Raw genomic sequence first — 230,686 nt, 5'->3', positions numbered from 1 at the left:
GAGCCTGAGCTCGACCGTTGGCGCCCGTCGGCGCCGACCCTCGGCGGGCTCCGCCCGGTGCCGGCATCCGGGTCTGACGCTCCAGCCCGCGTGAGCACGGGGGTGCCGTCCGCGCGCGTCGCGCCGCTGAGGCCGGCTGTCGCCGCGGGCGCCGAGCAGACCCACACATGACCGGTGTGTCCGGGAAAACCCCAGCCCGCCCGGCCCCCACACCTGCTCGCCCGTCCTGTAGGCTGCGAACTGCTTCCAGGGGGTGTAGCTCAGCCTGGTAGAGCGCCTCCCTCGCACGGAGGAGGCCAGGGGTTCGAGTCCCCTCACCTCCACCCCTGATGCCCACAGCCGCAGCCTTGATCATATTTTTTGATCAAGACTTTTGATCGTTTGTCCGTCGTTTGTCCGTGGGACTTGCCGGCAGCTCACGGCATCAGACGCCACGGAGCGGCAGTGTTCCGCGTCATGCCCCGGCTGGGACCGGGCTCCCCGGGGGTGTGCGGGCCTCCAGGCCGGCTCCGGGGCCCTGCGGTCGGCGTCCGCCGGACTCTCCGGCCGTAGCGCGACAGGCGGGGTCTGCTCGGCGAGGCTTCTGCGGCGCTGCCCCCGATCGTTGATGCGGCCTGGCGTGACGACGCGCCGGCAGAGGTCGGTGGTGATAGCTCGCAACCGGCCCGGCCGCGGGACACTCGTGGCTGCGCGCACTGTCCTTGTTGTTCTGGTCTGGAAAGTGGCCGGGACGACCTTTGCCGGTTTCGTCGATGCGGTACATGACGGGCTGGCCGCGGGCTGCCGTACGACTGACATTCGCCGGCATCTGCAGCGGCTGCGCTGTTCGCTTCCAGGAGCGCAGAGACGGGGCGCTGTCGCCGTCCGGCATGCCGACCGAATTGCGACGTATCCCCTCAGGGCGTTGGTGGGTGGGGCGCACGTAGGACCAGGAGGCACGCCAACGTGCCACGGTGGGTCACTGGCCGATGAAACGGCGTCCGTCAGCTACCTCATGTGAGCCGTCCGGGGAAAGGTCGACCTCGCGGCGGCTCGGGTGATCGGCGCTGTGACGTTTGTGGTGTCCACAGGTCCGAACCTGTCCACAGGCTGTCGCGCCTTGTGGGCTGACGGCTTTGGCTGGTGGTGCACTCGGCTGGTTGATCTGGCCGCTGTAGGGAGGCGCTGAATGGGCTGGCATGGGCGGGCGGAAAAGCTTGTGGTGTGGGACGGGCCGGTGTTGGACGCGGCGTTGATGTTGTTGGAGCACGCGGCGTCCGGCCTGTTGCACTGGCCGGTGTTCGACGCCTATGGGTCGTCGTCGGCGTTGGCGGATGTGCATCTGGCGGTGTTGTGCCTGGAGGACTGTGGGCTGGAGGTCCCGCCGTCGTATCCGATCGGCGGCGAACGGGTGGCGGCCGGCGATGTTCGGGGTGTGTTGGCGACTGCGGCGGTCCGGCTGGTGGCGGGTCTGGTGGTGGCGGTGGAGCCGGGGTTGGTGGCGCGCGCGGCATTGTTCACGCGTGAGGCGCTGGCGGCGTTGGGTGATGGCTGACGGGCCTGGGGAGGGCCGGTTGACCTATGGCTGGCTGCTGGGGGAGGCCGAGCGGGCGGCGGCGTTCGCGGCTGGGGCGGCGCCGGAGCGGAGGTCGCTGGTCCAGTTGGAGGGGGATGCGGCCGGGCTGGTGGCGCTGGTCGAGGTGGCGCACCGTCACGCCGCCTTCTTGGCCAGGGGGATGGAATCCCAGCATCCCGCACAGGTGCTGGCCGGGCTGGTCGATGGCGTCCGCCGGAGGTTGCGCGGTCTTGGCCGCCCGGTTACCGGGCTGGCCGGGGTGAGTCTGTGGGATGGCGCGGTCGAACGTCTCGCGGTTGCGCATGATCTGTTGGCGGCGCAGCGCGGACCGGACGGTGAGCCTCGTGGGCCAGACGCCTGGCTGCTGGCGGACCCCGGCGCCCTCGCTGCGGCGGCGGGTCGTCTGGCCGCGGTCACGGGGCTCGCGGCCGCCGGTGCGCGGGACCTGATGCTGCGCTCCACCCAGTTGGCGGGCGGCTGGTACGCGGTGGACGATCTCGGGATAGTCCAGCCGGCCGTGTTGCGGCTGCTGCGTCTGGTCGCGGGGTTGGCCGGCGCGGCCGACGAGGTGGCCGCCCAGCGCGGCGAACCGGCGCGGCCCGGGGTGCTGGACGAGGTCGGTCCACTCTTCAGCGACGTGGCCGCTTCGTCGTTCGAGCGGCGGCTTGACCGGCTCCGTGAGGCTGCGCACGCTCTGAGCCAGCCTGGCTACGAGCCTGGTCATGGTCTTCTGGTCGCGTTCGGGGACCTGGCGATGGTCGTGTGCCAACAGGCGGGGTGGATCGCGTGGCGGACGCTCGCCCGGCTGCCGGCGTCCCAGCGTGACCTGCTGATGGTGGCGCGGGCGCAGGCTGTCGCGGCCCGGGTGTCCTGGCGGTCGGTGCTGACCGAGTTGCGGGACGTCCAGTCGCTGGGACGCGACGGCGCCCCAGTGATCAGGCTGGCGCTGGACGTGCGCCGCCAGTTCATCGGGCTGGTCGGGGCTGACGATCGGCCAGAAGCCCCGCTGCCGGCGGGTGCGATGACCGAGGTCCGCCGTGTGCTGCTGGTCGTGCCGGAGTTGGCCGCCTGCGGAGCGGCGACCGCGGCCAGGCTGTTGGACCGTGGCCTGCTGACCAGCCGCACCGAAAAAGGAAGTTACGGACCGCTGACGTCACACCACGCCGCGGCCCTCCTGGCGAGGTATGCGGCCGCGGCGACCGCGTCGCGAGAACTGCTTGCCCGCTATCGGCTCCTGCCTGGCCTCCAGCCGCAGCCCCACAAGGCGGCTTACCTCGCCGCCACCCCGACGCCGCTGGCGACGCGGGCCACGCCGGTCCGTCCGCATCCCGGTGACCTGGCCGCGGCCCGCCTGGCCCAACCGCGCTGGGTGGAGATCCGCGACCGCGATCATGGCCTGCTGCGTTGCCGCTCCCTGGAGATGACCGCTGCCCTGCGCCGTACCGGCGAGGACCTTCGGTCGCTGCTGGAGGCCTCCGGCGGTGTGCGCCTGACAGGCAGGGAACCGCTTGTCACCCTCGCGGCGCTGGCTACGAACTACCTGCCCTACGACGCCTATGCCGCGCTTGGGCAGGGCTCCGCGCCCGTCGATACCGGCAGCCCCCCGGACGTCGAGCCCGACTTCGGGCTGTGATCAGCCGACCCGCTGCCGGGCAGGGCCAGAATGGGGAACGGTCAGGAGCGAGTGAGGCCGCCCAAATTCCACGGCGCAGCGCGCCATGGGTCGGGAAGATCGACGGTGGCGTCGCGTCGGTCCCGGTCCCGGGGACTGGCCCAGTTGCGGCGTGCCAAGAAGCGCCTGGAAATAGGACGTTCAGCGCTCCCCCCGATGACGCGGTGGTCACCGTGACGACCCACCAGCATTTATGATCATGATGGTGGCGAGGGTTGTCGGTGCGCAGCTGGTAGGGGTGACGGTGAGGGTCAGAGTGAGGGTGTCTGGGGTGGGGTTTGGGAGTTGCTCGAGGTCGACGGTGGTGAGGGCGGTCGGGGTTGTGACTGGTTCGGAGGGGACGGTGGTGTCGGACTGTTCGAGTGGGGTGTCGTCCGTTTCGGCGGGGGCGCGGACGTCGGTGTGGATGGTGGTCTGGTCGGGTGTGCTGGTGGAGGGAGCTGCGTAGGTGCCGCTGACGGTCAGGGTGGTGTGGCCGCCGGTGTGGTCGATGGTGGCGGTGAGGCTGGCCGGGTCGAGGATGATCGTGTTGCAGGTGGTGTAGGGGGTGAGGCTGATGATCGGGATCGGTGTCATCGTGAGGCTGGCGGTCGAGCTTGGGGTGGGGGTCTGGGTTATGGGGTCGTTGATGACGCTGGCGGTGATGGTGACGGTGGGAGCGGTCTCGGGTGTGGCTGAGGCGGGCGCGGTGGCGGTGGATGCCGGCACGTTGGTGGTGAGGGCGATGAGGGGGATGGTGATCAGGGGCGCGGGGCTGGCCCGGGTGACGGGTGCTGAGGGTGTAGTCGGTGTCGGGTCGGGTGTGCTGGTGGCTGACGGTGCGGGCGGTGTCGCCGCCCGGTAGGCGCTGGTCGCGATCTGTTCGCTCGGGCTTGGTGTGCCGAGAGCGATGGGAGTGGCGGCGACGGTGGCGTCGGTGTCGGGCCCGGTGGACGGTGTCGGGTAGCTGGCAGGCGTGGCCGGCTGGTTGGCCTGGGGCGCGGTGAGGCTGCTGGTGGCATCGTCGCCGGGTTGGTGCAGGTCGTCGCCGAGCAGTAGCAGGAGGCCGATCAGCGGCAGCGCGAGTAATTGGACGGGGCCGAGGTTTCGCTGGCTGGTGGGTCGGGTCCGGCGGTGGGCGCCCGCGCGTGGGCCAGTCGGTTTTGTCTCCGCCGTGGCGGTGGGCGTGGTGTGGCGGCGTTCGGGCTTGGTCGCTGGCGGGACGGTGGGCAGCGGCCGGGTGGCCGAGGTGCCCCCCGGGCGGGCGGTGGTGGCGGTGGTGCGTCGAGGGTGGGGGCGTCGGTGCCGGCTCACCGGGTGGCTCCTTCCCGGGTCGGGGCGCTACCGGGTTGCGGGTGCCGGCGGCGTCGTCGAGCGGTCAGGGTAGCGCCGAAACCTGGACGATTCGGACCACGATGCGAGGGAGCCCGGCGAGTCGTAGGCCTGGGTTTGGTCGCGGACGCGCTGATGGAGCCAGGCGCGGCGTGATCCGGCGTGTGAGGTGGCGCGGTCACGGTGCCGTGGGTGACACGGTGGGGCTGGCGGTCGGGTGCGGGCTCGCGCTGGGAGTAGGACTGGCTGTCGGGATGGGGCTGGTGGTCGGGGTCGGGGTCGGATTGCTGGTGGTGGCTGGGCTCGTCGTGGTGGGGGTGGTGGCCGGTCGGGTGATGTTGGTGATGGTGAGTGTGGTGACGGTTTGGGTGGGGCAGCCGGGTGGGGTGGTGGTGAGGGTCAGGGTGATCGTGGCGGTGTGGCCGGGGTCGGTGAGCTGGCCGAGGGGGAGCTGGGTCAGCAGGACGGGTTGGTCGCCGGGCTTGAGGGGCAGGGGCCGATCGGTGTCGGCGAGGGCCTCACCTGCGGGGTCGCGGGCGAGGGTGTGGAGGGTGATCGTTCCGTCGGGGTCTGCTCCGGTGGGGGTGGTGTAGCGGCCGGTGAGGTTGAGGGTGGTCGTGGTGAGGGTGGCGGTGAGGCTGCCGGTCCTGATCGTGAAGGGGTTGCAGGCGGCTGGGGCTGGGGAGGCGGATGAGGTCGCGGGGGCGGTCCCGATCGGGGTGAGGGCGATTACGGGGTAGGGGCCAGCCTCGCTGGTCTGTGCATCGCCCTCAGTCGGACCGGTGGTGGCGGTTGGTGGGGTGATCGGCGTCGGCGTGGTGGTGGTGTAACCGGTGGTCCAGGCGAGGACGGCGCGGACGTAGGCGTCGGAGGGGTTGTAGGCGCGGATCGCGGCGGTGAGTTGGGTCGGGTTGGTGAGGTCGCGGTGGTGGGCGCACAGGTAGCCGCCCGCGGCGAGGGCGGCGTCGTGGATGTTGTTGGGGTCCCGGTGGCCGTCGGTGTTGCCGTCGCGTCCCGCGCCGGTCCAGGTGGAGGGCAGGAACTGCAGCGGCCCGACGGCGCGGTCGTAGGTCGTGTCGCCGTCGAGGGCGCCGTGGTCGGTGTCGAGGATCCGTGCGAAGCCGCTGGCGCCGGTGAGGCGGGGGCCCAGGATGGTGGGGGAGACCGTGCCGTTGAGGCTGATCTGGCGGCCGGTGGCGTTGCCGGACTCGACCTTGCCGATCCCGGCGAGCAGCTGCCAGCGCAGGTGACAGCCCGGTAGCTCGCCGGCGAGGGCGGTGGCGGCCTGCTGGTAGGCGGCGAGGACCGGCGCGGGGATCCGGCGGTCGGAGCTGGTGAGGGTGACCAGGCCGGCTGGTGCGCCGGGCGCGGCGGCGGCGGTCGCAAGTGCGCCGGTCGGTACCTGTGCGTCGCCGGCGTCGCCGGGGCTTGGGGTGGTGTAGCCGGCGGGCAGGCTGTCCGGGTCGAGCGACGGCATTGGGTAGCTCGTGCCCGTGGCCGGTGGGACGGGCTGGCTGCCGGCGGAGGTGTCATCGCTGTGCTGCGGTGACTGGCAGACGATCAGCAACGCGAGCACGGCGGGTAGTCCGACGGTCGGCAGGCCGATGGTCCGCAGCCGGTGGACGGCTTCCGTGTGTGCCTGGATCCTGCGATGGCGTCCCTGTGGCCGTCGGACCTGCCGAACGACCTGCTCAGTGGGCGCGGGCGTGTTCGCCAGAGGGTCCGCGGCCGGTTGTGCCTGGGGCGAGACGGCGGCGTCGCCGGGAGATGGGGCAGGCGGAGCCGCCTGTGCCCTCGAAGCCGTCGGCGATGCCCGCTCGGACGCCGATGATTCGGGCACGGATGTTTTCCGTCTCACGTTCGGCCCGTTCCTTCTCCGCGACCCTCAGGGAGGGTGTGGCCCCGACGCGCGTGCAGCCGTCAGCCGGATTTACACGCACAACGGATAGCGGGCTCGCCTTGGCGGCAGAGCCCGGCGACTAGCCGGTCTGAAGAACTGCTGTGGTGACGTCTGCTCGAAGCCTTCTCCGAGGTTGAAGTTTGTTTTTAGGACATGGCTGCGCCGACACCGTGCGAGGGCTTGTGAAAATCGTGAGCAGGGGCGCGCGTCGAGTGCGCGAAGATCGTCTCGGGGCATGTGGAGAACGTTGCGCCTGAGTTTTTCGGCTCGGCCGGAGGGTGGTTCTGGGGTGGGGGACGCCATCGTGCCAGTCCGTCGATGCCTCCGCAAAGGAAACTCACAGAAAATCTTGAAACAGCCAGAGAGTAGCAGGTCACAGGGCTGTCTGGGTACGCCACTGGCGGTGTTCCGGGTACCGCGCACGCATCTCGGTAACGCGTGCGCCTGTGGATAGTCACTCGACGTTATCGCGAACCGTGGTCCTCGGCGTGGTGTTCGTTCCGCATGCAGCCTGTCCTGGCCTGCTGCATCGATCCGCTGGCTGAGCGCCGTTCCTGGGCGTTGGATGCGACGCTTGACGTGGGGTCGTTGGGCCGCCATAGTCTGCTCCGCAGTAGAACTTCACCACTGTGGGCCCGTGACCGGTATCTGGTCTGGGCCCGTGGTTTCGCCGGGCGCAATGAAGCGTCAGGAGCCGGTTCCCTCACCCTTGGGAATCGCCCTGTGTCCGGTTTTCGTCGCATGGCCGCCGCTGCCTTTCGCGGGCGCGGCTTGCCCTGCGGGCTTCTTTCTTTTTCCTTGGCGCCCTGGGCTGTTTTTCTGTGCCTGGCGGTGCTGGTCCGGTGTGTTCTCTTACGTGTTCGGAGCTGCGTGATGCCCGGCTGGCGCTCGCCTGTGCGACGTTCTGTGACCTTCGGCCAGAAGATGTGGCGCCGCCGTGCGCGCGCGCAGCGCGTCGCGCTCCTGCTCGTGCCGGTGCTCGTCCTGACCGGACTGTCGCTGGTCGTCTACGACCGCGTGACCTCGCCGAAGCTGGTGCCGCTCTCGGAGCAGAATCCGTTCAAGGACGTGAAGCTGCCGGAGTCGACGAACGGGACGGCGGCGGGCCGGGACAGTCTGGTCCCGGCGTCGGCGACGTCGCGGGACGGCGCTCCGAAGGTCGCCGATGTGGTGGCGAAAGCGGGCGCGGTCGCCGACGCGGTGCCGGACACCCCGCAGCCGGTGCCGCATCGGGTGGTGTACCCGGCGGCGGCGGACGCGCCGGCCGGGGAGGTGGTCCTGCCGGAGGTGCCGGCGGACGCGGACCAGCCGTCAGCCGATGAGCTCGCGCCGGCGCTGACCGACACCGATGTGGCCGCGCAGGCGGGCCGGACCGAGGTCACCTCCGCTCGTTCGTCGAACGCGACGGTGTTCCACAACCCTGATGGCACGTATACGACGGAGCTGACCGCGCAGCCGACCCGGCTGCGCGATGCCTCAGGTCAGTGGGTCGATGTGGACACCCAGCTGGTCGACGCGGCCGACGGCCGGCATGAGACGGCGTCCGCGCCGGCGCCGGTGGACATCGCGGCAAGGGCGGATGACCCGCAGCTCGCGCAGGTCGAGGTCGGCCAGGGCCAGTCGGTTGCCTTCGCGTTGGACGGCGCGACCACGGCGACGGGGAAGGCCGACGACAACGCGGTTACGTTCACCGGGGCGCGGGCTGGCGCGGATGTGGAACTGTCCGCGGCGGCCACCGGCCTGAAGGAGTCCCTGATCCTGCGGTCGGCCGGGGCGCCGACGAGCTGGGCGTTCCCGCTGACCCTGGAAGGGCTGACCGCGAGCCTGGACAAGACCGGCCAGGTGGTCCTCGCCGACCAGAGTGGCAAGGCGGTCGCGCTGATCCCCCGTGGCTGGATGCAAGACGCCGCCGGGGCGGTGTCCGAAGGGGTCACCTACAGCCTCACCGACGACGCGGGCACCCCGGTGCTGCACGTCGACCTGGATGCCGGTTGGCTTTCGGCGTCGGGGCGGGTGTTCCCGGTGCGGGTGGACCCGACGGTGACGCAGATCGCGGCGACGACGGATGACACGTATGTGTCGGCGGCGACGCCGAGCACGTCGCACGCGACCGACGGCGCGCTGCGGGCGGGCCTGGCGGTGTCCGGGGATGAGAACCGGGCCTACGTGCATTTCCCGAACAACAGTGCTCTGGCGAACGCGAACATCCTTTCGGCGCAGGTGTCGCTGTACAACACGGCGTCGCATGACGCGTGTACGGCGCATCCGGTGTCGCTGTACGGGGTGACCGGGGCGTGGAACGGCACGACGATGGTCTGGCCGGGTGCGTCGATCGGTGGTGAGGTCGCGCAGTCGACGTTCTCTCACCAGACCGGCACCTCGGGCTGTGACGCCGGTTGGGAGGCGTTCAGTGACTCGCGGCTGACGGCGCTGGTGCAGGGGTGGAACGACGGGTCGACGGCGAACAACGGCCTGTCGATCCGGGCGTCGTCGATCGACGTCGCGCAGTACAAGGAGTTCGCCTCGCAGGACTGTGCCTGTGGGGCGGCGGGGTCGGGTACCGATTACCGGCCGAAGCTGTCGATCACCTGGTCGCCGTACGGCGCGTCGTACACGTGGCCGACGGGATCACCGGTCTGGGACCAGGCGTTGACCGCGACCCAGCCCGGGAAGCTCAAGGTTCGGGTGACGAACCTGGGCCAGTCGACGTGGCCGGCGAACGGGAACTACAAGCTGTCCTACCACGTGTACGACGCAACCGGGACCACACAGATCGTCGCGCAGGGCTACCAGACGAACCTGCCGGTCGCGGTCGCCCGAGGCCAGACCGTCGATGTCCAGGCGACCGTTAGCCCGCCGCCGGCGGGTAGCTACATCGTCAAGTTCGACATGCAGGACACCGGCACGGGCGGGGCGTTCTTCTCCACCCACGGCATCGCGATGCTGCCGGTCGCGCTGGTCGCCCCACCCGCGGGTGGGGTGGCGGTGACGGGGTCGACGCCGTTGGACGCCGAGCGGGTCGGGACGCTGCGCCCGGTGCTGTCGCTGAGCGGCAACCAGTCCGGCTTGAGCTACGAGTTCGAGATCTGCTCCGGCACGGATGCGAACAGCGGGTTCTGCGCGTCGTCGGGCGGCGTGATCTCGAGTTCGTCGTGGCAGGTGCCGGTGAACGCGCTGGCCTGGGGATACCCGTACTACTGGCGGGGCCGGGTCGCCTTGGGCGGGACCTACAGCGCATGGACGGCGCCGATGACGATCTACGCCCAGGTCCCGGCGCCGACGACCACCGCGCATCTCGGTGGTGACCCCTACGTGCCGTCGGTCGGTTCGGTGTCGCCGCTGATCAGGAGCTATGCCTCGTCGACGACCGATGTCTCGGTGGCGGGGGCGGGGCCGAACCTGGATCTGACCCGGACCTACAACAGTGCCAACTCCTCGGTGGGGATGTTTGGGACGGGCTGGTCGTCACAGTGGGACCAGAACGTCCGGGTCGACGACTCCGGTGAGGGAAACCTGGTCGTCCGGTATCCCGACGGGCGCGACAGCAGATTCGGCCGGAACTGGTCGGGCACGTTCCAGCCACAGGATGGCTACTACTCGCTGATGCAGGCGCCGAGCCCGGCCGTGGCGTCGTTCACCGCGCCGAACTCGACGAGCTCGCTGGGTCAGGCGGATACCGGCGAGACCTGGCAGGTGCTGTCGGGTACCTGGGGGATCAACGGCAACGCCGCCTACGCGGTCTCGGGGACCAACTCGTTCGCGGTGATGCCGTCGCCGTCGGACGGGACGGTGCGGTTCACCGCGCCGGTGGCGCAGGACTCGATGGGCATCGCCTTCCGCGTCCAAGATGCCTCGAACCTGTGGGTCCTGCAGGTCATGCCGTCGACGAACTCCCTCGTTCTGACCAAGCGGGTGTCCTCGGCGTGGACGAACGTCGCGACGTTCGCCGGGGCCTGCTGCGCGGCGTCGGACAGCTATGCGGTGCGGATGTCCGGCTCGACACTGACGGTCTACCGCAACGACCAGGCAGTCGGCTCGGTGACCGACAGCACCCTATCGACCGCGACGAAGGCCGGGCTGTACGCCTACCAGACAGGAGCCGGCCGGCTCGGCTCGATCACGATCCTGGACGACCAGCACCGTGACAGCTTCACCCGGGCCAACTCCTCGACGTCGCTGGGGACCACCGACACCGGGGAGCAGTGGCAGACGCAGACACTTCCGGGGCTGGGCAACGGCACCTGGGGCATCTCCAGCAACGCGGCGTATCTCGCCGCCGCGTCCGGGAACCGCAATGCCGCGACCGTGTCCGCCGCCGCCGACGGCACGTTCTCGTTCAAGATGCCGGTGGCCCAGACCGGCCTGGGACTGGCGTTCCGGTATGCGGGTGGGAATGACTACTGGCGGGTCGTGGCCCAGCCGTCGGCGGGAACCTGGCAGCTGATCAAGCGAGTCGGGGGTACCGAGACGATCGTCGCGACGTCGAGCGCGGGGACGTGCTGCACGGCGTCGGACACCATGACGGTGATCACGAACGGGCCGAACATCTACCTGCAGCGCAACGGCCTTCAGATCCTGTCGGCGAACGATCTCGCGCTGTTCTACGGCAGTCGGGCCGGCCCGTTCGCTGAGGCGACCGGCTCCGGGCGTCTCGACGACGTCACCCTCACCGCGGCGACGACGCTGACCGAGAAGTCCGGGACCGCGTACACGTTCCGCTCCGACGGCAAGCTGGCGAAGGTCACCGACGTCGCCGGCCGCCAGCTTGAGCTGACCTACGACAGCAACGTCCACCTGAGCACGGTCGCGAACCTGACCACGCTGCGGTCGCTGTCCCTGACCTGGACCGGCGCCCATGTCACCAGCGTGGCCACCCAGAGCGTCGCGGCCTACTCCGGCCCGCTGACCTGGGCGTACGCCTATACAGGCGACCAGCTGACCTCCGCCACTGCCCCGCACACAACCCACCCGACGACGTACGACTACGCCTACAACGGAAAACTCGGCAAGGTCACGTTGCCCGCGGGGAACGTCGACGCGATCATCGGCTACAACACCGACGGCACGGTGGCCTGGCGCGAGGACGGGCTGAGCAACCGCACGACCTATGCCGTCACCGCGACCAGCCCGAACACGGTCGTCCGGGTGACCGACCCGCGGGCTAACGCCGTCGACTACGAGTATCACGACGGCCAGCTGATCTCCCAGCGCGACAGCATCGGCAACCGCCAGTTCGTCTACAACGACCGCGGCTTCCTCTACCAGGTCATCGACGAGAACGGCAACATCGTCCAGACCCAGACCGACACCCGCGGGAACGTACTGTCCCGCTCCCAAGCCCGCGCGTACTACGCCGGCGTCCTGCTCGTGAACACCGAGTACTACAGCTACTACCTCGGCGCGCCAGGCGACCCGCGCAACGACCTCATCACCATCGACCGCGACGGCCGATCGGCATCCGCGTCCGACAACACCTACGCGACTTTCTACAGCTACAACAGCTTCGGTCAGCTCGTCGCGCGGACCGACCCGGCCACCCCCGGCTACCCGTCGGGCCGGACCGAGACGTGGGCGTTCTCCGCCGGCACCGAGGCCGCGGTGGCCGGCGCCGGGACGATCCCGCGCGGCCTGCAGATCTCCCACACCGACGAACGCGGCAAGACCGACACCGCTGGCTATGACGCCAAGGGTGACCTTTGCCGCGACCAGAACACCGCCGGGCTGGTGCATGACTACACCTACGACGAGCTAGGCCGCCGGCTCACCTCGAAGGAGACCTCCAACACCTTCCCCGCCGGCCTCACCACGACCTACGCCTACACGAAGCTGGGGCAGATCGCCCAGGTCACCGAACCCGGAGTGACGAACCTGGTCACCTCAGTGGTGCACACCAGAGTCACGACGAACACCTACGACGACAACGGCAACAAGACCCAAGTCACGGTCTCCGACGCCACCGGCGGCGACACCGCCCGCACCACCACCTACGCCTATGACGACGACGACCGGGAGACCTACCACACCGCCGGCGCGGGCAGCTTCCCCTGGTCCACCTATGCGACGACGTACGACCCGAACGGCAACGTCGCGACGAAGACCGACCCGAACGGCACGATCACCTCCTACACGTACACCGCCCACAACCAGCTCGCGACGACGACACTGCAGGACTTCGTCGACGACCCGATCGCCGGCACCACCCCCCGCGACGTGGTTCTCGAGTCCCGCGCGTACGACCCGGCCGGTCGGCTCGCCACGGTCACCGACGCCGAGGGCCGTACCGTCCAGCACCTGTACTGGCTGGACGACCTGCCGTTCCGCGAGGTCCTCCAGGGCTTCCGGCCCCCGGCCCCGGCCTACGGCGTTCTGAACGCCTCCGCCGCCTACGACATCGTCCTGGCCGAGCACGCCTACGACGCCGCCGGTAACGAGATCACCACCACCACCGGCGGTGGGCTGCGCACGACCTCCACCGAGTACGACGCCGCTGGTCGCACCACCGCCACCGTCCTCGACCCACAGGGTGTGGCGCGCCGCACCGACGTCACCTACGACGCGGGTGACAACGTCACCGCCACCCAGGCTTCCGCGGCGGGCACGTCGGCGACCGAACGGACCGAGTACACCTTCGACGACGCCTCGCGGCCGACGTCGACCACCGTGTTCGGTGACGGGGTGGCGCGCTACACCAACGCGGTCAGCTACGACCAGCGCGGCCAGGTCACCAGCACCGTCGATCCGCGCGGCTACGTCTCGGGCGGGGCACCGAACTCCGCCTACGTGACAGACCTGGTCAACGACGCGGCCGGCAACCCGGCGCAACGGATTCTCCCGCCGGTCCAGGTCGAGGAGAACGGCGGAACAGCTACCACCGACCGCCCGTCGGAAGAGGTCGGCCACAACACCTTCGGCGAGGTGACACAGGTCCGCGACGCCCGCAACCAGGTGACGACCACGACGTACGACCACCTGGGCCGGGTCACGCAGAAGACCTACCCGTCGTACACCCCACCTGCCGGCGGCTCGGCGATCAACCCGACCGAATCGTGGCTCTACGACGACGCCGGCAAGCCGATCAGTCACACCGATACCCGTGGCCAGACCACGACCACCGTCTACGACAAGCTGAACCGGACCGTCGCGATCACCGACCCGACGCTGGCCGGCCATTCGACCGGCGGGGTACGGCGGATGGTGTACGACGACGCTGGCAACCTCACCAGCGAGGTCAACCAGGATGGCGCCTGGACGTTCCACGCCTATGACGACCTCAACCGTGTCTGGGCCACGACTCGCACCGAGCAGTGGCTGACCCAGGTCTTCAACACCTACACGTCCTACGACGACGCCGGCGACGTGACCGGGACGCTGCTGCCCGACAACTACGCGGCGGGCGCGTGGAGCAGGTCGGACTACAACGGCGCCGGCGACGTCACCGCGACGCATGACGAGCTCGGTAAGACCACGACCTACACCTACGACCTCGCCGGCCGGCGCGTCTCGACGACCGACCCGCTCGGCCGCAAGACCACGACGACCTACGATCGCGCCGGCCGGCCGGTCACCGTCGGCGAGTACTCGCCCAGCAACACCCTTCTGCGTAGTACGTCGACGGGCTATGACGATGCGGGCAACGTCGTCTCCCAGACGGACGCGAACAGCCACACGACCACCGCCACCTTCGACGCGCTGAGCCAGCGGCGCACTGTCACCGTTCCCGTGTCGTCGAGCAGCAGCAACTCGACCTCGATCGGCTATGACCTGGGGGGCAACGTCACCCGGGTCACCGACGGCCGCGGCAACCCGACGGTCACGACGTACAACTCTCTGGGCCTGGTCGAGAAGGTCATCGAGCCGTCCACGACGGCGTATCCGAACCTGGCCGACCGGACGTGGACAACGAGCTACGACGCCGCCGCCGACCCGGTCACCGTCCTGGCACCCGGCGGGGTCACCCGCACCTCCACCTACGACGTGCTCGGCCGGCTGACCGCCGAGACCGGCTCCGGAGCGGGTGTCGCGTCGGCCTCACGAACCCTGTCCTACGACCTCGTCGGCCAGCTCACCGGCGCCGACGCCCCGAGCGGCACCCAGACGTTCACCTACAACGACCGCGGCCTGGTCACCGGCGCCTCCGGCCCGGACGGCGCCAGCAGCTTCACCTACGACTCGACCGGCCGCATGTCGGGGCGCACCGACCCGGCCGGGACCAGCACCTTCACCTACAGCGCCCGCAGCGAGCTGGCGACGGTGACCGGCACGGTGACCGGTGGGACCCGGACTCTCGGCTACGACGACGCCGGCCAGATCACCTCCGTCGCCTACACCGGGGCGACCCGCACCTTCGGCTACGACAATCTGGGCCGCACCACCTCAGACACCCTCACCGGCCCCGGCTCCGCTGTTCTGCGTGGCCAGAGCTACACCTACGACAACAACGACAACCGGCTGTCGACCACGATCAGCGGCACCGGCGTCGCCGGCGCCGGCACCCAGAGCTACGCCTACGACTGGGCCAACCAGCTGACCTCGTGGACCAACCAGTCGTCGGTCACCACCGCCTACGGCTGGGACGCCGCCGGCAACCGGACCTCGAAGAACGGCGTCACCTCCACCTACGACGCCCGCAACCGACTCACCTCCGACGGCACCGCGACCTACACCTACACCGCGCGAGGCACCCTCAACACCAAAACCCAGGGCTCGACGGTCACGACGACCGTGTTCGACGCCTTCGGCCGGCTGCTCGCCGACAACGAAGGCGGCACCCTGCAGAACTACACCTACGACGGCCTCGACCGCCTCGCCACCCGCAACAGCGGCACCTTCACCTACGCCGGCCTGGAAAAGGAACCCGCCACCGACTACTCGTCGTCGTTCTCCCGCGACCCCGACGGTGACCTGGTCGCGGTCGGCTCCACGACCGGGAACTGGGCGACTGTCACCGATACCCATGGTGACCTGGTTGCCGCGTTCACCACCGCCGGCGCCTTGGCGGACTCGCGTTCCTACGACCCGTTCGGCGATCCCGTCACCACCGGCAGCACAGCGGTCCATGTCGGCTTCCAGGGCAGCTGGACCGACCCGAGCACCAAGCGCGTCGACGCCCAAGCACGCTGGTACACCCCCGGCACCGGCACGTTCGCCAGCCGCGACACGGCAAATCTGCCCATCACCGGCACCGCCGCGTCGAACCGGTACACCTACGCGGGCGCCAACCCACTGGCCTACAACGACCCCACCGGCTTCATGCTCGACGGGACTCCTGGCACCGGGACAGCTTCGACCGCGGGACTCAGCCCGGAGGCTCAGCGGCAGATCGCGGCGATGGGCGCGGACAAGTTCTGGGCCGGTGTCGCCGCCGCCCTCGCGTTCCAGAAGGCCGCGGCGACACCGAAGCCGGCCCCGCCGCCGCCGCCGGCCCTGAGCCCGGAAGCTCAGCGACAGATCGCCTCCATGGGTGCGGACAAGTTCTGGGCCGGCGTCAGCGCAGCCCTGGCGTTCCAAAAGGCCGGCGTGAAGGCACCCGCGCCCGTTACCAAGGTCAGCCGGCCCACTCCGGCTCCCGCACCGTCCTCAAGCCTGAGCCCGGAGGCGCAGCGGCAGATCGCCGTCATGGGCGCGGACAAGTTCTGGGCCGGCGTCACTGCCGCGGTCGCGTTCCAGAAAGCCGGAGTGCAGCAGCAGACCGTGAGAAAGGCCAGTGTTGGCGGCCCCTCCGGGAACACGAAGCCAGCGGCACCAAGCAGTCCCACGAACTACAACCTCGCGTCGGCCATCGGCATGCCGGTCTGCACCAGCCTTGCGATGTGCCTGGGCGCCGCAGGCAAGGATCAAGGCTGCCTCACCATCGCGCTCTGCGCGGGATCCAAGACAACCTACCCGTCGGCTGTCGACTGCCGCTGGAAAGACATCAATTGCCTGCTCAACAGCGGCCCGGGACAGGCTGCCCTGATGTCCATCGGAGGCGGTGAAAGTGGTGACGTCGCAGCACTCAGGAACCTCCTGGCGCTTGGAGGGGACTTTAAGAGTGCTTCCCTCGTCGACGCGGCGGTTGCCGATGCGCTGAAGGCCTGCGGAAAGAGCTTCACCAGCGGTACGCTAGTCCTTCTGGCTGATGGCACCTCGAGACCCATCGGTCAGATCAAGGTCGGTGACCGGGTCCGAGCCACCGACCCCATCACCGGAAAAACCGCTCCCCAGGCCGTCACCAAGGTCTGGGTCAACTACGACACCGACCTGCTCGACCTCACGATCCAGACTGCCCATGGCAGAGGGGTCATCCACACCACCGAACATCACCCCTTCTTCGACGAAACCACCCGTGTCTGGAGAGAGGCCGCAGACCTCCAAGTCGGAGACCACCTCCGCACTGACAGCGCGACCGTCGCCACCGTCGTCGCGACCGTCATCCTCCCCGCCGCCCACAACATGTGGGACCTCACCGTTGACCACACGCACACCTTCTACGTCCTCGCCGCGAACACGAGTATCCTCGTCCACAACAGCGGACCCAACTGCCCCATTGATCCTATTGCTGTCAAAATTGCCGATCACGCGAACGATCGGGCCCTTGCTGGTGATGGAACGCATTATGTGAGTGGTGTTGATAGTAGGGTGCTTGGCTTCTATGTTGATGGTGTGATTAATGGCAACGTGCCGAACCTGGAGACTCGGTTCCTCCGGAATGGGCGTGTCGGGTACTGGGATCCGAGCAAGGGGGCAGTAGTAATTGAAGACGGTGAAGGGGGAACGGTATTCACGCCGAGGGACGGGTATGAGTATTTCAGGGACGAACTCAATTAATGAGAATGCGGGTCAAGTGCCACCGCAGCGCCATATCCTTCTGAGTCCCCGACAGTTCGAGGTGATCTTTCAGGTCACGATCCAGCTGCGAAACTATCAGGTAGAGCGGCTGAACCGCGAAGGCATGACACCTCGAATGCTCGAATTTCTCAGCGATCTCGTGCGGTCAATACGAAGCATCGCTGATCAGTCTTCGATGGTTCGGATCCAGGTAGTGGAAGGCCAGACGGACGGCCTTCCTGTGACCCCTGTTCTAGAATTGGGTCCCGGCAGATCTGGGGCTCAATTGGAGGCTGTGGGGCAGTTGCCGGAATCTATTGCTGAGATCTGGCAGTCTCTGCTAAAATTTGTGATCTCATCGCTTGGGGACCGAGAGCTATTCTTGAGGACGGGTTACTACTCCGACGAAATTGACGCTGCCATTAAGGTGTTAGTCGTGTCGGATAGCCTGAACTAATGTCTCGAAGAGTCTACGTATATGCAGACTCTTGCTCGGTTCTCGCCTGGGCCGCGCGCCGTGCCGGTTGATCTTACCGGTGGGCTGGCCCGTCGAGGAGGTCTGATCTCCCAGTGCCGCTGATTCACAAACCTTTGGGGGCTGTGTCAGGCAGCGGAGGGTTTGGGTTGTGATCTGGTGGCGCCATTCAGATAGGCAGCGACGGGGACCTATGTCGCCTGGCGTCTCCGGATTCCTCTGGCCCCACCCTTCCGACGAGACGTGGCCCCGTACTTCTTGATCTTGAAGCGACTTCCGACGGCTTCTGGCTCAATGCCGTTTGATTAGCAGTCTGGCCGTCGCGCCATTTTTACACGCCAATACCTAGAATACTGGACTTTCTTTTATGTCGGAGCCTCTGGACGTTCCGATAAAGGATACTGTCGGCTGACGCCCCCGTATGTGGCGGGGGTGCCTCACGCATTTTCCGGAAACTCGGGATGGCCTGTCATATTAGCGTCGTGCACAGGTCCATCGGGACTCTTTGGTCGTCCACGAGACGTCATTTACCGATGATCGAAAATTTCAACTGTGGGTTCTGTTGCGTCGCCTAGTCGCTTACCGGCTAAGAACACAAAGGAGTCTTAGCCTTGTCTGCGCGGGTGTTCGCATGGGGAAATCATGGGGGGAAAGTGCACCACGATCATGGTGATCTCATGTCTCCGCTGTCGGCGTACGGCGGCCCTTGCGAGGTCCTGCAGGCTGCCGAGATCGCGGTGCTTGGCGAGCACCGGGCGCACTCGGGTAGCCTTTGAAGATCGAGTCTCGGCGTATTTTGCGATCAGCCGACTGGTCGGACTTTGTCGTCCCACGGGTCGAGACGGTGTCACTGTCGGTTGAGTCCACCACGGTGGCGTTCAGCAAGCGCTGGTCGGCGTGAGACCGTCCATCTGGCCGGCGCGCCACCGGGAGACGAACTCTCGGAAATCGTTATCCAGGGAGTCGAGCAAGCGTCGGGCTTCTATACGCCCTGAGCCTGGCCAGCGCACCTCCAGCCGACACCGGGAATTTCCGTTATGGACCCGCAGTACGGGGACACGACGAACCGTCACCAACCACCCAGCGACCTCGACGCCACGCTGCCACGCCGGACCACCGCCGGTGCTACCCGGCAGCCCGTCACGGGAAGTAACAGCAAGCCGCCGCGCGAGCCCGAGCGCCCAGTCCGCATCCGCTACTGGCAGTAGGAAGTGGCCCGCGAGACCGGACTCACGTCACCAGCACCGTCCACACGTCCACGCGCAGGCCGTGCGGACGCTTCGGGAGTGGGCAGATAGCACCGGCTGTCGTGAGGTCATCACCGTCGTGGGCCGCATGGGTGCGCGGCTTAGGCAGCAGGGTTCGGACCTCGGATGAGCGCGCGGGCCTCGTCTGGATGCTTGGGCGCTCAGGCTGCCTGTTTCCGCCTGTGGCTGGCTGGGACGACCACGCGGTAGGTCACATGATCGATACCGGGTCGACCGCCAACATGGAACTACGAAGAGTAAGCGTGGATCCCGTATGTCAGCATCCCGAACCGTTTGATCTTGGTTGCTGGCCCTGAAATCTCTGTCCGTCCGGTCGCTACCCGCACCGTGGCCGGGGGCGATGCCCAGTCCTGACTTGAAGCCGGCCGTAGGCTCGGGATTCGTGGCCTATGTGCGGACCGTGAAGACAGCGTCCGGGGCGACTGCGGTGCAGATCGTGTACTCGAACCGTCGCGGCTCCCAGACGATGGACCATGTCGGTTCGGCGCACGACGAGGCGGAGGTGGAAGCGCTGAAAGCGGGCCGCGCGCCAGCGGCTCGCGGCCGGGCAGAACGAGCTTGACCTCGGCCTGGACACCGTGGGGACGGCGGCCCGCGCCGCTTCCGATCGTGGCGTCGCGGATGGGGCATCTGTGGGATGCGCTCTGCCGTGCCTACGACACGCTCGGCTTCGACGCTGCGGCTGGCGGGGACGAGGTGTTCCGTCAGCTCGTGCTGGCGCGGATCGTCGAGCCGACGTCCAAGCTCGACGCGCTGCGGGTGCTCGCCGAGGTCGGCGTCGAGCCGGTGGCGCATCGGGCAAAAGGCCGTCCGGCCCCAGCCCAGCAACCCAGACGGGCGCCAACCAGGCGGAGCCCCAGGCTGGCTTGCTGACGTCCCGCAACGGCACCGTCGTCGCCGCTGGAGGCGAGCAGCCCGCCGGGGCCGTTGCGGGTCCCAATCGCTTCTGGTCCCTCCCGATCTGGGCCGGAGCGACGAAGCCGTTTTGATCGGCCCGCCCACCGGTGCCGCTCGATGGTGGCAGGATGTCACGCAGAGCAACTGGATCGGGTGGCGGGATGAAGACCATCCTTCCGTACGAACCGAATGATCATGCAACTATCTGCACGTTTAGGTAGCAGTCGCTCGTCTCGGCGGGTAGGCGCAACTCATTTGCCCAGGTCAGAGGCTATTCACTCTCAGTGGTGGGCCTCGGGGGACTCGAACCTGGTGGGCCTGATTGACCACAATGCGAACCGCTACCCGATTCTGCCGGGCCCGGTGATCAGTGTCGCCGGTGCGTGCGCGGGATCGCGACCTGCGCAGACACGCCGCCAGCCGGCTGGCCGCTGATTCGCACCCTGTGAGGCGGTCCAGCATGGCCGCGAGACGCGGGGCGGCAGTGCGATTCCGCGGCGGGTAGCAGCGATCACGCCCTACCACCCATCAGACGATCACCGCGACGAACTCCCGGGGCTCGGCTCGACCGGCGAGACTACCGCCTGCGCGGACGCGCCACGGGCTGGCTGACGGCCGATGCGCGGATCCGGGTCGCTGCAAGACGAGAGGGTGATACCGCCAGATTCCTACCGGGTCGAGGTGATTCGATCCCGTTTCGGTAGATGGAATAATTGCGGAGTGGTCGACGGAGGCCGGGGCGACGGTTGGGACTTCTACGTGTCCTGTGCGCCAGAGGACCAAGATTGGGGCGCGTGGGCGGCGTGGGAGCTGGAGACAGCCGGTTACACGGTGCTGCTGCCGGCGTGGGATGCGACTCCGGGCACGAATTTGCCTCTTCTGATCAACCGGGCAGTCCAAGACGCGCGGCGCACCATCGCGTTTGTGACGGCCGCATATGAGCTGTGGACGCTCGGTGGGGTCGACTGGGCGGCGGCGTTCTTCGCCGACCCAGCCGGCGAAGAACGCCGGTTGCTGACGGTCCGTGTCGACGGTCATCGTCCGGCTGGTGTGCTCGGCCAGGTCGTCGCGGTAGACCTGGCCGATGTCGCCGGGCCGGCGGCCCGTGTGCGTCTGCTGTCGGCGGCTGGTCTGGCCCTGTCGGGGGGCCGCGCCAAGCCGCCTGTCGCGCCGCCCTACCCGGTTCGAGGGTCCACGTCTGCGGAGGAGTTCCCGGGCCGGCCTTGGCAACTGCCGCCTCCGTCGTCCGCGCCGATCGTGCCACGGCCCCAGTTGGAGGCCGCGCTACTCGCGGCGCTGCTGGAACCGGCGACGCCGCTGATCGGCGTTGAGGGGCCGCCCGGCTTCGGGAAGACCGCCCTGACTGCCGTGGTCTGTGACCGTGACGAGGTTCGGGCCGGGTTCCCGGGCGGGCTGCTGTGGGTCGCTGTAGGCCAGGACCGCCATGGTCCTTCCCTGACCGCGCTGCTCGACGACCTTGCTGTCACGCTGACCGGCGCTCCCACCGGTCTGACCGACCCTGTCCAGGCGGCGAGCCGGGTCGCCAAACTGCTGGCCGGGGGGCCGCCTGTGCTGCTCGTCGTCGACGACGCCTGGTCCGCCTCCCAGCTTGCCCCGTTCCGCGCTGTCGGGCGAGCCTGCCGGCTGCTCGTCACCACCCGGGTGGTCCGCGCCCTGCCTACCGGCACCCGGGTGGTGTCGGTCGAAGAGATGACCGATGACGAGGCCCGGGAGCTGCTCTGCGGGCAGGTCGGCGACCTGCCCGGCCCTCTGGCCCGCCGGCTGCTGGACGCATTGGGCCGCTGGCCGCTCCCCCTGAGCCTCGCCAACGGTACGCTTCGCGCCGATCTCAACGCTGGCGCCACACCCGCCCAGGCCGCCGAAGCGCTCGCCGACCAGCTGGCCGCCGAGGGGCCCGCCGTCCTCGACATCCGGGACGAGACGAGCCGCGACAGCAGCCTCCACGCCACCCTCGAGGTCAGCCTGAACGGCCTGACCGCGGCGGAACGGCTCCGATTCGGCGAACTCGCGATGTTCCCCGAAGACACGGCCATCCCCCTCGACGTCATCGCTCTGCTCTGGGCTGAGACCGGCGGGCTCAGCCCCGGTCGGTCCAAGAAGCTGGTGGACGAGCTCGACCACCGCCGGCTGGCACGTCGCCAGTGGACCTACGCCGGCCCGATGGTCGACCTGCACGACGTCGTGCGCACGCTTCTCCGCCACGACCTCGGCCCGACCGGCCTCCAGGAGGGTCACGCCGCGTTCGTCGCCGCAGCCCGTCGCCTGACCGCCGACACCGACGATCGGACCGACTGGTCGCACCTGCCCGACAACCTCGCCGGCGACTATCTGGCCGGCCGGCTCATCGACCACCTCGTCGGCGCGGGGCTGACCGAGGACGCAGCCGCGGTCGCCACCGACCTGCGGTGGGTCGCCGCGTCGCTTGTCCGCACCGGTTCCACGCTCACGGCCGAGATCGACCTCGCCATCGTCGCCACCGGCCAGGCCCGGGCCCTCGCCCGCTCCCTGGCTGGGATGACCCACCTGCTTTACCCGCCGCTACCCGCCAACGGGCTCGCCCCGACGCTGGCAGCCCACATCGCCTCGGTTCCCGAACTCGCGGCGAGCGCCGCCGCCTATACTCGGATGCTCACCGGCACGTTCTTCGAGGTCGTCTGGTCGACACTCACGACGGACACCGCGCTGCTGCGTGTCCTCGCCGGCCACACCGGCGCCGTGAACACGGTCGCGTTCTCCCCGGATGGCGCCCTGCTCGCGACCGGTGGCGACGACCGGACCGTGCGTCTTTGGGACGTGGACTTAGGCACCGAAGTCGCCGTGGTGAGCGGCTACCGCGACGGCGTCGGAAGCGTCGCGTTCTCGCCCGACGGGCGGCTGCTCGCGACTGGCAGCATCGACGTGCTCCTGTGGGATCTGAACGCCGACACCGAACCCGTTGTCCTCACCGGCCGCCACTTCGGGCGGATTACCTCCCTCGCGTTCTCCCCCGACGGCCAGCTTTTGGCCGCCGGAGGCGGCCACTTGGCAACACTCTGGAACGTCGCGACCGCCATCGCCCGAGTGAGCATCCATCCCTATCCCGACGACGTACGCACCGTGGCTTTCTCCCCGAACGGCGAGCAGCTCGCGACCGCAGGTCGGGACGGTTCCCTAAGACTATGGAGCAGTGACACCGGCGCCGAGCACGTTGCCCTCTACGGCATCTCCCGCGGAGGCGTACAGGTCATTGCATTTTCCCCAGACGGTCAAATCCTCGCCGTCGGTGGGAAGGACGAGACCATCTACCTCTGGGACACCACCTCAGACGCTGAAACTCCAGTGACGTTCCCCGTGTCTACCGAATGGCTAGATGCGGTGAACGCCCTCGCGTTCTCGCCCGACGGCCGGCTGCTCGCCACCGCCGGCGATGACCGCGCGCTGCGGATCTGGGACGCCACCAGCCGCGTCCAGCGAGCGACGCTCACCGGCCACACCGCGCCGGTCAACGCGGTCGCTTTCGCTCCGGACGGCCAGGCCGTCGCCACCGGCAGCGGCGACCACACCACCCGTCTGTGGAACCCGCACGCAGAGAACGCCCCCGGCCGCAGATTGTGGACGCTGGGCCTCGGTCACGCTTCCCACGGCTGGCTACTCGCGGCCTGCACAGATGAGCAGACAGGATGGATCTACAGGGCCGCCACAGGCGCCCAGGACGCCGTCCACGTCGGCGGCCTCGACTTCGGAAGCACAGCGGCTTTCTCCCCGGACGGCCGGCTGCTCGCGACCGTCGTCGGGAGATCCATCCGCCTCTCTGACACGTCGAGCGGCACCGTCCACACCAGGTTCGACCCAGCCCCACGCTCCCCGGACGGCGCAGCCAACTACCTCAAGCGCCTCGCGTTCTCCCCGGACGGCCGCCTGATCGTGAGTACCGAGACCGGTCCTGCCGTCCGGATCTGGAACACCGCGACCGGCGACCAGCACGTCACCTTCACCGGCTGGAACAGCGAGGTCGGTCTCCCCACGTTCTCGGCCGACGGCAGCCTCCTGGCTGCCAGCACCGGGCGAACCGCCGTGCTGTGGAACATCGCCACCGACTCCGAGCACGCCCGTCTCGACGGCCACCACACCTGGGTCCGAACGATCGCCGCCTCACCAGACAGCCGGCTAATCGCCACCGGCGACGACGTCGGCGAAATTCGACTGTGGAACCTCGCCGACGGGACCGAACACACCACCATCACCGGCCACCTCGGCAAGGTCACCGCCCTCGGGTTCACACCAGATGGCCAGTTCCTCGCCGCCGGCAGCCACGATGGAACCGTCCTGCTCTGGGACTTGCACGCCTCGACCGTGGCGACCTCCGTGCGGCTTACCGCACCGATCACCAACCTCGGGTGGCACCAGGACGAACTCTGCTGCGCCACCGACCAAGCCCTCGGCACCACACTCCTACGACTGCACTCTTGACCCGCCCCGCGCGGGCCGCCCAGGTGACGGATGCTCATACGGATGGGCTGCCGGCTCCAAAGCGCGCATCAGGGACCACGACCTCGCCTCAGCCCGGTCGGCGGGAAGTCAATGCCGAGATGCACGACGCGCACGTGGGTCCCGGCCTGCGCCAGGGCGGAGACCTGCGCGGCGAGCTCGGCCTCGATGGCCTGGCGGTCGAGTGCCGCCAGCGTCGACCACCGTAAGTCAGTTACGTCTGCCCAGCCGTCCAGGTCGGGCCAGGCGACTAGGTACAAGCCGTCCTTGGTGTCAGCGAGCCCAGATCCGGACCGCTTCGCCCGGTGCGTTGAGCGTGACCTCGTCGCCCTGCGTGCACGGCTGCCCGATGATCGGATTGAAGGCCGCGGCCAGGTACTCCTCGTCAGTGGGCATCGTCGACGCGGTTGCAGCCGGAACGCCGGCGGGGTCGCTCGGCGACGTGGTACCGCCTGCGGTAGCCGATGCCGCGGGGCCCGAGGGCGATGGCCCACCGGTCGAAGGCGGCGACGACTCAGTCACCGGAGGGCCGGGCGTGGCTGTGCTTGCGCCGGGCGGCTCACAGGCCGCCGCACTGAGCATGGCAATCACGACGACGGCAAGTAACGCTTTGCGGCGCATCATCCCCCTGTATGCGCGGGTGCAGCGCGCACCATATGCTCTGCTCCCGCTACATGGCAGTGGGACCGGTGCTTGTCCGGTCGCTGTCTTGCTGGAGAGCGGCGAGGCAATTACTCATCGGAGACTCTCGGGATGACGACCTCGCTTCAAACCCGTCGCATGGCAGGCTGGTCGGCGCCCCGGACGCGCCCGAGAACCGACCAGAGTCCAGCGCACGGAAAGACCGCCGCCGCGAGGGTCGCCGCCTGCACGCCACGCTGTTGCTCAAGGTCGCAGAGTTCCGCATCGGCCCGATGACCGACGCACTGATCGATATCGACTCCGAGATCGAGCGGACCACCGCAACGCCGACACCGCCTCACCTCTGTCGGTGGTAGTCAATACCGAGATGCACCACGCGCACTCGCGTCCCGTCCTGCGCCAGTGCGGATACCTGCGCGGCGAGTTCGGCCTCGACCGCATCGCGGTTGAGCGACGCCAGCGCCGACCGCCGGGAATCGGCTAGGTCTGTCCAGCCCTCCAGATCGGGCCAGGCGACTACGTACATGCCGTCGTCGGAGGCGGTGTCGCACATGTACCGCTCGACGAGCTGATCGCGTATGGCAGTGCGCAGCTCGCTGTTCCAGGCCCCTTTGACCTCGATGGGCAGCGATATGCGGCCTGTGTTGGCCCCGCCCCCAGGAGCGGCGTCAACGAGGAGATCCGTGCGCTCGCCGATGCCGCTGGGCCGGCTGCGCCGGATTTGCACCTCGCGATTGACGATCGCGCCGCTCTCGGTCAGGACGCGGTTGAGCTCGTTGGCGAGGTAGTCCGAGATCTCGTCCTCGGACTTCGGCCGGCCCGAGTGGGTGTCCCACAGGTAGTGCGACTCGGGCGTCGCACCGGTCAGCCGTGTCTGGATGTCGTCCATCGCGGCGGCGACCGCCGCGGCGAGGGCGGCGGCGTCGTTCACCAGGACTGTGCGGCGGTCGTCGGCCAGTTGGAGAAGCTGGGGCAGCGGCGTGGGTGTCCACTGGTTGCGCCGCAGCGCCGCTTCTGCGATCGACAGCGTCCTCGTGAGCCACCCTTCGGTTGGCAGCGCCGCGACGATCACGCGGATAGCCTCGGCGGCTTCCGGCGACCCTTCGTCTCGCAATTGGCCCAAGAGTCGATCGCGCCACTGCCCGATCTGCTCGCGAGGCCCGACCAGGTGGGCGTCGTCGAACTGCGGGTCGGACTCCGGTGGGAACCTCGCGCGCAGCCACAGGTAGATATCGGCCAGGACCGAGGGCGACACGTGATCGATCCGGTTGAAGCCACGAACCGTCAACGCGTGCCCGAGCACCTGCTCCGCGAGCGTTGGGGCAGCGTCGAGCGCGGCCTTCACCGCCGGCCAACTCTGTTCGAGGTCGTGGTCGATGAGCTGCCCCGCCGCCAGCCGATACCGGTCGGGGTCGGACGGATTCTCCAACCATTCCAGCAGCAACGGTCGCAGCAGGCTGAAGTCGTGCGTGGCGAGCGTGGTGACGAGTTCTTCGCGCGGTTCTGCCTCCGCGGACCGAGCCAGTGACAGATAGGTGGACGCGACATTGCCGTCCCACAGGTAGCTGGCTTCGTTGGAGGCGGACGGCCGCCTGCTTTTCGACACGGCGGCGTCCACCCAGGTCAGCAGCGCGGCGCGGGCCGCGTCATGCGCCGCAGGTCCGGCGAGCTCGAACATCCGCAGCTTGTCTTCCCAAGTCGGGCCGTTCACGGCCGCCGTGGACACGCTGGCGAGGACCGGGGCCCATTCGATCCACGCAGCCGGGGGCAGCTGGGCAAGGCGTTCGGGCGCGATCCGGAGCAGCATCAGCATCGCCCGGTACCCGGCCTCCGCCGGAAAGTAGGTGGTCTCGGGGTTATGGAGCCACTGCTCAGGCTCGCACAGGTGGGAGCGCAGATACCGATCGGCGGCTTCGACGAGGCGTTCACGCAACTCCTCGCTCAGAGTCGGCCACCGCGGCATGCCGACGACGTCCAGGTCGAACTCGACCCCAGGCCACTTGGAACCCGGCGCGACGGCCAGCAGCCGTGTGCTGTGCCAGAAGCCGACCGCCTCGCCCTCGTCGAACCGTGTCAGCAGCTCTTCGATCTGCTCGTTGACGTTGTCGGCATCGCCGCTCGCAGGCTTCGGCTCGTGAGGCTTCCTCCAGGATCGACGCATGTTGTCGGCCTCGGGCGAGTCGAGCGCGACCGGGTTCACCCAGGCATGGACGAGATCGACATGCAGGGGGTGTCCGACTGGCATGTCGAGCACCAGGTTTCGGTGTTCGGGGGCGCTGGCGTCGAACGTCCAGCCGAACAGCGAGCGCAGCGCTTCCCGCGTCTCGCTGTCGGCTTCCACGTACATCTCGGCGAGCCACGCGAGGTCCTCGGCACGTACGACGGCGAGCGAGTGCGAGCTGGGACCAGCAAGTCTATAGAGCACCCTGTTCGTCTGGTCGGTAGCGAGCACCGCGGTCGCGACGGCCCGTCGCAGCACAGGGTCTGCCAGCGGGTCGCCGCGTTCGTCAGGGCGAAGATCCTCGAACAGCAGGCCCTCGTATTGATCAACGCGGGCGAGGACGACGCGGGTGAACGCGTCGACGACAGCGGCGTCGGACGGACGCATTGCGGCCAGGGTCAGTACGCGGTTCGCAAGGGCACCCACATCGTGGTCGTCGCTTGGCGTGGTGAGGTCGCTGAGGAGCCACGTGAGGCCGGCGTCGATGTCAGTCGCGGTGATATTGGCGCGAAACCGATCGAGAAACACGGCGTAGGCGCCGTGATAGTTGCGCTGCTGGCGGGGAGTCAGCACGGAGAACACCTCCGCGTTGGATATGGCATGTGGCCAGGAGGCGAGCAGCGAGACGCCTTTCAGCTCGTCTTTCGGGTCGTCGCCCCGCGCGGCGGCGTCAGACGCGAGCGGGCGCAGCGCCGCGGTCCGGTGGGGGTCCGGAAGCCGCGCCAGTGCCCGGCCGGCGGCGACGCGGTCGTACGTTTCAACGGCGGTGTCTGTGGCGATCGCAGCTAGCTCACCGCTCAGCTCGACTGCGGCGCACTCGTCGGCGAGGTCAAGGGCCAAGCGGCGGCAGTCCGCGTCGGGGTCGCGCAGGTGCGGGCGAATCTGTTCGGCGACGTCGCCGTGTCGCAGCGCGTGGTATGAGCGCTCCCACGGCGCTGCGGTAAGCATGCTGGCGACCGAGAACAACCCGTCGATTACCGCGGCGCGCAGTGCGTCGCCCGGAAGTTCGACCTCACCCTGGAACGCCGCCGGGTCCGCCGCGGTAAGGAATGTGAATCGCTCCGGTGCGATCGCCACCGCCCAGGCCGCAGCAAGACGGGTCTGCGGCCAGCAGCGGCCGTCCGGGCCGAGGAAAAGCGGCCCGGCCTGGGTCGCCGATAGATCGTTGGCGACTACCCAATCCGCGGCGAGGAAGTCAGCGAACGTCGCATGTGCCCAGCCGAGGCGTTGTCCACCGCTGCTAGCAAACAGCCCCGTCCGCGCGGCTTCCCACAACGCGGACACGGAGACGTCAACCTTGCCCGCGTCGGTCGGTTCGACCGACCCGGCAAGACGCTCAACAGCGATGTCCTCGCCCGGCGCCTCAACCTCCGGACCGGTCCACATAGCAGACGCACCGCCGAACACCGTCGCCGCGGCGACACGTCGAGCGATCGCGACGCGCTGATCGAGCGATATCACACCCCCGAGCCGTGCGTCGCGGCGGACGGGGTTCTGCTCCTCACAGAGAGCGCGGATTCCCGCTTCGTACAACGCGGCGCCCCGCCCAGGCAGCGCCCCCGACTGGCCGAAAGCGCGGGCGAGAAATCGCAAAGTCAGGGGCCGGGCGGCGAGCGGCCCGGCGCCGGCCTGCGCGACCTCGTGGAGGAACGGCGACGGATCGCACCAGGCTGCCGCGATCGCCGCTACATCTGCCCGGCGAAGCGGCAGGATCTCGACCACCGTAACCGCGCCGAACAGCTGCTCCAACCGGCCCTCCAGTCCCGGTGGCCAGTCCGAAGTTCGGCAGGCGATGCGCAGGAACAGCCGCTCGTACGGGAGCCGACGGACACAGTCGGCGACGATCGCACCTACATTGGGGACTCGGGCTTGAGCCTCGTCAAGGGAGTCGAGCACGAGACACAGCTCGTCGGACCCGGCCGACCACGCGGCGATCGACGAGTTGTCGAACACCTCGCGCACCAGTCGGTCCTCCGAGCCATATGCCCCGAGGTCAAAGGACAGGAGCGACACTCCAGCGGTAACCAGTTGCGCTGTTTCCGCGACCGCGGTCGACTTTCCCGTGCCAGGTTCTCCCAGCAACGCCACGCACCGCTGCTCGCGCACGTCATCGGTGCGCAGCGCCTCCGGGTTCGCCACGCGCGTACCGAGCCAGGTCTCGTCAGGATCGCGCAGGAAGCCTTGATCGTCGAGCGTGTACGCGCCGCCGCGAAGGCACCAGAATCGCGGCACGCTGGCAGTCGACACGGAACTTTCTGTAGACAAGCAGCTCAACTCCGCCAATCGCCGATCCCGTCAGCGTACGGCGGGAACTCAGCCGACTCGGCGAACGCTGGCCGCCGACGCCCGTTCCAGCCGCTCCGACCAGACAAGAGGGAAGATCAATACCACTCGCCGGTCAGCGGGACGCGAACGTTCCAGGGGCGAACCGCGATCAACGTTCTACCTGCGCTTTGGGGCCTGCGACCCACACCGACCCAGCCATACAGGTGTAGTTGAACCGCTACAGAAGGGACATAAATCCAGCTTGCGGGTTCGCCAATGATCAGGGGTGAACCTGAGTGACCACAATGCGAACCGCTACCCCATCATGCATGGTCCAACGATTAGCATCCCCGATGCTACCGACAGGGCCGCTACCTGCGGAAACATGCCGTCGGCGGGCTGACACCGGACTGCGTGTCCGCCGGGGTCGCCCGTCCCGCGCGGGTTGCGGACGCCGCTGCGCCCGGCGCAGATCTCCGAGATCGCGCCCAAACGGCTGCTGGGCTACCGCTTGGGCATCGAGCGGTCGGTCGACTCGCTCGGCGCGGCGGTGGGCGCCCTACTCGCGTTCGGACTGCTGTCGGTGGTCGGTGTCCGCCCCACTTTCCTGATCATGGCGCTGCCGGGGCTCGCCGCCGTGGCGCTCGCCCTGCGCCGCCCGGCCTCCGCGGGTAACGGCGAGGCGTCGCGGTCCGCCCGCTCGCCGAGAGGGTCCAGGAGCTGCGCACCGGACCACTGCGCCGCCTGCTGGTCGGGGTGTCGGTGTACGAGCTGTCGAACATCGGGTCGGTCCTGGGCGACCTGGGATGTAACGCAGGATGGAAAGCTCGGCCCGTCCAACGGTCTTGCACAGCCAGCTCGACTCGACGCGCTTCGACTGTGGAAAAAGGGTGTCATCGACGACTAGTTCATCCGTAGCTTCGACGTGGCATGGAAGGACGGCTGGGCCGAGGCACGGGCATGGCTCCACATCAAAGAGGATCTTTACCTGTATCGCCGCGCGAAGGTCCGCACGTTCCGATTTGACTGCGGCCTCGGCCCAACAGAACTCGCCGAGGACGTGGCCGTCGCCGACATTGGCATCGATCTGCGCCGATACCTCCTAGGCGAGGCGGTGCTGAAACGTCGGCGGCAGCTGGCGGACATGCTCGACAAAGTTAGGGCGCGAGCGGCAGATCGAGTATTCCTTCACGCTCGATGAGGTCGATTTCGGCGTCGGCTGATGTGCGATACACACCGGTGAACGCCGTGCTCGCGACGATGCTCAACACGTCTATGCTGCGGAGGCGCAAGAGTCGGGATAATAAGCAGTCACAGCTGGGTGGCTTAGTTTCTTTGCGAGGTGGTCAAGGGACGGGCCGAGCCCGTGGGCCGGCCCACTCGGTGGCGAAGTCGGGTGGCAACGGCTGTGCGGGGGTAGCCGGGTCGATGAGCGCGGCCATGACCTCCTGGTGGTCGCCGCAGGCAAGGCTCGTGGCGTGGCAGGCCGGGCATCGTCCGTGGACTTGGCAGCCCGTGCCGACGATCACGCTGTAGACGTGGGTGAACGCCCCGTCGGGGACGTCAGCCTTGACGCAGTACCAGCGGCCGGTCCGTTCGTGGTCGGGAAGCGCGGCAGCGACAGCTGGTCGCATGGGCCGGTAGAGCTGGCCGTCGACGTGGCGGACGGCGAAAAGTCGTTCTACCGCGTCGTAGGTGTCTGGCTCGGGCCGATGCTGGCGATACCAGGCTGCGGCTTCATCGACCGGGCCAGGTCCCCACAGCAGGTCAATAGGGTGGGCAGTCGTCTCGTAGCGGGAGTCGAAACTGTGCAGGTCCGCGAACGATCCCTGCCGTTGAGGCGCGAACGGCGACCGCAAGATCAGGCAGCGACGGTCGCGGTCGCTCGGGTGAAGCTCGCCGGCCAGCAGGTCGGCGCGGTACACCTGCCTGCCGGCGCCATTCCAGGCCAGAACGGTCACATCGCGTTGCACGGGAGCGGGGTAAAGCCGCCCTCCGGGGGTGGGGACACCCCACAGCTGGTTGATGATCTCGGCGAGGTCGGCGACCATCCCGGCAGCGCTCACCGGCGTGTCCCGGTGATGGCCGTTTGGGTGAGCGGCGAGGTTGCGGAGTTCGGTGAGGGCGTTCTCGATCGTCCGGTTGCGCTGTCCGCGCAGGAGCCCGAGTTGCCAGGCCCACTCGCGCAGGCCGTGCAGCATCCCGTTGAACGGAATGCTGACCGCGTCGGTGACGGCCAGCTGCCAGCTGGACTTCCTCCCGTCCGGCATGGTGCGGCGGTCGCGCCTCTTTCGGTCGGCCGCCGCCTTCACGTCGTCGAAGGTGGCGACAACGACGTCCTCGCGGAGGTCGGCGGGGTCGTCGACGAAGGTGATGGTGCCGGCATGGTGCTCCAGGAAACGATCCCGCAGCGCCTGCTCGAACGAGACGAGTGCGTGGTCGCGGACAAGTGTGAAGACCGTGTAGTTGAACAGGCCGAGCGGGAAGACCTCACGAAGATCGTCAAAGCTTCGCCGCGTGCCCTCGGCGACCCGCGGTGCGAGTTCGGATCCGGCGACAAGGCCCTGAAGGTACGCCGCGGCGTCCTCCGGGCGCAGGCCGCCGCTCGTGCTGAATCCCAGCGGCGTGAAACGCAACGTGACGTCGTCGGCCTTCCGCAGGTCATCAAGCGTCCTGACTAACATCGCGCCACCTCCGCCGGAGAAGCCAACCGGCCAGGCTACATCCCTGCGACTCCTAGAACACGCTCCGTCGCGATGCCGCCGCAGCCAGTCGTTCAGACGACAAGGGCTTCTGCTAGGCCGCCGCAGCGTTGGAGGCACCCGTCAGGCAGTCCACCGCCTGCGCCGCCGAGCTGTCGGCCGGCCACATGAGAACGCGGCACTCGCCGCAAGGTCACGCAGCAAGAGATCGACCCCTCGCCCGAGCAAGGTCATGGCGCCAGTCCGCGACGAGCCGACATAGAGGGTCATCTGTCCTCCGGCCAGGGGCGGCGGCCTGGTATGCATATTTCGTCGGAAGTGACGGCGAACAAACGGATCTGGTGATAGCCAGCTGCTATGGATGACCGTCAGTGGCTTCTCCGGCTTGTATCGCTCGTTGTCTGGGCGGCCGAACCCGGCGCGAACAGGTGCGGCCTCCGCTTTGCCAATGCCGAGGACGAGGCAGTGGGACGCGCCTGCTGCGGCGTGGGCACCCAGTCTCGGGAGAGGTGAGGTCACGCCCGAACCTGAAGGCGGCGATGTCCAGGTGGCGATGTGGCGACTGACATCGCCGGGAACGATCCGATAACCGACGATATCGACACTCGCGAGTTCCGCGGCGTCGCCTACCATGCTATCGACGGTCTCCCGGACGACGTGCTCGCCATGCTGGTTCGCATGATCCGTACTTGGCTGCACTTCAACTTCGACGGTTCTTGGCGTCGAACTCCTCGTCGGCGACATGCCACAGCTCGACGAGGATCGCGCCGATCTCTGGATGAGCACCTTCAGTGCCTCGCGGTCGGTCATCGCCTGTAGCCGGCCGGTGTCTCGTCGAGACCGACGGTCCGGTCGAAGACGCGGCCCGGGCCGAGGGTGCCGTCTCACGTCCGGCAGGAGCTCGTCGATGTAAGCGCGGGCCGGCGCCACCCCGCCCGTCAGGGTCACGTTGCGGAAGAACACCCGAAGTCGATAGGCACCTCGGCATACTGCGGCGCGCCGACCCGGCTGACGGTGCCACCCGCCCGGACCACGTCGAGAGTGGTCTCGATCGCCCGGCGCAGGCAGACGCATTCCAGGACCGAGGGACAGCAGCGAGGGCAGCGGCGGCGAGCCCTCCTCGACGGGCGGTTTGATCAGTGTGCCGTCGGCCTGGGGGACTCGGACGGTCTCGCCCTGGCCGCCGTCGAGCTCGTCGCCCCGCAGGCCGCTGTTGGTCAGGAGCGTCAGCGCCAACCTGGGTGTCAGCTGGTCACGCGGACTACTGGTGGTGGGGCCCAGTGGTGGCCGGTCGCGGCCGTGGTCGGGAGGTAGACGCGCAGGTAGAGCCTGAACGCGGCGTTCGCCGGGGCGGGCAGCCAGTTCGCGACCGGTTCGCCGGGCTGGGTGGCGGACACGACGAGGTCGAGTGAACCGTCGGCGCCACGGGTGAGACCTTCGGTGCGGTCGCCGATCGCGTATACCTTCGCCGGATTGTCGACGAGGAAGTTGTCCTCGCCGTACAGCGTGACGGACCAGAACCCGCCCGGACCCGCCGGCGGAAGCCCACCGGCGGGGAAGTGAAGCCGGTAGGTCGCGGCGCCGGACAGCGGCTGGCCCGTCGAGTCGGCTCGGGCGCTGTAGTAGGTCGCCTCCTCGGGGACGTTCGCGGCCAGCAACGTGGCCGCGACGGCCGCGCGGGTCAGGTAGTCCGTGCCGTACGTGCCGAATCCGTAGGACGCCGTCCAGGTGCCGGCCGGCTCGCCGAGTCGGTCGGCGGCGCGGGTCACGGTCGCCTCGGCCTCCCGCGCCGCCTTGGCCAGCACCGCCACCGTGGCGGGGTTCTTCCCCTTGCTGGGGGTCGAGCCGGGCGTCACGCCCAGGGTGGCGAGCTCGGCGAGGACCGGTCGGTCCGCGGCCGGCGGCGGGTCGCTGGCCAACAGCGCGGCGAGTTCGTCGAAGAAACCGGCGCCGCCGTCGGTCGGGTCCTGTGGGTCGAGCGGATGGCCGCAGTCGGGCGCCGGCAGCGGCGGCGGTGTGGCGGCCTGGCCGGCGCCGGTCGGGTTCGTGGTCGCGCCGGTCGACGTGGCCGGCGCGAGCTGGAAGCCGCGTTGCGCGACCTTCGCCGCCGCGAGGTCGCCGGGCCCGCGCGCCAGCGTGCGTCCCACCAGCCAGATATCCCAGCTCGGCGCGTGGATGACCGTGACGTCGCCGTCGGCCAGGTCGGTGAGTGCGCCGGTCCAGCCAGGCGGCACCACGGCCCAGCGCCCGGGCCGGCCTCCCGTCGCCCGTGTCCCGATGGTGGTGAACGTGTTGCTGTAGACGTCGAGGAACTGGTAGCTGAAGTACCGGCCACTGATCTGCGGCACGGTCAGCACGTACGGCCCCGACCGCAGGTCGAGCCACGCGGTCGAGTACAGGGTGTCGACGTTGGGCGCGACGACGCGCCGGGAGGCCGGCGAGGCCAGCTCGGGCTGGTGCACGAGGGTGTTCACGCCGACCAGGCAGACCAGTGAGGCGCGTGTGCGGGCCACCGTCACGCCGGCGTACCCGTAGACGGCCCCGTCGAGAGCGGCCCGGTCGGCCGACGGAGGCGGGGTTCGCCCACTCGGGGTGGCGTCCGCGGCCGGGTCGCCGGAGCATCCCGACGCGGTGGCACCGAGGACACCAGCCCCGGCCAGTAGCCCGAGCACGCCGAAACGGCGGCGGTCCAGCGACCTCGGGGGCGGATTCATCGACACTCCTGGGCGCACGGAGATGGGCGAAAGGCGGCCGGACCGGTCGGCCCTACCGCCTGGTCCGAGAGGCAACGATGGCATGCCAGCCGCGCGTTCCTTGACGCCGCTGGGCGAACGCCGCCCTCCGGTACCGGCGGGACTACGGAAGGTCGCGAGGCACGCTCGTCCGACGAGGACCGGTCACCCGGCGGTTCGCGCGACAGCTCGGGACGCTCCAGCCAACCCGAAGCGGGCGGACGGGACGGACGTGTCCAGACAGGCCCTGATCTCATCATCTTGCCGGGCGCGGACGGCCGGGAGCCTGTTCGCGATACCGCCCATCAGCCCGGGCTGGCCGCGAACTGCCGGGTGTCATTCCTGGGCGGTCTGCGCACCAGGCGGTGGCGGTTGGTGCGAAGATGTGCGGCGGTGTGACGGCCTCGTCCGTCTGCGTGGATTCGGCCGTGCGCGGGGGTGCGGTGAACGGCGAAGGGCTGACCGAGCGGGAGATCTCCGCGTTCGCGGCGGTCTTTCATGACCGTGACGCCGCCACGGATCTTCTGGCTGCCGTGCGCTTTCCGCTCGCGGACCTGCCGTCGAGTGCACCGACGCCCCGGCTGTTCTGGTCGGCGATCTCTCGGGAGCTTCGCGCCGGTGCGCTGGTCGACGGCAGGCGGAAGCTTCTCACGGCGGCCCGGGAACGTTACCCGAACAACTCGGCGTTTGACGGCATCGCCACGGCCGCTGCCGTGGGCGGCGCGACACCGTCTGGGCCTGTGGTCTGGAACCTTCCTGGGCGTCTGCCACGCTTCGTCGGGCGCGACGGGCTCCTCGCCGACCTTCACGCGAAACTGACCGCCGATGCCAGGGTGGCGTTGGTCGCGCTGGATGGGATGGGCGGAGTGGGTAAGTCGGCGGCCGCGTTGGAATACGCCCACCGTCATGCTGCAGAGTTCGATGTCGCCTGGTGGGTTCCCGCCGAGCGGGCCGAGCTCGTTGGCCAGCACCTGGCAGGCCTGGCCAAGGCCTTGGGCCTGCCTCCTGGCTCAGACCCGGCGTCGATCTGGATCGCGCTGCGAAGAGTTGCCTCTTGGCTGGTCATCTTCGACAACGTCGAAGATGTCGGCGCTGTGGCACCGTTCCAGCCCGGTGAAGGCGGCAGGGTGCTGGTGACCTCACGGCTGCGTTCCGTCCGCGGGCTGGGCCGCGCGCTGCCGGTCCCGCTGTTAGACCGGGACGCCTCCGTGGCCCTGCTCCAGGAGCGGGTCTCTGGCCTGGACCGGGCTGTGGCCGGCCAGCTCGCCGCCGCCGTCGGTGACCTGCCGTTCGCGGTCGAACAGGCTGCCGGCTATCTCGACGAGACCGACACACCCGGCCGTCGACTTCTGCTACGTCATGTCTGGGACCGCAGCGCGCGTCCCCGCTGGCAAAGTTCTCTGGCTCGTCGTGCGCGCACCGACCGCGGCCGACACTAAGCCGACCGCCGCGAACCCGGCGGAGGGCAAGCTCTACGTCGTCGAGAAAGTCCGGACTGCCGCGGGCGTCTGGACGTCATCCCGTCACCAACTCGGCGACCCACAGGACGAACGGCCGTACTGGTTCGACCTCTACCTCGCCGACGAGACCAGGCCCATTGATGGCCCTGACCACGCCGTCGAATTCAGCTTCCTAGACGGCACCCAACTCCTCAGCGAAATCGCCGTCCACCGGCTGTCAGCCCCACCGACCGCCCACGACGGCAGCTGTCGCTGAGTTTAGGGAGGCCGAGAGGTGACTGTCGGTGACAGATTGTTTGTGGGAGTCTGTTGCTGTGGGAGCGGGGGCGGACGCGCCGGTCGGCGGGCGCGTTGGTGACGGTGCGGATTTCTTCGTGTCGTACGCCGAGGTCGACCGGCCGTGGGCGGAGTGGATCTCCTGGCACCTGGAGGATGCCGGCTACCGGGTGGTGCTACAGGCATGGGACTTCAGCGCCGGTGCACATCTAATCCGTGAGTTGGATTGGGCAGTCTCGACGACGGCCCGCACGGTCGCGGTCGTGTCGGCGTCCTATCTGGATTCGGCGTATGGCGAGGCGCAGTGGCAGGCGGCGTGGGCCGCCGACCCGTCCGGCAACGCCCGCAAGCTGGTGGCGGTACGGGTCGAGGACTGCTCCCTGCCAGGGTTTCTCGGACTGCTGGTCGGGGCTGATCTGTTCGGTCTGGAACAGGAGGAAGCTGGGGTGCGCCTGCTGGCAGCTGTGGCGGGTGGTCGGGGCAAACCTCACCGTCCCGTGGCATTCCCAGGCGGGGCCAGCCCCGCCCGACCTTGGTTTCCAGGGTCATCCGGCAGCCTGTTGGCGGGGTGGCGGCGGGTCGCGGATGCCGACCCCTACTGGCTGGGAGTGCACCGGCCGATCCAGGTGTCAGGCGTGGCGGACGGGGACCTGCCGGCCTATGTAGCCCGCGATGTCGACGAGGCAGTTGACGGGGTTCACGCCAAGATCACTGCAGCCGCTGAACGGGGCGGGTTTGTCCTGCTGATCGGGGACTCGTCGGTGGGGAAGACTCGGACGGTCTATGAGGCGGTGCGCGCCGTCGTGTCGGACTGGTGGCTGGTTCACCCGGCCGACGCTGCGGCGGTCGGCGCGCTGGTCGGGCTTCGGCCGCGCCAGCTGGTGGTCTGGCTGGATGAGATCCAGAACTATCTCGATGGCGACCATGGCCTGACCGCCGGCGTGCTGCGTGGGCTGCTGGACGGGCCGGGGCCAGTGGTGGTGGTCGCCACGATCTGGCCCGACCGTTTCGCCCGCTACACTGCGCTGCCGGACCGCGACAGCGACGAGGACCGCCACCGGGAGCAACGTAGCCTGCTGTGGTTGGCCGACTCGGTCCAGATCGACTCCACGTTCAGTCACGCCGAATATGACCGAGCCGAACGGTCCGCCCAGACCGACCCGAAGCTGCGAGCCGCGCTTGCCACGGCCGATTACGGGCTGACCCAGACGCTGGCCGCCGCCCCGCAGTTGGTCGCTCGCTGGGAACAGGCCATCGCCAGCGGCGGCCCGGCCCGTGGGCCGTACCGGTCGGCGCTGCTGACCGCCGCGCTCGACGCCGCCCGCCTTGGCGCCCGCGCACCCCTGCCCGCAGCCCTATTGCGCGCGGCGGCACCCGGCTACTGCAACGCCCGACAGCAGGCCCGGGCCCCCGGCGACTGGTTCGAGGACGCCCTCGCCTACGCCACTGACAACAACACCATGCACGGCGCCGCCGCCGCTCTAGACCCCGCCGGACTCGGCGGCATGGGCAATATTACCGGCTACATCACCGCTGACTACCTCCTCCAATACGCGACGCGTGCTCGCCACGGAAACCGCCCACCCGCCAGCCTTTGGACCGCGCTACGCGACCATCTCACCGACCCGAACGACATTGACCGCATCGCCACTGCCACATATGACCGGCGCATCTACACCATCGCCGTCCCCCTCCTTCGAACACGCGCCGACAATGGCGACGAGTTCGCCGCCTACCGGCTTGCCGAGCTGCTAGTGTCCTGAGTCGTTAATTCGTTGGCAGTAGGCGGCGAGGGTCTCGAGGATCTCGTCCGCGGTCTTGGCCCAGACGAACGGCTTCGGGTCCTTGTTCCAGGCGTTGATCCACTTTCGGATGTCGGCTTCGAGTTCGACGACGGAACGGTGAGCAGAGCGACGCAGTTTGCGGTTCGTCAACTCGGCGAACCAGCGCTCCACGAGATTCATCCATGACGACGAGGTCGGGGTGAAGTGGAGATGAAACCGGGGATGCCGCAGCAGCCACTTCTGCACCTCCGGAGTCTTGTGGGTGGCGTAGTTGTCGAGAATCAGATGCAGGTCGTAGCCGGTGGGAACCGAGGCGTCGATCAGCTTCAGGAAACGGAGAAATTCCTGATGGCGGTGGCGCCGGTAATGCTGAGCGATCACCGACCCGGACGTCGGGTCCAAGGCGGCGAACAGGCTGGTCGTGCCGTTGCGGACGTAGGTATGAGTCATCCGCTGCGGGGTACCGGGCATCATCGGAAGAACAGGCGCGGTGCGATCCAAAGCCTGAATTTGGCTTTTTTCGTCGACACAGAGAACAATCGCCTTCTCCGGCGGATCGAGATACACCCCGACCACATCACGGACCTTCTCCACGAACAGCGGATCGGTCGAGAGCTTCCACGTCTCGACCAAATGCGGCTTCAAACCGAACGCCCGCCACATCCGCGACACCGTCGACTGCGACAACCCCGTCGCCTTCGCCATCGACCTCGTCGACCAATGCGTGTCACCATTCGGCGGCGTCGTCTCCAACGTCTTCGTGACCACCTCATAAACCTGGTCGTCCGACACCGTCCGCGGCCGGCCCGGCCGCGGCTCGTCAACCAAACCCTCCAACCGATCCTTCAAAAACCGGCCCCGCCACTTCGCCACCGTGCCGATCGATACCCCGACCGTCCCCGCCACCTGCCCGTTCGTGGCCTCCGATGCGCACGCCAGCACGATCCGTGACCGCGTCGCCAACGCCTGCGACGTCTTCGGACGCCGCACCCAGCCCTCCAACACCCGCCGCTCCTCGACGGAAAGCTCAATCTGCACAGCGCGCGTCCCAGGCATACCTCAAGTATACGATCTACACGAGGACCAAAGACTCAGGACACTAGCCGGGGCCGGGGACGTTGACGGCCTGCGTGCTCTGGCCGACACCGGCGAGCGAGCCGCCGCCTACCGGCTGGTGACGCTGCTGGCCGAGTCCGGGGACGTCGAGGGTGCGATCGAGGCTCTGCGCCCCGGCGCCGACATCGGCGACGAGAACGCGGCCTACCGGCTCGCAGAGTTGTTGGCCGAGACGGGGGACGTCGAGGGTGCGGTCGGGACCCTGCGTGCCCGCGCGGATAGCGGTGATGAGAATTCTGCCTATCGTTTGGCGCTGCTGTTAGCCGAGACCGGGGACATCGCGGGTCTGCGTGCTCGCGCCGAGTTGGGCGACCGGCATGCCGCCCACCGGCTGGCCCTGCTGCTGGCCGAGACGGGGGACGTCGAGGGTGCGGTCGGGACCCTGCGTGCCCGCGCGGACAGCGGTGATGAGAATGCCGCCTATCGTTTGGCCCTGCTGTTAGCCGAGACCGGGGACATCGCGGGTCTGCGTGCTCGCGCCGAAGCAGGCGACCGAAATAGCGTCCACCGGCTTGCGGACCTGTTGGCTCAGACCGGGAACGTTGAGGGTGAAGTCGGGACCCTGCGTGCCCGCGCGGACAGCGGTGATGAGAATGCCGCCTATCGTTTGGCCCTGCTGTTAGCCGAGACCGGGGACGCCGCGGGTCTGCGTGCTCGTGCCGAAGCAGGCGACCGGCATTCCGCTCACCGGCTGGCTCTGCTACTGACCCAGACCGGGAACGACAAGGGTCTGCGAGCTCGTGCCAACAACGGCGACGAGAACGCGGTCTACCGGTTGGCCAGGCTGCTGGCCGAGACGGGGGACGTCGCGGCGGCGGTCGGGACCCTGCGCGCCCGCGCCGACACTGGCGACGACAACGCGGCCTACCGCTTAGCCAGGCTGCTGGCCGAGACCGGAGACGTCGAGGGCCTGCGTGCCCGTGCCGACAGCGGCGACGAGAACGCGGTCTACCGGTTGGCCAGGCTGCTGGCCGAGACCGGAGACGTCGAGGGCCTGCGTGCCCGTGCCGACGTCGGCGACCGGCATGCCGCCTACCGGCTGGCCAGGCTGCTGGCCCAGACCGGGAACATCGAGGGTGCGATCAAGACTCCGCACGCCCGCGCCAACATTCGTGATGAGAATGCCGCCCACCGGATGACCGAGCAATTGGCCAAGACAGGGGACATTGAGGGCCTGCGTGGCCGGGCCATCGCCGGCGACGGGCAGGCCGCCTACCGGCTGGCTTGGCTGCTCGCCAAGGGCGGTGATGATCGATTGCTGCGTTTTGGTTTCAGTATCGACGGGTCAGTGGCGGACAGCCGGGACTGGTGAATCCAGTTTCGCGCAGTCCGGGGTGCGTGGGTCCGGCAAGCTCCCGTGAGGGACAAATGGTCGCAGCGCGGGGATCCGTTACCGGCATAGGGAATTTCTTCACGAGACGGGTGCGGCACGGCTGCGGAAAAGGGCCTCCCTTGCGGCTCGGGCGAGCGTGGCCTGAGTGACGGCGCTAAGCCCGAGGCGGTTCCAGTGGAAGATCACGTATTGTGTGATGACGGCACGTAGTCCTCGGGTGAGTGTGCCGTTTTCGCGGTGAGCTCGGAGTTTCCTGCCCGCTTCCTCGAATGCGCTGATCCAGCTGTGGTCGATGAGTCCTACGCGGGCGTGGCCGAGGAGGAGGTGGCGGACGTTGCTGGTGAACGATACCCAATTCTGAAGATCGAGAGGCCCGCGCGTCGCTAGAGGGCGCAGGCCGGCGATCCGCGCCCATACGTCACCCTGTTCGTTGAGATCAAGGCCTGCGGTTCGCATGAGCGCGGTACACAGCAGGAGTGAACGTTCGCGGCGGTCGGTGGGGTTGTCGATGAGGTAGGGAAGAAGGTAGTGGCTGTCGTGGTGGAACAGGGCGTGCGCTGAGTGCATGCTTGCGGTGCCGCCAAAGGCGTGCGTTTCTGGTTCGTAGATGTCGGGGGTCCAGCTGACCCCGTCGACGAGCAGGGGACGGACGGGATCGCCGTTCGGTCCGCGGTGGCCGCCGGCCGCGTCCTGGGTGAGCAGGTAGCGGATACGCCAAGGCCCTTTGCGGATGAAGAACCAGGCGGTGATGAGGCCGTCGGCCTCGGCTGCGGGAAGCACGTGGGCGAGGTGGTCGACGGCGTGGCGTTCACGTTGACGGCGATCGTGGCCCGGGTAGGTGATGTTTACCTGTCTCCAGGCTGTTTCATTCATGGTCGGGCCCGTTTCGGTTAGCAGAGCAGGAGGCAGGCGTCCCAGTTGGTGGTTGTGGTTCCGGCTGTGGCCAGGTCGGCGCCGGCCTGGCCGTCGAGGAGTCCGGCCTGTTCGGTGGCCGTTCGGTTGGTGCGTTGATGGAGGTCGGCCAGGGGTTCGATCGCGATGGGGGTGAGTGCCTCGGCGTTGATCCGGCGGGCGACGGTGAGGAGTCCTCCGGTGCCGTGACACAGGCTGCGGTCGATGAGGCGGCCGAGTTGAGCCGGGTCGGTGATACATGCGGCGAAGGCGGCCTCAGCTTTGTGCAGGCGGTTCAGGTCGGCGAGGGCCCGGCCGGCGAGTTGCTGCGCGCGGGCAATACCAGGAGTGGAGTAACACCAGGAGGGCCGCAGCGGGCCGCGCTGATGGGGTTCGCCCCGGTCGAGGTCATCGAGCGTGAGGTGCTGAGGCCACCACGTGCCTGCGCCTGCTTGCCGTTCCCAGGTGTCCAGCCACTGGCAGATCCGTGTGATGGCTTCGGCCTGTCCGGAGATCTCGAGGCCGTCGATTGAAGTGAGGGCCAGGAGCGCGAGCGGTCCGGTGATCCCGTGGGCGAGCCCGTGGTTGCTGTGGCCGCCGGGTGGTCCGGCCTGGGCGCGGTCGGGGCCGTGCGGGCACCACCAGCCGGGGAGGCCGTCGATCGGCTCGGTGAGCCGCACCAGGTAGGTCAGCACGTCGCGCAGCAGATCGAGATCGCCGATGCGGCGTAGTGCGACGCCGAGTCCGGTCAGGCCGCGGATCAGGTCGTATTCGGCGTAGCGGGGCCGCTCGCAGGCGTCCATGCGGCGGTGCGCCTCCTGTAGCCGGCGGCGCGTGACTGTGGCGGTGCCCGCGGCGGCGGTCGCCCTCGCTCGGGCGAGGCCCGGATGGTCACGCGCGGCCAGGACGAACGCGAGGGCGGGCACGCCGTAGTAGAGGCTCGCGCTATCGGCGACGCTGACGCTGTCGGCGACGGCCTGGTGCAGTGTCGCGAAGGCCGCCGGCCAGTCCCCGGTTTCCAGGTGGAGGAGCGCGATGCCGGCAGCTCCATCGGTGAGCGACTGCCCCGCCGTCACGAGGTTGTTCTCGTCATCAGGTCGGTACGGGCCACGGCACGGGCGAGGCGTAGGCAGTGCCGTTCGGAGGCGGTGTCGACTCCGATCATGCGGGCGTGGTGAAGGTGCAGCAGATCGGCCAGCATTTGATCGGTATTCAGGCCGTCCCTATGGGCGAGGGCCCGGTAGGCGGCCAAGGCCGCGGCCAGGTCGCTGTCCCGAAACGGCAGGCGGGCGCCCGCGAGCTGGGCGGACTGTAAGCGGGGTCCACTGTGGTGAGGTGCGTGGTCGACGAGCCAGCGGGCGCCGTCGCTGGTGAACCCATCGGCGATGGCGATCATCCCTGCCGCGGTCGCGGCCTGCCGGTCGCCGGATAACCGCTGGAGCACGGCGCGAGAGTCGGCGGCGAACACCGCCTCGGCTGCGGCGAGGGTCTCGCCGGTGCCGTGGCGGGTCTCGGGTCGGTAGGTCGCCAGTGTGTAGTCGGCCAGCAGACCGTCGTCCTGCAACTGCGCTGCCCACAGCGCGAGGTTGGATGTGGCTTGGGCGAATCGGGTGGTGTCCTGGAGCGGTATCCGCAGCCGCAGATGGGCCTCGGGTCGTGGGTAGCGCAGAAACCACCAGCCAGGGGGTAGGTCGGGGAACTCTGCGAGCCGGGCGAGGATCTGATCAGATCGTCCGGCGAGCCGGGCGTCCAGCCAGCGCGAGCGGCCGGGCCGGTAGGCGAGGGTGCTGGCGGGGCGGGCCGGGCGCGCGGCCGCGCGAGGCGCCGGCTGCGCGTGAGTGAGCGTGAGCATGATCTCGGCGGGTCGACCGTGGATCCACTCCGATGAGCCACTGGCCTCGATCAGGACGGCGCTGGCCCGGTGGTCGAGGTGCTGGCGCAGCAGCGCGAGGTGGGCGTTCTCGTCGAGGTCGAGCTGCAGCAGCCTGTCGTGCTCGCCCATCAGCACCTCGCGTGGCAGCCGCTGGCGTTCGCGGTGGCGCTGCCAGGCGGTCTTCCATTCCGGCCAGGGTGCGGTGCGGGCGGGTAACGAGCTCGCCAGGATGCTCCAGCGGGCCGGATGCAGGATGGAGCGGCCTCGCCGGACCCGTGGCAGGAACGGCAGGTGACGGGCCTGGCCCCAGTCGAACCGGGCGCAGGGCGCTGTCCACGCGGTCCAGATCTCGGTGAGGAACCGGAGGATCGGTTGCTGGCCCGCCGGCAGGCGCACGCTGTTGAACAACAGCGGCTCCACCGACCGGCCGGTTGTGGACGACACCAGCCACAGTCGCTGGCCGTCTCCGGTGATCGCCAAGTCCGTCAGCGTCCAGGGCGAGCCGGGGTGGAAGTCGCCGGCGGGCAGGACTGGCAGAAGCTCCGGGGCACGGGCGACGGTGGTGAGCCGGGGGTCCAGTGGAGGGCCGGACAGTTGCACGGTCTGCGCGCCCGGCAGGGCGGTCGGCAGGGCGGCGTAGACGGCGCGGAAACGGTCCAGCTCGCCGGGGGTGAGCAGGTGCAGGAACCGGCCGGCGGCCACGCCCGCGTGGCGGGCCCCGCTCACCACTGTCAGGGTGAACGAACCGCGGTCAAGGTCACGTAGGGTGCTGGCGGCGAGGGTGAACCGCAGCTCAGTGTGTGGGATTGGCGGCCGGTCGTCCTCGCCCCGCAGGGACTCGATCAGATCGTCATCGAGGACCACCTCGGCGCACCCATCCAGGGCCGACCGCTGCGCGAGCGTGGCCAGAAGCCCGTCGCGGGGGGCGAGCACTGCCGGGTCGAGGCGGGGCGAGCCACGGTATCCGGCGGGAAAGCCGAGGATGGCCAGGACGTCGCGCACTGGTACCGCCGCGCCGGGACCCCATCGTTCGAGGAATGCGCGGTGGTAGTCGGCCCAGCCCGGCAGGTGGGGCGCGACGGCGACGAGCGCGCGGGCGGCTTCCTCGGCCTCGCGGACCACGGCGGGAGGCAGCGTCACCGCGCAGTCGACGCGCAGATCGACTGCGGTCCCGGTACCCAGGTCGGGAGAGGCTTTGAAACGGGCCAGGTGCGCGACCGGGTCGGTCACAACCATCGGCGGTCTGATCGCGGTAAGGAGTACCCCGGCGCTCACCAGCGCAGTGAGCAACCGCTCCGCCTTCGCGGTGTCGCTGGCCAGCTTTTCGGCCATCGTCGCGATGAACTCGCCAGAAGTAATTGGGACGGTGGCCACCTCGACCGCCACGCGCACCGGGTCGGTGAGGCCGATCTCGATGTCCCACATCGTGTCGCCCTTAGCGCGGGCGCAGGGCAGCACCCACACTCGGCCGCGGCGAAATCCCAGCGCGTTCGTCACCACCGTGACGGTCGGCAGCGTCGCCACCCCCCGCTCAGCTGCGGCTGTGAACTCTGCGATCCGGTGGCCGTCCGGGCGGATCACCACGTGGTGGTTCTCCGCCCAGCGGACCGCCGCGTGCGGACCGAACATGACGGGCGCGACGCCGGCGAACCTGCCGAACGGCGTGGCCCGAGTCGTCCACCGAAGCAGGTAGCGGACCGTCGACTCCGTCACCCGTCGCAGCCTGCGGGCCTGGATTGGCTCGTCGGCCAGGGCGCGGCCGATCTGGGCGGCCAGGTCCGGCGTGGCCTGCGCGACGGCCGCCGCGAACTGCGGCAGTTCCCACACCCGACGCAGCCAGTCCAGCCACTGGCCGGGCTGGTTGTCGGTCAGGTCGGGCCAGGCGTGCAGCGCCAGATCCTGGGGGTAGGCCGCGGCCCTGATCAGCGCGGCGTCGGTGGCCTGGTACATCGGTGGCTCCGTGTCGCGGGGGTCGGTCGGCGGGGCCCGGTCGAGGTCGACCGGGCCCCGCCGGGCTAGCGGGGGTTCAGCTGGCGTCGGCGTTGGTCGTGCAGGCGTTGGTGCCTGTCTCACCCGAGCCGCATTCGTCGTCGGTGGTGAGGGCGTGACCGCTCGCGACCGGACCGGCGTCGACGAGAGTCAGGTCCAGCTCGTACTCGGGGTTGTCCATCAGGGGGTTCCCTTCTCCTGGGGAGTGAAGGCCAGGACGAGGCGGCTGTGCCGCTTGTCCAGGACCGCCCCCGCCGGCAGGTCGCCGTCGGGGGTCTGCGCGGGAAGCACGTGCAGCACCGGCGGCGGGCCGCCGGCGTCCACCCACGCGCGCATGTGCTCGACCATCCGCCCGGCCGCCAGGGCGGCCTCGGGACCGTGGGCGTAGGCGCCGAGATCGAACAGCCGGTCGGTCCAGCGCAGGGTCGACCGGTAGACCAACGTGCCGTTCCGCAGGGTGGCCGGGGTGCCGAACTGCCAGGAGGGGGTGACCCCGCCGGCCTTGATCGCTGCCTCCTGCGCGGTGAGGGCGACGACGTCTCCCGGCTCGCTGCGGAGGCGGGTCGCGAGCCACAGGTTGAGGTCGGCCAGCTTGGTCCGGGGAGGCAGGCTCACCCCGGCCCACGCCTCCTCGCGGGGCAGTGTGAGGAGGCCGGCGATCGTGGTCGGGTCGATCTGCTGGCCCTCGTCCAGCCGCAGATGGACGCCCTCGGCGATGTCGATGTAGCGCATCTCGTGGGCTCCGTCGCCCTGCATCGAGACGAACCCACACATGCGGTTGCTCGCACTGACCAGACGATCCCCGTCGCGCTGTAGCTCCCACGACCGGGTCATCCCGAACGTCCGTAGCGGCACGACGAGCACGCCGTCCTCGGTGAGCTGATTCCGCCACGCTGGCGGGATGTCCCACGCCCCGACCGTGACGATGACCAGGTCGTAGCGGCGGCCCGGCACGACCGGATGTTCGGCGTCCGCGCACACCACCGTGACGTCGTGGTAGCCTGCGGCCGCCAGGCAGGCGCCGGCCCTGCCGGTGACCTCGGGGTCGATGTCGACGGTCGTGACGGAGCCCGTCGGGCCGACAAGTTCCCGCAGCAGTGCCGCGTTGTAGCCTCCGCTGCCGATCTCCAGGACGTGTCGGCCCTCCAGATCGCGGAGGCTGTTCACCGCTTGGGCGAGCATCTCCGCGATCAGAAACGGCGCCGACACCGAGCTGACGACTTCCTCGCCGCGCCGCTTCTTGAGGACCGCGGCGTCCGCGTACGCCTCCTGCACGGGGAGGCTCGGTGTGAACAGCTCGCGGGGAACCGTCCGCATCGCCGCCTCGACCGCGGCTGGAAGCACAAGCCCCTTCGCGTCCTGATCGGCGACCAGCTTGTCGACCAGCGCGTGACGGAGGCTCTCGCCGTCCAGGGTGCCGAGGGTCATTCAGATTCCTCTCCCGATGCGTGCGGGGCAAGATCATGCGTGGCCGGAGTGTGCGATGCGCCCGGCGGACCGCCGTATCAGGGGAGGTCCCGTCGGCGTGACCAGAAAACCTGACGGCACTCGGCGGCGGTACCACCCACGGTGCGTCCATTGGCAACCATGCGATGACGCAAGGTAACGGCTGCACTAGATTTATCCCTGTCCGACAAGGTCGGCAAGGCCGAATCCTTTGGAGATGTGATGACGAGCAGCCGTCGTCCCCCGAACCGCGATTTGGCTTGGGAGCGGCTCCAACGCGGCTGGTCGCACGACGAGGTCGCCCGCCGCGTCAGCATCGAGATGGACCGCGCCGGCGAGACCTACACGGGCCTGACCGCCAACACGGTCCGGCGGTGGGAGACCGGCGAGCGGCACCCCGAGCCTCGGTACCGCAAACACCTGGTGACCGTGTTCGGGAAGCCGGCGAGCGAGCTGGGCCTGCTCACGCCGGACGAGTTGAAGATGCGTCCCGAGCCCAGGACGGGAAAGCAGGGTGACATGGCTGCTGACGCAGGTAGTGGTCCGGACTGGGACCGGGCGGCCGTCCTTCGAGCGCTACTCGGAACGAGCGCGCTGCCGCTACTAAGCCCGTTGCTGTCCGTGACGTCGATCGAGGGCGAGGAGCCCGCCGGATCTGCCGCGGTAGACCCAGAGGCCTACGCGAAGATCGCGAATGGCCAGCGGGAGCTCTACTGGAGCAGCCCTGCACGTCTGCTCTTCGAGGCGTCCTTCGCGCACACGCACCTGGGCGTCACGCTCGTGCGCGGTGCTCGCGGCACCCGCCGCACCGCGCTAGCCACCGGCCTGGTCCAGTCAGCACTGCTGGCCGGACGCCTCGCGTTCTTTGACCTCAGCCAGCCCGCCGTCGCCGCCCGCTGCTACGAGGTCGCGCTCACGGCGAGCAAAGAGGCCGGCGACCATGCCCTCGCCGCCACGGTTCTCGGTCATATGGCCTTCATCCCTGGCTTCAGCCAGGATCCCGACAGCGCGCGGAACCTGATCGCCGCCGCGCTGCAACACTGCTGGCACGGCGTCCAGCCCATCGTCCGATCATGGCTACACGCCGTGTCGTCCGAGATCGAAGCCCGAGGCGGCGCCGCGGCATCCAGCCGACACAAGATCGACCTTGCGGAAGCGTCGCTGCCCGACCAGCCGGGCGACCTCCCGTGGTTCGACTTCTACGACGCCGGACGCCTCGACTGCTTCGCCGGCTACGCCGCCCTCGCGACCGGCGATCATCCGGAAGCCGCCCGCAGGCTGGCCTCAGCCGCCGACCGACTCGGCGCCGACGGCAGCAAGCAGCGAAGCGTCGTCCTCGCGGATCTCGCCGCCGCACATGGCCGGGACGGTGACCGCGTCGCTGACTTCCTTGGCCAGGCGATCACAGCGTTGACCAGCGACTGGTATGCGACCGGCCTGGAACGACTCCGCGCCACCCGGCCGCTTCTCGGGGACAGCCAGCATGGTCGACACCTCGACGAGCAGATCAAGGCATTGCCGCGGGCATCGTGACCCTTGCCCGAGGGGGTTAGCGCGCCTCGTTGTGTTTGCGCACCAGCTCGGGCAGGTCGGCCAAGGAGTCGAGGTGGAACAGACAGCGGCTGGCGACGGCGGTGTCCTCGACGATGTACCCCCACGGGCCTCGGCGGACGAGGGCAGTCGCCAGCCCGACCGCCTGCGCCGGACGGATGTCATTGTCGAGCCGGTCGCCGACGTAGAGCACTTCCTCCGGCGCGCATCGCGCCTCGGCGACGACGCGGTCGAAGAACGCCGTCGAGGGCTTCTCTACGCCCCAGCCGTCCGAGGTGCCGATCAGATCCACCGGAAGATCCAATGCCCGCAGAATGGTCTCCGCTCGGGCTGTCTGGTTGCCCGCCAGGCCGACCAGCAGACCCCCGGAGCGCAGCGCTTCGAGGCACGGCCGGGCATCGGCGTAGAGGTTCTCTTCGCTGAACGACTCAGGCTGTCCTGCGGCCGTCCTCCGCTCGCGCTCGGCACGGAGATCGAACCCTGGCCGGAAAACCTGGAACACCTCGCGGTAGTCCAGCCCCCGAGCGATCACGGCGCCGAACACCGCCGAGAACGTGTGCCGCGGCACCCCCAGCCAGTCCGCCCACGTCCCATACTCCCGAGACTCATCCACGATCGTCTCACCGACGTCGAAGAACACTGACCTGATCGGCATGCGGACTCCTCCCGGGAGGCCGAGCACGCCTCAGCCACCAGGGTGAAACTATCGGACGGCACTTCCCTCTGCCTCATACGGTTCCTATTGGCTGGGCTGTGGACGGTAGCGCCGGCAACGGCGACCAGGTTTGCTGGTCAAGCCAGCGAGGATCACGCGCTGAACCCGCCGTAGCGCGGAACCACGATTCTATTCGCGCCGCCCTCCGCCCTCCGTTCTGGAGCATTTTTATGGTCCTCACCGAACCACGCAGGCCTGTTGCCGGCCGATCATTGGCACTTGTGATGGAGCGAGACGCGATGTCGATTGCGCGGCCAGTCGTTCGCTGGCTCCTGGCGACACCGACTGCGCCGTCTATCGCCCGTGGCCAGGTGGATGCGGTTGTGTCGGAGTGGGGTGTGCCGATTCTCGTCGATGACGCGAAGATCGTCGTCAGTGAGTTGGTCACGAACGCGGTGAACGCCTCAACCGGTACCGGCGCCGGCTTGGAGGACCCGTTTCTCAGCTGGGTCGCTGTTCGGTTCAGTGATACGGGACGGCGATTCGTGATCGAGGTCTTTGATGCTGCCCCAGGTGTTCCGGTCGTGCAGGCAGATGACCCGATGGCCGAGACCGGGAAGGGTCTGCGCCTGGTCGAAACGCTCGCCACGTGGGGCAGTTACCGAGTGGCGACTGGATCCGGGAAGATCGTCTGGGCCGGCTTTGACCATGGCGGCTCTCGCGGGGGAAGCGATCCCGTGTCGGGGTGGCTGCCGAGAAGGAGTCCGGCTATGCCCGATGCCCCACCGACGGTGGCCGATGATCTGGCGCTGCTGGGTCGCGTTCGTCAGGGCCTGCGCACGCTCACGTTTCCGTGCGCTCCTGGTCTGGCCGTGAGCCCTGCCGGTGTTTCGTCGGGTGCGCCCGCCTGAGCTCGCGCGGGAAGCGGTGGCGACGACAAGGGATAAGGGAAGTAGAAGAAATGCTCCTGAATGATTCCGATCGGCCGCGCTCACCCGTCGATCTGCGAATCGACGTGCCGCACTCGGCGCGCATGTACGACTACTATCTCGACGGCAAGGACAACTTCACCGCCGACCGGGAAGCCGCCAATCTGGTATTGGCCGAGTTCCCCCAGGCCCGGACCGCCGCACGGCAGAACAGGGCTTTCCTGCGCCGCGCGACCCGGTACCTCGCCGCCAGCGCGGGAGTCCGCCAGTTCCTCGATATTGGAACGGGTATCCCTACGTCACCTAACCTGCATGAGATCGCTCAGGCGAACACTCCGGAGGCGCGGATCGTCTACGTCGACAATGATCCGATCGTTTTGTCCCACGCCCGGGCGCTATTGACGAGCAGCCCGCAGGGCGTGACCGCGTACTTGGACGCTAACCTCCTCGAACCCGCGAGGATCCTTGACTCGGAGGATGTCCGGGACACCCTGGACCTGACCCGCCCAGTCGGCCTGTCGCTGATCGCGGTCCTGCATTTCCTGCCCGATGACGCCGACCCCTACGGAATCGTCGCGACGCTGCTGGACGCGTTGCCGTCCGGCAGCTACCTGACGCTCACGCATGCCACCGCGGACTTCGCCCGCGCGCAGGCCGACCAGGCCGCCGCGATCTACCGAGCCCGCGGCATCCCCGCCCAGGCGCGCAGCCTCGACGAGGTCGACTGCTTCTTCGACGGCCTGGAACTGATCGACCCGGGCGTCGTCGTGGCGCACCACTGGCGCCCCGACGCCGCACCGCCCACCGGCCACGTCGAGGTCACGCTCACGGATGACGAGGTGTCCTGCTACGCGGCGGTCGGGCGCAAACCGTGAGACGCCATGCGCCTGACCGGTGGCCCGCCCGCCTTCCGGCCGTGCGTGGTCGTGTTCCTAGGTGTCCTGAAGGGGGCCTGTGATCGTGGGACCTGTGCCCGTTGTGTCAGTCGGGCCGCTGGTGGACGCGGTCCGCGTGGCGCTCGCTGGTGGAGACCTCTGCGAGGTCGCGGCGGCCCACGGCCTGGCGACCGCGCAGCTTACCGCCGCGATCTCCGCCTACCACGAGGCCGGCACAGCAGCGCTGACCCGGCCGGGGGACCGCTGGTACGCCAGCCGGCTGATGTTCCCGACCCAGACCCAGCCGGAGAAGGTCATGGCTGACGTGGTCGCGCCGGCGCTGGACTCGCTGTGTTCCTGGGAGACGCCGGTCGACTGGTGGTTCCTACGCCGCGAAAGCGACTGGCGGGTCCACGTCCGTCACCCGGATCCGGCCGTCCTCGGCGAGTTCCTCCACGACCTTGGCAAGGGACGGCCGGTCGCGGCGACGCAGCCGGCGCTGCACGAACCCGATGTTCGCCCGTTCGGCGGGATGACCGGCACCCTGATCGCCTATGAATTCTTCGTCGCGGACAGCCGAGGCATTCTGGAGTACGCGCGGCGCACCGACCCGCTGCTGGGACGCCGAGACCTGTCGATCGCCATCGTGGACATCCTCCTGGCCGCCGCCGGCCTGACCTGGATTGAACGTGGCGACGTCTACACCCAGCTCGCCGTCACCTCGCCCCCGTACGAGGCGGCCGAGCCGATCGGCGCCCGACAGCTGGGCGTCCATCTGCACACGTTTCTCAGCGACCCGGCTACGCGCACGGCGATCGGCGGCGCTTGGGTCGGCGCCTGCGCGACCGCCGGCCAGCGCCTCGCCGACGCCGCCGCGGGCGGCCTGCTCACCAGCCCGATCACCGACGTCCTCGCCGCCCTCATACGCCCGCACTGGGCACGCCTCGGCCTGCCCGCCCCTGCCCGCGCGGTCCTCGTCCGCGCCGCTACCGAGGCCTACAACCGGTAAGACCGCCGCTGCGCCGGCGGTAGCTCCCGCTGGGGTCAAGCAGTGTGCGGAGGTCGCGGAATTGCCTCTGGCCAACGAGATCGTATTTCCGGAATGTTCGCATCTGGTTGGTATAAAGCTCGTTTGACTGGCAGAGTGCTGTTATTCGAAGTACGCCGTATTAGTTGATCATGGACGGCTGCTTTGGGGTGTCTGGCTGACCGAGCCTCCTGGCTGGGGCCGCTGTGGTGGGCACCGGAGCCGCTGATGTCCCGTCTCGATCAGTGGACCTGGGTGTGGGCACTTCCGGGTGCCGGCGCAGTGGTTCGAGGACACCCAGGTGGTGGCTGGTCCCCAGGGGTGTGGCCGTTCTGGCAGGCTATGCCGACATGAGCGCGGGCGCTGGGGCGCTGGCCGCGGCGGGCGGCCGGGCCGGCCAGGTGGACTTCTTTGTCTCCCATGCCGGCCCGGATACGGCGTGGGCGGAGTGGATCGCAACGACGGTGGAGGCCGCCGGGTACAGCGTCGAGCTGGATGTCTGGGACTGGACCGCAGGTACGAGCTTCGTCGCGGCAATGGAGCGGGCGTTGAGCCGGGCGGACCGGTTGTTGGCGCTGGCGAGCCCGGACTACTTTTCCCGGACGTGGACGGCGGTCGAGTGGGAGGCAGCGTTCGTCCGTCAGTCGGAAGACGCCGGGTTCCTGGTGCCAGTGCTGATCCGACCTTGTGGGCCGGAGGAGTATCCACGACTGTTGGCGCCGCTGATCTATATCGACCTGGTGGGCTTGGATGAGGCGGCGGCGCGCAGGACCCTGCTGGATCGTCTGGCAGGGGCCCGCCGCCCGCCGATGGGCACGAGGACGACGTTCCCGGGGGCCTACGCCGGTTCTGCGTTGGCGGGCGGTCGGCATCCACCGGTGGTCTTCCCTGGACGGCTGCCACCGGTCTGGGGCCCGGTGCCGGCGCGAAACCTGCTCTTCACGGGCCGCGATCGACTTCTTGACCGGCTCCATGAGCAGCTGTCAGGCGGGTTGGGGCGGGTCGCGGTCTCTGCGTTGCAGGGGCTGGGAGGGATGGGTAAGACCCAGCTGGCCGTGGAGTACGCCTGGCGGTACGCCGACCTCTACCCGCTGGTCTGGTGGGTCGACGCGGAAACCCCGATAGCTCTGAACGCCGGCCTTGCAGCCCTTGCTAACACGCTAGGGGTGGGAACGGGGGACGTGCCCGAGCGGGCAGCTGCGGCGCTGGCGGAGTTGGGTCGCCGCGAGGGTTGGCTAATGATCTACGACAACGTCACCGACCCGGCCTCCATCGCCGCGGTGATGCCGCCATCATCGGGCCGGCTTATTCTGACGTGCCGCGACCCCGCTCTACGCCGCGTCGGCGCGGAACTGGTCGAGGTCGGCGAATTCACCCGAGATGAGACCGCCGCGCTGATCCGCCGTCACGTCCCTGACATCGACGAAACGGCGGCGGACCGGCTCGGGGAAATGTTGGGCAATCTGCCGCTGGCCGTGGATCAGGCCGGGGCGTTCCTAGCGGCGACGGCCATGGCCTTAGACGGCTACCTGGCGCTACTCGCCGTTCACCCGCAGGTTTTGCTGGACGAGGACACCCCCCACCATCCGGGGTTGGTTACCACGGTGATGGCCGCTCACGACCAGCTCGCCGCCGGCTATCCAGCCGCTGCGGCACTGCTCGATCAGCTTGCCTTCCTCGCCCCGGAACCCATTCCGCTGGCCGCGATCCCGGTCGGGACCGCGAGCCCTGTGCCCGGAGCGCTGCTGGTGGCAGATCCGCTGACCACACACATTATGTTGGCAGCGATCGGTCGGTACGCGCTGGCCCGCCGTAGCGGCGCCACGGTCCAGCTCCACCGCCTCGTGCAAAGCCTGCTGCGCGCTCGCCTCACCCCGGCGTCGGTCCGCGCCTCCCTCGAAGCCGCCCTCACTCTCCTGGGTACCGTGACCCCGCAAGATGCCGAAGATCCCGCCAACTGGCCCGCCTATGGTGAGCTCGTCCCCCACATCACCGCCGCCGCGGCCCACCTTGCCCACGCCGACGATGTCCTCGAACCCGACCGGTTCCGTCTCCTGTTGGATCGGGCGTGCTGGTATCTGTACAGCGCCGGTCAGCTCACCAGCGCACGTGTCCTGACCGAATCGACATACGTCCGCTGGAAAAGCGGCCTCGGAGCTGATCATCCTGATACTCTGAACGCGGCTTCCAGCCTCGCGTCCGTCCTCGCCGCTCTTGGAAAGCACGAGGAGGCCCGGGTCCTGGACGAGGAGACTTTGGGACGGCGGCGCCGCATCCTCGGCCACGACCATCCTCACAGTCTGATATCGGCGAACAATCTTGCTCTGCGTCTTTCCGATCTTGGCGAGTACCAAGCTGCACGTGTGCTGGACGAGGACACCTTTGGGCGCCTACGCCGAATCCGCGGCGCTGATCATCCTGAGACGCTGACCTCGGCGAACAACCTGGCCCGTCGCCTGGCTGATGTTGGTGAATATCAAGCTGCAAGTGCGCTGGCCGAAGACACCCTCTTCCGCCGACGCCGTGTACTCGGTGAGGACCATCCCAGTACGCTGCATTCAGCGAATGATCTGGCTCTTTGGCTAGCCGAACTTGGGGAGCAGCGTGCCGCACATTCGCTGGCCGAGGACGTCCTGGTCCGACGGCGCCACGTCCTTGGTGTTGATCATCCCGATACTTTGAGATCGGCGAACAACCTCGCGCTTCGTCTGGCGGATCTCGGCGACCACGAGGCCGCGAGAGCGCTTGCAGAGGACACCCTCGCGCGGATGCGAAAGGTCCTCGGCGAAGACCACCCCAATGCTCTGGTCGTGGCATCCAACCTCGCCCTCGAACTGGCGGCTCTTGGGATGTCCCATGCAGCGCAGGTGCTGGCCGAGGGTACTCTCTCCCAGATGCGTCGGGTTCTCGGGAAGGAACACCCCTTCACCTTGAAATCGGAGCGTGATCTTGCTGCTGCCCGCATTGACCTCACCGCTCACGAATAAGACTGCGCGCGTGCTGGTGGCGAACCGAGCGGCCCGCCGCTTGCACCTCGGTACAATCGGAGATGTGGGTTCAGATACGATCCGTGCGATCTGCGAGGCGCCTCACGTCAATCGAGAACACTGAAGCAACGATCTTGACGCTCTCAGCGTCCGCCGGATGTTGCATCTTGCTCGAATAAATCCTCTTTAACTGGCACAGTGCTGTTATCCGAACCCTGCGGTATTCGACGATCTTGATGCCGCGTGGCGCGGGCATCGGGTCTCGCCGCTTCGAGCCCGCCAACCCGGAGCGGCCATTTCGGGGATCATGTCCGTAGGGGAGCCCACCAATCGGCCCCACGGCCGTATCGGCGGACGCCGGGCAGGGTAGGAGACGCCCCCGGCGCGGCCATCACCGGCCCTGGCCTGGGCCTCCCACGTGGCGCCTGAAACGTGTCTCGCTCCAGGCACGCACGATCCGGGCAAAACGTATCGACCGACACATCAGGTCCATACGATCCCATACAGATCCCCTGCCTCCGGGCGGGGACCACACAGTCGCCTCTTCATGGCGGAGGATTTGTGGTCGGAATACCATCGGCCCGCCGACCACGCCGCCGCCGACGGATCATCGCTGTCGCGATCGCCGCCGCCGTCACCGCGGCCTGCACCACCTCGACCACCGACCGGCGACCTCGTGTCGCAGCGAGTTCTGGCGCGGTATACGCGCCGTTGGTGCTGCGCGAACGCTTTCGCTATCGCTGGTGGCGCGTCGAGCCGAGCAGGCCTGATTCGTAGGCGTGGATGACGAGGTGGACTCGGGCGGTGGCGTCGAGTTTCATCAGCAGCCGGCTGACGTACGTCTTGACGGTGGCGACGCCGATGTGCAGCCGGGCGGCGATGTCGCTGTTGGACAGGCCGTGGGCGACTAGGAGGAGCACGTCGTGTTCCCGCTCGGTCAGTTCCGGTTCAGGCGTTGGCGGGGTGGATGGGCCCGGCGAGGTGGCGGCGAAGACCTCGATCAGGCGGCGGGTGATCGAGGGCGACAGGAGGGCGTCACCGGCCGCGGCGAGCCGCACGGCGCAGAGCAGCTCCTCGGGTGGGGTGTCCTTGAGGAGAAACCCGACGGCTCCGGCGCGCAGTGCCCCGAAGACGTATTCGTCGAGGCCGAATGTGGTCAGCATGACGACCCTGGTCCCGGCGCATGTCGGGTCGGCGGAGATGCGGCGGGTCGCCTCGATGCCGTCGACGACGGGCATGCGCACGTCCATGAGGACCACATCGGGCTGCGTGGCACGGATGATCCGTACCGCTTCCTCCCCCTGGCCGGCTTCGCCGACCACCCGAAGGTCGTCGACGCCGGAGAGCAAAGCGACGAACCCGGCTCGGACCAGGTCCTGGTCGTCCACGACCACGACCCGCAGCACGCTGGTCATGTGGCCGGCACCTCGCCTATGTCGCGCAGCACGGCGCGGACCCGGAAGCCGCCGTCCTCGCCCGGTTCGGCGTGGAGGCTGCCGTTGAAGATCGCGACCCGTTCGCGCATGCCCGTCAGGGCGTGCTCGTTGCTGGCAAGGTACCCGTCGTCGTCGGTCGGCCCGGCGCCGCGCGGCGGGTCGTTGTCGACGGTGACGGTGACGGTCCCTGTAGCCGCGCGCACGGTCACCCTGGTCGCGGCGCCCGCCGCATGCTTGCGGATGTTGGTCAGTGCTTCCTGGACCAGCCGGTAGACGGTCATCTGCACGCTGGGTGGCGCGGACCCCGTGGCGGCGTCGACCGCCAGCTCGACCGGGCCGCAGACCGCCCGGTGGGCCGAGATGAGCAGGTCCAGCTCGGCCACGGCCGGGCTGGGTCCGAGGCTGTCCTCCGGGTCGGTGTCGGCCCGCAGCGCGCCCAGCATGCGGCGGAGATCGTCGAGGGCGGCGCGGCTGGCCTCCTCGATCACGGTCAGCGCCGGGGCGATCGGGCTGGACTGTCCGGCCAGCTGGTGGCGGGCCACGCCGGACTGTACCGCGATCACTGACAGTGTGTGCGAGACGATGTCGTGCATCTCCCGGGCGATGCGCAGGCGTTCAGCGAAGACTGCCCGCTCGGCCGCCACCACCCTGGTGCGTTCTGCCTCCAGCGCGCGGGCCAACGCCTGTTCCCGTTCGTGCCGCCAGCGCCGCACGATCAACCCGACCCCCCAGGGGACCGCGGCACCGGCCCCCCACAGTTCGCCGGCGTAGTCGAAGTTCGGTGCGTGCAGCATCGCCAACGTCGCGTCGGCGGTGACCAGCAGAGCCAGACTGGCGGTGGCGACCGGTAGCCGGCGCCACGCCGCCACCGTGTACAGCGCGACGAAGGAGCAGAATCCCGGAACCTCGGCATTCCACCCGCGCAGCGCAACCAAGAAGGCGATGCCCGCCGCCCCGAGGAAGACCGCGACGGGCCAGCGGCGGCGTACCGCCAGCGGCAGGCCGGCCGCCAGCACGAGCACCACCAGCAAGGCGTTCGGCCGCGGGTACGGGTGCGCCACCGCTGGGTCGCGCACATAGGCATCGGCGATCCCGAAGGCGGCCAGCGTCACCGCTACCACCGCGTCGACCAGCGACTCGGGCACCAAGCCCCGGCGGGTGAACTCCGATGCCTGAGGGTGGGGAACGACGGGGTCGGGTTGGTCGTCGGGCTCCCCTCCCGGCTCGGCCGCCGGGCTGCCGTGGGCACTCTCGCGCAGCACCGCCCGGACCTGGAAGCCGCCGCCTTGGCGCGGGCCGGCGGCGATGCTCCCACCGAACAGCGACACCCGCTCGCGCATCCCCAGCAGGCCGTACCCATGGCGGTCAGGCTGATCCGGGTCCGGCTTTTTCACGGGCCCGAGGGTGTTGCCCCGTCCCGGGCCGTCATTGTCGATCTGGACCACGAACGTTCCCGCCTCGGCGCGGACGCTGACCCATGCCGCCGCTCCGGGAGCGTGCTTGCGCGCGTTCGTCAACGCCTCCTGCACGAGCCGGTACACCGTCAGCCGTAGGCTCGGCGGCGCCGACCCGGCCGCCGGGTCGACGCTCAGCTCGACCGGGCCGTACGCAGCCCGGTGGGCCGCCGCCAGCGGCTCCAGTTCGGCCACCCCGGGCGGGGGCGCCGGGTCGGTGGCGGCCCCGGTCGAGCCGGTGGCCGTGTCGTCGCGGAGCACCCCCAGCATGCGGCGCAGGTCGTTGAGGGCGGCACGGCTGGCCTGCTCGATGGCGGCCAGCGCCGATCCCGCCGGGTCGGCCTGGTGGCCGAACCGGTGGCGGGCCACCCCGGACTGCACCGCGATCAGCGACAGCGTGTGCGAGACGACGTCGTGCAACTCGCGGGCCAGCCGCAGCCGTTCGGCGAAGACAGCCCGTTCGGCCGCCAGGGTCCGGGCCCGTTGTGCCACCAGCGCCCGCGCCACCGCGTTGTCGCGAGCGCCGCGCCACCGGCGCATCACCCGTCCCATCACCCACGCGGTGGTAGCCGCGACCACGATGAGCCACCCGAAGGGGTGGTCGAAGTACGGCACCCCTAGCAAGGCCGCGAGGCCAAGGCCCGCGTAAGCGAAGGCCAAGCCGGCCACCGCGACCGCCCGTCGACACCAGGCAGCGACCGTATACAAGGCCACGAAAAGACAGAACGGCGTCTGACCAGGATCCCAGCGGCCCACCGCGATCGCCACCACCGCCGCAGTCACGAGGGCGGCGACGGTGAACGGCCAGCGCCGACGCACCGCGAGCGGCAGGCTCGCGACCAGCCCCAGCCCGACCGACCACCCACTCGGCGCCCGGAACTCGTACGCCACCGCGGGGTTCCTGCTCGCCACGCTGGCCACCACAACAGCGGCGAGCACCGCCGTCAGCAGCGCGTCGACCGGCCACTGCCGGTCCCGCCATCCCGGCGCGGCCCACCCCACACCCCGGCGCACGCCCGAAGGATAGACCGGGCCGCCATACGGCGAGTCCTTCTCCCGGCGGAAGGCGTGTTTCCACCGCATGGGGGACCCGCGCTTGTCGATTCCCCCATGCGGAGGAATCGAGAATCCGCCCGACGGGCGCTGTGCGGGCCGTCGTCACGGACCACCCTTGCCAGTAGAAACCGTCTCTCACGATCGGAGCTGATTCCCATGTCCGTCGAGACCACCGCCAGCCCAGCGGTGAGCCAGCCAGTCACCAGCACCCGAGGCGTCGTCACCGCGGCCGGAACTGCCGGCGCGCTCGCCAGCGCCGGCTTCGTCGCCAGCGTGTTCTCGCTGCACGGCATGTCGCAGGCCGAGGTGGCACGAGCACCAGTCACGGTCACCACAAGCCTGGTCGCGGGCTTGGCCTACATCGCGCTCGCCCTCAGCCTGCCCCTGCTAGCGGGCTCCATCAGGCTTCCCCGCTGGGTACTGCTCACCACGGCCGTGGGCGCCGCCTTCATCGCCATCCAGGCCTGGGCGGACGGCAGCGTGATCGCTCATGTGGCCAACAGCGTGTCCGACGACGAGTTCGACCGGCTCGGCAAGACCACCTTCCTGCTGCAGTTGAACTCCATTCCCATGACCGCTGCGTGTCTGGTGGGCTTCGTCGCGGCGGGGATCGTTGGCTGGCGACGGCGCGCCATGCCCCGCGGCGCCTGCGTCCTGTTCATCCTGGCCGGTCTCGTATCCCTCATCGGAACGTTCCCGCCGGTAGGCCTGCTCGCCGGCCTCGCCCTGGCCTGGACCGCGCGCAGCGCCCCAGTGCGGCCCGAGTAAGACCGGCGCCACCCCAGAGTCCCCGGCCAGGCAGCGACGACCTGTCCGGCAATCGCCCCAGCCTGCCCTGCAGCCACCGTCGCCGGCGCCTCGCTCGCACTGCTAAAGCCGTCCCTGGTGGTGCCCAAGTCGGTTGGGCGGCGCGTTGAGCTTGACCGCTGACCAGTTCTCACAATCCTCGATCGCTCGGTTGCTCCTTGTTGGTTGCGTGGCCGTGTGGTCGGGTCGCCGTCGAAGACACGCTGTGGTGTACGACGATTCTCGTCTCCGACTATGCCTTCGAGTCCACCAGTCGGCCGGACCACGTGTCAGAGGCCCCGTACTGGCGACGATTTCGGCCGGACCGGCGTGAACGACCGGCAGGCGCTCATCATGCAGGACTACCTCGACGTGGAATTCTTCCACCTCACCCTCGGTCTGGTCCTCGCCGTCACGGCGACCGGAGCCGTGTTCCCGCGCGCCGTCCGGCGGCGGGAGAGGCTGCCATTGCATTCGATTCAAAAGGGAAGGACGACATGACTCGTCTAGGAAAACTGGCAGCCGGTCTCGTGCTGGTCGCGGTAGTAACCGCCTGCAACGCGAACAGCGAACCCACCCCGTCGGGCGGGTCGTCGTCGACTGGACAACCGGCCGCCGCGTTCCAGGGCACCATCCTGTTCACCAGGGCCGGTGGACCGTTCGGCGAATCGACCGTCTTCACCGCCCACGCCGACGGGACGAGCGAGCAGCAGATCAACCAGCTACCGGACGGTTGCTGCCCACGATTCTCACCCGACGGCACCCGGATACTGGCGTCGGCGACCACCGCGGACGGTCGCATCACCACGGCGATCTACCAGGGCGCCGGAGCGTCACACCCGCTTGAGCTACCCGACGGGACTATCAACCTCGGGCCGGGCGCGTGGTCCCGCGACGCCCGCGAACTGGCCTTCGAAGGCTGGGACGACCAGGACCCGGGACGCAACGGAATCTACACCGCACCCCCCGTCGACCAACCGGCAGTCCGGCGCCTCACGGTCGCGCCCGCCGGATACCACGACATCCCGATGGACTACTCACCCGACGGCACACAGCTACTCTTCCTGCGCGCGACGACCGCCGACGGCTCCCCCCACGGGACGCTCTACCTCACCGACGCCGCCGCCAACGCCTCCGCGCCCCGCCAGGTCACCCCTGCCGGCGTCGAAGCCGGCCCGGCACGCTGGTCACCCGACGGGCAGACAATCGCCTTCGGCGCCGCATCGGTGACAGCCGCAGGCGCACTCATGGCCGTCCGCTCGGACGGCACCGACCTGCGACCCGTGTTCACCCCGCCGAAGGGCCGCACGGCGATCACGCCCACCTGGTCACCCGACGGGTCGCTCCTGCTGTTCTGCCTCGCCACGATCACCGGCGACCCCCACCCAGCCGACGAACTGGCCGTCGTACACGCGGACGGCACCGGCCTGACCCCAGTCGTCACCACACCCGACTTCAAGGCCCAGCCCGAATGGATCAAAGCCAGCTGACCGGCCACGCCCCACTCGCACGGCCCACCGAAGGCCGTTCCCGAGCCCACTGACCGTCCCCATCTCACAGCCGAAGGAGGGATCGCCCCGTCCAGCCTCCCACCAGGCGATCATCTGACGGTCTGCCCGCCGCCCGCCGGCCCCACCCGGAAGCGGCGGAAACCGGCGTCGGACCAAACGGCGAGCCCACTTCTCCCACGGCATGAAGCACCAGTTCATCTCACCTGAACAGAGACCAACCGGAGGACTTGGGCGGGGTGGCCGGGACAGGGGGCCGGCCACCCGCCTTTGGGATTCCGGAACTCGGCCACCTGCGTCGAGCCTCGATCCACCGTGGGACTGTCCATTGTTCTTACAGGCAGGGCGGATCGCTGCGCTGATCATCACGTGTACTGGAAAATTGATCTCGGGTGTCCCGGTCAGCCGTTGGGCCTGTGACGCGGGTCAGCTCGTTCTACAGGATGGCGATGGGGGCCGATCAGGGGATCACGGGTTGCGCCAGGGCGGTTCGCTGCCTAGAGCGCGTGTGTCAGATTCCGCCTCTTCCTCTGGCCTCTCCGGGGTACCCGCCGGGTGAGGTGTCAGGGAGACGGAGAGGGCTGTGGCCAGCGAGAACGTGAAGGACGAGGTCACTCATCTGCGGTCCGCTGGGGTGGATCTGGGCAAGCGGTTCCTGGTCGCCTGCGCCCGGACGCCCAGCCCGCCGCAGGCCGGCAACTGAGTTCGAATAGATCTCATTTGACTGGCAGAGTGTTGTTATTCAAAGTGTGCAGTATTCAGTGATCATGGATGGCCGCCCTGGGCGCGACGTGGACCGAGCCTCCTGGTCGGCGCAGCCGTGATGAGCACTCGATCAGTTGTTGCCTTGTCTCGACGGGCGAAACCGGGTGATGTTCCGGCTTCCGGCTTCTGGCTACCGGTGCAGTGGTGCAGGCGGCGCAGTTCGCTGCCGCTGCCGGCGAGTTGGACCGGTTGCTCCACGATCGGCTCGTGTTCACCGGCGTCGATGGCCTCCTCTACTGGAAAGAGGACGATCTCGACATCCAGCGCGGCGGCGAGCAGCGGCTCACCCAGGTCAGCGGGGCCGCTAAGTCTTTCGGGGGCCGCCTGGCGCGACGGCGGCCACGGACACAGGATCCGCGACCCGGGTGATCGGTTGCGGCAGAGCAAGCTGAATGATTCGGGCTGTGGACTACGACTTGAGCCGGTTGGGCGAACGGGAGTTCGAGCACCTGTCGCAGGCATTGGTGCTGGCTGCGTTGGGTCCTGGTGTCGAGGTGTTCGGCGACGGTCCGGATGGCGGACGCGAAGCTACGTTCGAGGGCGGTGTGAATCTTCCGCATCGGGACGGCCGAGGTAGGTGGAACGGCTTCGGAGTCGTACAGGCCAAGTACCTGCGTCGCCCGGGGGACACGGCAAGCGGCGAGCGCTGGTTCGCAGCCCAGGTGAAGGCCGAACTTGAGAAGTGGTTGGAGCCCGACTCTGTAAGGGTCAAGAAGGGCCGAGTACCGGACTACCTACTGATGACCACGAACGTCGTGCTCTCGCCGGTGGCGGGAGGCGGCGGCGTCGACACGGTTGATCGACTCATCGAGAGTTACGCCAAGCGTCTGGGTCTGCGGGACTGGGCGGTATGGCACTACGACAAGCTGTGCCGCCTGCTCGATGTCCACGACGGCGTCCGCCGGACCAATGCCGGCCAGATCGTCCTCGGCGACGTATTGTCCCAAATTCACGATCTTCTACCTGTCGACCCTCGTCGTCGTGAGAGTGCTGCCAGCGCGGCGAAAGCCCTGCTGGAAGGCCAGAGCGACCGCGATGCGGCCTGCCCGTACAAGGGGTTGGCCGCGTTCACCGAGGCCGACGCGTCGGTGTTCTTCGGTCGGGAGCAGCTCGCTGCCCGAGTCGTCGGACGGCTGTCGCGTTCTCACGCGGAGGGCCGGCCCTTGGTGGTCATGGGGGCATCTGGCGCGGGAAAGTCGTCGCTTCTCGCGGCTGGCATGCTGCCCGCGCTGCGCCAGGGGCAGCTCGACGTGGCTGGATCAGAAGCCTGGCCTCGGGCTCTGTTCACGCCTACCGGGGATCCCCTGGGCGCACTCGCCGCAGCGGTCGCCGCAGCGACCAGGCGTTCGGCTGACGGGTTGGCAGGCCAGTTGCGGGCCGACCCTGATCGGCTGGCGGCTTGGCTTGGCGAGGACGCCAGAACTGGCGACCTGGAATCGCCGCCGGCCGGCGCCGACCGCTGCCTGCTGGTGGTCGACCAGTTCGAGGAGGTGTTCACGCAGTGCACGGATAGCGCTGCTCGGCAGGCGTTCATCGACGCGATCTGTGCCGCGGCGGCCTGTGACGACGGGTCTGCACCTGCCGCGGCCGTGGTGATCGGTATCAGGGCCGACTTCGTCGCGCACCTCGCGGCATTCCCGCAGCTACGGGCGGCGATGGAAGCTCACCCGGTGCTTGTCGGCCCAATGAGTTCGGACGAGCTGCGATCCGCTGTCGAACAGCCCGCGGCAGCGGCCGGCCTGACGCTTGAGCTAGGGCTGGTCGACCGACTAATCGACGACCTCGGTCCCCGAGCGGGGAGAAGCGCGGGCGCCGAGGCCAGCTACGAGGTTGGCCAGCTGCCTTTGCTGTCGCACGCGCTGCTGGTGACCTGCCAGCGAAGCGCTGGAACGCATCTCACCCTTGCCGCCTACCAGGCCACCGGCGGGATACGCCGGGCCGTCGCGAGCACTGCCGACGACATCGTCGCCCGACTCGACAAAGATCACTACGACACGGCCCGCAACCTGCTCCTCGACCTGGTCCAGATCGGCGAAGGCACCGACGACACCCGACGCCGCATGCCTCTCGCGCGCTTGCTCGCCAGCGCCCCAGACCCACAGCGCACGCAACGGGTACTCACCGAGTTAGCCGCACCCGATGCCCGCCTTGTCACGATCCATGAAGATCGAGTCGAGATCACGCACGAGGCACTTCTACGCGCCTGGCCCACGCTTCGCGAGTGGATCGACAGCGACCGCGCCGGACAGCTCCTGCGGCAACGCCTCGATGACGACGCACACGCCTGGACCGAAGGCAATCGCAACCCTGTCCACCTCTACCAAGGAAACCGGCTCACCCTCGCCGCGGCCCACGGCGTACCGCAAAGTCTGTCTGTGCTGGTCAGGCGGGGTGTTTGAGGCCGAGGACGTTCAGGAGTAGGGCTGTGTCGTGCTTGAGCCGCCGAATGGTGGGCTTGATCGCCTTGTGGCCGGCGAGCCGGATCAGGCTGATCGCTGTGTTACGGAGCGTGGCCATGACTCGGGGGAGGTCACCGGTCCTCACCTGAGAGGCGTCCTCACGGTAGGTGACGTCACGGACATAGTGGACCTTGCTCTCGATGGCCCAGTGGCCCTTCACGTAGCCCGCGAGTTCCTCGGCGGTGACCTCGTCGAGTTCCAGGCTGGTGATGACGAACACCGACACCGCGGTGGTCACGGTCTGCGTGACCCGCCTGGCGCCCTTGCCCTTGTGGACGGTGTGGGTGGCGTAGCGCTCGATGAGCGCGACGGTGCGGGCGCCCGGGTGGCGGGCGCGGATCTCGGCGGTCGCCGGAGCGCGGCGGATCGTGCGCAGTTCCTCGCGTCCGTGGCCGTGGGTCTCGGCCGCGTGCTCGACGGGCAGGTTGTTCCAGTCCGCGGCGGCCTCGCAGTCGGCATTGAGTGCCGGGGTGTTGAGTTTGACGGTGAACACGAAGTGCGCGCCGAGCGCGCGGATCGCCCTGCCGTGCGCGCGTACGGTGTGGCCGGCATCGACAGTGATCACGGCGCCGGCCAGGGGCTGGTAGGCGTCCAGGGCCTTCAGTAGCGGGACCAGGGCGGGGACCTCGTTGGTCTTCTCGCCGATCTCGTGCTGGGCGACGACGACGCCCTCGTCGTGGGTCGCCACCGAGAGCAGGTACGTGCGCGTCCCGTCGCGCGCGGCGCCGCGCAGCGCCTTGCCGTCCGCGGCGAACGCACGCCGCGCGGCGCGCTGCTCACGCCGCCGCCCCGCCCGGCCCGCGTGCGCCGGTTGCCCGTTCCCGTCCGGGCCGGCAGGGTCGTCGGGGTCGGGGCGTTCGCCGTGGACGCGGCGCACGCGGCCGGACAGGTGGGCCCCGACGGTCTCGTCCAGGGATGCCGCGCTCAGCTTCGCGAGCACGCGCAGCACCGTGTCCTGCGACGGGGCCTCGAACAGGCCGGTCGTCGGCGAGGTCCGGGCGCCGCACGCGGCGAGCAGCACCTGGTCGGCGTGCTCGACCGCGACCGCCACGTCGAGGACCTCGGTCTCCCCACGCAGCACCGCCCCCACGCACAACGTCAGGATCACCGGGAGCGCGTGGCGCACCCCGCGCGGGTGACGCGGGTCGACCACCGACGCGAACGCCTCGAGCAGCGACCCGCCCGCCAGTGCCCGCACCGCCACCGCCCGCGCGACCAGCGCATTCACTGTCACCTGCGCGCGAGCCAGGGTCTCCTCGCGTTCGGCCGCGGCCAGCGCCCTCGCCACCTCGGACCGAGCCGCCGTCACCACAGCCTTCCTCGCCGCGGTCGCCGCCCTACGGGCGGGACGTCGAGGGGCCGCCGTCGACCGGGAGCTCCGCGAGACGGGCATGCGAGACTGGACGGGCAACGGGGCCTCCGGCGGACATCGGACCTAGGAAGCCCCTGTCCTAACCGCGCCCCGTTGCCCTTCTCCCCGCCGGCACGCCGAACGTGACAACCCGGCATCTCCCGGACAGACCCGACCTCACCGGTGTCACTGTCAGTCATTAGCTCAGGGGGCCGCGAGCCGCCCGCGCCTGGCGCCGTCAGCGACGGACAGTCACCAAACCAAGATCATAAGATCAAGGCGGCGGCAGGATCCTCCCGCCATGGCGCAGTGCCGAAAACTGGCCTTGACCTGCGACAACTGACTTTGCGGTACGCCGTGGCCGCGGCCTGGGCCAGCGACACCCGCAGCGATGCCCAGCTCAGTCCACGGGCCCACGACTTCCTCGCCGCCAGTCAACGACAAGGCCGTCGCGCACGTCTGCGCACCGTGGCCGTACTGGCCGTACTCGGGCTGCTCGTCACCGGTGGTGGCCTCACCGCCCTGGTGCAGTGGCAACGAGCGGTCGATCGCGAAAAGGCGACGGAACAGGCTCGGCGCTCGGCGATCGCCGAAGGACTGCTCGCCCGCGCCGACGGCGTCCGGCAAACCGACCCACGCACGGCGCTCCGCTTGGCCGTCGCCGCCGACACCATCGCCACCAGCCCCGGCGCCCGGGCGAACCTGCTTGACACTCTCGTCGGCAGCAGCCCGCTCGCCGCGACGATCACCAGACACAAGTCCACCGTCAACACGGTCGCCTTCACTGGCAGTGGCACGACACTGGCTACCGGCAGCGCCGACGGCACCGTTTCCCTGTGGGACGTGTCCCACCCGGATTCGCCCCGACCATTCGGCCATCCGCTCGCCGGTCTGACCGGCGGCGTTCTCGCCGTTGCGTTCACTCCAGACGGAGACGTCCTCGCGACCGCCACTACTGGCAGCAGCGGAAGTGCCCATACCAGCGGCACCGGCGTCGAAGCCACGGACGCCGAGATCATCTTGTGGGACACCTCCGATCCGGCCGCGCCGCGGCGCCTCGGTCAGCCGCTACGCGGCCACACCGGCAACATCCGGGCTGTCGCGTTCACCGCCGACGGCAAGACGCTCGTCAGCGGCAGCACCGACGGCACAGTGATCCTCTGGGATGCCTCCGACCCGATCGCACCAAGGCCGTTCGGCACCCCGATCCACGACACGTTCAATGTGCTGTCCATGGCGGTCACCAGCGACGGCAACACCCTGGCTGTCGGCGGAGACTCCGGTGTGCACCTATGGGACATCCGGGATCCCACCGCGCCACGGCGCCTAGAGGGCAGCACAGAAGGAGACGGGCCATTCGGCGAGGCCAACGGGGAAGTACTCGACCAGCCTATGGAACAGATTCGAGGCGTCAACGCGGTCGCGTTCACGCCTGGCGGCACCACCCTGGTCAGCGGTAGCTCCGACGGCACGTTTGCCCTTTGGGACGTCCACGACCCCGCGACGGCTCGCCGCATAGGCCAACCGGTCGTCACGCATACGACCAACCTGCTCGCCCTCGCGTTCAACCGCGACGGATCGGCCCTCGCGATCGGCAGTAACGACAGCACCGTCACCGTCTGGGACGTAACCGACCCAGTCGACCCGAAACGTACAGAGACCTTCACAGGCCACACCGATGGCGTGGACGCCGTGGCATTCGCCCCGAACGGCGCCACTCTCGCCACGGGTAGTTTTGACGCCACCGCGGCCCTGTGGCACATCAAAGACCTCGCCGCGCCTCGACGCCTTCCCGCTGCACTGCTCACGCCAGTCGACCCGGAGCCAGACTACATTCAAGGGTTCGACCCGTTCCGGAACCAAGATGTTGCCGTTACCGCCGATGGCACCACACTCGTCCGCGCCGCTGGTCTCGACGAGACCTCGACGGCCGCTACCGACCCCAAAGAACACGATGGGCCAGTAGAAATCTGGGACATCACCCACGCGGGATCTCCGCGACGCGTCGCAACGCTGCCTGGCGTGCCCGGTGGATCTTTCGTACGGAGCACCCGGTTCGCTCCCGGCGGCAAACTTCTTGTCGTGTCCGCCACCAAGATATCCGTGACCCGCGACGCGTACGATGGCCTCGCTGAAAGCTACTCGGCAGCGGACCAGAACGAACCGGTAGAGCTCTGGGATATCGCGGACCCGACCTCTCCCCGCTTCCTGGCCAAGCTCCCAATCGTCGCAGACTATTCCACTGCCCCATCTTTCACTGCCGACGCAAAGATGCTGGCCATAGGGACCGCCCAGGGAACGCTGGAGCTGTGGAACCTCGCTGATCCCAGCGAGCCCCGCCGCCTCCGAACTCCCAAGACCGACCTTGACAGCTACGGCGCAGAAATGATCTGGAGCCCAGACGGCACCAAGCTTATCATGACAGGATACGTCCACGGAAAACTGACCTTGGAGATATGGGATACGTCCCGTCCGGAATCTCCTCGGCTCCTGGCATCCGTCCCCACCGAGTCCATTGAGCTACCAACTTTCGCTCCTGATGGGAAGACACTCGCGAGCGCCACCTACGACGGTGCGACTGGTTCCACCGTGACCCTGTGGGATCTATCGGACCCAACCTCCCCACGTCGGCTCGGCGGAACGCTTTCCGGCCACCTCGGCTCAGCCAGATCACTGGCATTCAGCCATGACTCGACCACGCTCGCCGTCGGCGGAGAGACGATCTCCCTCTGGGATGTAGCCGACTTGGCGTCCCCGCGCCGCATCGACCTCCCAACACTTGCAGTCGAGTCCTGCTGCCTTAGTCAAATCGCCTTCAACGCCGACGACACCGAGCTGACAGTGGCAAATATTAACGGTTCGGCCCTTCCGCAACCCATCCGATGGGACCTCAGCTACCTTGCCGGCCTACGAAAGGCCCTCGTGCCCACTGCGTGCGCACGAGCGGGCGGCGGCCTCACCTCCACCGAGTGGGTCCAGTACATTCCTGATCTCACGTACCAGCGCACTTGCTAACCAGAACGTCAAACCTTTAGCAACCGCCGGAAGTTACATCTGGCGTGAATAAATCTCAGTTGACTGGTGGAGTGCTGCTATTTGAACCCTGCTGTATTCACGAACGCCGGCTCGGCGGCGGTCCGATGTCCCGCGCTGACTGCGCGCCGCGGTGTGATGGCTGGGCCTCGCGATCGCTGACAGCAGGGTTGGAGCCCGGCCGGCATCGCTCTTGGGTGCCAGGCCCCTTGGCTCGAAGCCGCGGGAGGTCGCCTACGTGACGTGATGGTCGCGGAACGGCGGGCGACCTCGGCCCGTAGGGAAGTCCCGCCGGTTACCCGGACCCGAGCACGTGGAGTGCCTGACTCGGCAGTCAGACGTTGCAACCGTCCAAGGCCACGGCCAAGCCGGGTGGCCGGTATCATAGGAACTGAGCAATTTTTTGGATTTCGGGGAGAGCGATGTCTAGCGGCGACGTAGCCATTGAGAAGAGCCATGAGCGAGTTCGCGAAGAAGCGCGAAACTTCTTTGAAGGCGAGCTTGCTGGTCACGGACTATCGCTCGACGCAATAGAGAAGCAGAATCTCACTCAATTGCAGGACTCTCTCTCAGTGCTAGATGCCGCGATCTCTAATCCGCAGCAGTTCGGGCTCTTCCGACTCAAGTCCAACAGTGCGCTAGTGTTCGCTTCCGTTGAATCTAGCTTTGAAGTCGGCGTGTTGCCGCTACTGCTGGAGCGAAAGCAACTCGTTCTAAGTCGGATTCGTCTTCTGGGTGGTTCCCAGAAGATCGAATCGATTCGTGACCTGATCGGACAGATTGACGATCTTGCCATTCGTGAGAATCTGGCCAGAGAGGTTGAAGAGCTTGAGATTCAAGCTCGCGATTTGGGCCAGCAATCCGAGCAGGTGCGGCGGGCTCAAGAAGCGGAGCGGGCCAGAGTTGATCGCGAGTTGGCTATGACTAAACTCGAAGTCATGGAAAGGCGATGGGTCGTACTTCAGCAGTTTCTTGGCAGAGAGTCGATCGCGACGGTTATCGGAAGTTTTTTGCTCGTCGCACTCACCATAGCGCTAGTGGTGGCAATGTTTAGCAAGACCGCAGTTCCCGAAATTGTGAGCAGCAGTTTTCTAATCATTCTTGGATATTTTTTCGGGCAAAGCGTAAATCGACACGCCGAGCGTAACCCTTGAGTCGAGAAAATGTCTTCCTAGCGAAATTCTATTTGACTGGTGGAGTGCGGTTATTCAAACCGCGCCGTATTCGGTGATCATAAACGGTCGCCTTGGGCGCTTCGCGCGCCGACCAGCCGGCTGGCCACCGCCCCCTTGGTGAGCATCCGATCCGATCCGATCCGATCCGATCAAATCCCTCCCATCCGAGGGTCGACATGGGTTGGGTTCCTCCTTGCAGCGCCCACAGCCTTGGCTGCGACGTCGACACCTGGAGCTGCAGCGCCCGCTCGCCAACCGGTGAGCCGCAGATCTGACCCGAATCGGCCGTACTCTCGACGCCCTGGGTGCCGAGGTGCTCGAGCGCCATGAGATCATGCGACCGTGGATCTCGCTGAGGCGAAAAGGGTTCTACGTTCCGAGATCATGTTCGAGGGGTGCAGCGACTCCACCTTGGTCAAGGAGATCAAGAGCCAGATCAGCAAGGCGGGCATCACGCCGCCCAAGGGGATCGTTCCGGCCGCTGGCCTGGTATCGGGGATCCGACTCCAGCCGGCCGAGGCACTGCACAGGCTCGCCCTTGCCACCCAGCCCCCGTACCCGGACGAGCTCATCGAGCTCTACCAGCGGTGGGCACCCCTTCGCTATCTCGGCTTCTTCGCCCACGACAAGGCGGGCCGGCTCGTGGTCAGCGACGCCGGCCGGGAGATCAGGGGCAACCAGCGCCGGGTCACGTCCGAGGAACTCGGCATCGGCTTCGCCGTGCGCATCGCCGAGGACTGGATTCGGGACCGCGGCCTCCGCCCCGGACTGATCGAGGTTGTCGATGTCGACCTACTCCGCAAGCAAGGCTTCCTCAAGCTACATGGGAGGAAGCTCACCGTCGAGGACGACGGCAAGCACCCCGATTACCTGCTGATCGCGCACGTTCCGGGGTCGCGCTGGCCGTTTCGCCTCTTCTTCCTGGAGTGCAAGGGAACCGCGAGGGCCGACTACGCCGTCAGGCAACTGGCCGGCGCCGTGATCCAGCTCGACGGAATCCAGATCGGCGGCGCCCCGCTTCCTGGCCTCGCCGTGAGTACGGTGACTTCCAGAGACACCGTGGCCTACCGGGCCGTGGAGCTTGAGTGCGACGGCGTCGAGGCCGCGCCAGATGACCGCAGAGTGGCCAGGGGCAACATGCGGACCTTGGATGATGAGGCGACGTTCGCCGCATTGAGGATCGCGTGGACCGCCCTCGCCGACTTCGGCGGCAACCTACGCGCAGCCGCAGAGTGGGCGCAGGACGAGCGGCACAGCGTGCCCGCGGGCGGGCAGGGCCCGCCGCGCAGGCGCTTTGGAACCCCCTACGGCTCGGGCTATGCGTGGGGAGTCGAGAGGCGGACCCGAGTCAACGGGCGGACACTGACCATCCGTCGCGGCATCGATGGCGCGGTCGACGAGGAGCTCGCGAGAGTCAACCCGACCGGGCTCCTCGATGCCCAGTCGAACTTCGCGCAAAGCCTCGCCGAGACTGAGGAACCGCCGCGAGCGGCAGTCGAGCCTGGAGGGCGAGTCCGGATTACCTCTGCCGGACCCAACGGCTCGATCCTCTCGATCATCATCGGACCCGAATCGTAGCCGGTGGCTAGGTGGGCACGGTTATGTGCTGCAGCTGTGGGACATCACCGACGCCAACGCGCCAACCCGCATCGCCAGCGTCGATGACGACAAGAGCGTGAATGCACTGGCGTTCAGCCCCGACAAGCACACCCTTGCCACCACCATCGGTGGCCGGCTGCGGCTGTGGGACATTAAGCAGATATCCGCGTTAAGCGGCCACGTCCAGCAATGGTCATGCTATGCAACGGGCGGGGGACTGTCGCCAGAGGAATGGTTGGCGGAAGTGCCGGGTATCGCATACAGGCGGTCGTGCCCCTGACGTGCCACGGCCAGATGCGATAGTGGACTGATCTCCCACCCTTCTTGATCTCAACGGGACGCACTACACCAGTTTCCAATCCCGGGAACACTAACTGGTTGGAATGAAGCCTATTTGACTGGCAGAGTGCTGTTATTCAAACCGTGCGGTATGGTCCGCCTGCTAGTGACCTTCCAGGGGTAGTAGTGGGTGCCCTCTGCCAGCCCGACGTTCGCCGGGTCCGATGGACGCCGTTTGAATCCTCGCGCGGCGATCGGGCTTCGCGGCATACGGAGGCCGACGGGCGAATACCTTGATCAGCTGGCGGAGCCGCGTCGCGACGCTATGCGGGATCAGGTGGTAGGGGGTTGGCCCCCTCGCCGTGCCCGTCGGCCGAGCGGGGCGAGGGTGGCGCGGTGTCTGGCTGGTCCTCGCCCGGCGCTTCCCGAGTCCGCGCGAGGCGTTCCTGCTCGGCTGCGGCAAGCGCCAGCAGGGTGGCGACGTCCTTCGCCGAGTGGCCATTAATCTCGATCTTCAGGCGATAGTCGTCGGTGAACTCAATTCGGAATCGCTTGTGCTTGTGACGGGCCCCGACTGCCTCGATGGCGGCCCGGACTGCCCTCCAGACGCCTGGCGCCGCCAGTAGACCGAGTGCGACCCCGTCGGGATTTGCCTCGTCGAGCGGGACGATGTGGCCGCCCGCCTCCCGGGCGGCCAGCGCTCCGTCGTAAGGATGATGGCTGAGGCCTCGAAGTCTGATGGTGTTGGGGCTCACGGAGCGCAGTTCGAGACGGAGTCGCACTTCGCCGCGCCTGATCCACACCGGGCAAAGGGTAGCGGTCCTGCGGGGAGATGTCCGCCAAAGCATCATACTCAAGTGGCCGTCTGCCCGACGTAGGCGCTGCGGCCGAGGTTGTTCAACGACAGCGCCCCGAGCCGTTCGACCCGGCCGTGGACCTCTTGAGCACGGTCGAATCTCCCGCACCCCATTCGCCCAGCACCGCGATCGCGAACGGCGGCTCGGTGGTGGACGCGGCGATCAGCGCGGCCGGGGCATCCACCTCGTCGGTGACGTCGAGCAGGTCGATGGCGCTCGGCGGGGCGACAGTAGCGTGGCGGGGGCCTCCGCACCCAGTCGACCGGCAGCTGGCGGGCCGCCGCTTTCCGAGGAGCTTCTCGCCGATTGCCAGCGGGTGCTTGGCTTCGATCACCCGAGAACTCTGGCCACCCGGGCCAACCTGGCACGGGTGCGGGGAGAGCCCGGAGACCCGGGCGGCGCGGTGCCCGCTTTTGAGCAGCTATTGGCCGACTTTCAACGGGTGCTAGGTGCCGATCACCCGGAAGCGCTGATTATCCGAAACGATCTGGCCAGGTCGCGGGACCCCGCGGAGGTGTCCGGTGACGAAGGTCCGCGAGCATCATAGATCAGAGGCTTTTCCGACGACGCGACCTTCCTCGACTTTACGGGAGGCAAACTCCGAGCCGATCGGTCGAAGAAATGGTGGAGCTGTCAACCGCCTGCCGCAAGTGACCTTGACGAGGCGGTCGCCGCCGAGACCCGTGACCTGTGTCCAGCCCGGGATGCACCGACGCGGGTTGAACGGTCTGCCCTGTCTTACCTAGCAGTCACGACGGCTCTTGTGTTCAATGGGACAGCGCGGTTCGGCTTGATAATTGCGTCGAGCGTACTCGCCATCTCGTGGATCTGAGTAAACACCGGCCTAGCGCTGGGCGCTCAGCGCAGCCGCCAAAGTCGCACTGTCTTCTCGCTGCCGACGGCCAACGTGCGCCCGTCTGGGGAGAACGCCACCGAGTCTACGGCGGTTAGAGGTTGGCCAAAGGGTGTCGGGCGAGTTGGTTCAGTGAGGTCCCACAGCCGCATCGTCTTGTCTTCGCTGCCGACGGCCAACGTGCGCCCGTCCGGGGAGAACGCCACCGAGAGCACGGCGTCGGCGCTGGCCAGGGGTTGGCCGAGGGGTGCCGGGCGGGCGCGGTTAGTCAGGTCCCATAGCCGAACCGTCTTGTCGGCGCTGCCGACGGCCAATGTGTGCCCCTTAGTGCCTGTTTTAGATCTTGATGGTGTGTACTGGGTGTTGGCCGCGTGGTTGGGGTTCGGCGTGGTGACGTGATCGACTGGGGTGGGTTGGTCACGGTCGTTCCATGAGTCGATCTCCGCGGTATCCCTCCGATATGTCCGATGCGGAGTGGGCGTATGTGGCGCCGCTGTTGCCGGCGCCGTCGAAGGACGGGCGGCGCGAGAAGCATGATCGCCGGGATGTTGTGGATGGGATTCTGTATGTGACGCACAATGGGGTGGTCTGGCGGGCGTTGCCGGTGGACTTCCCGCCGTGGGCGACGGTCTATGGGTATTTCGCTCGGTGGAAGCGGAAAGGCGTCACGGTCCAGGTCCACGATGGTTTACGGGACGAGGTTCGCAGGGTGGAGGGCCGGGCGGCGTCGCCGACCGCTGGGGTGATCGACTCGCAGTCGGTGAAGGGCGCGCCGACGGTGGCGGCGGGGTCGCGGGGGTTCGACGCGGGGAAGAAGGTCAACGGTCGTAAGCGGTTCATCGTGGTCGACACGCTGGGTCTGCTGCTCGCGGTGCTCGTCGTGCCGGCGAGTCGCCAGGACCGGGACGGCGCCCGCCAGTTGCTCGTGGACCATTACTTCGCCACGCCGTCGTGTCGGTTCCTGTGGGCGGACGGCGGTTTCGCTGGGAGGTTCGTCGAGTGGGCCGCGAAGATCGTGAAGACCACGGTTCAGGTCGTCCGGAAGAAAGACGGTCAGAAAGGCTTCCAGCCCCTGCCTCGGCGCTGGGTCGTGGAACGAACCTTGGCCTGGATCACGGGTCATCGCCGCCTTGCCCGTGACTACGAACGCGATCCGGCGAGCTCCGAGGCCTTCATCCGCTGGGCCATGATCCGAACCATGGCCCGCCGGCTCGCCCGCGGCGGGCACGTCACGCGATGGACCACGCGACCGACAGTCGACAAGATCTAAAACAGGCTCTGAGCCCGGAGGCGCAGCGGCAGATCGCCGTCATGGGCGCGGACAAGTTCTGGGCCGGCGTCAGCGCCGCGGTCGCGTTCCAGAAAGCCGGAGTGAAGCTGCCGGCCGCCAGTAACGTCAAGAGTAATGTCAAGAGTAATGTGCAGAATGTCTCGCTGACGCCGGGCACTAAAATTCCGGGGGTGCCCGGTGATTGGCTCAAGAAATCGGTTTGTGGTCCCGATCCGGGCCCCGTCGCCGCAGCGAAGGACCCCTGCGACCCCAATAACGATTGGTCGCAATACACGAACGCAGACGAAGATCTACTGAAAGGCGTCTGGTCGTTCTTGAGCGGGCCGAACGAAGATACCTATGGAAAAGAGCTTGGTAAGGCCTTGCAGGGCTGCGGAGAAAGCTTCACCGAGGACACGGAGGTCCTTCTCGCTGACGGCACCTCACAACCGATCGGAAAGATCAAGGTCGGCGACAAGGTACGAGCAACCGACCCTGCCACCGGACAGACCAGCGCCCGCACGGTCACCAATGTATGGATCAACCACGACACCGACCTGCTCGACCTCATCGTCGAGACCGACGGCGTCCGCTCAGCGATCCACACCACCGAACACCACCGCTTCTTCGACGACACCACCCGCGCCTGGACCGAGGCGATCGACCTTAAACCTGGCGACCACCTCCACACCGAGAACGGCACCGTCGCCACCGTCGCCACCGCAGTTGTCCTGCCTGCCAGCGGCTACATGTGGGACCTCACAGTCCAGGAAACCCACACCTTCTACATCCGCGTAGGAGACACAAGCAGTCTGGTCCATAACATAAACTGCCCTATCGGGACGGTGCAGGGGCCTAACGGCGAAACCCTGCCCCTTCCATTCGGGGCGAAAGGAAAACTGACCAGAAAAGGAACAGGCTGGGCTTTCGCCGTTCCTGCGGGCACTCAGGGGCTGAACCCCCGCGTCGTCGAAGTTCGGTTGATGGACCCGACGAGTCGGTACCCGCATGGATACGTCGTTTATATGAACGCGGCGGAGCAGACTATCAACCCTTTGACCGGTCAAACGCCGAAAGGTAAGGCGGACCCGTGGGCCCATTTGCCGATTGGACCGCCAAGCTAGATTCCGGCGTCGCCGAAAATCTGGTCGAAGGAGAAAGATGTTGACCCGGACATCGTTCTCGGTAACACGGGATCAACCGCGTCGCCTACCTTCTGGACGTCATCGTCGAGACAGGTGGCACCCGAGAGAGAATTATATTGGAAACATCACATTGAGAACGAGCCTGGCGCGAATGCCAGGGTCGAGGCCCACAGTGTCAAACCCGCCGACAACCTACATGCTGTCGGCACACTGTCTAGCCTCCGCAAATGCTTTCCGGTCGGAGCTACCGTGGACCGTACTGTTGGCGACACCTACACCTTCTACCTCTGTCGTGGTGGCACGAGTCCCGTGGTCCATAAATTAAATTGCCGTATCGAGGCGGTGCGGAGGGCCGAATGGCGATACCTTGCCCGTCCAGCGGAGTCGGGGGCAGCACCGGAAAGGGATGGGTGTACAATGTCTCGACTAATAGTTATCAGTCAAGTTAGATATGGTGTAGGTATGAATAAGATAGATCATTCGTATAGTCGTACAGAAAATCGGGCACTCGTTCGGGTCGACCGCTTCGAATGCTCGTTGATTCCATGATCGAGATTTCGAGCTTGGCTGAGAAGGGCGAATACGTGTCATCTGGGGGTTCGCTCGACGCGGATCCACTGAGGGTGGTTGATGCGCTACAGGAGGTCCAACTGCTGGATTGCAAAGTGTCTCCACTGACCGCGACAGCAGCCCTGCTTTTTGAGTTGCGAACTGCTCTCCAGATCGATATTGGGAACTCGGCAGTCCTCGTAGTGCGGGGGCTCCGTAAATTCAGCTGGAGTTGGCTGGCTGGCTATAGACCGCTCGTCGCAGCGACGATTGTGTCAAGCGCCCCGAAGTTTGATCTCGACTCATTTACTATGGAGTTTGGACTCTTTCCGGATGCCGATCTGATCGTCACAGGGAATTCGGCGGAATTTTATCTGCTCGAAGTCGACGGAATTGGCGAAGCGATCCCTAACTACGTGGATGCCGATTTGGCGAGTATCCGTGGTGCGTTGCCAACTTGGTCATCGAGATGCACTGTTCTTCAAGCGTCGAGCTCCCGCTGAAGTGTTGCAGTCAAGATCCTCTCCGTCGCGGTGAGCTTCTGGATGCGCCTCGGTCGGCATAAATCGTCAGCCTGTCGACCTCGGTCCACTGTTGTTCGCAGACCCAATAATCGCCGTGCGGAAATGGGCTGACGGCACCAACGCCCCTGAGCTCATTCTGCTGTTGCCCGCATGGGTGCGTAGGCTGACAAGTGGAAGGCGGATTGGGCGGACTCGATCTTGTGGTACGTCTAGTAGGATGTGTGGCGTGGCGGATCGACGTCGCCCGTCTGCTAGGAATGCAAAGGAGTCGTCGGTTTGTTTGCGCGGGTGCTCGCACGGGGAAACCCTCGGGGAAAGCTGAGCGTCACGATCATAATGACCTCATGTCTCGCGCTGGTGGCGTGCGGCGGTCGGGATCTGGGTCACATCGATGCCGCGTCTACGCCTGTGCGCGGGCCCAGTTCTTCGACTACCGGTCTGCCAGCAGGCTCGGCGGACCTGAAGGTGCTCCGCTCGCAGGACTACGTACTCACGTCAGGCCCTGAGACGAAGGGTCTGAAGGAACAACCGACTCCGGGGGCTCCCGGCCTCGCGGATCCACAAGCGGGTAAAGACCTAGCCGACTGTCTCGGAATCCCCGGTCTTTCGGTAACGGCCGCCTACAATGGACCGGCCTTTACTGACGGTGCCGAAGATCCTACGACCGCGAATTCCACGAGCGCGATCCTGTCGATGGAGGACGCGACCGCTGCGCGCAAGGCTCTCCAGGAGCCAAGGTATCCGGGCTGTCTGGCCAGCTTGACTGCCAAAGATTTCGATGCACAGCTCAAGGGTCAGTTGAAGCGTGCTGGTTACACGGATCCCAGTCTTGCTGAAAAGCTGTCTGCTGACGTGAGCTCGGCCGGTTTCGCCTCGCCGCTGCCAGGTTTCGCCGCCGCCATGGAGTTCGTCGTGACCATCTCGGGCCCGGCGAGTAGCCAGAAATATTACGCCACGACGTTGTTTGCGATCGATCGGCGGGTCGAAATTGAGCTCACGCTGGGGCGGTTCGGAAACCCACCCGACACGGCCCAGCTGGAGCTGCTGGCGACACAGCTGGTGCGGAAGCTAGCCCAACAGCCGCGATGATCGTAGAGGGTCGTGAGATTCATGATCGGTGGCGGGCTGGTCAGGTGGCGGCGGGTTCGCCGGTGGGCCGGCGGCGCAGGCTCGCCTGTTGGAGTGGCGGCGGGGCGTAGGCCTGGTCGAGCATGCCGATGTTCGGTGCCGGGCGGGACGATCTCGTCGATCCGGTCGAGAACGTCGTCGGTGAGTGCGACGTCGAGGCCGGTGAACAGGCCGTCGAGGTGGTTCATGGTGCGCGGCCCGAGGAGCGCGCTGGTGACGCCAGGGTGAGTGATCGCGAGCGCCATGGCGAGGTGGGTCAGCGGCAGGCCCACCTCGGCGGCGAGCGAGAGGTACCGCTCGACGGTGTCGAGGCGGCGCTCGTCGTGGACGTGCGTGACGAAGGCGGCGCGGCGCAGTTCGTTGTGCTGGCCCTTGCGGACGCACCCGGTGAGCAGCCCTGCCCGAGCGGGCCCCACACCAGGGTCCCCATCCCGTAGCGCTGTGGCGACGGGCAGCACCTCGCGTTCGATGCCGCGATTGAGTAGCGAGTACGAGTGGCTGCTCGGTGCGGAACCGCGCCAGACCGTGCCGCTCGACGACCCAGTGGGCCTCGACGATGTCGGAGGGCAGCGCGGACGTCCCGATCGCGGACCTTGCCGCTGCGGATCAGGTCGGAGAGCGCGGACAGCGTCTCCTTGATGTCCGTGCTGGGGTCCGGTCGGTGGATCAGGTAGAGGTCGAGGTGGTCGGTCTGCAGGCGGCGCAGCGAGTTTTCGACCGCGGTCACGATCGCTCGGCGCCGACGGCCCCCGGGTGGCCTGACCAGGGCCGATGCCGATTGCATTTGCCGCCCGTGCGCGACATCCGGCCCACGGTCTCGCCGGCCATCGACTGGTACATGAGGCTCCCCGCCAAGATCTACGCACAACGCGAGCGCTGCCGCCTGCACGCTCGCGGTCCTGCCGACGCGAACGGTCGCGGTGCACGTGCGGGCGCAGGTTCCGTCCGGGCTGCCTGCTGGGCGGCCCGTCTATCCAGCGCCGGTGCACCGGCGCTGACGACAGTGGTTATGGGCCGCGCATCGAGCTGATGGTTGGTGCGCTCTCGCGTGCGGGTCAAGTGGCGCGGTCGAGATCCTGTTCGAGGGCGGCGACGGTCTCGTAGAAGGTCGTAACAGGCCATGGGGGGCTCTCAGCAGCGTGGATCCAGGTGAGATGCACGTGGGCCCACCCGCCCTCGGCCAGCTCGACGATGATGTCATCCGCGGCGGACGACTGCGCGATGATCGCGGCCCGCTGGCCGTGCAGGGGATGGCCAATGGCGACTTCGGCGCGGAGCTCTCGTGCAAGCGCCTCGCGTTGTTGGCGTTCGGAGAGTCCGCCTCCGCGCAGGTCCGACCACGAATCGCCGAACACAGGTTTCTCGCGCACGGAACTATCCTTAGGTAACCCTGGTCCGCGGGGACGGCTATTGGTGTCCGAGCCGGCCTGCGCGAGGACGTATCGCGGCCCTCGGCTCCCATAATCCTGCGAACTCCGCGGCGCGCGACGGTCTTTGATCTTTCCTGGCTGGTGGCGCGGAGCGCCACCTGCACGTGTGCCGTGGGGTCGCGGTGGGCCGATTCGGGTGTGCCTTTTCCTGGTCTGTTCGGTGTTGTGGCCGGGCGGCGGGCTGCCCGCGGCCGGGCTCGGGGCGGGGGGGTCGGTAGGACGCTCGATGGGGGAGTTGTTTCCAAGCAAAGTAACTACAAGCGACTGGTTTCATGATCAACCGTGTGGATGATCTAGTGCGCTGAAGATCATGATGCTGGCTGGTTGCGGCGTTCTGGTTCGGTGGGGCGGGGTCGGGGGATCAGGCCGTGTTGGTGGGCTGCGGCGCCGAGTTGGAAGGGTGTGGAGACGTTCAGTTCGTTGCGGAGGTTGGCGATGGTGCGGCTGACGGTGCGGACGTGGACGTGGAGGCGCGCGGCGATCGCGTCTTCGGTGAGGCCCTCGTTGAGGAGCGCGAGTACTTCGGCGTGGCGGTTCGCGGGGTTGGTGCGCGGCGGTGGTGGTGTCGCGTCGCGGTGGATCTGTTCGATCAGGTTGGTGACGAGCTGGCGTAGGGCTGGGGTTCGGAAGGCGAGCGCGCCTTGGGCCAGGTCGGTGGCGTCGATGGGGAGGAGGGCTGTCTGCCGGTCGACGACGAGCATCCGCATGGGGACGTCGGGGCTTTGGCGGATCCAGTCGGCGGTGCGTAGCTGTTCGCCGGCGGTGCGTGCGCAGGCGGCGGCGAGGAAGTCGGGCGTCCAGACCGACGTGATCGCGACGCCGCGCCCGGCGGCTCGGAGCAGGGCGTGTATCAGGTGTTCGCTGTGGTCCTGGGGCAGTGTCGGGCCACAGAGCAGGAAATGGACGTGGGATCGCGCGGTGTCGAGGAGTCGGGCGACGCGGGCGTGGGCCTCGTGCGGGTGCAGAAGTTCGACGTCGTCGCTGGGCAGGCTTCCCGTGAGCTCGGTGCCCGCGAGGATTGCCGCGCGGAGGTGTTCGGCGTGGCGTGCGAGTGCTGCGGTCCAGTGGGCGGCGATCGCGGCGTCCTGGCGTGCCTGCTGGGCGCGCGGGACACGCCTGGGATGGGGTGGCGCCCAGATCCCGTCGATCTCGCGGAGGAGGCCTCGTTCCTGTAGCCAGGCGATCTCGATGTGGGTCTGGCGCAGGGATCGGCCGGCGAGGTCGGCGACGGTGGCCAGGTCGGCGCATGGTCGCTGCACCGCGGCGGCGAAGACGCTGGCCGCGACGTCGTCCAGTCCGAAGGCGGCGGCGAGTGCGAGGCTCGGTGTGGGTTCAGGCGCGAGGGATGTCGTGGTGCGGTCGTGGTAGCTGTCGCTGATATCCGTCGGATGGCGTGGCACGTTCTTTTCCCATCTCCCACGAACGAACCGCGTCATGCGCCCGTCGAGACAAAGAAAGATCGCGAATTGGCTCGGCTGCGGCCAGGGCACGGGTAGATAACGACGTGGCTGTCGTCTGCGTGTTGCGGATAGGTGCGAGACGTCAGTCGAATTCGGGTTGTCGCGAAGCTATCTGAACCCGGACAACCCGGGAAGGGAGATGCGGTGGCGAGCCTGCGCCATGTTTGTGCGGTGTGGCGTGGTACCGCCAAGATTCACTCATTCTGGCTACCGCGAGAACCCTCCAACGAGCCCGCCCGCCGCCCTGTCGCCCTACAGGGGAAGTTGGGGGTCGAGGGCTGGATCGGGGTGCAGGGCGTGGTCGTAGGCGGCGGCGCCGGCAGGGTCGGTGGGGCGGGGGCCGAGTGCGTGGTGGGCGGGGTCGGGGTCGTCGGGAGTGGCGGGGGTGTTGTAGGGCAGGCCGAGGACGTGGTGGCGGTAGTGCTCGATGCGGTGGGTGGCGTCGTCCCAGGCCGTGGCAGCGGGCTGCGCGGTGGGGCGAGGGCCGAGGAGGCCGGTGAGGTAGCCAGCGGGCTCGTGGGTGGCGCGTACGACTGCGTGGCTGGTCTGGCGGTCCAGGGCGGAGTCGAGTCGCTTCAGCCGTGTCTGGATCTCGCGCGGATCGCGCGGGCCGGCGAGGTGGTCGGGTGCGGCCGGGGGCTGGTGGAGCTGCTGGTCGAGGGCGTGGCGTTCGGCGGCCAGGTCAACCGTGGGCCGGGTGGCAAGGTGGTGGGTCTCGGCGGCGTGCAGGAGGCGGAAGGCGCGCTGCCACTCGTGGTGGACGGTGGCTGGGGGCGGGAGCTCGTAGTGGGCCGGGTCGAGGTGGGCTTGGTGGCAGAGGTCGGTGACGCGGTGGGCGAGGACGGCGGCGCCGGTGCGGATGTCGGTGACCGGTTCTGCGGCCAGGGTGCCGGCGAGCCGGTCGGCGGGGTGGCCGTGGTCGAGCAGGGCGTGCAGTCCGGCGACCGCGCGGGCGCGGGGCACGGTTTCGTCGGGGTGGTGGAAATGGGCGCGGGCCGGGTCGGGTAGTCGCTCGGCCCAGTCCGCGGCGAGGCGCATGGCCTGGTAGTGGTCGCGGAGCCATGGATCGCGGTGCCGCCCGTCCGGTGCGGTGATTGGTGGCGGACCGAGGGTGTCGGTGGGCGCGGCGGGCTGGTGGCGGGCGTGGTGAATCGCCAGGGCGGCGACAGCGTCGTCCCAGGTCGCCCGGGCCGCGCCGGAGGTTGGCAGGGGGCCAATGCGGGCGAGGAGCTGCGCGGGTGGGTCGGCGAGCGCCGCGGCGCGGATGGCGGCTTCGGCGGCCAGCTCGGCGCGCCGCAGGAGGACCTGGCGTGGCAGAGCGGCCCCTGCCGGCTCGGTGGGTGGCTCTGACGTGGCGTTGGCCGCGCGGCCTGGCTCCACCAGGGTCTGGCTCGGCTCGGCTGGTGTCGGCCCGCTATTGACCCGCAGCGCGGCCTGGCTTGGCTCGGCTTGGCTCGGCTCGTGCGGCGGCCTGGACCCGTTGCTGGGCGTCCCGGTCGAGGCGTCCTCGGTTGCCGGCGCCGGCCGGCCGCGTCGCCGTCCGAACAGGTGGCCGCGGGACGGCTCGCGGCGCGGCGCGGCCGGCTCGCCGCCGCTCGGTCCGGTGGGGGCTTGGCTTGCCGGCGCGGAGTCTGCCGGCTGCGGTGGTTGGTGGGCGAGCCTCGCGGCGGTCAGTTCGCTGAGGGTGTGGCGACCGCGGAGCTGGTGGGCTGCCTCTGCGTGCGGGTCGTGGTCGGTGGCGAGCCGTTCGGCGCGGCTGCGGGCGAGCCGTTCGGCGAACCGGTCGAGAGGGTCGCCGTCAGCGGGGCCGGCTTCGACGGCGGGGAGCCAGGATTCGTCGTCGTCACGGTCGCGTAGTTGGTCGCGGCGTAGCAGGTAGGCGTGTAGGTCGGTGCGGGCGCGCGAGAGCATGACGTAGAGGCCGGCGCGGGTGGTGTCGTCAGGGACGACGGCGCGGGTGGTGTCCATCGTGGCGCCTTGGGCCTTGGCCGCGGTGATGGCGTAGGCGTGAGCGAGGCCGCCGTCGCGTCCGTCCTCGAACCGGTGGGTGAGGTAGGCCCAGGGGACCCGGACCGTGCCTTTGGACGGGAACGACACCTCGATGGCCTGTGCGGCGGTGGTGTCGTGCAGGTGGACGGCGGTGACGATGCCAACGGTGCCGGTGCGGATGTAGGCGGAGTCGGGCCGGCCGGCGGGGATCAGGGTGTGGCCGGCCTGGGTGAGCGTGATGACCTCGTCCCCGACACGGAACTGCCGGCCGGCCACGGTGAGGGTGGGTCCGGTCAGGGTGCCGTCGTCGGTGAGCAGGGCGCGGGCGGCGGTGTTGAGGGTGTCCACGTCGCGCTGATATTGCGCCATCATCTGGACCATCGCCGGCCGCGCCGGCGTGAGCCCTGCCGGCTCGGCGTCTTCCTGGCTGGGAGGGCCGTCTGGATCCGCGGTCCTCGGGGCGGGTGTGGCCCGCGGCTGGCGATGACTTGGCTCGACTCGTCGCCCGGGGGAGTGGGTGGCTTGGCTCGGCTTGGCTTCAAGCGCCTGGCGGCGTTCGGTGTACCAGCCCTCGACGGCGCGGTCGAGCAGGACGGTGGCGCTCTCAGCGAGGTGGACGTGCCCGAGGCGGGCGAGCTCGTCGAGGGCGGCGCGGGTCGCGGCCGGTGTGTCGGCGCGTAGCGCGCCGAGTGCGGCGCGGATCGGCGCCAGCTGCGGGCCGGCCTGGCGGTGCACTGTTGCCAGCGCCGGGATGGCCGGGGTGTGGGTGGCGAGGTGGGTGAACCAGCCGCCGGCGGACACGGAGCCGAGCTGGGCGGGGTCGCCGAGCAGGATGAGGACGGTGCCGGTGCGGGTGGCGTAGCGCAGGAGCTGTTCGGCGTCGCGGGTGGGGACCTGGGTGGCTTCGTCGACGATGAGGACCGAGCCGGGTGGCCAGACGGTGCTCGGGTCGTCGGTGTGCTCGAGCAGGGTCAGCCAGCTCGCGACGACGCGGGCGGGAATTTCGATGCGGTCGGCGAGTTCCTCGGCTTGGCGGCCGCCGTGGGCGGTCGCGAGCACGGTCCGCCCGCCGTTGTGCAGGATCGCGGTCAGGACCCGCATGGCCTCGGTTTTGCCGGTGCCGGCCGGGCCGACCGCGGGGCGGACCAGGTCACCGCAGTCGAGCAGCCGGCGGACCAGTTCGGCCTGTTCGTCCGTCAGCCGCGGCCCGGCCTCGCGTGCAGCAGGGTGGGCGGTGGCGGCGGCGAGCTGGGCGTTCAGGAGACCCGGGTCCAGCAGGAGGCGCGGGATCGCTCCGGCAGCGACCTGGCCTTGGCGGCACAGTGCCAGCAGGGTGTCCTCGACGGTGAGGAGTCCTTCGACGGTGTAGAGCGCTTCGGGTTCGTGGCGTCGGCGCGTGCGGCTGGTGTCGTGCAGCAGCACCACACGGGCGTCCGCGAGGTAGCGGTCGGCGAGGCGTTCGATCGCGTCGGCGCCGAGGCGGTCACCGGCCCAGGCGGCGACCTGCTCGACGACCTGGCGGCGGGTGAACGTCGTCGCCCGCGCCGTCAGCCCATCCGCGCCCGACAGCTGGTCAAACAGCGCACCAACCGCCCGCACATCCCTGTCCACGGACGGCGGGGACGTCGCGGTGCCTGAACGGGCGGGCCGGGCCGGGGCCAGGTGGCGCACAGCGTCGATGGTCCAGCCGGTCGCGGTGAGCCGGTCGCGTTGCAGCGCGTCGACCTCGGCGTCCGCCAGCACCCGCTTCGGCGCCCGCGACCCGCGCTGCGCCGCATCCTTGGTCGCCGCCGACGGCTCGAGTCCGGCGGCGACGAGCTGGGTGAACTCCGCCATAACCTCGCCATGGCGGGTCGAGAACGCCGTCAACAGGTCGGACGGGAAACCGGCGATCTCCGCGACGCCGTTGCGCACCGGGAGCCAGTCGACAGCCCGGCGGGCGGACAGCTCGTGGCGCAACACGGCCGCGCCGACGTAGCCGGCGGTCCTGACCTCGGTGAGCAGCGCCTCGCCGTCGATCGTGCGCCACTCCCCGCCGCCCGCCGGCGCGCTCGGATCGTCGTCGGGTTCGGTGGGGACGAACACCGCGTTGATGATGATGTTGTGGATGTGCAGGTGTGCCTCGTCGCTGCGGGACACGTCGTGCAGATAAGAGGCGACTGCCAGGCCGAGGGCGTGGCGGCTCTGCCCGCGGACCCGGCCGAACACACCGTGGCGTTCCAGGTAGCCGATCGTCGCGTCGACCGCGGCCTCCATCGCGGCGGCGACGTCCGCGCGCAGGGCGTCGTCACCGAAGGCCCACAGCAGGCTGACCGACTTCGGCGCCGAGCACACCAGGTCATAGCCCAGCACCGTCGCAGGCGGGACCCGCTGGGCACACCACCGTTCCAACTCGGCGCGGCGTACCAGCCACTGGCCTCCCCGCCCCCGGACTCCCGCCAACTGGCCGGCTGGCAGCCCTCCGGCCGCGGCCTTCGCGTCGTCGGCGGTGGCTCGGGCCGCATCCCGGTCAGCCGGGCGTCTGAGGCCGGCTGGGGTGGCTGTGCGGCCGGCCGGCGTCGTGGCCGCGGTCAGGGTGCGGGCGTTGCGGCTGACCAGGCGGCGTAGATAGGTCGGTCCGACTCCGGCGATCCGTGCCGCTGCTGCGAGCGTCAGCAGCTCGTCTGCCTCGCCGGGACCGGCGCCAGGGCGCCGTGGCACTCGGCCGGCGGAGCCGGCGGCGGACAGCAGCGGACGGCCGCTGACCGCGTGCCGACCGCGTAGCAGCCGTTCCAGCGCGAGCGCGGACACCTGCCCGTCCAGCCCGACCAGCTCGGCGCCGGCCCCCCGCGCCCGGCCCTGTGCACGGGCGCGGCTGTAGTACACCGCCAGCGGGCTGGACGCTTCGGGCTGGCCGCCCTGTACGTAGGCGACGACGTCCCGCGCTGCCTTCGCGACCTGCCCGGGGTGCGACGCCCGCAACACCCGCACCGTCGCGATCACCAGACGGCCATCCTGGCGGGTCCCGTCCCGACCTGGGGCCGAACGGAGCCCAGGACCGTCGCCGTACCGATCAGGGTGTCGCTACGGGGTAGTGACGTTCCGCGTCGCGCCATGCGTGCTCCTGGTGCCGGACCCGCGCCCCGGGAAGGCGCCCAACAGCCCAACGCTGACCGTGCACGTCACCGCCATCGTCACCGCGACCATCACTGGCCCCGCCCGCGGGCGGATTCGCGCACCGCGACTGTCACCACCGGTGTCACCACGAGGGTCACGCCGCCCGTCACGGGCACCGTTCGACCCCGGTGACAGCGCGGCTTCGGCCGCGCATGCAGCCGCCTTCCTCGTGTCTCGGGAACCGGCCGCCCAGCCGGATTGCGTGGTGTTCGGGTCTGGCGTGGCGGATGACCCGCCGCCCGGTTGGGCCGGGCCAGGCCGCGCGACGACGGCTTGACCGATGCGTGGTCGCGCTCGCGCCGGTCGCAGGATGTGGTCATCGCCGCCCGTTGAGCGCCGCTGGCCGTGACGACGCCCGACGTCGAGACCTCACCCGGACGATCATCTGTTTGATTGGGCGGTGGCCTGAGTCCTGCCTGAGGTCGGCCGGCCAGCCCGTGATCGAGTGTCCGATTGCGGGGTCGGACCGGTACCGACTGGGGCCGGGGCAGGGACGATCGCCGCCCGCGTCCGACCGGGTCCGGGGTCGCCTTGGTCAGTGCGGGGCGGCGGGGAGGTTCGGTGTGTCGCGCCGCGGTGGGCTGGTGTGGAGGCGGTGGGCGAGGCCGGTGTGGCGGCGGCCGGCGGTCGCGGTGTGCACGGCACGGCCGATGGCCTTGCGCGAGCCGACGAGGACGACGAGTTTCTTGGCGCGGGTGACGGCCGTGTAGAGCAGGTTGCGTTGCAGCATCATCCAGGCGCTCATCGTCACCGGGATGACGACGGCGGGGTATTCGCTGCCCTGGGAGCGGTGGATGGTCAGTGCGTAGGCATGGGTGAGCTCGTCGAGCTCGGCGAAATCGTAGGGGATGGTCTCGCCCTCGTCGGTCCGCACGGTCAGGGTCTGCTCGACGAGGTCGAGGGCGGTGACGACGCCGAGGGTGCCGTTGAAGACACCGGCCGTGCCCTTGTCGTAGTTGTTGCGGATCTGGCTGACCTTGTCGCCGACGCGGAACACCCGGCCGCCGAATCGCCGCTCCGGGACGCCGGGGCCAGCAGGGGTGAGCGCGTCCTGGAGCAGGCCGTTGAGGGTGCCGGCGCCGGCGTGGCCGCGGTGCATCGGGGTGAGGACCTGGACGTCGGTGCGGGGGTCCAGGCCGAACCGGCGGGGGATCCGGTTCGCGACGACGTCGACGGTGAGGTTCGCGGCGTCCTCGGCCTCGTCGCAGGCGAACAGGAAGAAGTCGGGCAGGCCGGTGACCTGGGGGAAGGTGCCTGCGTTGATGCGGTGGGCGTTGGTGACGACCCCGGACTGGGCGGCCTGGCGGAACACCTGGGTCAGCCGGACGTGCGGGACCGGGGTGTCGTCGGCGAGCAGGTCACGCAGCACCTGGCCGGCGCCGACGGAGGGCAGCTGGTCGACGTCGCCGACGAGCAGCAGGTGGGCGCCGGGGGCGACCGCGCGGGCGAGCTTGTTCGCCAACAGCAGGTCAAGCATCGAGGCCTCGTCGACGACGACGAGGTCGGCGTCCAGCGGGCGGTCGCGGTCGTAGGCGGCGTCGCCGCCGGGGCGCAGCTCCAGCAGGCGGTGCACGGTTGCTGCGGGGTGGCCGGTCAGCTCGGTCAGTCTCTTGGCGGCGCGGCCGGTCGGCGCGGCGAGCAGCACCTTCGCGCGTTTCGCCGTCGCCATCTCCACGATCGAGCGGACCGTGAAGCTCTTCCCGCAGCCCGGCCCGCCGGTCAGCACCGCGACCTTGCGGGTCAGCGCGAGGCGGACCGCCTCGTCCTGCGCCGGCGCGAGATCGGCGCCCGTCCGCCCGCGCAGCCAGCGCCGGGCCGCGTCCCAGTCCACGGTCGCGAACGCGCCGAGCCGATCAGTGTCGGCGTCCAGGAGACGCTGCAGCTGGTTGGCCAGCGACACCTCGGCCCGGTGGAACGGCACGAGATAGTAGGCGGGCACCGGCTGCGCCGGGTCCTCACCGGGCAGCTCCTCGCGGACGACCCCGTCCTCGGCGACGAGCGCGCCGAGGGCGTCGATCACCCCGGCCAGCTCGACTTCCAGGATCTTCGCCGCGTCGGTGAGCAGCCGCTGCTCGGGCAGATAGCAGTGGCCGTCACTGGTCGACTCCGACAGGCAGTACTGTAGACCGGCCTTGATCCGCTCGGGGGCGTCGTGCGGGATACCGACGGCCTGGGCGATGGTGTCCGCGGTCCGGAAACCGATGCCCCACACGTCGTTCGCGAGCCGGTAGGGCTCGCGGCGGACCACGTCGACCGAGCCGTCCTGGTACTTCTTGTAGATCTTCACGGCGAGCGAGGTCGAGACCCCGACGCTTTGCAGGAAGACCATCACTTCCTTGATGGCTCGTTGTTCGTCCCAGGCGGCGGTGATCGCCTTGACGCGTTTCGGGCCGAGCTTGGGGACCTCGATCAGCCGGGCGGGCTCGGTGTCGATGACATCGAGGGCCTCGGCGCCGAAGTGCTCGACGATGTTCTCCGCGAGCCGCGGCCCCACCCCTTTGATCAGCCCGGAGCCGAGGTAGCGGCGGATGCCCTGGACGGTGGCGGGCAGGACGGTCGTGTAGTCCTCCACCTGGAACTGCCGGCCGTGCTGGGGATGGCTGCCCCAGCGGCCCCGCATCCGCAGGAACTCCCCTGGCTGGGCACCCAGCAGCGACCCGACGACCGTGACGAGTTCCCCACCACGGCCGGGATCGACCCGTGCGACGGTGTAGCCGGTCTCCTCGTTGGCGAAGGTGACCCGCTCCAACGTCGCGTCCAGCAACGTCCACCGCGGCCCGTCCACCGAACCGGCCCTGGCACCCTCACCCGGGCGCGCAGCCCGATCGGGTCTGCGCGCCGCGGCGCGCCCGTCCGGCGCCAAGCTGGCGTTCGATCCACCGCTCACTGGCCTGTGGTCACCGCGCAGACCCCTCCCCGCCCTTCCGCGGAGATCAGCCTACGGCGCGCGACCAACTGTCCAAGGACGGGCAACAGCCTCGACCCGGTTCGGGCATCCACCGCGCTCTGCGAGCGTGGCCCGGTTTGGGCCGGCCTGCTGGCCCGCGTGACCTCCCAGCCTGATTCAAGATCTTGAAGCAGGCTGGCCCGCCGTGAGGCGACGGCGCTGCCTTCCTTGCGTCACGCCGCCACAGCGCCTGGCGGGTCGAGTTGGCGGAGCTGGCCGATGTAGCGGCGGGCGGTGCTGATGTGGAGGTCGACGGCGGGGCCGAGGTCGCGGGCGAGCGCGTAGTCAGTGCGCGGGTCGTCTTGGGCGACGGTGGCGAGGAGTGCCGCGAGCGCTTCGCGTTTCGTTCCTGGCTTGGGCACCGTGACCAGGGCGCGGCGCGGGTGCGTCCGCGCGCCGCTTGCCCGGGTCGCCGGCCCGGCTGGGACCCCTCGCCCCTGCGCCACTTCGCTTGGTGCGGCGTCGCTCCGTCGCGCCGGGACCTGATCGATCTGACTGGTCTGGCCGGCAGGGACCGTGCGGCGGCGCCGGCCCGGGCCGCCGTCGCGGCCGTTGCGGGGTGCACGGCTGGCAGCACGGATCTGCCCCATGAGCAGCTCGTACGCGCCAATCAGAGCGGCGCTCGGCCAGGCGGCAATCACCCGGGCGGCCAGGGTGGGTTCGGCGTGCATGACGTTGGCGGCGACGGAGGCGGCGGAGCTGAGCGCTAGCAGGGCGTAGGGCAGCAGGGTGCGGCGGCGTCCGGCGCGGCTGTCGGCGAGCAGGGTCATGGAGGCGGCGACGATGAGGCCGTCGACGGAGATCGGGATGATGGCGGCGGCGGTGTGGTCCTCGCCGTGGTCGAGGGCGACGCCGCGCATGTGGCGGTAGGACACGGCGGCGGCGATGGCCGCGACGGTCAGGACGGCGGCGATGGTGGCGAGGCGGATCCAGAACTCGGCGTCTCGCCACGTGGTCCGCGCTTCGGCCGGTGGACCCAGCGTGGGCGTGGTCGGTGCCTGCGTGCCGCGACTTGCGGCTCCCGGCTTGGCGGTGGGCGGCTGGCCGCCCTCGGTGGTTGGTGTGTGCCTGGCCCGGGTCGCGTCGGTCGGCGAGGTGAAGGACTGCGCGTGGGCGGTGTGGCCGGAGTTTTGGGGATGGGCGCGGTGTGGTGTTCGAATTCTGGCGGCGGTGGTGGGTGCGGGGGTCATGGCGGCCTGCCCGATGTTGGCGTGGCGGGGGAGCGGTGGCTGTAGGGGAAGAGTCGACGCCCGTTATGTGAGGCACATCACTTTGAGTACGGATTGTAGTGATTCGATCGGGGTCGGCTGGGCAAGCGGTTGATGGGCGTGTCGGGCGCGCGGTGCCCCACGGACATCGGTCGACCCCTCGGTGACCTGCCGTGTCGGTCGCCGGCGAGCACGGGTATCGAGGTGACGGGCGGACGGGACGGTCCGGCGCGGTAGCGCGCGGCCCGTGGCGTCAGCGGATCTGGGGGTGCGCGCGGAGTGGAGGGTCCCGGGCCGCGGGCGCGTCGGGGACGGGCTCGGCCTCGTGGTGGCGTTTGCGCTCGGGTCGGCGGGGTTTAGCGGCGTGGCCGTGATGACGGACGGTCGCGGCCGTTGTCGAGGGTTCTTCGCATGGTCGGATGCTAAGGCTTTTCAATCGTGAAATCCTGTGGTACCACCTTTCTCTAATGATGGTCCGGACTAGCCGGGCGCTACACTCCGACGATCTTTCCGATTGCTTTGCCGTCCCCTGGCGGCGGTGTTGCCTGCGGTCGCACCAGCTCGCCTCGTCCCAGAAACATGCTCTGAGCTGCACATCTTGCTGCGCTCGCAGCCGGATGGCGTCTTTTCGGGCGCCCTGGTTGCGGGTACTCCGACCTGCCCGATAGGAGAATCATGCGTCCGAGTTCTCGGCACCATCGCCGCTCGTGTTGTTTCGTGCCGCGCCGTGCCGCCCGGTTTAGGACATTCGGCGACCCGGTTGGGCCATCGAATGTCCGGATCCAGGCATTGCATTTGAAGAGAGCGCCGGCTGATGTCCGGATCCGGGCATCAGCGGTGGGCGGTGCGCTGCCAGGTGCGCCGGGACCGGCGGGCCGTGGTGGCCGGGGCCGGCGGGGGGCTCCTGTTGGTGGCGCGGTCTCGCTGGCGGTAGCGGCGGGACGTGGGGGGTGTCGGCGGTGACGTACGCCGCGCCGCGGCGCTGGGATCTGCCGGCCGAGGACGGCGACCTGTACGGCGACGCCCCGGTGCCGGGTGCCGGCCGGGGCGTCCCGCGGTGGGGTGGGGTGCTCGCGGGCCTGTTGCTTGCCGCGCTGGGTGCCGGGTTGGCGTTGTGGCTCGGCTCCGGGCGGGTCCAGATGATCGACGCGGTGGCGCTGTCGCGACCGGTGCAGCGTGGCCAGGTCGTCGGGGTGGGGGATCTGGCGGTGGTGCGGGTCGCCGCCGATGGGGGACAGGTCCGGTTGGCGTCGCCGGCGGCGGCCCGTCACGCGGTGGTGGGCCGTCAGGCTCTGGTCGACCTGCCGGCGGGGACGTTGCTGAGCCCGGAGTTGGTCGGCTCGGTGTCCGGCCCGGCGGGGACGTTGACGCTCGGCGTCGCCGTCGACGCCGCGGGCCTGCCGTCCGCGGGACTCCGGCCGGGGGATGTGGTCGACGTGGTCGGTGTGGACGCGGTGTCGAAGGAGCCGCTGACGCTGGCGTCGATGGTGACCGTCACCGAGGTCCACGCCCCCGGCGGCGGGGCAGGCGGTGGGAACACGGTCGTCTATCTGGCGGTCGATGCCGAGCTTGCACCTCAGGTCGCGGCCGCCGCCGCGCAGGGCCCCGGGGTCCGGCTGCTCGGCGTCACCGGCTCCACCGATCCCGGGGTTCCGGCTGTTGTCCCGACCAGCGCCGCGACCGCTGTCCTGGCGCCGCCGAGCGCCGGATCGTCGGTCTACGCCGGCGCGTCCAGCACCAGCAGACCGACCACCTCACCTGGCGCGGGCGTGAACGTGCCGGGCTCCGGTTCGCCGACCGGCGGGCTGGGCGGACAGGCCGCAGGTGGCACCTGATGGCGTCGCGTGGTCTGCGCCCGGCGGACATCGTCCCGGCGGTGCACCCGGTGGTGGCGATCCGCGCGCCGGACCTGCGGTCAGGCGGGCCGGTCGCGGTGGATGAGGAGCTGGTCGCCGCGCTGGTGGCCGAGGTTGGCGAGATGGTCGAGGCACGCCTCGCGCAGGCCCGCCGTTCCGGGGTGACAGTCGACCCCGCGGACCGGGCGTCGCTGGTCGAGGACGCGGTCGCCGTCGTGTTGGCGGCTGCCCGCGCGGACGCAGCCGAGGCCGGTGTCGCCCCGCTGGATCTGGTCGGTCAGGAGATGGTTCGGGCGCGTGCCCGTGAGGCGGGTGCGGATCTCGGCGTGTTGGGTCCGGTGCTGACGGCGGCGCACCGGTTTTCCGACGTGGAGGTCAACGGGGCGGTGAACATGGTCTGCACCGAACGGCTGTCCGGCCGGCGTGTGGAGGGCCCGTCGCCGTTCGCGACCGATGTCGCGGTGTGGGAGTGGGCGGCGTCGCGGGCGGCGTTGGCGGGGCGGCGGTTCGACGAGGCGAATCCGTCGGTGCGTTTCCGGTTGCCGAACGGGGTGCGGGTGCATGCGCTGGGTCGGGTGACGTCGGTGACGCATCTGGATTGCCGGCTGTTCACCCCGGCGCTCGACTCGCTGGCCGGGTTGGCTGCGGCGGGGATGTGCGGGCCGGATGTGGCCGCGCTGCTGGCTGCAACCGCAGCGCTGCGGGTGCCGTTCGGTCTGGTCCTCTCGGGTGGGACCGGTGCGGGGAAGACGACGTTGCTGCGGGCGTGGGCGAACGCGGCGCCGGCGGAGCGGGCGTTGGACCGGGTGGTGACGGTCGAGGACGAGGCGGAGCTGTTTCTGGACCGGGCCCGGTTTCGCAATTTGGTGGAGTTCGAGACCCGGGAGTCGAACGTCGATGGCCGGGGCGAGTACTCGATGGAGCGCTATCTGACCGCGGACCTGCGCCGCCAGACCCCCAGCCGGGTGCTGCTCGGGGAACTGAAACCCGATGGTGGGGTGCTGCCGCTGCTGCTGGGCGCGGGGCAGGGCATTGGTCAGGGCATCGCGACGACGATCCACGCCCTGTCCGCTGCGGACGTTGTGGCCCGTCTGCAGACGTATGCGGCGTTCGGTTCGCGGACGGTCGCGGAGCCGGTGGTGCTGGCAACGATCGCCCGCGCCCTCGACCTCGTCGTACATGTCGCCCACGTCGGTGGACGCCGGGTCGTGACTGAGGTGCGGGAGATCGGCGACTACCAGGCGGGGATGGTCACCTCGGCGCAGCTGTGGGCGTGGCACCCGGGCGCTGGACGGGCGGTGCGGACCGAGATCGAGATGTCACCGGCGCTGCGGGAGAAGCTGGCGTCGGTCACCGACCCGCGGCCGTTCGCGGCGGCCCGGACGCAGGTGGGCGGATGAGCGGCGGACTGCGCCTGGTCGTGCTCGCCTGCGCGGGTGGGACCGGCGGCGTCGGAGTGTGGCTGACGGCCTGGGGCGTCCTCGGGCACGGCGGCCAGCCGGGTGGGCGCCGGCGCGCGACGCCCACCCGGCCGGCGGCCGCCGTGCTGGGCGGCGTGCGATGGCGACTGCCCGAGGGCGCCAGCGGGGCGCTGGTCGCGGCGGCTGGCGGGCTGGCGGTCGGGGTGCTGGTCGGCCTGCCGGTGCTGGCGGTCGCGGCGGGTGGGTTGGTGTGGCTGGTCGGTCAGACGCGGGCGGTACGGGCGGTGCCGCAGGTCAACGAGCTGGGTGACGCGGTCGCGAGCTGGTGTGAGACGGTCCGCCAGGAACTCGACGCCGGCCAGCCGCTGCTCGCGGCGGTCGCCGCGTCCTGCCTGCTCCCGCCACCCCCGCTCGCCGCCCCACTGGCCGGCCTGGCGCGCCGGCTGGAGGACCACCAGCCGCTGCCGGCGGCGCTGGCCGCCTTCCACACCGAGGTCGCGCACCCGGCGGTCGGCCAGGTCGTCGCCGCCCTGTCGCTGGCCTACCGCCACGGCGCGGGCGGTGTCGGGCGGCTGATGGCCGGCCAGGTCGAGACGACGCGGCACCGGGTCGCGGTGCTGCGCGACCTTCACGCCGGGCGGGCGCGTTACCGGCGCGCGATGAGCCTGCTGCTGGGCTTGTTCGCCGTCACGACGGTGGTGCTGCTGGCCGTCTGGCCGGCGGTCCTCGGCCCCTACCGGTCGCCCGGCGGTCAGCTGGTCCTCGCTGGCCTGCTGCTCGCCGTCGGCGCCGCGATCCATGCCCTGCTGGTCCGCTCCCGGCCGCCCACGGTTCCTGACTTCTTCCGGGAGACCCCATGACCCGCGACCTCCAGAGCGTGCTCGGCGTGGGTGCGGTGGCGTGGTGAGTGGCGTCCCCGCGTCCGGGCTGCTGACCGGTCTCGCGGGCGGCTGCGCCGGGCTGGGCCTGTTCGTCGCCGCGCGGGCCGCGCTCTCGGGACTCCCGAGGCCGGCCCGGGCGGCGCTGTGGGCGCGGGCGGGTGGGGCGTGGCTGAACGGCCAGGTCACCTCGGCGGCCGGGCCGACGCGGGCGCGCCGGCTGCTGCTCGCCGAGGACCTGGCGATCGCCGGCCGCGACGACGCCGTCCACACCGCCGCCCGCCTTGGCGCCGCCCTCGCCCTAGCCATCGTCGCCGCGACGGGGACCGCTGCCGCTCTGCCCGGCCCGGCGGCGCTCGTCACCGTGCCGCTGGGCGCGCTCGTGGGGGTCGCGCTGGTCGACCGGCCGGTCCGCCAGCTCGCCACCCGCCGCCGCCAGGAGGCCCGCCTCGCGGTCGCCGTCTACCTGGAACTCACCCGCGTCCTGCTCGCCAGCGGCCTGCCGCTGCACGCCGTGCTGCGCCTGGCCGCGGACGCCGGCCACGGCTGGGCCTTCGAACAGATCCGGCACGCCCTCACCAGCGCCGCCGCCCGCCAGCAGCCCCCCGACACCGGCCTCGACGCCCTCGCGGCCCGGATACCGCTCGCCGAATGGCGGGAGCTACGGCTGACCGTCACCTCCGCGCTGCGCGGCGCGTCCCCCGTCGAGGCGATGGACTCCAAAGCCATCCACCTGCGCGCCGCCGAAGCCGCCGCCGCCCGCGCGGACGCCGCGAGAGCCGACGCCGAGCTGGAACTGCCCGCGGCCGCTGTCGCGCTGGTGTTCGTCGCGTTCCTGACCTACCCGCTACTCGCAGCCCTGTCCTCCACCGGTCTCACCCCCTGAACGTCCTCGCGACAAGGAGCACCGCGATGCGCCGACTGGCCCTTTACCTCACCCTCACCGGCCTGTGGCTGACCGCCCTACCCGCCCGGGCCGCCGCGCAGGCTACGGCTGCCGCGCGGCGCCTCACCCGCGATGACCGGGGCGAAAGCCCACTGACCATGGCGGTCATCGCGCTCGGCACGATCGCGATGGCCATCGCCGTCGTCGCGATCCTCCGCGCGAAGGCCGAAGGTGCCGCGAACAGCATTTGCACCTCAACCGACGGGACCACCTGCCGATGAGTCCCCACCCCGGCGGCCCCCGCCCCGGCCGGCGCCGGCCGGGCGGGCGCCGGGACCGGGGAGCGGGCGCGGTCGAGCTGGCCGTGGTCATGGGCGCGGTCCTCGCCCTGTTCGCACTGATCCTGCTGGTCGGGATGCGCTGGCTGGCCGCCCAGGGCGCCGACGCCGCCGCCCAGCGAGCCCTCGAGACCGCCCAGGCAGACGGCGGGACCGATGCCGCCGCCAGCCATGTCGCCACCGGCATCGCCCGCTCCAGCGGCGCCATCACCACCGTGCACACCACCGTGACCCGGACCGCCGCGACGGTCACCGTCGACGTCACCGTCACCGCCCTGCTCGGCGGCGCGGTCACCCGGACCGCGACCGGCCCGACGATCCGCTTCCTGCCCGACGCCGGGACCAGCGCCCGATGAGCCATGCCGCCCCGCGCACACCGCCCGGCCAGGATCGGGGGTCATACGCCCTCGAGTTCGCCTTCGCGCTGCCCGTGCTGCTGCTCGCGCTGCTCGTCGTCGCCGGCGCCACCCTCGACGCGACCGCCTCCGCCCAGGTCGGCCGGGCCGCCCGACAGGCCGCCCGCGCCGCCTCCCTCGCGACCACCCCCAGCGACGTGACGGCCATCGCCGACGCGACTGCCCGGGGCAACCTGCGCGCCGGCCTGTGCCACACCACCGGCGTCGACACCGCGATCTCGACGACCGGTGAGCTCACCGTCGTCACCGTCGTCGTGCGCTGCCAGTTCGACGTCCTCGTCGCCAGCCGGACTGCCCAGGCCAGCGGCGACGCGGTCCTCGACCACTACCGCTCCGACCCCACCCTCACCACACCATGACTCCCCGGCACCGTCGGCCCGCATACGTGCCACGGCGGCCCATGAGCCCGGCGAGTGACGACCGCCCGTCCCCGGCGGCCGGCGATCAGGGGACGGTCAGCGCGACGCTGGCGGTCCTGTTCGCCGGCGCGCTGCTACTCGCCGGCCTGATCTTCGACGCCGGCCGGACCCTGGACGCCGCCGGCCACGCCTCCGACCTCGCCGCCGGCGCGGCCCGCGCCGGCGCCCAGGCCCTCGACGAAACCAGCCTGCGCACCGGCACTCCCACCCTCGACCCCACCCGAGCGAGTACTGACGCCCGCGCCTACCTCGCCCGCCACCCCGAAGCCCAGCCCACCGCGATCGACATCAACGGGCTGACCGTCACGGTCACCGTCACCGAAACCGTCGACTACCGCCTCCTCGCCCTCACCGGCCACACCCAGGCCACCGTCACCCAGACCCGCACCGCCACCGCCACCACCGGCCCCTGACCCCCACCCCAGGAAGGCAGGCCCATGCCCCCGCGGGCCACCAGACACCCAGCCACCCCACCCCGACGCGGCCCGGCGCCCGCCGCGGTCCGACCAGATCGCCGCACACGGCGAAGGCGAGCCGGCGAGGTCATCACCAGCCTGGCCGCGCTGGTCGCCCTGATCGCGTTTCTCGGCGGGGTGCCACTGCTGTTGTGGACGTGGCGCGGCTACCCGCTACCAACGACCTTCCAACCCGGCCGCTGGTGGCAGCTGCTCCTCGCCGGCTACATCCACCCCGACGTACTACCCAACGCCATCGCCACCGCCAGCTGGCTGCTCTGGGCTTGGCTCGCGCTCTGCCTCGCCTGGGAAGCCATCACCCAGATCGCCACCGCCAGCCGCCGGCCAGGCCCACGCACCACCGCCAGCCCGGGTCGCGGAGCGTCGACGGTAGGACGGCCGGCGATCACCGCGGGCCGTGGGCAGGGAGCAGGAGGGCACGGTGGCGCGCCGGCACCCCGGGCCGTTCGGCACGGCGCCGCCCGCTGGATCGCCACCGCCAGCGTCGCGATCACCCTGCTGTCCAGCCGCGCCGCGCTCGCCGCCACCCCCACCGGGCCGCCCGCCACCGGCCAGGCCATCGCCACTACCGCGGTTACCACCACCGGACCGCAGGATCTCGGCGATCTCAGCCTCGAGGACTGGTTCACCCTCGCCCCCACCGCGACGGCGACCGCGAGCGCGACGGGCGGAGCAGGCGCGGCGACGCCAACAGTCACGCTGCACCCTGCGACCGGGCGCTGCACCGTCGCACCGGGGCAGACACTCTGGTCAATCGCCGCCGACGCCTACCCAGACGCCACCCTCGCCCAGCTCCCCGCCGCCGTCGACGCCGTCTTCGCCGCGAACCTCGGAACCCCCGACCCGGCCGGTCGCCGCCTCGTCCACCCCAGCCTGATCAACCCCGGCATGGTCCTGACCCTGCCCACCATCGACCTCACCGCAACCGCACCGGCGGTCCCAGACCAGCCCGCGGGCGTCGCGAGCCGCCCAGATCCGGGGAACAGGACCACAACCGGACCCTCGGTGCTGTCACCGGTCACGAGCCCACCCGCGACGCCGGCCACGGTCTCACCGACGCCGCAGCTGACCCGTCCCCCCAGCCCGACGCCGGGTGTCTCGGCGTCGCCGGCCCAGTCGACCCCGGTCGCGCCACACACCCCCGAGCCGCCGACGAACACACCCAAGCCGACCGGCCAGCGCCCACCCGCGGGCCACACAGCCGACGGGCGGTACCGGTTCGCCCGAGCGCTGGCCGCCGGGCTCAGCGGAGGACTGCTCGCCGCCGCCGTGGTCGCCGCCGTCGCCTACCGGCGGCGACGCCGCGACGCCACCGTCACCCCGGACACCGCCCCGCCACCGCCGACCCCGGACGCCGCGGCCCTCCACACGGCCCTGCTCGCGACCACCTCGCAGCAGGACACCCAGCGGATCGACCATGCGCTGCGCGCGCTCGCGGATCTGCACACGGTCCCCGGCGGTGAGGGCGGGCCGCTGCCGCAGGTCGTGCTCGCCCGCTCGACGGGCACCCTCGACGTCTACCTGCGCGACCCGATCCCAGATCCTCCGCCACCCTGGGAAGCCGACGCCCACGGCCAGGTCTGGACACTGCCCACCGACGCGACGCTCCCCGACGTCGACACCGGGCTGCCCCCGCCGTGCCCGGCGTTCGTCCAGCTCGGCCACGAAACCGACGGCGCCGCCGTCTACGCCGACCTTGAAGCGCTCGGCACCCTCACCCTCGACACCGCTACCCACGGCCCGGCCGCGCTGCAGGACCTCGCTCGCGCCCTGCTCGCCACCCTTGCCCTGAGCCCGCTTGCCGTCGCCCCGACCATCCGAACCTACGGCCTACACCCCGACGGCCTCGCCGCCGAGGACCGCGTCCACCCCGCCGACAGCCTTGATGACCTGCTGACCGCGACGGCCGCCGAGATCGGCCAGCTGCGTGCCGACCTCGAAGCAGTCGCCCCCGAGGCGGACACCACCTTCGAAGCCCGCGCGACCACCCCCACCGACAACTGGGAACCCACGATCGCACTGATCGTCACCCCATCCGCCGACGACACCGAAAGCGACCAGCTCACCGACCTCGCGCTCCTCGCCACCCCCGGCGGCGGCCTCGCCGTCATCGGGCCCGCCACCTCCGACCACCAACCCCACTGGCGCCTCACCCTCCTCGACGGTCCCGCCAACCCGCCGTCGCCCACCGACGACCCTGCATCCGGCGCCCGCGACCCCGACCCGGACGACTTCGACGACGACGACCCGACCGGTGACAGAGGCGGGCTCGCCGCCGTCGCCGACCTACGGGAAACGGCGAACACGCCACGATGGCGCCTCGACCCGCTCGGCCTGGTGCTGACGCCCATCACGCTCGCCGCCGCCGAACTGAGGGCACTGTCCGACCTGCTCAGCGACGTCGCTCGCCCTCCCATCGCGGTCCCGGCGCTGCCCTCGACCCCATCGCCCAAGGAGACGGCACCCACCGGCCAAGCTCCGATGCGGCAGGACGAATCGCCGCAGCCCTGGATGCCCCTGCTGCCACCGGCACCAGGGGCAGTCATGCCCATGCCAGACGTCGCCCACCAGGAGGTGCTCGCGTCGGTCCCGGCCGAGCGGGCTGCCGACCAGACGCCGCCCTACCGCGAGCCCGACTGGCAGATCATGGCCCGGCTCTACGGGCCGCCAGCAGTCACCAGCCGCACCGGCAGACAACCCACTGGCGAACCCGGCCACCCCCGGATCCTCGAAGTACTCGCCTGGCTCACGACCCACCGCAACCACACCCGCGACGCCCTCGAGAACGCCCTCTGGGACACCCGGCCGGAACACCGCACCCTGAACAACAAACTCAGCCTGGTCCGCCGCCTCCTCGTCCAGCTCGCCGGCGAACACGCCCGCGCCTGGCTCCCGAACAGCCGCTCCGTCCTACGCCTCGACCTCGCCGTCACCACCGACCTCGCCCTGCTCGAACATCGCCTCGACTACGCACACGCCCACCGTTCCGACCCCGACAGCGCCATCCCCGTGCTCGACGCGGCTCTCGACCTGGTCATCGGCACCCCTGCGACCTACGGCTGGCTCGAAGCCGAGCTCGGCTCCGCTCTGACCGCTACCGCCGTCCGCGCCGCCCTCCTGCTCGCCGAACTCCACCTCGACCGCGACGAGTCCGGGAAGGCCCTTGCCGCGACCCGGCGTGGACTGGCGGTTCACCCCGCCCACCCCGGCCTGTTTGCGACCCGGCTGCGCGCCCACGCCGCGGCCGGCGACCTGGCCGCCGTCACCGCCGAATACCACTCCTACCTGCGCGCTGAACAGGCCGACCCCGACTCGACCGGCGACACCGACACCGACCTCGCTCACCTTCACCGGCAGCTCACCACCCGAACAGCCACCACAAGCGTCCGCTGGCTCGATCACAGTCGACGTGGCGTGCCACGTTGACCGAGGGCCGTGCACCGGACGTGACCCTTGGTCATCTCGGCACGGTGGATGGGTCCAGTTTCCGAACAGCCGACGTCGAGGCGATGCAGCAGCGCTGGCAGCGCTGGAGGCGTTGCCTGCCCAGAGATGGAATGCCTGTGGTACGACCATTTCGAGAATGCGCCAGCCCGAGCCGCCCGGACCGTTCATCTCGCCAGCCCATCGTTCGGCCGCCACCGGCGATCCCGAGCGGTAACGATCTGCCCGGGTGCCTTTGATCCGCTCGGCGGGTGAGACCGCGTTGACCTCGCGCTTTGCCCTATCGCCGCGCCGTAGCGGCCCTCGCAAATGCCGGGACGCACCGTATCCGGCCATGGCTGATTGGAGGTTCGATGCGTCGTCGCATCCCAGCCCAACGCCGCTCCTCGAATTCGGGACTGCGTGAGGTCGCGCGACCCGAGACGGGCTCGGGCCGAGCCGGATCGGAAAGGCGCCGGAACGGGACCTCGCGTCGCCCGCGAAGGGTGCCGCGTGGGCCGATCCGGATAGTTTTGACGGCCGCCACCCTCGGACTTTGCCTGGTTGCCTCGGCGTGCTCAGGCACCAGCAGCGCCGGTACCCCAATCCGAGCCGTGACAAGCAGCGGAGCCGCCTCGACGCCATCAGCGTCGCCAGCCGACCCCGCCGCCGAGGTCCGTGCGGCGGTCACCCTGGCCGAGAAACGCTACTTCGACGCCTACCGCGCCGCTGGCGCCGACCCATCTGACTCTGCGCTCGTCACGGCGTTGCGCTCTCTCTACACCGACCAGTCGGTCGTCGGCGACAACGTTCGCGGACGGATGGCCTTCTTCGCGCAGCACGGCTACGTCGTGCGCCCCGACCCGGCGTCGTATTACGTGATCGAGAGCATCACTGTCAACGCGCTCCCGCCCACCGGCCGGGCGGTTTCCGTCGACTGCGGCTGGGACACCGATCCAGTGATCGACGGCGTCCATCGCGCGCCAGACGGACGGGAGATCACCGTGAACAACACCCCCGGCGGGGGCCGTACACGAACTACCTGGCTAGAACAGGCCGATGGTTCCTGGAAGATCGGCGATGCGCTCGTACTCGACAGCTGGGAGGGAGTAAATCGGTGTCCTGCACGGCCCGGCGGGTCGTGACCGCGGCCGCTGCCAGCGTGATCGTCGCCGCGGTTCTGGCTGGTCACACGGTTCCCGCGCGGGCTGGTGATCCGGTCTCGCTTCGTTGGACGGACCGAGGCGGAAGCACGGCGGACGGCCATGTCGAGACCGACCAAGACCGCCAGCAACTGCTGTCGTCCGTCACGATCAACGATGGCGCCGCGCCGACCAGCGGCCCGCGAGGTTCGGCCGCTTCGGCACCGGTGTGTTTGTGGAAGCCCTGGGCGCAGGTCGCGGCGTCGATCGACGACCAACCGGGCGGCGGGATGAACGGCGGCCTCGACCAGACTGCCGCTGGTGGAACCAAAGCGGTCCTGTATGCGCGGGTGTGCGGCGACGGGACGGTCGCCGACTGGCAGTGGTTCGCGGTCCCGGACCGGGCAGCCTCACTCGCCGCGGCACGCGACGAGGTGCGCCGCCGACTGCCGCTACCCCGACCGGTGCTGTCGCCGGACCCGACTGTCGGCCTGGTCGTCAAGGTCGCGACCTGGTTCGCGGTACCCGCTTCGCAGTGGGTGCGGGTACAGGCGACCGCGACGGCGCTCGCGGCCACCGTCACGGTGACCGCGACCCCGGACACACTGGTGTACGACCCAGGCGACGGTTCCGCACCGGTCAGCTGCGCTGGCCCTGGTCCGGCCTTCGATCCGACCGTGCCGGCGCCGGTCGCCCCGCCGGCCTGCTCGTATACCTACCGGGACGCCTCGACCGCTGCGCCGGACAGGCACGCCTGGCCAGCGTCCCTGTCGGTCCGCTGGCAGGTCGGCTGGACCGCCAGCAACGGCCAGACCGGTGCGCTCGACCCGCTCGTGACCACAACGCCGATCACGGTCGTCGTCCACGAGTACCAGGCACTTGAGCAAGGCGGCTGACCGGAAATGCGGCCGGTGCTCGTACGCCTGCGTCATGCGTCGCAGGTAGGTCTGTTCTCCCGGCTTCAGGGGCCGCCGATCCGCGACCGGCCGGTCATGGCGGCGTCGGTGTCGGCGAAGGTCCATTCGTCGTCGGCGATGACGTGGTCGACCAGCGCGGTGTGGGAGCCGATCTGCCAGAGGGCGGTGAACGGAGGCAGCTGGCCGAGGAGGGCCGCCTGGCGGTGGGTCAGACCCATCTCGGCGAGGAGTCGCGCGACGTGTTCGGGGTTCTGGTGGAGGTAGACGCGCACGGATGTGGTGTTCAGCAGCCCCTCGGCCGTAGTAGCGCCGCCGGGGCTGGCGGCGGCACGGGTGCGTAGGTCGGCGATGGCGTGGGTGATCAGCATGTTGACCTGGCCGAACTGGCGACCGAGGCGCCATTGGTTGTGCAGGTGGCGGGCGATGGCGGGATCATCGAGGGCGATCCAGGCCTCGTCGACGATCGTGACTTTGTGGGCGGCGGGCTGGCCGTACATGACGGCCGAGAGCCAGCCGGTCGCGGCGGTGAGGACGAGTTTCAAGGTTCGGGGCTGGGTGAGCAGCGCGGACAGGTCGAGGATCAGGCCGGGGGCTGTATGCCAGGCGAGGCCAGGGGTGGTCGGGCCGTCGCAGATGCCGCGCAGGTCGTGTTCGAGCAGGGTGACCGTGGCGTCGAGGAGGGGGCGGCGGCGCTCAAGGAGCTCGTCGAGGGTGGTGTCGAGGTCGGCGGCGAACGCCTCGTCGGGCTGGGCGAGCAGGTGGCGGACGTCGTGCAGCGTTGGTGCGTTCGGGCCCGAGGCAGTCGCGCCGGGTCGGGCGGTGAGTCGGCGGGCGGTCTCGACGAGGAGGCGTTGCTGGCTGGGATCGAGGGCCGGACGGTCTAGGGCGACGGCGAGGAGGGTTTCCAGGACGGCGGCCCGCTGGGCGGCGACCGCGTCGACGTTGCTGTCCGCCCCGGCCATAGTCGCGGTTGTCGGTGTGCGGTGTTGGGAGTCGGGCTGGGGGCCTTTCGCTGGTGTGGGCGCGGCTGGTTGTCGAGCGACGGTGGACTGGGCGCGGGTGGTCTCCGTGGGAGGGGTGCGCGCGCCGTTGGGTTCTTGTTCGCGGTGGCCGGTGTCGAGGGGGTTGACGCGCAGGGTGCCGCCGGGGGTGAGGCGTAGGACGGCGTAGCCGAGGTGGTGGCCGAGGGTGGTCCATTCTCCTTTGGGGTCGATGACCGCGGTCCAGCGTGCCCGGCCACCGGTGACGGTGGTCAGGGCGGTGGTGCGGTGCAGGTAGGCCTTGGCCAGAGCGCTCTTGCCGTGGGCGCCGGCCCCGGAGATGAGCATGTTGGGGCCTTGGATGAGGCCGGCTTCGTAGGCGTCGATGAGGTCGAAGTGGAACGGGCCGCCGGCGAGGCGGTCGGCGCCGAGCAGCGGCCCGGCGTGGCCGGCGCTGGTCGCGATCGCCAGTGGGCTCAGGGTGCACAGGTGGGCGGTGGTGGCGACCTGCCAGGGCAGGGTCACCGGCACGACTGGCCTGTTGTGGGTGCGTCGGAGCCGGCGGGTGGGGTGGCGTCGGGTCATCGTTCGGCTCCGGGGTGGGCGGGGCGGATGGTCAGGCCGAGGGGGAGGACGGCGGGTAGGGCGTGGTGGTGGCGGCCGTGCAGGGGTCGCAGGTCGGTGATGCCGGCGCGCGCGGCGAGGTCGGCGAGTTCGCCGGTGGCGGCGTCGAGGGTGTGGTGGTCGGGGGCGGTGAGGTCGAGCAGGGCGAGGTAGGCGAGTTCGGGGTGGCCGGCGGTGATCTCGGCGTCGCGTTGGCGGATGTCGTCGTGGGCGCGGGCGAGGTGGTCGGGGACGCGGACGGCGTGGCGGTCGCGGATCTGTAGCGCGAGGTCGACGGCGGCGGTGTCGTGGTTGAGCCGTCGGCGCGAGGCCCGCGTCGACAGGGGAGCGAACGCGACCGTCAACGTCCTCGCGCCAGGGGTTTCGTGCAGTAGCGGATCAAGCCAGCCGGGGGCCAGCGGCCCGGTGGGCCAGGTGGCGACGGAGAAGACGCGGTGCCAGGTCTCGCCCGTCTGGACCGCGTCCCAGCGCACGCGTCGCCTGTCGTGACCGGCGGCCGGGGCGGTGGTCAGGGCGCCGGGGAGGCCGGCGCGGGCGGCAAGGCCGACCGGTTCCCGCGGGTTCTGGGGTCGGCGGAACGGAGCTGGGTCGGTCTGGCGGGTGAGGTCGGCGGTGAGCTGGGCGGCGGTCAGCGCGCCGTGGATGGTCAGTCCGGCGTCGGCGGCGCGGGCGGCGAGTGACGCCGCGGCCTCGAAGCCGACCTGCTCGGGGCGGCCGCTGTGTCCGGCGCGACGCTGACCGCGGCGTGGATCGATGGTGATCCAGAGGCGGAGGTCGTGCTGCTGCAGCTGGGTGGCGGCGAGCAGCCGGGTATAGGACGCGACCGCCGCAGCGCCTCCGGCTGAGGGTGCGGCATCGGTCGGGGTCCGCGTGGGCCTGGCCGCCGGCGGAAGGCGGCCGGCGGGTTGTGCCGCCGGGTGGTTGCCGGTCGTGTCGGCCCGCGCCCTGGTCGGTGCCGATCTGGCCCTGGGCTCGGCGCCCCGCGGGTGCGTCACGGGTCTGGTGGGCTGCAGCCTGTTGGGGTGGGTCTCCTGGGTGTGCAGGGTCCAGCCGAACGCGACGACGCCCGGGGTGCGGGCGGTCTGGGCCAGCACCCGGGACCAGGCCGCCAGCGCCCGGTGTTGGTCGCCGGCGTCCAGGAGCGTGAACGGGCCGCCCCGAACCTCGAGGACGACCGTGACCGCGCCCCCAGCCCGGTGGCGGATCACCACCGGCGGACCGTCGCCGCTCGTGGGTAGCAGTCCGCGCGGCCCGTCGAGCAGTTCGACGTCACGCAGGTCCACACCCGCCAGCCGACCGTCCTGCGGCCAGCCGGTGCCGCCCGCCGCCGGCGACGTTGCCAACGACGGGCGGTGTCTTTGGCGGCACGCCCGTCCGTGCGGGCTGGCCGGCGGCCGGTCCGAACGGGTGGGCCTGCGCGGCCGGCAGTGGGTGAGGGCGTAGCGGGCCAACAGCGGCAGCAGCTGGTGCAGTGGCTCGCCGTCGATGCGGACGACCGCGAGCAGCACCGACCCGACCATGCCGGTAGCACCGAGGAGCAGCCCGGCCTGCCCGCGAACGGTCAAGGCCGCGACTGCCAGCAGTGTCACCCCGGAACCAGCCAGGGCCAGTTGGGCGACGGTCAGCCCGTAGAACCCAGTCCCGGCCCGCTGCGGCGGCAGCCGGTAGATCGGCCCGTCACTCATCTGTTGCGCCTCCGGCTGGCGGCGCCGCCTGGGTCGCCGGGGCGGCGCGGCCGCTGCCTGTCTGTCCGTGGGCGCTCAGACGCTGGCGGGGCGGCGGATTCGGGATCGGGACGTCGGCCCTGTGCTGGCCGGGCCGCGGGTGGCGGCGGCAGGCGGCGTGGGAGGCCGAGACCCGTGGGCGCGGCGCCCTGGCCCGCCGGCTGGCCGGCTTGTTGCCCACTACGGCGTCCGCCGCCGGGCAGACCGCCGCGTCCGCCGCCGGTCAGGAAACGGCTGTAGTACGCGAGCTGGGCAGACTGCTGCGCCGCCCGGAACGGCGCCCGCGTCACTCCCTGTGCGAGCGCGTACGCCTCGACGAGCGGCATGAGGCGCCACACGACGAACGGCATGAACCCGGCCACGACCAGCACCGTCAACCCGGTCAGGTAGCGGCCCCAGTCGGTCGCGACGAGATCGCCTGGTTGGTGGTCGTGAAGCTGGTCGATCCCGATCCGCAACGCGACGTAGATCGCCGGTTTGGAGAGCACCACGGCCGCCGCGAGCTTGACGGCCTCGCCCGCCGCCGCCCGCGCCGCCGGCATCACGGATCCGGCGAAGCTCAGCGGCGCGAGCGCGACGACGACGAGCACGAGCCCGTCACGGACGACGAGTTCCATCGCGACCAACACTCCGGCGCCGAACGCGACCAGGGTCAGCATCAGTCCCGCGACGTCGAGTGTCGGCGGCGTCGCCATCGCATCGGCAAGCTGGGTGCCCTGGGAGGCCGGCAGAACCGCGTTCGACAGCACGTCGGCGAGGGTCAGCATCTGGTCGACCAGCCACGGGAACCCGCCGATCGCGAGGACCGCGACCGGCACCTGGCGGCCGAGCCGGGCGAACGCCTGCCCCGGCTCGCCCGACACCACCCCCTGGATCACTCCGACCACCAACGTCCCGACCAGCAGGACCGTGGAGAACATCGCGACCGTGTGATAGGCCCCGTCGCCCGCGACGAAGCTCGCCGCGGTCACCGGCGGCCGCGTCGACCCGGTGAACACCGCGCCCAGCAGATCATGCAACCGGTCGCCGAAAGACTTCACAAACACGGCGACCAGCGCCGACACCAGCGTCTTGGCCCCGTCGGACGGCAGGTCGAGCAGATGCAGCGGATTCGGCATTCAACTCACCCCACCCACGGTGAGGACCAGGACCGGCGGTGGCACCGAACGCACTACCGCCGGCCCCGGCGGGCACACCCGATCCGGCACCGGGCGGACCAGCCGCCAGACCATCACCGCGCACAGGCCTACCGCGACGAGCAGCACGGCGGCCGCGGCCCAGCTGGCCAGCCGCGACCGCCAACCGCCTCCGCCTGGTAGGGATGGCCGGTCTCGCAGGGTGCTCATCGGCTGAGCCAGCCGATCAGCGACGGCGCCAGCAGAATCAGCACCGCCCCACCGCCACCGCCCAGGACCATCGCCAGGCCCCGGCCTGAGGCCTGCCCGGCGCCGGTGGCCCGGCCCACCCCGAGCGCTGCCCCACCGATGACGACCGATCCGATGCAGCACGCCAAGCCGACCTGCGACGCCACATCCAGCAACGTCTGGATCTTGTCCTGCCCTGGCATGTCCTGCCAGCCTGGATGCACCACGATCCCCGGCACCCCACCTCCTGGCACCGGACTTGCCGGAGACGGGGACACCGCGGCCCGCGCGGGCGAATCCGAACCGCCGACCATCAGCAGCAATGCCGCGCCCGCCGCCGCGGCCAGGCGACGGGCCCGACGCCACCACACCCCGACCCGCTGCCACCATCTTTTGGGAGCCATCGCGTACCTCCGGACGTAGAAAGGTCTCTACTTCCGCAGTGCGAATTTCGACCCTCCAACCGGAAGCCATTGCCGAAAAGCTTTCACCGCCGAGGGGCGCACCCGTTCGCCGACGCGGCAGCACCCCCGGTTGCCGGCCGTCGCACAATCATGAGAGGGCCGCTCGTCCCCATCTGTCGCCGGAATCGCGGGGTCATGGAGGAGGCGAGCGCGGCAGGTGGTGACGGTCGAGTATTGCGGTTGCGAGGCGTTGGCCGACTCCGATCCCGAGGCCGGCGAGAAGCGCGGACATCGGTCCGGGAAATGCGGAGGACACTGTTGGCCTGGCCTCCGGGCGGGCCGGGGAGGTCGCTGTGGTGCCATGCGTGGGGGTGGGTTCCCGCGGCGCTGTGGGGGCAGGCTCGGTGGGTGCGCCGGTGGTTGGGTACGGCAGGCGTCGTACTCGGGTCGCGGCCTTTTCCAAGGCGCGTGCCACCGGCTGGTTCTCCCAGGCGATGACTTCCAGGTCGCCGAGCTTGGCCAGGTCCGCGAACTGGCGGTCGGCGGAGGCAACGGTGAAGGTCCGCCCGCCGCGTTCGTGGATGTAGCGGGCGTGCTGGAGCAGGGCGTCGTCGGCGGCGTCGGGTTTGGCCGGTACGGGCCAGGGCGCGACGCCGAGCTCGGCGAGAAGGGACATGAGAGCGTCGGGGGCGGGTTGTTGGCGGGCCTAGCAGGCGACGCTGTGGTGGACAGGGCCGGCGGCCTCTAGAAGTCGCGCGACGCGGTGGCGTACGAGATCGGGGCGCGGTCGTACGGAGCCGACGACGTTCTCCACGTCGATGAGCAGGACGCGGTCGTCTGGTTGCATACGGCAATGGTCGCCGCGGCACCGGCCTCGTGCGGCGCGTTCTCGCAAGTCGATCCGGGCTCGTGACGGTTCCGCTGCCCCGGCCCAGACGGCCTGCCGATCACCGGCTCTCTCGGGCCTGTCTCTCGCCCGTTGGGGCCGGCGATGACCCACCTCGCCCGAGCATTCGTTCGTTCATCGCTGTCTGAGATGTATGGATGGATCGGGTTGTGCCGGCCGGGTACTGCCTCTGCCCTGTGGCGCCGCAGGTCAGGTTCGGGGTCGCTGGCCGGTCATGGGCCTGTGTCGAAGGTCGGACCGTCGGGCGGGGGTGCGGTCGGGTCTTCAGTTGGGGTTTGGGGCGGGGTGGTGATGTCTGGGCCGGGCGGGTTGGGCGGTGAGGAGCTGGTCGGGCGGCCGGGCGTGTGCCGCGTGAAGGCCGTGTCGAGGGCGGCGAGGTCGTGGGGGGCGTGGATCGCAGTGAGAGCGGCGGTGACGTGCTTGGGCTGGTCGGGGATCGTGGCGAGCCACGGGCGGCAGGCGAGGGCCGTGGCGAGGGTGTCGTGGTGCTGGCGCATGGCGGTGTGGAATGCCGCGGCGGCGACTTCGAGGTGGCCGTGGACGGGGTCGTCGATGTGGATCGTGTCGCCGGTGTAACGCAGTCGCGGTGTCTGGGTGGTGCTGCTCGCGGCGGGTGGGGTTTCGGCGGGTGGGGTGGCGTTTTCGGAGATGAGGATGGGTGTGGTGTCGGTGACGGTGAGAGAGGGGCGGAGATAGCGGGCGGAACTGGGGAAGGTGACGCCGGCGCCGAGGGGTGTGTCGATGACGAAGGACATTTCGCGAGTCGTGGCGAGGATTTCGCCGGGTTGTGGGGAGAGGTTCGCGAGGGCGCGGGCTTCGAGGAGGGCCTCGACGGTAGGCCAGGCGGTGCCGCGGAGCGGGGTGACGTCGTCGAGGGGGATGCGTTGCGGGGGTAGGGCGCCGTCGTGGGGCTGGATCTCGTAGGTGAGGTGGTGTTCGTCGTCGTGGAAGGCGCGCAGGACGGTGCCGACGGTGAATCGGGGGTCGTCGATGGTGGCGACGAGCGCGCCGGTGGTCATGAGGGGTTCGTCGGGGTTGATGTTGGTGTCAGGGCCGGCGAGGGTGGGAGTGACGTGGTGGGCAGGGGTGCGTAGTGCCCAGGTGGGGTGGGTGAACCAGGGGTGGCCGGGGAGGTCTGCGAGGTCGGGGCGCCACAGGTAGGCCGGACCGGTGGGCTCGTCGGCTACGGCGAGGATCCGTCCGGTGGTGGTCTGGCGCGGGTCTCCGTGGTGGACGGCGATCCGTGTGCCGGGGGCGTAGGGGCGTTCTCGCGGGCGGAACATGGTCTCGGTGAGGCGTTCGACGTGATCGGTCCAGAACGTGTGCTGCCGAGCGGTGAGGGTGTTGTCCCTGCGGGCGCGGATGAAGACACCGGCGACGACGTTGCGGATCGCGTCGTCGCTGGTCAGCGCCGCCAGGTCGGGTAGGCCGATCATCAGGCCGGAGAACATCAACGCCGGTGTCGGGCCGGCGGAGGTGTCGCTGACGCGGAAGTAGGCGGCGACGGTCGACGCGGTTTCGCCGCCGAACAGGTCGATTGTCACGCGTCGTTCTAGGTGGGCACGGCGAGGCGGGTCGGCGCCATCGTGCGTGGGCATGTGCCAACTGTGATCTTGTGGTGGGTTTCTTGTTGGTGCGCGACGACAGGGTGAGCACGTCGGAAATGGCGACGGCCCTCCCCTGATCACCTTGGCCGGTTCGGGGAGGGCCGTGCGAGGCGCGCGGAGGCGCTGGTGTTCACCGTAGACGTGGATCTGGTCGAGGTCGAACGGCGGTTGGCGGTGGGTGGCTTGACCTGTCCGGGGTGCGGGAGTGGTCTGGCTGGCTGGGGGTGGGCGCGGGTGCGCCGGGTGCGGGGGATCGACGGGGAGATCCGGCCGCGGCGGGGGCGGTGTTCGGGCTGTCTGGTGACGCATGTGCTGCTGCCGGTGTCGTGCCTGGCGCGGCGGGCGGACGCGGTGGCGGTGATCGGTGAGGCGGTCGGGCTCGCGGCCGGGGGGATGGGGGTGCGCCGGGTCGCGGCGGCGGTTGGCCGGGCGCCCTCGACAGTGCGGGGCTGGCTTGGCCGGCTGACCGGGCGGGCGCCGCGGCTGCGGGCGGCGCTGGCGGTGCGGCTGCGGGCGGTGGCCGTCGACCCCCGGGTCCTGGAGATCGGCGGTGGGCTGTTCGCGGGTCTGGTGGCGCTGGTCGTCGCGGTACGCGACGCGGCGGCGGGCCGCTGGGCGGTGCCCACGTTGTCGGCCTGGGAGTTGGTGTCGTTCGTGACGGCCGGCGGTCTGCTTCTGCCTGCGTTCGCCCCCGAGTCGATCAACACGGGTCCGCGTCTGCCCACCTGGTGATCGTTCCGCAAGGCTGTTGATGTTGCTGTCAACCGTCTTGTGGAGGTGGTGGATGTCGGTGTCGGACGCCGAGATGGCGCGGCGGGCGGAGCGGGCGCGTGCGGTGGGCCTGTTCCGCTACGGGCTGGTGCGGGAGGCGGCGGACCCGGGGCTCTCGGCGCGGGCGCGGGGCCGGCTGGTGCGCCAGTTGGCGGCTGGGGAGCATGCCGGGCCGGACGGGACGCCGGTGCGGGTGTCGCGCAAGACGCTTGACCGGTGGATCCGGGCGTGGCGGGTCGGGGGGTTCGACGCGCTGGTGCCCGCGCCCAGGCGGGTGGAGGCGCGCACCCCGGCCGAGGTGTTGGCGTTGGCCGCCGCGCTCAAGCGGGAGAACCCGGCGCGCACCGCGGCGCAGGTCGGGCGGCTACTGCGCGCGAGTTCGGGGTGGGCGCCGTCGGACCGCACGCTGCAGCGGCATTTCGAAGCCCTGGAGCTCAATACCCGGCCCGACGGGACGGCGCCGGCGGCGTTCGGCCGGTTCGAGGCCGATCGTCCCAACGACCTGTGGATCGGGGATGCGTTGCACGGGCCGCCGGTCGCCGGCCGCAAGACCTACCTTTTCGCTTTCATTGACGACCGTTCCAGGGCGCTGGTGGGCTACCGGTTCGGCTATGCCGAGGACTCCGTCCGTCTCGCGGTAGCGTTGCGGTGGGCGCTGGCCTCGCGCGGTGTTCCCGCCGCTGTCTACGTGGATAACGGCTCGGCGTTCGTGGACGCGGCGCTGCGCCGGGCCTGCGCAGTCCTCGGGATCAGACTCATACATTCCACCCCGGGCCGGCCCGAGGGCCGGGGGAAAATCGAACGTTTCTTCGAGACTGTTCGGGGCGAGTTCCTCGTCGAGATCGCCCCGGTCGGCACCCATGTGTTCGGTGACCTGTCGGCGTTGAACAACGCGTTCACCGCCTGGGTGGAGACGGTCTATCACCGCCGGGTGCATTCCGAAACACAGATGGCGCCGCTGGCCCGCTTCGAGGCCGGCGGCCCGTTCACCCATCCCAGCGACGCCGCCCTGGCCGAGGCGTTCAAGTGGGAGGAACACCGCAAGGTCCGCAAGACCGCGACGATCTCCCTGCACGGCAACACCTACCAGGTCGAACCGCACCTCGTCGGGCGCACCGTCGCCGCCGTCTACGACCCGTTCGACCTGTCACACGTCGAGATCCGCTGGCAGGGCCGCCCCGCCGGGGTCGCGATCCCCGCCGTGATCGGCCGCCACGCGCACCCGAAAGCCCGCCCCGAGACCCCGCCCACCCCACCACCGGCGGCGACCGGCATCGACTACGTCGACCTGCTCACCGCCGCCCACGACACCGAGCTCGCCGCCGCGACCATCAGCTACGCGGCGGCCACCGCCCCCACCGGCCAGGACACCCCGTGACCGGCGCCCACCTCGACGACGCCCTCGCCCTCGCGCACCGCGCCGCCGACCTCGCCCACGCCGCCGCCACCCTCGCCGACCCCTACCACACCGACGACCAGCTCCTCATCGCCGAAACCGTCCTGACCACCGCCCTCGCCGTCGAACGCCTCGCCACCACCCTCATCGACCAGTGCATCGAGGACCCAAACCCCGACCAGGAAGGACCCAGCCGGTGAGCATCGACCGGATGCAGGCCCACTACGGCTTCACCCGCATGCCCTTCGGCCGCGACCTACCCATCTCCGCGCTGCACCGCCACCGCGCCCACAACGAGGCCGTCGCCCGTATCGGCTGGCTCATCCACACCCACGGCCTCGGCGTACTCACCGGCGAGGTCGGCGCCGGCAAGACCGCCGCCACCCGCGCCGCCACCGCCACCCTCGACCCGTCGCGGAACACCGTCGTCTACCTGCCCAACCCCGCCGTCGGCGTCCGCGGCATCCACAACGCCATCGTCACCGCCCTCGGCGTCACCCCCCGCTTCCACCACGCCACCCTCGTCCCCCAGACCGCCGACGCCCTCGCCGCCGAAACCACCGAACGCGGCCGCCACGTCATCCTGATCATCGACGAGGCCCACCTCCTCGACACCACCCAACTCGAGGCCGTCCGCATGATCACCAACGCCGACATGGACTCCGCAAGCCCCCTGACCTGCCTCCTGATCGGCCAGCCCACCCTGCGGCGCCGCCTCAAACTCGGCGACATGGCCGCCCTCGACCAGCGCATCACCCTGCGCTACACCATGCCCGGCCTCGACCCCGACGAGACCCGCGCCTACATCACCCACCACGTCCGCTTCGCCGGCCGCTCCGACACCCTGTTCTCCGACGACGCCATCGACCTCATCCACACCACCGCCCGCGGCCTGCCCCGCGCCGTCAACAACCTCGCCATCCAAGCCCTCATCGCCACCTACGCCCAGAACAAGACCATCGTCGACCACGCCGCCGCCCGCACCGCCATCACCGAGGTCACCACCGAATGATCACAAAGGCGGCGACAAGCTGAGCACCACGACGACAACCCGAGCACCAAGGCCCCGCCGGCACCCCGCCGACGGGGCCTTCCTCATCCAAGATCATGCCCACCGTCAACGACGCCATCATGGACATCCAGCGCGGCGCCTAACATCGATCTGGATCGGTCCGTCGGTCCAGCGTCGGCGGGTGGCTTGGTTGTCGGTGTGGAGGAGCCGGCCGTAGCTGGTGGTGGGGGCTCCGGTGCGGCGGACGGTGCTGGTGCGGGTGGGCCGGTAGGCGGGGGAGTGGATCGCGTCGTCGGGGAGGGTGGGGTGCTCGCGGGTGGTCTTGTCGGGCGCGGGGCCGGAGGGGGATCGATCTACGAGGACGTTGAGGGCGCCGTGGGGGATCGCCCAGCCCAATGCTTCCTCGAGTGACGCCGGGTCGGGCTGGGTGGTGTTCCACAGTCGCCGCGACGGCTGGTGGGGGCTCGGGCTGGCGATCAGCTCGGCCGCGTAGACCTCGTCGCCTGCCTTGTCGGCGAGGGTGTCCAGGCGCCAGCAGCCGCCTGCGACCTCGATCTCCACCGGGCGGGGCGGCGTCCCCGCGGTCTGGCCGGGCGTGCGGGGCGGTGGGACAGCCGGGTTGGTGTGGCCGTCGTGCTGGGGCACGGATGTTCCTTTCCGAGGTTGACGGACGCGCGGGGAGAACAGGTGGTGGCCGCGGTCGCGTGCAGGTGGATGCCCCGCGGGGGGCGGGTGGTGGCGGCCTCGGGACCTCGGCGGACTCGGTGGGTTGCGAACCCGGCCGGGGACGGCGCGGTGCCGGGGGATATGACCTGTCCTCAGCCAGCGGCGCTCGGCCCTCGTCGCGGACACGGCCAGGCCACCGGGCGGGTGTCCGTGGCCGCAGTCGCGCGTGGGGCCCTCGGGTTTACTGCACCGGTCGCTGCTCGGTCGGGGTGGTGGTGCTGGGGAATTTCCAGGGTGGGAGGAGAGGGCTGAACACGCCGTGGCCGCCTGGGGCGAGGAGCTGGGCCTGGTGGAACGTGTGACCGTCGATGATCGGTTCGTGGGCGCCGGGGTGGATCGTCCACTGGTCGGGTGGAACGGGCTGGCCGTGGCGGGTGCGGCCCCAGACGGTGGCGCCCGTGTAGACGGGGTTGGCCAGGACGCGGCTGACCGCGGCGAGGGTCCACGGTCGGGGGAGGCCAGTGGTCGGATCGATCGGGATGAGGGCCAGGTCGGCGATGCCGCGCAGCCGGGTCATGATCGATCGGTCGGTGAGGTTGTCCTCGACCCGCCAGCGGTAGATCTGCGCCACCACGCAGGCGGTTCGGGGGTTGGTCGCGAGCCGGATGTGGCGCCGCGTGCCGGAGTGGGTCGGGAGGTCGTGTAGGGCCTGGTAGCCGTAGGGGACGGGGCCGAGGTGGTAGCCGGCGCGCACGAGTGCGATCTGGGCGTGGCGGGCGCGGTCGGTGGTCCAGGCGTGGTGGGCGGCGAGCAGGCGGGCGTCGCGGTCGGCGCGGCGGTGGCGCAGGCGCCTCCACCACGTCGGCGGGTCCGCGGGCTCGGCGGGGGTGACGGGAGGTGGCTTGGTCGGAGACAGGTCGGTCATCGGGGCTCCAGCCATGACGAGGGGGCTTGAGGAGAGCGGGAAGGCCGGTGCTGGTTGATCGCGGCGCTGGAGCGGTGGGCGGCGCCGGCCGCCAGTCACAGCCCGGGATCGGTCGTCGGACTGTCGGTCGCGGGCGCGCTCGCAGGGTGTGGAAGTGCCTGGAGCCGGGCCTGGCTGTTGGGCGTGGCGACCGGGTCGAGCGATGTGGGGACGGCTGCGGACTCCGGCGCCGTCGGGGCGGCCGGCGTCGCGGTGAGGGCGGCGAGGTGGAGGGGGGTGTGCAGGACGGTGAGGGCTGCAGTGAGGTGGAGCGGCTGGTCGGGAGTGGGCGGTGGTAGCCAGGGGCAGCGGGTGAGCAGCGCGGTGAGGATGCCGGGGGGCTGGCGCATGGCCGTGTGGAATGCGGTGGCGGGGACTTCGAGGTGGCCGTGGATGGGGTCGTCGATGTGGACCGTGCCTCCGGCGTGACGCGGTCCCTGCGATGGCGCGGTCGCCCCGGTGCTGATGGCTGGATCGACTGGCCGTCGGCCTGCGTCGGGGACGAGGCTCGACGGGGTGTCGGTGACGGTGGGGTCTGGGCGGGGTGGCTGGCGGGTGGGTTTGGGGAAGCTGACGTGCACGCCGCTGGGGGCGTCGAGGACGACGGCAACCTCATGGCTGGTGGCGAGGATCTCCCCGGGTTGCGGGGGTAGCTCGGCGAGGGCGCGGGCGGCGAGAAGGGCGTCGACGGTGGGCCAAGCGGTGCCGCGCAGCGGAGTGACGTCGCCGGCGGGCAGGCGTTGTGGGGGTAGGGCGCCGTCGTGGGGCTGGATCTCGTAGCTGACGATGTGGGTGTCGTCGTCGAAGGCGCGTAACACGGTGGCGACGGTGAACCGGAGGTCCTCGATGGGGGCGACGATCGCGCCGGTGGCCAGGAGCATCGGGCTGTCCCGGCCGGAGTTGGTGTCGGGTCCGTTGAGGGTGGGGGTGACCCGGTGGGCGGGGGTACGCAGGGCGCGGGTGGGATGGCTGTACCAGGGGTGGCCGGGCAGTTCGGCGACGTCGGGTCGCCACAGGTAGGCCGGGCCGGCCGAGGTGTCGGCTACGCCGAGGATCGTGCCGGTGGCGGTGCGGGTCGGGTCGTCGTCGTGGACGACGACGCGGGTGCCGCGCGGGTAGGGGTGTTCAAGCAGGTCCGCGGCCGCTTCGGCGATGCGTTCGGAGTGGTCGAGGACGAAGGCCAGTTGCCGGTCGGAGAAGCCGTCCTCGCGCATGCCGCGCCGTAGGACGGCGAGTAGGACGTAGCGGATGGTGGCGTCGCTGGTGAGGGCCGCGACGTCGGGGAAGCCGATGAGCAGGCCGGAGAACACGACGGTCTCCGTCGGGCTCGGGCCGGCGGTGATCTCGCTGATGCGGTAGGCCGCGGTGAGGCGGCCGTCGACCTCGGCGCGGTAGAGGTCCATCTGGACGGAGCCGTTGCGCCAGCGGCGGACGCGCGGCTCGACGTGCAGCAGCCGGCCGTAGCGGGCCGCCGCGATCTCGGCGCCGCCCACGACGCTGGCCCTCGTTGGACGGAACGCCGCCCCGCGGACCGCGTCGTCGGCCAACCTGTCCGGACCTACCACGGCGCCGGGCGGCGGGCCGGCGGTAGCGTGGTTGAGCAGAACGTTCTGCGCCGGGTGCGGGATCGCCCAGCCGAGCTCCTCCTCCAACATCCACATCTCGGGCTGGGCGGCACTCCAGACTCGACGCGGACTGGCCCCCGCGGCGCCGATGAGCAGGTCGGCGGTGAACATCACCTCGCCCGTGCCGTCGGTGACGGCGTCGAGCTGCCAGAGGCCTGCTGCCACCTGGATCTCGACGGGATGCCGCGGCCCACTCCCGGGTCCGCCGCCCGCGCGGGCTTGGAGTGCCGGGCCCGTGTCGGCGTCGGGCTCGGTCATCGCCCTTCTACCAGGGCTTGCCGTGTTGCTGGAATGGCGGGGGCCGTCCCAGGCCCACCCGCGTGGGTAGGGCCGCAGGCGGCCAGGAACGTGCCCGTCGATGTGCTGTGCGTGTGAGCAACCGGGTCGGTCGACCGACGCGCCAGACCGGCCGTCGTCTCAGCGGAATACGTCCACCGCGTCCGCTCGCCACGGCAGCACCGCGACACAGCGGTACGCAGCACGAAATCGCCGGGTCCGGATCGCGGCCCGCTCTGCGTCTCCATGACACGACACGGTGCGAGCCGACGACACCGCCACCGACACCGCGAACCACACGGCGAAAGTCACTGCGGACGGCCTGTCACAGACACCCACACCGCAAAGGTCACTCCCACGCGCACGTCGCGGGGCCGTGGCGCCCGGGCTAGTCGATCGCGAAGGGAGGATCCGGAACGAACGCCGTTGGTGCTTCGGCCGGCTCGTCGTCGAGAGCCTGCGCGATGGCGGCGAACTCTGCGAGGGCGGACTGGAGGTCTTCGACGATTTCGCGGGCGATGACGCCGGGTGGTAGGAGGCTGTCGGCGTCGTCGAGGGCGGGGTCCTTCAGCCAGGTGATGTCGAGGTTGACCTTGTCGCGGGCGATCAGCTCGGCGTGAGTGAATGGGCGGAACCGTTCGGACTCGACCCGCTCCCGACGATCTTTGCCGGGCAGGTAGGCAGCGATGAACTCGTCGAGGTCGGCGCGGCGTAGGGGGCGCTGGCGGAGGGTGAAGTGCTTGGCTGTGCGGAAGTCGTAGACCCAGACGACAGTCGTGTTCGGCTGTCCGTCGACCCGGGGGGCCTTCTTGTCGAAGAAGAGCACGTTGGCCTTGACTCCGCCAGCGTAGAAGATGCCAGTCGGCAGGCGCAGGATCGTGTGCAGGTCGAACTCGTCGAGCAGGCGGCGTCGGATCTTCTCACCGGCGCCGCCCTCGAAGAGGACGTTGTCGGGTAGGACTACAGCGGCGCGGCCGTCCATCTCCAGTAGCGACATAATGTGCTGGAGGAAGTTGAGTTGCTTGTTCGTCGTCGAGACGCGGAAGTCCTCGCGCTCGTAGGCGATGTCGTCGTTCTCGGCGGTGCCGTCGTTGCCGATGACCGTGATCGACGACTTGCGGCCGAACGGCGGGTTCGCCAACACCAATGAGGCGTGCTTGGTGGGCCTAGCAGCAAGGGCGTCGTCGACGGTGATCAGCGATGGGCCGTCCGCGTCGCCGATGCCGTGAAGCAGCATGTTCATCGCGGCGAGCCGGGCCGTGCCAGCGACCAACTCGGTTCCCCAGACGTTCCTCTCCGTGCCGAACGCAAGGCGCTCATCTCGGCTGAGGGTGCGTAGGTGATGTTCGCGGATGTAGCGGTGCGCGGCGATGAGGAAGCCACCGGTCCCGCAGGCCGGGTCGCTGATCGTGTCGTCCGGGCGGGGCTGGGTGACCTCGACCATGGCATCGATCAGGGCCCGCGGCGTGAAGTACTGGCCGGCGCCGGTCTTGGTGTCCTCAGCGCCCTTGGCTAGCAGGCCCTCGTAGGCGTCACCCTTGAGGTCGGAGCCCTCGACCGTCCAGGTGAACTCACCGATCAGATTCTTCACCAGCTTTTCCAACAACGCCGGCTTGGTGATCCGGCATTGGGCGCCCGCGAAGATCGTGCTGAGCGTCGTCCCACTGCCTTTGCCGAGCGCTTCGAGCGTCCGCTTGTAGTGCGTCTCCAGAGCGTCCGCGGTCAGCCGAACGAGTGACTGCCAGTTGTAGACGGCCGGCACGATTTCGCGGGCGTCCTCCTCGAAAAACGGGTCTCCGGCGATCTCGTCGGCCATCTTCAGGAACAGTAGGTACGACAGTTGCTCGACGTACTCGATCGTAGATAGGCCGTCGTCGCGCAGCACATTGCAGTAATTCCACAGCTTCGCGACCAGCGTGTTCGTGTGCGCATGCGCCTGGGCAGGGGCAACGGTGGTCATAGCGGAAGCTCCTGGGGGACGGGGATCGATGTCGCCCTGCGACCGACAGTGGCGCTCTTTAGTCTGCGACTGGGACGAGGAGTTGGGGTCGGGCTTGCCAGACGGTCGAGAAGCGCGGCGGCCGGTTCGTCGGCCGGATCCTGCGACACGAGCCGCCCAGAAAAGGCGGCGGCGAGCAGCGATCGCCGAAGAGCCGTCGCCTTCAGTAGCGCTGCCTGCGCGGTTTGGGCCGCGGCGTCAAGCGCGGAGAGTTGCGTCTCGATACGGTCGACGATGGCCTGCTGCTCGTCGGGCGGTGGAACGGGCACGGGTAGCTTCTTGATTTTCGACAGGCTGATCGACGCGAGGTTCACGCTCTGTTTTCCATTGACCTCAAACCAGTGAGCCATGCTGTTTGCGTACCAGGACAGCAGTTTTGGGTGCATGCTGTCCGGGCGTGGCCGGGCGCGGAAGACGTGGTTCTGGTGGATCGCTCCCGGGATCTGCCCCTCCCAGATCCAGCCGCGCCCGAGTTTGTTGCGGTCGCCACCCTCATTGAGAAGCACGTCGCCCGGCTGCAGCGCGAGTTGGTCAGCCTTCTTCGCTGGAACCCGTACCAGGGCGACATGCGAAAGGTCGAGCCTGCCGCGTTGAACATTGGCAACGCGCAGGTAGGGAACCTCCGGGATCAGCGGGTCCGCCTGCTTCTTCGCGTCCTTGGTGATGCCCCCGACCACGTCTGCGATCTCATCGAGCCGGCGCCACCTCCAAGTCGCGGGGATCCTGGCGAGAAGGCCATCGTCGGTGCCAGCCGGCTCAAGAATCCGTGCGCGTGGGCGGTCATCAGGCACGTCGATGCCGAACGTGATCGACGTTATTCTCTCGCGGAGAGCGGCTGTCCTCGCGAGTGCCTGTTCCGCTGCCCGCTGGGCCGCGTCGAGGCGGGAGAGGTGGTCTTCGAGGGCGTCGACGATGCGGTGCTGCTCTGCAAGCGGAGGTACCGGGAGTGGCACTTTCCTAAGCTCGCCAAGCCCTAGACGCGGTCTGCCGACTCCCCGAATGCGCGCACCTGCGTATGCGCGAGTCTCTGGGGCGTTCAGCGTGTAGACGAGCCACTTTGGATTGATCGCGGGGTGTGGCCTGACTCGGATGCAGTCGGCTTTGACGATCGCGGGCTCGATGCCTGCGGGCGTGAGACAAGCCCGTGGCAAGGCCTCACCGAGTGACGCCACGAGCACATCGCCCTCGCGGACCTCGTGGGCGCGGAGCGTGTTAAAATGATCGAGACTTATGTATGCTTTCCCGTCAACGAACCTTCCGTCGCCGATATTTTGCAGGCGGATGACGCGTGCGCCGGTTGAGGTGTAGTGGCGTGATGCGAGGTTTGAGCCAAACGGGCCGTCCGTGATCGCGCGCGGCTCGGCCGCTGCGAGCTCGTCGAGTGTTGCCCATGCCCAGCCATTCGGCAGGTCCGAGGCGTTCGGCTTGCTCAAGCCAGTTCCCGGTTCAGCTCGTCCAGCAGCGAGCGGACGTCGCGGTTGGGGAAGGCGGCGCGGAAGCCGCGGCCTTCGCCCCAGGCGCGGAACGGTTCTCGTCGGAACTCGCGGGGGGTGATGCCGATGTCGGTGGAGACGACGTCGCGGATGGCGTCGAGCCAGCGCAGCTGGTCAGGGGTGAAGGTGGCGCCTGCATGGTGCTGTCGGAGGAGCCAGCCCTGGTAGCGCTCCTCGACGGTGTCCCGGTAGGGGCGGAGTTCGTCGTCCACTCCCAACTCATACCTGATGAGGGAGATGAGGTCGGGGACGCCCGCGTCGCGGCCACCCAAAGTGACGCCGACGCCCAGGTCCTCGTAGTAGGCCCACAGGGTCATCGGTGTCCAGTGCAGCGGGGGCCGTTCGATGGAGGCCGCAAGTTCCTTGAGCGAGGCGTAGGCGTCGGCCGGTGAGCTGGACCGAGGACGGGCGAGGGCGAGGCTGATCGCCGTGATGCGGTCGCGTTCGTCAGTGAGGAGCTTGCTCCAGCGGCCGATCTGCTCACGGGCCCGTTCCTGGCGGGGGATCTCCCGGATCTCGGTGACCTGGACGGCGGTGGCCTCGTCGTAGACGTAGTCCTTGGCGCGGCGGATCTCAAGGATCTGGCGGCGCAGTTCGGGGTGGGTGGTGAGCGGGGCGACCGCGTCGGTGACGAGTCGGTGGGCGGCAGCCTTGCCTCCGGCGAGGGTGGCTTCTTCCTGCCGGTCGGGGTCGACGGCGCGGACAATCGCCCCGGCGATGGAGGAGAGGGTCTGTCCGTCGGCGGCGTGGGTGAGCAGGTCGCGTTCGTCGTCGGTGAGCTGCTGGTTGAGCCGGGCGAGCCGGCCGGCGAGGATCTCGGCTTCCTCGGCGTTGATCGATCCCGTCCCGGCCTTGTCGAGCAGCTTCGACAAGGCGATCTGTCGCGGGCCGGCGGGAGCGAGGGGCTTGGCGTCGACAAGCGGGGAGTCCGTGACGCCGACGGCGTCGAGGAGGACGAACCGGGTCTTGCGGGTGATCTCGGTGGCGCCGGGGGTGGCTTCAGCGAGTTCGGTCGGGTCGATGGTGCGAGCACCGCGGCCCTTCATCTGCTCGAAAAGGACGGCGCTGCGGACCTCACGCAAGAACAGGACACATTCGAGCGCCTTGATGTCCGTCCCGGTAGCGATCATGTCGACAGTGACGGCGACCCGGAGGTCGGGCGAGGTGCGCATCTCGCGGATGAGCTGGTCGGGGTCGTCTCCGGCCTGCCGACTCTTGTAGGTGATCTTCTTGGCAAATCCGTCGCCCTTGCCGAAGACCTCCTTGACCTGGGCGAGGACGTCCTCGGCGTGGTCCTCGCCGACCGCGAAGATCAGGGTCTTGGGGAGGACTGCCCGGTCTGGGAACCAGTGCTTCCAGTTGTCGCGGAACGCGACGAGGACCGAGCGGATCTCGTCGACGGCGACGACGGAACGGCCGATCTGGCGGGTGGAGTAGGTGAAGTCGTCGTCGAGCTGTTCGTAGCGCTTCGCGCGGGTGGCACGGTCACGGACCTGGACGGTGGTGCCCTCCTCGATCGTCGCCGATCCCTGTTCGCGCAGCGTGTTGTGAATCCGGACGACGTCGAAGTCGACGTTGACGCCATCGGCGACGGCTTGGGGGTAGGTGTACTCGGAGACCAGGTTGCGGTCGAAGAAGCCGAGGGCTTGCAGGGTCGGGGTGGCGGTGAGACCGACGAGATGGGCGTCGAAGTAGTCGAGCACGGCCCTCCACAGGCCGTAGATGGACCGGTGGCACTCGTCGATGATGATCAGGTCGAAGGACTCGATCGGCACGTCCGGGTTGTAGGCGACCTCGACTGGAGCGTCGGCGTCGAAGTCGTCGCCAGCGTCATCATCTTCGTCGAACGGCGCCTCGCCTTGGAGCAGGCGGTACATCCGTTGGATCGTGCAGATGGCCACCGACGAGGTGTCCTGCAGCCCGGTCCGGCCGAGCCGATCAATGCCGTAGAGATCGGAGAGCTTCCGGCCGTCGTCCGGGGTGACGTAGCGGCGAAACTCGTCCAGGGCCTGCTTGCCGAGGTTGTTGCGGTCGACGAGGAAGAGCACCCGGCTGGCCTCGGCGTACTTGAGTAGCCGGTAGCTCTGCGCGACGGCGGTGAAGGTCTTGCCTGCGCCCGTCGCCATCTGGATCAGAGCCTTCGGCCGGTCGTGGGCGAGCGACTCCTCCAGGTTGGTGATCGCGTCGAACTGGGCCTCGCGTAGCCCGTTGCGCTCCAGCGGCGGCAACCGGCGCAGCGCTGCCCGCAGGGTCGGGACGTCGGGGTTCTCGTCGGCACGCCGCATCCACTCGGCGACGGTCTCCGGCCGATGAAAGTGGAAGACCTCACGTGAGCGGGCGTCGGGGTCGAGCCGGTTTACGAAATACGTCTCGGTGCCCGTCGTCGCGTACCGGAATGCGAACGGCTCCCGTTCGTCCCAGACGGCCAGCCGGTAGTCCCGGTTCACACCGGAGGAGTAGCGGTCGTTCTGCTCGACCGCGGTGGAGAGGTGGTCACCCTCGCGCTTGGCCTCCAGCACGCCGACGATCCGCTGGTCGACGAACATGACGTAGTCGGCCCGGCCGGTCGCCAGCGGGAACTCGCGGACGATCACCCCGCGCGCGGCCCGCGGGTTGAGGTCGCGGTGGTCCTGGATCACCCAGCCCGCCTGGCGGAGCATCGCGTCTATGCGTCCGCGAGCCTGCAGCTCGTTGAGCGGCGCCGGCCGGGCCGCCCGGTGGATGATCGCGTCCCGGCTGGCGGGGTCAACCCTCTTCGGCTCCCGGCGGGCCGATTCGTACTCGGCGCGTTGCACCGCGCGCAGCTCGTCGATCTGCGCGGTCAGGTGCGCGAGCTGGTCCTGCAACTCGCGGCGGATGGTGTCCGCACTCGCGATGAGGTTCTCAGCCGCTGTCCGCGCTCGGCGCTCGGCTTCGACCTCGTCTGCAGCGTCTCGCAGCCGGGTCCTGGCCTCGGTCAGCGCCGCCCGCTTGGCGCCTAGGGTGCCCCGCAGTTCGGCCAGCTCGGCCGGATCGCTGATCTCCACGCTGTCGGCTGGGTCCGTCGGCGGCACGAACTCAGGCACCGTGCTCCGGCCCGCGATCGCGTCGTGATACCACAGCCCGAGCTGGTAACAGATCTCGACCGCGGTCAACGCCCGCGACCGGTCGAACAGGAACTCGTGCACCGCCAGATTGCGGTCCACCCGGATCTGGTCGAACAGCTGACGCTTGTCGGCATGCAACAAGCCCGTCCTGGCCAGCGCGTTGAGCCGATCGACCTGGCGGTCACCACCGACCCTGGTGCCGGTCGCGGTCACGAGCACCTCGGCCAGGATCTCCCCGAACTGGCCCGAGTGCATGAGCGAGGCGTTCGGGTTCGTGAACACCGTCGTCTCGGCGAGCGCGCCGCACAGCGACAGCAACCGGTTCAGCCCGAACAGCCGTCCGAAGTTCGGTGATGCCGTCGCCAGCTCGCGCAGCCGTCCGTCCACGTGCCGTCCCCCACGACTCGCATCCCGTCCAAGAAGGACCAAGCCTAGCGCCGGAACAGTCGCGACAGTGAGAACATCGGTACGCAAGGTGTTGTTTGAATGAAACGCAATGCCCACCGACTACTGGCGAGACCGACCTCGCGCAGCCGCCGACGACCGCGACCACGGCACGGCACCGCCCCCAGCAATGCGGTCGCGGTCCGCGGCAAGCCACTCGGTGGCCTCGCGCCGGCGCCGCGCGTCAGCTCAGTCCGTGCCGGGGTCGGTGTCTGACCTGGCGAGGTCGCTGTTCTCTGCCTGTGCGGAGCGGCGGTACTGGGGATGGTCGAGGTCCATCTGCTTCGCGGCGTGGAGTGGAACCGGGTAACGGGCGCGATCGGACCAGAACTGGGTCTGGTGGCACAGGCTCGCGGTCGCGATGGCGAGCGTTTCCTCGGGGACGTCGAGGGTGAAGGAGACCGGGTAGATCTCGGTCGCGGTCATGGAGTACCAGGGCAGCGGGATCTCGCTCCTGCGGCGTTCCTTCTTGTCGTCCGAGCTGACGGAGCGCTGGGCGTCCCATCGGGTGCGCGTAGCGCCGGGGCGTCGGGGACCGCCGCCGGTTCCGCCGTCGTAGTTGCGAGGGACATTGCTCAGGATCCAGACGGGTGTACCGAAGTCCGTTGCGATCTTGAAGAGTGTGGTCGCGGTCTGCTGGTTCTTGGACTCGCCGTTCCTCTTGATGTGCGTGACGCTGACGGGTTGCGGTACCTCGTCGTCGGCAGTGCCGACGCGAACGACGGCTTGCGGGCGGTCCTCCAGACTCAGAGTGGCGCCGGGGAGCCAGTGTCGGCTCTTGCCGCCGCCGGGTTGCTTCTCGCCCTGGTGGGAGTTCTGCAGTCCGCTCCACATCCGCCGGGTTGCCTGCTGGTCGACCGTGACGATGTAGGGGGTGCCGTCGAGTTCGTCGGCGAGGTCGCCGAGAGCCTTTTCGACGAGTTCGGCTGCCTCGTCCCAGCGCTGCCGGTCGGTCTTCGCGGCTTCGGTGCTTCGTGGGTATCGAGTGCTGTGGAAGCTGGTCTGTGCGCGCTGGTAGAGCTGCCAGCCGGGACGGCTGGAACTCCAGCCGAGCATCGTCCAGGTGCCGTCGTCCGTGGCCGGCGGGATGATCGCCGCGGCGGTGATGACGATCCTGGGCCGGCTGGTCTCGCCGGGGCGCTTGTTCTGCCGCCGGACGTGAACGCCGACGTGGGCGACTCGGTCGGCGCGGAAGTGGCCAGATTTGGCGGGTCGGAGCGCGTTGGCGATGCGGGCGTCGATGACGCCCAGCGAGCGGTACAGGTCGAGGAGCGCGGCCTCGGCCGGATGGTCTTTCGCCTCAGGGATGACCACGCCCCGGTCGTCGGTGCCCCTGAGGTACTGACTGGGCACGCCGTGGCTGGCGAGGATCTGCCGGGTGTGGTGCTTGGCGTCCAGGTCGTCGCGATCGTTCTTGGCTTCGGCGTCCTCGTCGGCGTCGGCCACGGGGATCTCGGTCTCGCACCAGGCAGCGGTGAGGACACCACCGTCGGCGGGCAGTGACGGGCGGAGTCGCGCCCATGCCTCTTCGCGGTGTTCGGGCCGGCCCGGGGCGAGGAAGTCTGCCGCTTCGTGGAAGACCGCCGTGATCTTGTCGCCGTGGAGGGGGACTTCCTCGCCGTCGTGGGGGTCGAGGCCAGCAGCCGGTAGCTGGAAGGCCTGGCGGAGGGTGCTGAGCATGCGCAGTCGGGTCTCGTCCCGGTACCACAGGCAGACGAGGCGCAGTTTGTCGTGGCCGGTCGTTTCGATGGAGGCCGCGACGGACTCGGCCGAGGGGAACGCGTTTCCGCGCGTGCTCATGCCGTTCGCCTTGCGCCGGGCTCGTTCCTCCTCGGAAAGGTTCCTCTCGGGATCGGTTGGTCGGCTCGGGAGCCGCATGGCGACCTCGCGCATTTCGAGCGGTTCGGCCGCGTCCTGGAACACTGCGTGGACGTGATCGTGAAGCAGGCGGAGGTGGTGCATGCCGACACCGGTTCCGATCGGGAACTTGCCGGTGTTGTCCGCCCGGATGGGCCAGATCTGGCCAGGCGGCGTCTTGGGCCACTCGACCCTGGTGCCTGCGGCTACGGCCGCGGAGCGGAGCGCCCGCTCTCGGCGGGACCTGTCGTCGATTGAGGTGAGGATGGAGTAGTCCATCCGGAGGCGGCCGAGGGCCTGCAGCGCGAGGCGGTTGACGGTACGGACGCCGCGTTGGCCGTCGAGTCTTACCCGCAGCACCGGATGGCCCTCGCCGGGCTGCCGGGCGAACACGGTCCGGCTGAAGATCAATGAGGGTGAGATGCGGGTGACGTGTGAGGTCAGGAGCAGGACCGGGCTGATGAGGTTGGGAAGGGTCTTGAGGACGAGCGCCGTGCGGGAGATGGCGAACCGACTTTCCCGCTGGTCGTTGTCCCAGGGGTCGTCAAGAGCGACCAGCCCTCCGGCCGTGTCGGGTCGCAAGGAGACAGTCCTGCTGTCGGAGATTTTCCAGGGAACGGCGGCCAGGCGCCGCGCGAGGTCCCAGCCGACCGTCTTATAGACCCAGCTAGGGGCTTTGGGCTGGGCGCCGGCAGTGGGCCTGAGGTGGTCCGCGAGGAGAAGGGCACGTTCCGGAAGTTCCGCGAGTCGGCGGGCGAGCTCAGGGGGCCTCTTCAGATCGATGGCGTCGACCTTCTGGCCTTGGGCGAGCCCTTGGGTCAGGGTGAAGGCGCGGCAGAGCATCTGGTCGTCGAGCGGCTCCCGGGAGGCGAGGAACGGTTCGTTCCAGCTTGGGTCGAAGTAGACGTATCCGCCGGTCATGACGGACAGCACCGTGGTGGCGATGCTGTAAGGGGCTTGGGCGTCGTCGTTCCTGTACGCCTTCTTGCAGTCCCGGTCGAAGTCCTCCCAGAGCTTCCGGGTCTCGGAGTCCAGATGACGGACGTGGACAGCGGCGTCGCCTACGAGGTCAGGGGTGCAGCGGAAGGCGAGGGTGTTGAGGTACTTGCCCGGCTCGCGCGGGTCCATGGGTTGTTCTCCTCCGCCATTTCACGGCTGGTCAGGGTCGATACCGGCGTAGGAGAGGAACGCACGCAGCGCCTCGCCGTACAGGTCGTTCATGTGTTGGCGAACCTCGGGGTCCCACTGGGAGTGGATGCGGCCGAGGATGGTCTCCAGGTCGGAGCTCCACGTGTCGTCGTGGAAGGCGTAGTCGACGAGGTGCAGGACCGCTTCGGTGCCGCCGCGGCGGGCGCGGCCGGCGAGCTGGATGAGGTCGACGATGACGCCGGCGACGATCTCTTCTTGCAGTGACTTGTGCATGGCGGTGAACTGTGGCGCGGTGCGCAGGAGGACCGTGAGCCGTTCCCGGGCCGCTGAGCGTGCCTCGGCGAGGGCCTTGGCGGGGTCGTCGCTGCCGCCCGGGGGCAGGGCGCGCAGGCCCGCGGCGTTGATGCTGCCGTACATCTCGTCAGGCTCGCCGACGAGCGCGAGGGGGCGTACGCATAGATAGACGGAGCGGACCGCAGACCGAGTGCCCTTAACGATGTTCAGACCGCGGGCGATGCGCTGGAGCGGTACGACCAAGATCTTGCCGTGACGGGGAAAGTCCTCGAACTGCTCCGGCGTTAGGCGTTTGGCGAGGCTGGCTCGCGGCAGGTCCTGGTGGGCGTTGCGTGGGTCGGCGTCGCGGACGGCCACGCAAAGGCCTCCGTCGAACGTGCCCGCCCGGGTGATGCCGGTCGCGAGCTGGGCGCACTGCTCGTAGGAGTTGGCGACGACTAGGACGTGGGCGCGGTCCGGGTCCTTGCGGGTCGTACGCTCCAGTTCGGCGTGGATGTGCTCGTCGTACAGCTTGGCGCCGAGTTCGAGGGCGGCTTCCTTCTTCTGCGTCTTGTGGGTGCCGGAAATCCTGATGGCCTGTCCGGCTAGCGGGTGGTCGTCGCCGTAAGTGACGCGGTGCTTGCGCGCCCGGATCGACTTGGCCTGGGCGTCGGTCATCCACCAGCGGACCGGAGCGTGGAGGTGCTCACGCACGGCCTGGGGGAAGTAGGCGGTCGCTGAGAGGCCCAGGACCGGCCGTTCCAGCCCGGCGAGGAGCAGGGAGACGATGCCGCCGAGTTCCGCGGCGAAGGTGTGCGGGTCACCGGTGAGGGTCTGGGCGGCCAGCTGGGCGTTCTTCTCGGTGTCCTCAAGCCCGGTCACCCGGTAGCCGGTGATCGGGTAGCCGAGCATCCCCTGCGGGAGGACCGACGAGACGGCGCTCTGGTGCAGGTTGTCGAGGATCCGCTGGGCCGAGCGCAGGCCGATGGACCGATAGCCGTGGGCCTTGTCCTGGAGCAGGGCGAGCGCGTCGTCCAGTTCGAGCATGACGGTGCGCAGGGTAAGGAGATTGATCGCCTGGGTGCGCCGGTGAACGTCTTTGACCGTGTCCTCGAGGATGGCGTGGAGATCGAGTTTCACCTCGTCGAGGAGGTCTTCGCCGCGGGGCGTGACGAGTGCTTCGAGCGCGCGCCGCGCCGCGGGCCAGTCGGCCTCGGGCAATGGGCCCTGGCCGGCCGCCGGGTCGCGGCGGTAGCGGCTGGGCATCAGGGCGTTGAGCCGGTCGTACAGGTCGCCCGGGATCGGCTGGTCGTCGTCGACGGGGGCGTCGGACCAGAGCAGCCGGATCAGTGCGCGGTCGCGGGCCTGGGCCAGATGCCAGCGGGTGCTGGTTCGGTCGGGGATCCGGGTCTGGGCTCGTTCGTCCTCGGTGGCATGCAGGCGGAGCGCGTTCCGGCAGATACCCAGCAGGAGGGACTCGGCCATGAGCCGGGTGTGGCTGATGGCGGCCAGCAGGTTGTTCTCGTCATCGAGCGGGAGCCGCTTCGCATCCGTGTCGATCTCCTGAGGGGCCGCGGACCAGTGGCGGCGAGAGTGCAGCACGACATCGCTGGCGCAGTTGCCGACGGCGGTGGACTGGAACAGGTCGACTTCGTCGACGAGGACGGCCTCGCAGGCACGCAGCGTCAGCTCCGCGGCCTTCATGCCCCTGACGGAGTGGCCGTCGAGGGTCACCCCGATCTTGACGCTGCCCTGGAGGAACATGTGGTGGTTCAGGATGACGACGTCCGCGGCGCAGGCATCGTAGACGGGGGTGAACTTGCCGCAGGTCGGAATCCATGGGCAGGCCGTGCTCTCCGTGCCCTTGCCGCGCAGCGACAGGCACGGCTCCTCGCCGGGAGGGTAGTCGCCGCCGCTGGTTTGGAGAAAGGTCTTCTGCGCGCAGCCATAGGCGAGCGGATCCACGTCGCGTTCGGCGTGTTCACCCCAATCGCCCGGGGCGCCGGGATCCTCGGTGAGCAGGGAGGCGTGCTTGAGCGCCTTGTCGTGCATCCCGGACGAGGACATCAGGTGCGCGCAGGTCGCGGGATGGTCGAGGACGCCCAGCTGGCGCAGGTGCGCGAGGTCGCCGCGGACGTCCCAGGTCAGGTTCAGACAGGCCTTGATGTCTGGCAGGACGATGGCAACCCGGCGGTGGTTGATGGCGAACCAGGAGGCCATCACCCGGACCAGGATGCTCTTGCCGGTGCCGGTCGGCGCGTGGAAGATCTCCAGGCCGCCGGCGGTCAGGATCAGTGCCTCCTGGGGCGAGACAGCGTCGTTAGTGTTTAGCGCGCCGAACAGCTGCGTCAGCGTCGCGTGCAGGTAGGGCGCGTCCGCCAGGGGCGGCCGGCGGTCGAGCTGTTCGGCCAGGGCGAGTAGTTCGCCGGTCGGGATCCTCAGGGTCTCCTGGTAGGGCGCGGTGGTGACCGTGGGGAGCTGGTCGTGGCCGAGCGGCTCGGTGAACTGGGCGTAGGCCGGGATCGTCAGCCGGCCCTGGACCTGCCCGGCGCCCTTGACGAAGATCTCCCGGGTGGTCCAGGCCCCGGGACCGGCGAACGCGGGCGGCTTGGGCCGGGCGCTGGGCCGGCGGAAGCGGGCGGTCTGCCGATCCACGTAGCCGAGCAGGTCGCCGCCGACGCGCGGGAACGCGGCCTGCGCCGTGTACGGGTTCTCCCCGACGAGGTCGAACTGCGCCAGCGGCGTGGGCACGTCGTCGGCGCCCGTCTCCGGAGGCCGGGCCAGCAGGGTTCGCGCCGCGGTGGCGAAGAACCGCGGGTCCGCCAGGTCGGCCGGGGCGGACCGGCACACCAGTGCGATCCGTTGCTTCTCGTCGTGGGGAAGCGCCGTCCAGCGTGACCAGGCCCGGTACTTCCCGGTGAGCAGGAACGACGCCTGGTTGAACGGCGCGGCGACCCGGTCGTCGCCCTCGATGCTGATCGGGAAGTAGTGGGCGGCGAGCGCGAGCGACGCGAGGATCGTGATTTCCCTGATCGGCTTGTCGTTCACGCCCAGCTCACCCCGGCCTTCGCGCAGACCATGGCGCCGAACTCGGACGCGGTGGCCACCTTCATGTCCCACTTCGCGCAGACCCCGGACAGCAGCGGCAGCTGACCGGCCCGGTAGTCCGGCACGACCAGCCAGCCGGCACCGCCCCGGTCGCCCTCCTGGGCGTCGATGAGCTTCCCCAGGGTCATCGCCGAGGTGTAGTCCTTGACGTCGACCTTGAAGGTCTCCTTCCGGCCCTTCCGGGGACCGGCCTCGACCCGCAGGTCATAGGCGTCCAGCGCGGGCCACAGCTCCACCGTCAGCCCGCGTTCGGACAGCCGGTCATACAGCGCCAGCTCGGGAAGGCCAGGGATGGTGGTGTACCTCCAGATCCCGCGTGCGACAGCCTTGTATCCAGCAGCTGGCAGCGCACGAGGGACCTCCGAGATCGACGGGAACAGCACGGACTCCCGCAAGCCCGGCCGCCGAGGCGACGCCTCGGGCACGAGTTCGGGCACACCGCCGTCCGCGGGCAGTGGGAACAGATAGGAGGCGCCCATCTCGGCATGGGCGCCGTGCCAGCAGCGGGCCGTGCCTACCCGGCTGCCAGCGCTTCTCCGGATGGCGACGCGCATCGGCCAGCGGCAGGCAGGGCACGGGAACCAATGGACCTGGTAAACGGAGTTGTAGGGGATGTCCTGGTAGAGGTCGACGACCCGGGGCGGCAGCCTGAGTTCACACAGGTCGCTGACCGGCCCGGCCGGGTACCGGATCAGATCTGACCGGCCGGCCACGTAGCCAGCCTGCTCGCCGCCCTTGTACAGGATTTCGAAAGCCGTCTCCTGGTCGATCTCATCCTGGAGTTCCTGGTCATTGATAAGCAGTGCAGAGTTGCCGGGCTTGTCGAGGGCCTTGAGGAGTACCCGCTGCTCGAAGGCGAGGTCGAAGGCGTCCTCGGCGACGCGGTCCTCACCATCGACGACTGGCAGACCCTCGAGGTCGGGAGAGTCGATCCCGGCGGGCAGCAGCCTGGCCAGGTCATTCTTCAGCGCTCGGCGGAAATCGCCGAACGACAGCGGATCCCCTGGGCCCCGGGCCGCCAACAGCGTGCCATGGCATTCCATGAGTGCCGCGAGCCGTTGCCTCGGTGAAAGCGTCGGGTTGGTCATCGTGGTCGCCGCGCGAAGTGCCGCCCGGGTCACCAGGTAGCGGACCCTAGTGCCGTCGAAGGTCCGGACGTCGTTGTCCGTGGAACTCGTCACAGATCGAGAGGATAGGCCCTACCTCCGACAACCCCAGAGAGGGGCGCACCAATCCCCATGATTATGGCGCAACTATGGCGCAGGGGTGGGTGGGGAGTCGAGACCGATGACGGAAACGTGCGGGTAGAGTTCCCGGTACACGTCAGCGTATTCCTGGATGTGCTGCCGGCCCAGTTGCGTCAGGCGCCACCGGTACTCGGCGACATGAGTGTCCCCCGGTGCCATCACCGGCACGGAGTCCACGAACCCCCGGCTCGGCCGCCCCCCGGCCTTCGTCTGATAGCCCACTCCGATGAAGAACAACGACCTGCCTGCCAACTCGTCGTCGCCAAGACCGTCAGGCCCGGCGTTGGCGACCCGGGCCAGCACTCCCCACAGCCACTCCGAGAGCAGATGGGCTGGCGGGTCGGGGTCGCGCGGCTCGCTCAGTCCGGCGCGCGCCGCCGCTCGACCTCGCCGGGTGACCTCCACGAGGACCCGGCCTACCTCGCCGACTGCCGGATGCACCACAGTGTCCTCGCTGACCTTCACCAGGCCCCGCCGCTCCAGTGCATGCACGGTTGGCCCGGCCCCAGGATCGTGCACCCCGCGCGCCCGCAGACGTTCCTGAAGGCGGGTGTAGCCGACGAGCGATGGCGCAGATCTGAGCGTCAGCGGCAGCCTGCGCCACTCCGCCGGCCGCGGTACCGGCAGGCGCTGCACCCGCCGCATCCAGACCTCGGTCTCGACCATCCGGTCATCCCGCAGTATCTCGCCGAGATAGATCTGTTGGCGCTCGTTCAGCGATTCCCAGGCGGCCAGCGCCGCGGCCGACGCCGCCTGCGGCCTCGCGCCCGAGAGAGCCGGCGCCGGCTCATCGGGCCGTGTCCGCATCCAGGCATCCAGCACCATCCGCATCGGCACGCCATACACCTTGGCCAGCGGCTCGACCAACAGCCCCGTGGATGCCGGATCCCGCCATGGCGACCCCGTTACGGGCCGGCCGTTCTCCAAGGCAGACAGCTTCACCGCCGACACGCACAGCTGGCGTCCCGCCGGAAAGTCGCGCAGAAGGCCGGCCGCCCTGTCGAGGGTCAGGCCCGCCGCGTATCGCAGGTCGACCAGGGTTTCGCGACCGCGTTCGGACCCGGTCAGCGCATCCACGGAGCAACCCAAGGCCGCCGCCAACCGCTCAAGACGCGCTGGCGTCGGAGTGTGCCTACCTTCCTCATAGAAAAAGATCATCCTGGCTGAGACTCCAGCCCGCGTGGCCAGCGCGGCACGCGTCAACCCAAGCTCAGCGCGCCGCAGCTCCAATCGCGAAGGATCGATCGTACGAAGCGGCGGCGGCATGATCACATAAAACATAAACGAAGACTTCATCGCAAGTTCCGTGCCCGGGCCCGTGAACGGGCGTGGCGGCTCCTCCAAGAGCTGCGAAAGGTCATCGACCCTGAGAACCTGCCGACCACCAGCTCCTAAGCCTGGATCTGACTCTGGTCACATCGGAGGGGCAGCAGGGCGCGATCGAAGCGAATGCCCAGGTGCTCGGCGCGCAGGTAACCGTGGAGGACACGTCTGCGCCGAGCGAGCGGACCGCCGCGCGCTGCGAAAGCACCGCGCGGCCCTCGCCAGCGCTGTCGGCGCATCTGTCCGGCAGCGTCTATGCGGCTGAGCGCCGACGGCCTGACGGTGGTGACCACTGCACGGCTCGCCAGACGAGCATGATCCTCCACGCAGGCTAAAGATCCTCATCTGTCGAGGAGGTGCTCGAAGTCGCGGAGCCGGGAGAACAAGGCCAGTGCCTACATGCCCGAGTCGGCGGCGATCCCGGCTGCTGTGCCGTTCGAGGCACGGAACTCCACGCGGATAGCGGCTCGCGAGCGACCGCCAAGGGCGCAGCGGCCGGATGGTCTTCGGTCGCGCTCGGCGGCTGCGGATGGCTGGTGCTATGTCCGGTAAGGGCGGGTAGCAGCGTACGGCGGGCTGGCCGCGCGGGCCGGCGGGCTGTGCGGGGATCGACGTGACCTCGTTGAGGAGGGGCAGGTTGCTGTCCGTGAGGAGCGCGATCGTGCAGGGCTAGTACGGCAGCCGTCGTTTTGTGATCAGTTGGGTTCGTGGTCTCGTCGGCGGTAGTGGCTGGCGCGGGCGTTGGTTTGGTGGCGGCGGCGCCAGGTGGACCAGTGCAGGATGTGGGCGAGGGTGGCCGCTGGTCGGGTGAGGGTGGCGGTGAACAGGCGGCGGATCTCGTTGACGGTGATGGGAAGCAGGTCGTCGGTGTGGGTGGGTTGGTCGTGTTCGTCGGCGGCGAGGACGGTGAGGAAGGCGTGCGCGAGCATGGCGAGCACGGTCCAGCGGTGCCAGGACGTCCAGCGGCGTAGCTGGTGTTCGTCGAGGGCGGTGAGTTCCTTTCCGGTCTGGAACGATTCCTCCACCGTCCAGCGCCGTCCGGCGACGCGGACGAGCGCGGCCAGCGGGACGGACCTGGGGGCGTGTGCGCGGTAGAACGCCAGCTCACCGGTGCGGCGGTTACGGCGGACGAGCAGCCAGTGCCGGCCGGGGAAGTCGCGGTCGTGGGTGTCGATCAGCGCCCAGTCGTAGAACCGCTGTCCTTTGGAGCCGGGGCCGGCGGAGATCCGCTGCCAGGAGCGGGCGGGGAGGCGGACGGCGAGTTCGATGGCCTTGCGCGGCCCGATCCCGGTCACGATCGTGTGGTCCTTCGCGATGGCCAGGACGTAGCCGACCCCGCGGCGGGCCAGCTCGCCGCGCAGCGCCGGGTCGTTGCCATAAACCTCATCGGCGGCGACCCAGCTCGCGGGCACGCCGGCGTCCAGCGCCCGGATGAGCAGACGGCGGGCCAGGGCGGGTTTCGTCGCGAACCCCACCGGATCGGGAACGCCCGCCGCCGCGCACCGGTCAGGGTCGGCGGTCCAGGACTTCGGCAGGTAGAGCGCCCTGTCGAGGAAGGTGTGGCCCCGGTCGGCGGCGTAGACGAGATAGACCGCGACCTGGGAATTCTCGATGCGGCCGGCGGTGCCGGTGTACTGGCGTTGCGTTCCGACGGTCTGGTCGCCTTTCTTCAGGTCGCCGGTCTCGTCGATGACCAGGACCGCGTCCGGATCGCCAAGCCGCTCGACGACGTAGGCGCGCAGGTCGTCGCGGACGGCGTCGGCGTCCCACACCGCCCGGGCCAACAGCCGTTGCATCCCATGCGGGTTGGTGTCGCCGGCATGCTCGGCGATGCTCCAGCAGTTCGTCCGCGACAGCCCCGCCATCAGCCCCAGCAGGAACGACGCGACCCGAGCGCGGGTCGCGAACCGCGCGAACCGGCCGCTGATCCGGCCCACAAGGACCTCGAACTCGGCCTGCCAACGATCACTGTCTATGCTGTGGCCCGCGGCCACCGGTAGATCTTCGAGAGTCGACACAACCCGCGACGATCAGCCGGTGGCCGTTCCATGTCTGCCCCGCCACGCCCCTCATGCCGGCCCGGCCACCCACCACGCGGACAGCTATCACAACTGATCACAGAACAGCGGCTGCCGTACTAGGTGCCGCCGCAGTGGGCGCATCTGCCGTCGGCGTCGAGGTGGGTGTTGAGGGCGCGAAGCGCGGTGGCCCGTAGCCGCTCGAACGACCCGATCTGTGGGTCGGCGCCCATCTCCTCGTCAGACATCTTGACCGTCGCCGTTCGGCGTCCAGCGGTCAGTGACCCGACTCGTGGCCGCTCCAGAGCCGCGCCCATGCCCTGATCCTGTCGGTCGTTCGATCGTCGAGCCCGGCCAGCAGGCACAGCGCCGCGCAGCGGGACGGTACTCGGCCATGGGAGGTCACCCTCCTCGGCGGAAATGCCCGGATGTTGCTTCGGGCATCTGACCTGGACGGCAGTTCGGTGGTCAATACATATCTTGCATATCGACCACTCGCTTTCGGCATAGCCTCTTCGCCCTCATGGGGCAACCATCGAGAAACGCGGCCCACCGTATGAAAGGGAGGGTGCCGTGTCGGTCTCGACTTTGCATGGCCATCTGATTGCGTCGGCGTTGCCTCGACGGGAAGTCGGTCATCGACCACCCTCTCGGCGTCCGTCGAGGTCCGGGTCTCGCTGTGACTGACCGGACCGGACTGGGCCGCCCGCCACCGGGCGACTCAGGCGCTACGGCCAGTAGAGCTCAGGTCTCCGGTGTGAACGTGGCGTTCGCGGGTCTTACCGCGGCAGGTAAGACGACGCACGCGCGGCTGTTGGCCCGCGAGCTGGGCTATGACTACGTGTCAGCGACCGAGGTGATGCTGGAAATTCTTGGGCTGGACGTCGCGGCCGGCGACGCGTGGTTTCAGCGGTACGACGAAATCCAGGCGGCCCGGGAGGGCGACGCCGCGGACGACGAGCTCGACCGGCGCCTGCTGGAGCTCGCGGCCAGCCGGCGGCGCACGGTGTTCGACACGTGGGCGCTGGCCTGGCTCGCTCCTGATCCGATCGTCCGGATCTGGATCGAGTCGGATCCTGCGTCGCGGGCGCGTAAGTGCCTGGTGTCCCAGACCCGTACCCGTCTGTCGTTGCCTGGCTGTGAGGCGCTGTGCCAGGAGAAGGACGAGCACACACGCGACTCGTTGCGCCGCCGCCGCGGTTTCGACCTGTTCACCGACCGGGACCGCTACGACCTGGTGCTCTGCAACTCGCATCTGATCCCGACCGCGGACCACGCCTGCGCCCAGCGGGGCATCGCCACCTTGGCGCCCGTCGTGCACCAGGCCGTGACCGCGCTACTGGAGCGCCCACACCTTGGCGAACTTGACCGGCTGGCGGACGTGTATCCGGCCGAGATCATCCGCATTGGCCGCCGCGTCTCCTCCGAGCCCTCCGACGACGCCAGTCGCGCGAGGTCTTGATTCCGCTGTCCCTCTCACCACGGCCAGCCCCTAACTGCACGGAGGTGTACCGGTATGCGTGTTGCCTTGCTGTATCCCGAGGTCTACGACATGGCGCGGTTTCGCGAGCGCCGGCGCGAGTTCCCGCCATTCGGGGTCCTCTACCTGGCCTCGGTGCTCGAAGGCGCCGGTCACGAGGCCGTGGTCCTCCAGATCCGGCCTGACCACCTGACCCTCGACTTGCGCGGCTTCGACGCGGTCGGATTCAGTGTCGCGTCGTCGGCGACCTACGGGTTCATGACCGCCGCCCGAGCGTCCAGCCAGATCAGCGAGGGCACGCTGGTGATGGTCGGGGGAGTGCACGCGAACTTCTATCCCAATGACGCGCTGCGCGACTTCGGGGCCGACGTTGTCTGTGAGGGGGAGTCGGAGGAGACGATCCTCGAAGTCCTCGACCGGGCCGTCGGCGGCGGCCCGGTGCGAGGTGTCGCGGGCACCCGTTGGATCGAGGACGGCGAGATCCGTCACGGCCCGCCGCGGGTGCTGATGCGGGACATCGACCAGCTACCGCTACCCGCCCGGCACCTGCTGCCGGTCGAGGATGTCGTGATGTCCGATCGGCTCGCGGGCCGCGACGTGGATATGGCCCATGTGATGTTCAGTCGGGGCTGCCCGTTCCCGTGCTCGTTCTGCGCGGCCGGCCAGACCCGCATCCAGTACCGTTCCGGCGCCAGCGCCCGCGCCGAACTGAGCGACCTCATCGACCGGTACGGCGTCGGCGGGTTCGCGATCGTGGACGACAACTTCGTCGTGAACAAGCGGAAGGTCGCCGACATCTGCGACGCGGTCGCGGACCTCGACCTGGCCTGGTCCGCGCTGTCCCGCGTCGACACCGTCAACCGAGCCCTGCTGAAGACGATGGCGGCCTCCGGCTGTATCGAGATCAAGTACGGCGTCGAGTCCGGGAGCGAGCAGCTCCTGCGTGCGATGCGGAAGAACACCACCCGCGACCAGATTAAAGCCGCGTTCGCCGCGACCGCGGACGCCGGGATCGGCGCCAAGGCGTTCATCATCCACGGCTACCCGGGCGAGAACCGGCAGACCACCGACGAGACGATCAGCCTGCTCGGCGAGCTAGGACCGTCGCTGACCCGCGTGTCATTGTTCAGGTTCACGCCGCTACCCGGCACCCAGGTCTACGCCGACCCGGCCCGCCATGGGCTTCGCGGCCTGCACACCCAGCCCGACTGGGACGGGGACTGGTCGAAGTTCCACATCCACCACAACGACCGGCACTGGTGGGGCAGCCCCGAGGACTGGGCCGAGCTCGACGACTCCTACCGGCGGCTGCGCGGCTTCATCGAAGACCACTGGGGCGCCCAGGGGTGACCGGAAACCCAGCCCCGGCCGCTGGTAGCGTGCCTACGTGATCAACCGGCGTCCGCGGACCGTCGGAACCGTCACCCTCACCGACGACCACGCCCGCCAGCTGTGGAACTGGACCCTGTCCCGCCAGGGCCTGCACCCCCGCGACCGCCTTACCGCGGCCACCGAGATCAGCCACGCGGCCCTCGGGCTACACGCCGCCCGCCTGCCATCGCCGTTCGCCACCGTCATCGCCCGCGCTACACGGCCAGACGCCGCACTCACGCTGCTCGACCAACCAGCCGGGCTGATCACGCTGCGCTGCATGCGCCGCACACTGCACACCCTGCCGGTCGACCTCGCCGCCGCGGCGCACCGCGCCACGATCCACTACCGGCTACGCGACGCCGCCCGCCGCGCCCACAACGCCGGTGTCACCGAGCAGCTGATCGACCAGCTCACCGCTTGCCTGCGCAGCCTGCTCGCCGACGGGCCGATGCCCTACCGGCAGATCGAGGCCGAGCTCGCAGCGGCCGGGACGGCCGCGGTCCGCGCCACGGTCAAGACCGCGTGGGAGACCGGCAGCCTCACCTACCTGAACGCCTCTGGCTGTTGGAACGCCGAACGCCGCCTGTTCGGCCTGACCAGCCAGCTCCACCCCGACCTCGACCTCGCCCTCGATCCGAAGACGGCGACCCGCCTCCTGATCCGCGCCTACGTGGATCGCTACGGGCCGGTCACGCTCGCCGACGCGACCTGGTGGTCGGCCCTCTCCCGCGCCGCCGTCGTCGACGCCCTCGACGACCCGGCCGTCGAGCTCCTCGAAGTCGCCACCCCGTGGAGCCCGTCACCCGCCTACATGCCCGCCGGGCGCTACGAGCAGTTCACCGCGGCGGACCCCGACACCTACAGCAGCGGGCTGCAGCTGCTCGCCCACGAGGACGTTGCCCTGAAGGCCTACGCCGAGACCCGCGCCCGCTACCTCGCAGACCTCGCCCCACGGAACGCCTTCAACCAGATCGGCGAGGCCCTTCCCACCGTCCTCGTCGACGGCGAGGTCCACGGCACCTGGACCTGGAACCCCGCCACCAGAACCGTCGTCCCGACACTCCTCCCCGGCCGGAGCAGCGCACGCCTGAACCGTCAGACCGCGCAGGCCGCCGACCAGCACACTGCGGCGCTACGCGCCGGCTGGCGCTCCGCCACCGCCCTCAAGACCGCCACCGACGCGGGCCAGCTCGCCCTCGCCATCTAGAACCGCCAGCCCGACGAAAGGACCTGCGAGAGTGCTGCCACTTTCCCCCGGCGCCACACTGGAAGACCTCCAGCGCTACGTAGCGAAGATGGAAGCCGAACGCGGCTTCACCGAAAGCACGGTGCACGACCAGACCTGGCGCCTCCTCGAAGAAGCCGGCGAACTCGCCCGCGCCGTCCGCAAGAACAACGGACAACGCTCCCCAGCCGGCCAGGTCACGGGCAGCATCGACGAGGAACTCGTCGACATCCTGATCTTCGCGTGCTCCATCGCCAACCGCCTCGGCATCGACCTCGCCGACGCGATCCGCGCCAAGGAAGCCCTCAACGAAACCCGCACCTGGCCCACCCAACGCCCCAACGTGACCTGAACACTGCCCCTGCCTGGCCCTAGATCAAGCTGCATGGAAGCGCGCTCAGGGCGTCGCGGAAGGTATGTACCTGCGAGGATGTCCGGGGTGGTCGCCCGCCATCCAGAGCCGCCTGGCCAATGAACAGACTGGCCATCGGGCAACCCTTGGCCGTCATCGCAGCGCTACGTAGCGCGGTCGATCCGTGGGAACGCATCCGCAGGGCACGGGGGCGCCGCCGCCGCCGTGTCTGCCTCCTTTTTGGCGGTATTGGCCTGCGACGATGGGTCGACCGGCCCGCGACGATCAGGGAGCATGATGACCGTTCACGAGACCGAGGTCGCGCTACGCGCGCTGGATGGCCTCACGCTGTCCGCCAGCATCACGCTCCCCAGTGAGCCTGCCCGTCAGGCTGCGGTCTTCGTACATGGCGGGGGAGTAACCCGCGAGGAGGGCGGGTTCTTCACCCGGGTCGCCGCCGGCCTCGCGGGGGCGGGCATCGCCTCGCTGCGATTCGATCTTCGTGGGCACGGGAAGAGCGAGGGTCGTCAGGAAGACTCGACGCTCACTGCGCACCTGAACGACATCCGCGTGTCGATCGATCGCCTGAGAGATGAATCCGGTGCTGTCATCCTGCATCTTCTTGGTGCGAGCTTTGGCGGGGGCCTCGCGGCCTACTACGCGGCGAAGCGGCCGGCCGAGGTCTCCCGACTCGTGCTGTTGAACCCTCAGCTCGACTACAAGAATCGGTACATCCAGCAGAAGCCCTACTGGATTGACGAACACCTCGACGCCGATGCGGCACACCAGCTCGAATACGACGGCTTTCTGCGTCACTCACCGACGGTCCGGCACGGCCGCGCCATGCTCAACGAGGTCTTTTGGATCCGCCCCATCGAGGTGCTCGGCGAGATCACCGCACCGACGGTGATCATCCACGGTACGGCGGACACCTTCGTGCCGATCGACGCGTCGAGAGCAGCCATCAAGCGTCTGACGGCTCCCCACCGGCTGGTCGAGATCGACGGCGCCCAGCACGGCTTCGCGGTGCACGACGATCCGAGCTACGCGCACCCGCGGAGCCAGGAATGGCAAGCGTCGGTGATCGGCACGGTCCGCGACTGGCTGCAAGCCCGCAACTGATCTATCCCTTGGCGTGCAAGGCCGAACGCAGCGCCTGCGGCCCCGGGTGGCTCTGCCATGGCGTCAGGATGCGGACGACACGCGCCACCTCGCACCTCGTGCGCTCCGAGCTTGTCGACCCCGCAAGGGTCAGCGCGAGGAGTGCTTCCTGCGAGGCGTCGTCCGGCTCGCCCGCAAGCGCACAAGCCACGGCCCTGCGCGCCCGGTAGTACGCCTCGTCTCGTTGAGCGAGTGTGCCCCCGGCGAGGACGTCGGCGAAGAACGCGGCAGCGAGCCGTGGCTTGCCGGCCTCGACGTAACAGCTCGCCGAGCGCAGACGCCAAGTCCCTTCGTCGTAGCCAGCGCCCAGCGGCGAGGTAGGTCCCTCGTCGGCAACCGCAAGTAAGGCGCGAGCCTCCTCCAGCTTCCGCTCGACCAGGTCGATCGGCTCGCCGGTCATCGCCAGCCCGCGGGCCTCCTGCTGGAGCACCTCGGCCCGGACCCGGCGCGGAAGCTGCCACGGACCCGCATACGCGGCCTGAGCCAGAGCCAAGACCTGACCCGCGTCCCGCTCGCTGTATGCCATCTGCGACTTACGGAGAAGGATGTACCCCTGCATCGGAAGATCCTGAGCGGCTTGCGCCCATTCCATTGCGCGGTCATACCAATAGCCGGCCGAAACTTGGTCGTGCAGGTCGCGGTACAGCCAGCCAGCGAACTCGGCAGCATCCGCGCCCACTGTGAGCAGGCCGCGGCGCAGACCTGAACGCGCGTCCCGTGCATGTCGGGTGACTACCTTCAGGATCGCCAGCACGGGGGGAAGCACCTGGGCGGGCCCAACTCTGCCGTCGTCGGCCTTGCACCGATCGAGCTCGCACACGATGGCGACGAGCCCGTCGCCATCCAGACGCAAATCGGTGTCGTCCCGGCGGGGCCTGGGATCGAGCAACCCATCGACGTGCGTCGCCGCACGAAACCGCAGTCCAGCTGGCGCGTTCGCGGTCTTGGCGGCGCGCGCCTGGGCACCGGGCTCACCTGACCCCGCTCGACCCGCGGAGCCGAGGCCACCATCCCAGGACCCATCGGTGCCTTCCGGCGAATAGGCCGGGTTTTGGTCGGTGGAGTCATCGAGCGTCGGTTCTCGAACGCGTGTTTCGCCGGGGAGGTCGAACCAGAGGAGGTGGGCGGGGATGTGGAGGGTGCGGCTGTAGTGGATGAGTTTGGTGAGTTCTTCGGGGGCGCGGCCGTTTTCGATGCGGCTGAGTTGGGCTTGGGTGAGTCCGAGCCAGCGGCCGACTTGTTCTTGGGTGAGCGGGCGCTGGTGGTGGGGGTGGGTGCGGTAGGCGTGGATGACGCGGCCGATGTGCCAGCTGGCGAGGGCGTCGCGGATCTGGTCGGTGTCCCAGAACCCGGCGGGCACGATCGGTGGCGCTGACTGGTTCTGGGCGCGTTGGCAGGGGCCGCAGTGGCGGCCGGGGTTGTCGGCGGCGAGTCGCTGGCCGCAACTCGCGCAGTGGCGTCGCGGGCGTGGGGTGGTCATCCCAGGCCGTCCCCCCGGGTCTATGCGCGGCGGTCGCGCGCGGTCAACAGACGAAAGCTAGCACTGCGGGTAGCGATGTCCATACGTCACGCGTATGCGGTTTATCGGTCCGTGGCATGGCCTTCGCGTTCCGCCGGGTCGACGCTCGGGACACAACATCCATCACCCCTGCCTGGGCGGGCGACGTCGGCAACCCGCCGCCGAGGCCGGGTGACGACGACGGCTGGAGGTGACTGACAGCGATGTCCGTCGTGGTCCCACTGTTGGGGCCGCCTGGGGTCGGGAAGTCGACGTTGGCGATCCGGCTCGGTGCGGCGGCGGGCTGTGTCGTGTTCCGGCTGCGTGAGCAAGTGCCTGCGGCCCGCCTTGAAGCAGCGGGGAGCGCCGGGGCGCTGGGGTGGATGGACGAGGCCACCGTCGCCACAGCGCTGGACCGCTACCTGGCGGAGATCACGCGGGCCGGGGCGGCACGCTGCGTCGTGTTCGACAACTTCCCGGGCACGCCAAGCCAGGTCGTCCTCCTGCTGGGCAGGCTCGCCGCCCACGCGCCCGCCTCGACGGTGGTGCCGGTCGAGTTGTCGGTGGATGCGGTGACGCTGCGTCGGCGGGCAGTCCAGCGGCGGGTGTGTCATCGGTGTGAGCGTGACCCTGCGCATGATCCTCGGCTGCCCGCGCAGCCAAGTCTTGCGGATCGGCAGCGGTGTGGCCGGTGCGGGGGAGTGCTGCATCCGCGCCGGGGGGACGCCCCGAGCCTGCTCGCGGCCCGCCTGCGGCGGTATCGGGACCAGGCGGCGGCTGTCCGCGGCGCGTTTCGCGCGGCCGGCATCGCGGTCGGCTCCTGTGACTGTGCCGCCAGCGTCGAGGAGACCGCCGCCGCACTGACCGCGCTCATAGCCGCGAGGAGTACCAGCTGATGATCCCCCCACTTTCCGCCGGCGCACATGGCTGGCTAGCTCAACGATCCGATGTGCGCAGGCCTGAGCGGACGTGGGGTGTTCTGCATTGAGCCCGCTTGCCGCCGAACCGATGATTGCGCCGCTGCTGGTGCCGGTGGGACGACGCGAACAGCCGGACCGCGAGACTGCCAGACGTGGCTGCGAGCAGCTCACCGTCCGCTGCCGTGCCGGCGTCGCGGACCTGGAGCGCCACCTCGACGAGGCGGCCGGCCGGGTAGTCACGATCGTGCCGGGCGCCCAGCTCGGGCAGTCGCTGCCCGGGACACGCGTTCTGGGGCTGCCAGGAAGCGGGGTCGCCGTGCTCGCGGCGATGACCGAGCCCGGCGACCTGGAATTGACGTTGACGGCCGCGATCCTCGCGCCGGGGGTGTTGGGGGAGCGGGAGCGCGGCCGGCTGCTGGCGGCTGTTGCCGCGCTGCCGTTCACCGAGGCCGAAATGGCGGGGTTGCACGCCGAGATGCAGTTGACCTCGGGGTTGCCCGGGTGGCAGCCGTCCGGGGTGCTGTCCGACGTGGCGCCGATGCTCGCGGTGCACCACATGACCGACTTCCTCGTGCTCGTCGACACGTTGCGCGCCCTGGGGGTCGACCCAGCGGCGATGACGGTCCTCGACAAGCGCTACGCCTACCAGCACACCCGCCGCGTCGACGCGCATCTGCGCGCGGGCGGGGTCACCGTGGCCGACTGGCGGGAGGCATCGCCAGCGATCGCCGAGCACTTCGCCCGCGCGGCCGACGCGGGCCGCCGGCCGGTCCTGATCGATGACGGCGGCTATCTGCTGCCGGTGCTGCTGGATGAGCATCCCCGGCTGGTCCGCGAGCTTCTCGGCCTGGTGGAGCAGACGACGTCCGGGATCGCGAAGCTCGCCCGGTTCGGCGCGCGGCTCCCGGTGCCGGTGTTCTCCGTCGCGGAGTCCCGGCTGAAGGCGACGATCGAGTCCTACGGTGTCGCGGACGCCGCGATCCGGAACCTGCTCGCGCTCGTCCCGCAGGAGAAGTGGGAAGGCAAACCCGCGCTGGTCCTTGGCTACGGCCGGATCGGCGAGCAGGTCGCTCGCGTGCTGCGTAGCCGGCGGATGCGGGTCGCGGTCCACGACAGCGAACTCGTCCGGCTCGTCGCCGCCCACGAGACCGGCTTCACCACCGGCCGTTCCGTGCGCCGCCTGCTCGGCGTGCATCAGCCGGTCCTCGTCGTCGGCGCGACCGGGCACACGTCGCTACGCGCGGATCACCTCGACGCGCTGCGCGGGGACTGCTATCTCGCGAGCGTCACCTCCCGCGGCCGGGAGCTGGCCCTCGACGAGATCGCCGACGACGCCACCACCCTCGCCGGCCCGGACGGACTGCGCTACCGACTGGCCTCGGGTGTGACGGTGACGGTGCTCGCCGATGGCTTCCCGCTGAACTTTCACCACGCCGAGTCGCTGCCGAACAGCTACGCCGACGTCGTGATGGCTGCCCTTGCTCTCGGCGCGGTCACGCTGTCCGCGCACCGCGACGGCTACCCGGTCGGTCACCAGGTGGCGCTGACCGACAAGATGCTGGAGTCCAGCGGTCTGCTGGAGCGGTACTACGCGCTGCACGGACCCGCGACGTGACCGCCCTTCGCACCGAACCGGTGTTCCCGCTGCCCGGGGCGTCGCCGTTGGCGGCCCGCTTCGTCAGGCATCTCCGCGAGATCCGCGGCCGGCTCGCGCTACCGACCGGGTACGTCGCGGTCCGCCGGCCAGCTTGGGGCGAGCTGGCCGACGACGACCTGGTGTGGGTGGCCCACCTGGTCGCGACGATCGACGCGTCCGGGCGGATCGGGGACAGGGCTGTCTGGGAACGTCTGCCGGCCGCCGGTTACCGCGCCTGGCTCGCCGGCGCGCCTGTGCCTGATCGGGCTGTGCTTGAGGCCGCTGTGCCGGGCCTGCTGCGGCTGCGCGCTGTGCACCGCGAAGGCCGCCTGCCCGAGCTGGGTCTGACTGATCTCGCCGCGCTGCTCGATGGCCGGTACCTGTCTGCCCGGATCGCCCACCAGCATCCGCAGGTCGTCCTCGCCGCCGTGGCCCGTGCCGCCGCGCACCGTCCCTCGCTGCCCCATCCCCGTCTGACGGAGTCGTGCTGATGACCGCACCCGGATCCCGCCCTGGCGACAACAGTTGGGTACAGGGCGCTGTCGAGCACGCCCTCGCGCCCAGCTACCAGGCCCACACCGCGACGCTGCGGGGCGTCGTCCGTCAGCGCTTGGTTACGCGCGCGCTGCTCGCGCACCTCCCGACCCCGCCGGGACGGATTCTCGATGTCGGCGGTGGGGAGGGCACCCAGGCCGCCGCGCTCGCCCGGCTCGGCTATGAGGTCACGATCTGCGACCCGGACCCGGCGATGCTGCGCCAGGCCGACGAGCGGCTGTCCGCCGGCGACGCGGCCGTCCGCGACCGGATCACGCTGGTCTGCGGCGACGGCCATGACGCCGCCTCCCTTGTCGGCGGCGGCTGGGATGGCGTGCTGTGTCACGGCGTGCTGATGTACCTGACCGACCCGGCCGCCTTGCTGCGCGTCCTGGCCGAGGTGACCGGGGCCGGTGGGGTGATCTCGGTCGTCGGGAAGAACGGCACCGCGCTCGCGCTGCGCGCGGGGCTGCAGGGCCGCTGGCACGACACCCTCAGCCTCCTCGACGAGGAGCCGCACGCCGCGGGCACGGCGACCGAGATCGGGAACCTCGGCGTACGCAGCCGCGGCGACGACCCCCGCCAGATCCAGGACCTCCTCGCCGCTGCAGGCACGGAGCCTCTCGCCTGGTACGGCATCCGCATGTTCACTGCCCATCTCGGGGACACCCCACCCGGCCCCGATCTCGACACCGTGGTCGAGGCCGAGTGGCGCGCTGGGGAACGTGACCCGTACCGGGGAGTCGCCCGCCTCTTCCATCTGATCCACCAGCGCCGGCCATGACCGTCGACCGCCCCTCGACGGTCGAGGTCGACCCGGCCCGACCTGCGCAGACCGGGCAGCCACGCCGGCCTGCCGGGCAACTCCGGCAGGCGCGGCGCACCTGCGCGGCGGGCTGCTTCGGCTACCACGCGGCCTGGCCGGCCTGCCGCCGTCTCGGGATCAAAAGCCATCCCGGCTGGCACCGCGACTTCCTGACGGCAGCCCTGACCAGCCATCCGGCCGCGGCGACCCGACCGCTCGACATTGTCCTCGCTGGTGCCGCCGATGACCGCATGTTGACCACCCTCGCCCAGGTCCCGCTCGACTACCCGCCGCGGTTCCACCTGATCGATCGCTGCCCCACGCCGCTGGCCCGTAACGCCGCCATCGCGAGCCGGCTCGGCCTGCACCTCACCACCGACCAGCGAGACCTTCCAGGGCCGCCAGGGGAGAAGCGGTTCGACGCGCCGTTGGGGTTGCCGGCGGCCAGCGCGGATCTCGTCGTCACCGACGGGCTGCTCTCGCTGCTGGCGTCACGAGCCGCCGTGACCGGCGTCCTCGCTGAGGTGACCGGCCTGCTGCGGCCGGGCGGCCGGTTCTGCTACACCACGCGGCTGACCGCCCGTCCCGGCCAGCGCCTCGAATACGACCGGACCGGACGGCTCCTACAGGCCGCGATCACCCTGAGCTTCCTGCCCGCTCCGCCTGCCGGCCGCTGGGACGCCGCCCGCCGGACCTGGTCACGGCCCGCGCGCACCGCCGCGTTCCGCAGCGCTGATGACCTGTTCGACGCTCTCGCCGCCGCCGGCCTCACCATGACCGACGTCCACGTCCGGCGCCCGCCGTCGGTCCTGCTCGCCGCGCACCCACGCCGCCTGTCCGCTGGGAGCAAGATCGTGCGACTCCGCGGCGACGTTCTCCCGGATCGTCGATGACCGTCACCTTCAGCGTCTACCAGGCGGGCTGCGGGCTGGAGGACGAACTCGCCCGGTTGTGCTCCCAGGCCCTCCACGGCCGGACCGACCGACGGCCGGTCACCGCTGACCTGGTCGCGTCCCGGCTCGCCGCCGGCGCGGGCCAACCGGTGACCCTCCTTGCCGCGGTCCGTGACCCCGACCGCCGGCTGATCGCCGCCGCCGCGTTGCGCTGGCCCTACGTCCGCACCGGCATCGGCCGGCTCTGGGGACCCGTCGTCCACCCCCACCGCCAAGGCCACCGGCTGGGCACCGGCCTGCTCGCCGCCATCAGCCAGCGCTTTGGCGATCCCAGCGGGCTGCCGGCCGTCACCACGACCGAGATCCCCAGCGCGGCCACCGCCGCGCACGCCCTGTTCACCCGAGCACGCTGGGCCCGCCTCGACGGCCCACTGCTACTACGCGGCCCGATCCCTCCCGACCTCGGCACCCCACCACCCGCGGCGGTCCACACCGCGCAGACCACCACGCCAACAGACCTGGCCGCACAGATCAGCAGGCTCTACGCCGCGACCTACCCCGACCACGACCCCCGCACCGCCCACGACACCCTGCGGCGCTGGAGCACCGACCACCGCTACCACCCCTCGGGACTCCTGCTCACCGGCTCCGCCGACCAGCCCACCGCCGCGGCCCTGCTCTACCCGCTCACCAACCACCACGTCGACGACGAGCCGTCGGAGCTACTCATCGCCGACCTTCTCACCGACCGGTGCCTTACGGCCGTCGAGCAGTTCACTACCTGCCGCGATCTCGTACGCGCAGCGCTTCTCCATGGCGCCGGGCACGGCGCGACCGTCGCCCGCGCTGTCCTGCCCGCCCACCGGGCCCAGGCCATCGCAGCGCTCGACGCCGCCGGCGTGACCCGCCGCGATCGCTTCACCCTCTACACCCCGCCCACAACGTCATGACCGACACGCGAAGGACCGCGGAAACAGTGATCCTGAACGAATCCGAGCAGCGGCGCTCTCCTGTCGATCTGCGGACGGATATGCCGCACTCGGCGCGGATGTATGACTATTTCCTCGGCGGCAAGGACAATTTCCCCGCCGACCGGGAAGCCGCCGAACAGGTCCTGGACGAGTTCCCACAGGCCAGAACCGTGGCCCTGTCAAACAGGGCCTTTCTGCGCCGTGCCACCAGGTTCCTCGCGGCCGAGGCGGGAATCCGCCAGTTCCTCGATATCGGTACTGGCATTCCGACGTCGCCCAACCTGCACGAGGTCGCGCAGAAAATCGCGCCGGAAACGCGGGTCGTTTACGTCGACAATAATCCCATTGTTCTGGCGCACGCCCGCGCCCTGTTGACCAGCGACCCGGAAGGGAGAACCGCCTACCTGGACGCGGACCTCCTCGACCCCGCGACGATCCTCAACTCTGAGGAGGTCATGGGCACCCTGGACCTGACCCGCCCGGTCGGCCTGTCCCTGATCGCGGTCCTGCACTTTTTGCCCGATGACACCGACCCGTACGGCCTAGTCGTCAAGCTGCTGGACGCGCTGGCGCCCGGTAGCTATCTGACGGCCACGCACGCCACCGCTGACTTCGCTCGGGAACAAGCCGACCAGGCCGCCGAGATCTACCGAGCCCGCGGTATCCCTGCCCAGGCGCGTAGCCGTGCCGAGGTCGAGTTCTTCTTCGACGGCCTGGACCTGGTCGCCCCGGGGATCGCCCTGGCGCATCGCTGGCGGCCCGACCTGACAGACGACGTCGCCGAACGCCCCGCTGACGGTGCGGACATCGGGCTGACCGACGTGGACGTGTCCTGCTGGGCGGCAGTCGGATGGAAGCCCTAAAACCCGTCGCCTCGCCCTCGTTCCCGAGCCCGTTCGTCGATATCCCGGGGGACCTGTGACTGCTCAACGTTTGCCTGACGCGTCGCCGGAACAACTCGTCGAGGCCGTTCACGCCGCGCTCGCCGGCGGCGAGGTATCCGCGATCGCGGCCAGCTACGGCCTGCCCGCCGACCAGCTCGAGGCCGCGCTCACGACGTATCACGCGGCGGGGACGGCGGCGGTGACACGGTCGACGGACCGCTGGTACACGACCCGGTTGGCTTTCGCCGATCAGCGGCGCGCGGAGAAGACGATGGCCACCGTGGTCGGCCCGCTGTTGGACACGTTGTGCGTCGGGCCGATGCCGGTCGACTGGTGGTTCACCCGCCGGGAGAGTGACTGGCGGGTGTACCTGCGTCATCCGGACCCGGCCGTGCTCGGCGTGTTCCTGCATGACCTGGGCAGAGGGCGGCCTGTCGCGGCGACGCAGCCGCTGGTCCACGACCCGGACATGCGGCCGTACGGCGGGCCGGCTGGTCTGGCGATCGCCTACCAGCTGTTCGTCGCCGAGAGCCACGGCATCCTGGCCTACGCGCGTTCCAGTCTGCCGCTGGAACGCCGCGATCTGTCGATCCTCGTGGTGGACGTGCTGCTGGCCGCGGCGGGCCTGAGCTTCGTGGCCCGCGGTGGCGTCTACGCGCAGGCAATCGCCCTGGGACGTCACAACGAGGCGGTCGAGCCTGCGGGCGCCCGGATGCTGGCCGCGAAGCTGCACGAGGTCCTTACTAACCCGAACGTGCGCAAGGCGGCTGCCGTCGGGCCCTGGGCGGATGCCTGCGTGGCCGCGGGGGGCCAGTTCGCGGCGATGGACGCTGCCGGGCTGCTGTCGCGTGGGCTGATCGACGTGTTGGCGGCTGTCGTGCGGGCGCAGTGGGCGCGCCTCGGGTTGTCCTCGACCGTGCAGGCTGTCCTCGCTCTCGCCGCGCACGACGCCTACGGCCAGTGAAACCCGGCGGGCACCAACCCGACCAGCAACCGAATGGGAGGAGCGACCTGTGATCGTGAAACTGGATCACGCGAGCGGCGGTGAGATCGAGGCGCCGGTGTCCGATGACCGTGGCGTGGCAGCTGTTGATGTCGCCCGTGGCCTGCTGGCGGTGGTGCCCGGGGTGATCCGGGTGCGGGTCTGGGACCAGGGGCTTGGCTTCTATGGTGAGCCGTCCGCGGACGAGACCCACGACAGCGCAGCCGGGTCGGAGGCCGTGGACGAGGACCGCCGCCGCGCCCGCGAGGCGCTGGCCGCGGAGATCGCCGACAGCCTTTCCGCGGCGTTGCTCGCCCTGGCGATTCCCCGGCCGCGCCCGCCGTCCTGGGTTGGCGTCTGGCGGTTGGCTGCCGCGGCTGGGGGCGGTGGCTGGCCGTTTCGGGCGGTGCGCCTCGACGAGCTTCCGTCCGCGTGAGCGGCACCCTGGCCTCGGCCGTGCCGGTCGCCCCGATCGCGGCGGCCCAGTTCCCCCCGACCACCGAAGCCATTCCGCGGATACGCGCGAGCACCGTGGCGACCCTCACCGGCTGGTCCCTGGACCCGGAAGCCGTCGAGCTCGCGGAGATTGTCGTGGCCGAGTTGGCCACGAACGCTGTGCGCGCAAGTGGGCCTGGGGATGAGTTCGTGGCGGTCCGGCTGTCTGTGACGGGCTGCATGGTCACCATCGAGGTCTGGAACCGCGACGACAGCACTGTTCCGTCCGTGACCCGTCCCGACCCGGACAGCGAGACCGGCCGTGGTCTGCTGATGGTCGAGGCGCTGTGTAGCCGATGGTCGTGGTACCGGACGCCGTCGGGCGGCGTCGCCGTGTTGGCGCAGTTCCCCGGCCGGCTGCTGCCGGTCCCGCGTGGCGGTGCCGATGAGCCGCCGATGCCGACCCGGCGGCCACAACCCGTGGACGAGCCGCTGATGCCCCTGACCGTCTACACGGGCTACAGCACCGACCCGGCGGTCATCACCCGGGTCTGCGCGCGCCTACGAGCGCTCGACGACTGGCCCCACCCCGCCGGGCAAGCGCCGGTCGGCCCGGCGCCCGTGAGCAGCGCGACCGACTCGGGCCACCGGTCTGATCTGCCGTGCGCGGATCGGACAGACACGCAGGCGCTCAGTCGCGAAGCGGCCGGAACCGGTGGGGGTGGTGTCCGGTGACGACCGTCCTCGCCCTCGCCGTGGGATCCAGCCACGGTGTGATCGTCGCTGCCTGGCGGGTCGCGGCGGCCCGTGGCCCGCGATCCGTGCGGCACCGCTGGGCCGGCTGTGCGGCGGTCAGCGGTCTGCTGCTCGCGGTCGCCAGTGCCCAGGTCGGTACCCCGGGCGGTGAGGCGCTGGGCGTCGCGGTCGGGGTGGCAGCTCTGGGGGACTGGTGGCGCACCCGGCCGCCACGCACCCGTCGGCGGCGGCGAGCCCCGGCGCCCACAACGCCCTGACTCCGGCCACCGGCTGCCGCGCCCATCGGGCTTCCGCGAAGCCGCGAGGCATCTCACGGGCGTAGCAGCAACCCGACCGTTCCACTCTTCCCGCACTGTCTTGGAGCGCACGTCATGCCACCGGCACGTCTCGTCCCTGGCCCGATCGACGGTCTGCCGCGCCGACCGGTCCCGGAACGCCCCTGGGACGTCAGCCTCGATCAGGTCACCTCTGCCGGGATCTGCGACTACCTCCTGGACGGCAAGGACCTCCTCACCGTCGACCGGGTCGCTGGGGAACAGGCCCTCGCGGTGTTCCCGAGCCTGCGGGCCAGCGTCCGGGAGAACCGTGCCTTCGCCCGCCGGGCCGTCGCCTACATCGCCCAACTCGGGTTCCGAACGTTCCTCGACGTGGGGATCGGCTTCCCGGACCGCCCGCCTCTGCACGAGGTCATCCAGGACATCACCCCGGACACGCGGGTGATCTACGTCGACAACGACCTACGAGTCCTCCTGCACGCCCGCGCGCTGCTGAAAGGCCGCGCGACCCAGCGGATCGAGTACCTCGACGCCGACCTGCGCGACCCCTGGCCCCTCGTGCGCCGTATCGAGGACGAGGCTTTCTGCTACCCCGACCAGCCCATAGCCCTCAGCCTCACCGGCATCCTGCACCTGCTTCCCGACGCCGACGACCCGCACGCGATCGTCGCCGAGCTGCGCGCCGCGCTCCCGGCGGGCAGCGCGCTGATCCTCAGCCACCTCACCGCCGACGCAGCCCCCGACCAGGTCGCTGCCCTCGCCACGACCTGGCAGGACGCCGGCCTCACCATCCAACCCCGCAGCCGCGACGAGATCGCCCGCTTCACCGCCGGCCTGGACCTCCTCGGCACCGGGCTGACCTCCTGCCACCGCTGGCAACCCCCGGGCACCCGCCCAAGTCGCAGGACCACCCGCGACGCCCAGGTCAGCTGCTATGCCACCGTCGCCCGCACCTAGACTCCGCCGCCGCGGGGCGGCGCATCTCAGCGCCAGTGTCACTGATCGCCATGCCAGGGCTCCGTCATCATGGGCGGCGCGGCCGTGCCTGTGCCCTGGCCGACGGTTGGCGACGACGCCGTCCGCCCACCGGTCACGGTCGGATCAGGGGCTCGCCCCTGGCGTGACCGGGGCGGGCCGGCAGGCTCGGCTGCGAGCGGGTTCACCAGTTCCGCTGCCGGTGGGATGTCGAAGACGAGCGGGCTGACGAGATGGCGAACCAGGTTGTTGCGACGCGCGAAGGCCTCGGCGGCGTGGGGTGACTCGAACGCGACGTACACCACGGCGTTACCGGCTTCGCTGGCAGCGGTGAGTTCGGGGTCAGGGAGGCTGACGACGGCGTAGACCTGGGCGGGTGTGGTCATTCGAGGTCTCCTTGAGAGATCGAATCTCGACGGCGACGGCGACGGGGGCGGTTCCGTGCCGGCGACTGCGGGTCGCCCGGTAGGCGACGGCTCCAGACCGTCGGTGGCATTGACCGATAGGACTTCGGCAGCGGTTGGGGCGGGTGGCCTACGTCGGGCCGTGCCTGACCCGCGATGGGCATGGCATATGGCTTGCGGGGTGGGCCGGCGATTAGTCATCTGGTCGGTCGGCGCGGGTGGTGGGCGGCCCGTCCCCGCCCCTTGATGGGTCAGACGGGCGGCCCCGGCCAGCCGGCGAACAGGTGGCTGGGACCGGGCCAGGTAAGGGCGTGGTGGGGGTCGGTGAGCTCCCACACGACTCGTTGCTGCACGGCGGGGCCGGCGACGACTGTGATGAGGTGGGGAATGATGACGGCGCCGTCCTGCCCTGGTTAACCGAACTAGCGGAGATCGCTGATCTCCTGATGCGACAAATATCCGGGTTGTGCCCTACGGTCGCCCCTCATGGATGGATCAGTTGAGGGCGGCGGGGACCTGGCCGGGTTACAGGTCCCGCTGGTGGGGGCGTTGCGGGCGACGGGCTCGCTGTTCGACCCGTTCGAGTTGGTGGACGCAGCTGGCGAGCGGGTCGGCGCGGTCACGGAGTTCCTGCGGGAGTTGCAGGGGCGGGGCCGGGCGGAGGGCACGCAGGAGTCCTACGGGAGGGACCTGCTGCGCTGGTTCCGGTTCGTCTGGGCGCTGGAGGTGCCCTGGGCGCAGGCCACACGGATCGAGGCCCGGGACTTCGTGCGCTGGCTGCAGGTCGCGGATAAGCCGCGGCGGCCACACTGGCGGACTGGCGCCGTCCCCGCGCCGGGGGCGGTGGCTCCGGGGACGGCGAACGCGGTCACGGGCCGGCGTTCGCCCGGGGTGAAGTACGCGGCGTCGACTGTGGCGCACACCGAGACGGTGGCGCGGGAGTTCTATGACTACCACCTGCACGCCGGCTCCGGGCCGGTCGTGAACCCGTTCCCGCTGGCCCGGCCCGGCCGGCGGGCGCACGCGCATCACAACCCGATGGAGCCGTTCGGCCGGGAGCGGGCGGGGCTCTACCGGCCGCGGGGGGCGCGGCGGGTGCCCAAGCAGATCCCGGACGGGATGTTCGACGAGTTGTTCGCCCGGCTGCGTTCGGACCGGGACCGGGCGCTGCTGGCGTTCTGGGTGTCGACCGGGGCGCGCGCTTCGGAGCTGCTCGGCCTGACGGTCGCGGATGCGGATCCGGGGTGCCAGACGGTGCGGGTGGTGCGCAAGGGCAGCCGGGCGGTCCAGCCGCTGCCGGCGTCGACGGATGCGTTCGTGTGGCTGCGGCTCTATCAGGCCCGGACCGCGGGCCTGGTGCCGGCCGGGCCGGATGACCCGGTGTGGTGGACGCGGCGTGCGCCGGTGCGCCCGCTGGGATACGACGCGGCGCGGGCGATGTTCGGCCGGGCGAATGGCCTGCTGGGCGCGAACTGGACCTTGCATCATCTTCGGCACACGGCGTCCTACCGGATGGCCCGGGACCCGCTGATGCCGCTGACCGACGTGCAGTGGGTTCTCGGCCACGCGCACCTGACGACCACGCAGATCTACGTGAACCCGACGGCGGAAGACGTGGTCGAAGGGGTGCTGGCGCACCATCGCCGCCGGGCGCAGGGGCCGCTACCTCCGCCGCCCGGAACGGGGGGCTACCGGCCTGAGAGCCTTGAGGTGCTGTTCGGCGGCCGGGCATGGTGAGCATCGGCCAGGACACCCGGCCCGTTCTGGCCCCGGCCGGGGCACGGCGGGGGGGCTCCGCGGATCTGCTCGGCCGGTTCCCGCCGCGGTCGGTGGCAGCCGGGTGGGAGACCACCGCGCTGGCCCGCGAGGACCTGATGGATCTGCTGCTCGCGCCGCCGTTCACGGTGGTCGGCAACCGGTCGTCGCGCTACAGACGCCGACGGGGGCTGGAGAAGTTCCTGGACTGGTTGTCGCAGTTCCCGGGCGGGACCTGGCAGCAGCGCTGGGAGGCCAGCCCCGCCGCCGAGGACGGGCACCTGGCCTGGCGGCCGGATGCCGCGCGGTGGCTCATCGAGACCGGCCGGGGCACGATGGCCCCGGACGAACTTGAGCCCAGCCTCACCGCCGGCGTCAGCCAGATGATCTACGGTGACGCGCTGCGGCCGGGCCTTTCCTGGCTGCTGTCGTGCTCGGTGACGTTCGCGTGGGGCCTGGATATCCCCCGGCTGCGCGACCCCGCGGGGTTCGCGGAACTGCGGGCGCGCGCGGCCGCCAGCGGCCTTGCCCAGATCGGGCAGGCCAACGTGGTCCAGTCGGTCGCGTTCCTGGTCGTGGCCAAAGGCGGCGTCGTCGCCGACATCACGGTCGGGGACTGTCTCGAGCTGATCGAGACCCGCCCCGCGGTCTGCAACCCGGCCGTGGGGCGCAGCAACAGAGGGACCAGCTTCTACCAGGTCCTCCACGGGATGGGGCTCTTCCCTGCCGGGGCGCCGACGACGCTGCGCATGCTCAACCCCCGCTACCACGGGCAGCTCTCATCCGCCGAGCTGATCGACCAGTACGCGCTGGCTTGTCAGCCGGTCCGCGATCTGCTGGCTGGCTACCTCGAGGAACGCCGCCCCGGCCTGGATTACAACACGCTGCGGCAGATCGCCAACCACCTCGGCAAGCTGTTCTGGAAGGATCTGGAGACCCACAACCCCGGCCTCGACTCGCTGCACCTGCCGCCCGATGTCGCCGCGGCCTGGCAGCAACGGCTGACGACCAGGCCACTGCCCGCGCCCGGCGACGGGGCTGCGCCGGCCACGACCGCCCGGCTCTCCGCCACGGCCACCCTGGTCGTGGTGCGTGCGTTCTACGCGGACATCGCCCAGTGGGCGCTCGAGGACCCCCGCTGGGTCCCCTGGGCCGTGCCCTGCCCGGTCCGCATCGACCAGCGGGCGGTGGCGAAGGAGAGACAGCGCGTCAAGTCACGGATGGACCAGCGCACCCGCGAGCGGCTCCCTGCCCTGCCGACCCTGACCGCCACCGCGGCCCGCCGGCTGGCAGGCGCCCAGGCGCTGCTCGCCGCGGCGTCGGCGGCCGAGCCCGGCGCGCTGTTCACCGCCGGTGAGATCACCTTGCGCCGCTCCAAGGCCAAGGCGTCGTCCCGGGTCTGGGCCACGGACCCGGGCGCCACCCGCCGCCGCCGCGACCTGACCGGCGGGAACGACAAGGCGTTCTTCACCTGGGCCGCCATCGAGGTCCTGCGCGCCACCGGCATCCGCATCGAGGAACTGACCGAGCTGTCCCACCACAGCCTGGTCCAGTACCGGGTCCCGGGCACCGGGGAACTGGTCCCCCTGCTGCACATCGCCCCGTCCAAAGCCGACATCGAGCGGCTGCTCGTCGTCTCGCCCGAACTCGCCGACGTGCTCGCCGCCCTCATCCACCGCGTCCGCGGCACCAACGGCACCGTCCCGCTCGTCGAGGCCTACGACCCCCACCAGCGCGACTGGCAATCGCCCATGCCCACGCTGTTCCAGTGGCGCGTCGGCGCCGACCCACGTCCGATCTCCATCGCCACCATCCGCGAATGGATCAATGATGTGCTAGCCGGCACCGGCCTGACCGACGCCGGGGGCGAACCGCTGCGGTTCGCCCCCCACGATCTCCGAAGGATCTTCGCCACTGACGCGATCATGAACGGGATGCCGCCGCATATCTGCCAGCTGATCCTGGGACACAAGGACATCAACACCACGATGGGCTACAAGGCCGTCTACCCCGAGGAAGCCATCAACGGCCACCGCGCCTTCATCGCCCGCCGCCGCGAGACGCGCCCCTCGCTCGAGTACCGCACCCCGACCGACCAGGAATGGGACGAGTTCCTCGGCCACTTCGAGCGCCGCCGCCTCGAACTCGGCGACTGCGGCCGCGCCTACGGCACCAGTTGCATTCACGAGCACAGCTGCATCCGCTGCCCGATGCTGCGCGTCGACCCCGCCCAGCGCCACCGCCTCGTCGAGATCCGCGACAACCTGCTCGCCCGCATCACCGAGGCCCAGGCCCAGGGCTGGGCCGGCGAGGTCGAGGGTCTCAAGGTCAGCCTCGCCGCCACCAACAACAAGCTCGCCCAACTCGAACTCGCCGCCGCCCGCCGCGCCGGCGGTGCCAACCTCGGCATACCCGCCTTCCGCGACGTCGCCGCCGGCACCGTCACTCCCGGCCTCGGAGGAAAGCCCTCATGAACCTCGCTCCGCTGTCGGAGATGCTGCGCGCCGGCGCCCGTGGCCTCCTGACCGAGGCCGCCGCCGTCGACATGCTCATTACCCACGCCCACTGGCTCGACCGCGCGGACTTCACCGATTTCGTCGTCACCATCCAAAACGTCCTCGACCCGACGGAGCAACTCGCCATCGTCGACTGGCCCGCCGCCATCAGCGCCCTCGACGCCGGCGCCCTACCCTGCTCCACCGGCGAACGCCACATGCTCCGCCTCGCCGCCAGCCTCGCCGACCAGGCCACCGTCCGCCTCGGCGACGCCGTCACCAGCCTCGACGACACCAACCGCCAGAACCTCATCCAGGCGATCAACCGCACAGCCAGCGACAAGTGGTAGCTGAAAATTACTAAAGGTAGTTGGTTCGGAGAACCAGGCGCAGCGTGGCCGTGTCCCGCAGGTCACGACCGGCGCTGGATTTGCTCGACGGCGTTTGGCGAGCACCTCGGCGACCGCGAAGGCGAGCCGGGTCTGGGCCGGCGAGGCCAGCTGTGGGCATAGCACCAGCAGGCGAGGCCGCAGGCTCTGAGCGAGTGTCCGCGCGGTGGCTTCCGGGGTGCCTCTGGCGTCCACGAACTCGGGCAGGTCGGGAAACCGGCCGGAGTTCATGGCCGGCAGCAGCACCCCGTCGACGGCTGGCAGCGTGAACGACGCCAGCTTGACGGCGATCATCCCGTCGGGGCCGCCGTCGATATCGATCATTGTTGGCATGGGGGTTCTCCGATCCTGGCGCTGCGCGACGTCCCGGAAGGCCCGGGTCGCGGGACGCCCTGCTGGGGGTCGCGGTCACGATCGCCGGGCAGGCCTAGCCGTTCCCAGTGCCTTGTCGGCGACGTCCTGTGGACAGGCCGGTGCCTTCACGGTGACGTGACGCCGCGGCTCGTCGGCGTGACTCTGGCGGTGACAGGTGACGCCGTTTGGAAGACGTCACGGACGTCCCGAGGTGGTGCGCCACGCCAGGGCGGCAGTGCCGTGACAGCGGGCAGACAGGTCCGGATCATGCGGGATGTCCGGTTCCACCTGCCTCTAGGAGGCGCCCCGTGTCCTCGGTCCCGATCGCCCGGACCCTGCTCGCCCAGCGGCTCGCCGAGAAGCACTGGACGGTCGAGGAGTTCGTCCGCCAGTTCAACCGAGCCGGCCGCCGCTCCGGCCCCGACCGCCGAGACCACGTGATCAGCCACCGGCAGGCCACCCGCTGGACCGCCGGGCGACTGGCGGCGCTCCCGCAGCCGGCGTCCTGCCGTGTCCTGGAGGCGATGTTCGACACCGACGTGGCAGCCCTCCTTGCGCCCCCGGGCGGACACGAGGCGGACGCGGCGAGTCATCCGGACGGGCTGATCTCAGCTGGTGGTGGGGGTGACGATGGGAAGGTCCCCCTCGACGAGGAGGTGAGTGCCGTGGACCGCCGCGACCTTCTGACCACCGGCCTGCTGTTCACGACGACCACCGCGCTCGGGCCGATTGACCAGGCCGTCCGGATTTCCCGCGCCATCGCCGCAGCCGCCCCTGACCCGCTGACGCTCGCCCAGCTCCAGCAGGACATCCATCAGCTCGCGGCCCGTTACGCCGTCACCCCCCATGCCGAGCTGGTCGCACCGGTCGAGCAGGGCTGGATGACGGCCGAAGCCCTCCTGGACACCCGCGTTGCCGGCCGGACGCGCACCGATCTCGAGCTCGTCGCCGGCCAGTGGGCGTTCTACCGGGGGCATCTGGCGTTCGACCTGGGTGAGGACCGGACGGCGTTGACGTTTCTGGTCCTCGCGGGCCAGCATGCTGACGCGGCGGGTGACAGCCTGCTGGCCGGCTCGGTCGCGGTCCTCCGGTCAGCGGTTGCGTTTTTCGCCGGCGAGTTCACCGCCGCTGCGACCATCGCCTGCAAGGCCCAGCCTGGTGCCCATCCGTACGTCGTGCCCACGCTGGCCAGCGCACTGGCGCGTGCACTCGCCCAGACTGGCGACGCCGAAGGAGCCCTCGACGCGCTGAGGACCATGCGTGAACACCTGTGGACCGGGGGGCAGCTTCCCGGTGCCGAACCTGGCGACGAGGAGACCTATGAGGCCTTCAGCGCGGTAACCCTCGGGTACCTCGGACGCGGGGAGGAATCCGAGGTGCATGCGCGTTCCTCGCTCACCCTGCTCGCGGGCGGCGGCCGTTACGTCCAGATCGCTGGCAGCCAGCTCGCGCTGGCCCGCGCGTTTCTCCGCCGTGAGAATCCCGATCCGGAACAGGCGGCCGCGGCACTGCGCGACGCCATCGGCACGGCGCGGGCCAGCGGTGACGGCCTGACCGTGAGCCGCGCGGCGGGTATTCACCGTCACCTTATAGCCCGCCGGGACTGGGCGCACCTGTCCGCTGTCCGGGACCTGTCCGCTGAGCTCCCGCGCTCGGTCAGGGCCTCGGCGACCGCTGTGTAACGCAGCGGCGTGAGGGTGTGGGCGGGGTGCCGTTGGGTGTCGTCGTGGACATGGTCGCGCGGGCCGTTCGTCAGACGCCGCGCGTGCCGATGCCGCGCCTGATCACGTGCTGGGTCTCTCGAACTCCGTCCGTTGGGCGCGCGATGCTCCCTTGCGCAGCGGGCCTCACGGACCGCTGACCTGCGACGGTGACCGTCGCGGTGTGGCTCCCCGTGCGCGGCCTGTGTTCGGCGCCCCCGGGGGCCGCCCCCAGGTGTGAAGGCAACGGTGACGTCGCGGGTGACCGGCGTTCGGCGAGGTCGGTGCTGGTGACGTTCGCCGTGTCGGTGCTGGTGTCGCTGGCCTGGACCGTGCGGTTCCATGGAGACGCAGAGCGGGCCGTGCCCCGGTCCGGACAGGTTCGTGCCGCGCACGGTGGTGCTGCGGCGTTGGCAGAGCGAGTGGGAGCGGTGGGCGGACTCGGCTGAGGCCGCCGCCGGTCTGGAGTGCTGGTCGCACGACTCGACGCTCGCCCCTCATGCCGCGTCGGTCAGCACGCTGCTGGCGGCGTGCGGCCGGGACACGGCGTTCCCGGTCGCCGCTGCGGACCGGGTGCTGGCCGCGCTGGTGGGTCGGGCGCGGGTGGGGGATCTGGCGGCGTCGCGGGTGGTGTTGGAGCGGCTCGCGCCGGCGTTGACCGGCCAGGCACGCCGGCGCTGCGGGAACGGCGGTGTGTCGTTCGGGGATGTGTTCGCCGAGCTGGTCGGCGCGGCGTGGATCGTGATCCGTTGCTATCCGCTGGAGCGGCGGCCGGTGAAGGTGGCCGCGAACCTGGTCCGGGACACGGTCGGTCTGGTGTTCGGCTACGTGCCGGTGGTGCAGGCGCGGACGGTCCCGGGCGGCCTCGCCCCTCAGCGCCGCGGCGCGGTCCGGACGGACGGCCAGGGCGCTGGTGACCGGCGCGTGGCGATGTCGGCCGCGGCCGGGCAGGTCGCGACCGGTGGGGCGGTGCCTGCGGCTTCGAGCCGGGGAGCGGAGCTGTTCGCGGTGCTGCTCGACGGCCGGGCGGCGGGGGTTCCGGTGGAGCGGCTGCGGGTGCTGGCCGAGCTGGGGATCGTCGGCCTTTCGCAGCGGGAGGTCGCCGCGCGGGCGGGCGTGTCCGAACGGGCGGTCCGGGCGCGGCGCGACGCCGCGGTCGGCGCGATGCGGGTCGCGTTGCTGCCCGCGGTGGCGTGATGGCCGGCCCGTCGCAGCCCGCCAGCGCGCTGAGCGTCGAGGGCCTGGTGCTGGCGGGCGCCGTGGCGACCGGGGCGTCGGCGGTCGCGGTGTGGGTGGGCGCGCAGCTGGGCGCGCTGGTCTTCGGTGGGCATCGTCTGCTGCCGGTCGGGGTGCGCGACGCGGCGCTGGCGTTGCCGGGGCTGGTGGCGCATCCGTCGCGGCCGCGGGACGCCTGGCCGGCGGCGGCCGCTGGCGGGCTGCCAGGGGCGGTGGGCTATTGGGCGGCGACGGTGCCGCCGCTGGCGTTCGCGGTCGCGGCCGTCGGGGTGCTGCTGGCGGTGACGGGCCGGCGGGTGGGGGTGGCGCGGCGGCGGCGGATGGGTCTGGACCCGGAGGCGCGGTTCGCGCGGCTGCGGGACCTTGCGCCGCTGCTGGTCGCCGGCCCGCGGCCGGGCCGGCTCGTGTTGGGCACGGTGCGGGCGGGCGGACGGTCGCGGCTGGTCGCGACGGAGGACGCCGCCCGGCCGTTGGACGCCGCGGTGCCGTGGGTGCTGCGTCGTGGCGCCCGCCGGCTGCAGTCGGACCGGGGCGCGGTGCTGGCGTTGGGCCCGACCCGGTGCGGGAAGACGGCGGCGCTCGCGGTCCCGGCGATTCTCGAGTGGCAGGGGCCGCTGGTCGCGGTGTCGGTGAAGACGGACCTGCTGGGCGCCACCGAGGCCCGCCGCCAGGCGGTCGGTGAGGTGCGGGTGTTCGACCCTGCTGGCGCGACCGGCCGGGACGAGGGCGCGGTGTGGTCGCCGCTGGCGGTGTCGGGCCGGCTGGCCGGGGCGCGGCGGGCGGCGCGGTCGGTCGCGGCCTCGACGGACTGGAACGCGGCCGGCTCGGGGGACATGGCGTTCTGGGCGTCCGCGGGGGAGGACCTCGTCGGTCTGCTGTTCTGGCTGGCCGCCCGCTCGGGCCTGGGCATGGACAGCGTCGTGGCCTGGGTGACCACGCAGGACAAGGACACCGTTCTCGCCCTGTCCGGCGTGTACGCGACGCACCTTGAACCGGCGGTCGCGGCGGAGGGACGGCAGGTCGACGCGGCGCTGCAGGCGGTGTGGCGGGCGGACAGCCGACAGCTGTCCTCGCTGTACCTGGTGGCCCGCCAGATGATCCGGCCCTGGCAGGAACCCGCTGTTCAGGCGAGCGCCTCTGGCGGGGTGTCGGTCGACCTCGACTGGCTGCTGGGCAGCACCCCGGCCGCGGCGGGGGTCGATCCGGTCGGTGCGGGGCCGAGCGGCGAGTGGCTTCCCGACCTGTCGCCGTACGACGTGACGCAGGCCGAGCCGAGTGCGGCCAGCGGATGGATTCCGGACCTTTCTGCTTACCCGCGGGCGGACCCTGGCCCTCACGGTGAGGCCACGTTCACCGAGGCCGATCGCGGCGCTCGGACGGACGGCCCGGCCGGCTCCAGTGGCCCCGAGCCGGCCGGCCAGGAGCCCGGCGGCGTGGCTTGGAATGCCGCGGGCTCGGGCCGGGGGAGTGGCACGTGGACGACCGGCTCGTCTGCGTACGGCTCGTCGGCCGGCTTGCCCGACGGCGCAGCGAGCGCGGGGCCGGCGGCTGCACGCCGAGCCGACCACCAGGCTGGCTCGCCCGAGCCGGCTGGTGGCGCGAGCCGCGTGGCCTGGCCCGCGAGCCGGTGGCACGAGCCAGGAACAGACGCCGAGGGCGGGCCGCCACGAGCCACACGGGAGCGCGCCGAGCCACGCCGGCGCCCGGCTCGGCGGGGCCGGTCTGGTCTGGCGGTGGCCCTGCCCGCGCCGGCTCGGGCGAACAGCCTGTACCTGTGCGCGGACCTGGATGACGCGGAACGGCTCGCGCCAGTACTCGGCGGGTTGGTCGACGAGCTGCTGCGCGACGTCTACGCCCGCGTCGGACGCACCGGGAAACCGTTGGACCCGCCGCTGCTGGTGGTGATCGACGAGGCGGGGAACTGGCCGATGCGCTCCCTGCCGGCGCGGATCTCGACCTGCGCGGGGATGGGTGTCGTCCTGCTGCTGCTTTACCAGTCGAAGGCCCAAATCGACGCGGCCTACGGGCCGAAGGCCGACATCGTGGTGTCGAACGCGCCGACGAAGGTGTTCTTTTCCGGCCTGTCCGACCGCTCGTCGCTGGACTACGCGGCGTCGCTGCTCGGCCAGGAGCATGTCGCCGCGCGCAGCGTGTCGGCGGACAGCAGCCCTGGCGGTGGCCGCGCCGGGACGTCGGAGGCGCCGACGCGTCTGGAGCTGCTGCCGGCGCCGCTGCTGCGCCAGGTCGCGCCGGGGGAGGCGCTGCTGGTCCATCGCACCCTGCCGCCTGCCCATCTGCGCGGCCGGTACTGGTTCCGGGACCCGGGCCTGCGGCGCCTGGCCAGCGGCGAGCCGCCGCGGGTCGGCTGGTGGAGCCGGGCGACCGCAGGCCTGCGCGGGGCCGGGTCCGGCTCGTTCGCGCCGCCGGCTCGGCTTCGAGCGCCGGCCTCGCCGGTCTCAGGTAGGTCCGGTAGGCGGTCGCGGTGAGTGGCGGGAAGACCGTGCCAGGCGGGCCGCCCGTGGGGCCGCCGCCCGCCGCGGCGGAGGTGGCGGGCCGGGCGTTGCGCCTCAGCCGCCTGGAGGTGCCGCCGTGGCCGCCGGGCCGGCCTGGTCTGGTGTCCTGCCGCCTGTCTGGCGGCGATCTGGTGGTGGACCTGCCGGTTCAGGTGCCGGTCGGCGGTTGGGCGCGGGTCGCGACGGTCCGCGCGGACACCCGTGCCGATGGGGGCTGGTCGCGGCGGGCGTGGCGGCCGGGCCCGGTCGGCTTCGGGCTGCCAGCGGGGACAGCGCTCGGTGACCTGGTCGCGGTCGCCGTCGAGCAGGCCTCTGTCTATCCCGCATCCAGCGACGAGCCCTCCCTGTCCGCCTCGCCAGACGGGCCGGACGCCGGCGTGCTGGTGGTGGCGGCGACCTGGTGTGGCTATGTGCATGCGGTCGAGCCGGGCGCGGTGGTGCTGCGCGGACCGTTCGAGGGTGTGCTGGCCGCGCACGGCGCGGCCCAGCAGGCGCTGGTCAGCCAGCGCCATCAGCCCCCTAGCCCAGACCCGGGCCCAGCACGGCGCCTGGCGGGGCGGGCTCGGCCGCCCGCGTCGGTCACCGTGACGATCGGCGGGCCCAGCGCGACCGTCGGCGACCCGGCGCATGGCTGGATGACCGTCCCGACGGTGCGGCTGCTCGCGGCGATGGCGATTCCCGCCGACCAGCTGCGGACGCTGCTGCGCCCCTCTCTCGGCCCACTGCCCGCGGGGACCGCCCAGGTGACGCTCGCGGCGCTGACGGCCATCCGCGCTCCCGACCGGCTTCCCGACATTCACCGGCCGCCCGGCACCCAACCGGCGGCCACCGGCTGGGTGCCCGACACCAGCTTCGCCGACCCGCCGGACCGCGCCGCGCTGCAGCCCGCTTGGCCAGCCGCCGCCGGCGGCGGCTGGGTGCCGGATCTTCCCGAACCCGGCCCCGACCTGGGCGGTGTCCTGCCGTGAACGCCGCTTTGACCCGCCCCAGCCGCCAGGAGTGGCTATGCGTACGCCGCTGACGCTCGCCGAGATCGAGCAGCTGCCGGCATCGGTCGACCTTCCGACCGCCGGCCGGGCGTTGAACATCGGCCGGACCCTCGCCTACACCCTCGCCCGCGCCGGGACCTTTCCGGTCCCGGTGCACCGCCACGGCCGGGCCTACCGCGTGTACACCGCCGACATCCTCGCCGCCCTGCGCCGTGACCGACCCGCCCAGCCCGCAGCGACCGAGCACAGCGCCGGCCCCACCGCAAGGAGGCCCCGATGAGCCAGCCACCGCCCGGGCGCGCAGCCACGACCAGGCGCACCGACCAGCGTGGAACGGCCGCCGACGGCGTCGAGATCGACGTCGCGGCGGGCCGCTGGACCCTGCGCGGCGCCTCGGAGGGCGACGACGGGTTCCGGTTCACCGCAGAGCTCACCGACCGGGGCGGCCGGCCGCTGTGGGCCGCGACCCGACCTGATCTGGCGACCTTGGAGGAAGCGCTGGGTTGGGCGGTTCCGATCGGTGTGCAGGACATGCTCAACGACGCCGCGTTGCGCGCCGTCCCTTCCCCGCCCGGCGATGGTGGCGGTCGGTATCCGCCGATCGAGGAGGCCGTCGGCGTATCCTCCTACCGGCCGGAGCGCGCCAGCGAGGTCCGCGTCCCCGACGAGCCGCCGGTCAGCTACGGCTCCCTGATCCACGCCGAACCCACGGCCCGCCGATGGCGGCCCGGCCCGGTCGAGCTCGACCTGTTCGGCCTGCAGAGCGACGACGGTGCGGCCGTGCTCTACCGGATGTCGGAGACCACCGTCCCCGGCCGGCCGCCGACCGTGGTCCTCACTGGCGTGGTGACCGGCCTGCCCACCCCGGAGTCGGTGCGCAGCGACGACGCGATCCACACCGTCGCTCGACATCTGGCGCTACGTGCTGTCGCTGACGACAGCCTGACCGGCCGCCAGCATGGCTTCCTGCACCGACACAGCCACCTGCTGGCTGCCGCCGCGCTCGACCCGCCCGATCATCCCTACCCGCGTGGCACCCGCATTGCCGTCCACGACGGCGACCCCACCCGCACCGCCACCGGCACGGTTCTCGCTGTTGTTGACGGCCCGACCGGCCCCGACTACCTGTGGCGACCCGACATCGCCGACCTGGCCGGACATCCCTGGCAGCACCACCCCACCTGGGCACTGCGCGCCGCAAACCACGACGCACAGGCCACCCTCGCCACCCCCGACACCGGCGTCGACGGGCCGCGTGGCGCGGTCATCCAAGCGACTGGCGCGCTGGTCACCCCGCTCGACGATCCCCGCTTCGCCACCGGCACTGTCCTGCGCGCGTTGCTCGACGCGGGCCCGGACCTGGCCTACGAAATCCAGCCGCTGGATGCCGCGCTGCCCCCGATCGTGCTCGACGCGCTCACCGTCGTGCCACTGCGCGCCGCGGCCTGGCCAACCCTGGATGACCTGCTCGCCGCGCGGACGGCCGCCGACCTCCCCGTCCTCGATGGTGAGGTACTCGCCACCCGCCATGAGTGGGCGATGGCCGCCGTCGTCGACGGCGAGACCCACCTCATCAAGGCTCCCGCGGGGATCGCGATGGCGCGAGCAGCGCCTGACCCGACCGACGACGCCACGCCCACCCCGGTCCCGGCCGGCCTGCACCGAACCGCCGGCCCCTCCCCGACCGCGTCCGGCCGGCACACCCCGACGTTGCGGCAGGACGGCGACGTGATCCAGGTCGATGACCCGACACACGGCCGCCTGGTCGTGAGCGCGACCGCGTTCCACACGGCGATGCGTTGTCCCGGCGCCGAGCTGACCGCGATGCTGGCCCGCCGCCCCTGGCTACCGACCGGCGAAGGCCGGCCGCTGTTCGTCGTCGCCGCCCTGGCCGCCCAACACGCCGCCGACGACCGCGGCCTCCTCACCCCTGCACCGACGCCTGGCACCGCCCCGAACAGCCCGCGGACGGCCGGCCCTGACAGCCCCGCGCCGCCACAGCCGAACCCGGCCGGCGCGCCCGCCATACCGCCGGAGAACCATCCGCCGTTCGACCCCGGCCTGTGACCGTGCCCCGAGGAGGCGCTCGATGATCGCGATGACCGTGGGCGGCACCCCCGGAGACACGCCCGCCGGACCCGGCGACCCGCCACCAACCACAAGCAGGCTGTGGGCGGACGCGGCACGGTTCCCGGTCTGTGTGCAGGTTCGGGCCGGCTGGTGGCGGTTGCGATCCGAGAACAGACCCGGCCACATCCGGCCTTGGCTCGTCGCGGAACTGGTCAGCGGCGAACCGGGTCCGGCCCTGCCCCCGATCCTCACCGCCGAGGCATCGTCGGTCTGGCAGCTGGAGGAACGGCTCGGCTGGGCGCTGCCGCCCGCCGGTCACGACGCGCTGCTGACCGGCGCAACCAGACCGGTGACGCCCGGCGAACCGGCGCCGGCCCCGCCGCCGGACGCGATTGACCAGGCGCAGTATCGGCCCTGGCGGGGGAGCCTCGTCCTGCTGGCCGGACGGACACCCGCGACGTACGGCCGGCTGATCCATGACAGCCCGCCCGCGCGGCGCTGGTCGCACGCCGACCTGCACGTCGACGTCGTCGACCTGGCGTGGTCGCCCGTCCCCACGGGCGGGCGCCCGAGGCTGGCCTACCGGCTCACCCAGCAGGGGAAGGTGCTGTTCGCCGGCGACGACGCACCCTGGGCCCACGGCCAGCGGCCCGACTCCACAGAAGCCGTGCGCGCCGTCCTCGCCACCATCCTCGCCCGGCCTACCGCCGCCGACGATCGGCTGACCGACCGCCAACGGCACCTGTTTGCCGCGCACGGCACGACACTGGCCACCGCCGCCCGCCCGGCCCATCACCCCTACCTGCGGGGCACCCGGGTCACCGTCGCCGAGCCGGGTGTCGCCCGCCCGGTGACCGGCACGGTTGTGACGATCGCCGCCGCCCCGGCCGGCGCCTTGCTCTACCGGTGGCGGCCTGACGTCGCCGACCTGCCCGGCCACCCCTGGCGCGACCACCCCGGCTGGACGCTGGAAACACCCCGCGATCAAGTCACAGCGACCCTCGACACCCCCGACCTGCGCACCACCAACCCCGACGGCCAACCCGCGTTCCTGGCAACCGGCGCCCAGGTCACCGCGATCGACGACCCGCGGTTCAGCGTCGCGACGGTCCTGCGCGCCTACGCCGGCGACGGCCCGACCCCGCGCTACGAGATCCAGCCCCACGACAGCGGCGGTGGGCCGATCGACATCGCCGCCCACGAGGTCGCCGGCCAGGCCGGCACCGCCTGGGCCAGCCTGGACGACCTGCTGCTGGCCCGCGCCGCCGGCGACCTGCCGATCCGCCCCTTCGAGGTCCTCACCGCGCTGCGCGACTGCGGGATCGTCACCGACAGCCCACACGGCCCCCGCCTGCACACCCGCTACCCGCTCGCCGACGCCGGCACCGCGCTGGACCCCGACGGGCGGGCAACCCCCGTCGAGCTCCCCGTACCGGCCGCCGACACGCGACCGCTGGCCACCCTGTCCGCCGCTGGCGGCTTGTTCCGGCTCAACGACCCCACCCACGGCCCGATCACCGTCCCGCAAACCCGTCTGATCGCCGCGCTGCATGCCGACCCGGACCAGGTCGCCGCCCTGCTCGCGCGCCGGCCCTGGCTACCCGCCGGACCGCATCCCCGGATCGTCGCCGCGGCGCTGGCCGCCCTGCACGCCCCCGACGGCCTCCAGACCCTCACCGCCAGCGCCCCACCAGCCGGCGCCGACGGCCCGGCCGCCCGCGACGGCCCCCCACCCGGCCCAGATCCGACGGACTGGGGGCTGCCGTGACCGACCCGCCGCCCCCGTCGTCGCCGCGCGTCCCGAACTCCACGGCGCGCCCCGTGGCACCCACGCCTCCATGGCCGGCGACGGCGGACGGCGCGGGGTTGTTCTCCTGCCGGCTGCACCCCGCCGGCATCCTGCTCGACCCGCCCGTCGCCGCACCCCGCGGCGCACAGCTGATGATCAACACCTTCTGGCCCGAACCCGCGAGCCCCGACGGCTGGGCCCGCCGCGGCTGGCAGCGCGGTCCCGACGGCCGTGGCTTCCTCGTCCCGCCGGTCACCGACCTCGGCGACACGATCGCGCTGACCGCCTACCGCCAGGTCACACCCGCCGCCGCCGACAGCGGGCTGCGCGGTTTCGTCCGCCGCCAGGCGGTCGCCGCATCCACCCCTCCGGTACGGACCGTGTTCCTCGGGACCTGGTTCGGCTACCTGCACGCGATCGAACGCGACGCCCTCGTCCTGCACGGCCCTTTCGACAACGCAACCGCCGCCCACAGCGCCGCCCAACAAGGCCTCCTGCGCCGCCTGCGCCCACCGGCACCACCCACCGGCGGCCAGCTCCCCGTCCACCCCGGCCAACCACCCGCCGCCGTCTCCCTGTCCATCGACGGCCCGACCGCGACCGTCGGCGACCCGGCCCACGGCTGGCTCGCCGTCCCCGCTGACCAACTCCTCGCCGCCATGGCCCTGCCCACCACTGACCTGCACCAGCTGCTGCGACACCACCACCCCGCCCTGGCCGCCGACACCGCCCAGGTCACCCTCGCCGCGCTCGCCGCCCGCGATCTACCCCACCAGCTGCCCGACATCTTGACCCGGCCGACCGCCCACCGCGACGCCGTCGACCCAGCCAGCGATCTCACCGACATCACCGACCAACCCGAGCAGCCCGACCCCCCAGACCCCGCCGCGGCCGCCGATCCCCTCAGCCCTGCCGACGACGTGCCCGGCCCGCAGCAGCCCGTCGGCACGGCGCCAGCCGCCCCGGCCACGCCCCAGGACAGCGCCGTCTCGGTCGACACGGCCGCTGGATCAGGTCCACGCCCAGGCGCTGGCGGCGATGCGCCTGGCCACCCGGTGGACAGTGCCCCACCCCCGTCGATGACGGCCGACGAGCACGACGGCCCCACGACCGCCCCGGCCGCGCCCACCGCCCCACCTGATGACCTCGACCTTTCCGGTCCCTGATCCCGCCAGGTAGGAGCCATGTCCACGCGCACCAACCCCGCCAGCCCGCCACCCGCAACAGACCTGCCTGCTCCCGCCTGGGACCTGAGCGCCCTCAGCCACCCTTCGATCGTCGCGTTGTCCGGCCGCGACGAGAGGGCAACGCTCGCCTGCCGCGCGCTGGACGCCCAGCACCGCGGCGACCCGGCCGCGCCCGCCCTCATCCGCCAGCTCGCCGAGACCGGAGTCGTCGCGGTCCGCGACGGCCGGCGCACCTACCTGTGCCGCGAAACCGTCACCAGCTGGGTCCTACTTCCGACCCGGCACCGCCTCACCACCCGCGGCCTAGCCAACGCCGCCGACCGCCGCGCCCGGCGGCTCGCTGATCTGCGACACCGCGCGGGCCTCAGCCCGGCGAAGCGTCCCACAGCCGGCGGGCCGCACGCCGACGAGCCCACCCCGGGCGGCGACCCCGACCCGGAACCAGCCCCGCCCCGGGCGACCCCGACGGCATGTCCGAACCGCGACCCCACAGGTCCCGAGTCACTGGCAGGTCGACTCAGCTCCCGGTACCGGCGCCCATGACCAGCCCACCGGACGACGAGGCCACACCGGGCGACAATCCCCCAACCAGCGCCAAGGGCCAAACCTCGATCGAGGCCGGCAGAAGCATCGTCGTGGTCGAGGTTCCAGCCGGGTCGTGGCGGCTCTACCCGACCGCCGAACCGGACGGCTCGGGCCGCGGTTTCGTCGCCGAACTCACGGCGACACGGGAAGGCGACCAGACCGGGCCGCGCCAGGTGCTGTGGTGGGCGCGCCGAGCGACGCTGTGGCGACTGGAGGAGGCCTGCGGCTGGCCGATCCCACTGCGCGTGCAGCGACTCCTGCTCACCCTCCCAGCCCACCCGAACCCCCGCGACCCTCGACTCGACCGGTACGGACCCGACACGACGCCCACCGGACGGCCCACAGCGCAGTCGCCCGGCCGCCAGGACGCGACGAGCGCGCCGCCCCCAACCCCACAGCTCGGCGACGACGTCATCAGCGCGCCGCCGGGGCGGCCCTGGCGGGCTAGCCGGGTACGCGTCGATGACGGGCCGGGGATCAGCTACGGCCGGCTACGAGCCGACGACCGCCCCGCACATCAGTGGTGCCACGGCGACCTGCACGCCGAGATCCTCGACCTGCCCCCAAATGTGACAACGATTGGAGCGCTCACGCTGTGGCGGATTCGCGACCGTGACGGCGTCGTCTACGCCGGCCCGGACATCCTCGGCCGCACCGAAGGCGCCCTCAGCGGCGACGAACTGATCCGCGCCGTCCTCCACACCCCCGCCATCCTGCACCGCGCCGCGGCCACCCGCACCCGCCGTCAACACGACTTCCTCACCCGCCACCGCGACACTCTCATCGCGGCGGCCACCTTCGCGGAACACCCCTACCCACCCGGCACCCGCGTCCGCCTCACCGCCGCCCCGGCTGTCGCCGGAACCGTGCTCGGCAGCCGGACCGGCACCGACGGCCGCCGCCGCTATCTATGGCGCCCCGACACCGCCGACCTCCCCGGCCACCCGTGGCAACACCACCCGACCTGGACCCTCGAAACCCCCCGCCTGCACCTCATCCCCACCCTCACCACCACCGCATCCGACGGGCAGCACGGCCCGTCGCCGATCCTCGCGACCGGCGCCGTCATCGCCACCATCGAGGACCCTCGCTTCGCCACCGGCACCGTCCTGCGCGCCCACGCCAACCACCGCGGCGAACTCACCTACGAAATCCAGCCCCACGACGCACCCCTCCACCCCGTGATGCTCGCCGCCGACGCCGTCGTGCCCCTGCGCCCGTCCGCCTGGCCCAGCGTCGCCGACCTCCTCGACGCCCGCCGCGCCGCCGCGCTGCCCCTGCGATCGGGCGAGCTCCTCACCAGCACCCACGACCAGGCGACCACCACTGACAGCGGCGCTCCACACCCGAACATCCCACCCGCGCAGGCGAACACCACCCCCGATCCGACCCGCGGCGCTCACCCCGTCGACATCCAGGCGCTCGGACTCAACCCGAAGGCCGCCGCTCGGCCACCGGCCGTCCGAACAGCACCGCCCGCGACCGGCAACCCGGACCGCCCCGGCCCCGAGCCGGCCCACGGCGACTTGCCCTCACCAGCGCGACCGGTCGACAAACCGCCCGCCACGGTCGCCGTCCACGACCCGGTTTACGGCCACCTCGCCGTGCGCGCCGCCGACTACGAGGCCGCGCTGCGCCTCGGCGCCGACCGGCTGACGGAACTCCTCACGCGCCGCCGCTGGCTGCCGTCCCGCCAGCAGCCGCTGGAGATCACCGCGGTCCTCGCCGTCATTCACGCACCCGGCGACGTCCTGGGATCACACCTGCACGACCCATCTCCGCCCGCCCCCAGCTCCGAAAGCCCGGCCGCCGCACCGACCCCACCGTCCTGGGACGGCCCCTGACCTGGAAGGAGCACGAATGCCCGAGCCCCCTCCCGGCCCGACCGGGCCGCCGCCCCGCCCCACCGGCAGAACCAGGGAAACGCCGCGCCGTCCCGTCGAGATCGAGGTCGCAGGCGGACGCTGGGCGCTGGACACCGTCACCGACGACGCCGGCGAGCTGCAGGTCCGCGCCGAACTCACCTCCCGCCCGGCCAACCCCGCCACCGCGCGGAGCCTGTGGAGCACGGCCAAGCCCACACTCGCGGAGCTGGAGGAGGAACTGGGCTGGGCGATCCCGCATCGCGCCCAGAACATCCTGACCCACCACCCACCGTCCCGCCCGGCGGCCGCCTTCGCCGGGCCGCCCAGCCCGCCCGCCGACGTGGTCCGCGACCCCGTCTACCGGCCCGGCCGCACCAGCGCCACGCGCTGCGCCGGCTACCCGCCCACCACCTACGGCCGGCTTCTGCACCTCGAGGCCCGCACCCGCCGCTGGCAGCACGGCCCCGTCCAGGTCGACATCTACCGCACCGACGTCGACGACGACCCCGGCGTCGTCTACCGCGTCAGCGACACCACCAGCGACCCAACCCCGACCGTCGTGTTCTCCGGAATCATGACCGACATTCCCGGGGCGCCCCCGCTGACCAGTGACGCCGTGATCCGCTACGTGCTGCTCGGCTGCCTTGCCCGCAACCTGAAACCCGCAGGGCTTACCAGCTCCCAGCGCATGTTCGTCCTCGAGCAGGGCGACCACATCACCGACGCCGCCCCCTACCGCCACCAACACCCCTACCCCCACGGCACCCGGGTCGCCGTCCACGACGTCGACCCGGCCCGCACAGCCACCGGCACCGTCCTCGCCCTCACCACCGGGAACGACGGCCCCGCCTACCTGTGGCGCCCCGACCTCGCAGACCTACCCGGCCACCCCTGGTACCACCACCCCACCTGGACCGCCCGCACCCCGATCCACCAGGTCACCCACACCCTCGCCAACCCTGACACCCACACTGGCCCCGACGCCCCACCCCTCCTGGCCACCGGGGCCCTCGTCGCCACGGTCGACGACCCACGATTCGCCGTCGGCACGGTGCTCCGCGCCTTCGACGACGACGAAGACCTCCCCAGCTACGAAATCCAACCCCACGACGGCGCCCTACCCCCACTACGCCTGCGCCTCGACGACATCACCCCACTACGTGGCTCCACCTGGCCCAGCATCGACGCCCTCCTCGAAGCCCGCGCCACCGCCGGCCTACCCCCGCAACCAGGCGAAATCCTCACCACCCCCTACGAGACAGCACGCGTCCTCGACACCCCTACCGGCCCGGCCGTCACCTTCCCTTTGCCCGCCCTTCGCCCACCCAGCCTCGCGCTCGACATCACCAACCAGACCCCGACCACCGTCCCCGAGGCCCTCACCCGGCCGACCAGCCCCCACAGCCGCGGCCCGACCGCGAAGCTTCCGACGCTGCGGCAGGGCGGCGACACGATCCACATCGACGACCCCATCCACGGCCACCTCGAAGTCCCCACCCGCGCATTCCAGACCGCCATGCGCCACCCCCAGCACATCCTCACCGAACTCCTCGCCCGCCGCTCCTGGCTACCCACCACTCCCGACCAGCCCGCGTTCATCACCGCAGCCCTCACCGCCCTGCACGCCCCCAACGACCTGGCAGCCCTTGCTGCGACCGCCACCGGACCGCCGACCGCCCACCTCCCCGCCGATCCGACCGACCCAAACCCGGCCGCCCAGCCGCCGCATGTGCTACCCGGCACACCTCCACCGCCGCCCGACGGTAGCCCGACGTTCGACCCAGGCCCATGACCACCCGCCGACACCGGTCACTCCCGGCGCCAACACCGACCACGGGAACCAGACCACGAGCCGGCCGCCGCGCCAGCGCGGTCCGCCCGTCCACCGGCGCCAGGGTCGTCCGTCGGCACCGGCCCCTACCCAGCCTGTGCCGTTATCCATATCGACGACCCCGTCTCCGGCTGCCTTGAACTCCCCGGCTACCTCTTCATCGCTGCGCTACGCCATCCCCCCGATCACCTGGCCGCCCTGCTCGCCCGCCGCCGGTGGCTGTCGAGCCGGCCGGACAGCCCCTCTTCGTCACCGCCGTCTGGTTGCCCAACACGCAGCTGCTGACCTCCCGGCCACCGACACCCCAACTCTCGCGACCGGCGACCCAGCCACCGATCCGCTCACTGGTGCCGGACTCCGCAGGCCATCCGACGTGCCGGACGGCGCACCACCCAAGCTCAAACTGCACCCCGGAGGAGCGCCCGGGCAACGACGTGTCCTGGAGGACGGTCCATCCATCGACGCGGGGCTATGGATGGCGGACGCGGTCGCGATCATTCGTACCTCCCACCAGGTTCTGAAGGAACGGACGCGACGAATCGACGTGCAGTCCGCTTACTGCGGCGCTCCGGCCGCGCCGCCGACGACGCCGGTCGCAACGAGGCACAGCGCACGGTCGAGGCCGACGGCCACCGCGCCAAGATCGCTCAGACCGGAGTCGCGCAGCTGCGGACCGGCCTCGACCGGAAGTCGAACGCTTCGACCCTGCAGCCTGCGGGGGCTGGCTGAACGGTGGGTCGCACATTTGCACGATTTCGGAAGGGTGTACTCACTGGCAAGCGGCCGGTGCTTGAATCGATCAAATTCGATGATCTCAATCGAAGAAGGAGCCATGGTGCGCGAGTACGCGAAGGTTGACGCTGTTATTGAGGCGTCCGATGTGTGGGCCCATATTCGGGTCTATGCGCCAGCGGGCAACGGTTCCGTCGTCGTCGTCGGGGAGCTGAGTGACAGGCCGTGGCCCCCGCCCCGGGTGGCTCTTCCGCCGCTAGTGGCGGCCGTACGGGAGAGTTACCGAGAGGTGCTCGGGGCTCAAATCCGCTGGTATGTGTACCGCCCTTGGCGTGGCCGGGCGGCGGACGGTCTTGCTGAGTTCCAAGTCAGGGCGGTTGGGGTGCTCCCGGCGGTGGATGTGCCGTTCGCCGCGGTCGAGGACCTGATTGGGGCGCCGTTGCCGAGGTACTGCGATCTCGATTACACGCGCGCCGGGGTGCGAGCTTCTCGCCGGGCTGTTCAGGCGTTTTCGGAGCTGTACCAGCAGTTGACGGCTTCGGACGATTGGCTCTGGGATGGTGAGCAGCCCCGAGAGGTGCTTGACGATCTGGGGCGCGTGCTCTCCCAGGCGCGAGATGTCGCGGGAGTGCTGGCTGCGACTGCGGCGTTGTCCGACGCCGATCCGCGTCTGCGGTTCGCTCTCGCTGGCCCGGTGCAGGACGCTCTGAGGGAGGCGCTCGCGGTCGCGGCGCGTGGTAGCGAGTGGCTGCCACGACGTGGGCAGGGTGGCGGCGAGGAGCCCACCCTGTGGGGCGAGTTCGTCCTCGATCTAGATCTTGAGCGAGGGGCGCCGGCGCTCGGTCTTGCGCATGTCCGTCTCTATTTCCCGGTAGGCGGCGTCGCGCTGCTTGTGTTCAGCCAGTTGGAGGAAGCCACCGGCGTGCCCGTTCTCGCGACGGCGGTCGACCTGGCCCGAAGAGTCCTTCGCCGATTGTCGGTGCCGGAGAGCCTCGCGACGAGGGTGCTCGTCTATTACCCGGAGGGGATGCTCACGGGCGGCTCGGGATTCGTCGTTCCAGGAGACGAAGCGGCGCCTGCGCGAGTGGCCTACGAGCAGGTGGTGGCCTGGGCCGGTGGTCCGGTCCGGCGTTTCCCGGCTGCAGCCGCGTGTGTGGCCCGGCTGCCGTGAGGCGGCTACGAGGAGTATTAGCGGCCGGCGAGCAGGTCGGTGACCTGGGCGTCCGTGACGTGCAGGGCGGCGCCGGGGGTTCCGACCGCGCAGCCGGCGACGACGACGGCGCGTTCGGCCGCCAGGTCCGGGTCGTGTCCTTCAAGCCAGGAGTGCAGGAAACCCGCGAACAGTGCGTCGCCCGCGCCTGTCGTATCAACGACGCCATAGGGCGCGACCGCGGGCAGCCGCCGGCTGGGGTGGCCGCGAACGGCCAGCAGAGCACCCGCGGAGCCGAGCCCGACGACGATGATCTGGGCAGGAAACTGGTCGAAGACGGCTCCTGCGAAGACGGAGGGGTCGCTGTCGAGCCGCTCGGCGGAGCAGAACAGGATGTCCGCGGCCCTCAGCCACGGCTGGCTGTAGGCGTCGTCCACGCCGGTGATTGTCTGGACGTCGACCGCTATCGGCATGCCCGCGGCCTTCGCGCAGGCGAGCAGCGGACGCGCGAAGCCGATGGTGGACAGCACCGCGAGGCGGGCGCCGTCCAGGAGTTGGGTGAACCGTTCCGGCGGGTAGACAGCGTCCGGAAGATCCTTCAGGTCGGTGTGGACCTGGCGGGCGCCAGCCTTGTCGACCAGGACACCCGAGGTCGGGGTGTGCGCGGTCTCGATCACGGCGTCTCCGAGCAGATCGAGGCGGTCCAACTCGGCGCGGACGACGGCGCCTGCCGGGTCGGTGCCAACCAGCGTCGCCAGCACGACTGGCGAGCCGAGCGTACGCAGCGCCCGGGCAACATTCAGGCCGACCCCCGAGGCCTCAAGCCGCAGCTGATGAGCGCGGTAATGCACCGGCGCATAGGGCACCGGAAAATCGTCGACCGGAATCGTCTGCTGCACGTTCACGACTCCCGCGACAACCGCCGATCCCCTCACAGCAAACCAGTCTGCCACCGGCGTTCACCCTCGCGTCGCCGGCCCGGCCCGCGATGACCCAGCACCAGGCGAAAGACGTTCTCCTCGTCGCGCATACCAGGCTGTCGACGACCTACGTCCACGAGTACCACGACCTTCTAGCCGCGGATCCGCGGCTGCGTTTTTGGATCACACGCGCGCCCGATCGACTGGACGGCGGGGTCACCGATGCAGTCGCGGGCCTCATCCGAGACTCCGCCGACCGCGGCCGGGTGGTGCACCCCATCTCGTTCGAACAGGCGCGGAGTCAGCGCTGGGACCTGGCTCTGTTCGGCACCCATGGCTCGCGTGAACTCCTCCGCGACGACGTCCCATGCGTGCACATCCAACATGGCATCGGCGCGGGAAAAACAGCGCTGGGCGACGACTTCACCTACGGGCCGACCTGGTCGCTGCGCCAAGGCGGCCCCCACGCCGGCGAGCCGCTCTACGAGATCATGCTGGAATCGAGTCACGCAGTACGGGCACGGGCCGTTCGACGGATCCCACGGCTCGCCGACCGTATCCAAGTCGTTGGCGACATCGTGGCGGACCGGCTCCTCCAGACAGACGCACGTCGCGACGTCTACCGCGATGCCCTTGGCATCGAACCGGGTCAGACCGCCGTCCTCCTGATCTCGACCTGGGGACCGGACGGCCTGATGGGACCGACCGGAGACCGCGGCCTGGAATTCCTCAAGGAAGCGGTTCGGCTCGGCGATCGTTGCCGGATTCTTCTGAGCATGCACCCGCACCTGTGGTTCGGTGCCGGGGATAGCGGGCCCGAGTTGTGGCGCAGACGTCTCACGCAGTTCGCCGGCAGCGGCTTGTCTATCTGCGGACCGGACGAGAGCTGGATGCCCTACCTGGCAGCAGCCGACGTAGCGATCATCGATCACAGCTCCCTCTGTCTATACTTCGGCCTCCTCAACCGACCTACCATTGCCGTCCCCGTGCCCGCCGAGAGCATCAACCCGGCCGCCCCGATCGCGGCCCTCCGCTTGGCGTCGCCTCTGCTGGAGCAGCCGGTCGGCCTCAAGGAGGCCATAGCGACCGCGATCGCCACTTTCGACCCTCGGCTCATGCCCGGACGCGCCGACATCCTCGCCCACCGAGGCGCATCAGTTCGCCGGATTGTGACCGCTCTCTACCCGACACTCGGCCTCTCACCACCCCAAAGTCTCCCCGACATTCCGCCAGCCGAGCCGCCATGCCCGTTTCTCCTTTCCGCCGGCCATATCTCTGAGATACGAGCCTCGGGCGGCCTTGCTACGAGCCCGCACCCCACCGGCCGGACCCGGCAGACTCCCTTGGCCCACCGTGAGGTCAAAGCGACTCCCCCCGTCGCCGGAGAGGCTCGGGATCTCGACGGGACCGTCCGTCTGCCGGACCTATCGGATTTCGGCCTTTAGAGATGTCTCCGGACAGGCGTTGTGAATCACATTTCATGGTCTGCGGAGGATTTCGGGTCGAGGCTCATAGCAGTCCGGCCGAAATTGATTGGATTGGTACGGTGGCGTCAGGAGAAGCAGGTGCCTTCTGTCGAAGCTTGTCCAGCCTCCGCCAGAGCCGTTCCACGAGCAGCCAGAGCGGCGCCACAGCCGACCGCCCTCCGCTCCTGCGCAGGTCGTTCAGACCGTCATGGCCTCGGCGTGGCTCCGAGCTGAAGATGGCTCTGCCAACGTGGTGATCGACAGTGAGCAACCATCAGCAAATGTGCACGCCGGAGGGGGCGCGGCGATCACCAACAGAGTCTGGAGCTCGCCAGCGTCGGGCTCACGCCGTGATTCCACCTGGCCGCCTCCTGCACGGTCCAGTTCGGCTTAGTGCGGCTGCCGGTGGCCAGGTCGAGACCTCGTCCGCTACGGGCCTCCCCCAGTGGATAACCCGGCGGCCGTTAAGCCCTGCGCCGAGGTCCAGCGCCTGCTTGCGGACGAGTCAGCGTGCACGCGCGTCGAGGTAGGCCGCAGCGATCTACCGCCTGTCGAATGCGGGGACGGAGATCTATCCAGCTTGCCGGCCGCGGATGCGTTCGAAGGCTGCGAGGGCGGTTTCATCGGCGGTGGGGAGGGTGTGGAGGTAGCGCTGGGTCGTCGCGATCGAACCGTGGCCGAGGCGTTCCTTGACGATCTGGAGATCGGCGCCGCCTGCGAGGAGCCAAGAGGCGTGAGCGTGACGGAGGTGGTGCACACCTATGCCTGAGCCGATTCCACTGGCAGCGACGGCTGGGTGCCAGACCTGCCTGCGGAACCAGTCGCCGGGGATGTGCCCATCGGTGTCACGGACTCGACGGTGGCGAGGGCTGTCCTTGCCTTCGGCTCGGCGGGCCGCTCGGTAGGCCGCGTAGGCCCGCTTGCAATGTTGGCAGTGACACGGGGCCATGGAGTAGGCCGTGATGGTGCCATGCCGGTATTGGCGACCTTTGTCGTTCGGTTCAGTCAGGCCAAGGTCCTGCGGCTTGTCTGGCTCGACCTGCGCCGGTGGCCGCGGTTCGGGCATAGGGAAGAGAAGGTCTTCGGTGTCGATCCCATTCGCCTCGACGTATACTTGAATCTTGGCGGTCAGCTGTCGGCTGATTTTGAACCGCCGAAACTTCTTGTTCTTGGGATACTCCTTGACGAGGAAACGTCCGCCGGCGGGATGGTCCTCGGGGGTCACTTCGACGACCGCCCGGCTGACGGTGACAATACTGTTAGCGAAGTCCAGGTCTCGGGGGCGCAGTTCCGTGATCTCGCCCCAGCGCATGCCGCTCTCTATGTCGAGCTCAACGAGTAGTTGAAGGGAGACTACTTTCACGTTCTGGTAGATCGCATCGAACTGCTCCGAGGTGATGATCCTCAAAGGCTTTTTCGGTGCCACAGGGATCTTGACGCCCTTGCAGGGATGGAGAAAGGTGATCTGGTCGTTGAGTGCTGTCGTGAAGATGGCACTCAGGATGGTCATATTCTTGTCGATCGTCTGCGGGCTCATTCCGCGGTTGACCTGATCTGTCACCCATTCGCGGACGTCGCCCGGCATGATCTCGGACATCCGCGTCGTTCCGAACCAGGGGAGGATGTGAGCGTGGAGATTGTAACGGTAGGTCTCGCGGGTCTTCGCCTCCACCACGTGATGGGGGAACCACGTCCCGACGACGTACTCCCGGAAGCGCTGTTTGCCGCGCTTCGGGTCGCCAACCCTGCCTTCACGCTGCCGGAACTCCGCTTCCTGTGCCGCCCGCTCGGCCCGCCGCTTCTCGCCGAAGGTTCCGGCTGAGCGTTCCCGACCTTGTAGGTCGAGATAGCAACCCGTGTAGCGCGGCTTGCCGTCCTTGCCGATGCGCTTCCTCGCGTAGGCCACCTTCGACCTCCAAGATCGTCCGTCCGTCATTCGTCCGTGGACTTCGCCGTCACGGCTCGGCACCGGCCGGCAGGAGGCGGTATGAAAAACGGCCTCTGGCCTGCATCCTAGGACATTTTGTAGATCACTTGGACGAGCGGTCTTGGACGCTATTGTTCTCTCGCACGGAGGAGGCCAGGGGTTCGAGTCCCCTCACCTCCACCCCTGAGAGTGGTCGAACCGTGACCTGGACTTATGTCTTTTCTGTAGCGGTTCGATTACACCTGTACGGCTGGTCGGCGCGGGTCGTACGCCCCAAAAGTGCAGGTAGAACGTTGATCGTGGTTCGCCCCTGGAACGTTACTGTCCGCCGATCGGGGCTCGGTAGTGCGGCGTGAAGATCGCGCGCCGAGCACCCCCTCCAGCGACGGCGGCGGCCCTGGGAGTGGCCGGCGGCATGGAGGAGCGTGCTGTCCTCGTCGCCTAGTCAGTGCGCTGTCCGACGCGCAGGACGCTCAGGTAGCGGCGTGGTGCGCGGTCGCCCATCCGGGTGCGGATGCGTTCGGCGATGGCATCGAGCAGGGGCTCACGGACGTCGTGGTCGAGCTTTCGGTAGATCGAGTTCGTGCGGAGGAGATCGGCGAAGCCAGTGCCATCGAACCACTGCACGGTGGGATACCAGCGCACGATCCGTCGGGCCGAACAAGACGCCGGGGTCGTGGACCAGGCCCCAGCCCTTGGTGGTGGCGTGCGAGTCGTCCTCGCTCGGCGGATGCCCCCAGTCGGGGTTTCCTGGGGAGAACCGTTCGTGGAGGTCGGCGGTCTCGGCGTACACCTCCGGCTCGCCGGGGCGCCGGACGACGATGTTGGCGAGCAGGGCCATCCACCCGCCGGGACGAATGACCTGGTAAGCGCGTCGCCAGCCGGTCGACGGGTCGACCCAGTGCCAGGACGACGCGGCCACGAGGACATCAAAGCGCCGACCGCGGTCCTCCCACCTCTCGAACGTCGACGTCTCGACCTCGACGTTGGTGACGGCGGCGAGCCTGTGGCGGGCGAGCGCGGCCATGCCCTCGCCGGGTTCGACGGCGGTCACCTGGCATCCCAGGGCCGCCAGCCCCGCTATCGCCTGGCCGGTGCCACAGCCCACCTCCAGCACCCGCGACCCCTCGTCCAAACCGGTGATCGTGGCGAGGTCTGCGAACAGTTCGTGGGGATACCCCGGTCGGACACGGTCGTAGAGATCCGGAATTTCGTTGAACAGTCGGCCGAGGACGCTTCGTTGGAGGGCGACTCGTGCGAGCCGTCCCAGGCGCACGTCCAGGGGCTGTACCACGCCCGCGAGCGGGGTGGTGCCGTCCCACCAGGTGATCGCGGCTATCTCGTCGTTGGGGAGGAAAGCGGTACCCGCCGTCGCGCGGCTGGCGTAGACGGCCGCGTACTCGACGCGCCGTTCGGGGCCCAGAGCGAACCGCGCGAAACCGGCGAACAGCAGGTCGTCTACCTGGTAGCCGGATTCCTCGCGCAGCTCCCGCACCGCCGCCTGCCGCGGCGTCTCACCGACCTCGATCATCCCACCGGGCAACTCCCAGCACTGCCGACGGCGGTCGAACACCAGCAGCAGGCGACCGTCGTCGCTCCAGAGCGCGACCAAAGACGCGGTCAGTGCAGCGTCCCGCAGGTCGGTGTCCTCACCGACCTCGTCGAACGCGACCAGAAGGTTCCCGTCATCGTCGGCAGCAAGGGGGACCGCATCGCGATCGTTCACACGGATCAGTATCAGGCGGCCTCCAAGCCACGGTGACTGCCGGGATGCTGTCCACGAGGTGCGGATCAGCGATCAGCGAGCTGCCGCCGTGTCTGCGGCCGACGAGGCGCGTTCCGTCCGTCAGCTCCCCATGTTGCGGTGGTTGGGTGGATGTAACAGCCATCGTGGGGTGTGGTACGACTGTGCGCAGTGGGCTGGTGACGAAACGGCCGGGCCTGCATGCCGGTCGGGGCCCCTCGCGTGGTGCCGACAAGCTCCGCTGTAGGTAGCTGCGGGATTCCGCGCGGGTCGGGAGCTAGCGGGGAGGCCACGGGCCCGATGAGGACCGAAGCCGGGTTGCGGGGCTATCTGCTGGAGGAGTGTCTGGCTTGGCTGTTGCGCGCCAGCGGTTATGACCTGTTGACGGCAGCGGACGACACCGAGGTGCTAGACGTCCGCTCGTCCGATTTGATCATCCGGGGCCGTGGGGCGTGGCACCAGGCGGACGTGCTCGGCGAGTTCCTGTATACGCCCCCGTTCTCACTGCCCGTGCGGCTGTTCGTCGAGGCGAAGTTCCTGAAGGCGCGGGTCGACCTTGCGACGGTTCGTAACGGTCACGGCGTCGTTCACGACGTCAACGAGAACCTGGTCGTCACCAGTCCGAGGCGGAAGACGGGCGGACCCGTCGCCAAGGGGACCGGCGCCCGACGGATCAGGGCGCGGTACCGATACAGCTATGCGGTCTTCTCGACGAGTGGTTTCACCGCGGACGCGCTGAACTACGCCCTCGCCCACCAGATCTCGCTCGTCGACCTGTCCGTGCCCGCCTTCGAACCGCTACGAGCGGCGATCTACCGTGCCGCGCAGGAGATCCGGCTGGTCGCGCGCACGCTTCCCGCCGGCGAGGTACCGGCACTTCGCAGAGTCCGGACGTACTTGCGCGAAATCCTCGGAATTCCGGGACATCGCAGCGATGGCCCCGACCTGCCACAATGGTGTTCCGCAGCGCTGGATCGCCTCGCGATACGGCTCCAGGGCGGTGACGCACCTGGCGTCATCGTCGCCTTTCCCGCGGCACCGTTTGTACTCGGCCTCGTCGCCCGCAGTCGGCAGGCGTTCTTCGACTATTGCCGCGACCATCCGACCCATCGTGTCGACCTCATGCGCGAGCGGCCAGCGAGCGCCGCGCAGACTACGGGCAAGTACCCCGTCTGGCGGCTGCGCTCACACCAGGACACGGACGCCTACGCGGTCACATTCGGGCTCCCGCCCCAGATCGAGGACTGGATCCTCGAAGGTGACGAGATTCGCCGGCGGGCTTCCTGGGTCGAGGCCAACCTTCTGTCGAGCATGACTGTCTACTGGATGGACGACAGACTCGGCCACGCCCACACGTTCCAGCTCACCTATGATCCGCGCGAGATCACGAGGTACTGACGCGACCACCCTCGTGTATCGAGAGACGCACGGGGTTGAACGGAGTGCCGGCCGCTGACCGTGGTCGGGCGTTTCCGGCGTGCGGCGTCGTCGTAGGTGAGCAGCGCCCGCAGCTGACGGGGACGCCAACCCGGATGATGAAGGGTCAGGTCGAAGGTCCAGGCGCGCTGTTCGAGTTTGGCTGGGACGAGGGATGTGTATCGGTAGAGGCCCCCGATGAGTGCTCCCAATCTCCTGGTCGAGCGAGAGCTTGCTCAGCAGGTGCCGGGGGCATCGCGGCGTGGATTCTCGTGGTAAGAATTGTGGCCGTGACGGCGGCGGCGATCGCCAGAACGGCTACAGTCATTGTGATTATCGTGCGCAGACGGATATTTGTATGCTTGTTCCACGCCAGCGCGACCACCGAGACTCGGAATCTGTTCATTGGCGTAGCGGGCTCGTGGTCGTCCGGCCAACGAAACTTCAACGGGCGGTCTAGCAGGCGAATTGCGTCGTCTGCGTGTCGGCTATTCCCGTGATAGTTGCTCGCGTCGGGTTGGTTCCCCGATATATTTTTGACACGCGTGGTGGGTTGTCGAGCACCCGCCAACTCGTCGATATCGTCAATGGAATATGATCCGCTGCTTTGCGTTGACGCCAAGGTCACTGCAGGGGGCTGAGATCGATCTTCCTTGGCGATGCTGGGCAATCCGATTTCGTTCGCCGCCGCGCTGGGCGTCGATGGCGGCCCTGACGTGGTGGCTCTGTGGGCGGCCTCGTCCGACTGATAGGACGTTAATACGTCGAGAAGCTTCGCGGGAAAGGATGTGGCTGGGCCCGCCGCCGGAAAGACAGGTTCGTCGACAGGAGGTGCGCTGCGTGGTGGCACTGGGAAGTCGGGGGCCGCTGCAGGCTTGATACGCCCGGTGATGGTGCCGCGCACCTGGTCGACGAGATACCGCCGGGCCTCACTCTCTGACCGGTCGAACAGATCAATTGATACAACTTGCCCGAGCATGCCTGGTCGGGGACAGTTCTCGATACGGATCGGCAGGAGCTTACGGCGGAAGCCTCCGGGATCAGCCAAAAGGGCTGCCTGCCACTCCTCCTGGCCATAGATTGACTCCAAGTAGGCTCCGGAGAGGATCGCAATGGTTCTCTCCGCCCGTTGAACCGCCTCGTTTATGCGAAAATACCACCGCGTCCCCGCGACGAAGTCCCAGGATTGGATCAGGATGTGGTAGCCGGCGTCTTCCAACTGCCAGGCCACCCACTCGGCCCAGCGGCGGTCAGCTTGCGTATAGGAAACGAAGAAGTCCCATGCTGCCGGCGATCCCCCCGAGCCCACCACGTTCCTATCCTCGCATCACCTGGTGAGGCTCTCGCAGCGTGTCAAGAAGAGAGCCTCGTCTCGCCGCAGCGTGGTGGGCTGAAGCCGGCGCTGCTGGCCTTGCCCGGCTCACTGGGCGGCCTGCAGGGCAACTCGCCGAGGCCGAAGATCCAGGTCGCCCCGGTCGGGACGATCACGTCGGCTCAAGCTGAGATCGTGTGGTCGGCCTGGGTTCGCAGGCGAACTTGCTCGCCACCGGAAGCTGGAACCCGACGGTGCGGTTGTGGAGACCCGCCGGCAACCCGTCGGCAGTCCCCTCACCGGCCACACGCGCTCGGTGGCACCTCTCGGGAGATCCGCCGCGCCGCGCCGTTCTCGATCGGATTGTGCTGTGGCGCGGACGAGGGGCGACCGACGGCCCGGACCTGTCTCCGAGACCAGATTAGTCAGGCGGAACTGCCGCTGTCCCGAACACTCGTACGTACCCCAATCGTCACCGAGGGCGGTCAGCCTGCTGACGGCGTGTTTCCGCAGGTAGCGTCCCTGCTCGCCGGACCAGGTAGGGCAATCATTGGGCCATGCAGGATGGGTAGCGGTTCGCGTTGTGATCAAATCAGATCCACCTCTGATCATTGCCGAACCCATACGCTGGACTTATGTTTCTTCCTGTAGTGGTCCGACTACAGCACTCCGGCTAGATCGGCGGAGGTTGCGGGCCCGAAGGTGCATGTAGGACGTTGATCGTGGTTCGCCCCTGGAACGGTCTCAGCAGCTGGTCGGCGAGTGGTTACGATCTTCTCCCTCGCACATTCGTAGATGCGGCGCTGATGGCGGCAGCTATCCACGCGGCTTCAGAGCCAGGCGCCCGCTGGCGGCGGCCACAACGCGGGCCGCGTTCGGGGCCATGTCAGCCGAGTCTCTGCATCCCCGATCGCAGCATTCAGCTGTTCCTGCGTCAGGCCGTGGGCGCGCGTAAGGTCCACCCCGTTTAGCCACGCGCGAGTCAGGTCCGCGCCGTGCAGCTGAACGTTGATCAGAACTGCTTTGGTCAGGTGCGCGGCGGTCAAGTTCGTCATGATGAGGCGGGCGTCAGTCAGGATCGCCCCATCGAGCCTGGCGCGGGTCAGGTTGGTGATAACGGTCTGGTCGGCGCCGGTCCGGCGTTCGGCCAGCTGTGCCCAGGTCAGGTCCGCCCCCTGTAGGTGAGCGTCGGTCAGGTCCGCGCCGTCCAGGTGTGCATGGGTGAGGTTCGCCCTGTTCAGGCGGGCGTCGGTGAGGATCGCCCCATCCAGGCGGGCCCTGGTCAGGTCTGCACCCTCTAGCCAGGCGCCGCGGAGGTCGGCGTCGGTCAGGTCGATGTCGGCGAGGCTGGCAGGCCCGGTGAGGTCGGCGCCGTCGAGGTCGGCACGGGGGAGGGCAGGCAAGTCGTCGCGGTGGGGTAGCCGGCCGAGGACCTGGACGGCGGCGCGGATGTCGACGGCTCGCCGATCTGGGGCCGGGTCCTGGCCGTCGGCTGGCGGGGGTGGGCGGAGCTCGGGGTCGGTGCTGCGGGTGCGTACGAACGCGGAGAGCACCTCGACGATGGTGGGGTGGTCGTCCGGAGAGTCTTTGGCGAGGCGTTCGAGGGCGTAGATCCCCCCGAGGCGAATCTCGATCGAGGGGGAACCCAGCTGAGTGATCGCGGCGGTGTAGCGCGCGGACCGATGCTCAGCGATCTCCCGATCATGGGTCAGATTGTCTCGGCGCTGGGTCAGCTCGTTTGCTCTGCGTGCCGCGCCCAGAGTCGCCCGAACACCCGCGTAGGCGATTGTAGCGGCGGCGACCGTAAGCATTCCCGCGAGCATCCCGGCCTGCAGCGTCGCCCGCGGCTGACTCGGAGCCGGTTGCCCAGCGACGGTCGGGTAGAGCGCGGGCGGCACTCCCCACACCACCACGCCCAACCCGCAAAGCCCAACCACCGCGAGCACGGCCGAGCGGATGGCGCGATGGCCCCCAAGCCAGCGCAGCGCCCACCAGGCCCTGATCGCCGGCACCAGCAGAACCCGCCATCCAGATGCCCCGTTGTCGGTCACGGGAGGGTTGTACGCCACGGCAACCGCTCTGCGCGACGCTCCTGGCCCGCTCGGGCCTTGGTGCACGTTCAAAACCCGCTTGACCTGGATCGTCCAGGGCGGCAGCCTACTTTGATCATGGCTGATCCCCTTCCCATACCCGCGGAGAGCGCCGATGCGGTGCCCACCGGCAAGTCCGATGATCAGTTCGCTGCGGGGCTCTCGAGGAAGGTTGTCGAGCGCCTCCATGCAGAGCCCGGGGTAGACGCAGAGAAGATCATCCGCTGTTTGGGCACAGCGGAGGTGTTGCTCGGGCTCGCCAGGACGGATGACCGGGGTTTGCGTTGGGCAGAGAGCGCTGCCTACAACCTGCGCGAGGCGTTGAACGCGGTTGTCGAGGGTCGTGATCAGGCGGCTGAAGGGGGACTCGCGGCGGTTCTGAAGGCGTGGCAGGTGTTCCAGGTCGCGATAGCTCAGCCGGCCGCCGACACGGTTTCGGCTCGCGTCGCGTTGGACGAGGTGCTGGCGAGGGTCGCGGCTAACACGTCTCGTGCCTCGTACTACGCGCGGAAATTGGTGGGCTACTTGCAGGACAGGGCTGGCGTCAGCCCGCTGTCCCACCGTCGCGATCCGGTGGCGGAGTATGACGATCTGCGGGGGGTGGCGAATCGTGCCGTGCACACAGGGCTCACGCTGGCCGACGCGGCGTCGCTCCAGACACGGACCATCACGTGGTTCGTGCGGATGTTCACTCCACCCGATGAGGTCGTCGATGCGATCCGTCGCCTGGCGGCCGAGCCATGGCAAGGCCATGATCAGATCAGGACGCTGGAGCAGTTGCTCATCAATGGCCACCACCTCCGGCTGTTCCTGAGCGAGCTCACGGATCCGGCATGGCTGGAACCTCTCCGCCTGGCCGGCCTCGTCACGCCGTCGCCCCACGAGGGCCCCTGGCCTGGTGCCGCGTTGCTGGACGGGCTGGCCCGTGTCCAGCCGCAGAGCGTGGCGGTTCACCTGGAACGCCTACTCGCCGACACGAAATCGCTGCCGAACGACGAGCGCGTGGCCGCGCGATTCGAGCTGCTGCGGGTCGCGACGCATCTCGGGCCTGCCGGGTATGGCGTTGTGGCGACGGTGAGCAGGCAGCAGGGCGACCTGTCGGGCGTGCGGGCCCTAGCCGTGGATGTCGCTGTCCGAGCAGACCCTGCGGACATGGTCGTCGAGCAGGTCGCTCGGGCCGTCCTGAACGACCTCCACCAGTTCAGAAACGGAGATCACTACTACGCGACGACCATCCTCGACCACATCCAGGCCGGCATCACCGCGGACAACGTGGCCGGCCGAACGAGGATGCTGGCCGGCAAGACACGCCACCAAGCAGGCACCGCCCCGTCCCGCTACCTATCGATCGGTATCGAGGCGCTGTCCGGTGAACTTGGGGAGCACCCTGAACCACTCGTCCTGCTGGCACACCACCTGACCCGCGCCCTCGCGGCAGCTCGCGGCCTCGGCGTACCGACCGCGACACAGCTGGAATGGCTGAAGAACCTGTCCGGGGAACTCGGCGATCGCATCCGAAGCCAGGTCTTCGCAGGCGCGGACGACGTCGCCCTGACTCAGAAGATTGACCACATGGCCCTGCGGCTGATGTCGCAGACCGCGACGGGAGACGACCTCGCGCTCGTGGCCGACATCCTGGCGCACGATCCGGCGCCCGAGGATCTCGCGGGCTGGACCGCGGCGCTCGGCACGCCCTCCGCCGCCCCCACCGAGCCACACGACATCCCCCAGGACTGGGCCCGCGCCTGGCGCTGGGCCGCGATACTGCCCACCCATCTGCTGGCCGGCTGGAAAGATCCCATCGACCATGTCTCCCACCTGCACGGACAGCCCGATCCGGGTCCCCTCACCCGCGCCCGGGAGCCCGGTTGGAGGTGGCTGTCAGCGACGTCGCCCATTTCCGCCGATGAGCTTGCGGCCAAGCCAGTCCTCGAAGCGGCGGAACAGGTCGCCTCATGGCAGCCGACCACCGACCGGGACACGTTTCTGTCCGGTCCACTTGAGCTGGCCCGCGAACTGGAGATCACCGTCGCCAGCGACCCAGCGCGTTGGGCCGTAGATCCCGCAACGATCATTACGACCCTCCGCAAGCCGATCTACATCGAGTACTACTTGCGCGCCGTCACGGCAAAGGCAGCCGAAATTCTGGAGCACGCTCCCGCCATAGTCGCGGCATGTCTGCACGCCCGGACAAACAAGGACCCCAGCGAGTCGAACGGAGGCGTCTCGGACGCCGACCGACCGTCCCAGACCAGCCTCGACGGCGTAGTCCTCGACCTCGCTAAGACCCTCGCCGACCACGGCGCCGACATCGCGGCGAGCCTCGACGAGCTGTGGGCCTGGACACGCTCGATCATCGACCACGCGGCGGACTCCGACCAACCGCTTGGAGCCGAGGAACGCGACCCGCTTGGCGATGCGATGACCTCACTGTCGGGCCGCAGTCTGGAGACCGTCCTGGCCCTCGCAGCGTGGGAATTCCGCGTCCACGGCGCGGCCCGACCCGAGTTCGAGCGGATCCTCGACACGACCCTCGGGGCGGCCGGCGCCGTCGGGCTGCAATACCGGGCGCTCCTCGCCACCCGCCGGGCCTTGCTCGAAACGATCGCCAGGCCATGGCTGGATACCCGCGCCGCCGGGCTGTTCCGAGACGGACCGCTGGCCGGCAAGACATTCGACCTCACGATCCAATGGGCTCCTCCCACGTTGTGGCTTTACCAGAATCTTCAGGCCGAGCTGTTCGCCGTCGCGCGCCGCAACATTGACAACGCGACCAGACAGCTCGCCGCCGCGACGTTGGAAAAGGTAGCCGGCTACGACCTCGACACAATCATCCGTCAGCTAAGCCCAAATCCGGATACCCTAGAATCTGTGGCCGAGGAAGTCGCCTTCCTCGCCCAACAAACGCAGCCCGGCGTCCCGCGACTCACCGCCGCCGTCGACTTCTGGAACGGTCTCCTCGACACGATCCAACCGCCGATCCCGGCTCAGGCTCTCCACGGCCTCGGACGATGGGCTTTCGTCACAAGCGTCGACGACCATCAATGGGCAGAGCTCACCGCGCGCACGCTCGCAGCGACAAACGGGGCAATCAGCTATGGGATTTCCGTAGCCGACCGTGCAGCGGCCATTCCACCCAGCCCGACGACACGCGGCATCCTTCGGCAACTGCTTGACACAGGCGAGTCGTGGGAACGCCATCATGCGGCCGGGAAGGCAATCGAGACTCTCCGCGCCTCCGTTTCGGGACCAATCGACGAAACTTTCTACCATCTACGCACAAGGCTCATCGACCTTGGCCATCACGAAGCCAGCGACGTCGTTCCCAATGACCAGGAATAGGATGACCGCCGATCCGACTCAGGCCCGACGAAACTGGAGTGACTAGTGGCGAGAGCGGACGAATCATCGCACGTTGGACGTTGGTGGCTTCCGAGTGCGCCCGAGCGACGAGTCAGCGGAGCTGTGTATTCCGACTCAGGACCCGTCGAGCTACGACTGGACGAGCCTCTACGGGAGTATCCGATGTCCGCACGAGGATGGGAAGGACCCGAGTTCCGCTCTGTGCGACTCCCCGCCATCTTCGGCCAGACCCGGGACGGTCGAAAGGTCACACTCCTCAACGTGAGGGGCGAAAATTTGGTCGGCCCCTTCGAACGTTCTCAAGAGGAGTACCTGGCGACAGCGTTGATACTCGATGCTCATACTCCGGAGGACAAATTTACCCATGCGATCGCCGAGTTCGACTGGTTGGACGCATGGCTGGACCCGCCTTCGATCACGGGGGAAAAGTCGGCAGGCGTCCTACCCGTTCACGTCGGCCGCACGGAGCACGCGACACTAGTAATCGAGAGTGATGCCGTCACGCTTGCCAGCAAGGTAGTCGGGACCAGCGGAGGCGGGTCCGTGCACCTCGACCGCTTCTCCGTGCTAGAGGTCGAATTTTGCCAGCCTGTCGGTATCGAGTCGCTCGTCGATGCGCGCATCCGACCATTTCAAGATCTTCTTACCGTTGCCCTCGGGCGGCCCGTGCAATTGACGTGGCTCGGACTGCGACCAGCGACCGCTGAGTCGGGCACGCAGTTTTGCGAGGCGCGCTTCAACGGCACGGCGGTATCTTTCGGTCGACAGGGAAGCGGAAATAGATCCGCAGTAGCCATACAGAGCTACAGTGCGCCGACGCTTTTTTGGGCGCGCGATGCGGGTACACTTCTTCCTCAAATTATTCAAAAATGGTACGAACTGCGAGCGCGGGAACGTGAGGCCGTCACATTGGCGGTCGGTCCGTACTATGCTCCGTTCATCTATCAGGAACACAAGCTCGCTTCCTCCATGCAGGCCGTCGAGGCGCTACACACCAAATCTCGATTCGGAAGCGATGCTCATCGCGACCTGGACAGACCAGACCACACCAAGCGTGTCGAACGGATCGTCGCCATACTTCGGACCGCAGGAAACGATGAAGTACCACGGGACGAGATTGATTGGGTCGAACGTATTCTCAAGAACCGTAACGACAGGCCATTCCGACAGAGAGTCGAAGATGTAATCCGCTCGACCGGCGCCGTTGGGGACTGCATACTAAAAGCATCACCGGATTTCGCGGCCATCGCCGTATTCTTTCGCAACGGAGTGTCGCATGGTGGCGCGAGAAATAAACCCAGCGGGGACTCGGTGGATCGCTTTTGGTACGGGGAACTGATTCAGTGGGTCGTTCGATCACGGCTACTCATGGATGCTGGCGTTCCCGGTGTGAGTGAACGTGCCGCCAGCCGGACAGGATTGCAATTCGCAGTAGAGCAGGTCGCGAAAATCGACGATCCGAGGAAGGCATCTCCTACTCGGCCCTGAGTGGGCTACAGGCGGCAATCGACTAGGTCTGGGCTGTCGGCGCCGCCGTCGGACCGTGGGCCGGCGCTCACCGCCGATCGGATACGGCTTCGTCGGATTCTAGGCCGTCGCGGCGGCGCGGCTATGGGTCTGTCGGACCGGCTCGGTACCTTCAAGCAGACGTTCTGGTTGGCCGGACGACGGATGCGGGTGACCATCGACTGGTCACATGCCCCGCGCGATGATCGCGAAGGGTGTCGGCGGCCGGCAGTGGCTCGCCGGGCGTCGCGGCAATGGGCGAACCCGTTGCGGTTGGGCTAACTGTGCTGACGTCAGGCGGGAAGAAAGGTTGCCACGGGGCCATGTCGGTTGTCTGGGAGGGCCTACAGCCCGGTGACGTCGAGAACCTGATCGCGGCGCTGCTCGTGCGGACGGTTCCCGGAGCGCTCCATGTTCACGGCGCTGGCGGTGACGGCGGTGTTGATGTGGTGGCCCCGGTGGACGGCGGCAGCCACGTCTACGAGATCAAGAGCTTCCGTAGCCTGCTTACCCCGGCACAGAAACGGCAGGTTCTGCGGTCATTGCGCACAGCGGTTCGCGAACAACAGGACATGGTCGCGTGGACGCTGGTCATGCCAAAGAACCCGACACCGGCAGAGGAGACCTGGCTCCGCGAGACACTGGCTGCGGAGACCACCGCCGAGGTCGCCTGGATGGGTCTCACAGCGCTTAACGTGGCGTTCGCCGAGCACCCGGCACTCGCCCGCCTCCACCCCGGCGCGGCCGAACATCGCGCCCTGGACCTCCTCGTACAGCAGCGCCAGGAGGAGGCACCGCTGGCCTCCGGCGTGCCCGACGCGCTGGAACGCGGCCGGAAGCTCCGAGACCTAGCGGCGCTCGTCGATCCCGACTACACGTTCGACCTGTCCTTCGCCGAGAACGCGCAGACCATCGAGATCCGGCCCAAAGACGCCGGCGCCAACGAGCGCCGCCCGATCAGCGGAGTCCTGAGCCTCGCCGCGCCGACCGGCAGCGCCGAGGCCGCCAAAATCGAGGACTTCCACACCTACGGTGCCCCACTCCAGCTCACCGCGCCCCACATCACCAACGTGACGGTCGGCCTCCCGGGCGGCCTCGACCAGCTCCTCACCGACGCGATCCCTACGTCCCTGGAGATAGGGGCGTCGGACACCACCCCACAACGGGTCACGGGCGCGCTCCTGGCCCAATCGCAGGTGATCGCCCGACTGCCGCTGACCGTGGTCGAGTCGACCCAGGGACTGGCCGGCGGCCAGAGACTCCTCGCCCGCGACGACGCCGGCTGCCTCAGCCTGGAGTTCCGCCTGGCGCCGGACTCGACCCTCGGCGAGGTCCAATTCGCGTTCCACGCGGGCGACACCACCCTCCTCGGCGACGCACTCACAGCGCTACGCTTCGCCGCCACGCTCGGCGACGCGGAGCAGATCCGTCTCGGCGCCGCCGGGCATCCGCCCACGCTGATCAGCGTGAACGACAACTCGACGGTTCCCCAGATGGAACTTGACGGTCGGATTGCCTCGCTCGAAGCACTGCAGCGTGTTGGGGACGCGACCGGCACCGCCTTCACCGTGCCGCAGACCTTCACCGCACGCGACGACCAACTCCTGCATCTGGTCGACCGCGTCCTACAGGCAGCGGACGCGAAGCTCGACGCCGACTTCACCGGTCTCGCGGTCCCCGTCACCGCCGACGCGGTCACCCAGATTCTCGCCCGAGGGCCGATTCCGCGCTTGACGATGACCTGCTGCGGCGAACCGGACCCTCAGATCGCAGGCCAGAAACTCAACCTCCCCGGGCGCCTCACCCTCCACGTCATCGACGGCCTCATCGTCAACACCGGCAGCCTCGCCAGACACGCGGCAGCAGGCACACCGATCTTCCCGCCGGCCGAGCTCGCCGCGGATATGCGCACCCGCGCCTACTGGGCGATCGAACCCGAGGCGTCATGAACACGGGTCGCTGTGCGCGCACCAGTCAGGATGCCATTCCGATCTGTCTCCGCAGAATCACTTGAATGCAAAGTCAAGCACTACCTAGTGACCCGCCTCCAGGTGTAATACGTAAAGGTCATTGATAGAGCTGCCAGAAGTGAGAATATGACCCAGCCGCGCCACCCTGGAATCTTGGACATCTCGTTCGGGATCGATGAGAGGATGATTCCTAGCGCTAAAACCGGTAGTCCTCGGGCATCAACGGATTCGGAACGCCGATCCCTCTGTTCTTCGCGTTCGATGATCTCGGTTCGGGCGGCCTCGATGCGGTCTCCGAGAGCCGCTATCGACGCTTCGACTCTACGTTCAGCAGCGCCCAGGTCGCGTCGTAGATCTGAGACCTGCGCGGCCAGTCGTTCTGTTCGCTCGCGTAGCAGCTCAATCTTCTGCTCGACTACCGCTCCAGGTTCCCACCTCGTAACTGGTCAGGTCCGTCATGTTCCCGCGTGATTTGTTAATGAGTTGGCATCTCCTGGCGTGTAATTGCTTGGCGTGTCTCGGTGCGTGTCCAATAATGAGGGTATGACGCGGCCGACGTATGACGAGCTTGCCGCGCTTGTCGTTGCCCAGGCCGCGATTATCAAAGAACAGGCCGCTGAGATCGAGCGGTTGAAAGCGCGGGTCGCGGAGTTGGAGGCGCGGCTGGCGGCGAATTCACGGAACTCGTCGAAGCCGCCGTCATCGGACGGGCTGGCGAAGCCAGCGCCGAAGTCGTTGCGAGGAAGATCGGGCCGTAAACCCGGTGGGCAGGGCGGTCATCCCGGGCGGACGTTGTGCCAGGTGGCCGATCCGGATGAGATCGTGCGCCATGAGCCGGCGCGGTGCTGCGGCTGCGGCCGAGGACTCGGCCGCGCCCCGGTCGCCGGGATGACACGGCGCCAGGTCTTCGACATCCCCGCGATCCGAGTCGGTGTCGTCGAGCATCAGCTGGTCGCGAAGCGGTGCGGGTGCGGCATGGTGACCACCGCGGACAGTCCCGACGGAGTGCGAGCACCGGTTCAGTACGGTCCGATGATCACTGCGGTCATCGTCTATCTGTATGCCGGCCAGTTCCTGTCGAAACAGCGGACAGCGCAGGCCCTCGGCGAGCTGTTCGGCACCCCGATCAGTGACGCGACCGTCGCCGCGGCAACCACCAAGGCCGCGAAATCCCTCAAGGGTTTCAGCGGCCAGGTCCGCGCACTGATCGGCCGTGCCAGCGTGGTCCACTTCGACGAGACCGGCTTCCGAGTGAACGGCACCACCCACTGGGTGCACTCCGCGTCGACCGACCGCTACTCGCTACTGACCGCGCACCGCCGCCGCGGCCGGGAGGCGATACTCACCGCCGGTGTGCTTCCCGGTTTCACCGGAGTCGCGGTCCATGACGCCTGGGCACCCTACGACACGTTCACCGACGCGACCCACGCGCTGTGCAACGCGCATGTTCTCCGGGAACTCCAAGCCGTGATCGACGCAGCCGGCGACGACACCAAATGGTGTTGGGCACGTCAGGTGACCGACGGCCTCCTCGCGCTTAAAAAGCACATCGACCATGCCCGCACCACAGGCATCACCCTGGACACGGACGTCCTCGACCAGCACACCCGTCGCATCCGCGACGCAGCGAAGATCGCCGCCGACGACCAGACCGTCACCGGCGCGCTCGGCAACAAACACCGCGCGCTCGCCCGCCGTCTCCGCGACCGGATCGACGACTACCTCCGCTTCACCACCAACCCGGCCGTGCCCTTCGATAACAACGCCGCCGAACGCGAGATCCGCATGGTGAAAACCCGGCAGAAAATCTCCGGCTGCATGAGAACACTCACCGGCGCCCAGAACTTCTGCCTCATCCGATCCTACACAGCAACCACCCGCAAACACGGCATCGGCCTACTCGACGCCCTCACCCAACTCGCCAACGGAAACCCCTGGACACCCCAACCCACCTGACCAGTTACATGACAGAGACCACTACGCTTCGGACATCTGACGAGGCGGCGGCGAGGCGGATCGCGGAGGCGTTCGCGCCGGACACGATCGATGCGTTGCTGAAAGACGCGAAAGCGACCGGAACGCCGGTCGACGGCGTCGATGGTCTGTTGAACAAGATGACGAAGGCCGTACTGGAGCGTGCCCTGCAGGTCGAGATGACGGAGCATCTCGGGTACGAGGCCGGTGACCCGGCCGGTCATGGCACGGGGAATTCCCGGATCGGGAAGTCGACGAAGACGGTGTCGACGCGTAACGGGCCGGTCGAGATCGAGGTGCCACGTGACCGGAACGGCTCGTTCGAGCCCACAATCGTGCCGAAACGTGCCCGCCGGGTCGGGAACCTCGATGACCTGGTTCTGTCGCTGTACTCGCGGGGTATGACGACCCGCGACATCGAGGCCCATCTGCGAGAGGTCTACGGCGTCCAGGCGTCCCGGGAACTGATCTCGAATGTGACCGAGGTCGTGGTCGATGAGATCAAGGCGTGGCAGTCCCGGCCGCTGGACGAGGTCTATCCGATCTTGTATGTGGACGGGCTGCGGATCCGGGTCAAGGACAACGGCGTGGTCACGACCCACGGCGTACCGCAAAGTCTGTCTGTGCTGGTCAGGCGGGGTGTTTCAGGCCGAGGACGTTCAGGAGTAGGGCCGTGTCGTGCTTGAGCCGCCGAATGGTGGGCTTGATCGCCTTGTGGCCGGCGAGCCGGATCAGGCTGATCGCCGTGTTACGGAGTGTGGCCATGATGCGGGGGAGATCGCCGGTCCTTACCTGAGAGGCGTCCTCACGGTAGGTGACGTCACGGACATAGTGGACCTTGCTCTCGATGGCCCAGTGGCCCTTCACGTAGCCCGCGAGTTCCTCGGCGGTGACCTCGTCGAGTTCCAGGCTGGTGATGACGAACACCGACACCGCGGTGGTCACGGTCTGCGTGACCCGCCTGGCGCCCTTGCCCTTGTGGACGGTGTGGGTGGCGTAGCGCTCGATGAGCGCGACGGTGCGGGCGCCCGGGTGGCGGGCGCGGATCTCGGCGGTCGCCGGAGCGCGGCGGATCGTGCGCAGTTCCTCGCGTCCGTGGCCGTGGGTCTCGGCCGCGTGCTCGACGGGCAGGTTGTTCCAGTCCGCGGCGGCCTCGCAGTCGGCATTGAGTGCCGGGGTGTTCAGCTTCACGGTGAACACGAAGTGCGCGCCGAGCGCGCGGATCGCCCTGCCGTGCGCGCGTACGGTGTGACCGGCATCGACAGTGATCACGGCGCCGGCCAGGGGCTGGTAGGCGTTCAGAGCCGTCAGTAGCGGGACCAGGGCGGGGACCTCGTTGGTCTTCTCGCCGATCTCGTGCTGGGCGACGACGACGCCCTCGTCGTGGGTCGCCACCGAGAGCAGGTACGTGCGCGTCCCGTCGCGCGCGGCGCCGCGCAGCGCCTTGCCGTCCGCGGCGAACGCACGCCGCGCGGCGCGCTGCTCACGCCGCCGCCCCGCCCGGCCCGCGTGCGCCGGTTGCCCGTTCCCGTCCGGGCCGGCAGGGTCGTCGGGGTCGGGGCGTTCGCCGTGGACGCGGCGCACGCGGCCGGACAGGTGGGCCCCGACGGTCTCGTCCAGGGATGCCGCGCTCAGCTTCGCGAGCACGCGCAGCACCGTGTCCTGCGACGGGGCCTCGAACAGGCCGGTCGTCGGCGAGGTCCGGGCGCCGCACGCGGCGAGCAGCACCTGGTCGGCGTGCTCGACCGCGACCGCCACGACCGCAGGTCGCGATGAGTCTTGGTGGCGTAGCCAGGCGGCAAGAGGCGAACCTGCTGCTGATCCGACCGAGGCTTCGTCCTGATTTTCCTCCAGGTGAGCTTGACCTCCTGTGACGGGCTGTCGATGCCGATGCCCGCGATCTGCACGCTCCGCTTCGATGGACCTCACCTGCGGCACGCCCTCGGCCCAGGTCTAGCGAGCGGAGGGTAGCCGCTGCGTCACCCCCGCTGCGCGGAAGGTGGGCCAGGCGGCGGCACGGGCCGCGCGGAGGTGAGCGCCGTGGCCGAACTCGGTCTTTCCCGGGTGTCAGCGGCCACCAGAATCTGCCCGCTCGCGGCCAACGAGAAGAGCCCAATGGTGGCCAGTCTGTCACGGAGCGTGTTGGTCGTCATCGTGAAAACTCGACGGTAGGAGCTCGGTTGATCGTCGCGCCCGCGGTGTCGTTCGGCGGGGACGGGGCGTCAAGGTGACGTCACCTGGTTGGTAGTCGGTGATGGTCTGGACTCTGAGCTGCGGTGCGGAGAGGTGCGGGCCGGAATGCGGCTGCCGGCTTCCCGTCAGCAGTCGAAGACCGACCAGCAGATGTCGTTGCGCAACCGCTGGTCGTCCAGGACGAGAGCGCGGATCGCATGCGGGAGCTGTTCGCGCTGCCACCGGCACTCCAGCAGGCCGGCGCGTTCCTCGCGGCGGGGCGCCGCCGTGCGAGCCGCCTTGATCGCGTAGGCGGCGGCGCCGAGGTCGTGGGCGGCGACATGCGCCACGACCGCCGCCTGGCCGGCCGCGTAGGCGGCATGCCGAGCGGCTCCGCGGAGCTCTCGTGCGCCCATGGCGTGGCCCCCTGCCGCACGGGACTCGGACATCCTGATCTCACCCCGGGTCCAGGCCCGAATCTGCTCGATCGCCTGGCGGGGCCGCGGATCGCAGGGCTGCACCGACTCGAAGAGGTACAGGACGTGCTCGGCGCACGCGGCGGCCCACAAAGCCAGGAGCCGATGGGTGGAGTCCGTGAGCGTCGCCCCGCGGCGAATGGTGACGAAACGCAGATCGCGGTCCTCTGCGAGAATCACCGATCCACCGCCCGCACGTCCACCTGCCCAACGTAGCGAAGCGACGGCCAGCCCTATCGCTCTCGGAGCCGGTGTTTGGGTGGCCCGCCGGAGGACTCCTCGCCCCGTCCAACCGTCACTCAACGTGATCATTCGGGGTCGATGCCTGCTGGCCGCCAGCGGGCGGTCTGTGGCGGCCGCCGACAGGTGCCACGCCTCGAGCTGGACCGGCGACGCCGGGCGCGACATCAGACCTGATGGGAATCCCCTCTGCCCGGATAACGAGTCATCGCGCGGCGACAACCTCCACGGTCGCTGTCGCCGAAACAGGTATCCCGGCTAGTCCATGGACGCCTGAAGGGGCAAGAAATACGGTCCGGTAGGTCCCGGATGGGAGTGCGGGTGATTTCCCGTCGCTGTCGCACATCGGTATTTCTGGACGGACTGAGCTTGGGTTCGAGGTGCAGGCGGCGTATGTAGCGGGGATAGCGAATGGGAGCCTGGTCGCGCCCTGCGGCAGTACCAGTGGGGAGTTCAAATGGCAGTCGCCTGGAAAGAACGCGGAAGGAGGCAACTGGTCGTTCTCAAGTGCGACCTGCCATTTGGGCTCGCATTGGCCGTTGTTGAGTCGCAGCGTTGCGCCCGTCCGGTTCTCTATCTCAAGATAGCCCGAGATGGTCGATTTTTGCCGCACCGTCGGTGTCGATATCACGATGCGAGCGCTTGTCGTCTGATCTGATACTCGAGGCGTTGGTGTTCCTCCTGCGAGTGACGATTGCGCCGTCGAGCTTGTTGAATCCGGCTGTGAACAGGCAGCGACTGTGGCAAATGCGGCGAGCGACAGTGCGAATCTCGTGACTCTCTTCATGCTGACTCCCCTCTGAGTAGGTACGTATTCTCGGTGCTATCGCGGCCGACGAGTTCGCCCGAGCGAACGGTGGCTGGTGATCAATCCTGCTCTGAACGAAATCAATCACCTTCTTCTGCTGGCGCGTATCGCGGCTGGCCGCCTTTTTAAGAGTAGCGGACGCGACGGATAGAGTGGGAGAGGCGTCAGCACCTGGTGACCGTCGGCGCCACGCCGATCCGAGGGAGTCTGCCCGTAGGCAGAGTCGATGTATGCGACAGCAGGTCGGACGGGATCGGGATTGCCCGCCCGACCTGTGATCGGTGCTGAGCGACGCTCGGCAACTGTGGATCTATTGCACCGCCATTGCTAGCAGTTGGTGCCGTTTGAAGAGACGTTGGGATCGGCTTGGGATATGAAGCGGACGGCGTTGATCATTGTGCCGATGGTGTAGGTCTGGCCACTCCTTGTCGCGGATCCCCAGACGATGCCGGCCGCGAGGGGGCCGAAGGGTGATGGCTGAATCATTGGTCCACCGCTATCGCCCTGCACCGTGGACCCGCCGGCGACAGAGAAGAGATTTGTCGCATACAGGGTCTTTCCATTGTATGTCTCTGGGAAGCTGAGATTGAGTTCGGAAACGCTTCCTGACTTCTCGTAGCCGTGTGCACCTTCGGAGAGGATTCCAAGGCCCTGCGACGGCTGGTTGTAGCCCGTGATGTAGTATCGGACCAAGGATGACGGTGGGACGCTGACGGCTCCCCATGAAATACAGGAGCTTCCGCCGGCGCCAGGGTCAAGTGCTTGAGCGTCGACAACCTGTGCTCCGGACGCGCTCGTTTCCATGGGGTCACTGCCAGTGACTGTGACACCCATTAGTGAGCCGTAGGTGTTGGCGACCCAGTCATAGTTGTAAAAGTAGTCCGGATGGCAGTGTCCGTCTGTGAGTAGGTATTTGTGGCCGGTGCTGACGTTGTGCATTCCGAACCCGGAGGTGCATTCCTCGGAGTTACCCCACCCGTAGATCCCGTCCCCGCCGTTCCACGGCGCACTGTCTGCGTGTCGCCCACTGGTCGGCGTGGGCAGGGGTCCGGTCGCCACCTGGAAAATCCCGTCCGGATTCTTCCCGGATATTTCGGCGACTGCGGTCGTCCCCGCGTCGGATCCGTCGGTATGAATGACGACCTGGTTGTTGATTATGTCGATGCCAACGCCCCAGAGACCCTTCAGTTTGGTCTGTGGGCGTATGGAATCTGCCACGGTATCTAGCTGCTTGAGCGGGAACTTTGCCGAGCCGAAGTTCACCACCGGTGCGCCAGCTTTCGCGGCCGCGGGGGAGAAACCTGCGGCCACTAGCTGCGAAGGAATCTGCGCAAACGCTTTAGTCGCGGCCTGCTGAACCGTTGAGTCGCCGCCGCCGACGAACAGGACTGTGTAGGAAAGATCGGCGCTCTGGTAATATCCCGAGTAGGAGGCGGGAAATGAATCCTCAAGCTGTCTTCCGGCTCGCGAGATGGGGTCAAGATCCGCGGCCGGCAGCTGAGAGGGAACCTGTCGGGTTCCGCCGGCAAAATCGTTTATCGCCGGGTAGTTCGAAGCGTCGAACCCGGGTGGTACTGGAATACTCGAACTGGCCGCGTTTGCCGACGTGTTGCCGGTCGCTATGCTCAGCAGCGCGACGACCGCCGCGGTGCTGCTTCCCAGGAAGACCCGTCGCCTCATCCGGCGGGGTGGGGCCGCGTGATCGAACATGGTAGCCATTCTGCTCGTGAGAAATGGTCGGCGAGAATCTGCCATCTCTATTTTTTCCTGAGATGGCGGGTTGCGCGAGCTGCGATGGTCCTGCAGCCTGTTTTCGGGGCGGCAATCTGGTCGGTACCAGACGCCCTGATGGCTACGGAGGGCGACCGCCGCTGGGCATCTTCAAGTTGTAAGTAGCTACCACTCCGGGCACGATGGTGGACTCGAGTTCGCGGAATTGATGCGCCTGGGACAACGTCGTGGATTACACGATGGGGACGTTGACGGAGGTGGTAGGAGAATGGCGATTGACAAACGAGTCTCTCTGACTGTCGGATAGTAAATTTGCCAGGGCGAACGAGAATTGACACTCGGGTGCCTGTGACCATAGACCCTCCGTGTACACCGAGGCTATGGCGAAGTCGCTGACTGGACGAGTCGGCGTCCTTTTGAACAGTCCTGCCGACGGGCGACGGACGGCGGCTGGCAGGTAGGCGACGCACCTGTGTCTTCCTTGGATACAGCATCGCCGCCGTGATTCTCACGCTGCGTCACCAGATCGCCGTGCTCAGGCGGCAGTTCGCTGGCCATCGGCAACTCCTGGGGATCTATGCCTTCAGCATTCGCCGTGCTGGCGGGTTGTCGGCGAAACTCATCGGCGGGGATGGGTAAAGGCCTCGCCGCTGGTGCCTGCGGCATCGCGTCGAACGGTTATAAAATCGCCGAAGATCACTTAGCTGTCGCGTGTCGTGGTTGAGGGAGTTGCGCCCGGGGCTGTGGTCGAAGCTGTCGGTGCCCTCTCTGCCAAGCTGAGTTGAGACAGTTTCCTTGATCCTTTGAGTGTGTGAGTAGGGCGAGATGCGGATCAGGATCTTGTGACGTTGACTATGGCTGATGTGCCGTCGGATGGTTCGGGGAGATCGAGGGGACCAGGTCCGAAGGGGGCCGGTTCGCGGGAGGGCCAGCCGACGCGTCGGACGTTTACCTCGGCGTACAAGTTGAGAATTGTCGGCGAGTACGACGCGTTGACTGAACACGGTTCTCGCGGGGCGTTGCTGCGTTGCGAGGGCTTGTACCAGTCGCATATCGACAAGTGGCGCCGTTCCCGGGATCGAGGGGCGTTGAGTGTTGCGGGCTCGGCGGCCGTTTCGAGCCCGGCGAAGGCGGTGCCGGAGTCGGCGGAGAACCGGCGCCTGAAGGCTGACAATGCACGGCTGGTCGCGGAGCTGGCGAAGACGCGGGCGGTGCTGGAGGTGATGGGAAAAGTGTCCGCGCTCTTGGAGGTGCTCTCCGAGAGCGCGGACAGGGAGTAGAGACCGATGCTGTGATGGCCGTGGCTTTGACCGAGTTGGAGGTCCTGGTTCCGACTTCGCGGGCGTGCGCGTTGTTGGGTATGGCGCGGGCGAGTGTCTATCGCGGCCGGGTACCGAAGATGCACGGTCCGCGGCCGGAGCCGGCGCGGCAGGTACAGCCCAGCGCGCTCGACCTGGTGGAGCGGGCGGAGATCGTGGCGGTGCTCGACAGTGAGCGGTTCGCGGACAAGTCCCCGGCCCAGGTGTGGGCGGTCGTGCTCGACGAGGGCCGCTACCTGGGCAGTGTCTCCACGATCTACCGGGTTCTGCGGGCCGACGGGCAGGTCCGGGAGCGCCGGGCGCTGGCGAGCCATCCCGCGAGGGTCCGCCCGGAGCTCGTCGCCGACGCCCCTGACCTTGTCTGGACCTGGGATATCACCAAAGTGAAGGGTCCCACCCGGGGTGTGTACTTCGACGTGTACGTGACCCTTGACATCTATTCACGTAAGGCTGTCCATTTGGAGGTCCACACCACCGAGAACGGGGAGCTCGCCAAGGGATTCATCGAGAACTGTATCGCCGCGAACGGAGGGGTCATGCCGGTTACCGTCCACTCCGACAATGGCACCTCGATGACGAGTAAGAACGTCGCGGCGCTGCTCGCGGACCTGCACATCGAACGGTCCCGGTCGCGGCCGAAGGTGTCGAACGACAACCCGTACTCGGAGGCCGCTTTCAAGACGTTGAAGTACTGCCCCGCGTTTCCCGGGGACTTCGCCAGCATCTACGACGCCCGGGTGTTCGTCAACGAGTTCTTCGACTACTACAACACCGAGCACCGTCATTCAGGGATCGGACTATACACACCCGGATCGGTCCACGACGGAACCTGGAAATACGTCCGGGACGCCCGTCAGATCGTCCTGGACGCGGCCTACGCCATCCACCCGGACCGGTTCCACCACGGGCCACCCCGGGCCCCAGAACTCCCGAGCCGGGTGTGGATCAACCAACCCCCAGCCAAGATCGAAACTCAGGAGGATCAACCCACGACCTGAACATCATGTTGTCTCAAATCGCTTGACAGGTTCCGGTGCCGCGTCAACGTTGATGATCATGATGGTGGCGAGGGTGATGGGTGTGCAGGTGGTTGGGGTGGTGGTGAGGGTCAGGGTGAGGGTTGTCGGGGTGGTGGTGGGGAGCCGGTCGAGGTCCAGGGTGGCGAGGACGGTCGGGGTGGTGGCTGGTCCCGTTGGGACGGTGACGTCGGACTGTTCGAGCAGGGCGTCGTCGGTCTCGGTGGTGCGGACGTCGGCGTGGATGGTCGTGGTCTGGTCGGGTGCGCTGGCGGGGGGTGGGGTGTATGTGCCGGTGATGGTGAGTGTGGTCTGGTCGACGGTGGCGGCGAGGCTGGCTGGGGTGAGGGTGATCGTGTTGCAGGTGGTGTAGGGGGTGAGGCTGATGATCGGGATGGGTGTCATGGTGAGGCTGGCTGTCGGGCGCGGGTCCGGAGCCGGGGTTGTCGTGTCGTCGAGGGTGCTGGCGGTGATGGTGACGGTGGGAGCGTCGCCCGGCGCGGTGGTGGCGAGCGCTGTCGATGTCTGCTCGTTGGTGATGGTGGTGAGGGCTTGGAGGGGGATGGTGATGATGGGCGCGGAGCTGGCTGAGCCGTGGGGACCTGGCGTGGCTGACGGCACGGGCGGGGTGATGTGCCCCGATCTTTCCGGACAGCCTTCTAAATAGCTATTCGGCTCTGATCAGGCGGCTTCCAGGCGCAACTGGTACTCGTTGTAGACCTGTTGTGGGGTCCGATAGTCGAGTGCGGAGTGGCGCCTGGTCGTATTGTAGCGGATTTCGATGTACCGGGCAATGTCGCGTCGGGCATGTTCGCGCGTCGGGTAGGCGGTGCGGTGGACGCGCTCGTTCTTGAGTGCGGCGAAGAAGGATTCGGCCATCGCGTTGTCGTAGCAGATTCCGGTGCGGCCGACGGACTGCTTGATCCCGAGTTTTTTCAGGGTCGTGGCGAAGTCGGCCGAGGTGTAGTTGCTGCCGCGGTCGGAGTGGAAGATGGCGTCTTTCTTCAGGGTGTGGTTCCGGGCGGCCATGGTGATGGCTTCCTCGATGAGCGGCGTTTTGTAGTTGTCGTCCATTGCCCAGCCGACCACGCGCTTGTCGAAGCAGTCGATCACGGTGGCGAGGAAGAGCCAGCCTTCCCAGGTGGGAATGTAGGTGATGTCGCCGACCATCTTCTGGCCGGGGGCGTCGGCGGTGAAGTCGCGCGAGACGAGGTCGGGGATCTTGGCTGGTTCGTCGTCGGCGTCGGTGAGGCTGTGTCGCCAGGGCTTGGGCTGGCAGGGCTCGAGGCCCAGCTCGCGCATGAGGGCGCGGACGAGCTCGGGCCCGCAGGCCCGGCCGCCGGCGACCAGGTCGGCGTGGACGCGGCGGTAGCCGTAGGTGCCGTCGGACGCGTTGAACGAGGCGATGATCAGTGTTTTCAGTTCTTCGCGTCGTTTCGCGGTCGCCGATTCGGGCCGGTTGAGCCACTCGTAGTAGCCAGAGCGCGAAACGTCGGCCCATCGACACATCTGTTTGATCGTCGGCGCCGGGTCGCCCGAGTTTTCGATCTTGTTGTTGGCGTACTCCGCGTCGATGAACTCGAACGTGTCGCTCACCGGTGATCCCGGGCGAAGTACGCTGCGGTTTTTTTAGGAACTCGTTCTCCATGCGCAGCTCGCGGTTCTCGCGCTCAAGTTCCCGGAGCCGGGCACGCTCGTTTACGGTCGCCGGTGGCTCATCGTCGGCGTGCTCCCGCCGGTACGCGTTGACCCAGTTCGATAGGGTTCCTTCCAGTACTCCGAGTTCGCGCGCGACCTGGGCAATCGGACGAGACGTCTCGATCACCAACTTCGCGGCCTCGCTCTTGAACTCAGGCGTGAAAGCCCTGCGTTTCTGTGGCAACCCTCTCCCTTTCCGGCTGACCCAATTTTACCTGGGTCCGTGTCCGGAGAGATCGGGGCACCTCAGCCGGCTCACCGGGCGTGTGCTCCTTCCCGGGTCGGGGCGCTGCCTGGTAGCGGGTGTCGGCAGCGTCGTCGAGCGGTCACCATAGGCCCGAAACCTGGAGATCCGGGCTGGTGTGCGGGGGAGACCGGCGAGTCGTGGGGCCGGGTTCAGCCACGTCCGCGCCGGCGGGCGGGGCGTGATCCGGGGTGGCATGTTCCGCGGTCATGGCGTCGTGGTCGTGGTAGGGCTGGTGGTCGGGTGTGGACTCGTGCTGAGGGTGGGGCTGGCTGTTGGGATGGAACTGGTGCTCGGAGTCGGGGTCGGGGTCGGGGCCGGGGTGCTGGTGGTGGCTGGGCCGGTCGGGGTCGGGGTGCCGGCGGGTCGGGTGATGTTGGTGATGGTGAGGGTGGCGAGGGTCTGGGTGGGGCAGCCGGGTGGGGTGCTGGTGAGGGTCAGGGTGATCGTGGTGGTGTGGCCGGGGGTGGTGAGCTGGTCGAGGGGGAGCTGGGTGAGCAGGGTGGGCAGGTCGCTGGTTTTGAGGGGTAGGGGCCGGTCGGTGTCGGCGAGGGTCTGGCCGTCGGGGTTGCGGGCGACGGTGTGGACGGTGATCGTTCCGTCGGAGTTGGTCTCGGTGGCCGGGGTGGTGTAGCGGCCGGTGAGGTTGAGGGCGGTCGCGATGAGGGCGGCGGTGAGGCTGCCGGTTGTGATCGTGACGGGAGCGCACGCGGCTGCGGCCGGGGAGCCGGACGGGGTGGCGGTGCCGATCGGGGTGAGGGCGAAGACGGGGTAGGGGTCGGCGGTCGGTGTGTCGCCGCCCGCGGGAGCGGTGCCGCCGGTCGGCGGGGTGATCGGCGTCGGTGTGGTGGTGTAGCCGGTGGTCCAGGCGAGGACGGCGCGGACGTAGGCGTCCGACGGGTTGTAGGCGCGGATCGCTGCGGTGAGCTGGGTCGGGTTGGCCAGGTCGCGGTGGTGGGCGCACAGGTAGCCGCCCGCGGCGAGGGCGGCGTCGTGGATGTTGTTCGGGTCCCGGTGGCCGTCGGCGTTGCCGTCACGCCCGGCGCCGCTCCAGGTCGAGGGCAGGAACTGCAGCGGTCCGACGGCCCGGTCGTAGGCGGTGTCGCCGTCGAGAGCGCCGCGGTCGGTGTCGAGGATGCGGGCGAAGCCACCGCCGCCGGTGAGGCGGGGCCCGAGGATGGTGGGGGAGACGGTGCCGTCGGGGCTGATCTGGCGGCCGGTCGCGTTGCCGGATTCGACCTTGCCGATGCCCGCGAGTAGCTGCCAGCGCAGTCGGCAGCCGGGCTGTTCGCTGGTCAGGGTGGTGGCGGCCTGCTGGTAGGCGGCGAGGACCGGGGCGGGGATGCGGCGGTCGGCGGCCGTGAGGGTGACGAGGCTGGGTGCGCTGGTCGGGTTGGCCGCGGCGGTGGCGAGCGCTCCTGTAGGTGGCTGGCCGTCGTCGCCGGTAGCTGGTCCGGCTGGGTTGAGGGTGGGCATGGGGTAGCTGGTCGCGGTAGTCGGGGGCGTGGTCCTGGAGGTGGCCGCGGTGTCGCCAGAGGGCGCGACGGTGAAGACCAGCAGGAGGATGATCGCGGGAAGGCCGAGGAGTGGTAGGCCGATGACCTGGGCCCGGCGGATGGACTGTTTCTTGTCGGGGGCCGGGGGCTTGCGGTGGCGACCAGGCGGTTTTCCGCTGGTGTTCGGCGAGACGTGCCGGCTGGAGGTCTTGTTCTTCGTCTTGCGGTGTCTTCTCTGCAGGGTGCGGGGCGCGGCGGGTGGTGGTGGGTCGGCCGTCTGGGGCGGCGTGCCGTCGCCGGGGAGGTCGCCTGGGCAGGCGTCGACGGTGTCGATGAGCGGTTCCTGGTCGCGAATCGGCTCGGCGTCGCCGCGGGCGTGAGCGTCTGCTGGTGCGGCTTCGAGCGAAGGCGTGTTTGCGGGTGGGACGGCGGAGGCCCCGGTGGTCGGCCGGGTGCGCCGTCTCACGTTCGTCACCGTTCCTTCTGGGCCATCGCGAAAACAGAACAGGGCGGGGCGCGGCGCTGGAGCGCGCCGCTTCTCGGGCATGCGGAAGCGACAGCCAGGGCTCGGGAGGCAGCTGGCCTATCAACGGCGCGACAAATTCATCGTAGCTTGCGCCGGAAGGTGTTGCGAGCTAGTTGGGTTTCGTCGTTCGGCAGTGACAACGAGCCCTGAACAGCCTGCTGACTACCGAAGGTGACTGGTGGCGATTTGTACCGAGGGTGAACCGTGGGGTTGCGGCATGATTGCCGGCGAGCGGTTGAATTCTGTCAGGAGTACACGGTCGCCCATCGTGCCACATCGTCGGCCTTGCTACACAGGGAACGCGTGGAAGTTTTCAGATCTGGGCAACTATGCAGGTAGAGGTCCTGGTGTAGATCTAGGTCGGTCATCCCCGGCGGGGCGGGGTGTTGGCGGTATCGGCGCGCGCCGGGTCTGGATTGCATCTTCTACTTGCCTGTAGTGTTACTGTCCGTGTTGCCCATGAAGATCTAGGTGGGGATTTCTACTACAGGTTGTGCCTCGGCGGTGTTTGTGGCATGCTGGCGCCCGCCACTTGACGTGGTGTGCGCCAGTCCTTGAGCCGGGACGTTCTCGGCCCTGGGTCAGGTGGTCGTGCGTGTACGACGCTGTCCGCGCATCTTTTTCTCCTGCCTCCTTATCTGGTCTCTTTGCGCTGCCCTGAACGGCATCGGCGTTCGTCGCCGGGGCTGGTTGTTGAGGGCAGGTCGCCGGCGTGGGCACGGCTGCCCAGCCCGGTCTCTCCTGGTTCGGCTTTGTCCTGCTCACGTCTTGTTCGGGAGCCTTGATGTCCGGCCGGCACCGCCCCGCCACCCGTAGCCTCCTCTCCTTTGGCCGTCTCTCGTTCGGCCGGCGCATGTGGCGGCGTGACGCCCGGGTCCGCCGGGTGGCGCCGCTGCTGGCGGTGCTACTCGCGGTCGTCGGGCTGGTCGTGCTGGACGCGCCGGCCAGACCGAAGGCTGTGCCGATCGCCGATCAGAACCCGTTTCGCGGCTCGGACAAGCTGCCGGAATCGTCGTCGGGTAGCGCAGCGGGGAAGGTCAGCCTGGTCCCGACGAGCGCGACCCAGGGCACGGCGAAGACAGGCCCGGCGACGCTGCGGGGCAAGGCCCCCGTGGTGGCGGGGGCGGTGGCGTCGACGGGGGCGACGATCACGCCGCTGAAACAGGTTGCGTTCACGCCGCAGAAGCCTTCAGCGGATGAGGCGGCGAGGGCGGCTTCCACGCCGCGGGGCGCGCAGCTCGGGCCGTCTCGGCCCCAGGCGGTGACGAGGCCTGACGCGAGCGGCGAGATGAAGCCGCAAGCCGGACGGGTCGAGGTTCCGGGGCTACGGACGGCGTCGTCGCAGGTGTTCCACAACCCGGACGGCACGTACACGTCCGAGGCGACGATGGGCTCGGACCGGTTCAAGAGCTCCAAGGGTGACTGGGTCGGGATCGACACGTCGCTGGTTGCTGGGGACAAGGGCCGGCTGCACGCCAGGTCGACGCAGGCCGGCCTGGAGGTCGCGCCGAAGGCGAACGACGCCGAGCTGGGCAGCATCGACCTCGGCGGCGGCCTGTCTTTCGGTTTCGGGATCGCGCAGGCGGCCGGGGTGGCGGCCAAGGTCGATGGGTCGAAGGCGACGTTCACCGGAGTGCGGGACCAGGCTGACCTCGAGCTGGGGCCGACCGCCGGCGGGCTGAAGGAAGTCCTGGTGCTGAAGTCGGCGGCGGCGCCGACGACGTGGGTGTATCCGCTGACCTTGTCCGGGCTGACCGCCAGCCTCGACGACCAGGGCGACGTCCAGCTGCTGGACAAGGGCGCCACGGTGCGGGCGCTGATCCCGCACGGGTCGATGGCCGACTCCCGGCCGACGACGAAGGACGGCTTCTACGCCTACTCACGTGGAGTGACCTACAGCCTGGTCACCGTGTCGAACGGCCAGCAGGCGCTGCAGGTGGACCTCGACAAGGCATGGCTGGCGGCACCGGAGCGGGTGTTCCCGGTGAAGGTGGACCCGAACGTGTCGACGCTGCTGACCGGCGCTGACGACACGTATGTGTCGTCAGCCAGTCCGTCGACGAACTACGCCTCGGAGCTGGATATCAAGGCCGGCTACTACTCGCCGACCAACGACATCGTGCACGGGTATCTGAGCTTCCCCGGCGACGCGTCGCTGACGAACGCGACGGTGACCAACGCGCACGTCAAGATCTTCAACTGGTTCTCCGCCAGCGGGTGCACGGCCCACCCGGTGAGCCTGCGGTCGGTGGCGTTCGGCTGGAACGGCACGAACATGACCTGGCCGGGCGCGACGCTCGGTGGTGAGGTCGCCAACAAGTCGTTCGCCGACGACAGCAGCTCGTCGTGTGGCGGGTCGTGGGAGTTCATCGGTGACTACGACACCCGGCTGAGCAACCTGGTGAACACCTGGACCCACGACCCGACTGCCAACTTCGGCCTCGGGCTGACGACGTCGGACACCGACACTCAGTGGCTGAAGTCGTTCTACTCGAACAACTGCTGGTGCAACCCGGCGGACCCGACGTCGGACTACCGCCCGCGCCTCGAACTGGAATGGACCCCGTACGGCGCGGAGTACTCGTTCCCGTCCGGGACGCCGGCGTGGTCGGTGCCGCCGACGACGACCGCTCCGGGGCAGATCACGGTCCGGCTGAAGAACACCGGCCAGGCGACGTGGACGGCCGGCGCCGGTTATGCGTTGTCGTACCACATCTTCGACGCGACGAACACGTTCGAGCTGATCCACCAGGGCTTGCAGACTCCGATCCCGACGACGGTGTCCTCGAACCAGTCCGTGGACGTGAACGCGTCGGTGGACCTCTCCAGCCTGTCGTCGGGTAACTACACGATCCGCTGGGACATGGAGCAGACCGGCACGTCCTGGTTCTCCGGCCAGGGCGTCGGGGAGCTCGCCACCCCGGTGAACGTCGCCGCCGGGGTGAACCAGTCGCCGTACATCGTGGGTGTCTCGCCGATCTCCGGGTCCGAGGTTCCCTCGACGCAGCCGACGCTGGGTGTGCTCGCGCTCGACCCGGACAACGACCCGCTCACGTACCAGTTCCAGCTGTGTACCGGGACGGACGCGAACTCGGGAACCTGCCAGTCCTCAGGCTGGACGGCGTGGCCGGTCTGGGCTCCGCCGACACCGTTGACCTGGGGACAGCTCTATTACTGGCGCGTCCAGGTCTCTGACGGCACATCACAGAGTCTGTGGTCGTCGCCGCTGGTGCTGGAGCCGGTGAACTACAACGCGACGGTCGGTGCTGACTATGGGGCGAACACCTACGCGCCCGCCGTCGCCGGGGTCAATCCGCTCACGCAGAACTTCACGACCCAGGTCACGGACGCGTCGGTGCAGGGTGCGGGTCCGGCGTTGTCGGTGGCGCGTACCTACAACTCGAAGAGCACGACCGACGGCCTGTTCGGCACCGGGTGGACCAGCGCCTACGACATGACCGCCGGCGCGGCCACCTCCGGTCCCGGGAACGTCCAGGTCCGTGGCGGCGACGGCCGGACAACCCTGTTCGGTCGCAACGGCGACGGTACCTACGAGCCGGAACACGGCTACTACTCGTCGCTTCAGGCGTCCGAACCGCGGGTGGCGTCGTTCACCGCCGCGAACTCGACCAGCTCCCTGGGCGCGACGGACACCGGCGAGACCTGGCAGGCACTGGCCGGCACCTGGGGTATCTCGAACAACTCCGCCTACCTCGTGTCCGCCGGAATTTTCAAGTCGGTGGCGGTCGTACCGGCGCCGGCGGACGGGACGATCCAGTTCTCGACGCCGACGACGCAGTCCCGGCTCGGCGTCGCGTTCCGGGTCCAGGACGCGGACAACATGTGGATGCTCTACGAGAACGGAACGTCGCTGGTCCTGGCGAAACGTTCCGGTGGCCTGGAGTCCACCGTCAAGACGGTCACGGGCGTCTGCTGCGCGACGACGGACACCTATGGCGTCCGGATGGTCGGCAGCACCCTGCAGATGCTGCGCAACGGCGTCGTCGTCGGCACCGCGACCGACAGCGCGTTCTCGACCGCGACGAAGGCCGGCCTGTACGCCCAGTCGACCGGCACCGGCCGGATCGACGGCCTGACCATTACGCCTGAGGGGCATCGGGCGACGTTCACCGGCGCGAACAGCGCCACCAGCCTCGGGGCCAGCGACGACGGCGAGCCTTTCACCGGTCTGGCCGGCACCTGGGGTATCAGCGGCAACAGCGCCTACCTCGCGACGGCGGGCGGCTCCGGGCACAACCTGACCACGGTCAGCGGTGCCGCCGACGGCACGATCAGCTTCACCGAGCCGGTCGCCCAGGCCGGGGTCGGCGTCGCGTTCCGCGCCGCTGACGCCGGCAACTACTGGCGCCTGGTCGCACAGCCGGCGTCGAACAGCTGGCAGTTGGTCAAACGCGTCGCAGGGGCCGACACTGTGGTCGCGACGGCGGCTGGCGCTTGCTGTACCGCGGCCGACGTGCTGAGCATCGTCACGTCCGGTACGTCGATCTCGGTGCTGCGCAACGGCACCCAGATCCTCTCGACTCACGACCCGGCCCTGCTGTTCGCCAGCCGCGCCGGCCCGTACGCCGACGCCGCCGGTACCGGCCGGATCGACACCTTCACCACCACCGCCGCCACCGAGCTCACCGAGAAGGGCGGCACCTCCTACGCGTTCCGCTCCGACGGCAAGCTGCTCGCCACCACCGACCCCGCCGGCAACCGGGTCGCCCTCGCCTACGACGCCAACTCCCGGCTCACCACAGCCACGAACACCACGTCCGGCCGGGCGCTGACCTTCACCTGGACCACCGACAACACCCACATCGCCCAGGTCGCCACACCCTCGGTCGCGGCGAACGGCGGGGCGCTGACGTGGAAGTACAGCTACACCTCCGGCCGGTTGAGCGGGGTGACCACACCGGGCCTCACGACGGGCGGGTCAACCTACAGCTACAGCTCGTCCGGCGAGCTGACCCAGATCTCGCTGCCCGAGAGCAACCTGAACACCAAGGTCGGCTACAACTCCGACGGCACGGTGGCCTGGCGCGAGGACGGCCTCGGGCATCGCAGCACCTACGCGGTGACCGCGACCAGCCCGAACATCGTCGTGCGCACCACCGACCCGGCCGGCACCACCATCGACTGGACCTACTCGGTCTACGGCCAGTTGCTGTCCAAGACGGGCCCGACCGGTACGAAGACGTTCACCTACAACGACGACGGGTTCCTCGCCCAGGCCACCGACGAGAACGGCAACGTCACCAGCTATCAGACCGACGCGCACGGCAACGTCCTGGCGCGCACGGTCGTGCGGTCCTCCGACGCGTCGGGCACCTGGCCGGTCACCGACTACTACGACTACTACAACGGCCCGCCCGGCGACCCCCGCGACGACCTGATCGTCGCCCACCGCGACGGCCGTTCCGCCGCACCGAACGACGACGCCTACAAGACGACCTACGGCTACGACCCCTTCGGGAATCTGGTCTCGACGACCAGCCCGCCGACCGCCGCGTTCCCCGGCGGCACCACGACCAGCTCCAGCTACACCGTCGGCACCGAGACCGCCGTCGGTGGAGGAACCGAACCCGCGGGCCTGCTCGCGTCGAGGACCGACGCCCGCGGGAAGGTCACGACCTACGGCTACGACTCGAAGGGCGACCTGCGCCACGACCAGGATCCCGCCGGACTGGTCCACGACTACACCACCGACGAGATCGGCCGCCGGCTCACCTCCAAGGAGACCTCGGACACCTACCCGTCCGGGCTCACGACGACCTACACCTACACCAAGCTCTCCCAGGTCGCGACCGTCACCGAACCCGGCGTGACCAACCCGATCACCGCCACCACCCACACCCGGGTCACGACCAACACCTACGACACCAACGGCAATCTCACCCAGGCCGTCATCTCGGACGCCACCGGCGGCGACACCGCCCGCACCACCACCTACACCTACGACGCCGATGACCGGCTGCTGTCCACCACCGCCGCCTCCGGCACCGCGGTCGCCGCGACCAGCGCGCAGACCTACGACGCCAATGGCAACGTCGCGACGACGACCGACCCGAACGGCACCGTCACCGCCTACACCTACACCCCGCTGGGCGAGCTCGCGACGACAACGCTGAAGAACTTCGTCGACGACCCGGTCGCGGGCACGTCACCCCGGGACCTGGTCCTCGAGTCGCGGGCCTACGACCCCGCCGGCCGGCTCGCCTCCGTCACCGACGCGCTCGGACGCACGACGAACTACACGTACTGGCTGGACGGCAAGCTCCACCAGGTCACCCTCACCGGCTACCACAACCCCGACTTCGCCACCGGCACGCTCTCCTCAACGACGCGGACCATCGTCCTCGAAGACCACTCCTACGACGGCGCCGGCAACGAGACCAGCACCGTCACCGGCGGCGGGCTGACCACCGCCACCGCCAGCTACGACCAGGCCGGCAACGCGACCGGAACCGCGCTCGACCCGGCCGGCGTCCACCGCACCACGGCGCTGTCCTACGACGCGAACGGCGACCCGACCGCCATCGAGACCGGCGCCGCCGGCACGTCGACGACCGAACGCACCGAGTACGGCTACGACAACGCCTCCCGGCTGACCTCGACGACCGTCTTCGGCGACGGCGTCGCCCGCTTCACCACCGCGGTCACCCGCGACCAGCGCGGCTATACGACGACGCTCGTCGACCCGCGCGGCTACACCCCGGGCTCCGCCTTCGACCCGGCCTACACGACACACGTCACGACCAACCCGGCCGGTGCGGTCGGCCAGGTGACCGCCCCGTCGGTGCAGGTCGAGGAGAACGGCAACGCGGCCAGCGCCGGAACCCCGACGGGGACGGTCGGCTACGACACGTTCGGCGAGGTCACCCAGACCCGCGACGCCCGCAACCTGACCACCACCACGACCTACGACGCACTCGGCCGGCCCACCCAGGTCAGCCACCCGTCGTACACCCCGCCCGGCGGGTCCGCGTCGACCCCGTCCGAGTCGTTCACCTACGACCACAACGGCAACGTCCTCACCCACGTCGACACCCGCGGCCAGACGACGACCGCCGTCTACGACATGCGCGACCGGGTCGTCTCCGTCACCGACCCGCAGGTCGACGGGCTGCCGGCACCGGGTGTGAGCCGCGCGATCTACGACGACGCGAGCAACCTGGTCACCACCGTCGACCAGAACGGCGCCTGGCTGTTCCACGCCTACGACGACCTCGACCGCCTCTGGGCGACGACCAGCACCGAACGCACCCCGAGCGCCACCTTCTCCACCTACTACGGCTACGACGACGCCGGCGACCTCGACAAGATCCTGCGCCCGACGAACGTCAGCGCCGGAGCCGCCGCGACCGCCGACTACAACGGCGTCGGCGAGCTCACCGCCACCCACGACGAGGCCGGTAAGACCACCACCTATACCTACGACCTCGCCGGCCGGCTCGCCTCGAGCACCGACCCGCTCGGCCGCAAGACCACCTACGCCTACGACCGGGCCGGCCGCCAGACCGGCGCCGCGCAGGTCTCGAACACGAACACCCAGCTGCGGAGCCTCTCGATCGGCTACGACGCGGCGGGCAACGTCACCTCCCAGACCGACCCGAACGGCAACACCACCACCGACACCTACGACGCCCTCGACCAGCTCCGCTCGATCACGGTCCCGGTCGCCGCGGGTACTTCGATCACCACGTCGGCCGGTTACGACGCCGCCGGGAACCGTACCCGGCTCACCGACGGCAACGGCCACGCCACGATCACCACGTTCAACAGCCTCGGCCTGCCCGAGAAGACGATCGAGCCGTCGACCACCGCCTACCCGAACCTCACCGACCGCACCTGGACCACCTCCTACGACACCGGCGGCCTGCCCACCACCGTCGTCGAGCCCGGCGGTGTCACCCGTACCTCCACCTACAACGCCCTCGGCCAGCTGATCGCCGAGTCCGGCACCGGCACGGGCGTGGCGTCGGCGTCCCGGACCCTGGCCTACGACCTGGCCGGGAACCTGACCAACGAGGACTCGCCGTCCGCCTCGGAGGAGTTCTCCTACGACGACCGCGACCTGCACACCGGCTCCCACGGCACCGAGGGCGACGCGTCACTCCAGTACAACGCCGACGGCCGGCTGACCTCACGCGGCAACGCCGGCCTCACCACCGCCTACACCTACGACACCCGCGGCAACCTGGCCACCGTCACCGGCGCCGGCACGTCGGGGACCCGGACCTACAGCTATGACGACGCCGACCAGCTGACCTCGATCGACTACGCCACGGGCAGCAGCGGCGCCGTCGAAAGCTACGGCTACGACCAGCTCGGCCGCACCACCGCCGACACCCTCACCGGACCCGCCGGGACGCTGCGCTCGCAGACCTCCAGCTACGACAACAACGACAACCTGACCGCCACGACGATCGGCCCCGCGGGCGTCGCCGGCGCCGGCTCCCAGTCCTACGGCTACGACCAGGCCAACCGGCTCACCTCCTGGACCAGCCAGGCCGCCACCACCACGGCCTACGGCTGGGACGCCGCCGGCAACCGCACCTCCGTCGGTGGCACGACGGCCACCTTCGATGCCCGCAACCGGCTGCTGAACGACGGCACCGCCAGCTACACCTACACCGCCCGCGGCACCCTCACCACCTCGACCACCGGGTCGAGCACGACGACCGACACGTTCAACGCCCTCGACCAGCTCACCTCCGTCGCCACCGGCCCGACAACCACCACCTACGAGTACGACGGACTCGGCCGGGTCTCATGGCGCAACAGCAGCCAGGCCTTCACCTACGACGACCTGACCAACGAACCCGCCTTCCACGACGGCACCCTCTACGCCTACGACCCCACCGGAAAGCTCATCGGCGCCGACACCGGCAGCGCGGGGCTGGCCACCCTCACCAACCCCCACGGCGACACCGTCGCCGCCTTCACCACCACCGGAACCCTCACCGACACCCGCACCTACGACCCCTTCGGCACCCCCACCACCACCGGCACCAGCCACCTCGAAATCGGCTACCAGGGCGGCTGGTCGGACCCCACCACCAGCCAACTCAACGCCGACGCCCGCTGGTACACCCCCTCCACCGGCACGTTCACCAGGCGCGACTCAACCACCCTTCCCTGGACCGGCACCGCTGCCGACAACCTCTACACCTACGCAGGCGCCAATCCGATCACGCAGAGCGACCCAACCGGCCGCTTCGTAAAGGAGTTGGAGCATTACGCGGCGTCGGCCGTCAGGGCGGTCGAGAGGGAGGCCACCGACCCGAGAAACGAGAGAGCCATAGCTACGGCGCTCGCCGGAGCGGAGGCCGAAGAGGGCGAGGAAGTAGGAAGCCCGGAGGCCGGAGCCTACATCGAGGGCCAGGCAGCCGCGGACGTCTACGCCTCCCAGTACCTCGGCGCCGACACCTCGACCGACTCCTCGAGCGACTCCCAGGCGCAGCCCAAGCAACTGCACGACACCCGCCGTGCCCCAGCTCCGAGCCAGCAACAAACCCACCGCACAAAGTCCTCGAAGGAATGCAACTGCTCGACCAGAAGAAGGACCACCCCGAAGGCAGCCGAGAAGACCTACCCCGACCCCAACTCGGTCGTCCACGGAACCCTGCACGTCAACCCCGACTCAACGCACGGGGTCGGTAACAACGGCACGATCCCCAAGCCCACCGACGTCCCCCAGACCTACTCCAGCCCCCTCGACGCCGACCTCGGCCCCACCACCGACGAAACCGCCGGCCTGCAATACACTGCCTCAGCCTCCGCCTGCAAAGACGACGGCCTCGCCCACTGCATCGGCGACGACCCGGTCAACCCGCCCACCCAAACCGGCAACGGCGGCACTGGCCAGGGCGGTGATGGCACGCCGCCACCAATCAGTAACGGCGGCGGCGAGCTGGATCCAGAAGATGGCGAGGGAGAAGGATATTCAGGTCTGAGCCCGGCAGAACTAGTCGATTCGGCGACCTCTCAGTACAAGAACACCCCGTGGACCAACGTTGGCCGAGCATTGACGAAGAAGCTCGGGCGTCAGGGGGAGGTGGACGCGTGGACACACTTGATACCTGAGCTCGGAAATGAGGCGGGGTATAATGCTGCCGGAGAGGCATTCATTCGAAGTCTCTTGACAAGTTCAGATGTAACAGAATCGGTAGAGTCTGGTCGGGTCGCTGGGGTATACCAGCAGCTCAGGACCTTCCGATTTAACGGCTCTGGAATTGGGGCGAGATGGCAGTTGGATGGAACTTTCGTTGGCCTCGTCTCGTGATTCAGAGAGTGAAATGATCGCGTTCTTTCGGGGTCGAAGGGTAGCCGTGACTCAGGTGACTGACATAATTGGTGAATCCGAGGTCGTTGAATTTAGCGAGCAGACTGAGGAGGGAGGCGTCTTGAAGATAGTCGTGCTACAGAACGATGACGATCCAAACGTTCTCTATCTTGATACTCGCGGCGATGTAGATGTCGATCTTGTTGAGTGGGCGATCGGAGTCGCACGCGATCGACTCCTTGCCAAGGACGGTATGTAGAATCAGCTATGCGATCGTGACTTGGATTTTCGAACTCTGCGACAGGAGGATATTCGTGACGACGAACTCGCGGATTATCTCGATTCATTCGTTCGGCGAGGCGATGGCGAATCGCTCGCGAAGGGTCCCGGTGTCGCATGGTACAACCGGGAAAACGGCGTGGTGATCATCCAAAGAAGTTCTACCTCAATGACCGCCTTTCGGACCACCTTGGAGAATTTCCTTAAAAGACTGGGGTGAGGATGGAAATTGAAATCGACCCGCAGTCGGTCGTCATCCGGCTGACCTTCGACGAGTCTGTCAGCCTTGGTGTTGCGATCTTGGAGGGATGTATCAGCGTCTCTCGGGCGGAATACTACATCCGAACTGGACTCTCGGCGCCCGCCGTGGATCGGATCGCGACAGTCTTGGCAGTCGAAATTAAATAACTTGCGCATCTCTCATTTGCTGCGGGCCCGCGACCTGGGTCGATGCAACTGAGCATGCTTTGGTTACTTCATTACGGCTCCTTGAAGCGCCCTACGGACAGTGGATCCGGTAAGCATCTTCTTCCTCTGGAGCTCGGCGTAGAGGAGGTCGAGAACCCGCGAAGATCTCGACCGCGCCGAACTGTTGATTCCCCGCCACCAACGAACGAAGAATAGCTAACGCGAGAAATACCGTGAGAAGATCGAGGCACTGGCTTAACAGCCAGCGGGGCGACGACGACCGGCTACGAGTACGACGCGCTGGGCCGAGTCTCCTGGCGTAACAGCAGCCAGACGTTCGCCTACGAGGACCTGTCGAACGAGCCAGCCTTCCACGACTGCACCCTCTACGCCTACGACCCCACCGGAAAACTCATCGGCGCCGAAGCCGGCAGCGCGGGTCTCGCCACCCTCACCGACACCCGCGCCTACTACCTCTTCGGCACCCCCACCACCACCTGCACCAGCCACCTCGAAATCGAAAGAATGGTCTTGGGCTGAGATGGTGAAGACCAGCTATCGAGAGGGCGACTGGTTCGCTGTGCCGCTCCGTGAGGGCGGCTACGGTATAGTGGCTCGCGCGAACCGGGACGGTGTCCTGTTGGGGTACTTCTTCGGTCCCCGCCGCGACACAGTTCCGACGCTTGCTGACGTTCAGGGCCTCCTACCTGGGGACGCGGCCTTGGTCGGCAAGTTCGGCCACCTTGGTTTGAGGCAGGGAAAATGGCTTGTCCTCGGTCGCCTTGAGGGCTGGCGCCGGGACCTCTGGCCGATGCCAGCGTTGGTCCGTTACGAAGAATTGAGCGGCCGATCGTTCAAGGTATTCTACGACGACGACCCGAACCGGCTGATCCGCGAAGAGGAGATCAGAGCACCCGGCTACGATCCGTAACATCAGCTCCCAGCTGGCCGCTGCCGAACCGCTGCCGAACTGAATGTCAGCGCGCGACACGGATTGACACCGGGCGTTACAGTAGTCGGTGCCGGATCGACGAATCCCCAAACAGGCCAACAGATTTCGGCACTCGACAGCACCCTGCAACACGCGCCGACAGGCGTGAAAACATCGGAAGAATTGTCTCATAATCCTCCGGTCGTGGGTTCGAGCCCCACCCGCCCCACCCATTTTTTGATCATGCCTCTGATCTGGGTGAATGCGGTTCGCGATCTATCGTCTTGAGATCCAGCACTGTGGAACGGTGCTGGTCAGGGGGTCGACAGCTGGTTCGAGCCCCGGCTGGACGACCATGTTGCGGCCATGCGAACCGCCTCTGCCTCGCCGAGGTATTGGGCAGCGGCGACTTCGGGTGACACCCGCGGTCGTCACCGGCAGCGCCGCTGGGTCAGCACCAAGAACGCACGGCCCGGCGGTAGGCACCCGCGGGTGCCGCAGGGCGGTGTATCCCGTCGACTACGGCTACCTGCAGAGCACCAGGGCGCCTGGGCCTGCGGGTCGATCATCCCGTTACGGGTCAACACCCGATGCACCGTCGCCCGCGACGGCGCCACCGCCAGGTCACGGCCGGCGAGCTCGTGGCAGATCCGGCGCGCTCCCCATCGCGGATGCTCCCGGCGCAGCTCGCAGATCAGCGCTTCCACCTCGGCGTCCAGCTTCATCGGGCTCGTGCGCGGACGGCGGGAACGATCCGCCAGGCCCGTCTTCCCCTCGGCTGTGAACCGGGTCCGCCACGTGTCCAACGACTGCCGGGTCGTGCCATACCGGACTGCGACCTCACCGATCGGCGACCCGCCCAACACCTCGCACACTGCTCGATACCGGTACTCGACCACCGCCTGTTGATCCACAAACCCGCCCATTCCGCCACCAACAACCGGCCAAACAAGATCACGGGCGGTGGATCACCGTCAAGCGTGTACTGAGGACGAACTGTCAAGGATGTCCTGAGCCCTCACAGCGACAGACGTCCCGCAGTTACAGCGCCCGCCAGCTCGACCACGCCCTCGACGTCCTGCAAGCCCCTGAGTTCGCCCGCCACCTCGACACCGACACCCTGTCGATCTCCGCCGTGGCGGACAACATCGCAAGCCACACGGGGTTCACGCTCGCTCCTGACACAGCACGGCGACTCGTGCGACATGGACGCCAACTCGCCGTCCAGCTCCGGCACATCCGCCTCAACGCCTGAAGATCATCCGGCTGTCGGCGGCCATCGCCGGGACGTGTCTACCGCAGCCCGGGCGGCCGGTCCTGGCCGGGCTTGCTGGCTGCCGCCTGGGCTGTGACCTGGTGGTGAGCACCGGCGAGCCATCCGTCAGCCCCCAGCGGCCTGACCGGCCGCGGCGGCCGGACTCCACCGTCGGCTCCCGGCGCAGGCCCGCTCGCCGGGTGGCAAACCGTCCGTGCGCGGCGGCGGCGCCTGGGATTAGAAGTACAGTTCTTAGAAGTACAGTTCTAGTTTTCTGGCGAGCGGCGGTGGCGGATGTGATCGAGAAGCCTGCGCATGTGTTCGACCGCGACTTCGAGTGGGGCCACCTGGTGCGCTTCGCGGCCCGCGTGGGCGGGTCCGCGCAGCTGGGGGTGGTCAGCGGGCGGCGGCGGCAGGGCAAGACGTTCCTGCTGGAGGAGCTGGCCCGCCAGACCGGTGGGCTCTATTTCGGCGCCACCGAGGCGACCGAGACCGAGTCGCTGGCGCTGTTCGCCGAGGCGCTCGCGGAGGCAACTCGGCTGCCGACGCCGCCGCGGTTCGCGACCTGGGATGAGGCCGTTCGGTACCTGTTCTCGGTCGGTGCGACCCTTCCGGGCCCAGTGGTGATCGACGAGTTTCCCTACCTGAGCGCGGTGTCGCCAGCGCTGCCGTCCATCCTGCAGCGGGAGCTCGACCGCGCCGCGTCGGCGGCGCGGCGAGGCGAGCCGGGACTGTCGCTGTTGCTGTGTGGCTCGGCGCTGTCGGTGATGGGCCGGCTGCTGGCCGGCAGCGCGCCGCTGCGCGGCCGGGCGAACCTGGAAGTCGTGGTACACCCGTTCGAGTATCCTTTGGCGGCCCGGTTCTGGGGCATCACGGATCCGCGGCTGGCGGTCGCGCAGCACGCCGTCGTCGGCGGCACCCCGGCCTATCGCAGGTTCGTCAACGACGACGTCCCCGCCGGTCCCGGCGACTTCGACGACTGGGTGTTGCGCACGGTCCTCAACCCGGGCAGCCCACTGTTCCGGGAGGCCCGCTACCTGCTCGACGAGGAGGCCGGCGTCCGCGATTCGGCGATGTACCACTCGGTGCTCGCCGCTGTCGCCGGCGGTTCCAACACCCGCGGCGGCATCGCGAGCTACGTCGGCCGGAAGGCCACCGACATCTCGCACCACCTGGGTGTCCTGGAGGACTGTGGGCTGCTGCGCAGGGAGGAGGACCTGTTCCGCCAGGGCCGGGCGGTGTACCGGATCGCCGAGCCGCTGATCGTCTTCTACCAGGTCGTCATGAGGCCCCGCTGGGGATTCCTGGAAAGCGGCCGGGCCGCCGCGGTCTGGCGTGACGCCCGCCCTCGCTTCTCCGCGCAGGTCCTCGGCCCCCATTTCGAGCAGCTCTGCCGCGACCACGCGGCCTTCGCCCCGCCCGACCTGTTCGGCGAGTTCCCCGGCGAGGTCGGCGCCGGTGTCGTTTCCGACCCCGAGCGCAGGACCCAGATCCAGATCGACGTGGCTGTGCTGGCCCCACCGGTGCCCGGCGAGCCCCGCCGCATCGTGTCCCTCGGCGAGGCGAAATGGGGCGACGTCATGGACTCCCGCCACGTCGACCGACTCCGCCGCGCCCGCGACCTGCTCGCCGCCCGCGGCTACGACACCCGCGACACCACCCTGACCTGCTACAGCGGCGCTGGCTTCGACCCGTCCGTCACCGCCGCCACGGCCGACCGCACTGCGGCCATCACCCTCGACCAGCTCTACGAGGCACCCCCTCTATCTCAAGGAGCGTGACGCATGAGCCCCGCCCACGAGTACGACAGAGACGGCTTCCTCACCGAGTTCTTCCCCGAGGAAGGTGACCGACGCAAGTCCGACCGCCATCCCCACGATTACGGTCGGCAGATGCACCGGGACCTCCGGAACCGCCAGGTAGCCGGAACTTACGTTCGATCCAGTGGATGATGTTCTGATCGGCGCGGTCACCGACCATCGTGCCTGTTCGGGGCACGTGTGGCGACTGGCCGGACGGTGATTTCAGGGCCGACAACCAAGATCGAACGGTTCGGATGCTGGTGCACCTGGTCCACAGTCCAGTTTCCCCTTGGCTGCAGTGGTTCAGGTCTGACGTTCAAGATCGCTGCGGGGTGTCGGGAGGCCGTTGCACTGACGGTCCACTGACGTTGCGACCGCAACTAATTTCAGGCCCCCGCTCGCTGGTCACTCAGCGTGACGAATGCCGGTGGTGGAATTTGGGGCGTGGGCCGGCTGGCCGTGTGCGGCCCATCGGGACCTGGGGTATGAAAGAAAAGGCGCCGGCCCCGTTGTGGGGCCGGCGCGAATGGATTTCGCGGCGTTATAGGCCGAGGTCTTGGGTGTCGATCTCGGGTGGGCTGGGATTCGCAGCGTTCGGCGCCTCGAGTCTGAGGTGGATCTCGTCCCAGCCGGTGGGGCGGTTCGTGCGGGGTACGAGGTTGGCGGCGGCTTCGGCGGCTTCGTGGTTGGCTTGGTCGAAGAGGGTGGTGTAGATGTCGCCGGTGATTTGGATGGAGGCGTGTCCGAGCAGCTCGGAGACGGCCTTCATATCGCCAATGCCAGTGACTGGTGCTTGATCGCGTCTGTCAGGCGGCCTTGGCTTGTTCCGGCATGTGGTCGCTGTCGGTGATGTGATCACCGTTGGTGATCAGTGAGAGCGTGGCGGGCGTCTGGTTGCGGATCGGCCCGCAGATCCGGACCGTGTAGGTGACCTTGCGGGTGGTGATGCCGGGGCGGGCGGTCGGGAAGTCGGAGGCGCTCTTGGCGGCGCGGTCGCGGGTGCGGCCGCGGCCGAGGGTGTGGCGGCGGCGACCGAGGGTGTGGAGGGCCTGCCGCTGCCGGGTCTGGATGATCTCGTCGGGGAGGCCCGCGGTCGCGCAGCCGAGGTGGCGGAGGGCCGCGTGCCGGGCCGCCTTGTAGGACAGCGCGCGCACGAGGACGGGCTGGCCGGCGTGGGCGCCACGGGCCGCGGGGGTGGCCTGGGCGGCGACGGTGCGCTGTAGGGCCCGGATGAGGCTGGTGGCGAGGATCCAGGCGGGGATCTCCTGGGCGGCCTCGAACGGGTCGGTCGCGCGCAGCATCGGGCCGCTGCCCGGCCCGGAGCGGTGGAGGGCCGCTTTCTGCTCGCGCAGCGGGGTCTCCGTGGCGCCCCAGCGGGCGTGGTAGGCGTCGGCGGCCTGCGCGGCGGACAGCGCGGCGGGGTCGGTGACGTTGGTGGCCACCGCGAACGTCTCACCGGTGTGGACCCCGCCCGCGAACACGTCGTACTCCACGACCCGCCAGCCGGCCAGGACCTTCTCGGCACCGAGGTCAGCGAGGAACGACCCGTCGGGCAGCCAGTCCCCGACCCGGCGCACGGTGATCCCGCCGGGCAGCCGCACGAGCAGCTTCATCCCGTCCGCGGCGAGGCGCTCCAGCCGGTCGGCGCCGGGAAAGTTGCGATCACCGATATGCAGCAGGTCAGGCCGGCGCAGCCCGGGCGCCTCGGCGACCTGCTCGAGCAGGGCCTGCTCGCCGACGTCCTTCGCCCCGCTCGACGGGCCGTAGGCGTAGGCGAGCGGCGCCTTCGTCCCGGCATCGTTGTCGAGCAGGAGCCGCACATGCGGGTACGGCGCCGGGTCGGTGCCCGCCCCGAACAACGCCCGGTTGTCCGCGGTGTCGGGCAGCCGGACCAGTGTCCCGTCGAACCCGGCGAGGCGGAAGCTCCCCGCCGTCAGCGCCTGCGCGCCGTCGGTGCCGGACAACTCGCCACGCACCGCGGCGAGCAGCCGGGCACACAGCTCGTCGAGCACCGCGCCGGGCAGGGCGCGCCGCGCCCTCGAGAACCCCGACCCCGCCGGGACCGCACCACACGCGGTGAACGGCACCTCCGCCAGCTCACCGAACAGGGCCGCCAGCACGTCATCCCACGACGTGTCCGCCATGACCATCCCCAGAATCAGCGCCCGCGCGAGCACCGGCCGGGTCAACACCCGCGCCGTATCCCCCTCCTGCCCACCGGCCACCTCGTCGGCGGCCAGGGCCGGGCCGGCCGCCGGGGCGTCGTTCCCCGCGGCGAGCTCACCGACCAGCCTGTTGATCGCGTCAGGACCGAGCAGCCGGTCGATCTCGGCCTCCAGCAGCCCGAGACGCACGAAGTCCGCCGCCCGGCCGACCACCCGGATCTGGCCGTCGTCATACGTCCTCGCGACACCGCGCAGCACAGGCCGGTAGATGACGATGTCATCGCCCTGCCCGACCGGCCGCGCCCCGTCCGCCAGCGTCAGCAACGACCGCCGCTCCGCCACCGGCGCCTGCCCACCCCCGCGCCGCCCCGCCGTCCGCGCCCGCCCCACCGCCACGTCCCCGGCACGCAACGCGACCAGCCCCGCACCGGCAAGCCCGCCAGCCACCCCAGGCAGCACGACCGACGCCACGACAGAGTAGAAAGACACAGCGGACTCCGGGCCAGGGAAAATGGATTCGACACCCGATCTCTACCCGGAGATCCGCCCACATCGCCGCAACCCGGACGTTCCCCGTTCAGCCGGGCGTGTCACACCACCCGGCCACCCGCGGCCACCCCACCCCTCGACCGTCACCCACCGTGACCGCCGGTCAAGACCCAGCCAGACCACTCCGCAAACGCGATCAAGCTCCGCTCACTGGCATTGCGCCACCAGCCCCGTGAGCTGGACCTTCCCCTCATCAACACTCCGCGTGAAGCCACGCGCGGAAACAGCCGGCGAACATGCCCACACTGAACCAGTCAAATCATCAACCTCCTTGACGACCCACAAAACCGATCATGAAAAGTGCGAAACTCGAGAGATAAGGACGGCTCCGTGAACATACAGTTCAGCCGCCGGATGCGCCACCCCCGGTGACTGTCGATGGCTGGACCGTATATTCGACTGATACTCGGCGGCATCAAACGGTCGTAGCGACGCCCCGATAGGATGATCGCGATGGTGTCGAGGGGCTGGATGGTGGATGGGCGTACGGGAGCGGTTGACGGTGGAGGACCGCGAGGTCATCTCGCGGGAGTTGAGTCAGGAGCGTTCGGCTCGGTATATCGCCGCTGTGCTCGGTCGTCATCATTCGGGGATCTCCCGGGAGATCGAGCGTAACGGCGGTGCCGCGGCGTATCGGGCGGTGGATGCGCAGGCACGGTGTGATCTGATGTGCGCCCGCCCGAAGGAACGGAAACTCGTCGCGTCGAAGGAGCTGCACGACGCGGTGAACACCGGCCTGGTCGAGAAGTGGTCGCCGAAGCAGATCAGCGAGAGACTGCGCACGGACTTTCCCGACGACGAGAGCATGCGCGTGAGCCACGAAACAATCTACGAGTGCCTCTACCTCCAGGCGCGCGGCGAGCTGCGGACGGAACTGAAGATCGCGCTGCGTAAGGGCCGGGCCAGGCGGGTCAACCGGTCGCGCAGCACCCTGACCAGGGGCGGGATCGTCGGCATGGTCAACATCAGCGAGCGGCCGAAGGAGGCCGAGGACCGCGCCGTCCCCGGTTTCTGGGAGGGCGACCTGATCATCGGGAAGGGCAACAAGTCGCAGATCGCCACGCTGGTCGAGCGCACGACCCGGTTCGTGATGTTGGTGCGAATACCGTACGACCGTAACGCCGACAAGGTCGCCTACCTGCTGGGCAAGAAGATGGAGACCCTGCCCGAGTTCATGCGGAACTCGGTGACCTGGGACCAGGGAAAGGAGATGGCCCGGCACGCCGATTTCACCGTCCGCACCGGTATTCCCGTGTATTTCTGCGACCCGCACTCACCGTGGCAGCGCGGCTCGAACGAGAACACCAACGGGTTGCTGCGCCAGTACTTCCCGAAGGGCACCGACCTGTCCTTGCACACGCAGGAAGAACTTGATATGGTGGCCACGCAGCTGAATGGGCGGCCACGGCAGACGCTCAAATGGGCGACGCCGCTCGAGGTCTTTACCGAGCTGCTGGAAAGTCATGTGTCGCCATGACCGCTTGATTCCGCCCTCCCTTGACGACCCACAAAACCGATCATGAAAAGTGCGAAACTCGAGATGGCCGCAGCCGAGCCAATTCGCGATCTTTCTTTGTCTCGACGGGCGCATGACGCGGTTCGTTCGTGGGAGATGGGAAAAGAACGTGCCACGCCATCCGACGGATATCAGCGACAGCTACCACGACCGCACCACGACATCCCTCGCGCCTGAACCCACACCGAGCCTCGCACTCGCCGCCGCTTTCGGACTGGACGACGTCGCGGCCAGCGTCTTCGCCGCCGCGGTGCAGCGACCATGCGCCGACCTGGCCACCGTCGCCGACCTCGCCGGCCGATCCCTGCGCCAGACCCACATCGAGATCGCCTGGCTACAGGAACGGGGCCTCCTCCGCGAGATCGACGGGATCTGGGCGCCACCCCATCCCAGGCGTGTCCCGCGCGCCCAGCAGGCACGCCAGGACGCCGCGATCGCCGCCCACTGGACAGCTGCACTCACCCGCCACGCCGAACACCTCCGCGCGGCAATCCTCGCGGGCACCGAGTTCACGGGAAGCCTTCCCAGCGACGACGTCGAGCTTCTGCACCCGCACGAGGCCCACGCACGCGTCGCCCGACTCCTCGACACCGCGCGATCCCACGTCCATTTCCTGCTCTGTGGCCCGACACTGCCCCAGGACCACAGCGAACACCTGATACACGCCCTGCTCCGAGCCGCCGGGCGCGGCGTCGCGATCACGTCGGTCTGGACGCCCGACTTCCTCGCTGCCGCCTGCGCGCGCACCGCCGGCGACCAGCTACGCACCGCCGACTGGATCCGTCAAAGCCCCGACGTCCCCATGCGGATGCTCGTCGTCGACCGGCAGACAGCCCTCCTCCCCATCGACGCCACCGACCTGGCCCAAGGCGCGCTCGCCTTCCGAACCCCAGCCCTACGCCAGCTCGTCACCAACCTGATCGAACAGATCCACCGCGACGCGACACCACCACCGCCGCGCACCAACCCCGCGAACCGCCACGCCGAAGTACTCGCACTCCTCAACGAAGGCCTCACCGAAGACGCGATCGCCGCGCGCCTACACATCCACGTCCGCACCGTCAGCCGCACCATCGCCAACCTCCGCAACGAACTGAACGTCTCCACACCCTTCCAACTCGGCGCCGCAGCCCACCAACACGGCCTGATCCCCCGACCCCGCCCCACCGAACCAGAACGCCGCAACCAGCCAGCATCATGATCTTCGGCGCACTAGATCATCCACACGGTTGATCATGAAACCAGTCGCTTGTGGTTACTTGGCTCGGAACCAACTCTTCCATCGAGCGGCCCAACCGAGCACCCGCCCCGAACCCGGCCGCGGGCCAGCCCGCCGCCGGGCCACAACACCGAACAGACCAGGAAAAGGCACACCCGAATCGGCCCACCGCGACCCCACGGCACACGTGCAGGTGGCGCTCCGCGCCACCAGCCAGGAAAGATCACAACCCGTCGCGGTCCACAGAATTCCCAGGATTATGGGGCCCGTTCGAATCGAACACCTTCATGTAGTCAACGATCACCTTCCGACGCTCCAGGCCATTGCGAGCAGTCGCGTGCCGCAGATGTATCAACTACTGCTTAAATCACAGTGGAACCAGATATGTTCCAACACTTTCATTTGCCTTTGGTACCTTGCTTGAATACTCGTTCGCCCTTAAAGAGAGTCATTCGTGTGAGAGCATCCAAAATTCTCGGAGAGATCAGTGACCTCCGATGTCGCCAGCGGAGTCGCGCTCGCCTTCAAGCTCGATCGAGAATCCTGGGGCAAGTTGTTCGACGAGGTGACGCCTATGCGCGCCAAGAAACTGGGTTGCCGATGTTCCTTCAATGCGGAGTTCGATCTCTATATACTCAGGTTGTTCCACGCCCTTGCCGCAGAAGCAACAGCGTAGACGCTCGTTCAAGAGCACTAGGACCACCGGCCGTCCGCTACTCGCGCCTGAACCTGGCGGTTTGGCATGTTCTTCATAACCGTCGTCGGCTGTCCGCTCGGGTTCGAAGGATCTCTGATTACGATGTCACTCGCCCCGCCGCCATTGTCGAGCACTTTCACCGAAATCTCGGCGTCAGAACGTTCGGCGAGCCGACCTTCGGAGTCGCAGGTAAGCGTCGGACTCAGAGCACGTCCCCTCTTGACAGGAGTTCAATTAGTTGGTCTAGACGGAAGATCACAGCGGAGCGCTGTTCGCCAAGGAGCCGCGTGAAGCGAATCCCCTCGACATCAGCCTCCGCGAGACGAACGAAATTGGCTACGCCCGTCCCGTCGTTTTCAAGTATCGAACTGATCGTTTGCAATACTGACTGGATCTCGTCAAGATCTAGCTTGCCTTCCATGAACAATGCCATGGAATCATGCAGATTGACCAGAAGACGCCGGTTGTACTCGCTAAAGCTCATCGTGTGATCACCGTAATGACGATGTTGTTTTCCGTGATGACCTCGACTGTACCACTTTTGTACGAGAGTCGGGCCTCTCCGTTCGGCCCCTTGACTGGCGCGCCGCGCGTACTCGTTAGAACATCATCTACGAAGTTCGGCGAGATGCTCCGCCCGGCACCGGGCGCTCCCGCGGGGGCGCCGAGACCAGACGGTTGTAGCCGGTCTACAGCGTGCTGCGTGTAGAGGCGGTCACCGATCTGCGCGTATTCCCGGCCTTCCTGCGTCACCTTTGGATAGTTCTGCCAGGAGGTCCACAACAAGCGCCCGCCGCCGCTTGCGGCTTCCTCGGCCTTTGTACCCCCGGCGACGACCCTCGCGATGGCTCCGACCGCTTCGGCGCCGTCGACTTCCGGCGCCGCCAGCCCAATCAACGTCCAGGCGACCGCTTCTCCGATCGCGCATTTGACGCGGCTGTTCTGGCAGGCGTCTCGCTGGGCGTAGTAGGTGTTGAAGTGTTTCGGGTCGCGGTCGTTGCATTTGGGATTGCATTTGAGTGATCCCCAGGCCTGGTCGAACACGCCTGGTGCGAAGATCTTCTCCTGCAGGCACTGGTACGAGGTGCCGTTCCTCCTCGAGTTTCGCACTTTTCATGATCGGTTTTGTGGGTCGTCAAGGAGGTTGATGATTTGACTGGTTCAGTGTGGGCATGTTCGCCGGCTGTTTCCGCGCGTGGCTTCACGCGGAGTGTTGATGAGGGGAAGGTCCAGCTCACGGGGCTGGTGGCGGGAGCATCGGCGTTTCCACACCAACACTCCGAAGAGTGGGTCGCCGATGCTCCCGCACGTCACGATACCGCCGTCGTTCGCCGTCCTGCTGGAGTACTTCCGGCCGTGTTTCACCGCGCCGAGCTTCGCCGCGTTCCGGATGCTGGCGACCGGGCTGGTCGCCGCGCCCGGGCGGCGCACCGTCGTCGGGATGCTCGTCGGCGCCGGCCGCCATCGGGACACCCCGCACCACCGGGCCCACTACTTCTTCGCGAAGGCCGCCTGGACGCTCGACGAGGTCGGCGACACGCTGGCCCGTCTCGTCGTCGGTCTGCTCACCGGCCCCGGGCCGATAACCGTCGTCGCCATGACCGCTTGATTCCGCCCACCCTTTTCCACCGCGCCGGGCGGAAGGTCTTCGCCGCGGGCTGGTTCCACGACGGCGCCGCGAAGGGCGAGACGCCGGTCGGCTTCGGCAACAACTGGGTCATCGTCGGTGTCGTCCTGCGCGGCACGGTCTTCGCGCGGCCGATCTGCCTGCCGGTCTACGCGTGCCTGGTTGTCAAGGGCACCATGTCCGGCTCCCGGCTGTGGCTCGCCGCCCGCGCCGCGGCCCGGCTCGCCCGCCTGTTCCCGGACCGCCAGGTCCACGTCGTGGCGGACTCCGCCTACGCCGGCGGCGAGCTGAAGTCCCTGCCACGCAACGTGACCTGGACGACTCGACCGCGTGCCGACGCCGCCCTGTTCGCGCCGGCCCCGCCGCGCACCGGCCGCCGAGGCCGCCCCCGCGTCAAGGGCGACCGGCTCGCCACGATCACCCAGCTCGCCGCCACCGCCGACTTCCGCCCGACCACCGTCACCCGCTACGGCCGCGTCCACACCGTCGACGTCGCGGTGACCGTCTGCCTGTGGTACTCGGTGTTCGGCCCCCGCCTCGTCCAGCTCGTGCTCGTCCGCGAACCCGGCCGCCCGCTGCTCGCCCTGATCAGCACGGACCTGTTCAGCCGCCCCGCCACGATCGCCGAGCGGTACGCCGCCCGCTGGGCGGTCGAGGTCGCGATCGCCGACGCCAAGCAGCTCTTCGGCGTCGGACAGACCCACACCCGCACCGCGCAGGCCGTGCGGCACGCGGTCCCGTTCGCCCTGCTCGCCCAGACCCTCACCCTGACCTGGTACCTCACCGCCGGCCACCACGACTCCGACGTCGCCGACGCCACCGCCCGCGCACCCTGGTACACGACCAAGACGACCGTCTCGACCGCCGACGCCCTCGGCAAGCTACGCCGCGTCCTGATCACCGCGCGTTTTCGCCCAGCTGACCCCGTCACGCCCACCGCCGCGGAAATCCACACCCTCCACCTGGCCTGGGACACCACCGAGCACGGCCTCGCGGCCTGAACCCGCCCCACCAGCCACCCAGACCGGCCCCTGACCGGCCCACAGCCCCCGGAACAGCCCAAAACAGGCACCGACCCGAGGCGACAAACCACCCCAAACACCCGCACCACACAAACAGCTCACCACGATCGAACAGAAACCTCATCACGCGAAGACAAACCAACATTCCCGATCAAGAAGAACGCGAAAGTCGAGTAAATCACAGTGGAACCAGATATGTTCCAACACTTTCATTTGCCTTTGGTACCTTGCTTGAATACTCGTTCGCCCTTAAAGAGAGGGCGGAATCAAGCGGTCATG

The 230,686-nt window shown here is 69.3% G+C and carries 159 protein-coding genes, 1 tRNA gene and 3 pseudogenes (1 of these 163 running past the window's edge); 99 read left to right on the top strand and 64 right to left on the bottom strand.

Annotated features, from left to right (window positions below):
- The 4 genes from FRADC12_RS10660 to FRADC12_RS10645 form a co-directional block, all read left to right on the top strand.
- Positions 1-171, top strand: partial view of a hypothetical protein gene (locus tag FRADC12_RS10660; protein ID WP_045876532.1) — the end only. The gene continues 447 nt to the left of window position 1, outside the view; the window shows 171 of its 618 coding nt (coding positions 448-618); its start codon lies off the left edge, out of view; its stop codon occupies positions 169-171.
- A 78-nt stretch (positions 172-249) separates the two neighbouring features.
- A tRNA-Ala gene (locus FRADC12_RS10655) sits at positions 250-323 on the top strand.
- 845 nt (positions 324-1,168) lie between these two features.
- Positions 1,169-1,534, top strand: a complete 366-nt coding sequence (locus FRADC12_RS28300; RefSeq protein WP_052710828.1) for a hypothetical protein — start codon at positions 1,169-1,171, stop codon at positions 1,532-1,534.
- 19 nt (positions 1,535-1,553) lie between these two features.
- Positions 1,554-3,188, top strand: coding sequence for a hypothetical protein (locus FRADC12_RS10645; protein ID WP_052710827.1), 1,635 nt, complete (start codon positions 1,554-1,556; stop codon positions 3,186-3,188).
- A 207-nt stretch (positions 3,189-3,395) separates the two neighbouring features.
- On the opposite strand, the gene FRADC12_RS10640 is transcribed toward FRADC12_RS10645, so the two are convergent.
- Together FRADC12_RS10640 and FRADC12_RS28295 are read right to left on the bottom strand one after the other, a co-directional pair.
- The gene (locus FRADC12_RS10640; protein WP_045876529.1) at positions 3,396-4,520 is read right to left on the bottom strand and encodes a hypothetical protein; all 1,125 of its coding nucleotides are present in this window, start codon (positions 4,518-4,520) and stop codon (positions 3,396-3,398) included.
- A 196-nt stretch (positions 4,521-4,716) separates the two neighbouring features.
- On the bottom strand, positions 4,717-6,114 hold the full coding sequence (locus FRADC12_RS28295; protein ID WP_052710826.1) for a lytic transglycosylase domain-containing protein: 1,398 nt from the start codon (positions 6,112-6,114) through the stop codon (positions 4,717-4,719).
- A 1,218-nt stretch (positions 6,115-7,332) separates the two neighbouring features.
- On the opposite strand from FRADC12_RS28295, the gene FRADC12_RS10630 reads away from it, so the two are divergent.
- The 4 genes and pseudogenes from FRADC12_RS10630 (at position 7,333) to FRADC12_RS10620 (ending at position 24,354) form a co-directional block, all read left to right on the top strand.
- Positions 7,333-17,244 (top strand): DNRLRE domain-containing protein, encoded by a 9,912-nt coding sequence (locus tag FRADC12_RS10630; RefSeq protein ID WP_283215121.1) that lies wholly within the window; start codon positions 7,333-7,335, stop codon positions 17,242-17,244.
- Positions 17,245-18,756: 1,512 nt separating this feature from the next.
- Complete coding sequence (locus tag FRADC12_RS31110) at positions 18,757-18,927, top strand: hypothetical protein (protein ID WP_157488795.1); 171 nt, start codon at positions 18,757-18,759, stop codon at positions 18,925-18,927.
- Between the two features lie 442 nt (positions 18,928-19,369).
- A pseudogene (locus tag FRADC12_RS33030) lies at positions 19,370-19,806 on the top strand (IS1634 family transposase); the annotation flags it as partial.
- 696 nt (positions 19,807-20,502) lie between these two features.
- Positions 20,503-24,354 carry a WD40 domain-containing protein gene (locus FRADC12_RS10620; protein WP_084010581.1) on the top strand — a complete coding sequence of 1,284 codons (3,852 nt, stop codon included), beginning with the start codon at positions 20,503-20,505 and terminating at the stop codon, positions 24,352-24,354.
- 68 nt (positions 24,355-24,422) lie between these two features.
- Here FRADC12_RS10620 and FRADC12_RS10615 read toward each other — a convergent pair whose 3' ends face one another.
- The 3 genes from FRADC12_RS10615 to FRADC12_RS10610 form a co-directional block, all read right to left on the bottom strand.
- Positions 24,423-24,632: a hypothetical protein gene (locus tag FRADC12_RS10615; RefSeq protein WP_045876525.1), complete on the bottom strand. Its 210-nt coding sequence runs from the start codon at positions 24,630-24,632 to the stop codon at positions 24,423-24,425.
- Positions 24,633-24,645: 13 nt separating this feature from the next.
- Positions 24,646-24,768 carry a hypothetical protein gene (locus FRADC12_RS33805; RefSeq protein WP_255355185.1) on the bottom strand — a complete coding sequence of 41 codons (123 nt, stop codon included), beginning with the start codon at positions 24,766-24,768 and terminating at the stop codon, positions 24,646-24,648.
- A 583-nt stretch (positions 24,769-25,351) separates the two neighbouring features.
- The gene (locus FRADC12_RS10610) at positions 25,352-29,482 is read right to left on the bottom strand and encodes an ATP-binding protein (protein WP_157488794.1); all 4,131 of its coding nucleotides are present in this window, start codon (positions 29,480-29,482) and stop codon (positions 25,352-25,354) included.
- 463 nt (positions 29,483-29,945) lie between these two features.
- Between FRADC12_RS10610 and FRADC12_RS34840 the strand changes: the two genes are divergently transcribed.
- Both FRADC12_RS34840 and FRADC12_RS31105 read left to right on the top strand, forming a co-directional pair.
- Positions 29,946-30,407 carry an MFS transporter gene (locus tag FRADC12_RS34840; protein ID WP_502685242.1) on the top strand — a complete coding sequence of 154 codons (462 nt, stop codon included), beginning with the start codon at positions 29,946-29,948 and terminating at the stop codon, positions 30,405-30,407.
- 18 nt (positions 30,408-30,425) lie between these two features.
- Positions 30,426-30,701, top strand: coding sequence for a hypothetical protein (locus FRADC12_RS31105; RefSeq protein WP_157488793.1), 276 nt, complete (start codon positions 30,426-30,428; stop codon positions 30,699-30,701).
- Between the two features lie 145 nt (positions 30,702-30,846).
- Here FRADC12_RS31105 and FRADC12_RS10605 read toward each other — a convergent pair whose 3' ends face one another.
- Complete coding sequence (locus FRADC12_RS10605; protein WP_052710825.1) at positions 30,847-32,184, bottom strand: hypothetical protein; 1,338 nt, start codon at positions 32,182-32,184, stop codon at positions 30,847-30,849.
- A 1,262-nt stretch (positions 32,185-33,446) separates the two neighbouring features.
- Positions 33,447-34,916: a DUF1254 domain-containing protein gene (locus FRADC12_RS10600; protein WP_084011306.1), complete on the bottom strand. Its 1,470-nt coding sequence runs from the start codon at positions 34,914-34,916 to the stop codon at positions 33,447-33,449.
- A 446-nt stretch (positions 34,917-35,362) separates the two neighbouring features.
- Between FRADC12_RS10600 and FRADC12_RS10595 the strand changes: the two genes are divergently transcribed.
- From FRADC12_RS10595 to FRADC12_RS32145, 3 genes are read left to right on the top strand one after another with little or no spacing between them, the layout of a single operon-like run.
- Positions 35,363-36,373: an effector-associated domain EAD1-containing protein gene (locus FRADC12_RS10595; RefSeq protein ID WP_198152855.1), complete on the top strand. Its 1,011-nt coding sequence runs from the start codon at positions 35,363-35,365 to the stop codon at positions 36,371-36,373.
- Positions 36,345-36,650 carry a hypothetical protein gene (locus FRADC12_RS10590; RefSeq protein WP_045876523.1) on the top strand — a complete coding sequence of 102 codons (306 nt, stop codon included), beginning with the start codon at positions 36,345-36,347 and terminating at the stop codon, positions 36,648-36,650. The genes FRADC12_RS10595 and FRADC12_RS10590 overlap by 29 nt, the downstream gene beginning before the upstream one ends.
- Before the next feature lie 58 nt (positions 36,651-36,708).
- Positions 36,709-38,433 carry a toll/interleukin-1 receptor domain-containing protein gene (locus FRADC12_RS32145; RefSeq protein WP_052710823.1) on the top strand — a complete coding sequence of 575 codons (1,725 nt, stop codon included), beginning with the start codon at positions 36,709-36,711 and terminating at the stop codon, positions 38,431-38,433.
- Here FRADC12_RS32145 and FRADC12_RS10575 read toward each other — a convergent pair.
- Positions 38,422-39,510: an IS630 family transposase gene (locus FRADC12_RS10575; protein WP_045876522.1), complete on the bottom strand. Its 1,089-nt coding sequence runs from the start codon at positions 39,508-39,510 to the stop codon at positions 38,422-38,424. The two genes, FRADC12_RS32145 and FRADC12_RS10575, sit on opposite strands and share 12 nt — an antisense overlap.
- 118 nt (positions 39,511-39,628) lie before the next feature.
- On the opposite strand from FRADC12_RS10575, the gene FRADC12_RS10570 reads away from it, so the two are divergent.
- On the top strand, positions 39,629-40,882 hold the full coding sequence (locus FRADC12_RS10570) for an SEL1-like repeat protein (RefSeq protein WP_045876521.1): 1,254 nt from the start codon (positions 39,629-39,631) through the stop codon (positions 40,880-40,882).
- A gap of 99 nt (positions 40,883-40,981) precedes the next feature.
- On the opposite strand, the gene FRADC12_RS10565 is transcribed toward FRADC12_RS10570, so the two are convergent.
- From FRADC12_RS10565 to fxlM, 5 genes are all read right to left on the bottom strand, one after another.
- The gene (locus FRADC12_RS10565; RefSeq protein WP_045876520.1) at positions 40,982-41,776 is read right to left on the bottom strand and encodes a thiopeptide-type bacteriocin biosynthesis protein; all 795 of its coding nucleotides are present in this window, start codon (positions 41,774-41,776) and stop codon (positions 40,982-40,984) included.
- Positions 41,777-41,793: 17 nt separating this feature from the next.
- Positions 41,794-42,870 carry a lanthionine synthetase C family protein gene (locus FRADC12_RS10560; RefSeq protein WP_045876519.1) on the bottom strand — a complete coding sequence of 359 codons (1,077 nt, stop codon included), beginning with the start codon at positions 42,868-42,870 and terminating at the stop codon, positions 41,794-41,796.
- Positions 42,867-45,617, bottom strand: a complete 2,751-nt coding sequence (locus tag FRADC12_RS10555; RefSeq protein ID WP_045876518.1) for a lantibiotic dehydratase — start codon at positions 45,615-45,617, stop codon at positions 42,867-42,869. Before FRADC12_RS10555 ends, FRADC12_RS10560 begins: the two co-directional genes overlap by 4 nt.
- Before the next feature lie 76 nt (positions 45,618-45,693).
- On the bottom strand, positions 45,694-45,837 hold the full coding sequence (locus FRADC12_RS29515; protein ID WP_084010580.1) for an FxLD family lanthipeptide: 144 nt from the start codon (positions 45,835-45,837) through the stop codon (positions 45,694-45,696).
- A complete protein-coding gene (gene fxlM / locus FRADC12_RS10550) occupies positions 45,837-47,084 on the bottom strand; it encodes a methyltransferase, FxLD system (RefSeq protein ID WP_045876517.1) in 1,248 nt (415 codons plus the stop codon). The genes FRADC12_RS29515 and fxlM overlap by 1 nt, the downstream gene beginning before the upstream one ends.
- A gap of 240 nt (positions 47,085-47,324) precedes the next feature.
- On the opposite strand from fxlM, the gene FRADC12_RS10545 reads away from it, so the two are divergent.
- A complete protein-coding gene (locus FRADC12_RS10545; RefSeq protein ID WP_045876516.1) occupies positions 47,325-48,635 on the top strand; it encodes a helix-turn-helix domain-containing protein in 1,311 nt (436 codons plus the stop codon).
- Between the two features lie 16 nt (positions 48,636-48,651).
- On the opposite strand, the gene FRADC12_RS10540 is transcribed toward FRADC12_RS10545, so the two are convergent.
- Positions 48,652-49,308 (bottom strand): HAD family hydrolase, encoded by a 657-nt coding sequence (locus tag FRADC12_RS10540; protein ID WP_045876515.1) that lies wholly within the window; start codon positions 49,306-49,308, stop codon positions 48,652-48,654.
- A gap of 230 nt (positions 49,309-49,538) precedes the next feature.
- Here FRADC12_RS10540 and FRADC12_RS10535 point away from each other — a divergent pair, with 230 nt between their 5' ends.
- From FRADC12_RS10535 to fxsT, 4 genes are all read left to right on the top strand, one after another.
- A complete protein-coding gene (locus FRADC12_RS10535) occupies positions 49,539-50,219 on the top strand; it encodes an ATP-binding protein (protein WP_084010579.1) in 681 nt (226 codons plus the stop codon).
- A 50-nt stretch (positions 50,220-50,269) separates the two neighbouring features.
- Entirely contained in the window at positions 50,270-51,112 is an 843-nt protein-coding gene (locus FRADC12_RS10530; protein WP_045876514.1) for an SAM-dependent methyltransferase, read from the top strand.
- Between the two features lie 94 nt (positions 51,113-51,206).
- Positions 51,207-52,121, top strand: a complete 915-nt coding sequence (locus tag FRADC12_RS10525) for a thiopeptide-type bacteriocin biosynthesis protein (protein ID WP_157488791.1) — start codon at positions 51,207-51,209, stop codon at positions 52,119-52,121.
- A 419-nt stretch (positions 52,122-52,540) separates the two neighbouring features.
- The gene (fxsT, locus tag FRADC12_RS10520) at positions 52,541-55,126 is read left to right on the top strand and encodes an FxSxx-COOH system tetratricopeptide repeat protein (RefSeq protein ID WP_198152853.1); all 2,586 of its coding nucleotides are present in this window, start codon (positions 52,541-52,543) and stop codon (positions 55,124-55,126) included.
- Between the two features lie 734 nt (positions 55,127-55,860).
- On the opposite strand, the gene FRADC12_RS10515 is transcribed toward fxsT, so the two are convergent.
- Together FRADC12_RS10515 and FRADC12_RS28290 are read right to left on the bottom strand one after the other, a co-directional pair.
- The gene (locus FRADC12_RS10515) at positions 55,861-56,541 is read right to left on the bottom strand and encodes a response regulator (protein WP_045876513.1); all 681 of its coding nucleotides are present in this window, start codon (positions 56,539-56,541) and stop codon (positions 55,861-55,863) included.
- A complete protein-coding gene (locus tag FRADC12_RS28290) occupies positions 56,538-59,099 on the bottom strand; it encodes a sensor histidine kinase (RefSeq protein WP_157488790.1) in 2,562 nt (853 codons plus the stop codon). The genes FRADC12_RS10515 and FRADC12_RS28290 overlap by 4 nt, the downstream gene beginning before the upstream one ends.
- Before the next feature lie 129 nt (positions 59,100-59,228).
- On the opposite strand from FRADC12_RS28290, the gene FRADC12_RS10505 reads away from it, so the two are divergent.
- The 5 genes from FRADC12_RS10505 to FRADC12_RS10490 all read left to right on the top strand — a co-directional run bounded on the left by FRADC12_RS10505 (position 59,229) and on the right by FRADC12_RS10490 (position 64,530).
- A complete protein-coding gene (locus FRADC12_RS10505) occupies positions 59,229-59,840 on the top strand; it encodes a hypothetical protein (protein WP_045876512.1) in 612 nt (203 codons plus the stop codon).
- Positions 59,841-60,212: 372 nt separating this feature from the next.
- Entirely contained in the window at positions 60,213-60,359 is a 147-nt protein-coding gene (locus FRADC12_RS31095; RefSeq protein WP_198152852.1) for a hypothetical protein, read from the top strand.
- Complete coding sequence (locus FRADC12_RS10500) at positions 60,356-61,348, top strand: TolB family protein (RefSeq protein ID WP_157488788.1); 993 nt, start codon at positions 60,356-60,358, stop codon at positions 61,346-61,348. Before FRADC12_RS31095 ends, FRADC12_RS10500 begins: the two co-directional genes overlap by 4 nt.
- 927 nt (positions 61,349-62,275) lie before the next feature.
- Positions 62,276-62,500 (top strand): hypothetical protein, encoded by a 225-nt coding sequence (locus FRADC12_RS10495; protein ID WP_157488787.1) that lies wholly within the window; start codon positions 62,276-62,278, stop codon positions 62,498-62,500.
- Between the two features lie 35 nt (positions 62,501-62,535).
- Positions 62,536-64,530 carry an nSTAND1 domain-containing NTPase gene (locus FRADC12_RS10490; protein ID WP_157488786.1) on the top strand — a complete coding sequence of 665 codons (1,995 nt, stop codon included), beginning with the start codon at positions 62,536-62,538 and terminating at the stop codon, positions 64,528-64,530.
- On the opposite strand, the gene FRADC12_RS10485 is transcribed toward FRADC12_RS10490, so the two are convergent.
- On the bottom strand, positions 64,514-65,899 hold the full coding sequence (locus FRADC12_RS10485) for an ISAs1 family transposase (RefSeq protein WP_198152851.1): 1,386 nt from the start codon (positions 65,897-65,899) through the stop codon (positions 64,514-64,516). The genes FRADC12_RS10490 and FRADC12_RS10485 overlap by 17 nt on opposite strands.
- Positions 65,900-66,409: 510 nt before the next feature.
- On the opposite strand from FRADC12_RS10485, the gene FRADC12_RS10475 reads away from it, so the two are divergent.
- From FRADC12_RS10475 to FRADC12_RS10465, 4 genes are all read left to right on the top strand, one after another.
- Entirely contained in the window at positions 66,410-68,956 is a 2,547-nt protein-coding gene (locus FRADC12_RS10475; RefSeq protein ID WP_157488784.1) for a WD40 repeat domain-containing protein, read from the top strand.
- A 440-nt stretch (positions 68,957-69,396) separates the two neighbouring features.
- Entirely contained in the window at positions 69,397-70,128 is a 732-nt protein-coding gene (locus FRADC12_RS31090) for a hypothetical protein (protein ID WP_157488783.1), read from the top strand.
- Between the two features lie 363 nt (positions 70,129-70,491).
- The gene (locus FRADC12_RS10470) at positions 70,492-71,727 is read left to right on the top strand and encodes a hypothetical protein (RefSeq protein WP_045876506.1); all 1,236 of its coding nucleotides are present in this window, start codon (positions 70,492-70,494) and stop codon (positions 71,725-71,727) included.
- Between the two features lie 25 nt (positions 71,728-71,752).
- Positions 71,753-72,028: a hypothetical protein gene (locus tag FRADC12_RS10465; RefSeq protein ID WP_045876505.1), complete on the top strand. Its 276-nt coding sequence runs from the start codon at positions 71,753-71,755 to the stop codon at positions 72,026-72,028.
- 322 nt (positions 72,029-72,350) lie between these two features.
- On the opposite strand, the gene FRADC12_RS31085 is transcribed toward FRADC12_RS10465, so the two are convergent.
- Positions 72,351-72,782 (bottom strand): hypothetical protein, encoded by a 432-nt coding sequence (locus tag FRADC12_RS31085; RefSeq protein ID WP_157488782.1) that lies wholly within the window; start codon positions 72,780-72,782, stop codon positions 72,351-72,353.
- Between the two features lie 142 nt (positions 72,783-72,924).
- Positions 72,925-73,218, bottom strand: a complete 294-nt coding sequence (locus FRADC12_RS32140) for a hypothetical protein (RefSeq protein WP_045876503.1) — start codon at positions 73,216-73,218, stop codon at positions 72,925-72,927.
- Here FRADC12_RS32140 and FRADC12_RS34280 point away from each other — a divergent pair.
- On the top strand, positions 73,120-73,431 hold the full coding sequence (locus FRADC12_RS34280) for a tetratricopeptide repeat protein (RefSeq protein WP_349305855.1): 312 nt from the start codon (positions 73,120-73,122) through the stop codon (positions 73,429-73,431). The two genes, FRADC12_RS32140 and FRADC12_RS34280, sit on opposite strands and share 99 nt — an antisense overlap.
- A gap of 311 nt (positions 73,432-73,742) precedes the next feature.
- Here the strand turns inward: FRADC12_RS34280 and FRADC12_RS34275 are convergent, their stop codons facing one another.
- Positions 73,743-74,177 (bottom strand): WD40 repeat domain-containing protein, encoded by a 435-nt coding sequence (locus FRADC12_RS34275; RefSeq protein ID WP_084010576.1) that lies wholly within the window; start codon positions 74,175-74,177, stop codon positions 73,743-73,745.
- Between FRADC12_RS34275 and FRADC12_RS10450 the strand changes: the two genes are divergently transcribed.
- From FRADC12_RS10450 to FRADC12_RS10440, 4 genes are all read left to right on the top strand, one after another.
- Positions 74,168-75,007, top strand: a complete 840-nt coding sequence (locus FRADC12_RS10450) for an IS5 family transposase (RefSeq protein WP_045876502.1) — start codon at positions 74,168-74,170, stop codon at positions 75,005-75,007. The genes FRADC12_RS34275 and FRADC12_RS10450 overlap by 10 nt on opposite strands.
- On the top strand, positions 74,974-76,131 hold the full coding sequence (locus FRADC12_RS29500; RefSeq protein WP_084010575.1) for a Hint domain-containing protein: 1,158 nt from the start codon (positions 74,974-74,976) through the stop codon (positions 76,129-76,131). The genes FRADC12_RS10450 and FRADC12_RS29500 overlap by 34 nt, the downstream gene beginning before the upstream one ends.
- Before the next feature lie 566 nt (positions 76,132-76,697).
- Positions 76,698-77,204 (top strand): hypothetical protein, encoded by a 507-nt coding sequence (locus FRADC12_RS31080; protein WP_157488781.1) that lies wholly within the window; start codon positions 76,698-76,700, stop codon positions 77,202-77,204.
- Positions 77,205-77,918: 714 nt separating this feature from the next.
- Positions 77,919-78,314: a hypothetical protein gene (locus FRADC12_RS10440; RefSeq protein ID WP_045876501.1), complete on the top strand. Its 396-nt coding sequence runs from the start codon at positions 77,919-77,921 to the stop codon at positions 78,312-78,314.
- Positions 78,315-78,520: 206 nt separating this feature from the next.
- Here the strand turns inward: FRADC12_RS10440 and FRADC12_RS34270 are convergent.
- The 6 genes and pseudogenes from FRADC12_RS34270 to FRADC12_RS10410 all read right to left on the bottom strand — a co-directional run.
- Positions 78,521-79,137 (bottom strand): annotated as a pseudogene (locus FRADC12_RS34270) (aldo/keto reductase); the annotation flags it as partial.
- A gap of 271 nt (positions 79,138-79,408) precedes the next feature.
- Positions 79,409-79,723, bottom strand: a complete 315-nt coding sequence (locus FRADC12_RS10430) for a hypothetical protein (protein ID WP_045876499.1) — start codon at positions 79,721-79,723, stop codon at positions 79,409-79,411.
- Between the two features lie 368 nt (positions 79,724-80,091).
- Positions 80,092-81,183: a helix-turn-helix transcriptional regulator gene (locus FRADC12_RS28280; RefSeq protein ID WP_052710816.1), complete on the bottom strand. Its 1,092-nt coding sequence runs from the start codon at positions 81,181-81,183 to the stop codon at positions 80,092-80,094.
- Between the two features lie 312 nt (positions 81,184-81,495).
- Entirely contained in the window at positions 81,496-86,214 is a 4,719-nt protein-coding gene (mobF, locus tag FRADC12_RS10420; RefSeq protein WP_045876498.1) for a MobF family relaxase, read from the bottom strand.
- Between the two features lie 709 nt (positions 86,215-86,923).
- Complete coding sequence (gene recD2, locus FRADC12_RS10415) at positions 86,924-89,173, bottom strand: SF1B family DNA helicase RecD2 (RefSeq protein ID WP_045876497.1); 2,250 nt, start codon at positions 89,171-89,173, stop codon at positions 86,924-86,926.
- 335 nt (positions 89,174-89,508) lie between these two features.
- Positions 89,509-90,525 carry a DUF2637 domain-containing protein gene (locus FRADC12_RS10410; protein WP_052710815.1) on the bottom strand — a complete coding sequence of 339 codons (1,017 nt, stop codon included), beginning with the start codon at positions 90,523-90,525 and terminating at the stop codon, positions 89,509-89,511.
- 977 nt (positions 90,526-91,502) lie between these two features.
- Between FRADC12_RS10410 and FRADC12_RS31075 the strand changes: the two genes are divergently transcribed.
- The 11 genes from FRADC12_RS31075 to FRADC12_RS28265 all read left to right on the top strand — a co-directional run bounded on the left by FRADC12_RS31075 (position 91,503) and on the right by FRADC12_RS28265 (position 102,694).
- A complete protein-coding gene (locus FRADC12_RS31075; RefSeq protein WP_157488780.1) occupies positions 91,503-92,378 on the top strand; it encodes a flagellar biosynthesis protein FlgA in 876 nt (291 codons plus the stop codon).
- On the top strand, positions 92,378-93,799 hold the full coding sequence (locus tag FRADC12_RS10400) for an ATPase, T2SS/T4P/T4SS family (RefSeq protein WP_232303718.1): 1,422 nt from the start codon (positions 92,378-92,380) through the stop codon (positions 93,797-93,799). Before FRADC12_RS31075 ends, FRADC12_RS10400 begins: the two co-directional genes overlap by 1 nt.
- On the top strand, positions 93,796-94,680 hold the full coding sequence (locus FRADC12_RS10395; protein WP_045876496.1) for a type II secretion system F family protein: 885 nt from the start codon (positions 93,796-93,798) through the stop codon (positions 94,678-94,680). Before FRADC12_RS10400 ends, FRADC12_RS10395 begins: the two co-directional genes overlap by 4 nt.
- 40 nt (positions 94,681-94,720) lie before the next feature.
- A complete protein-coding gene (locus FRADC12_RS10390; protein ID WP_232303717.1) occupies positions 94,721-95,584 on the top strand; it encodes a type II secretion system F family protein in 864 nt (287 codons plus the stop codon).
- A 26-nt stretch (positions 95,585-95,610) separates the two neighbouring features.
- Positions 95,611-95,865 (top strand): hypothetical protein, encoded by a 255-nt coding sequence (locus tag FRADC12_RS10385; protein ID WP_045876495.1) that lies wholly within the window; start codon positions 95,611-95,613, stop codon positions 95,863-95,865.
- Positions 95,862-96,278, top strand: coding sequence for a hypothetical protein (locus FRADC12_RS34020; protein WP_045876494.1), 417 nt, complete (start codon positions 95,862-95,864; stop codon positions 96,276-96,278). Before FRADC12_RS10385 ends, FRADC12_RS34020 begins: the two co-directional genes overlap by 4 nt.
- Positions 96,275-96,697 carry a TadE/TadG family type IV pilus assembly protein gene (locus tag FRADC12_RS28275; protein ID WP_052710812.1) on the top strand — a complete coding sequence of 141 codons (423 nt, stop codon included), beginning with the start codon at positions 96,275-96,277 and terminating at the stop codon, positions 96,695-96,697. The genes FRADC12_RS34020 and FRADC12_RS28275 overlap by 4 nt, the downstream gene beginning before the upstream one ends.
- Before the next feature lie 41 nt (positions 96,698-96,738).
- The gene (locus FRADC12_RS10370) at positions 96,739-97,170 is read left to right on the top strand and encodes a hypothetical protein (RefSeq protein ID WP_045876493.1); all 432 of its coding nucleotides are present in this window, start codon (positions 96,739-96,741) and stop codon (positions 97,168-97,170) included.
- Positions 97,171-97,194: 24 nt separating this feature from the next.
- Positions 97,195-100,659, top strand: a complete 3,465-nt coding sequence (locus FRADC12_RS10365) for a hypothetical protein (RefSeq protein ID WP_157488778.1) — start codon at positions 97,195-97,197, stop codon at positions 100,657-100,659.
- Positions 100,660-101,270: 611 nt separating this feature from the next.
- Positions 101,271-101,801 (top strand): hypothetical protein, encoded by a 531-nt coding sequence (locus tag FRADC12_RS28270; protein WP_052710811.1) that lies wholly within the window; start codon positions 101,271-101,273, stop codon positions 101,799-101,801.
- Positions 101,774-102,694: a hypothetical protein gene (locus FRADC12_RS28265; RefSeq protein WP_052710810.1), complete on the top strand. Its 921-nt coding sequence runs from the start codon at positions 101,774-101,776 to the stop codon at positions 102,692-102,694. The genes FRADC12_RS28270 and FRADC12_RS28265 overlap by 28 nt, the downstream gene beginning before the upstream one ends.
- Positions 102,695-102,759: 65 nt before the next feature.
- On the opposite strand, the gene FRADC12_RS10350 is transcribed toward FRADC12_RS28265, so the two are convergent.
- The 6 genes from FRADC12_RS10350 to FRADC12_RS10325 form a co-directional block, all read right to left on the bottom strand.
- Positions 102,760-104,280, bottom strand: coding sequence for a putative type IV secretion/conjugal transfer ATPase (locus FRADC12_RS10350; RefSeq protein ID WP_045876491.1), 1,521 nt, complete (start codon positions 104,278-104,280; stop codon positions 102,760-102,762).
- A complete protein-coding gene (locus FRADC12_RS31070; protein WP_045876490.1) occupies positions 104,277-106,004 on the bottom strand; it encodes an SCO6880 family protein in 1,728 nt (575 codons plus the stop codon). Before FRADC12_RS31070 ends, FRADC12_RS10350 begins: the two co-directional genes overlap by 4 nt.
- Positions 106,001-107,161, bottom strand: a complete 1,161-nt coding sequence (locus tag FRADC12_RS10340; RefSeq protein ID WP_052710809.1) for a hypothetical protein — start codon at positions 107,159-107,161, stop codon at positions 106,001-106,003. Before FRADC12_RS10340 ends, FRADC12_RS31070 begins: the two co-directional genes overlap by 4 nt.
- On the bottom strand, positions 107,162-107,389 hold the full coding sequence (locus FRADC12_RS10335; protein WP_045876489.1) for a hypothetical protein: 228 nt from the start codon (positions 107,387-107,389) through the stop codon (positions 107,162-107,164).
- Positions 107,386-107,646: a hypothetical protein gene (locus FRADC12_RS10330; RefSeq protein ID WP_052710808.1), complete on the bottom strand. Its 261-nt coding sequence runs from the start codon at positions 107,644-107,646 to the stop codon at positions 107,386-107,388. The genes FRADC12_RS10335 and FRADC12_RS10330 overlap by 4 nt, the downstream gene beginning before the upstream one ends.
- A 358-nt stretch (positions 107,647-108,004) precedes the next feature.
- Positions 108,005-108,487, bottom strand: a complete 483-nt coding sequence (locus FRADC12_RS10325) for an NYN domain-containing protein (protein WP_045876488.1) — start codon at positions 108,485-108,487, stop codon at positions 108,005-108,007.
- An 87-nt stretch (positions 108,488-108,574) separates the two neighbouring features.
- On the opposite strand from FRADC12_RS10325, the gene FRADC12_RS33010 reads away from it, so the two are divergent.
- Entirely contained in the window at positions 108,575-108,724 is a 150-nt protein-coding gene (locus FRADC12_RS33010) for a TIGR03746 family integrating conjugative element protein (RefSeq protein WP_232303716.1), read from the top strand.
- 206 nt (positions 108,725-108,930) lie between these two features.
- Here the strand turns inward: FRADC12_RS33010 and FRADC12_RS28260 are convergent, their stop codons facing one another.
- Positions 108,931-110,262: a hypothetical protein gene (locus FRADC12_RS28260; protein WP_052710807.1), complete on the bottom strand. Its 1,332-nt coding sequence runs from the start codon at positions 110,260-110,262 to the stop codon at positions 108,931-108,933.
- 363 nt (positions 110,263-110,625) lie between these two features.
- On the opposite strand from FRADC12_RS28260, the gene FRADC12_RS10315 reads away from it, so the two are divergent.
- The 4 genes from FRADC12_RS10315 to FRADC12_RS10300 are packed head-to-tail and all read left to right on the top strand — an operon-like array spanning position 110,626 to position 113,504.
- Positions 110,626-111,057, top strand: a complete 432-nt coding sequence (locus FRADC12_RS10315) for a hypothetical protein (RefSeq protein WP_198152776.1) — start codon at positions 110,626-110,628, stop codon at positions 111,055-111,057.
- 52 nt (positions 111,058-111,109) lie between these two features.
- Complete coding sequence (locus FRADC12_RS10310; RefSeq protein ID WP_045875782.1) at positions 111,110-112,474, top strand: DDE-type integrase/transposase/recombinase; 1,365 nt, start codon at positions 111,110-111,112, stop codon at positions 112,472-112,474.
- Positions 112,471-112,692 (top strand): hypothetical protein, encoded by a 222-nt coding sequence (locus FRADC12_RS10305; protein WP_045875783.1) that lies wholly within the window; start codon positions 112,471-112,473, stop codon positions 112,690-112,692. The genes FRADC12_RS10310 and FRADC12_RS10305 overlap by 4 nt, the downstream gene beginning before the upstream one ends.
- Positions 112,689-113,504 carry an ExeA family protein gene (locus FRADC12_RS10300; RefSeq protein ID WP_045875784.1) on the top strand — a complete coding sequence of 272 codons (816 nt, stop codon included), beginning with the start codon at positions 112,689-112,691 and terminating at the stop codon, positions 113,502-113,504. Before FRADC12_RS10305 ends, FRADC12_RS10300 begins: the two co-directional genes overlap by 4 nt.
- A gap of 117 nt (positions 113,505-113,621) precedes the next feature.
- Here FRADC12_RS10300 and FRADC12_RS10295 read toward each other — a convergent pair whose 3' ends face one another.
- The 13 genes and pseudogenes from FRADC12_RS10295 to FRADC12_RS32120 all read right to left on the bottom strand — a co-directional run bounded on the left by FRADC12_RS10295 (position 113,622) and on the right by FRADC12_RS32120 (position 135,349).
- Positions 113,622-114,149 carry a hypothetical protein gene (locus FRADC12_RS10295; RefSeq protein WP_157488776.1) on the bottom strand — a complete coding sequence of 176 codons (528 nt, stop codon included), beginning with the start codon at positions 114,147-114,149 and terminating at the stop codon, positions 113,622-113,624.
- A 262-nt stretch (positions 114,150-114,411) separates the two neighbouring features.
- On the bottom strand, positions 114,412-115,095 hold the full coding sequence (locus FRADC12_RS10290; RefSeq protein ID WP_045876486.1) for a recombinase family protein: 684 nt from the start codon (positions 115,093-115,095) through the stop codon (positions 114,412-114,414).
- A 95-nt stretch (positions 115,096-115,190) separates the two neighbouring features.
- A complete protein-coding gene (locus FRADC12_RS10285) occupies positions 115,191-117,017 on the bottom strand; it encodes a hypothetical protein (RefSeq protein ID WP_045876485.1) in 1,827 nt (608 codons plus the stop codon).
- A 406-nt stretch (positions 117,018-117,423) separates the two neighbouring features.
- Positions 117,424-118,995 carry a class I SAM-dependent DNA methyltransferase gene (locus FRADC12_RS10280; protein ID WP_045876484.1) on the bottom strand — a complete coding sequence of 524 codons (1,572 nt, stop codon included), beginning with the start codon at positions 118,993-118,995 and terminating at the stop codon, positions 117,424-117,426.
- Complete coding sequence (locus FRADC12_RS10275; RefSeq protein WP_084010572.1) at positions 118,992-120,467, bottom strand: restriction endonuclease subunit S; 1,476 nt, start codon at positions 120,465-120,467, stop codon at positions 118,992-118,994. The genes FRADC12_RS10280 and FRADC12_RS10275 overlap by 4 nt, the downstream gene beginning before the upstream one ends.
- Positions 120,464-124,000: a type I restriction endonuclease subunit R gene (locus tag FRADC12_RS10270; protein WP_045876483.1), complete on the bottom strand. Its 3,537-nt coding sequence runs from the start codon at positions 123,998-124,000 to the stop codon at positions 120,464-120,466. Before FRADC12_RS10270 ends, FRADC12_RS10275 begins: the two co-directional genes overlap by 4 nt.
- A gap of 246 nt (positions 124,001-124,246) precedes the next feature.
- A complete protein-coding gene (locus tag FRADC12_RS32125; protein ID WP_198152848.1) occupies positions 124,247-127,042 on the bottom strand; it encodes an RNaseH domain-containing protein in 2,796 nt (931 codons plus the stop codon).
- Positions 127,043-127,063: 21 nt separating this feature from the next.
- On the bottom strand, positions 127,064-130,384 hold the full coding sequence (locus FRADC12_RS10260; RefSeq protein WP_045876482.1) for a hypothetical protein: 3,321 nt from the start codon (positions 130,382-130,384) through the stop codon (positions 127,064-127,066).
- Positions 130,381-131,625, bottom strand: a complete 1,245-nt coding sequence (locus tag FRADC12_RS10255) for a restriction endonuclease-related protein (RefSeq protein WP_045876481.1) — start codon at positions 131,623-131,625, stop codon at positions 130,381-130,383. The genes FRADC12_RS10260 and FRADC12_RS10255 overlap by 4 nt, the downstream gene beginning before the upstream one ends.
- 72 nt (positions 131,626-131,697) lie before the next feature.
- A complete protein-coding gene (locus FRADC12_RS10250) occupies positions 131,698-132,768 on the bottom strand; it encodes a hypothetical protein (RefSeq protein ID WP_232303715.1) in 1,071 nt (356 codons plus the stop codon).
- Positions 132,769-132,771: 3 nt separating this feature from the next.
- Positions 132,772-132,957, bottom strand: a pseudogene (locus tag FRADC12_RS34265) (helix-turn-helix domain-containing protein); the annotation flags it as partial.
- A gap of 752 nt (positions 132,958-133,709) precedes the next feature.
- Positions 133,710-135,008, bottom strand: a complete 1,299-nt coding sequence (locus tag FRADC12_RS10245; protein ID WP_045876480.1) for an IS701 family transposase — start codon at positions 135,006-135,008, stop codon at positions 133,710-133,712.
- 143 nt (positions 135,009-135,151) lie between these two features.
- Complete coding sequence (locus FRADC12_RS32120) at positions 135,152-135,349, bottom strand: hypothetical protein (RefSeq protein WP_045876479.1); 198 nt, start codon at positions 135,347-135,349, stop codon at positions 135,152-135,154.
- A gap of 440 nt (positions 135,350-135,789) precedes the next feature.
- Here FRADC12_RS32120 and FRADC12_RS10235 point away from each other — a divergent pair, with 440 nt between their 5' ends.
- The 5 genes from FRADC12_RS10235 (at position 135,790) to FRADC12_RS10215 (ending at position 140,585) form a co-directional block, all read left to right on the top strand.
- A complete protein-coding gene (locus tag FRADC12_RS10235) occupies positions 135,790-136,494 on the top strand; it encodes a cytidylate kinase family protein (protein ID WP_045876478.1) in 705 nt (234 codons plus the stop codon).
- Positions 136,495-136,548: 54 nt separating this feature from the next.
- Positions 136,549-137,862 carry a B12-binding domain-containing radical SAM protein gene (locus FRADC12_RS10230; RefSeq protein WP_084010570.1) on the top strand — a complete coding sequence of 438 codons (1,314 nt, stop codon included), beginning with the start codon at positions 136,549-136,551 and terminating at the stop codon, positions 137,860-137,862.
- A gap of 37 nt (positions 137,863-137,899) precedes the next feature.
- On the top strand, positions 137,900-139,093 hold the full coding sequence (locus tag FRADC12_RS10225; protein ID WP_045876476.1) for a DNA glycosylase AlkZ-like family protein: 1,194 nt from the start codon (positions 137,900-137,902) through the stop codon (positions 139,091-139,093).
- Positions 139,094-139,124: 31 nt separating this feature from the next.
- The gene (locus tag FRADC12_RS10220; protein ID WP_052710805.1) at positions 139,125-139,463 is read left to right on the top strand and encodes a MazG nucleotide pyrophosphohydrolase domain-containing protein; all 339 of its coding nucleotides are present in this window, start codon (positions 139,125-139,127) and stop codon (positions 139,461-139,463) included.
- A gap of 297 nt (positions 139,464-139,760) precedes the next feature.
- Positions 139,761-140,585 carry an alpha/beta hydrolase gene (locus tag FRADC12_RS10215; RefSeq protein ID WP_045879372.1) on the top strand — a complete coding sequence of 275 codons (825 nt, stop codon included), beginning with the start codon at positions 139,761-139,763 and terminating at the stop codon, positions 140,583-140,585.
- 1 nt (position 140,586) lies between these two features.
- Here the strand turns inward: FRADC12_RS10215 and FRADC12_RS10210 are convergent, their stop codons facing one another.
- Complete coding sequence (locus FRADC12_RS10210; RefSeq protein WP_232303714.1) at positions 140,587-141,984, bottom strand: helix-turn-helix domain-containing protein; 1,398 nt, start codon at positions 141,982-141,984, stop codon at positions 140,587-140,589.
- A 362-nt stretch (positions 141,985-142,346) separates the two neighbouring features.
- Here FRADC12_RS10210 and FRADC12_RS10205 point away from each other — a divergent pair, with 362 nt between their 5' ends.
- From FRADC12_RS10205 to FRADC12_RS10150, 12 genes are all read left to right on the top strand, one after another.
- On the top strand, positions 142,347-143,018 hold the full coding sequence (locus tag FRADC12_RS10205; RefSeq protein ID WP_045876475.1) for an AAA family ATPase: 672 nt from the start codon (positions 142,347-142,349) through the stop codon (positions 143,016-143,018).
- 88 nt (positions 143,019-143,106) lie between these two features.
- On the top strand, positions 143,107-144,657 hold the full coding sequence (locus FRADC12_RS10200) for a Rossmann-fold NAD(P)-binding domain-containing protein (RefSeq protein ID WP_045876474.1): 1,551 nt from the start codon (positions 143,107-143,109) through the stop codon (positions 144,655-144,657).
- A complete protein-coding gene (locus FRADC12_RS10195) occupies positions 144,654-145,169 on the top strand; it encodes a hypothetical protein (protein ID WP_052710804.1) in 516 nt (171 codons plus the stop codon). The genes FRADC12_RS10200 and FRADC12_RS10195 overlap by 4 nt, the downstream gene beginning before the upstream one ends.
- A complete protein-coding gene (locus FRADC12_RS10190) occupies positions 145,169-145,996 on the top strand; it encodes a methyltransferase (protein WP_045879369.1) in 828 nt (275 codons plus the stop codon). The genes FRADC12_RS10195 and FRADC12_RS10190 overlap by 1 nt, the downstream gene beginning before the upstream one ends.
- Positions 145,993-146,910, top strand: a complete 918-nt coding sequence (locus FRADC12_RS10185) for a hypothetical protein (protein ID WP_045876473.1) — start codon at positions 145,993-145,995, stop codon at positions 146,908-146,910. Before FRADC12_RS10190 ends, FRADC12_RS10185 begins: the two co-directional genes overlap by 4 nt.
- Positions 146,907-147,860 (top strand): GNAT family N-acetyltransferase, encoded by a 954-nt coding sequence (locus tag FRADC12_RS10180; protein ID WP_045876472.1) that lies wholly within the window; start codon positions 146,907-146,909, stop codon positions 147,858-147,860. The genes FRADC12_RS10185 and FRADC12_RS10180 overlap by 4 nt, the downstream gene beginning before the upstream one ends.
- Positions 147,857-148,744, top strand: coding sequence for an SAM-dependent methyltransferase (locus tag FRADC12_RS10175; protein ID WP_045876471.1), 888 nt, complete (start codon positions 147,857-147,859; stop codon positions 148,742-148,744). The genes FRADC12_RS10180 and FRADC12_RS10175 overlap by 4 nt, the downstream gene beginning before the upstream one ends.
- A gap of 70 nt (positions 148,745-148,814) precedes the next feature.
- Positions 148,815-149,729 (top strand): thiopeptide-type bacteriocin biosynthesis protein, encoded by a 915-nt coding sequence (locus tag FRADC12_RS10170; protein ID WP_045876470.1) that lies wholly within the window; start codon positions 148,815-148,817, stop codon positions 149,727-149,729.
- Positions 149,730-149,778: 49 nt separating this feature from the next.
- The gene (locus FRADC12_RS10165; RefSeq protein WP_045876469.1) at positions 149,779-150,183 is read left to right on the top strand and encodes a hypothetical protein; all 405 of its coding nucleotides are present in this window, start codon (positions 149,779-149,781) and stop codon (positions 150,181-150,183) included.
- Positions 150,180-150,917, top strand: a complete 738-nt coding sequence (locus tag FRADC12_RS28255) for an ATP-binding protein (protein WP_052710803.1) — start codon at positions 150,180-150,182, stop codon at positions 150,915-150,917. The genes FRADC12_RS10165 and FRADC12_RS28255 overlap by 4 nt, the downstream gene beginning before the upstream one ends.
- Positions 150,914-151,195 (top strand): hypothetical protein, encoded by a 282-nt coding sequence (locus FRADC12_RS10155; RefSeq protein ID WP_045876468.1) that lies wholly within the window; start codon positions 150,914-150,916, stop codon positions 151,193-151,195. The genes FRADC12_RS28255 and FRADC12_RS10155 overlap by 4 nt, the downstream gene beginning before the upstream one ends.
- A gap of 114 nt (positions 151,196-151,309) precedes the next feature.
- Complete coding sequence (locus tag FRADC12_RS10150) at positions 151,310-152,170, top strand: SAM-dependent methyltransferase (protein WP_052710802.1); 861 nt, start codon at positions 151,310-151,312, stop codon at positions 152,168-152,170.
- A 38-nt stretch (positions 152,171-152,208) separates the two neighbouring features.
- Here FRADC12_RS10150 and FRADC12_RS10145 read toward each other — a convergent pair whose 3' ends face one another.
- Positions 152,209-152,574, bottom strand: a complete 366-nt coding sequence (locus FRADC12_RS10145; RefSeq protein WP_045876467.1) for a hypothetical protein — start codon at positions 152,572-152,574, stop codon at positions 152,209-152,211.
- Between the two features lie 504 nt (positions 152,575-153,078).
- Here FRADC12_RS10145 and FRADC12_RS10140 point away from each other — a divergent pair.
- The 15 genes from FRADC12_RS10140 (at position 153,079) to FRADC12_RS10065 (ending at position 175,253) form a co-directional block, all read left to right on the top strand.
- The gene (locus FRADC12_RS10140) at positions 153,079-154,329 is read left to right on the top strand and encodes a tyrosine-type recombinase/integrase (RefSeq protein WP_045876466.1); all 1,251 of its coding nucleotides are present in this window, start codon (positions 153,079-153,081) and stop codon (positions 154,327-154,329) included.
- A complete protein-coding gene (locus FRADC12_RS10135) occupies positions 154,323-156,821 on the top strand; it encodes a tyrosine-type recombinase/integrase (protein WP_084010567.1) in 2,499 nt (832 codons plus the stop codon). The genes FRADC12_RS10140 and FRADC12_RS10135 overlap by 7 nt, the downstream gene beginning before the upstream one ends.
- Entirely contained in the window at positions 156,818-157,192 is a 375-nt protein-coding gene (locus FRADC12_RS10130) for a hypothetical protein (protein WP_052710801.1), read from the top strand. The genes FRADC12_RS10135 and FRADC12_RS10130 overlap by 4 nt, the downstream gene beginning before the upstream one ends.
- A gap of 701 nt (positions 157,193-157,893) precedes the next feature.
- Positions 157,894-159,267: an NsdA family TPR-like regulatory protein gene (locus tag FRADC12_RS10125; RefSeq protein WP_084010566.1), complete on the top strand. Its 1,374-nt coding sequence runs from the start codon at positions 157,894-157,896 to the stop codon at positions 159,265-159,267.
- Positions 159,268-159,627: 360 nt separating this feature from the next.
- Positions 159,628-160,482, top strand: coding sequence for a hypothetical protein (locus tag FRADC12_RS10120; RefSeq protein ID WP_045876465.1), 855 nt, complete (start codon positions 159,628-159,630; stop codon positions 160,480-160,482).
- Positions 160,482-163,007 carry a TraG/TraD/VirD4 family protein gene (locus FRADC12_RS33005; RefSeq protein WP_232303713.1) on the top strand — a complete coding sequence of 842 codons (2,526 nt, stop codon included), beginning with the start codon at positions 160,482-160,484 and terminating at the stop codon, positions 163,005-163,007. The genes FRADC12_RS10120 and FRADC12_RS33005 overlap by 1 nt, the downstream gene beginning before the upstream one ends.
- On the top strand, positions 163,004-164,002 hold the full coding sequence (locus FRADC12_RS28250; protein WP_157488775.1) for a hypothetical protein: 999 nt from the start codon (positions 163,004-163,006) through the stop codon (positions 164,000-164,002). Before FRADC12_RS33005 ends, FRADC12_RS28250 begins: the two co-directional genes overlap by 4 nt.
- A 37-nt stretch (positions 164,003-164,039) precedes the next feature.
- Positions 164,040-164,303, top strand: coding sequence for a hypothetical protein (locus FRADC12_RS10100; protein ID WP_045876464.1), 264 nt, complete (start codon positions 164,040-164,042; stop codon positions 164,301-164,303).
- Positions 164,300-166,090: a hypothetical protein gene (locus tag FRADC12_RS28245; protein WP_052710798.1), complete on the top strand. Its 1,791-nt coding sequence runs from the start codon at positions 164,300-164,302 to the stop codon at positions 166,088-166,090. The genes FRADC12_RS10100 and FRADC12_RS28245 overlap by 4 nt, the downstream gene beginning before the upstream one ends.
- Positions 166,091-166,112: 22 nt before the next feature.
- Positions 166,113-167,861 carry a hypothetical protein gene (locus FRADC12_RS10090; RefSeq protein WP_045876463.1) on the top strand — a complete coding sequence of 583 codons (1,749 nt, stop codon included), beginning with the start codon at positions 166,113-166,115 and terminating at the stop codon, positions 167,859-167,861.
- A 53-nt stretch (positions 167,862-167,914) separates the two neighbouring features.
- The gene (locus tag FRADC12_RS10085) at positions 167,915-169,048 is read left to right on the top strand and encodes a hypothetical protein (RefSeq protein WP_157488774.1); all 1,134 of its coding nucleotides are present in this window, start codon (positions 167,915-167,917) and stop codon (positions 169,046-169,048) included.
- An 18-nt stretch (positions 169,049-169,066) separates the two neighbouring features.
- Entirely contained in the window at positions 169,067-169,612 is a 546-nt protein-coding gene (locus FRADC12_RS10080; protein WP_157488773.1) for a hypothetical protein, read from the top strand.
- Positions 169,609-171,498: a hypothetical protein gene (locus tag FRADC12_RS10075; protein WP_045876461.1), complete on the top strand. Its 1,890-nt coding sequence runs from the start codon at positions 169,609-169,611 to the stop codon at positions 171,496-171,498. Before FRADC12_RS10080 ends, FRADC12_RS10075 begins: the two co-directional genes overlap by 4 nt.
- A gap of 16 nt (positions 171,499-171,514) precedes the next feature.
- Entirely contained in the window at positions 171,515-173,311 is a 1,797-nt protein-coding gene (locus tag FRADC12_RS10070) for a hypothetical protein (protein WP_045876460.1), read from the top strand.
- 847 nt (positions 173,312-174,158) lie between these two features.
- Positions 174,159-175,253 carry a hypothetical protein gene (locus FRADC12_RS10065; protein WP_045876459.1) on the top strand — a complete coding sequence of 365 codons (1,095 nt, stop codon included), beginning with the start codon at positions 174,159-174,161 and terminating at the stop codon, positions 175,251-175,253.
- Positions 175,254-175,270: 17 nt separating this feature from the next.
- Here FRADC12_RS10065 and FRADC12_RS10060 read toward each other — a convergent pair whose 3' ends face one another.
- Positions 175,271-176,167, bottom strand: coding sequence for a carbohydrate kinase family protein (locus FRADC12_RS10060; RefSeq protein WP_045876458.1), 897 nt, complete (start codon positions 176,165-176,167; stop codon positions 175,271-175,273).
- Between the two features lie 53 nt (positions 176,168-176,220).
- Between FRADC12_RS10060 and FRADC12_RS10055 the strand changes: the two genes are divergently transcribed.
- Positions 176,221-177,597, top strand: coding sequence for a CDP-glycerol glycerophosphotransferase family protein (locus tag FRADC12_RS10055; protein ID WP_045876457.1), 1,377 nt, complete (start codon positions 176,221-176,223; stop codon positions 177,595-177,597).
- Between the two features lie 592 nt (positions 177,598-178,189).
- Here the strand turns inward: FRADC12_RS10055 and FRADC12_RS10050 are convergent.
- Complete coding sequence (locus FRADC12_RS10050) at positions 178,190-179,524, bottom strand: tyrosine-type recombinase/integrase (RefSeq protein ID WP_045876456.1); 1,335 nt, start codon at positions 179,522-179,524, stop codon at positions 178,190-178,192.
- Positions 179,525-180,089: 565 nt separating this feature from the next.
- Positions 180,090-181,271: an NUDIX domain-containing protein gene (locus tag FRADC12_RS33000; RefSeq protein WP_232303711.1), complete on the bottom strand. Its 1,182-nt coding sequence runs from the start codon at positions 181,269-181,271 to the stop codon at positions 180,090-180,092.
- A 318-nt stretch (positions 181,272-181,589) separates the two neighbouring features.
- Between FRADC12_RS33000 and FRADC12_RS10040 the strand changes: the two genes are divergently transcribed.
- Positions 181,590-182,687 (top strand): hypothetical protein, encoded by a 1,098-nt coding sequence (locus FRADC12_RS10040; RefSeq protein ID WP_157488770.1) that lies wholly within the window; start codon positions 181,590-181,592, stop codon positions 182,685-182,687.
- A 145-nt stretch (positions 182,688-182,832) separates the two neighbouring features.
- Here the strand turns inward: FRADC12_RS10040 and FRADC12_RS29470 are convergent, their stop codons facing one another.
- The gene (locus tag FRADC12_RS29470; RefSeq protein ID WP_084010565.1) at positions 182,833-184,017 is read right to left on the bottom strand and encodes a toll/interleukin-1 receptor domain-containing protein; all 1,185 of its coding nucleotides are present in this window, start codon (positions 184,015-184,017) and stop codon (positions 182,833-182,835) included.
- Positions 184,018-184,847: 830 nt separating this feature from the next.
- Complete coding sequence (locus FRADC12_RS32115) at positions 184,848-186,068, bottom strand: pentapeptide repeat-containing protein (RefSeq protein ID WP_198152845.1); 1,221 nt, start codon at positions 186,066-186,068, stop codon at positions 184,848-184,850.
- A 117-nt stretch (positions 186,069-186,185) separates the two neighbouring features.
- Here FRADC12_RS32115 and FRADC12_RS10030 point away from each other — a divergent pair, with 117 nt between their 5' ends.
- From FRADC12_RS10030 to FRADC12_RS29465, 5 genes are all read left to right on the top strand, one after another.
- A complete protein-coding gene (locus FRADC12_RS10030; protein ID WP_052710794.1) occupies positions 186,186-189,449 on the top strand; it encodes a hypothetical protein in 3,264 nt (1,087 codons plus the stop codon).
- A gap of 45 nt (positions 189,450-189,494) precedes the next feature.
- Entirely contained in the window at positions 189,495-190,958 is a 1,464-nt protein-coding gene (locus tag FRADC12_RS31040) for an ApeA N-terminal domain 1-containing protein (protein WP_198152844.1), read from the top strand.
- A gap of 341 nt (positions 190,959-191,299) precedes the next feature.
- Positions 191,300-192,925: a hypothetical protein gene (locus FRADC12_RS10025; RefSeq protein WP_232303709.1), complete on the top strand. Its 1,626-nt coding sequence runs from the start codon at positions 191,300-191,302 to the stop codon at positions 192,923-192,925.
- A 564-nt stretch (positions 192,926-193,489) separates the two neighbouring features.
- On the top strand, positions 193,490-194,902 hold the full coding sequence (gene tnpC / locus FRADC12_RS10020) for an IS66 family transposase (RefSeq protein WP_084010359.1): 1,413 nt from the start codon (positions 193,490-193,492) through the stop codon (positions 194,900-194,902).
- An 8-nt stretch (positions 194,903-194,910) separates the two neighbouring features.
- Positions 194,911-195,606 (top strand): transposase, encoded by a 696-nt coding sequence (locus FRADC12_RS29465; protein WP_502685241.1) that lies wholly within the window; start codon positions 194,911-194,913, stop codon positions 195,604-195,606.
- Here the strand turns inward: FRADC12_RS29465 and FRADC12_RS10010 are convergent.
- From FRADC12_RS10010 to FRADC12_RS31035, 3 genes are all read right to left on the bottom strand, one after another.
- Entirely contained in the window at positions 195,551-196,678 is a 1,128-nt protein-coding gene (locus FRADC12_RS10010) for an ISAs1 family transposase (protein WP_045876454.1), read from the bottom strand. The two genes, FRADC12_RS29465 and FRADC12_RS10010, sit on opposite strands and share 56 nt — an antisense overlap.
- 560 nt (positions 196,679-197,238) lie before the next feature.
- Positions 197,239-197,748, bottom strand: a complete 510-nt coding sequence (locus FRADC12_RS10005) for a putative immunity protein (protein ID WP_045876453.1) — start codon at positions 197,746-197,748, stop codon at positions 197,239-197,241.
- A 1,195-nt stretch (positions 197,749-198,943) separates the two neighbouring features.
- A complete protein-coding gene (locus tag FRADC12_RS31035; RefSeq protein WP_157488765.1) occupies positions 198,944-200,326 on the bottom strand; it encodes a chymotrypsin family serine protease in 1,383 nt (460 codons plus the stop codon).
- Positions 200,327-201,201: 875 nt separating this feature from the next.
- Here FRADC12_RS31035 and FRADC12_RS10000 point away from each other — a divergent pair.
- Together FRADC12_RS10000 and FRADC12_RS09995 are read left to right on the top strand one after the other, a co-directional pair.
- Positions 201,202-201,627 (top strand): transposase, encoded by a 426-nt coding sequence (locus FRADC12_RS10000; protein WP_045879353.1) that lies wholly within the window; start codon positions 201,202-201,204, stop codon positions 201,625-201,627.
- 119 nt (positions 201,628-201,746) lie between these two features.
- Entirely contained in the window at positions 201,747-202,664 is a 918-nt protein-coding gene (locus FRADC12_RS09995; RefSeq protein WP_084010561.1) for a DDE-type integrase/transposase/recombinase, read from the top strand.
- A gap of 3 nt (positions 202,665-202,667) precedes the next feature.
- Here FRADC12_RS09995 and FRADC12_RS09990 read toward each other — a convergent pair whose 3' ends face one another.
- The 3 genes from FRADC12_RS09990 to FRADC12_RS34015 all read right to left on the bottom strand — a co-directional run bounded on the left by FRADC12_RS09990 (position 202,668) and on the right by FRADC12_RS34015 (position 206,595).
- A complete protein-coding gene (locus FRADC12_RS09990) occupies positions 202,668-203,303 on the bottom strand; it encodes a hypothetical protein (protein WP_045876451.1) in 636 nt (211 codons plus the stop codon).
- Positions 203,304-203,363: 60 nt separating this feature from the next.
- Positions 203,364-204,564, bottom strand: a protein-coding gene (locus FRADC12_RS09985) for an IS3 family transposase (RefSeq protein ID WP_157488763.1) whose coding sequence is annotated in 2 segments (ribosomal slippage) — positions 203,364-204,297 and positions 204,296-204,564 — 1,203 coding nt in all. Because the reading frame shifts where the segments join, the coding sequence is not laid out codon by codon here.
- Positions 204,565-204,831: 267 nt separating this feature from the next.
- Positions 204,832-206,595 (bottom strand): lytic transglycosylase domain-containing protein, encoded by a 1,764-nt coding sequence (locus FRADC12_RS34015; protein ID WP_052710793.1) that lies wholly within the window; start codon positions 206,593-206,595, stop codon positions 204,832-204,834.
- Positions 206,596-207,430: 835 nt separating this feature from the next.
- On the opposite strand from FRADC12_RS34015, the gene FRADC12_RS09975 reads away from it, so the two are divergent.
- From FRADC12_RS09975 to FRADC12_RS09965, 3 genes are all read left to right on the top strand, one after another.
- A complete protein-coding gene (locus FRADC12_RS09975) occupies positions 207,431-216,937 on the top strand; it encodes a DNRLRE domain-containing protein (RefSeq protein ID WP_283215120.1) in 9,507 nt (3,168 codons plus the stop codon).
- Positions 216,938-216,983: 46 nt separating this feature from the next.
- Complete coding sequence (locus FRADC12_RS32110; RefSeq protein WP_198152843.1) at positions 216,984-217,196, top strand: hypothetical protein; 213 nt, start codon at positions 216,984-216,986, stop codon at positions 217,194-217,196.
- A gap of 972 nt (positions 217,197-218,168) precedes the next feature.
- Positions 218,169-218,555 (top strand): Imm26 family immunity protein, encoded by a 387-nt coding sequence (locus FRADC12_RS09965; RefSeq protein ID WP_157488762.1) that lies wholly within the window; start codon positions 218,169-218,171, stop codon positions 218,553-218,555.
- Positions 218,556-218,986: 431 nt separating this feature from the next.
- On the opposite strand, the gene FRADC12_RS09960 is transcribed toward FRADC12_RS09965, so the two are convergent.
- Positions 218,987-219,469, bottom strand: coding sequence for a helix-turn-helix domain-containing protein (locus FRADC12_RS09960; RefSeq protein WP_198152842.1), 483 nt, complete (start codon positions 219,467-219,469; stop codon positions 218,987-218,989).
- 637 nt (positions 219,470-220,106) lie between these two features.
- On the opposite strand from FRADC12_RS09960, the gene FRADC12_RS09950 reads away from it, so the two are divergent.
- Entirely contained in the window at positions 220,107-221,591 is a 1,485-nt protein-coding gene (locus FRADC12_RS09950; RefSeq protein WP_084011301.1) for an AAA family ATPase, read from the top strand.
- Between the two features lie 562 nt (positions 221,592-222,153).
- Here FRADC12_RS09950 and FRADC12_RS09945 read toward each other — a convergent pair.
- The gene (locus FRADC12_RS09945) at positions 222,154-222,381 is read right to left on the bottom strand and encodes a hypothetical protein (protein WP_052710791.1); all 228 of its coding nucleotides are present in this window, start codon (positions 222,379-222,381) and stop codon (positions 222,154-222,156) included.
- Positions 222,382-222,418: 37 nt separating this feature from the next.
- On the bottom strand, positions 222,419-224,266 hold the full coding sequence (locus tag FRADC12_RS09940; RefSeq protein WP_157488647.1) for a hypothetical protein: 1,848 nt from the start codon (positions 224,264-224,266) through the stop codon (positions 222,419-222,421).
- 538 nt (positions 224,267-224,804) lie between these two features.
- Here FRADC12_RS09940 and FRADC12_RS09935 point away from each other — a divergent pair.
- From FRADC12_RS09935 to FRADC12_RS31025, 3 genes are all read left to right on the top strand, one after another.
- Positions 224,805-225,803, top strand: a complete 999-nt coding sequence (locus FRADC12_RS09935; protein ID WP_045875091.1) for an IS30 family transposase — start codon at positions 224,805-224,807, stop codon at positions 225,801-225,803.
- Between the two features lie 148 nt (positions 225,804-225,951).
- The gene (locus FRADC12_RS28230; RefSeq protein WP_052710790.1) at positions 225,952-227,043 is read left to right on the top strand and encodes a helix-turn-helix transcriptional regulator; all 1,092 of its coding nucleotides are present in this window, start codon (positions 225,952-225,954) and stop codon (positions 227,041-227,043) included.
- A gap of 505 nt (positions 227,044-227,548) precedes the next feature.
- Positions 227,549-227,737, top strand: coding sequence for a hypothetical protein (locus FRADC12_RS31025; RefSeq protein ID WP_157488639.1), 189 nt, complete (start codon positions 227,549-227,551; stop codon positions 227,735-227,737).
- Positions 227,738-227,960: 223 nt separating this feature from the next.
- On the opposite strand, the gene FRADC12_RS09925 is transcribed toward FRADC12_RS31025, so the two are convergent.
- Both FRADC12_RS09925 and FRADC12_RS31020 read right to left on the bottom strand, forming a co-directional pair.
- Positions 227,961-228,242 carry a hypothetical protein gene (locus FRADC12_RS09925; RefSeq protein WP_045875071.1) on the bottom strand — a complete coding sequence of 94 codons (282 nt, stop codon included), beginning with the start codon at positions 228,240-228,242 and terminating at the stop codon, positions 227,961-227,963.
- Positions 228,239-228,802: a hypothetical protein gene (locus tag FRADC12_RS31020; RefSeq protein ID WP_157488760.1), complete on the bottom strand. Its 564-nt coding sequence runs from the start codon at positions 228,800-228,802 to the stop codon at positions 228,239-228,241. The genes FRADC12_RS09925 and FRADC12_RS31020 overlap by 4 nt, the downstream gene beginning before the upstream one ends.
- Before the next feature lie 253 nt (positions 228,803-229,055).
- Between FRADC12_RS31020 and FRADC12_RS32990 the strand changes: the two genes are divergently transcribed.
- Together FRADC12_RS32990 and FRADC12_RS09915 are read left to right on the top strand one after the other, a co-directional pair.
- Positions 229,056-229,367: a transposase gene (locus FRADC12_RS32990; RefSeq protein ID WP_045876445.1), complete on the top strand. Its 312-nt coding sequence runs from the start codon at positions 229,056-229,058 to the stop codon at positions 229,365-229,367.
- Positions 229,364-230,386 carry an IS701 family transposase gene (locus tag FRADC12_RS09915; protein WP_045876444.1) on the top strand — a complete coding sequence of 341 codons (1,023 nt, stop codon included), beginning with the start codon at positions 229,364-229,366 and terminating at the stop codon, positions 230,384-230,386. Before FRADC12_RS32990 ends, FRADC12_RS09915 begins: the two co-directional genes overlap by 4 nt.
- The last annotated feature ends 300 nt before the right edge of the window (positions 230,387-230,686 follow it).

The organism is Pseudofrankia sp. DC12, from assembly GCF_000966285.1.
Classification (GTDB): Bacteria; Actinomycetota; Actinomycetes; order Frankiales; family Frankiaceae; genus Pseudofrankia.
Note: the sequence above shows the minus strand (reverse complement) of the source record. Positions and strands in the feature narration are given on the sequence as shown.

Bases quoted from the DNA above. Each gene is read 5' to 3' on its own strand.
- FRADC12_RS09925 (WP_045875071.1), bottom strand. From the start codon at position 228,242: ATGAGCTTTAGCGAGTACAACCGGCGTCTTCTGGTCAATCTGCATGAT.
- FRADC12_RS31035 (WP_157488765.1), bottom strand. From the start codon at position 200,326: ATGTTCGATCACGCGGCCCCACCCCGCCGGATGAGGCGACGGGTCTTC.
- FRADC12_RS10100 (WP_045876464.1), top strand. From the start codon at position 164,040: ATGCGTACGCCGCTGACGCTCGCCGAGATCGAGCAGCTGCCGGCATCG.
- FRADC12_RS10340 (WP_052710809.1), bottom strand. From the start codon at position 107,161: ATGCCGAATCCGCTGCATCTGCTCGACCTGCCGTCCGACGGGGCCAAG.
- FRADC12_RS31070 (WP_045876490.1), bottom strand. From the start codon at position 106,004: ATGAGTGACGGGCCGATCTACCGGCTGCCGCCGCAGCGGGCCGGGACT.
- FRADC12_RS10535 (WP_084010579.1), top strand. From the start codon at position 49,539: ATGGTCCTCACCGAACCACGCAGGCCTGTTGCCGGCCGATCATTGGCA.
- FRADC12_RS10450 (WP_045876502.1), top strand. From the start codon at position 74,168: ATGAGTCGATCTCCGCGGTATCCCTCCGATATGTCCGATGCGGAGTGG.
- FRADC12_RS10575 (WP_045876522.1), bottom strand. From the start codon at position 39,510: ATGCCTGGGACGCGCGCTGTGCAGATTGAGCTTTCCGTCGAGGAGCGG.
- FRADC12_RS28275 (WP_052710812.1), top strand. From the start codon at position 96,275: ATGAGCCATGCCGCCCCGCGCACACCGCCCGGCCAGGATCGGGGGTCA.
- FRADC12_RS10230 (WP_084010570.1), top strand. From the start codon at position 136,549: ATGCGTGTTGCCTTGCTGTATCCCGAGGTCTACGACATGGCGCGGTTT.
- FRADC12_RS31095 (WP_198152852.1), top strand. From the start codon at position 60,213: ATGCAGGACTACCTCGACGTGGAATTCTTCCACCTCACCCTCGGTCTG.
- FRADC12_RS09945 (WP_052710791.1), bottom strand. From the start codon at position 222,381: ATGAAGGCCGTCTCCGAGCTGCTCGGACACGCCTCCATCCAAATCACC.
- fxlM (WP_045876517.1), bottom strand. From the start codon at position 47,084: ATGACCCTCGGCACCCTGGACGGCGAGAGCCTCCGTCACGCGCTGGTC.
- FRADC12_RS10135 (WP_084010567.1), top strand. From the start codon at position 154,323: ATGGTGAGCATCGGCCAGGACACCCGGCCCGTTCTGGCCCCGGCCGGG.
- FRADC12_RS10540 (WP_045876515.1), bottom strand. From the start codon at position 49,308: ATGCCGATCAGGTCAGTGTTCTTCGACGTCGGTGAGACGATCGTGGAT.
- FRADC12_RS10545 (WP_045876516.1), top strand. From the start codon at position 47,325: ATGACGAGCAGCCGTCGTCCCCCGAACCGCGATTTGGCTTGGGAGCGG.
- FRADC12_RS28245 (WP_052710798.1), top strand. From the start codon at position 164,300: ATGAGCCAGCCACCGCCCGGGCGCGCAGCCACGACCAGGCGCACCGAC.
- FRADC12_RS10065 (WP_045876459.1), top strand. From the start codon at position 174,159: ATGATCTCAATCGAAGAAGGAGCCATGGTGCGCGAGTACGCGAAGGTT.
- FRADC12_RS10440 (WP_045876501.1), top strand. From the start codon at position 77,919: ATGGAGGACGCGACCGCTGCGCGCAAGGCTCTCCAGGAGCCAAGGTAT.
- FRADC12_RS10365 (WP_157488778.1), top strand. From the start codon at position 97,195: ATGCCCCCGCGGGCCACCAGACACCCAGCCACCCCACCCCGACGCGGC.
- FRADC12_RS10335 (WP_045876489.1), bottom strand. From the start codon at position 107,389: ATGAGCACCCTGCGAGACCGGCCATCCCTACCAGGCGGAGGCGGTTGG.
- FRADC12_RS10515 (WP_045876513.1), bottom strand. From the start codon at position 56,541: ATGACCAGCGTGCTGCGGGTCGTGGTCGTGGACGACCAGGACCTGGTC.
- FRADC12_RS10145 (WP_045876467.1), bottom strand. From the start codon at position 152,574: ATGACCACACCCGCCCAGGTCTACGCCGTCGTCAGCCTCCCTGACCCC.
- FRADC12_RS31080 (WP_157488781.1), top strand. From the start codon at position 76,698: ATGATCGAGATTTCGAGCTTGGCTGAGAAGGGCGAATACGTGTCATCT.
- FRADC12_RS32120 (WP_045876479.1), bottom strand. From the start codon at position 135,349: ATGGGCGCGGCTCTGGAGCGGCCACGAGTCGGGTCACTGACCGCTGGA.
- FRADC12_RS10325 (WP_045876488.1), bottom strand. From the start codon at position 108,487: ATGTCCCTTCTCGCCGAGCTCGGCGTCGCGCCCTGGCCCGTACCGGCC.
- FRADC12_RS28300 (WP_052710828.1), top strand. From the start codon at position 1,169: ATGGGCTGGCATGGGCGGGCGGAAAAGCTTGTGGTGTGGGACGGGCCG.
- FRADC12_RS09995 (WP_084010561.1), top strand. From the start codon at position 201,747: ATGCACGGTCCGCGGCCGGAGCCGGCGCGGCAGGTACAGCCCAGCGCG.
- FRADC12_RS29465 (WP_502685241.1), top strand. From the start codon at position 194,911: ATGACAGAGACCACTACGCTTCGGACATCTGACGAGGCGGCGGCGAGG.
- FRADC12_RS31090 (WP_157488783.1), top strand. From the start codon at position 69,397: ATGTCTAGCGGCGACGTAGCCATTGAGAAGAGCCATGAGCGAGTTCGC.
- FRADC12_RS28290 (WP_157488790.1), bottom strand. From the start codon at position 59,099: ATGCGGTGGAAACACGCCTTCCGCCGGGAGAAGGACTCGCCGTATGGC.
- FRADC12_RS10090 (WP_045876463.1), top strand. From the start codon at position 166,113: ATGATCGCGATGACCGTGGGCGGCACCCCCGGAGACACGCCCGCCGGA.
- FRADC12_RS10180 (WP_045876472.1), top strand. From the start codon at position 146,907: ATGACCGTCACCTTCAGCGTCTACCAGGCGGGCTGCGGGCTGGAGGAC.
- FRADC12_RS10285 (WP_045876485.1), bottom strand. From the start codon at position 117,017: ATGACCGAGCCCGACGCCGACACGGGCCCGGCACTCCAAGCCCGCGCG.
- tnpC (WP_084010359.1), top strand. From the start codon at position 193,490: ATGACGCGGCCGACGTATGACGAGCTTGCCGCGCTTGTCGTTGCCCAG.
- FRADC12_RS10075 (WP_045876461.1), top strand. From the start codon at position 169,609: ATGACCAGCCCACCGGACGACGAGGCCACACCGGGCGACAATCCCCCA.
- FRADC12_RS10505 (WP_045876512.1), top strand. From the start codon at position 59,229: ATGTCCGTCGAGACCACCGCCAGCCCAGCGGTGAGCCAGCCAGTCACC.
- FRADC12_RS10185 (WP_045876473.1), top strand. From the start codon at position 145,993: ATGACCGTCGACCGCCCCTCGACGGTCGAGGTCGACCCGGCCCGACCT.
- FRADC12_RS29515 (WP_084010580.1), bottom strand. From the start codon at position 45,837: ATGGACAACCCCGAGTACGAGCTGGACCTGACTCTCGTCGACGCCGGT.
- FRADC12_RS10130 (WP_052710801.1), top strand. From the start codon at position 156,818: ATGAACCTCGCTCCGCTGTCGGAGATGCTGCGCGCCGGCGCCCGTGGC.
- FRADC12_RS10080 (WP_157488773.1), top strand. From the start codon at position 169,067: ATGTCCACGCGCACCAACCCCGCCAGCCCGCCACCCGCAACAGACCTG.
- FRADC12_RS10385 (WP_045876495.1), top strand. From the start codon at position 95,611: ATGCGCCGACTGGCCCTTTACCTCACCCTCACCGGCCTGTGGCTGACC.
- FRADC12_RS10030 (WP_052710794.1), top strand. From the start codon at position 186,186: ATGGCTGATCCCCTTCCCATACCCGCGGAGAGCGCCGATGCGGTGCCC.
- FRADC12_RS10055 (WP_045876457.1), top strand. From the start codon at position 176,221: ATGACCCAGCACCAGGCGAAAGACGTTCTCCTCGTCGCGCATACCAGG.
- FRADC12_RS10290 (WP_045876486.1), bottom strand. From the start codon at position 115,095: ATGACCGACCTGTCTCCGACCAAGCCACCTCCCGTCACCCCCGCCGAG.
- FRADC12_RS10215 (WP_045879372.1), top strand. From the start codon at position 139,761: ATGACCGTTCACGAGACCGAGGTCGCGCTACGCGCGCTGGATGGCCTC.
- FRADC12_RS29500 (WP_084010575.1), top strand. From the start codon at position 74,974: ATGGACCACGCGACCGACAGTCGACAAGATCTAAAACAGGCTCTGAGC.
- FRADC12_RS10565 (WP_045876520.1), bottom strand. From the start codon at position 41,776: ATGAATGAAACAGCCTGGAGACAGGTAAACATCACCTACCCGGGCCAC.
- FRADC12_RS10530 (WP_045876514.1), top strand. From the start codon at position 50,270: ATGCTCCTGAATGATTCCGATCGGCCGCGCTCACCCGTCGATCTGCGA.
- FRADC12_RS10120 (WP_045876465.1), top strand. From the start codon at position 159,628: ATGGAGACGCAGAGCGGGCCGTGCCCCGGTCCGGACAGGTTCGTGCCG.
- FRADC12_RS10395 (WP_045876496.1), top strand. From the start codon at position 93,796: ATGAGCGGCGGACTGCGCCTGGTCGTGCTCGCCTGCGCGGGTGGGACC.
- FRADC12_RS31110 (WP_157488795.1), top strand. From the start codon at position 18,757: ATGGACCCGCAGTACGGGGACACGACGAACCGTCACCAACCACCCAGC.
- FRADC12_RS10600 (WP_084011306.1), bottom strand. From the start codon at position 34,916: ATGAATCCGCCCCCGAGGTCGCTGGACCGCCGCCGTTTCGGCGTGCTC.
- FRADC12_RS32990 (WP_045876445.1), top strand. From the start codon at position 229,056: ATGCTCCCGCACGTCACGATACCGCCGTCGTTCGCCGTCCTGCTGGAG.
- FRADC12_RS33805 (WP_255355185.1), bottom strand. From the start codon at position 24,768: ATGCCCACTGACGAGGAGTACCTGGCCGCGGCCTTCAATCCGATCATC.
- FRADC12_RS10410 (WP_052710815.1), bottom strand. From the start codon at position 90,525: ATGACCCCCGCACCCACCACCGCCGCCAGAATTCGAACACCACACCGC.
- FRADC12_RS10555 (WP_045876518.1), bottom strand. From the start codon at position 45,617: ATGTACCAGGCCACCGACGCCGCGCTGATCAGGGCCGCGGCCTACCCC.
- FRADC12_RS10350 (WP_045876491.1), bottom strand. From the start codon at position 104,280: ATGACCCGACGCCACCCCACCCGCCGGCTCCGACGCACCCACAACAGG.
- FRADC12_RS09935 (WP_045875091.1), top strand. From the start codon at position 224,805: ATGGGCGTACGGGAGCGGTTGACGGTGGAGGACCGCGAGGTCATCTCG.
- FRADC12_RS10400 (WP_232303718.1), top strand. From the start codon at position 92,378: ATGGCGTCGCGTGGTCTGCGCCCGGCGGACATCGTCCCGGCGGTGCAC.
- FRADC12_RS10205 (WP_045876475.1), top strand. From the start codon at position 142,347: ATGTCCGTCGTGGTCCCACTGTTGGGGCCGCCTGGGGTCGGGAAGTCG.
- FRADC12_RS10140 (WP_045876466.1), top strand. From the start codon at position 153,079: ATGGATGGATCAGTTGAGGGCGGCGGGGACCTGGCCGGGTTACAGGTC.
- FRADC12_RS10070 (WP_045876460.1), top strand. From the start codon at position 171,515: ATGCCCGAGCCCCCTCCCGGCCCGACCGGGCCGCCGCCCCGCCCCACC.
- FRADC12_RS10040 (WP_157488770.1), top strand. From the start codon at position 181,590: ATGAGGACCGAAGCCGGGTTGCGGGGCTATCTGCTGGAGGAGTGTCTG.
- FRADC12_RS10000 (WP_045879353.1), top strand. From the start codon at position 201,202: ATGGCTGATGTGCCGTCGGATGGTTCGGGGAGATCGAGGGGACCAGGT.
- FRADC12_RS10190 (WP_045879369.1), top strand. From the start codon at position 145,169: ATGACCGCACCCGGATCCCGCCCTGGCGACAACAGTTGGGTACAGGGC.
- FRADC12_RS10500 (WP_157488788.1), top strand. From the start codon at position 60,356: ATGACTCGTCTAGGAAAACTGGCAGCCGGTCTCGTGCTGGTCGCGGTA.
- FRADC12_RS10025 (WP_232303709.1), top strand. From the start codon at position 191,300: ATGTCGGTTGTCTGGGAGGGCCTACAGCCCGGTGACGTCGAGAACCTG.
- FRADC12_RS10150 (WP_052710802.1), top strand. From the start codon at position 151,310: ATGCCACCGGCACGTCTCGTCCCTGGCCCGATCGACGGTCTGCCGCGC.
- FRADC12_RS10175 (WP_045876471.1), top strand. From the start codon at position 147,857: ATGACCGACACGCGAAGGACCGCGGAAACAGTGATCCTGAACGAATCC.
- FRADC12_RS34020 (WP_045876494.1), top strand. From the start codon at position 95,862: ATGAGTCCCCACCCCGGCGGCCCCCGCCCCGGCCGGCGCCGGCCGGGC.
- FRADC12_RS10310 (WP_045875782.1), top strand. From the start codon at position 111,110: ATGTCGGTGTCGGACGCCGAGATGGCGCGGCGGGCGGAGCGGGCGCGT.
- FRADC12_RS10280 (WP_045876484.1), bottom strand. From the start codon at position 118,995: ATGACCACCGTTGCCCCTGCCCAGGCGCATGCGCACACGAACACGCTG.
- FRADC12_RS10620 (WP_084010581.1), top strand. From the start codon at position 20,503: ATGCGCGGATCCGGGTCGCTGCAAGACGAGAGGGTGATACCGCCAGAT.
- FRADC12_RS32125 (WP_198152848.1), bottom strand. From the start codon at position 127,042: ATGGACCCGCGCGAGCCGGGCAAGTACCTCAACACCCTCGCCTTCCGC.
- FRADC12_RS10370 (WP_045876493.1), top strand. From the start codon at position 96,739: ATGAGCCCGGCGAGTGACGACCGCCCGTCCCCGGCGGCCGGCGATCAG.
- FRADC12_RS10605 (WP_052710825.1), bottom strand. From the start codon at position 32,184: ATGTTAGTCAGGACGCTTGATGACCTGCGGAAGGCCGACGACGTCACG.
- FRADC12_RS09975 (WP_283215120.1), top strand. From the start codon at position 207,431: ATGTCCGGCCGGCACCGCCCCGCCACCCGTAGCCTCCTCTCCTTTGGC.
- FRADC12_RS33005 (WP_232303713.1), top strand. From the start codon at position 160,482: ATGGCCGGCCCGTCGCAGCCCGCCAGCGCGCTGAGCGTCGAGGGCCTG.